General features: G+C 68.0%; 218 protein-coding genes, 2 tRNA genes and 1 riboswitch (2 of these 221 only partly in view). Of the genes, 102 read left to right on the top strand and 118 right to left on the bottom strand.

Annotated features, from left to right (window positions below):
• The 4 genes in view from B9N75_RS06685 to B9N75_RS06670 are tightly spaced (at most 14 nt apart) and all read left to right on the top strand, a layout consistent with a single transcriptional unit that may run on beyond the window.
• Positions 1–1,499, top strand: the 3' portion of a protein-coding gene (locus tag B9N75_RS06685) for an ABC transporter permease (protein WP_085218098.1). Its footprint begins 991 nt before the window's first position; 1,499 of the gene's 2,490 nt are visible here — the last part of the coding sequence; its start codon lies off the left edge, out of view; its stop codon occupies positions 1,497–1,499.
• A gap of 14 nt (positions 1,500–1,513) precedes the next feature.
• Entirely contained in the window at positions 1,514–4,021 is a 2,508-nt protein-coding gene (locus B9N75_RS06680) for an ABC transporter permease (RefSeq protein WP_085218097.1), read from the top strand.
• Between the two features lie 13 nt (positions 4,022–4,034).
• Positions 4,035–6,533, top strand: coding sequence for an ABC transporter permease (locus B9N75_RS06675; RefSeq protein WP_085218096.1), 2,499 nt, complete (start codon positions 4,035–4,037; stop codon positions 6,531–6,533).
• A gap of 8 nt (positions 6,534–6,541) precedes the next feature.
• The gene (locus B9N75_RS06670) at positions 6,542–6,772 is read left to right on the top strand and encodes a hypothetical protein (RefSeq protein WP_085218095.1); all 231 of its coding nucleotides are present in this window, start codon (positions 6,542–6,544) and stop codon (positions 6,770–6,772) included.
• Between the two features lie 16 nt (positions 6,773–6,788).
• Here B9N75_RS06670 and B9N75_RS06665 read toward each other — a convergent pair whose 3' ends face one another.
• The gene (locus B9N75_RS06665) at positions 6,789–8,633 is read right to left on the bottom strand and encodes a gamma-glutamyltransferase family protein (protein WP_085219447.1); all 1,845 of its coding nucleotides are present in this window, start codon (positions 8,631–8,633) and stop codon (positions 6,789–6,791) included.
• Positions 8,634–8,747: 114 nt separating this feature from the next.
• On the opposite strand from B9N75_RS06665, the gene B9N75_RS06660 reads away from it, so the two are divergent.
• From B9N75_RS06660 to B9N75_RS06640, 5 genes are all read left to right on the top strand, one after another.
• On the top strand, positions 8,748–10,052 hold the full coding sequence (locus B9N75_RS06660; RefSeq protein ID WP_085218094.1) for a cystathionine gamma-synthase family protein: 1,305 nt from the start codon (positions 8,748–8,750) through the stop codon (positions 10,050–10,052).
• Between the two features lie 70 nt (positions 10,053–10,122).
• A complete protein-coding gene (locus B9N75_RS06655) occupies positions 10,123–11,229 on the top strand; it encodes an MlaE family ABC transporter permease (RefSeq protein ID WP_085218093.1) in 1,107 nt (368 codons plus the stop codon).
• A complete protein-coding gene (locus B9N75_RS06650; RefSeq protein ID WP_085218092.1) occupies positions 11,226–12,044 on the top strand; it encodes an ABC transporter ATP-binding protein in 819 nt (272 codons plus the stop codon). Before B9N75_RS06655 ends, B9N75_RS06650 begins: the two co-directional genes overlap by 4 nt.
• On the top strand, positions 12,044–13,006 hold the full coding sequence (locus B9N75_RS06645; protein ID WP_085218091.1) for an MlaD family protein: 963 nt from the start codon (positions 12,044–12,046) through the stop codon (positions 13,004–13,006). The genes B9N75_RS06650 and B9N75_RS06645 overlap by 1 nt, the downstream gene beginning before the upstream one ends.
• Before the next feature lies 1 nt (position 13,007).
• Positions 13,008–13,589, top strand: coding sequence for an ABC-type transport auxiliary lipoprotein family protein (locus B9N75_RS06640; RefSeq protein WP_085218090.1), 582 nt, complete (start codon positions 13,008–13,010; stop codon positions 13,587–13,589).
• A gap of 13 nt (positions 13,590–13,602) precedes the next feature.
• Here the strand turns inward: B9N75_RS06640 and B9N75_RS06635 are convergent, their stop codons facing one another.
• Positions 13,603–14,823: a polyhydroxyalkanoate depolymerase gene (locus B9N75_RS06635; RefSeq protein ID WP_085218089.1), complete on the bottom strand. Its 1,221-nt coding sequence runs from the start codon at positions 14,821–14,823 to the stop codon at positions 13,603–13,605.
• 140 nt (positions 14,824–14,963) lie between these two features.
• Between B9N75_RS06635 and B9N75_RS06630 the strand changes: the two genes are divergently transcribed.
• Both B9N75_RS06630 and rlmN read left to right on the top strand, forming a co-directional pair.
• Entirely contained in the window at positions 14,964–16,739 is a 1,776-nt protein-coding gene (locus tag B9N75_RS06630) for an ABC transporter transmembrane domain-containing protein (protein ID WP_085218088.1), read from the top strand.
• 69 nt (positions 16,740–16,808) lie between these two features.
• On the top strand, positions 16,809–18,005 hold the full coding sequence (rlmN, locus tag B9N75_RS06625; RefSeq protein ID WP_085219446.1) for a dual-specificity RNA methyltransferase RlmN: 1,197 nt from the start codon (positions 16,809–16,811) through the stop codon (positions 18,003–18,005).
• An 87-nt stretch (positions 18,006–18,092) separates the two neighbouring features.
• On the opposite strand, the gene pyk is transcribed toward rlmN, so the two are convergent.
• Positions 18,093–19,562, bottom strand: coding sequence for a pyruvate kinase (gene pyk / locus B9N75_RS06620; RefSeq protein WP_085218087.1), 1,470 nt, complete (start codon positions 19,560–19,562; stop codon positions 18,093–18,095).
• Between the two features lie 99 nt (positions 19,563–19,661).
• Here pyk and B9N75_RS06615 point away from each other — a divergent pair, with 99 nt between their 5' ends.
• The 5 genes from B9N75_RS06615 to B9N75_RS06595 all read left to right on the top strand — a co-directional run bounded on the left by B9N75_RS06615 (position 19,662) and on the right by B9N75_RS06595 (position 24,891).
• Positions 19,662–19,904: a DUF2312 domain-containing protein gene (locus B9N75_RS06615; protein WP_085218086.1), complete on the top strand. Its 243-nt coding sequence runs from the start codon at positions 19,662–19,664 to the stop codon at positions 19,902–19,904.
• Positions 19,905–20,011: 107 nt separating this feature from the next.
• A complete protein-coding gene (locus B9N75_RS06610) occupies positions 20,012–20,755 on the top strand; it encodes a YebC/PmpR family DNA-binding transcriptional regulator (protein ID WP_085218085.1) in 744 nt (247 codons plus the stop codon).
• Between the two features lie 200 nt (positions 20,756–20,955).
• Positions 20,956–23,418, top strand: a complete 2,463-nt coding sequence (gene gyrB / locus B9N75_RS06605) for a DNA topoisomerase (ATP-hydrolyzing) subunit B (protein ID WP_085218084.1) — start codon at positions 20,956–20,958, stop codon at positions 23,416–23,418.
• Between the two features lie 97 nt (positions 23,419–23,515).
• Entirely contained in the window at positions 23,516–23,935 is a 420-nt protein-coding gene (locus tag B9N75_RS06600; protein WP_157123732.1) for a surface-adhesin E family protein, read from the top strand.
• Positions 23,936–24,003: 68 nt separating this feature from the next.
• Entirely contained in the window at positions 24,004–24,891 is an 888-nt protein-coding gene (locus B9N75_RS06595; protein ID WP_085218082.1) for an aspartyl protease family protein, read from the top strand.
• Between the two features lie 6 nt (positions 24,892–24,897).
• Here the strand turns inward: B9N75_RS06595 and B9N75_RS06590 are convergent, their stop codons facing one another.
• Positions 24,898–25,515 (bottom strand): SOS response-associated peptidase family protein, encoded by a 618-nt coding sequence (locus B9N75_RS06590; protein WP_085218081.1) that lies wholly within the window; start codon positions 25,513–25,515, stop codon positions 24,898–24,900.
• 98 nt (positions 25,516–25,613) lie between these two features.
• Here B9N75_RS06590 and B9N75_RS06585 point away from each other — a divergent pair, with 98 nt between their 5' ends.
• The 3 genes from B9N75_RS06585 to B9N75_RS06575 are packed head-to-tail and all read left to right on the top strand — an operon-like array spanning position 25,614 to position 26,797.
• The gene (locus B9N75_RS06585) at positions 25,614–26,045 is read left to right on the top strand and encodes a DUF1801 domain-containing protein (RefSeq protein ID WP_085218080.1); all 432 of its coding nucleotides are present in this window, start codon (positions 25,614–25,616) and stop codon (positions 26,043–26,045) included.
• Complete coding sequence (locus B9N75_RS06580) at positions 26,045–26,443, top strand: DUF1801 domain-containing protein (RefSeq protein WP_085218079.1); 399 nt, start codon at positions 26,045–26,047, stop codon at positions 26,441–26,443. Before B9N75_RS06585 ends, B9N75_RS06580 begins: the two co-directional genes overlap by 1 nt.
• On the top strand, positions 26,444–26,797 hold the full coding sequence (locus tag B9N75_RS06575) for a DUF2200 domain-containing protein (protein ID WP_085218078.1): 354 nt from the start codon (positions 26,444–26,446) through the stop codon (positions 26,795–26,797).
• Between the two features lie 13 nt (positions 26,798–26,810).
• Here the strand turns inward: B9N75_RS06575 and B9N75_RS06570 are convergent, their stop codons facing one another.
• From B9N75_RS06570 to arr, 3 genes are all read right to left on the bottom strand, one after another.
• The gene (locus B9N75_RS06570) at positions 26,811–27,284 is read right to left on the bottom strand and encodes a DUF1579 domain-containing protein (RefSeq protein ID WP_085218077.1); all 474 of its coding nucleotides are present in this window, start codon (positions 27,282–27,284) and stop codon (positions 26,811–26,813) included.
• 152 nt (positions 27,285–27,436) lie between these two features.
• Complete coding sequence (locus tag B9N75_RS06565) at positions 27,437–28,168, bottom strand: DUF899 domain-containing protein (RefSeq protein WP_085218076.1); 732 nt, start codon at positions 28,166–28,168, stop codon at positions 27,437–27,439.
• A gap of 407 nt (positions 28,169–28,575) precedes the next feature.
• A complete protein-coding gene (gene arr, locus B9N75_RS06560; protein ID WP_085218075.1) occupies positions 28,576–28,986 on the bottom strand; it encodes an NAD(+)--rifampin ADP-ribosyltransferase in 411 nt (136 codons plus the stop codon).
• A 179-nt stretch (positions 28,987–29,165) separates the two neighbouring features.
• On the opposite strand from arr, the gene B9N75_RS06555 reads away from it, so the two are divergent.
• On the top strand, positions 29,166–29,426 hold the full coding sequence (locus B9N75_RS06555) for a type II toxin-antitoxin system Phd/YefM family antitoxin (protein WP_085218074.1): 261 nt from the start codon (positions 29,166–29,168) through the stop codon (positions 29,424–29,426).
• Positions 29,427–29,428: 2 nt separating this feature from the next.
• The gene (locus B9N75_RS06550) at positions 29,429–29,689 is read left to right on the top strand and encodes a Txe/YoeB family addiction module toxin (protein WP_210189356.1); all 261 of its coding nucleotides are present in this window, start codon (positions 29,429–29,431) and stop codon (positions 29,687–29,689) included.
• 41 nt (positions 29,690–29,730) lie between these two features.
• Here the strand turns inward: B9N75_RS06550 and B9N75_RS06545 are convergent, their stop codons facing one another.
• The 9 genes from B9N75_RS06545 to B9N75_RS06510 all read right to left on the bottom strand — a co-directional run bounded on the left by B9N75_RS06545 (position 29,731) and on the right by B9N75_RS06510 (position 37,444).
• Positions 29,731–29,844 (bottom strand): VOC family protein, encoded by a 114-nt coding sequence (locus B9N75_RS06545; protein WP_085218072.1) that lies wholly within the window; start codon positions 29,842–29,844, stop codon positions 29,731–29,733.
• Positions 29,845–31,104 carry a putative sensor domain DACNV-containing protein gene (locus tag B9N75_RS13945; protein WP_210189353.1) on the bottom strand — a complete coding sequence of 420 codons (1,260 nt, stop codon included), beginning with the start codon at positions 31,102–31,104 and terminating at the stop codon, positions 29,845–29,847.
• 58 nt (positions 31,105–31,162) lie between these two features.
• Positions 31,163–33,019 (bottom strand): phosphomethylpyrimidine synthase ThiC, encoded by a 1,857-nt coding sequence (gene thiC / locus B9N75_RS06540; protein ID WP_085218071.1) that lies wholly within the window; start codon positions 33,017–33,019, stop codon positions 31,163–31,165.
• 34 nt (positions 33,020–33,053) lie between these two features.
• A riboswitch (TPP riboswitch) is annotated at positions 33,054–33,162 on the bottom strand.
• 15 nt (positions 33,163–33,177) lie between these two features.
• The gene (gene dinB / locus B9N75_RS06535; protein WP_085218070.1) at positions 33,178–34,269 is read right to left on the bottom strand and encodes a DNA polymerase IV; all 1,092 of its coding nucleotides are present in this window, start codon (positions 34,267–34,269) and stop codon (positions 33,178–33,180) included.
• 175 nt (positions 34,270–34,444) lie between these two features.
• Positions 34,445–35,314 carry a MipA/OmpV family protein gene (locus B9N75_RS06530; RefSeq protein WP_085218069.1) on the bottom strand — a complete coding sequence of 290 codons (870 nt, stop codon included), beginning with the start codon at positions 35,312–35,314 and terminating at the stop codon, positions 34,445–34,447.
• Positions 35,315–35,377: 63 nt separating this feature from the next.
• Positions 35,378–35,773 (bottom strand): hypothetical protein, encoded by a 396-nt coding sequence (locus tag B9N75_RS06525; protein ID WP_085218068.1) that lies wholly within the window; start codon positions 35,771–35,773, stop codon positions 35,378–35,380.
• Between the two features lie 201 nt (positions 35,774–35,974).
• Positions 35,975–36,364 (bottom strand): DUF2141 domain-containing protein, encoded by a 390-nt coding sequence (locus B9N75_RS06520; protein ID WP_244552458.1) that lies wholly within the window; start codon positions 36,362–36,364, stop codon positions 35,975–35,977.
• Positions 36,333–37,070, bottom strand: coding sequence for a sterol desaturase family protein (locus B9N75_RS06515; RefSeq protein WP_085219444.1), 738 nt, complete (start codon positions 37,068–37,070; stop codon positions 36,333–36,335). Before B9N75_RS06515 ends, B9N75_RS06520 begins: the two co-directional genes overlap by 32 nt.
• Before the next feature lie 71 nt (positions 37,071–37,141).
• A complete protein-coding gene (locus tag B9N75_RS06510; protein WP_085218067.1) occupies positions 37,142–37,444 on the bottom strand; it encodes a hypothetical protein in 303 nt (100 codons plus the stop codon).
• A 171-nt stretch (positions 37,445–37,615) separates the two neighbouring features.
• Between B9N75_RS06510 and crtY the strand changes: the two genes are divergently transcribed.
• The 4 genes from crtY to B9N75_RS06490 all read left to right on the top strand — a co-directional run bounded on the left by crtY (position 37,616) and on the right by B9N75_RS06490 (position 41,557).
• The gene (crtY, locus tag B9N75_RS06505; protein WP_085218066.1) at positions 37,616–38,773 is read left to right on the top strand and encodes a lycopene beta-cyclase CrtY; all 1,158 of its coding nucleotides are present in this window, start codon (positions 37,616–37,618) and stop codon (positions 38,771–38,773) included.
• Between the two features lie 13 nt (positions 38,774–38,786).
• Positions 38,787–40,262: a phytoene desaturase gene (locus B9N75_RS06500; protein WP_085218065.1), complete on the top strand. Its 1,476-nt coding sequence runs from the start codon at positions 38,787–38,789 to the stop codon at positions 40,260–40,262.
• 117 nt (positions 40,263–40,379) lie between these two features.
• On the top strand, positions 40,380–41,312 hold the full coding sequence (locus B9N75_RS06495) for a phytoene/squalene synthase family protein (protein ID WP_085218064.1): 933 nt from the start codon (positions 40,380–40,382) through the stop codon (positions 41,310–41,312).
• Between the two features lie 14 nt (positions 41,313–41,326).
• Positions 41,327–41,557, top strand: a complete 231-nt coding sequence (locus B9N75_RS06490; RefSeq protein ID WP_085218063.1) for a hypothetical protein — start codon at positions 41,327–41,329, stop codon at positions 41,555–41,557.
• On the opposite strand, the gene B9N75_RS06485 is transcribed toward B9N75_RS06490, so the two are convergent.
• From B9N75_RS06485 to B9N75_RS06475, 3 genes are all read right to left on the bottom strand, one after another.
• Positions 41,554–42,129, bottom strand: a complete 576-nt coding sequence (locus B9N75_RS06485) for a sterol desaturase family protein (protein ID WP_085218062.1) — start codon at positions 42,127–42,129, stop codon at positions 41,554–41,556. The two genes, B9N75_RS06490 and B9N75_RS06485, sit on opposite strands and share 4 nt — an antisense overlap.
• 163 nt (positions 42,130–42,292) lie before the next feature.
• Complete coding sequence (locus tag B9N75_RS06480) at positions 42,293–44,764, bottom strand: ABC transporter permease (protein ID WP_244552483.1); 2,472 nt, start codon at positions 44,762–44,764, stop codon at positions 42,293–42,295.
• A gap of 173 nt (positions 44,765–44,937) precedes the next feature.
• Positions 44,938–45,627, bottom strand: a complete 690-nt coding sequence (locus tag B9N75_RS06475; protein ID WP_085218060.1) for an ABC transporter ATP-binding protein — start codon at positions 45,625–45,627, stop codon at positions 44,938–44,940.
• A gap of 22 nt (positions 45,628–45,649) precedes the next feature.
• On the opposite strand from B9N75_RS06475, the gene B9N75_RS06470 reads away from it, so the two are divergent.
• On the top strand, positions 45,650–46,312 hold the full coding sequence (locus B9N75_RS06470) for an arylesterase (RefSeq protein WP_085218059.1): 663 nt from the start codon (positions 45,650–45,652) through the stop codon (positions 46,310–46,312).
• A 72-nt stretch (positions 46,313–46,384) separates the two neighbouring features.
• On the opposite strand, the gene B9N75_RS06465 is transcribed toward B9N75_RS06470, so the two are convergent.
• A complete protein-coding gene (locus B9N75_RS06465; RefSeq protein WP_085218058.1) occupies positions 46,385–46,684 on the bottom strand; it encodes a PilZ domain-containing protein in 300 nt (99 codons plus the stop codon).
• Between the two features lie 169 nt (positions 46,685–46,853).
• Here B9N75_RS06465 and B9N75_RS06460 point away from each other — a divergent pair, with 169 nt between their 5' ends.
• Positions 46,854–47,693 (top strand): Cif family virulence factor, encoded by an 840-nt coding sequence (locus tag B9N75_RS06460; protein ID WP_157123730.1) that lies wholly within the window; start codon positions 46,854–46,856, stop codon positions 47,691–47,693.
• Positions 47,694–47,700: 7 nt separating this feature from the next.
• Here B9N75_RS06460 and B9N75_RS06455 read toward each other — a convergent pair whose 3' ends face one another.
• The 3 genes from B9N75_RS06455 to B9N75_RS06445 all read right to left on the bottom strand — a co-directional run bounded on the left by B9N75_RS06455 (position 47,701) and on the right by B9N75_RS06445 (position 53,538).
• Positions 47,701–50,847: an amidohydrolase family protein gene (locus B9N75_RS06455; protein ID WP_085219443.1), complete on the bottom strand. Its 3,147-nt coding sequence runs from the start codon at positions 50,845–50,847 to the stop codon at positions 47,701–47,703.
• Positions 50,848–50,998: 151 nt separating this feature from the next.
• Complete coding sequence (locus B9N75_RS06450; RefSeq protein ID WP_085218056.1) at positions 50,999–53,041, bottom strand: NAD(+) synthase; 2,043 nt, start codon at positions 53,039–53,041, stop codon at positions 50,999–51,001.
• On the bottom strand, positions 53,038–53,538 hold the full coding sequence (locus tag B9N75_RS06445; protein WP_085218055.1) for a CinA family protein: 501 nt from the start codon (positions 53,536–53,538) through the stop codon (positions 53,038–53,040). Before B9N75_RS06445 ends, B9N75_RS06450 begins: the two co-directional genes overlap by 4 nt.
• Positions 53,539–53,656: 118 nt before the next feature.
• Here B9N75_RS06445 and B9N75_RS06440 point away from each other — a divergent pair, with 118 nt between their 5' ends.
• Positions 53,657–54,037 carry a hypothetical protein gene (locus tag B9N75_RS06440; RefSeq protein ID WP_085218054.1) on the top strand — a complete coding sequence of 127 codons (381 nt, stop codon included), beginning with the start codon at positions 53,657–53,659 and terminating at the stop codon, positions 54,035–54,037.
• Here the strand turns inward: B9N75_RS06440 and B9N75_RS06435 are convergent.
• The 6 genes from B9N75_RS06435 to lgt form a co-directional block, all read right to left on the bottom strand.
• Positions 54,034–54,666, bottom strand: a complete 633-nt coding sequence (locus tag B9N75_RS06435; RefSeq protein WP_085218053.1) for a glutathione S-transferase family protein — start codon at positions 54,664–54,666, stop codon at positions 54,034–54,036. The two genes, B9N75_RS06440 and B9N75_RS06435, sit on opposite strands and share 4 nt — an antisense overlap.
• Positions 54,667–54,776: 110 nt before the next feature.
• Positions 54,777–55,553: a peptidoglycan editing factor PgeF gene (pgeF, locus tag B9N75_RS06430; protein ID WP_085218052.1), complete on the bottom strand. Its 777-nt coding sequence runs from the start codon at positions 55,551–55,553 to the stop codon at positions 54,777–54,779.
• Positions 55,550–56,068 carry a GNAT family N-acetyltransferase gene (locus tag B9N75_RS06425; protein ID WP_244552456.1) on the bottom strand — a complete coding sequence of 173 codons (519 nt, stop codon included), beginning with the start codon at positions 56,066–56,068 and terminating at the stop codon, positions 55,550–55,552. The genes pgeF and B9N75_RS06425 overlap by 4 nt, the downstream gene beginning before the upstream one ends.
• On the bottom strand, positions 56,065–56,577 hold the full coding sequence (locus B9N75_RS06420; RefSeq protein ID WP_342039344.1) for a GNAT family N-acetyltransferase: 513 nt from the start codon (positions 56,575–56,577) through the stop codon (positions 56,065–56,067). The genes B9N75_RS06425 and B9N75_RS06420 overlap by 4 nt, the downstream gene beginning before the upstream one ends.
• Positions 56,574–57,608 carry a class I SAM-dependent methyltransferase gene (locus B9N75_RS06415; RefSeq protein ID WP_085218051.1) on the bottom strand — a complete coding sequence of 345 codons (1,035 nt, stop codon included), beginning with the start codon at positions 57,606–57,608 and terminating at the stop codon, positions 56,574–56,576. Before B9N75_RS06415 ends, B9N75_RS06420 begins: the two co-directional genes overlap by 4 nt.
• Positions 57,601–58,461, bottom strand: coding sequence for a prolipoprotein diacylglyceryl transferase (lgt, locus tag B9N75_RS06410; RefSeq protein WP_085218050.1), 861 nt, complete (start codon positions 58,459–58,461; stop codon positions 57,601–57,603). Before lgt ends, B9N75_RS06415 begins: the two co-directional genes overlap by 8 nt.
• A gap of 84 nt (positions 58,462–58,545) precedes the next feature.
• Between lgt and B9N75_RS06405 the strand changes: the two genes are divergently transcribed.
• Genes B9N75_RS06405 through phbB form a run of 4 tightly spaced genes read left to right on the top strand, consistent with a single transcriptional unit; the run spans position 58,546 to position 64,240 of the window.
• Complete coding sequence (locus B9N75_RS06405; RefSeq protein WP_244552455.1) at positions 58,546–60,210, top strand: class I adenylate-forming enzyme family protein; 1,665 nt, start codon at positions 58,546–58,548, stop codon at positions 60,208–60,210.
• Between the two features lie 45 nt (positions 60,211–60,255).
• A complete protein-coding gene (locus B9N75_RS06400; protein ID WP_085218049.1) occupies positions 60,256–62,478 on the top strand; it encodes a xanthine dehydrogenase family protein molybdopterin-binding subunit in 2,223 nt (740 codons plus the stop codon).
• Positions 62,475–63,482, top strand: coding sequence for a ferrochelatase (hemH, locus tag B9N75_RS06395; RefSeq protein ID WP_085218048.1), 1,008 nt, complete (start codon positions 62,475–62,477; stop codon positions 63,480–63,482). The genes B9N75_RS06400 and hemH overlap by 4 nt, the downstream gene beginning before the upstream one ends.
• Positions 63,483–63,517: 35 nt before the next feature.
• Complete coding sequence (phbB, locus tag B9N75_RS06390; RefSeq protein ID WP_085218047.1) at positions 63,518–64,240, top strand: acetoacetyl-CoA reductase; 723 nt, start codon at positions 63,518–63,520, stop codon at positions 64,238–64,240.
• Positions 64,241–64,402: 162 nt separating this feature from the next.
• On the opposite strand, the gene B9N75_RS06385 is transcribed toward phbB, so the two are convergent.
• Complete coding sequence (locus B9N75_RS06385; RefSeq protein ID WP_085218046.1) at positions 64,403–65,197, bottom strand: helix-turn-helix domain-containing protein; 795 nt, start codon at positions 65,195–65,197, stop codon at positions 64,403–64,405.
• 68 nt (positions 65,198–65,265) lie between these two features.
• Between B9N75_RS06385 and B9N75_RS06380 the strand changes: the two genes are divergently transcribed.
• Positions 65,266–65,502, top strand: a complete 237-nt coding sequence (locus B9N75_RS06380; RefSeq protein WP_085218045.1) for a ribbon-helix-helix domain-containing protein — start codon at positions 65,266–65,268, stop codon at positions 65,500–65,502.
• On the opposite strand, the gene B9N75_RS06375 is transcribed toward B9N75_RS06380, so the two are convergent.
• The gene (locus tag B9N75_RS06375) at positions 65,499–70,157 is read right to left on the bottom strand and encodes an NAD-glutamate dehydrogenase (RefSeq protein WP_085219439.1); all 4,659 of its coding nucleotides are present in this window, start codon (positions 70,155–70,157) and stop codon (positions 65,499–65,501) included. The genes B9N75_RS06380 and B9N75_RS06375 overlap by 4 nt on opposite strands.
• Before the next feature lie 114 nt (positions 70,158–70,271).
• Complete coding sequence (locus B9N75_RS06370; protein WP_085218044.1) at positions 70,272–71,585, bottom strand: PAS domain-containing protein; 1,314 nt, start codon at positions 71,583–71,585, stop codon at positions 70,272–70,274.
• A 197-nt stretch (positions 71,586–71,782) separates the two neighbouring features.
• On the opposite strand from B9N75_RS06370, the gene B9N75_RS06365 reads away from it, so the two are divergent.
• The 7 genes from B9N75_RS06365 (at position 71,783) to B9N75_RS06335 (ending at position 77,689) form a co-directional block, all read left to right on the top strand.
• Positions 71,783–71,858 (top strand) — tRNA-Thr (locus tag B9N75_RS06365).
• Positions 71,859–71,966: 108 nt separating this feature from the next.
• Complete coding sequence (gene xth / locus B9N75_RS06360) at positions 71,967–72,749, top strand: exodeoxyribonuclease III (protein WP_085218043.1); 783 nt, start codon at positions 71,967–71,969, stop codon at positions 72,747–72,749.
• Positions 72,750–73,300: 551 nt separating this feature from the next.
• Positions 73,301–73,954 carry a glutathione S-transferase family protein gene (locus tag B9N75_RS06355; RefSeq protein ID WP_085218042.1) on the top strand — a complete coding sequence of 218 codons (654 nt, stop codon included), beginning with the start codon at positions 73,301–73,303 and terminating at the stop codon, positions 73,952–73,954.
• A gap of 60 nt (positions 73,955–74,014) precedes the next feature.
• Positions 74,015–74,536 carry a GNAT family N-acetyltransferase gene (locus B9N75_RS06350; RefSeq protein ID WP_085218041.1) on the top strand — a complete coding sequence of 174 codons (522 nt, stop codon included), beginning with the start codon at positions 74,015–74,017 and terminating at the stop codon, positions 74,534–74,536.
• Positions 74,537–74,594: 58 nt separating this feature from the next.
• Positions 74,595–75,773 (top strand): lipase family protein, encoded by a 1,179-nt coding sequence (locus tag B9N75_RS06345; protein ID WP_172840828.1) that lies wholly within the window; start codon positions 74,595–74,597, stop codon positions 75,771–75,773.
• 61 nt (positions 75,774–75,834) lie between these two features.
• Complete coding sequence (locus B9N75_RS06340; protein ID WP_085218039.1) at positions 75,835–77,355, top strand: fumarate hydratase; 1,521 nt, start codon at positions 75,835–75,837, stop codon at positions 77,353–77,355.
• Positions 77,356–77,365: 10 nt separating this feature from the next.
• The gene (locus tag B9N75_RS06335; RefSeq protein ID WP_085218038.1) at positions 77,366–77,689 is read left to right on the top strand and encodes a YnfA family protein; all 324 of its coding nucleotides are present in this window, start codon (positions 77,366–77,368) and stop codon (positions 77,687–77,689) included.
• 64 nt (positions 77,690–77,753) lie between these two features.
• Here B9N75_RS06335 and B9N75_RS06330 read toward each other — a convergent pair whose 3' ends face one another.
• From B9N75_RS06330 to thrS, 5 genes are all read right to left on the bottom strand, one after another.
• On the bottom strand, positions 77,754–80,558 hold the full coding sequence (locus tag B9N75_RS06330) for a TonB-dependent receptor (RefSeq protein WP_085218037.1): 2,805 nt from the start codon (positions 80,556–80,558) through the stop codon (positions 77,754–77,756).
• 299 nt (positions 80,559–80,857) lie between these two features.
• Positions 80,858–81,370 (bottom strand): translation initiation factor IF-3, encoded by a 513-nt coding sequence (gene infC, locus B9N75_RS06325; protein ID WP_085218036.1) that lies wholly within the window; start codon positions 81,368–81,370, stop codon positions 80,858–80,860.
• 156 nt (positions 81,371–81,526) lie between these two features.
• Positions 81,527–82,663: a hypothetical protein gene (locus tag B9N75_RS06320; protein ID WP_085218035.1), complete on the bottom strand. Its 1,137-nt coding sequence runs from the start codon at positions 82,661–82,663 to the stop codon at positions 81,527–81,529.
• A 39-nt stretch (positions 82,664–82,702) separates the two neighbouring features.
• Positions 82,703–83,374 (bottom strand): helix-turn-helix domain-containing protein, encoded by a 672-nt coding sequence (locus tag B9N75_RS06315; protein ID WP_157123729.1) that lies wholly within the window; start codon positions 83,372–83,374, stop codon positions 82,703–82,705.
• 1 nt (position 83,375) lies between these two features.
• Positions 83,376–85,382, bottom strand: a complete 2,007-nt coding sequence (gene thrS, locus B9N75_RS06310; RefSeq protein WP_085218034.1) for a threonine--tRNA ligase — start codon at positions 85,380–85,382, stop codon at positions 83,376–83,378.
• A gap of 132 nt (positions 85,383–85,514) precedes the next feature.
• Here thrS and B9N75_RS06305 point away from each other — a divergent pair, with 132 nt between their 5' ends.
• On the top strand, positions 85,515–86,255 hold the full coding sequence (locus tag B9N75_RS06305) for an alpha/beta fold hydrolase (RefSeq protein ID WP_085218033.1): 741 nt from the start codon (positions 85,515–85,517) through the stop codon (positions 86,253–86,255).
• Positions 86,252–87,079 (top strand): tetratricopeptide repeat protein, encoded by an 828-nt coding sequence (locus B9N75_RS06300; protein ID WP_244552454.1) that lies wholly within the window; start codon positions 86,252–86,254, stop codon positions 87,077–87,079. The genes B9N75_RS06305 and B9N75_RS06300 overlap by 4 nt, the downstream gene beginning before the upstream one ends.
• 30 nt (positions 87,080–87,109) lie before the next feature.
• On the opposite strand, the gene B9N75_RS06295 is transcribed toward B9N75_RS06300, so the two are convergent.
• Positions 87,110–87,814, bottom strand: coding sequence for an SIMPL domain-containing protein (locus tag B9N75_RS06295; protein WP_157123728.1), 705 nt, complete (start codon positions 87,812–87,814; stop codon positions 87,110–87,112).
• A gap of 74 nt (positions 87,815–87,888) precedes the next feature.
• Between B9N75_RS06295 and B9N75_RS06290 the strand changes: the two genes are divergently transcribed.
• From B9N75_RS06290 to B9N75_RS06270, 5 genes are all read left to right on the top strand, one after another.
• The gene (locus B9N75_RS06290) at positions 87,889–88,305 is read left to right on the top strand and encodes a VOC family protein (RefSeq protein ID WP_085218031.1); all 417 of its coding nucleotides are present in this window, start codon (positions 87,889–87,891) and stop codon (positions 88,303–88,305) included.
• 213 nt (positions 88,306–88,518) lie between these two features.
• The gene (locus tag B9N75_RS06285; protein WP_085219436.1) at positions 88,519–88,995 is read left to right on the top strand and encodes an ATP-dependent zinc protease family protein; all 477 of its coding nucleotides are present in this window, start codon (positions 88,519–88,521) and stop codon (positions 88,993–88,995) included.
• Positions 88,992–89,897: a 30S ribosomal protein S6--L-glutamate ligase gene (gene rimK / locus B9N75_RS06280; RefSeq protein ID WP_085218030.1), complete on the top strand. Its 906-nt coding sequence runs from the start codon at positions 88,992–88,994 to the stop codon at positions 89,895–89,897. Before B9N75_RS06285 ends, rimK begins: the two co-directional genes overlap by 4 nt.
• A 4-nt stretch (positions 89,898–89,901) precedes the next feature.
• On the top strand, positions 89,902–90,933 hold the full coding sequence (locus B9N75_RS06275; RefSeq protein ID WP_085218029.1) for a succinylglutamate desuccinylase/aspartoacylase family protein: 1,032 nt from the start codon (positions 89,902–89,904) through the stop codon (positions 90,931–90,933).
• 185 nt (positions 90,934–91,118) lie between these two features.
• Entirely contained in the window at positions 91,119–91,544 is a 426-nt protein-coding gene (locus B9N75_RS06270; protein WP_157123727.1) for a hypothetical protein, read from the top strand.
• A 37-nt stretch (positions 91,545–91,581) separates the two neighbouring features.
• Here B9N75_RS06270 and B9N75_RS06265 read toward each other — a convergent pair whose 3' ends face one another.
• The 9 genes from B9N75_RS06265 to B9N75_RS06225 form a co-directional block, all read right to left on the bottom strand.
• Positions 91,582–92,535, bottom strand: a complete 954-nt coding sequence (locus B9N75_RS06265) for a hypothetical protein (protein WP_085218027.1) — start codon at positions 92,533–92,535, stop codon at positions 91,582–91,584.
• The gene (locus B9N75_RS06260) at positions 92,532–95,177 is read right to left on the bottom strand and encodes a fimbria/pilus outer membrane usher protein (RefSeq protein ID WP_085218026.1); all 2,646 of its coding nucleotides are present in this window, start codon (positions 95,175–95,177) and stop codon (positions 92,532–92,534) included. Before B9N75_RS06260 ends, B9N75_RS06265 begins: the two co-directional genes overlap by 4 nt.
• A complete protein-coding gene (locus B9N75_RS06255) occupies positions 95,146–95,907 on the bottom strand; it encodes a fimbria/pilus periplasmic chaperone (protein WP_085218025.1) in 762 nt (253 codons plus the stop codon). The genes B9N75_RS06260 and B9N75_RS06255 overlap by 32 nt, the downstream gene beginning before the upstream one ends.
• A 48-nt stretch (positions 95,908–95,955) precedes the next feature.
• Positions 95,956–96,546, bottom strand: a complete 591-nt coding sequence (locus tag B9N75_RS06250) for a hypothetical protein (RefSeq protein WP_157123726.1) — start codon at positions 96,544–96,546, stop codon at positions 95,956–95,958.
• Positions 96,543–97,142, bottom strand: a complete 600-nt coding sequence (locus B9N75_RS06245; RefSeq protein WP_085218023.1) for a hypothetical protein — start codon at positions 97,140–97,142, stop codon at positions 96,543–96,545. The genes B9N75_RS06250 and B9N75_RS06245 overlap by 4 nt, the downstream gene beginning before the upstream one ends.
• Entirely contained in the window at positions 97,139–97,699 is a 561-nt protein-coding gene (locus tag B9N75_RS06240; protein ID WP_085218022.1) for a hypothetical protein, read from the bottom strand. Before B9N75_RS06240 ends, B9N75_RS06245 begins: the two co-directional genes overlap by 4 nt.
• Position 97,700: 1 nt before the next feature.
• Positions 97,701–98,471, bottom strand: coding sequence for a hypothetical protein (locus B9N75_RS06235; RefSeq protein ID WP_085218021.1), 771 nt, complete (start codon positions 98,469–98,471; stop codon positions 97,701–97,703).
• Positions 98,472–98,701: 230 nt separating this feature from the next.
• On the bottom strand, positions 98,702–99,187 hold the full coding sequence (locus B9N75_RS06230; protein WP_085218020.1) for a hypothetical protein: 486 nt from the start codon (positions 99,185–99,187) through the stop codon (positions 98,702–98,704).
• A 113-nt stretch (positions 99,188–99,300) separates the two neighbouring features.
• A complete protein-coding gene (locus B9N75_RS06225; RefSeq protein ID WP_172840827.1) occupies positions 99,301–99,825 on the bottom strand; it encodes a hypothetical protein in 525 nt (174 codons plus the stop codon).
• A gap of 550 nt (positions 99,826–100,375) precedes the next feature.
• On the opposite strand from B9N75_RS06225, the gene B9N75_RS06220 reads away from it, so the two are divergent.
• Entirely contained in the window at positions 100,376–100,975 is a 600-nt protein-coding gene (locus B9N75_RS06220) for a helix-turn-helix domain-containing protein (protein WP_085218018.1), read from the top strand.
• 7 nt (positions 100,976–100,982) lie between these two features.
• Here the strand turns inward: B9N75_RS06220 and B9N75_RS06215 are convergent, their stop codons facing one another.
• Positions 100,983–101,801 (bottom strand): class II aldolase/adducin family protein, encoded by an 819-nt coding sequence (locus tag B9N75_RS06215; RefSeq protein WP_425292416.1) that lies wholly within the window; start codon positions 101,799–101,801, stop codon positions 100,983–100,985.
• A 10-nt stretch (positions 101,802–101,811) separates the two neighbouring features.
• A complete protein-coding gene (gene maiA / locus B9N75_RS06210) occupies positions 101,812–102,462 on the bottom strand; it encodes a maleylacetoacetate isomerase (protein WP_085218017.1) in 651 nt (216 codons plus the stop codon).
• 302 nt (positions 102,463–102,764) lie between these two features.
• Here maiA and trpD point away from each other — a divergent pair, with 302 nt between their 5' ends.
• Genes trpD through trpA form a run of 4 tightly spaced genes read left to right on the top strand, consistent with a single transcriptional unit; the run spans position 102,765 to position 107,194 of the window.
• Entirely contained in the window at positions 102,765–103,835 is a 1,071-nt protein-coding gene (gene trpD / locus B9N75_RS06205) for an anthranilate phosphoribosyltransferase (protein ID WP_085219434.1), read from the top strand.
• Position 103,836: 1 nt separating this feature from the next.
• On the top strand, positions 103,837–105,231 hold the full coding sequence (trpCF, locus tag B9N75_RS06200) for a bifunctional indole-3-glycerol-phosphate synthase TrpC/phosphoribosylanthranilate isomerase TrpF (protein ID WP_244552482.1): 1,395 nt from the start codon (positions 103,837–103,839) through the stop codon (positions 105,229–105,231).
• Positions 105,225–106,400, top strand: coding sequence for a tryptophan synthase subunit beta (trpB, locus tag B9N75_RS06195; RefSeq protein WP_085218015.1), 1,176 nt, complete (start codon positions 105,225–105,227; stop codon positions 106,398–106,400). Before trpCF ends, trpB begins: the two co-directional genes overlap by 7 nt.
• The gene (gene trpA, locus B9N75_RS06190; protein ID WP_085218014.1) at positions 106,397–107,194 is read left to right on the top strand and encodes a tryptophan synthase subunit alpha; all 798 of its coding nucleotides are present in this window, start codon (positions 106,397–106,399) and stop codon (positions 107,192–107,194) included. Before trpB ends, trpA begins: the two co-directional genes overlap by 4 nt.
• 83 nt (positions 107,195–107,277) lie before the next feature.
• On the opposite strand, the gene B9N75_RS06185 is transcribed toward trpA, so the two are convergent.
• Positions 107,278–107,529: a hypothetical protein gene (locus B9N75_RS06185; RefSeq protein WP_157123724.1), complete on the bottom strand. Its 252-nt coding sequence runs from the start codon at positions 107,527–107,529 to the stop codon at positions 107,278–107,280.
• 359 nt (positions 107,530–107,888) lie between these two features.
• Between B9N75_RS06185 and B9N75_RS06180 the strand changes: the two genes are divergently transcribed.
• Complete coding sequence (locus B9N75_RS06180) at positions 107,889–110,228, top strand: putative bifunctional diguanylate cyclase/phosphodiesterase (protein WP_085218012.1); 2,340 nt, start codon at positions 107,889–107,891, stop codon at positions 110,226–110,228.
• On the opposite strand, the gene egtD is transcribed toward B9N75_RS06180, so the two are convergent.
• The 5 genes from egtD to gluQRS are packed head-to-tail and all read right to left on the bottom strand — an operon-like array spanning position 110,225 to position 114,198.
• The gene (gene egtD / locus B9N75_RS06175; protein ID WP_085218011.1) at positions 110,225–111,211 is read right to left on the bottom strand and encodes an L-histidine N(alpha)-methyltransferase; all 987 of its coding nucleotides are present in this window, start codon (positions 111,209–111,211) and stop codon (positions 110,225–110,227) included. The two genes, B9N75_RS06180 and egtD, sit on opposite strands and share 4 nt — an antisense overlap.
• A gap of 55 nt (positions 111,212–111,266) precedes the next feature.
• Positions 111,267–112,511: an ergothioneine biosynthesis protein EgtB gene (gene egtB / locus B9N75_RS06170; RefSeq protein ID WP_085218010.1), complete on the bottom strand. Its 1,245-nt coding sequence runs from the start codon at positions 112,509–112,511 to the stop codon at positions 111,267–111,269.
• Positions 112,512–112,528: 17 nt separating this feature from the next.
• Positions 112,529–113,095: a cob(I)yrinic acid a,c-diamide adenosyltransferase gene (locus tag B9N75_RS06165; protein ID WP_085218009.1), complete on the bottom strand. Its 567-nt coding sequence runs from the start codon at positions 113,093–113,095 to the stop codon at positions 112,529–112,531.
• Between the two features lies 1 nt (position 113,096).
• A complete protein-coding gene (locus tag B9N75_RS06160; protein WP_085218008.1) occupies positions 113,097–113,303 on the bottom strand; it encodes an HIG1 domain-containing protein in 207 nt (68 codons plus the stop codon).
• 10 nt (positions 113,304–113,313) lie between these two features.
• Complete coding sequence (gene gluQRS, locus B9N75_RS06155) at positions 113,314–114,198, bottom strand: tRNA glutamyl-Q(34) synthetase GluQRS (RefSeq protein ID WP_085218007.1); 885 nt, start codon at positions 114,196–114,198, stop codon at positions 113,314–113,316.
• Between the two features lie 185 nt (positions 114,199–114,383).
• Between gluQRS and B9N75_RS06150 the strand changes: the two genes are divergently transcribed.
• Positions 114,384–114,950, top strand: coding sequence for an HNH endonuclease (locus B9N75_RS06150; protein WP_085218006.1), 567 nt, complete (start codon positions 114,384–114,386; stop codon positions 114,948–114,950).
• Positions 114,951–114,952: 2 nt separating this feature from the next.
• On the opposite strand, the gene B9N75_RS06145 is transcribed toward B9N75_RS06150, so the two are convergent.
• Genes B9N75_RS06145 through argH form a run of 6 tightly spaced genes read right to left on the bottom strand, consistent with a single transcriptional unit; the run spans position 114,953 to position 119,973 of the window.
• Entirely contained in the window at positions 114,953–115,228 is a 276-nt protein-coding gene (locus B9N75_RS06145; RefSeq protein WP_172840826.1) for an HNH endonuclease, read from the bottom strand.
• A complete protein-coding gene (locus B9N75_RS06140; RefSeq protein ID WP_085218005.1) occupies positions 115,213–116,169 on the bottom strand; it encodes a zinc transporter ZntB in 957 nt (318 codons plus the stop codon). Before B9N75_RS06140 ends, B9N75_RS06145 begins: the two co-directional genes overlap by 16 nt.
• Positions 116,166–117,035 (bottom strand): UTP--glucose-1-phosphate uridylyltransferase GalU, encoded by an 870-nt coding sequence (gene galU / locus B9N75_RS06135; protein ID WP_085218004.1) that lies wholly within the window; start codon positions 117,033–117,035, stop codon positions 116,166–116,168. The genes B9N75_RS06140 and galU overlap by 4 nt, the downstream gene beginning before the upstream one ends.
• Complete coding sequence (lysA, locus tag B9N75_RS06130) at positions 117,032–118,306, bottom strand: diaminopimelate decarboxylase (RefSeq protein ID WP_085218003.1); 1,275 nt, start codon at positions 118,304–118,306, stop codon at positions 117,032–117,034. Before lysA ends, galU begins: the two co-directional genes overlap by 4 nt.
• A gap of 6 nt (positions 118,307–118,312) precedes the next feature.
• Positions 118,313–118,600, bottom strand: a complete 288-nt coding sequence (locus tag B9N75_RS06125; RefSeq protein ID WP_085218002.1) for a hypothetical protein — start codon at positions 118,598–118,600, stop codon at positions 118,313–118,315.
• On the bottom strand, positions 118,597–119,973 hold the full coding sequence (gene argH / locus B9N75_RS06120; protein WP_085218001.1) for an argininosuccinate lyase: 1,377 nt from the start codon (positions 119,971–119,973) through the stop codon (positions 118,597–118,599). The genes B9N75_RS06125 and argH overlap by 4 nt, the downstream gene beginning before the upstream one ends.
• A gap of 31 nt (positions 119,974–120,004) precedes the next feature.
• Here argH and B9N75_RS06115 point away from each other — a divergent pair, with 31 nt between their 5' ends.
• Positions 120,005–120,583, top strand: coding sequence for a TlpA family protein disulfide reductase (locus tag B9N75_RS06115; protein WP_157123723.1), 579 nt, complete (start codon positions 120,005–120,007; stop codon positions 120,581–120,583).
• A 90-nt stretch (positions 120,584–120,673) separates the two neighbouring features.
• On the opposite strand, the gene dapD is transcribed toward B9N75_RS06115, so the two are convergent.
• Both dapD and B9N75_RS06105 read right to left on the bottom strand, forming a co-directional pair.
• On the bottom strand, positions 120,674–121,513 hold the full coding sequence (gene dapD / locus B9N75_RS06110; RefSeq protein ID WP_085218000.1) for a 2,3,4,5-tetrahydropyridine-2,6-dicarboxylate N-succinyltransferase: 840 nt from the start codon (positions 121,511–121,513) through the stop codon (positions 120,674–120,676).
• A complete protein-coding gene (locus B9N75_RS06105; RefSeq protein WP_085217999.1) occupies positions 121,510–122,184 on the bottom strand; it encodes a pyrimidine 5'-nucleotidase in 675 nt (224 codons plus the stop codon). The genes dapD and B9N75_RS06105 overlap by 4 nt, the downstream gene beginning before the upstream one ends.
• Before the next feature lie 98 nt (positions 122,185–122,282).
• On the opposite strand from B9N75_RS06105, the gene B9N75_RS06100 reads away from it, so the two are divergent.
• Complete coding sequence (locus tag B9N75_RS06100; protein ID WP_157123721.1) at positions 122,283–124,592, top strand: S8 family peptidase; 2,310 nt, start codon at positions 122,283–122,285, stop codon at positions 124,590–124,592.
• Between the two features lie 6 nt (positions 124,593–124,598).
• Here the strand turns inward: B9N75_RS06100 and B9N75_RS06095 are convergent, their stop codons facing one another.
• From B9N75_RS06095 to B9N75_RS06045, 11 genes are all read right to left on the bottom strand, one after another.
• The gene (locus B9N75_RS06095; protein WP_085217997.1) at positions 124,599–124,955 is read right to left on the bottom strand and encodes a HesB/IscA family protein; all 357 of its coding nucleotides are present in this window, start codon (positions 124,953–124,955) and stop codon (positions 124,599–124,601) included.
• 127 nt (positions 124,956–125,082) lie between these two features.
• On the bottom strand, positions 125,083–125,562 hold the full coding sequence (locus tag B9N75_RS06090; RefSeq protein ID WP_085217996.1) for an SUF system Fe-S cluster assembly protein: 480 nt from the start codon (positions 125,560–125,562) through the stop codon (positions 125,083–125,085).
• A 9-nt stretch (positions 125,563–125,571) separates the two neighbouring features.
• The gene (locus B9N75_RS06085) at positions 125,572–126,786 is read right to left on the bottom strand and encodes a cysteine desulfurase (RefSeq protein WP_085217995.1); all 1,215 of its coding nucleotides are present in this window, start codon (positions 126,784–126,786) and stop codon (positions 125,572–125,574) included.
• Between the two features lie 151 nt (positions 126,787–126,937).
• The gene (locus B9N75_RS06080; protein ID WP_085219431.1) at positions 126,938–128,029 is read right to left on the bottom strand and encodes a SufB/SufD family protein; all 1,092 of its coding nucleotides are present in this window, start codon (positions 128,027–128,029) and stop codon (positions 126,938–126,940) included.
• Complete coding sequence (locus B9N75_RS06075) at positions 128,026–128,415, bottom strand: hypothetical protein (protein ID WP_210189352.1); 390 nt, start codon at positions 128,413–128,415, stop codon at positions 128,026–128,028. Before B9N75_RS06075 ends, B9N75_RS06080 begins: the two co-directional genes overlap by 4 nt.
• A gap of 230 nt (positions 128,416–128,645) precedes the next feature.
• Positions 128,646–129,389 carry a Fe-S cluster assembly ATPase SufC gene (gene sufC, locus B9N75_RS06070; protein ID WP_085217993.1) on the bottom strand — a complete coding sequence of 248 codons (744 nt, stop codon included), beginning with the start codon at positions 129,387–129,389 and terminating at the stop codon, positions 128,646–128,648.
• Complete coding sequence (locus B9N75_RS06065; protein ID WP_157123719.1) at positions 129,390–129,764, bottom strand: hypothetical protein; 375 nt, start codon at positions 129,762–129,764, stop codon at positions 129,390–129,392.
• Positions 129,761–131,233, bottom strand: a complete 1,473-nt coding sequence (gene sufB, locus B9N75_RS06060; protein ID WP_085217991.1) for a Fe-S cluster assembly protein SufB — start codon at positions 131,231–131,233, stop codon at positions 129,761–129,763. Before sufB ends, B9N75_RS06065 begins: the two co-directional genes overlap by 4 nt.
• Positions 131,234–131,236: 3 nt before the next feature.
• Positions 131,237–131,677, bottom strand: coding sequence for an RrF2 family transcriptional regulator (locus B9N75_RS06055; RefSeq protein ID WP_085217990.1), 441 nt, complete (start codon positions 131,675–131,677; stop codon positions 131,237–131,239).
• A gap of 73 nt (positions 131,678–131,750) precedes the next feature.
• Complete coding sequence (locus B9N75_RS06050; RefSeq protein ID WP_085217989.1) at positions 131,751–133,103, bottom strand: putative O-glycosylation ligase, exosortase A system-associated; 1,353 nt, start codon at positions 133,101–133,103, stop codon at positions 131,751–131,753.
• A complete protein-coding gene (locus B9N75_RS06045; protein ID WP_085217988.1) occupies positions 133,096–133,326 on the bottom strand; it encodes a hypothetical protein in 231 nt (76 codons plus the stop codon). The genes B9N75_RS06050 and B9N75_RS06045 overlap by 8 nt, the downstream gene beginning before the upstream one ends.
• A 98-nt stretch (positions 133,327–133,424) precedes the next feature.
• On the opposite strand from B9N75_RS06045, the gene B9N75_RS06040 reads away from it, so the two are divergent.
• The 12 genes from B9N75_RS06040 (at position 133,425) to B9N75_RS05985 (ending at position 144,779) form a co-directional block, all read left to right on the top strand.
• Positions 133,425–134,627 carry a TIGR04063 family PEP-CTERM/XrtA system glycosyltransferase gene (locus B9N75_RS06040; protein WP_085217987.1) on the top strand — a complete coding sequence of 401 codons (1,203 nt, stop codon included), beginning with the start codon at positions 133,425–133,427 and terminating at the stop codon, positions 134,625–134,627.
• Between the two features lie 14 nt (positions 134,628–134,641).
• Positions 134,642–135,340, top strand: coding sequence for a hypothetical protein (locus tag B9N75_RS06035; RefSeq protein ID WP_210189351.1), 699 nt, complete (start codon positions 134,642–134,644; stop codon positions 135,338–135,340).
• 106 nt (positions 135,341–135,446) lie between these two features.
• Positions 135,447–136,100, top strand: a complete 654-nt coding sequence (locus B9N75_RS06030) for an energy transducer TonB (protein WP_085217985.1) — start codon at positions 135,447–135,449, stop codon at positions 136,098–136,100.
• A gap of 43 nt (positions 136,101–136,143) precedes the next feature.
• On the top strand, positions 136,144–136,467 hold the full coding sequence (locus B9N75_RS06025; RefSeq protein WP_085217984.1) for a hypothetical protein: 324 nt from the start codon (positions 136,144–136,146) through the stop codon (positions 136,465–136,467).
• Between the two features lie 10 nt (positions 136,468–136,477).
• Entirely contained in the window at positions 136,478–137,428 is a 951-nt protein-coding gene (gene ribD, locus B9N75_RS06020) for a bifunctional diaminohydroxyphosphoribosylaminopyrimidine deaminase/5-amino-6-(5-phosphoribosylamino)uracil reductase RibD (RefSeq protein ID WP_085219430.1), read from the top strand.
• Complete coding sequence (locus tag B9N75_RS06015; RefSeq protein WP_085217983.1) at positions 137,428–138,039, top strand: riboflavin synthase; 612 nt, start codon at positions 137,428–137,430, stop codon at positions 138,037–138,039. Before ribD ends, B9N75_RS06015 begins: the two co-directional genes overlap by 1 nt.
• Positions 138,040–138,090: 51 nt before the next feature.
• Complete coding sequence (gene ribB / locus B9N75_RS06010) at positions 138,091–139,380, top strand: 3,4-dihydroxy-2-butanone-4-phosphate synthase (protein ID WP_085217982.1); 1,290 nt, start codon at positions 138,091–138,093, stop codon at positions 139,378–139,380.
• 1 nt (position 139,381) lies between these two features.
• A complete protein-coding gene (gene ribH / locus B9N75_RS06005) occupies positions 139,382–139,798 on the top strand; it encodes a 6,7-dimethyl-8-ribityllumazine synthase (RefSeq protein WP_085217981.1) in 417 nt (138 codons plus the stop codon).
• An 87-nt stretch (positions 139,799–139,885) separates the two neighbouring features.
• On the top strand, positions 139,886–140,767 hold the full coding sequence (locus B9N75_RS06000) for an alpha/beta fold hydrolase (RefSeq protein WP_085217980.1): 882 nt from the start codon (positions 139,886–139,888) through the stop codon (positions 140,765–140,767).
• Positions 140,768–140,810: 43 nt separating this feature from the next.
• Positions 140,811–141,707 (top strand): DMT family transporter, encoded by an 897-nt coding sequence (locus B9N75_RS05995; RefSeq protein ID WP_085217979.1) that lies wholly within the window; start codon positions 140,811–140,813, stop codon positions 141,705–141,707.
• A 292-nt stretch (positions 141,708–141,999) separates the two neighbouring features.
• Positions 142,000–142,665, top strand: coding sequence for a COQ9 family protein (locus B9N75_RS05990; RefSeq protein ID WP_085217978.1), 666 nt, complete (start codon positions 142,000–142,002; stop codon positions 142,663–142,665).
• 20 nt (positions 142,666–142,685) lie between these two features.
• A complete protein-coding gene (locus B9N75_RS05985; protein WP_085217977.1) occupies positions 142,686–144,779 on the top strand; it encodes a S9 family peptidase in 2,094 nt (697 codons plus the stop codon).
• A 4-nt stretch (positions 144,780–144,783) separates the two neighbouring features.
• On the opposite strand, the gene B9N75_RS05980 is transcribed toward B9N75_RS05985, so the two are convergent.
• Positions 144,784–145,986 (bottom strand): hypothetical protein, encoded by a 1,203-nt coding sequence (locus B9N75_RS05980; RefSeq protein WP_157123718.1) that lies wholly within the window; start codon positions 145,984–145,986, stop codon positions 144,784–144,786.
• 18 nt (positions 145,987–146,004) lie between these two features.
• Here B9N75_RS05980 and B9N75_RS05975 point away from each other — a divergent pair, with 18 nt between their 5' ends.
• Genes B9N75_RS05975 through ssb form a run of 3 tightly spaced genes read left to right on the top strand, consistent with a single transcriptional unit; the run spans position 146,005 to position 148,632 of the window.
• On the top strand, positions 146,005–146,265 hold the full coding sequence (locus B9N75_RS05975) for a FeoA family protein (RefSeq protein WP_085217975.1): 261 nt from the start codon (positions 146,005–146,007) through the stop codon (positions 146,263–146,265).
• Positions 146,262–148,103: a ferrous iron transporter B gene (feoB, locus tag B9N75_RS05970; RefSeq protein WP_085217974.1), complete on the top strand. Its 1,842-nt coding sequence runs from the start codon at positions 146,262–146,264 to the stop codon at positions 148,101–148,103. The genes B9N75_RS05975 and feoB overlap by 4 nt, the downstream gene beginning before the upstream one ends.
• 10 nt (positions 148,104–148,113) lie before the next feature.
• Positions 148,114–148,632, top strand: coding sequence for a single-stranded DNA-binding protein (gene ssb, locus B9N75_RS05965; RefSeq protein WP_085217973.1), 519 nt, complete (start codon positions 148,114–148,116; stop codon positions 148,630–148,632).
• A gap of 122 nt (positions 148,633–148,754) precedes the next feature.
• Here the strand turns inward: ssb and B9N75_RS05960 are convergent, their stop codons facing one another.
• The 3 genes from B9N75_RS05960 to B9N75_RS05950 are packed head-to-tail and all read right to left on the bottom strand — an operon-like array spanning position 148,755 to position 150,948.
• Complete coding sequence (locus B9N75_RS05960; protein WP_085217972.1) at positions 148,755–149,906, bottom strand: serine hydrolase domain-containing protein; 1,152 nt, start codon at positions 149,904–149,906, stop codon at positions 148,755–148,757.
• Entirely contained in the window at positions 149,906–150,439 is a 534-nt protein-coding gene (locus tag B9N75_RS05955; RefSeq protein ID WP_085217971.1) for a YceD family protein, read from the bottom strand. Before B9N75_RS05955 ends, B9N75_RS05960 begins: the two co-directional genes overlap by 1 nt.
• Positions 150,436–150,948: a ubiquinol-cytochrome C chaperone family protein gene (locus tag B9N75_RS05950; RefSeq protein WP_085217970.1), complete on the bottom strand. Its 513-nt coding sequence runs from the start codon at positions 150,946–150,948 to the stop codon at positions 150,436–150,438. The genes B9N75_RS05955 and B9N75_RS05950 overlap by 4 nt, the downstream gene beginning before the upstream one ends.
• Before the next feature lie 136 nt (positions 150,949–151,084).
• Here B9N75_RS05950 and B9N75_RS05945 point away from each other — a divergent pair, with 136 nt between their 5' ends.
• Complete coding sequence (locus tag B9N75_RS05945; protein ID WP_085217969.1) at positions 151,085–151,567, top strand: outer membrane protein assembly factor BamE; 483 nt, start codon at positions 151,085–151,087, stop codon at positions 151,565–151,567.
• Positions 151,568–151,573: 6 nt separating this feature from the next.
• Here B9N75_RS05945 and B9N75_RS05940 read toward each other — a convergent pair whose 3' ends face one another.
• From B9N75_RS05940 to B9N75_RS13940, 4 genes are all read right to left on the bottom strand, one after another.
• Positions 151,574–152,194: a LysE family translocator gene (locus B9N75_RS05940; protein ID WP_085217968.1), complete on the bottom strand. Its 621-nt coding sequence runs from the start codon at positions 152,192–152,194 to the stop codon at positions 151,574–151,576.
• Between the two features lie 8 nt (positions 152,195–152,202).
• Positions 152,203–154,464, bottom strand: a complete 2,262-nt coding sequence (locus B9N75_RS05935; RefSeq protein ID WP_085217967.1) for an NADP-dependent malic enzyme — start codon at positions 154,462–154,464, stop codon at positions 152,203–152,205.
• A 76-nt stretch (positions 154,465–154,540) separates the two neighbouring features.
• Complete coding sequence (locus tag B9N75_RS05930) at positions 154,541–155,086, bottom strand: hypothetical protein (protein ID WP_085217966.1); 546 nt, start codon at positions 155,084–155,086, stop codon at positions 154,541–154,543.
• The gene (locus B9N75_RS13940; RefSeq protein ID WP_157123717.1) at positions 155,032–155,319 is read right to left on the bottom strand and encodes a hypothetical protein; all 288 of its coding nucleotides are present in this window, start codon (positions 155,317–155,319) and stop codon (positions 155,032–155,034) included. Before B9N75_RS13940 ends, B9N75_RS05930 begins: the two co-directional genes overlap by 55 nt.
• Positions 155,320–155,395: 76 nt before the next feature.
• Between B9N75_RS13940 and mutS the strand changes: the two genes are divergently transcribed.
• The 3 genes from mutS (at position 155,396) to B9N75_RS05915 (ending at position 161,809) form a co-directional block, all read left to right on the top strand.
• Complete coding sequence (mutS, locus tag B9N75_RS05925) at positions 155,396–158,008, top strand: DNA mismatch repair protein MutS (RefSeq protein WP_085217965.1); 2,613 nt, start codon at positions 155,396–155,398, stop codon at positions 158,006–158,008.
• Positions 158,009–158,111: 103 nt separating this feature from the next.
• Complete coding sequence (locus B9N75_RS05920; RefSeq protein ID WP_085217964.1) at positions 158,112–158,990, top strand: alpha/beta fold hydrolase; 879 nt, start codon at positions 158,112–158,114, stop codon at positions 158,988–158,990.
• 56 nt (positions 158,991–159,046) lie between these two features.
• Entirely contained in the window at positions 159,047–161,809 is a 2,763-nt protein-coding gene (locus tag B9N75_RS05915) for a [protein-PII] uridylyltransferase (protein ID WP_085217963.1), read from the top strand.
• Here the strand turns inward: B9N75_RS05915 and B9N75_RS05910 are convergent.
• Entirely contained in the window at positions 161,806–162,795 is a 990-nt protein-coding gene (locus tag B9N75_RS05910; protein WP_085217962.1) for a DUF1176 domain-containing protein, read from the bottom strand. The two genes, B9N75_RS05915 and B9N75_RS05910, sit on opposite strands and share 4 nt — an antisense overlap.
• Positions 162,792–164,075 carry a Xaa-Pro dipeptidase gene (locus B9N75_RS05905; protein ID WP_085217961.1) on the bottom strand — a complete coding sequence of 428 codons (1,284 nt, stop codon included), beginning with the start codon at positions 164,073–164,075 and terminating at the stop codon, positions 162,792–162,794. The genes B9N75_RS05910 and B9N75_RS05905 overlap by 4 nt, the downstream gene beginning before the upstream one ends.
• A 149-nt stretch (positions 164,076–164,224) precedes the next feature.
• Between B9N75_RS05905 and B9N75_RS05900 the strand changes: the two genes are divergently transcribed.
• Positions 164,225–164,659, top strand: a complete 435-nt coding sequence (locus B9N75_RS05900) for a hypothetical protein (RefSeq protein ID WP_085217960.1) — start codon at positions 164,225–164,227, stop codon at positions 164,657–164,659.
• A 90-nt stretch (positions 164,660–164,749) separates the two neighbouring features.
• Here the strand turns inward: B9N75_RS05900 and lpdA are convergent, their stop codons facing one another.
• Together lpdA and B9N75_RS05885 are read right to left on the bottom strand one after the other, a co-directional pair.
• Positions 164,750–166,162, bottom strand: coding sequence for a dihydrolipoyl dehydrogenase (gene lpdA, locus B9N75_RS05895; RefSeq protein ID WP_085217959.1), 1,413 nt, complete (start codon positions 166,160–166,162; stop codon positions 164,750–164,752).
• Between the two features lie 240 nt (positions 166,163–166,402).
• Positions 166,403–167,746, bottom strand: coding sequence for a pyruvate dehydrogenase complex dihydrolipoamide acetyltransferase (locus B9N75_RS05885; protein ID WP_085217957.1), 1,344 nt, complete (start codon positions 167,744–167,746; stop codon positions 166,403–166,405).
• A 136-nt stretch (positions 167,747–167,882) separates the two neighbouring features.
• Between B9N75_RS05885 and B9N75_RS05880 the strand changes: the two genes are divergently transcribed.
• Positions 167,883–168,335, top strand: coding sequence for a universal stress protein (locus B9N75_RS05880; protein ID WP_072047179.1), 453 nt, complete (start codon positions 167,883–167,885; stop codon positions 168,333–168,335).
• 98 nt (positions 168,336–168,433) lie between these two features.
• Here the strand turns inward: B9N75_RS05880 and B9N75_RS13935 are convergent, their stop codons facing one another.
• The 4 genes from B9N75_RS13935 to B9N75_RS05860 form a co-directional block, all read right to left on the bottom strand.
• Entirely contained in the window at positions 168,434–169,480 is a 1,047-nt protein-coding gene (locus tag B9N75_RS13935; protein ID WP_157123715.1) for an RcnB family protein, read from the bottom strand.
• Between the two features lie 50 nt (positions 169,481–169,530).
• Positions 169,531–170,040, bottom strand: coding sequence for a GAF domain-containing protein (locus B9N75_RS05870; RefSeq protein ID WP_085217955.1), 510 nt, complete (start codon positions 170,038–170,040; stop codon positions 169,531–169,533).
• A 137-nt stretch (positions 170,041–170,177) separates the two neighbouring features.
• Positions 170,178–170,591 carry an alternative ribosome rescue aminoacyl-tRNA hydrolase ArfB gene (arfB, locus tag B9N75_RS05865; protein ID WP_085217954.1) on the bottom strand — a complete coding sequence of 138 codons (414 nt, stop codon included), beginning with the start codon at positions 170,589–170,591 and terminating at the stop codon, positions 170,178–170,180.
• A complete protein-coding gene (locus tag B9N75_RS05860; protein ID WP_085217953.1) occupies positions 170,578–171,234 on the bottom strand; it encodes an RluA family pseudouridine synthase in 657 nt (218 codons plus the stop codon). Before B9N75_RS05860 ends, arfB begins: the two co-directional genes overlap by 14 nt.
• A 182-nt stretch (positions 171,235–171,416) precedes the next feature.
• Between B9N75_RS05860 and ctrA the strand changes: the two genes are divergently transcribed.
• Complete coding sequence (gene ctrA / locus B9N75_RS05855) at positions 171,417–172,118, top strand: response regulator transcription factor CtrA (protein ID WP_085217952.1); 702 nt, start codon at positions 171,417–171,419, stop codon at positions 172,116–172,118.
• Positions 172,119–172,231: 113 nt separating this feature from the next.
• A complete protein-coding gene (locus tag B9N75_RS05850) occupies positions 172,232–172,585 on the top strand; it encodes a GFA family protein (RefSeq protein ID WP_085217951.1) in 354 nt (117 codons plus the stop codon).
• 104 nt (positions 172,586–172,689) lie between these two features.
• On the opposite strand, the gene nadB is transcribed toward B9N75_RS05850, so the two are convergent.
• Positions 172,690–174,300, bottom strand: coding sequence for an L-aspartate oxidase (gene nadB / locus B9N75_RS05845; protein ID WP_085217950.1), 1,611 nt, complete (start codon positions 174,298–174,300; stop codon positions 172,690–172,692).
• Positions 174,301–174,471: 171 nt separating this feature from the next.
• Complete coding sequence (locus B9N75_RS05840) at positions 174,472–175,401, bottom strand: ABC transporter ATP-binding protein (RefSeq protein WP_085217949.1); 930 nt, start codon at positions 175,399–175,401, stop codon at positions 174,472–174,474.
• Between the two features lie 82 nt (positions 175,402–175,483).
• Here B9N75_RS05840 and B9N75_RS05835 point away from each other — a divergent pair, with 82 nt between their 5' ends.
• The 4 genes from B9N75_RS05835 to B9N75_RS05820 all read left to right on the top strand — a co-directional run bounded on the left by B9N75_RS05835 (position 175,484) and on the right by B9N75_RS05820 (position 178,123).
• The gene (locus B9N75_RS05835) at positions 175,484–175,675 is read left to right on the top strand and encodes a zinc-finger domain-containing protein (RefSeq protein ID WP_085217948.1); all 192 of its coding nucleotides are present in this window, start codon (positions 175,484–175,486) and stop codon (positions 175,673–175,675) included.
• Positions 175,676–175,835: 160 nt separating this feature from the next.
• The gene (tldD, locus tag B9N75_RS05830; RefSeq protein WP_085217947.1) at positions 175,836–177,266 is read left to right on the top strand and encodes a metalloprotease TldD; all 1,431 of its coding nucleotides are present in this window, start codon (positions 175,836–175,838) and stop codon (positions 177,264–177,266) included.
• Positions 177,267–177,382: 116 nt separating this feature from the next.
• Positions 177,383–177,922, top strand: coding sequence for a DUF924 family protein (locus tag B9N75_RS05825; RefSeq protein WP_085217946.1), 540 nt, complete (start codon positions 177,383–177,385; stop codon positions 177,920–177,922).
• Positions 177,923–178,123, top strand: a complete 201-nt coding sequence (locus B9N75_RS05820; RefSeq protein ID WP_085217945.1) for a putative signal transducing protein — start codon at positions 177,923–177,925, stop codon at positions 178,121–178,123. It begins immediately after the preceding gene.
• A gap of 22 nt (positions 178,124–178,145) precedes the next feature.
• On the opposite strand, the gene B9N75_RS05815 is transcribed toward B9N75_RS05820, so the two are convergent.
• From B9N75_RS05815 to B9N75_RS05800, 4 genes are all read right to left on the bottom strand, one after another.
• Positions 178,146–178,547, bottom strand: a complete 402-nt coding sequence (locus tag B9N75_RS05815) for a TIGR01244 family sulfur transferase (protein ID WP_085217944.1) — start codon at positions 178,545–178,547, stop codon at positions 178,146–178,148.
• Positions 178,548–178,554: 7 nt separating this feature from the next.
• Complete coding sequence (recQ, locus tag B9N75_RS05810; RefSeq protein WP_085217943.1) at positions 178,555–180,321, bottom strand: DNA helicase RecQ; 1,767 nt, start codon at positions 180,319–180,321, stop codon at positions 178,555–178,557.
• 40 nt (positions 180,322–180,361) lie between these two features.
• The gene (locus B9N75_RS05805) at positions 180,362–182,386 is read right to left on the bottom strand and encodes a putative bifunctional diguanylate cyclase/phosphodiesterase (RefSeq protein WP_085217942.1); all 2,025 of its coding nucleotides are present in this window, start codon (positions 182,384–182,386) and stop codon (positions 180,362–180,364) included.
• 110 nt (positions 182,387–182,496) lie between these two features.
• Positions 182,497–184,323 carry an ABCB family ABC transporter ATP-binding protein/permease gene (locus B9N75_RS05800; RefSeq protein WP_085217941.1) on the bottom strand — a complete coding sequence of 609 codons (1,827 nt, stop codon included), beginning with the start codon at positions 184,321–184,323 and terminating at the stop codon, positions 182,497–182,499.
• A gap of 110 nt (positions 184,324–184,433) precedes the next feature.
• Between B9N75_RS05800 and B9N75_RS05795 the strand changes: the two genes are divergently transcribed.
• On the top strand, positions 184,434–184,745 hold the full coding sequence (locus B9N75_RS05795; RefSeq protein WP_085217940.1) for a hypothetical protein: 312 nt from the start codon (positions 184,434–184,436) through the stop codon (positions 184,743–184,745).
• A gap of 6 nt (positions 184,746–184,751) precedes the next feature.
• Here B9N75_RS05795 and B9N75_RS05790 read toward each other — a convergent pair whose 3' ends face one another.
• Positions 184,752–186,848: a TonB-dependent receptor plug domain-containing protein gene (locus B9N75_RS05790; protein ID WP_085217939.1), complete on the bottom strand. Its 2,097-nt coding sequence runs from the start codon at positions 186,846–186,848 to the stop codon at positions 184,752–184,754.
• Between the two features lie 152 nt (positions 186,849–187,000).
• Between B9N75_RS05790 and B9N75_RS05785 the strand changes: the two genes are divergently transcribed.
• From B9N75_RS05785 to B9N75_RS05770, 4 genes are all read left to right on the top strand, one after another.
• A complete protein-coding gene (locus B9N75_RS05785) occupies positions 187,001–187,858 on the top strand; it encodes an SDR family oxidoreductase (RefSeq protein WP_085219429.1) in 858 nt (285 codons plus the stop codon).
• A gap of 72 nt (positions 187,859–187,930) precedes the next feature.
• Positions 187,931–188,377 (top strand): hypothetical protein, encoded by a 447-nt coding sequence (locus B9N75_RS05780; protein ID WP_085217938.1) that lies wholly within the window; start codon positions 187,931–187,933, stop codon positions 188,375–188,377.
• A complete protein-coding gene (locus tag B9N75_RS05775) occupies positions 188,361–188,702 on the top strand; it encodes an Mpo1-like protein (protein WP_085217937.1) in 342 nt (113 codons plus the stop codon). The genes B9N75_RS05780 and B9N75_RS05775 overlap by 17 nt, the downstream gene beginning before the upstream one ends.
• Positions 188,695–189,444 carry a Crp/Fnr family transcriptional regulator gene (locus B9N75_RS05770; RefSeq protein ID WP_244552452.1) on the top strand — a complete coding sequence of 250 codons (750 nt, stop codon included), beginning with the start codon at positions 188,695–188,697 and terminating at the stop codon, positions 189,442–189,444. The genes B9N75_RS05775 and B9N75_RS05770 overlap by 8 nt, the downstream gene beginning before the upstream one ends.
• Here the strand turns inward: B9N75_RS05770 and B9N75_RS05765 are convergent.
• The 6 genes from B9N75_RS05765 to B9N75_RS05740 all read right to left on the bottom strand — a co-directional run bounded on the left by B9N75_RS05765 (position 189,441) and on the right by B9N75_RS05740 (position 195,126).
• Positions 189,441–190,601, bottom strand: coding sequence for a phospholipase D-like domain-containing protein (locus tag B9N75_RS05765; protein WP_085217936.1), 1,161 nt, complete (start codon positions 190,599–190,601; stop codon positions 189,441–189,443). The two genes, B9N75_RS05770 and B9N75_RS05765, sit on opposite strands and share 4 nt — an antisense overlap.
• Positions 190,602–190,641: 40 nt before the next feature.
• A complete protein-coding gene (locus tag B9N75_RS05760; protein WP_085217935.1) occupies positions 190,642–191,076 on the bottom strand; it encodes an ion channel in 435 nt (144 codons plus the stop codon).
• Between the two features lie 24 nt (positions 191,077–191,100).
• Entirely contained in the window at positions 191,101–192,639 is a 1,539-nt protein-coding gene (locus B9N75_RS05755) for a tetratricopeptide repeat protein (RefSeq protein ID WP_157123713.1), read from the bottom strand.
• Between the two features lie 52 nt (positions 192,640–192,691).
• Entirely contained in the window at positions 192,692–193,222 is a 531-nt protein-coding gene (locus B9N75_RS05750) for a peroxiredoxin (protein WP_085217933.1), read from the bottom strand.
• Positions 193,223–193,285: 63 nt separating this feature from the next.
• Positions 193,286–193,792 carry a thermonuclease family protein gene (locus B9N75_RS05745; protein ID WP_085217932.1) on the bottom strand — a complete coding sequence of 169 codons (507 nt, stop codon included), beginning with the start codon at positions 193,790–193,792 and terminating at the stop codon, positions 193,286–193,288.
• A 5-nt stretch (positions 193,793–193,797) separates the two neighbouring features.
• Complete coding sequence (locus B9N75_RS05740) at positions 193,798–195,126, bottom strand: dicarboxylate/amino acid:cation symporter (RefSeq protein ID WP_085217931.1); 1,329 nt, start codon at positions 195,124–195,126, stop codon at positions 193,798–193,800.
• Positions 195,127–195,239: 113 nt separating this feature from the next.
• Here B9N75_RS05740 and B9N75_RS05735 point away from each other — a divergent pair, with 113 nt between their 5' ends.
• Positions 195,240–195,848 (top strand): YbhB/YbcL family Raf kinase inhibitor-like protein, encoded by a 609-nt coding sequence (locus B9N75_RS05735; protein WP_085217930.1) that lies wholly within the window; start codon positions 195,240–195,242, stop codon positions 195,846–195,848.
• On the opposite strand, the gene B9N75_RS05730 is transcribed toward B9N75_RS05735, so the two are convergent.
• On the bottom strand, positions 195,845–196,258 hold the full coding sequence (locus tag B9N75_RS05730; protein ID WP_157123712.1) for a hypothetical protein: 414 nt from the start codon (positions 196,256–196,258) through the stop codon (positions 195,845–195,847). The two genes, B9N75_RS05735 and B9N75_RS05730, sit on opposite strands and share 4 nt — an antisense overlap.
• 160 nt (positions 196,259–196,418) lie before the next feature.
• On the opposite strand from B9N75_RS05730, the gene B9N75_RS05725 reads away from it, so the two are divergent.
• The 4 genes from B9N75_RS05725 to B9N75_RS05710 are packed head-to-tail and all read left to right on the top strand — an operon-like array spanning position 196,419 to position 200,427.
• On the top strand, positions 196,419–197,870 hold the full coding sequence (locus B9N75_RS05725; protein WP_085217928.1) for a circularly permuted type 2 ATP-grasp protein: 1,452 nt from the start codon (positions 196,419–196,421) through the stop codon (positions 197,868–197,870).
• Entirely contained in the window at positions 197,870–198,808 is a 939-nt protein-coding gene (locus tag B9N75_RS05720; protein ID WP_085217927.1) for an alpha-E domain-containing protein, read from the top strand. The genes B9N75_RS05725 and B9N75_RS05720 overlap by 1 nt, the downstream gene beginning before the upstream one ends.
• Positions 198,808–199,644, top strand: a complete 837-nt coding sequence (locus tag B9N75_RS05715; protein WP_085217926.1) for a transglutaminase family protein — start codon at positions 198,808–198,810, stop codon at positions 199,642–199,644. The genes B9N75_RS05720 and B9N75_RS05715 overlap by 1 nt, the downstream gene beginning before the upstream one ends.
• Before the next feature lie 24 nt (positions 199,645–199,668).
• The gene (locus B9N75_RS05710; protein ID WP_085217925.1) at positions 199,669–200,427 is read left to right on the top strand and encodes a proteasome-type protease; all 759 of its coding nucleotides are present in this window, start codon (positions 199,669–199,671) and stop codon (positions 200,425–200,427) included.
• A 3-nt stretch (positions 200,428–200,430) separates the two neighbouring features.
• On the opposite strand, the gene B9N75_RS05705 is transcribed toward B9N75_RS05710, so the two are convergent.
• Both B9N75_RS05705 and B9N75_RS05700 read right to left on the bottom strand, forming a co-directional pair.
• On the bottom strand, positions 200,431–201,204 hold the full coding sequence (locus B9N75_RS05705) for an arginyltransferase (RefSeq protein ID WP_085217924.1): 774 nt from the start codon (positions 201,202–201,204) through the stop codon (positions 200,431–200,433).
• A 122-nt stretch (positions 201,205–201,326) separates the two neighbouring features.
• On the bottom strand, positions 201,327–202,547 hold the full coding sequence (locus B9N75_RS05700) for a threonine ammonia-lyase (protein ID WP_244552451.1): 1,221 nt from the start codon (positions 202,545–202,547) through the stop codon (positions 201,327–201,329).
• 52 nt (positions 202,548–202,599) lie between these two features.
• On the opposite strand from B9N75_RS05700, the gene B9N75_RS05695 reads away from it, so the two are divergent.
• Both B9N75_RS05695 and B9N75_RS05690 read left to right on the top strand, forming a co-directional pair.
• Entirely contained in the window at positions 202,600–203,466 is an 867-nt protein-coding gene (locus tag B9N75_RS05695) for an NAD(P)-dependent oxidoreductase (protein ID WP_085217922.1), read from the top strand.
• The gene (locus B9N75_RS05690) at positions 203,463–205,175 is read left to right on the top strand and encodes an amidohydrolase (protein WP_085217921.1); all 1,713 of its coding nucleotides are present in this window, start codon (positions 203,463–203,465) and stop codon (positions 205,173–205,175) included. The genes B9N75_RS05695 and B9N75_RS05690 overlap by 4 nt, the downstream gene beginning before the upstream one ends.
• A gap of 4 nt (positions 205,176–205,179) precedes the next feature.
• Here the strand turns inward: B9N75_RS05690 and B9N75_RS05685 are convergent, their stop codons facing one another.
• The 4 genes from B9N75_RS05685 to B9N75_RS14195 all read right to left on the bottom strand — a co-directional run bounded on the left by B9N75_RS05685 (position 205,180) and on the right by B9N75_RS14195 (position 208,396).
• A complete protein-coding gene (locus tag B9N75_RS05685; RefSeq protein WP_085217920.1) occupies positions 205,180–206,286 on the bottom strand; it encodes a PLP-dependent transferase in 1,107 nt (368 codons plus the stop codon).
• The gene (locus B9N75_RS05680; protein WP_085217919.1) at positions 206,283–207,248 is read right to left on the bottom strand and encodes an alpha/beta fold hydrolase; all 966 of its coding nucleotides are present in this window, start codon (positions 207,246–207,248) and stop codon (positions 206,283–206,285) included. Before B9N75_RS05680 ends, B9N75_RS05685 begins: the two co-directional genes overlap by 4 nt.
• A 9-nt stretch (positions 207,249–207,257) precedes the next feature.
• Positions 207,258–208,142 carry a phenylalanine 4-monooxygenase gene (gene phhA / locus B9N75_RS05675; protein ID WP_085217918.1) on the bottom strand — a complete coding sequence of 295 codons (885 nt, stop codon included), beginning with the start codon at positions 208,140–208,142 and terminating at the stop codon, positions 207,258–207,260.
• Positions 208,143–208,231: 89 nt separating this feature from the next.
• Positions 208,232–208,396 carry a hypothetical protein gene (locus B9N75_RS14195; protein ID WP_172840825.1) on the bottom strand — a complete coding sequence of 55 codons (165 nt, stop codon included), beginning with the start codon at positions 208,394–208,396 and terminating at the stop codon, positions 208,232–208,234.
• 9 nt (positions 208,397–208,405) lie between these two features.
• Between B9N75_RS14195 and B9N75_RS05670 the strand changes: the two genes are divergently transcribed.
• Positions 208,406–209,083, top strand: coding sequence for a TorF family putative porin (locus tag B9N75_RS05670; RefSeq protein WP_172840824.1), 678 nt, complete (start codon positions 208,406–208,408; stop codon positions 209,081–209,083).
• Here the strand turns inward: B9N75_RS05670 and B9N75_RS05665 are convergent.
• Positions 209,063–209,944, bottom strand: a complete 882-nt coding sequence (locus B9N75_RS05665) for a DUF4349 domain-containing protein (protein ID WP_085217916.1) — start codon at positions 209,942–209,944, stop codon at positions 209,063–209,065. The genes B9N75_RS05670 and B9N75_RS05665 overlap by 21 nt on opposite strands.
• Before the next feature lie 95 nt (positions 209,945–210,039).
• On the opposite strand from B9N75_RS05665, the gene parC reads away from it, so the two are divergent.
• On the top strand, positions 210,040–212,277 hold the full coding sequence (parC, locus tag B9N75_RS05660) for a DNA topoisomerase IV subunit A (RefSeq protein ID WP_085217915.1): 2,238 nt from the start codon (positions 210,040–210,042) through the stop codon (positions 212,275–212,277).
• A gap of 115 nt (positions 212,278–212,392) precedes the next feature.
• Here the strand turns inward: parC and B9N75_RS05655 are convergent, their stop codons facing one another.
• The 4 genes from B9N75_RS05655 to ftsE are packed head-to-tail and all read right to left on the bottom strand — an operon-like array spanning position 212,393 to position 215,236.
• Positions 212,393–213,112, bottom strand: a complete 720-nt coding sequence (locus B9N75_RS05655; protein WP_085217914.1) for a lysophospholipid acyltransferase family protein — start codon at positions 213,110–213,112, stop codon at positions 212,393–212,395.
• Positions 213,112–213,636, bottom strand: a complete 525-nt coding sequence (locus tag B9N75_RS05650; protein ID WP_085217913.1) for a YdcF family protein — start codon at positions 213,634–213,636, stop codon at positions 213,112–213,114. Before B9N75_RS05650 ends, B9N75_RS05655 begins: the two co-directional genes overlap by 1 nt.
• Positions 213,633–214,523, bottom strand: coding sequence for a cell division protein FtsX (locus B9N75_RS05645; protein WP_085217912.1), 891 nt, complete (start codon positions 214,521–214,523; stop codon positions 213,633–213,635). The genes B9N75_RS05650 and B9N75_RS05645 overlap by 4 nt, the downstream gene beginning before the upstream one ends.
• A complete protein-coding gene (gene ftsE / locus B9N75_RS05640) occupies positions 214,520–215,236 on the bottom strand; it encodes a cell division ATP-binding protein FtsE (RefSeq protein ID WP_085219427.1) in 717 nt (238 codons plus the stop codon). Before ftsE ends, B9N75_RS05645 begins: the two co-directional genes overlap by 4 nt.
• Before the next feature lie 135 nt (positions 215,237–215,371).
• Between ftsE and B9N75_RS05635 the strand changes: the two genes are divergently transcribed.
• The gene (locus tag B9N75_RS05635) at positions 215,372–216,115 is read left to right on the top strand and encodes an MJ0042-type zinc finger domain-containing protein (protein ID WP_085217911.1); all 744 of its coding nucleotides are present in this window, start codon (positions 215,372–215,374) and stop codon (positions 216,113–216,115) included.
• On the opposite strand, the gene B9N75_RS05630 is transcribed toward B9N75_RS05635, so the two are convergent.
• Positions 216,093–217,451 carry an MATE family efflux transporter gene (locus B9N75_RS05630; RefSeq protein ID WP_085217910.1) on the bottom strand — a complete coding sequence of 453 codons (1,359 nt, stop codon included), beginning with the start codon at positions 217,449–217,451 and terminating at the stop codon, positions 216,093–216,095. The two genes, B9N75_RS05635 and B9N75_RS05630, sit on opposite strands and share 23 nt — an antisense overlap.
• Positions 217,452–217,618: 167 nt before the next feature.
• On the opposite strand from B9N75_RS05630, the gene B9N75_RS05625 reads away from it, so the two are divergent.
• From B9N75_RS05625 to B9N75_RS05615, 3 genes are all read left to right on the top strand, one after another.
• A complete protein-coding gene (locus tag B9N75_RS05625; protein ID WP_085217909.1) occupies positions 217,619–218,719 on the top strand; it encodes a 6-phosphofructokinase in 1,101 nt (366 codons plus the stop codon).
• Between the two features lie 127 nt (positions 218,720–218,846).
• Positions 218,847–218,933, top strand: a tRNA-Leu gene (locus B9N75_RS05620).
• A 141-nt stretch (positions 218,934–219,074) separates the two neighbouring features.
• A complete protein-coding gene (locus B9N75_RS05615; RefSeq protein ID WP_172840823.1) occupies positions 219,075–220,415 on the top strand; it encodes an APC family permease in 1,341 nt (446 codons plus the stop codon).
• Here B9N75_RS05615 and B9N75_RS05610 read toward each other — a convergent pair.
• Positions 220,351–221,523 carry an aromatic ring-hydroxylating oxygenase subunit alpha gene (locus B9N75_RS05610; protein WP_085217907.1) on the bottom strand — a complete coding sequence of 391 codons (1,173 nt, stop codon included), beginning with the start codon at positions 221,521–221,523 and terminating at the stop codon, positions 220,351–220,353. The two genes, B9N75_RS05615 and B9N75_RS05610, sit on opposite strands and share 65 nt — an antisense overlap.
• Before the next feature lie 127 nt (positions 221,524–221,650).
• On the opposite strand from B9N75_RS05610, the gene B9N75_RS05605 reads away from it, so the two are divergent.
• A complete protein-coding gene (locus B9N75_RS05605; protein WP_085217906.1) occupies positions 221,651–223,879 on the top strand; it encodes a transglycosylase domain-containing protein in 2,229 nt (742 codons plus the stop codon).
• A 112-nt stretch (positions 223,880–223,991) separates the two neighbouring features.
• On the opposite strand, the gene B9N75_RS05600 is transcribed toward B9N75_RS05605, so the two are convergent.
• Positions 223,992–224,665, bottom strand: the 3' portion of a protein-coding gene (locus B9N75_RS05600) for a hypothetical protein (protein ID WP_244552449.1). The gene runs 10 nt beyond the window's last position; the window shows 674 of its 684 coding nt (coding positions 11–684); its start codon lies beyond the right edge, outside the window; the stop codon is at positions 223,992–223,994.

The raw sequence follows: 224,665 nt of genomic DNA, 5'->3' as shown, positions 1-224,665 counted from the left end.
ACCGGCGGCAGTTGATCTTCCAGTTCCTGGGAGAATCGCTGCTGCTGACCGGCGTCGCGATGCTGATCGCGCTGACCGTGGCGGAGCTGACGCTGCCGATGTTCCGCAGCTTCCTCAACGCCGGCTTCGATCTCGTCTACCTCGGCGCGAACGGCATGCTGCCGCAGATCGTGGCCATCTGGCTGTTCGTCGGGATCGCGGGCGGGCTCTATCCCGCTTTCTACCTCTCGCGCTTTCAGCCGGCCGCAGTGCTCAAGGCCAATCGCTCGTCGGCAGAGCCGAGCGGGACGGGGCGGCTGCGCAACGTGCTGGTCGTCGGCCAGTTCGCGGTTTCGATCGGCCTGATCATCTGCACCGCGATCGTCTACCTGCAGACGGAGTTCGCCCGATCCGCCGATCCAGGATACCGGCACGGCGGGTTGATCGTGGCCAGCAACATGAACCGCGCGGCGATGATCCCGGTGACCGAAACGCTGCTCCGCGAAGTCGAGCGCATCGACGGCGTGGCCGATGTCGCCGCCACGAGCATCGTCCCGGCGACCGACAACGTCACCAATTCGCAAGTGATGGCGCCCGGCCGCGACAAGCCGGTGACGATCGGCAATTACAGCGTCACGCCCTCTTTCTTCCAGACCCTGGGCACGCGGCTGCTCGCCGGGCGCACGCTGTCGCGGCGTTATGCGCAGGATTATGCGTGGACGCCCTATGAACCCGAGGAAACGGTGGCGCCCGCGGAACGCGCGATGGTCGCGCGGGGGATCAATATCGTGGTCAACCGTCTGGCGGCGGAGCAGCTCGGCTTTGCCGAGCCGGCGGCCGCGATCGGCAAGACCGTGGGGCTCGATTTCTACGGCGAGGACATCGGCCTGCTGCCGGGAACGATCGTCGGGGTCGTCGAGAACAGCCGCTTCCGCTCGATCCGCGAGCCGTTCGAAGCGCAATTGTTCTACGATCGCGGCATCTATTCCCATCTCATCGTCCGGTACGACAGCGCCGATCCGGAAGCCGTCCGGCAGCGCATCGGCGAGGTGTGGAAACGGCTCGCGCCCGAGGTTCCCTATGACGGCGAACTCGCCGATCTGAAGCTCGCCGAACTCTACCGCACCGATCGGGCGCGCGGGCAGACCTTCGCCGGCTTCGCGATCCTCGCCATCGTCGTCGCCTGCCTCGGGCTCTTCGGCCTCGCAGCCTTCACGGCCGAACGGCGGACCAAGGAGATCGGGATCCGCAAGGTGTTCGGGGCGCGGGTGCGCGACATCGTCCAGCTTCTCGCCTGGCAATTCTCCAAGCCCGTGGTGATCGCCAATCTCGTCGCCTGGCCGGTGGCCTGGTGGGTGATGCGCGATTGGCTGAACACGTTCGATGCGCGCATCGCGTTGACGCCGACACCGTTCGTCCTCGCCGGCTTCCTGGCGCTCGTCATCGCGCTCGGCACCATCTCCGGCCACGCGATCCGCGTCGCGCGCACCAACCCCATCCACGCCCTGCGCTACGAATAGGAGCCCGCACGATCATGTGGCGCAATTATCTGACCGTCGGTATCCGCGCGCTGCTCAAGAACCGCACCTATGCGGTGGTCAACATCGCGGGGCTTGCGCTCGGCATCGCCGCCTGCCTGCTGCTGATCCTCTATATCCGCTACGAAACGGGCTACGACCGCTGGCTTCCCGACGCGGAGCGCACCTATCAGGTGCAGAGCTTCAGCACCGACCGCGAGACTGGCGACGAATACAAGCTGCGCATGTCGCAATATGTCGCGGGAACGACGCTGCAGAAGGATTTTCCGCAGATCGAGGCGCGCGTCCACGCCAGCGGCACGTCTCCCGTCGTGCTGAGCGGCGGTGAGGCGCTGGAGGTCGAGGATGCGATCCGCGTCGATGGGCCATTCTTCGACATCGTCCGCCTGCCCTTTGTCGCCGGCGATCCGCTGCGTGCGCTCAGCGAGGTCAATTCGGCCGTGCTTTCGGAAACCGAGGCGCGCCGCCTGTTCGGCAACGAGTCCGCGCTCGGCAAGACGCTGACGCTGATCGAGCGCGGCGAGCGGGTGGATTATCGCGTCACCGGCGTGATGCGCGACATCCCCAAAAATTCACACCTCAACTTCACCATGGTGATCCGCTCCGATTTCAACAGGATCTTCGCCGATTATCCCGGCTACATGACGAGCTGGGGCGAGATTTCCGGCTGGAACTACGTCCGCCTGCGGCCCGGCGCGGATGTCGAGGCGATCCGCGCGGGCCTCCCCGCCTGGGAGAAGCGCAACATTCCCGACCAGGCGTTCGGCGACCGCATGGAGAATCCCGGCACCGATCAGGACTGGAAGCTGGTCAACGTCCGCGACGTGCATCTGGGCGCGGCCGACCGCGCGGTGATGCGGCCGGGGAACGACCGCGCCACCATCATCACGTTCGCCGTGGTGGCCGCGCTGATCCTGGCGATGGCCTGCATCAACTTCACCAACCTCGCCACCGCCCGCGCCAGCCAGCGCGCGCGCGAGGTCGCGCTCCGCAAGGTTCTCGGCGCCAGCCGCGGCCAGCTCATCGTCCAGTTCCTCGGCGAGTCCATGCTGGTCGCGCTGCTCGCCACGATCGTCGGCCTCAGCATCGCCGAGCTGATGCTGCCCGTCCTCGCCGCCTTTCTCGATGCCGATCTCCAGCTCCACTATCTCGGCAGCGACGGCGTGCTTCTTCCGGTCGTTTGCCTGACGTTGATCGTCGGCGCGGCGGGCGGCCTCTATCCCGCCTTCTTCCTGTCGCGCTTCCAGCCCGCGCAAGTGCTTCGTGCCAACAAGAGCGCGGCGGAAACGCCCGGCAGCGGCCGCCTGCGCAACGCGCTGGTGGTGGCGCAGTTCGCGGTCTCCAACGGCCTCATCATCTGCACCGCGATCGTCTACGCACAGACCGTTCACGCGCGCACTGCCGATCCCGGTTTCGATCGCGAGGGCGTGCTGCAGCTCGAGACCGGCTACCGCGGACTGATCCCCCAGCTCGACAGCCTCGCGAAGGAGATTGCGCGGATCGATGGCGTGCGCTCAGTCGCCAAGACGAGCATCGGCGTTTCCACCAGCAGCACGATGGGGCGCGGCGTGCGCGTTCCCGGCCGCTCGGACGTCATCTCCAGCGGCAATTATCCGGTCGACGAGAATTTCTTCACGACGATGGGCGTCCGCCTGATCGCGGGCCGCAACTTCGATGCCGCGCGGCCGATGGACGAGACGAGCCTGCCCTATCCGACGCCTAACCCGGTGGCGGAGCGGGCGATCGTCGAGCGCGGCGGCAACGTCATCGTCAACCAGCTCGCGGCGCGGCGGCTCGGCTTCGCCAACCCGGCAGATGCGGTGGGCAAGGAGGTGCGCGTCGCGGTGAGCCTCGATCCCACGATGCCGATGATGCCGGTGACGATCGTCGGGGTGGTCCAGGATTCGCGCTTCCGCTCGATCCGTATCCCGCTCGAGCCGATGATGTACCGGCTCGCCCGCGAATATAACAATTACATCGTCGTGCGCTACGACAGCGCCGATCCCGAAAGCGTGCGCCGCCGCATCGGCGAGCTGTGGAAGCGCTTCGCGCCCGACCTCCCCTACCAGGCGCGCTTCGGCGACGAGATCAACGCCGAGCTCTACGATGCCGAGGAAGCGCGCGCGAAGACCTTCGCCGGCTTCGCGATCCTCGCCATTGCCGTCGCCTGCCTCGGCCTCTTCGGCCTCGCCGCCTTCACCGCCGAGCGGCGCACCAAGGAGATCGGCATCAGGAAGGTGTTCGGCGCGCGCGTCCGCGACATCGTCCAGCTCCTCGCCTGGCAATTCTCGAAGCCGGTGATCATCGCCAATCTGATCGCCTGGCCAGTGGCGTGGTGGGTGATGCGCGACTGGCTCAACAGCTTCGACGCGCGCATCGCGCTCGGGCCGACGCCGTTCCTGCTCGCCGGCGCGCTCGCCCTCTTCATCGCCATCGCCACCGTCTCCGGCCACGCCATCCGCGTCGCCCGCGCAAACCCCATCCACGCTCTCCGTTACGAATAGGGAGGATGTACGCATGTGGCGCAACTATCTCACCACCGGTGTCCGCGCTCTCGTCAAGCACAAGACGTACAGCTTCATCACCATCTTCGGGATGGCGATCGGCATGGCCGCGTGCCTGATGATCCTGCTCTTCGTCCGCTACGAGACGAGCTACGACAAATGGGTTCCGGGCGCGGAGAACATCTACCAGTTCCAGACCTGGTTCCGCGATCCCGACACGGGTGAGGAAGGCCAGGTGCAGATGGCGCCCTATGTCACCAAAGGCCTGCTGCAAAAGGACTTCCCGCAGATCGAGAACGCCACCTACGCGCTGTTCAGCGCCCCCGTGGTGTTCATGAACGGACAGGCGGCTTCGACCAAGGACTATATCTACGTCGCCGACAACTTCCTCGACACCGTGCCGCTGCCGATGCTGCACGGCGACAAGGCGGCGCTGGACCGGCCCAATGTCGTCCTACTAAGTCGCAGCGAAGCGGTCGCGCGGTTCGGCACCGACAATGTGGTCGGCAAGACCTTCTCGCTGATCTCCAAGGGCATCCGCACCGATTATCCGGTCGGCGGCGTCTTCCAGAACCTGCCCAAGAATTCGCACATGCGGATCAATGCGATCGTCCGCGTCGACATGGGCACCTACATGGCCAACGAGCCGCAGTTCCTCGATTGCTGGGGCTGCCAGGGCGGCTGGGTCTATCTGAAGCTCAAGCCCGGCGCCGATCCCGAGACGATCACGCGCCAGCTCCACGCCTGGGAGAAGCGCAACATCCCCGATCAGAATGCCGGCGAGGCGCGGTTCAACGCCGGCGATTTCAGCGACTGGCATGTCGTCAACATCCGCGACGTCCACCTCGGTCGCGCGCAGGAAGGCGCGATGTCGCCGGGCAACGACCGAAAGACGATCGTCACCTTCGGCATCATCGCACTGCTGATCCTGGCGATGGCGGTGGTCAATTTCACCAACCTCGCGACCGCGCGCGCCAGCCAGCGCGCGCGCGAGGTGGCGCTCCGCAAGGTGCTCGGCGCCGCGCGTCGTCAGCTCATCATCCAGTTCATCGGCGAGTCCATCCTCATCGCCTTCCTCGCGATGCTGATCGCGCTGGCGATGGTGGAAGTGCTGATGCCCGCCTTCGCCGCCTTCCTCGATGCCGACATCAAGGTCCGCTATTTCGGCGCCGACGGCATCGCGCTGCCGATGGTGGCGCTGGTGCTGGTGGTCGGCGTCGTCGCCGGCACCTACCCCGCCTTCTTCCTCTCGCGCTTCCAGCCCGCGCAGGTGCTGAAAGCGAACAAGTCGAGTTCCGAAGCGGCGGGCACCGGGCGGCTGCGCACCGCACTCGTCATCGGCCAGTTCGCCGTCTCGATCGGGCTGATGATCTGCACCGCGGTGATATACGCGCAGACCGTCTATGCGCGCACCGTCGATCCCGGCTTCAAGCGCGATCACATCGTCCAGATCGACGGGCTCAACCGCTATCAGCTCATCAATTCCGGCAACCAGATCGTCGAGCGGTTCAAGAATGTCGAAGGGGTGAAGGCGGTGGGCCGCACCGGCATCGGCATCGCCACCGACGGCAACAACAACACCGGCGTGATGGTGCCCGGCAATCCGAAGCCGGTGAACATCGGCTTCTACAACGTCGATCCCGGCTTCCTCGACGCGATGGGGATGCGGATGGTGGCGGGCCGCTGGTTCGACGAGAACCGGCCGCTCGACAACGCCACCCTGCCCTTCCCGCCGACGCCCGAGGCGCAGACCGCACTCGCAGCCCGCGGCGCGAACATCGTCGTCAACGAATCCGGCGCGCGCCGGCTCGGCTATACCAACCCGCGCGACATCATCGGCAAACAGTTCCGCGTCGCGATGGTGGAGGATCAGTTCGGCCTGGTGCCGGTGACGGTGGTCGGCGTCGCCGCCGACGCGCGCTTCCGCTCGGTCAAGCAGCCGCTGGACGACATCATGTTCGTCAGCGGCGACAGCGGCCATCAGGTGCTGATCGTCCGCTATCAGGGCGACCCCGCGGCGATGCGCGGACGCCTCGAAAGCGCGTGGCGCGAGATCACCACCGAAGTCCCGTTCGACGCCAAGTTCAGCGAGGACATCATCGGCGAGCTCTACCGCGCCGACGATGCACGCGCGAAGACCTTCGCGGCCTTCGCCTTGCTCTCGGTGGTGGTCGGCTGCCTCGGCCTCTTCGGCCTCGCCGCCTTCACCGCCGAACGGCGCACTAAGGAGATCGGCATCAGGAAGGTGCTGGGCGCGCGCAGCCGCGACATCGTCCGGCTGCTCGCCTGGCAATTTTCCAAGCCCGTCATCATCGCCAATCTCATCGCCTGGCCGGTGGCGTGGTGGGTGATGCGCGATTGGCTCAACAGCTTCGATGCGCGCATTGCGCTGGGGCCGACGCCGTTCGTCCTCGCCGGCGGCCTCGCGCTCGCCATCGCGCTCGGCACCATCGCGGGCCACGCCTTCCGCGTCGCGCGCACCAACCCCATCCACGCGCTCCGATACGAATAGGAACGATCATGCTCGCGACCTTCACCTGGGCAGCCACCGCGCTCGCGATCACCGCAACGCTCGCCTACGCCGCATCACGCGCGTGGCGGGGCTGGCTCGATCTCAAACGCTACCAGATCGCCGCCGACCGGTCCGACCCCGCACCCAGCGGCGGCGAGCCGGGAATGCGGATCGAAATGGCGGACATCCGCGAGCGGCTCCGCAAGCTCGAAGCCATCGCGCAGGGCGTGGAGCTCTAGGAGCCTCCCGCCCCGCTCAATAAGCGAGCGCCACGCCGTCGGCGCGCATTTCGCTGGCGCCGGCATAGACGCGGCGGCCGCCGCTGCTGCGCGCTTCGATACACTGGTAGCGGCCGAAGCCGCCGTCGCTCTCGCCGAGCTTCCAGCCCATGTTGGCGAGCGCCTTGCGCGTCGCATCGGGCACGCCGCGCTCCAGCCGCAGGAGGCCGATCGGACCATCGGAATCCTCGGTGTCCTCGCCCATCCGCTCGGACGAGCCCTCGTGGTGCCAGCGCGGCGAATCGCCCGCCGCCTGGATGTCGAGCCCATGATCGACGGTGTTGACGATGATCTGCACCTGCCCCTGCGGCTGCATGTCGCCGCCCATCACCCCGAACGACATCCACGGCTGGCCACCGCGCGTCGCGAAGCCGGGGATGATCGTCTGGAAGGGCCGCTTGCCCGGCGCGTAGATGTTGGGATGGCCGTCCTCCAGCGCGAAGAGCTGGCCCCGGTCCTGGAACATGAAGCCGAGGCCATCGGCGACCAGCCCCGACCCCATGCCGCGGAAGTTGGACTGAATGAACGAGACCATCATCCCGTCGCGATCGGCGACGGTGAAATAGGTGGTGTCGCCGTGGCTCGGCGCGTTGCCGGGGCGGACCGAGCGATTGATCCGGTCGGGCCGGATCAGCTTCGCGCGCTCGGCGGCATAGGCCTTCGAGACCAGCCATTGCTCGGGCACGCGCACCGCGGCCGGATCGGCATAGTGGCGCGCGCGATCCTCATAGGCGAGGCGCTTGGCCTCCGCCTGCAGGTGGATCGACCGCGCGGACTGGAAGCCCGCCGCTTTCATGTCGAACCGTTCGAGCATGTTGAGCATCTGCAAGGTCGCAAGCCCCTGCGTATTCTCGCCGATCGCGTGGACCGTGGTGCCGCGATAGTCGGTGGCGAACGGCTCGCTCCAGTTGGAGCGGTGCGCGGCCAGATCGGCACGGTCCATCCAGCCGCCGATCCGCTTGAAATAAGCGTCGATCGTGCGCGCGATCTCGCCCTCGTAGAAAGCGTCGCGGCCGCCCTTGGCGATCATCCGGTAGGTGCGCGCGAGATCGGGGTTGCGGAAAATCTCGCCCGGGCGCGGCGCCTCGCCGCCCGGCGCATAGGTGGCGATTGCGTTGGCATTTTCCTCGACGCCGCGATCGGTGCGCTTGATCGCCTTGACGCCGCGATAGAGATATTCGGCGACCACCGGGGCGACCGGCGCGCCATGTTCGGCATGGGCGATCGCGGGCTCGAAAAGGTCCGCCCATTTGAGCTTTCCGTAGCGCTGGTGCAGCGTCCACCAGCAATCCACCGCGCCGGGCACCGAGACGCTGACTGCGCCGTGCGACGGGATGGTCCCATCGGCTCGCGCGCGGCTGCGCACCGTTTCGAGGCTGAGGTTCCGCGGCGAACGGCCCGAGCCGGCGATGCCGACGACCTTACCGAGCTTCGGATCCCACAGCATTGCATAGGCATCGCCGCCGATGCCGCAGGCGGTGGGTTCGAGAAAGCCGAGGCAGGCGTTGATCGCGATGGCGGCATCGACCGCCGACCCGCCCGCCTTGAGGATGTCGATTCCCGCCAGCGTCGCCAGCGGATGCGCGGTGCCCGCCGCGCCCGAGAGACCGAAAGCAGCGGAACGCGACGCCCAGCTCGCCCCCGTCGGCCGGTCGCCGCCATGCACGTCGGGTCGATCGATGGTGCCCGATCCGGGGACGATCTCCGGCGCGGGCTTGGGCTGCGCTTTCGCCTTGGGCCGTGGCGCGGCGAGCGCGCCGCCGTCGAGGGCCAGCCCTGCCGCGGCCAGCGGCACGGACGCGAGGAAAGTGCGGCGCTTCATCATCTTCTCCCGGTTTCGGGCGGACCTTAGGCGCTCGGTCCCGTTACGCAAGGATCGCGATCCTTGCCGCCACCGCGCACTCCTCCTAAGCAGCGCGCGCACAGGAGACAGTATATGGAAGACGAAGCCGATCTGACCGGCGCCACCCCGCGCCGCCGCCCCAAGCCCGACGTGCTCGAAATCGGCGGACGCAAGCTCAAGCCCGCGACGCTGATGATGGGCCACGGCTTCGATCCGGCACTGTCGGAAGGCTCGCTGAAGGCGCCGATCTTCCTCACCTCCACCTTCGTGTTCGAGAATGCGGCAGCCGGCAAACGCCATTTCGAAGGCGTGACCGGCAAGCGGCCGGGCGGCGCCGAGGGCCTCGTCTATTCGCGCTTCAACGGCCCCAATCAGGAAATCCTCGAAGACCGGCTCGCCGCCTGGGAGGATGCCGAGGATTCGCTGACCTTCTCGTCGGGCATGTCGGCGATCGCGACGCTGCTGCTGACCTTCGTCCAGCCCGGCGACGTCATCGTCCATTCCGGCCCGCTCTATGCGGCGACCGAGACTTTGATCGGCCGCATCCTCGGCCGCTTCGGCGTCACCTGGCTCGATTTCCCGGCGGGCGCGACGGGCGATGAGATTTCGGCCGTGCTCGAAAAGGCGAAGGCGCAGGGCCGCGTCTCGCTCATCTACCTCGAAAGCCCCGCCAACCCGACCAACGCACTGGTCGACGTCGAAGCTGTGGCGGCGTCGCGCGACGCTGTATTCGGCGGCGACGAGAAGCCGCCGATCGCGATCGACAACACGTTCCTCGGCCCGCTCTGGTCGAAGCCGCTGGAGCATGGCGCCGATCTTTCGGTCTACAGCCTCACCAAATATGCCGGCGGCCACAGCGATCTCGTCGCCGGCGGCATCGTGGGCTCAAAGGCGCTGCTCGATCCCATCCGCATGATGCGCAACACGATCGGCACGATCACCGATCCCAACACCGCCTGGATGCTGCTGCGCAGCCTCGAGACGCTGGAGCTCCGCATGAGCCGCGCGGGCGAGAATGCCGAGAAGGTCTGCGCCTTCTTCCGCGATCACCCGAAGGTCGAGAGCGTCGGCTATCTGGGCTTCCTCAAGGACGGGCGCCAGGCGGACATCTACCGCCGCCACTGCACCGGCGCGGGATCGACCTTTTCGCTGTATCTGAAGGGCGGCGAGCGCGAGGCGTTCGCCTTCCTCGATGCGCTGAAGATCGCCAAGCTCGCGGTCAGCCTCGGCGGCACCGAGACGCTGGCGAGCGCGCCGGCGGCGATGACCCACCTGTCGGTGCCGGACGAGCGCAAGCAGGCGCTCGGCATCACCGACAATCTGGTGCGCATCTCGATCGGCGTCGAGGATGCGGACGACCTCATCGCCGACTTCGATCAGGCGCTCGCGGCAATCTGATGCGGATGCGGGCGGCGGACGCACGCAAGCCGCTTGCCCGCAACGCGATATTGCAGCATCGTCGCGCGCAATGAGCGCCGCCGCCGACTACAGCCGTACCGCCGAAGGCGACGCTGATGCCCTCCACTTCACGGGGGCGCTGACGCTGTCGCAACTGGGCGACGTCCCGGCGCGGCTGAAGGGCGAGGCGCCCGCCGCGCGCATCGACATCACCGACGTCCACCGCATGGATACGATCGGCGCGTGGCTGATCTACCGGCTGGCGCGCGATTACGATGCCGAGGTGATCGGCGCCGACCAGGACGAGGCGAACCTGCTCGATCAGGTGTCGCGCGCCGACAAGCCGGTGAAGGTCCGCCCGGACCGCACTCCACCGCTGATCCGTGTGCTAGCGCAGGTCGGCGAGGCGACCGACGCGGCGGTCCGGTCGACACTTGGGCTGGTCGGCTTCTTCGGCGCGCTCCTCATCGCGACCTGGAACGTGATCACCCACCCCAGGCGCTTCCGCTACAATGCGGTCGTCCAGCGCTTCGAGGTGGTCGGCGTCCACGCGCTCGGCATCGTCGGGCTGATGAGCTTCCTCGTCGGCATCGTGATCGCGCAGCAGGGCGCGGTGCAGCTCCGCCAATTCGGCGCCGAAGTGTTCACCGTCAATCTCATCGGCCGCAGCGCGGTGAAAGAGCTCGGCGTGCTGATGACCGCGATCATGGTCGCCGGCCGCTCGGGCTCCGCCTTCGCGGCGCAGATCGGCTCGATGAAGCTCACCGAAGAGATCGACGCGATGCGCACGATCGGCGTCTCGCCGATGGAGGCGCTGGTGCTGCCGCGCGCGCTCGCCACCACGCTGCTGATGCCGCTGCTCGGCTTCTACGCCGCGATCCTCGCGATCGTCGGCGGCGGCATCTTCTGCTGGATCACGCTCGAGATACCGCCGATCACCTTCGTCCAGCGCATCCGCGAAGTCGTGCCGATGACCGACCTGTGGCAGCTCCTGATCAAGGCGCCGGTGTTCGGCGCGATCATCGCGATGGCGGGCTGCTACCAAGGCATGCTGGTGCAAGGGAATGCCGAGGAAGTCGGCCTGCGCACCACCGCCGCGGTCGTCCAGTCGATCTTCCTGGTGATCGTGCTCGACGCCTTTTTCGCCGTCTTCTTCACCGCGCTGGGGTGGCCATGAGCGAAGCCAAGACCCTGCGCGGCCAAGGCGCCTCGGATGAGCCCATCATCCGCGTCCGCGGCCTCACCAACCGCTTCGGCGAGCAGACCATCCACGAAGGGCTCGATCTCGATGTCCGCCGCGGCGAGATCTTGGGCGTGGTCGGCGGATCGGGCACTGGCAAATCGGTGCTGATGCGGTCCATCATCGGCCTCCAGCGGCCCGAGGCAGGCGAGATCGAGGTGTTCGGCGAGCCGACGCTCGATCGCGAGGAGGATCAGCTCAAGTCGATCCAGTCGCGCTGGGGCATCCTGTTCCAGGGCGCCGCGCTCTTCTCGACGCTCACCGTCGCCGAGAATGTCGAGGTGCCGATCCGCGAATATTTCCCCAACCTCGATTCCGATCTGATGGACGAGATCGCGGGCTACAAAATCGTCATGTGTGGCCTCGCCCCCGAAGCGGGCGAGAAATATCCGTCCGAGCTTTCGGGCGGCATGAAGAAGCGCGCCGGCATCGCCCGCGCGCTGGCGCTCGATCCCGAGCTCATCTTCCTCGACGAGCCGACCGCGGGCCTCGACCCGATCGGGGCCGCCGCCTTCGACGAACTGATCGGCGAATTGCGCGACGCGCTGGGCCTCACCGTCTTCCTCATCACCCACGATCTCGACACGCTCTATGCGATCTGCGACCGCGTCGCGGTGCTCGCCGACAGGAAGGTCGTGGCGGTGGGCACGATCCCGGAGCTATTGGCTTTGGATCATAAATGGATACAGGAATATTTCATGGGCCCCCGGGGGAGGGCGGCCGCGACCGCGAGCGAGGACGCTGAGGCCTGATGGAAACCAGATCGAACCATGTGCTGGTCGGCGGCGTCGTCATGGGGCTCATCGTCGCCGTGATCGCCTTCATCATCTGGCTGAGCCAGTTGTCGGGCGAGGATACGCAGCGCTACGACATCTTCTTCAAGCAGGCGGTGGACGGGCTCGCCAAGGGCAGTGCGGTCACTTTCTCGGGCGTTCCCGTGGGCCAGATCGAATCGATCAACCTCGAGCCCAAGACGCCCGAATTCATCCGCGTCCGCATCTCGGTCCGCTCGACCACGCCGATCCTGCAGGGCACCACCGCGACCATCCAGGGCGTGGGCTTCACCGGCGTTTCGCAGATCCAGCTCGATCCGGCGCCGAGCGGCGCGCCGCCGATCCAGTGCCCCGAAACCGATCCGCTGTCGCAATGCCCTTATGGCGTGCCGGTGATCCCGACCAAGCCGGGCGCGCTCGGCCAGTTGCTCAACAGCGCGCCGGAGCTTCTGGAGCGCGTCTCGACGCTTGCCGAGCGGCTGACCGAGCTGCTTTCCGACCGCAACCAGGCGTCGATCGCGTCGATCCTTGAAAATGTGCAGGACATCAGCCGCTCGCTCGCCGACCGCTCGCCCGAGATCGCGGCGACGCTCGCCGAGACGCGCACCACGCTCCGCCAGGCCGGGGTCGCCGCCGAGCAGATCGGCCAGCTCGCCGGCACCACCAACCAGATGCTCAACCAGGACGGCAAGCCGCTTGTCCAGGATTTGCGCAAGACGGTGCAGAGCGCCGAGCGCAGCCTCGCCGCGCTCGAACAGACGCTCAATGAAACGCGGCCGGCGATGAACACCGTCGCGACGCAGACGCTGCCCGAAGTGAACATTCTGGTTCGTGATCTGCGCGCGACCTCCGAATCGCTTCGCTCCATCTCCGAAAAGATCGACCGGCAGGGCGCCGGCGCGCTGATCGGATCCCCGAAACTGCCGGACTATGAGCCCTGAGATGACGAACCGCGCATTCCTCACCACCGCGGCCGCGGCGCTCGCGCTGGCCGGCTGCAGCTTCGGCGGCAAAGTGCCCGACAAGCTGCTGACGCTGAGCGCGACGCAGCCCCCTGCCGCGAGCGCGGGCGCGCCCGCCGCCGCCAACGCCGTCATCGTCGCCGCGCCCTCGCTGCCCGAGATGCTGCGCAACAACCGCATCCCGGTGCAGTCGAGCGAGACCGAAGTCGCCTATCTCAAGGATGCGCAATGGGTGTCGAACCCGGACCGGCTGTTCCGCCAGGTACTCGCCGACGTGATCACCGCGCGTACCGGCCGCGCGACCTTCGATCCGCTGTCGACCAGCGCCGAAGCCAGCGCGCGGCTGGGCGGGCGCTTGAGCCAGTTCGGGCTCGATGCGCGGACGATGGAGGCGGTCGCCGCTTATGACGCGGTGCTGGCACGCGGCGGCGCGACCGAGACGCGCCGGTTCGAGACGCGCATCCCGGTCGGCGCGGCGGAGCGGAACATTGTCGCCCCCGCGCTCAACCAAGCCGCCAACCAGATCGCCGGCGAAGTCGCCGACTGGGTCGGCGCACGCTAAATTGAAGTTCGCGTCAGCCCTTGTGGCTGGCGATCCACTCCTCGACGACCGGCGCGATGCGGTCGCGCCACTTGCTGCCGTTGAAGATGCCGTAATGGCCGACGCCTTCTGCCATATGATATTTCTTCTTACCCTTCGGCAGCCCGGTCGAGATGTCGAGCGCTGCCTTGGTCTGGCCGATCCCTGAAATGTCATCCCGCTCGCCCTCGATGGCGAGGATCGCGATGTCGGCGATCGCCGCCGGATCGACGCGGTTGCCGCGGTGCATCATCTCGCCCTTGGGCAGCAAATGGCGCTGGAACACCACGTCCACCGTCTGCAGGTAGAATTCCGAGGTCATGTCGCAGACCGCGCGATATTCGTCGTAGAAATCCTTGGTCGCGTCCGCACCCTCGCCATCGCCCTCGACGAGATGCTTGAACATCTCCCAATGGCTGGTGAGGTGGCTGCCGAGGTTCATCGTCATGAAGCCGGCGAGCTGGAGGAAGCCCGGATAGACCGAGCGGCCCGCGCCCGGATAGCCGAACGGCACGGTGGCGATGACATTCTGCTGGAACCAGGCGTGCGGGCGCTGCGTCGCCAGCGTATTGACCGCGGTCGGCGCTTCGCGCGTGTCGATCGGCCCGCCCATCATCGTCAGCGTCTTGGGCCGCGCCGGGTGGCGCTGCTCGCTCATCACCGCCGCGGCGGCGTAAGCGGGGACCGACGGCTGGCAGACCGCGAGCATGTGCGCGCCCGGCCCGATATGCTCGAGGAAGGCGACCAGATAATCGATATAATCGTCGAGGTTGAAGCTGCCGTCGGCGAGCGGGACCAACTTCGCGTCGCGCCAGTCGGTGATGTAGACGTCGTGGCGCGGCAGCATCCGCTCGACCGTTCCGCGCAGCAGCGTCGCATAATGGCCCGACATCGGCGCGACGATCAGCAACTTCTCGCCGCCCTCGACGCCTTCGCGGCGGAAATGCTTCAACTGGCCGAACGGCTTCTTGAGGACGATCTCCTCATGCACCGCGACCTCGCGGCCATCGACGGTGGTCGTATGCAGCCCGAATTCCGGTTTGCCACGCGGCGCCGAGGCGTGCGCGAACACGTCGAGCGCGGCGGCGACGATCGGCCCCGCCGAGCTGTAGGCGAAGGGGTTGGCGGGATTCTGCATCCAGCCCGCCCCGATGTTCGCGAGCGTGCTCGCACCCGCGAGCAGCGAGCGCTGCATTTCATAAGCGTCGTAAAGCAAATCGGAAGCTCCCCGTTTGACGGGTATGGTAACGACAGTCAGTTCGCATACAAGACTTAACAGCGCCTCATCGTTCCGCTGCCGTATTCGCCGCTTGCCCTGATTGAGCGGCGCCCCGCGCGCTGCTAGGTGCGAAAGCCATGAGCGACACGGGGGATGCGAAGCTGGAGCGCAAGCTCGGCAATCTCGCCATGATATGGCGTCATGCGGTGCGATATCCAGGCCGCATCGCCGTCGCCGCTATTGCCCTCCTCGTCGCCGCCGCCGCGACGCTGGCAATTCCGGACGGTTTCCGGCGCGTGATCGACAGGGGCTTCGCCGCCGGCGCGTCGGGCGACGTGTCGCAGCATTTCGCCTATCTGCTGTTTATCGTCTGCGTAATGGCGCTGGCGACCGCGGTGCGCTTCTATTCGGTCTCCTGGCTCGGCGAGCGCGTCGTTGCCGACATCCGCCGCGGCGTGCAGACCAATCTGCTGCGCATGGAGCCGCGCTTCTTCGAGGAGAACCGCCCGTCGGAAATCGCCTCGCGGCTCACCGCCGATACGACGGTGATCGAGACCGTGGTTGGATCGACCGTGTCGGTCGCACTGCGCAACATCGTGATGGGGATCGGCGGCATCGCCTATCTCTTCACCCTCGCCCCCAAGCTCACCGCCTTTCTGCTGATCGGCATTCCGCTGGTGCTCGTGCCGATCGTCGTGCTCGGCCGGCGGCTGCGCGCGATGTCTCGGACCAGCCAGGATCGCGTGGCGGACGTCGGCGCAATCGTCGCCGAGACGCTTGGCGCGATGAAGATCGTTCAGGCGTTCGGCCAGGAACGGCGCGAGGGTGAACGGTTCGGCGGCGCTGTCGAGGATGCGTTCGGCATTGCGCGGCGCCGCATTCTGGTCCGCGCGTTCATGACCGGCATCGTCATCACTCTGGTGTTCGGATCGATCACGATGGTGATGTGGCAGGCCGCGCTCGACGTCGCGGCGGGGCAATTGTCCGGCGGCACCGTCGCCGCCTTCGTGCTCACCGGCGGCCTCGTCGCGGGATCGCTCGGCGCGCTGACCGAAGTCTATGGCGAGCTGCTGCGCGGCGCCGGCGCCGCCGGGCGCCTGTCCGAACTGCTCGCCGAAGTCCCCGAGATCCGCGCACCCGCCAGCCCGGTGCCGCTCCCCGCGCCGGCGCGCGGGCTGCTCCGCTTCGATCAAGTCACCTTCCATTATCCGACCCGCCGCGAGGTGAGCGCGCTGGAGGACTTCAACCTCGAAGTTCGCGCCGGCGAAACGCTGGCGGTGGTCGGCCCGTCGGGCGCCGGCAAATCGACACTCTTCCAGCTCGCCCAGCGCTTTTACGATCCCGATGCGGGCGCGGTGCTGCTCGACGGCGTGGACCTGCGCGAAGCTGATCCGGCCGAGGTCCGCGCGCGTATCGCGCTGGTGCCGCAGGAGACGGTGATCTTCGCCGCATCGGCGCGCGACAACCTGCGCTATGGCCGCTGGGATGCGAGCGACGACGAGCTCTGGGCTTCGGCCGAAGCCGCCAACGCCGCCGAATTCCTCCGCCGCCTGCCGCAAGGCCTCGACACCTTCCTCGGTGAAGGTGGCGCGCGGCTGTCGGGCGGGCAGCGCCAGCGTATCGCCATCGCCCGCGCGATCCTGCGCGATGCGCCGCTGCTGCTGCTCGACGAAGCGACCTCCGCGCTTGACGCCGAAAGCGAGCGCCTGGTGCAGGCCTCGCTCGAACGGCTGGTCGAGGGCCGGACCACGCTCGTCATCGCCCACCGCCTCGCCACCGTCCGCGCCGCCGACCGGATCATCGTGATGGATCACGGCCGCATCGTCGAGGAAGGCACCCACGACAGCCTCAACGCCGAAGGCGGCCTTTACGCCCGCCTCGCCCGCCTCCAGTTCGAGGGGCTGGCGGCCTGATCGGCACGCGCGGGATTTAAATTGCGTGCGAAATCCACTATGTCGCGCTGCATCATGACAGCCGCAGCCATGCCGATCCCCGGGCATATCGACCCGGTTCCCGTTCCGCGCGCCGCCGTTCCGCGCGCCGACGGCCGTGTCGATCTCACCGGTCTTTCCAAGGATGCGATCCGCGCGGAACTGGAAACCGCGGGCATGGAGCCACGCCAAGCGAAGCTGCGCGCCAAGCAGCTCTGGCACTGGATCTACAACCGCGGCGCCACCGATTTCGCCGCGATGACCGACATCGCCAAGGCGCAGCATCCCTGGCTCGCCGAACGCTTCGTGATCGCGCGGCCCGAGACGGTGGTGGCGCAGGTCTCGACCGACGGCACGCGCAAATGGCTGCTCAAGACCGACGACGGCCATGATTACGAGATGGTGTTCATCCCGGACGCCGATCGCGGCACGCTCTGCGTCTCCAGCCAGGTCGGCTGCACGCTCAACTGCCGCTTCTGCCACACCGGCACGATGAAGCTGGTGCGCAACCTCACCGCATCCGAGATCGTCGGCCAGGTGATGCTGGCGCGTGACGCGCTCGGCGAATGGCCGAGCCAGCCGGAAGGGCGCCTGCTCTCCAACATCGTGATGATGGGCATGGGCGAGCCGCTCTACAATTTCGACAATGTGAAGGCGGCGCTCAAGATCGTCATGGACGGCGACGGCATCGGCCTTTCGCGCCGCCGGATCACGCTCTCGACCTCGGGCGTGGTGCCGATGATGGCGCGCGCGGGCGAGGAGATCGGCGTCAACCTTGCGGTCTCGCTCCACGCGGTGACCAAGGAAGTGCGCGACGAGATCGTGCCCCTGAACCGCAAATACGGGATTGAGTCGCTGCTCCAGGCCTGCGCCGATTATCCTGGCGCGAACAACGCGCGGCGCATCACCTTCGAATATGTGATGCTGAAGGACAAGAACGACAGCGACGCCGACGCGCGCGAGCTGGTGCGGCTGATCAAGGCCTACAAGCTGCCCGCGAAGGTGAACCTCATCCCGTTCAACCCTTGGCCGGGCGCCGAATATGAATGCTCGGACCCGGACCGTGTCCGCCGCTTCTCGAACATCGTGTTCGAGGCTGGTATCTCTGCGCCGATCCGCACCCCGCGCGGACGCGACATCATGGCCGCCTGCGGTCAGCTCAAGTCCGCCGCCGAGAAGAAGAGCCGCGCCGAGCTCGACCGGATGGCCGCCGAGAAATCCGCCGCGCTGGAAGCTGCGGCGGTCTAAGCGCACTCCCTGTCATTCCCGCGAAAGCGGGAACCCAGTGGCGCCGCGGTATGGATCCCCGCTTTCGCGGGGATGACAATGAGGGCCTCAGCCCGCGTGCCGGTCTAGCTCGTCGCCTGCGAGGCGGACGACGTGGAGCACGTTGGTCGATCCCGGCGTGCCGAACGGCACCCCCGCCGTCACCACCAGCCGGTCTCCGGCCCTGGCGATGCCGTGGCGGAGCGCCATGCGCTTGGCCTTGCCGACCATTTCCTCGAAGCTGTTGACGTCCCGCGTCCGCACCGCATGCGCGCCCCACAGCAGCCCCAGCCGCCGCGCGGTCTTGGGGCTGGGCGTCAGCACCAGCAGTGGCACCGTCGGCCGTTCGCGCGCCACGCGCCGCGCAGTCGAGCCCGAGGTAGTGAAGCAGACGATCGCCGATCCGCCCACCGTCCGCACGATCTCGCTCGCCGCACGCGCGATCGCGTCGTTGGTCGTCGCGTCGGGCAGCGTCTCGGTGAAGTGGACGCGGGCATAATGGCTGGGATCGTTCTCGGCGCTGGTCGCGATGCGGTTCATCATCGCCACCGCCTCGCGCGGGAACTGGCCCGACGCGCTTTCCGCCGAGAGCATGATCGCGTCGGCGCCGTCATAGACCGCGGTCGCAACGTCGGAGACTTCGGCGCGCGTCGGCGAAGGCGAGGTGATCATCGATTCGAGCATCTGCGTCGCAACCACCACTGGCCGGCCCATCCGCCGCGCCGATTCGACGATCTGCTTCTGAAGCGGCGGCACGCCTTCGGGCGGCAGCTCGACGCCGAGATCGCCGCGCGCGACCATCACCGCGTCGGCGAGCTCCAATATGCCCTCCAGCCGCTCGACCGCCGCCGGCTTCTCGATCTTGGCGAGCAGCGCCGCCTTGCCGCCGATCAGCCGCCGCGCCTCCGCCACGTCCTCAGGCCGCTGGACAAAGGAGAGGGCGACCCAATCGACGCCCTGCTCCAGCGCAAAGGCGAGATCGGCACGATCCTTCTCGGTCAGCGCGGCGAGCGGCAGCACCACGTCGGGGACGTTGAGCCCCTTGTTGTTCGAGATCGTGCCGCCGACCTCGGCCACCGCCTCGATCCGGTCGGGCGTCACTTCGAGCACGCGGAACACCAGCTTGCCGTCGTCGACCAGCAGCCGCGTCCCCGCCTCCACCGCGTCGAATATCTCGCCGTGCGGCAGCGGTGCGCGGGTCGCGTCGCCCGGCGCGGTGTCGCGATCGAAGGTGAAGCGCGCGCCCGTCTCCACCACCGCCGATCCTTCGGCGAATCGGCCGACGCGCAGCTTCGGCCCCTGCAGATCGGCGAGGATGGTGGTCGGCCGCTCCAGCTCCTTCTCGAGCCCGCGGATCATCTCGATGCGGCGCGCGTGATCGGCGTGGCTGCCGTGGCTCATGTTGATGCGGAAGGCGTCGGCCCCTGCCTCGGCCAGCGCGCGGATCATCTCCGGCGTGTCGCTCGCCGGGCCCAGCGTCGCGAGGATGCGCACCTTGCGGCTGCGCGGGACGAACGGGCTGATCGTGGCGGCGGACATGGCGAGAGCGCATAACGCCAAAGCGTGTCAGTGCAACCTTGAGCGGCGCGGCCCGACCGATTAGACGCCGCGGCTCATCCCGAACACGGAGCAGATGGAATGGCGGAAGGAACCGTCGCGGCCGACGAGCTGCGATTGCTGATCGAGCGTATCGAACGGCTGGAGGAAGAGAAGAAGGCGATCGCCGACGACGTCAAGGACGTCTACGGCGAAGCCAAGGCGCGCGGCTACGACACCAAGACGATGCGCGCCATCGTCCGCCTCCGTAAGATGGAAAAGAACGCCCGCGACGAAGCCGAGGCGCTGCTCGAAACCTATAAGGCTGCGCTCGGGCTGGGCTGACGTTTCGTCATTGCGAGCGCCGCAGGCGCGCGGCAATCCAGGACGATGGATCGCCGCAGCGCTGCGCGCCTCGCGATGTCGGAAAGAAACGGAAAGGATGACGGGCAATGGCCGGCCATAGCAAGTTCAAGAACATCATGCATCGCAAGGGCGCGCAGGACAAAAAGCGCTCGGCGATGTTCTCCAAGCTGTCGCGCGAAATCACCGTCGCGGCGAAGATGGGGACGCCCGATCCCGACATGAATCCGCGGCTGCGTGCCGCAGTGCTCGCCGCCAAGGCGCAATCGATGCCCAAGGACAATATCCAGCGCGCGATCGACAAGTCGTCGGCCGGCGAGGGGGATAATTACGAGGAGCTGCGCTACGAGGGCTTCGGCCCCGGCGGCGTGTCGCTGATCGTCGAGGCGCTGACCGACAACCGCAACCGCACCGCGACCAACGTCCGCACGATCTTCTCTAAGAACGGAGGCAATCTGGGAGCCAGCGGATCGGTGAGCCACGGCTTCGACCGGCTCGGCCTCATCGAATATCCCGCCGGCGCAGGCGATGCCGAAAAGGTGCTTGAAGCCGCGATCGAGGCGGGCGCCGACGATATTGAATCGAGCGAGGAAGGCCACGCCATCTGGACCGCGCAGGACGGCCTCCACGAAGTCGCCAAGGCGCTGGAAGGCGCGCTCGGCGAGCCGGAGAGCACCAAGCTCGCCTGGCGCCCGCAGACCCCGGTGACGGTGGGCGAGGACGATGCCGGATCGCTGCTGAAGCTCATCGACGCGCTCGACGACGATGATGACGTGCAGACCGTCTGGGGCAATTACGAAGTGCCCGACGAAGTGATGGCAAAGTTGGGGTAGGCGCCCGCTTTTTCACCCTCAGCCGTCATCCTGAACTCGTTTCAGGATCCATGTTTCGGCCGCCGCGAGGGCTCCGCGATGGATGCTGAAACAAGTTCAGCATGACGGTGAGGTAGGAACAGTTCGCGGAGCAGCCTCGGCACACTCCCAGCACCCCCTTTTTCGTTGGTTTCCCCCCTCTAATTCCCTATATCATCGGCATGGCATCCTCCCCCACCGAAAACAGCTACGGCGCCGATTCCATCAAGGTGCTGAAAGGCCTCGACGCGGTCCGCAAGCGGCCGGGCATGTATATCGGCGATACCGACGACGGATCGGGCCTCCACCACATGGTGTTCGAGGTCTCCGACAATGCGATCGACGAGGCGCTGGCGGGCCATTGCGACCGCATCCTGATCACGCTCAACGCCGATGGATCGGTGAGCGTCGAGGATAATGGCCGCGGCATCCCGACCGGTATCCATGCCGAGGAAGGCGTGTCGGCGGCCGAGGTCATCATGACCCAGCTCCACGCCGGCGGTAAGTTCGAGAACACCTCGGACGACAATGCCTACAAGGTCTCGGGCGGCCTCCACGGGGTCGGCGTCAGCGTCGTCAATGCGCTCAGCGAGTTTCTCGATCTCAACATCTGGCGCGACGGCGAAGAGCATTGGATGCGCTTCCGCCACGGCGATGCCGAAGCGCCGCTGAAGGTGCTCGGCCCCGCGCCCGAGGGCAAGAAGGGGACGCGCGTCACCTTCCTCCCCTCGCCCGCCACCTTCAAGATCACCGAGTTCGATTTCGACAAGCTCGAGCATCGCTACCGCGAGCTCGCCTTCCTCAACTCGGGCGTGCGGCTGTTCCTCACCGATGCGCGGCATGAGGAGGAGCGCCAAGTCGAGCTGTTCTACGAGGGCGGCATAGCGGCCTTCGTACGCTATCTCGATCGCGCCAAGACGCCGCTGATCCCCGAGCCGATCTCGGTCTCGGGCCAGCGCGACGACATTGGCATCGATGTCGCGCTGGAGTGGAACGACAGCTATTACGAGCAGGTCCTCGCCTTCACCAACAACATTCCCCAGCGCGACGGCGGCACCCATATGGCCGCGTTCCGCGCCGCGCTGACCCGCACGCTCAACAATTATGCCGACAAGTCCGGCATGATGAAGCGCGAGAAGGTGAGCCTCACCGGCGACGACATGCGCGAAGGGCTGACCGCGATCGTCTCGGTCAAGCTGCCCGATCCCAAATTCTCCAGCCAGACCAAGGACAAGCTGGTTAGCTCCGAGGTCCGCCAACCGCTCGAAAGCCTGATGGCCGACAAGCTCGCCGAATGGCTCGAGGAGAATCCGGGCCACGCGCGCACGATCATCCAGAAGATCATCGACGCCGCCGCCGCGCGCGAGGCCGCCCGCAAAGCGCGCGAAGCGAGCCGCAAGAGCGTGATGGGCATCGCATCGCTCCCCGGCAAGCTCGCCGATTGCCAGGAGCGCGATCCGGCCAAGTCCGAGCTGTTCCTGGTCGAGGGTGACTCGGCCGGCGGTTCTGCCAAGCAGGGCCGCAACCGCCACAACCAGGCGATCCTGCCGCTGAAGGGCAAGATCCTCAACGTCGAGCGCGCGCGGTTCGACCGGATGCTGTCTTCCAAGGAGGTCGGCACGCTGATCCAGGCAATCGGCACGGGCATCGGCCGCGACGATTTCAACATCGACAAGCTGCGCTACCACAAGATCGTCATCATGACCGACGCCGACGTCGACGGCGCGCATATCCGGACGCTGCTGCTCACCTTCTTCTACCGGCAGATGCCCGAGATCATTGAGCGCGGGCACCTCTTCATCGCCCAGCCGCCGCTCTACAAGGTCGCCAAGGGGCGGAGCGAAGTCTACCTCAAGGACGATGCCGCGCTCGACGAATATCTCGTCGGCGCGGGCCTCGGCGCGATGGTGCTGGAGACCGCCGAAGGGCCGCGCTCGGGCGAAGACCTGCGCGCGCTGGCCGAACATGCGCGGCGGATGCGGACGCTGATGCGCTACGTGCCGCGCCGCTACGATCCCGCGATCATCGAGGCGCTGGCGCTTTCCGGCGCGCTCGATCCCGAGATGCGGACGGCGGACCGCGGCGCCGCGATCACGCGCGCCGCCGCCTGGCTCGATGCCGGCGACGAGGAGGGAAGCTGGGCCGGCGAGGCGAGCGAGGAGGGCAGCTATACGCTCAAGCGTCTCTGGCGCGGCGTCACGGATTGGCACATCATCGATCACAAGTTCCTGGTCTCGGCCGAGGCGCGTAAGCTCCACGGCCTCGCCACCGAGCAGGCGGAAAGCTACACCAAGCCTTCCCGCCTCATCCGTGCCGGCCAGGCCGAAGCCGCGGAAGAAGGCGACGAGGATGCGATTCCCGCCAAGGGCACGCCGGTGACGCGGCCGAGCGAGCTGCTCGACGCGATCCTCGCCGCCGGGCGCAAGGGCCTCTCGGTCCAGCGCTACAAGGGTCTCGGCGAAATGAACGCCGAGCAACTCTGGGAAACCACGCTCGATCCGGGCAACCGCAGCCTCCTCCAGGTCGGCGTCGACCAGGCCGACGTGGCGGACGAGATCTTCACCCGGCTGATGGGCGACGTGGTCGAACCGCGCCGCGACTTCATCCAGGAAAACGCCCTCAACGTCGCCAATCTGGACGTGTGACGCTCCCCTTCGCCGCGCGATCGGCCGCGTTCGTCGCGGCGGTGTGGCGGGCGGTGCGATGCGCTAGGATGGCGCGCGCATCTTGAGGGAGGGTAAGATGACCAGGATTGCAATCGCCATGCTGCTGGCCGCCGCGGCCATGCCGGCCGGAGCCGCGCCTGCGGCTAAGAGCGAATGGGTGCGCGTCGGCAGCCATGTCGATGGCGGCGCGGTCGAGGTGGACCGCAAGTCGATCGAGACGCGCGGCGGCGTCACCTACGGCTGGTGGCGCACCACCTTCGCGCAGCCGCGCGGCGACGGCACCGCGCAGGAGGAGCAGCAGGAAGCCGTCGAGTGCGGCCCGATGCTCTCCACCCCGCTGGCGATGGTGAAGCGCGCGTCCGACGGCGCGATCCTCAACCAGAGCCGCGAGCCCGCCAGCGCGCTCGACCGCCTCGGCCCACCCACTCCCGGCACCACCGGCGAACGCGTCGCCCAGGCGATCTGCGACCTGAGGCCGAAACCGAAACGCCGCTGACGCCACCGCGCATTGACGGCTGCCGCCCCGCTGTATTACCTCCATAACTCACTTATGGAGAGCAGTAGATGGGCGGTGCGACGGCGGTTCTTGCAGTGGCTCTTGCGGCCGCGCCCGTCGGCTCGGCCGGCCCGACGCCGGCTGCCTGTGCGCGGATCGAGACGGCACGGCAGCAGCCGCTGCTGAACATCCCTTTCCGCACCGTCGATGGCCGGATCTATGTCGATGCGCAGGTGAACGGCAAGGGGCCGTTCGTCTTCGCGATCGATACCGGCGCCAGCGGCATGGGCCGCGCGGACGCAAGCCTTGTCGCGGCGCTTGCATTGCCGCTCAGCGGATCCGGCGAGACTTCGGACGGCATCGCGACGGCGCCCGTCGCCAAGACGCGCCTCGCCACGCTCGATCTCGGCGGATTCGTGCGCCGCGATCTCGAAGTCATCACCCGCGATTACGCCAGCAAAACCGCGCCCGAAGCCGCCTTCGCCGGGATCGTCGGCCGCGATTTCTTTGCCGACGGGCTGCTCGTCATCGATTATCCCCGCCGCACACTTACCTTCAGCCGCGCCGCGAGCCTGGCGCCAGGAGACCGGGGAGTTCTCGGCTATAGCCGCGCCTTTCGCGTGCCGGTGACGATCGGCGCGGTCGAAACCGAGGGCAACCTTGATACCGGCGCAAACGTCACGTTCGTGCTGCCTACGCCGCTGTTCGACCGGATCGGCGGCGGAGCGGTGACGCCCGCAGGCGAAGGAACTCTCACCAATACCAAGATCGACACCGGCCGCGCGATGCTGCGCGGGCCCGTCCGCATCGGCGCGGCAGAGCAGTCCAACGTGGAGGTGCGCGTGTCCGACCGTTATCCGGAATTGCTGGTGGGCGCACATGCGCTCGAGCATTTCGCCATTCTGATCGATCAGCGCACGAAGAGCGTCGCGCTATGTCCTTCGACCGGCGACTGACCGCGCTTAGCGCACCTGTTCTGCCGCAAGGCTGCCCGCGGGGAGCGGGCGGCAGAGATCGACGGCAGGCACCGCCGGATCGAGCCAGCGCACGCAATCGGCGAGGCCGAGCACGACCACCTGCCGATCGTGATAGGGCGCAATGTCGGGACCGGGCGGACAGGTGAGCATCGCCCAGGCCTCGCCCGCCTCCGGATCGTTGCGCCAGATGCCCGCGATGCAGAACCAGTCGTGCCCCGCCAGGGTGAACGCCCATTTGGATTTGAGCGGCTTCTGCGCAGGTTTCGGCGCGCCAGGCGGTGGCGGTGGCGGATCGGTGAATTCGAAGAAGCCTTCGACCGGGATCAGGCAGCGTGACGGCGCAGCGATGATCCGCCCGTCCGACCGGAAATTATAAACCGGCCGCTTGTTCGGGCCCGGCCAGCTCCAGCGCCGCGTCACCATTTCCGCTTCCCCCGGCGCATCGGCGGCGGGACGGATGATCTCCACCCGATCGGTGATGCGGAAACCATCGAGCGGCGCGAAGTTCGGCCGTCCTTCGGGGAAGCGGAGCGTGATCCCCGTCTCCGACCAGTCGCGGACGATCTTCTCCAGCTCGCGGCGGCGATAGGCCTCGTTGCACATCGCGCCAGTTTAGCCTCTGCCGCTCCGCACGGGGAGTCTCGCGATGACATCGGCGCGCCGAGCCACTATCATGCGCGAGCAATCCGGGAGCGATCGAGATGAGCGAGAAAGGTGGCGCAGCCGCCAAGCCGGTGCTTCTCTCCGGCGGCAACCCGCAGATCCCCAAGGGCGAGGGCGACGCTCCCGTCCAGGCCTATATCGCCGCGATGCCCGGCTGGAAGCAGGACATCGGCCGCGCGCTCGATACGCTGATCGTCGGCGCCGTGCCGGGGGTACGAAAGGCGGTGAAATGGAACACGCCGCTCTATGGCGCGCCGGACCGCGAAGGCTGGTTCCTGAGCTTCCACTGCTTCGACCGCTATGTGAAGGTGAGCTTCTTTCAGGGCGGATCGCTCGAGCCGGCACCGCCGGTGAAATCCAAATATCCGGCGGTGCGATACGCCCATGTCCATGAGGGTGAAGAGGTGGATGCCGGCCGTTTCACCGATTGGGTGCAGCAGGCCGCTGCTCTGCCGGGGGAGAAGATGTGATGGCCGAGGACGATCCCGCGACGCTGATCGACGCGAAGATCGCGGCGCTGGACGACTGGCGCGGGGCGATGCTGGCGAAGCTCCGCGCGCTGATCCTGGCGGCGGACCCTGAGATCGCGGAGACGTTGAAGTGGCGCAAGCCCAGCAACCCCGCCGGCGTGCCGGTGTGGGAGCGCGGCGGCATCCTGTGCACCGGCGAGACATACAGGGACAAGGTGAAGCTGACCTTCGCACGCGGCGCGGCGCTGGACGATCCCGCGGGCCTGTTCAACGCGAGCCTCGACGGCGAAACGCGGCGGGCGATCGACGTGCGCGAAGGCGAGGATGTCGAGGGCGAGGCGCTGCAGGCGCTGGTCCGCGCCGCCGTGGCGGCGAACCTTGCCGGAAAGGCACGATAGATGGCCGAGCACCGCATCTTCACCACCAGCTTCGCCAGCGTCTATCCGCATTATGTCGCCAAGGCCGAGAAGAAGGGACGGACCAAGGCGGAGGTGGACGAGATCATCGGCTGGCTGACCGGCCATTCGGCCGACGGGCTGCAGGCCGAGATCGACGCGAAGACCGATTTCCGCACCTTCTTCGCCACCGCGCCGGCGATGAACCCGGCGCGTACCGCGGTGACCGGCACCGTCTGCGGCGTGCGGGTGGAGGAAGTGCCCGATCCGCTGATGCGCGAGATCCGCATCCTCGACAAGATGATCGACGAGCTCGCCAAGGGAAAGGCGATGGCGAAGATCCTTCGCCAGGGGTGAGCCCCCGCCGCCGTCAGGCGCGTGAAAATTCCATCACCCAGTTCGTCTCCCACGTCGCGCCGCCATCGTCCGACAAGGCCTGCTCCCAGCGCGGCGCGCCTCTGTCCGCGCCGAGCCACCGAAAGCGCAGCCGCACCGGGCGGCCGTCATGCACGTCATCGGCATAGAAGCTGCCGACACCCTCCTCGAAGCTGCCGATCACCGGCACGTCGATCGCGTGCGGCGCACGGCTGTCGAGCCACCAGATCGCCCAGGTGCCGCTGGCCGCATCGAACGAACGCAGCGCGACCGCGCGATAATCGCCGCCGGGTAGATGGAGCAGATTGTCCTCGATATTGCCGTTGCCGCCGAGCACGGGTCGCTGCTCGCTGGTGCCCTCGAACTCTTCCCATTCGGTGCAGCCTGCGAGCCGGAACTTGAGGCGTCGATGCTTCACCCGCCAGCGCCCTTGCTGGAAATCAAAATCACGGCAGTGATCGATGGTCATGACGCTCTTACCCCCCAAGTGGCCCGCCGGAGCGGACGGTGGCTGCACGGTAGGGAAGGAGGCAGGAAGGGCAAGGTTGCACTGTCCGGATACCGCTCGCTCTCGACTCCCCCTCTCCCCCGCCCCCTCTCCCGCAGGGGGAGAGGGGAGCTTTATTCACGCTCCGGCTCGGCCTCGCGATTGTCGTGCCAGACCCACCAGTCATAGGGATCGGTCTGCGGATAGCCGGGGGGTGAATCCTCCCATTTCTCCTGCCGGCCGAGCGGGGTGATATCGAGCCAGTTCCAGAGATTGCCCATCTGCTCGTCGCCGCGGCCGCTGACGAAATAGGTGCGGAAGATCTGGTCACCGTCGCGGAAGAAGACGTTGGTGCCGTGCCACGCATCGACCCCGAAATCAGCGTCGAAATCGTCGGTCAGCGTGTACCAGGGGATATGCTCCCACCCCATCTTCGCCTTCTGCCGCGCGAGATCGTCCTGGCTGCCGCGCGAGACGAAGGCGTAGGTCGTATCGCGCTGCTGGAGGTGGACAGGGTGGACGGCGTGATCGGCGACCAGCGAGCAGCCGATGCAGCCGCGCTCGGGCCAGCGCGACACGCCCGGCTCCAAAAAGGCGCGGTAGACGATGAGCTGGCGGCAGCGGCCGAACAGATCACGTAAGCCCACGCGGCCGTCCGGCCCCTCGAACGCATAGTCCTTCTCGATCCTGAGCCACGGCATCCGCCGCCGCTCGGCGGCGAGCGCGTCGCGGGCGCGCATAACCTCCTTCTCGCGCCCGTGCATGCGGACGTGGGCGGCATCCCACTCCGCGCGCGACACGACCGGCGGGGTCTGCATCGCGCCGTTGCCGCGGTCGTCGCCGCCATTGTCCGAAGCTTGCGTCATCGCTGAACCTTCCCTCCGTTCGACAGGTTGATCCGCGCCCCTGCCCCGCGCATGGCGCAACCCCGCCCGCCCCGGAAGAGCGCACGCAACCACTTTGGTGCGAAACGCGCCGGACGGGTGCGAAAACCGGGCGAAGGCGGGCGCGCGGTGGGGCGGCGGGTGCGAATGTTCCCAATGTTCGCACTGGCCATGGGGGGTGCGGCGGACCCCGGGAAGCGGCTCCGGGCGGGCGGCGGGTACGAGGGCGGAGCGACATGTCTCACGCACCAGCGTGGATCACATTGAAGGCAAGTAGGACAGAGGTGTTGGACGCTTTGCCGCCGTGCTGTTGTGCGCGGGTATCGTGTTGCGCGCAGAGACGCAGAGGCGCGGAGAAGGTTGATCCTTGGTCGGGCGGGCGACGCCGATCAGTCGATGATCTCGGCATCGCCTTCGGCTTCCATCCGCGCGAGCGCGGCCTTCATCTCGGCGAGCCGCTCCGGCGGGTGCGGCGCCCAGGTTTCGACCTCGCCGACGATCCGCAGCGGCGCGCGGCTCCGGTAGGATTGGGTCGGGTTGCCGGGAAATTTCCTGTCGGTGAGGTTGGGGTCGTCCTCGAAGGCGCCGGTCGGCGCGACGATATAGATGCGCTCGCAGCCCTCTCCCCTGGCCAGCTCGCACCCCCAGATCGCCGCGTCGAGGGTGCCCGAGAAGTAGATCCACGACAGCTTGCGGTCGGCGTAGTTGGAGGTGAAGCCGGGCGTGAGCAGGTCGCCCACCGTGAGGTCGGCGCGGGTGCCGTGGTAGAAGGGGCCGGTGGCCGCAGAGGCGTGGGTCATGACGGCCTGATCGTCTGAAGGGGCTTTAGCGGCCTAATCGGAGCAAAGCCCTTCGTCCGCCAAAATTCAACTCGTGGATGAAGTTTTCAACCGGGACACGACAGAACTGTCGAATGGTTTGTCGCCCGCTGTGGCGCGCAGAGATTGACATTGGACAATGTTTTGTCCATATCAGGCGCATGAGGGCCGTCAGCTATTCCGAAGCGCGCGAGAATCTGAAGGCGATGATCGACAGGGTCGTCGCCGATCGCGCTCCGCTTGCCATCACCCGCCAGCGCGGCGAAGGCGCGGTGCTGATTTCCGAGAGCGAATGGGAATCGATCGAAGAAACGCTTCACCTGCTCTCTTCGCCGAAGAACGCCGAGCGACTGCTGGAGGCGGTGCGCGGGTTCGAGGCGGGCGATGCCGGTGTCGACGAACGGGGTGTGCCGCTGCCGTGAACGTGGCGTTCTGGCCGACGGCGTGGGAGGATTACCGCCATTGGCAGGACCATGACGCCCGGATGCTGGAGAAGCTGAACGGGCTGATCGAGGAATGCCGGCGAAATCCGTTCAAGGGGACGGGCAAGCCCGAGCCGCTTGGCGGCAACCTTTCAGGCTGGTGGTCGCGGCGGATCAATCAGGAGCATCGGCTGGTGTATCGGGTGGCCGGGAGCGGAAAGGATCAGACGCTGCAGGTGGCGCAATGCCGATATCATTATTGAGGTGAAGCGCCGGGCGGGCGGATCGTGACCCAGCGCTTGTCCTACGCGGGTTGATAGCTGTCCTCGACCAGCTCGAAGCCGAGCTTGCCAACGTAGAAGGCGAGCGCCTCGTCATAGTCGCGGATGACGAGGGCGATGTGGGCTAGGTGGGGCATCTACGAACCCAATGGCATGTTCATATTTCCCAAAGCCACTCCCTTGCGAACAAAGACCGACCCATCTTCGCCCCATACAGCGCTCACTGGTCCGTCTTGAGAGATAACTATAGCCTTAGCGCTTGGCATTCGGCTCACGAGCTTGACTGCCGATCTATGCCGCATTCCGAATTGTTCGATATTACAAATACTATATTTCTTGTCCAGCTCATCTTTTACTTCATATATATTAGTGCCATCAGCCAACTCAGAGCGAATTTCTGCGCCGAATCCAATAAGCCGGAGATCAGCCGATATTACTATCGCGCCGTCACAACCTGCGAGTTGCGCGGTGAACCTTATTGTCTCAATCAAGTGCTCAGTTGCTGCCGCTAGTATCAACTCGGCTTCATGCAAACTGCCCTCGACGACCTCACCGTTTTCGATAGCAGTCCAATGGTCAGCCGTTGAGTTTCTTGCATTTATGAAGCGCACGAAGGCTGTACGCAGACTGTCTGATACGCAGGAATACTTTAAGCGAACGCTTTCTCCTACAATCAAGTTGCGATCAGGCAAAACTATGACGGCTCCACCATGCCCCAAGGCGTTTATCGAATTAACTAGCCCAGAAAACACGTTGCACAATGCGGTGAACCAGAAGCTTTCAAACTCCCTAGGTTCTTCAACGCTAGGAACCGTAAAGTCGTGTGATAATTCCTCAAATTTTTCGTGAGCAATTTTGTGCAAAAAGAGAGGGATGTCGAACTTTGACTCGATCAAGGCTCCGTCGCTTAAGGACGCAACCGCGTATTGTCCTTGAAACACCTTTATTTTGCCAGGCCTATCTATCTGGACAATCAACGCGGGCGGAACCCGATAGCTGTAGACGAGTCCGAGCCGGGCCCTGTGCCAAGAGGTGCCCAGATCGCATATTCCAGCTATTAATACGTCGCTTTTGCTGAATGTAATCCAAATGGCTGACTTCTTTGAGTCAGTTGCAGGGGCTAACCGGCGTATCTCTTCAACAGTGACTGGCCGCGAAGTCCCGAAGCTATAGAACGTCGCCTCCGTCGAGAAATTTATGACTTCTTCTTCGGTTACTACAACGTTGAATTTTGGATACCGTCCCTCCTCCGGCGTGTTGGCGGCGAGGTAGCACGCCTCCAAAATTTGCCTCAGTTGGCTTTTTGATGGACAGGCAGGCGTCACATATTCGCCTGCCACCAGTTGAAACCACCGATCAGCTACTGCCTTCGCTAGGTCCGCAGGAAACTTTGCCACAAATATCTCGGTGCAATTCAGCCGCATTTACGATGATGCCGAACCCTCCTGACGGGTGTCAATCGTGCTCGCGCCCGCCCCCACCCATGTACAGTTCCCGTCCGGTATCCTCGTAGACCTTGCTCATACCGGCCATGCCCTCCTCCGCGTCCGCCGCCACGAACGCGTCGGCGGGCTGGTTCTGGAGACGGGCGAAGTCTCTCACCTCCTGAGTGATCTTCATGCTGCAAAACTTCGGGCCGCACATGGAGCAGAAGTGGGCGGTCTTGGCGCCTTCCGCGGGGAGGGTCTGGTCGTGGTATTGCTCGGCGGTGTCGGGGTCGAGCGACAGGTTGAACTGGTCGCGCCAGCGGAACTCGAAGCGGGCGCGGCTCAAGGCGTCGTCGCGCATCTTTGCCGCCGGGTGGCCTTTGGCGAGATCGGCGGCGTGGGCGGCGAGCTTGTAGGTCACCACGCCCACCTTCACGTCGTCGCGGTCGGGGAGGCCGAGGTGCTCCTTGGGGGTGACGTAGCAGAGCATCGCGGTGCCGTACCAGCCGATCATCGCGGCGCCGATGCCGCTGGTGATGTGATCGTAGCCGGGCGCGATATCGGTGGTGAGTGGGCCAAGCGTATAGAACGGTGCCTCGCCGCAGACCTCGAGCTGCTTGTCCATATTCTCCTTGATCTTGTGCATCGGCACGTGGCCGGGGCCCTCGATCATCACCTGCACGTCCTCAGCCCAGGCGCGATGGGTGAGTTCGCCCAGCGTGTAGAGCTCGGCGAACTGCGCTTCGTCATTGGCGTCGGCGATGCTGCCGGGGCGGAGGCCATCACCGAGCGAATAGGCGATGTCATACGCCTTCATGATCTCGGTGATCTCGTCGAAGCGTTCGTAGAGGAAGCTCTCCTTGTGGTGCGCGAGGCACCATTTCGCCATGATGCTGCCGCCGCGGCTGACGATGCCGGTGACGCGCTTGGCGGTGAGCGGGACGTAGGGCAGGCGGACGCCGGCGTGGATGGTGAAATAATCGACGCCCTGTTCGGCCTGTTCGATCAGCGTGTCGCGGAAGATCTCCCAGGTCAGGTCCTCGGCGATGCCGCCGACCTTTTCCAGCGCCTGATAGATGGGCACGGTGCCGATCGGGACGGGCGAGTTGCGGATGATCCATTCGCGGGTGTCGTGGATGTTGCGGCCGGTGGAGAGGTCCATGACGGTGTCGGCGCCCCAGCGGATCGACCAGACCATCTTGTCGACTTCGGCCGCGACGTCGGACGCGACCGCGCTGTTGCCGATGTTGGCGTTGATCTTGACCAGGAAGTTGCGGCCGATCGCCATCGGCTCGGATTCGGGGTGGTTGATGTTGTTGGGGATGATGGCACGGCCGCGGGCGACCTCGTCGCGGACGAATTCGGGTGTCACATAGTCGGGGATGGCGGCGCCGAAGCTCTCGCCGTCGCGGGCATATTCGGCGAGCCGCTCGCGCCCGAGATTCTCACGGGTGGCAACATATTCCATCTCGGCCGTGATGATGCCGCGGCGGGCATAGTGCATCTGGCTGACGTTGGCGCCGGCGCGCGCGCGCAGCACTTTGCGGCGGACGTTGGGGAACGGCTGGACGCCGCCCGAACGGTCGGGGCCGAGCTGGCCATTGTCCTCGGGGCGGACCTCGCGCTGCGCGACCTCCTCGACATCGCCGCGGCCGCGGATCCAGTCGCGGCGGAGCTCGGGAAGGCCCGCCATGATGTCGATGCGCGCCTGCGGGTCCGAATAGGGGCCGGAGGTGTCGTAGACCCGCAGCGGCGGCTCGCCCGAGGAGGGATCGAGATCGATCTCGCGCATCTTCACGCCGAGCGGCCCGACATGGACCTTGCGGCTGCCGCGGATCGGGCCGGTCGTTACCCTTAATTCGGTGCGCGCGGGAATATCGGCCATGTCAGTTCCTCTCCATGCGGAGGAAACGGGCCGGGCGTCAGGACCGCTCCCTCCCTACGCCGGTGTCAGCCGGATCAGGTTCAGCGGGTCGGAAGCTGCTGCTTCCCTCTCAAGCGCGCATGAGCGCTCCCCCGGGGATGGCAACGGTCTTAGCCGGATCACAGCGGCAAGGAAAGCGGCGCCTCCGCGGGCGCATCACCCTCCTCCGCGCCGAGCTTGCTGAGCGTGAGGCCCAAGAGGCGGATGCCTTTCTCCGGTGGCATCAGCGTCTGGAGCAGCGCGGTGCCGACGGCGAGGAATTCCTCGCGGCCTGTAACGCTGTGGCCGAGCGTGCGGGCGCGGGTGCAGATGCGGAAATCGCTGTATTTGACCTTGAGCGTCACGGTGCGGCCGGCGAGGCCCTTTTCGGCGATGCGGCGCCAGACCGTCTGGCTGATGCGATCGAGCTCGGCGGCGAGCGCGGCGGGATCGGTGAGGTCGGTGAGGAAGGTGTCCTCGGCGCCGACCGACTTGTAGGGGCGGTTGGCCTTCACCTGGCGGTGGCAGATGCCGCGCGCGAGATCGTGATAATAGTCCGCCGAGCTGCCGAAATTATGCGCCAGCCACTCGCGCGAGCGATCGCGCAGGTCCGCGCCCGTCTCGATGCCCAGCCGCCGCATCTTCTCGGCGGTCTTGGGGCCGACGCCGTGAAAGCGGCTGACGGGAAGCGAGGCAACGAAGGCTGCGCCCCTGGCGGGGGTGATGACGCACAGGCCATCGGGCTTGTTCTGGTCGCTCGCGAGCTTGGCGAGGAACTTGTTGTAGGAGACGCCGGCCGAAGCGGTGAGCCCGGTCTCGGCGCGGATGCGGGCGCGTATCTCCTCGGCGATGCGGGTGGCAATGCCGATTCCCTTCAGATCCTCGGTGACGTCGAGATAGGCCTCGTCGAGGCTCAGCGGCTCGACGTGCGGCGTGTAATCGAGGAAGATCGCGCGGATCTGCTGGCTGACCGCGCGATAGGCATCGAAGCGCGGCTTGACGAAGATGAGCTCCGGGCAGCGGCGCCGCGCGGTGACCGAGGGCATCGCGGAGCGGATGCCGAACGTCCGCGCCTCGTAGCTCGCCGCCGCGACCACGCCGCGCACCCCGCCGCCGACCGCGACCGGACGCCCGCGCAGCTCCGGATTGTCGCGCTGCTCGACCGACGCGTAGAAGGCGTCCATATCAACATGGATGATCTTGCGCTGCGGCGGAGGCGCGTCTTCGTTCACGCCCTGTTCCTAGCGGATCGGGCGGCGGCGGGGAAGCGGGTGCTGGACCCCGGCTTTCGCCGGGGAACAGGCGCTGCCGTCATGCTGAACTTGTTTCAGCATCCATTTCGGTGACGGTCGCGAGCGTCTCCAACATGGACCCTGAAACGAGTTCAGGGTGACGGTGGAGCGGGCCTTAGAACGTGTAGGCGATGCCGATGGCGCCGAACCATTGGTCGGCGTCGCCGCGGCCGGCGAAGGCGCCGAAGCCGTCGACCAGCGGGCTGCGCTTGAAATCGCCCAGCATCCGCGAATAGCTCGCCACGCCGAAGATCGACCAGCCGCCCTCGGCGAGATTGCCGGTCACCATCTGGTTGCCGAGCAGGGTGAGGCGGATGTTCTTGAAGCCGCCGTCGGCATCGTAGACCGGCAGGCCCGAGCGCAGCGCGCCCGCGGCGTCGACCGAATAATAAGTGTCGGCGAAATCGCCACTCGCCCAATCGGCGGAGAGAGCCGCGCCGACATAAGTGGTGGTGCTGAGCGGCGTGCCATATTCCAGGGTCGGGGTAACGACAGTGCCGCCGTGCGTGCCGGTGATGTCGTGGACGATATCGACGCGCGCCTGGGCATAGTCATAGGGGTTGAGCAGCCCCATCGTGCCGACGCCGACGAAACCGCCGACCTCGACCGCGGTGTCGAGCTTGCCGAGCAGGCGGACGACCGGATCCTTGATGCTGCGCGAGCGATCGAAGCGGAAATTGACCATCGGGCCGATCAGGAGATCGGTGGTCTGGCCGTCGGGCTCGCGCGCCGCATCGAAATAGAGCGCGGTGGCGCGGCTGAAGAAGTTGAACCCGCCGACATTGCCGCGGACGAGACCCGCGGGCGCCAGGCTGTAATCGTCCGACCCCTCGTAGGTCGGCGCGTAGGACACGCCGAGGCCGATCGTCGTCGTCTGGTTCGCGGTCGAGGTAGGCGGCGGGGGCGCATCGGCCGCCTGGGCATATGCGGACGTGCCGAGGAGGGACGCGGCGAGCGCCGCGCCGAAAATCGCAATGGCCTTCATGTCAGGAGCTCCCCCGTGTTCTGCGCGCCATTACAGCGATTTGCGGGCGCGCGGAAGTGGCTTTCAGAACCTGAGGCTCATCCCCACGGCGGCGATATTCTGGGTGCGGCCGCCCATGTTGGTGATGGTCGAGGTGCGCTGGAAACCCGGCTCGCGCGACGAATAGCGGTTCACGCGGAAGAGGCCGATGCCGAGTCGGGTGCTGGCATCGACGTCGACGGTGCCGACCATGCGGGTGTTGACGCTGCGCGAGCCATCCGCATCGCCAATCGCGCGGGTGCCGGTGGAGAAGCCGGCGGGCACGTTGCTGAACAGGCCATCGCCCGGATTGGCGCCCGGACGGTGCGCCTGCGGTATAGTGCTGGGGCCGAGCCGCGCGACCCCGCTTCCCTGAGCGCTGCCGGGCGCCGCGAAGGCACACGTCAGCAGCAACGCAGCGGCCCAGTGGCGCGCGTTCATGGCCCTTGATCCTTGTTAAAAACCTGTTTCCGGTGAATCGCTTGAAAAGCCGGGAAGTTCCGGGGCGGGAGCGATGGGAACTCCGCTACTTCCCGCCCCGTCTTTGCGAGCCGCGAAGCGGCGCGGCAATCCAGCTTTGCGCAGAGGCCCTCAGGCTGGGATTGCCGCGCGCCTGCGGCGCTCGCAATGACGGTAAGGCAATTAGAGGATGTAGCGCATCCTAACGTCTTGCCGGACATCGCCCGTGGCGACCGGGAAACGGGCCTGATCGAAGCTCGGCGGGCCGAAACGGATCGCGGGATTGCGCGAGAAGCCGAAGCCTTCGCGCGGGATGCGGGCGATGGTGTCGAGCTTCGCGTTGCGGTTCTCGTCGTGGATTACCGCCACCGCATAATTGCCGCTGGGGAGCGCCAGAAAGGCGATCGGCCCCGCCGATGCCGCCGGCGCCTTGGCGGTGCGCGCTTCCGGATCGTCGGTGCAGTCGGGGAAATGATCGGGGAAGCGGGTGACGCAGACGAGCACGTCGCCCTTGCCGTTGCGAAGCCCCGAAAGATCGACCTCAAGCCGCCCCGGAGGCGCCGCTCCGAGCAACGCCGCGCCCAGCAGCAGCGCCGTGATCGAACGTCCCCAGGCCGCGGTCCGTGCCGCAAAGCCTGTCCCAGAAGCGGAAATAGAGGCCATAATTGCACCTATATTCGCGGTGGTGGCGCTGGTGATGGCTCGCCGTGATCAGCCAGCGCCCGGCGCGGCCGTCGACGATCCATCGCGGAAACAGCTCCCACCCCATGTGGTTGGTCACTCCCATGACAGTCATGATCGCCAGCACCAAGCCCAGCGCGGCGGCGTGGATCGGAATGAGGAAGACCAGTGTCGGAATGACAACAGCGCCGGTGAGTGCCTCAACGGGGTGAAAGCTCATCGCCGCCCAGGCGGTGGGCGGGCGGCTGGCGTGGTGGACGGCATGGGCGATACGGAACGGGCGCGGCCGGTGCATCCAGCGGTGCGTCCAGTAGAACCACGTGTCGTGCGCGAAGAGATAGAGGAAGACCGAAACCGGCAGCCACCACAGCGGCCAGGCGGCGACATCGGTATAGATGCGCGTCCAGCCATGCTGCTGCCAGCCCCAGGCAACGACGCCCGCGGGCACGCCGTAGATCGCCGCCGAGGCGAGGCTCCAGCCGATCTCCTTCTTCATCTGCCCGTCCTGCCCGGCATAGAGGCCGGGATGGCGGAGCCGCGTCAGCCAGGCGAACCCGCCCGAGGTGACGAGATAGCGCACCCCGACGATCGCCGTCATGGCGAGCGCGGAGAGGAGGATGGCAAGGCCGGCGGACACGCGCGGCTTTTAGGGGATCGGGGGGCGACAGGCTACAGATCGTTGTAGCGGGCGTAGCGGCTTTCGGCTTCGGGCGCCGCCGCCTTGCGCGCGAAGTGGCGGGTGTAGAGCTGGCTCTTGCGCCAGACGTCTGCGACATAGGGCGCGAACTTGGGCCAGCGCTTGCCGGTGAGGAAGCCTTCGCGGAACGCCGCCTCGCACCGCGCGATCAACTGGCGGCGGGTGGCGAGGCCTTCGGTGGCGGCTTCGGCGAGCCGTTCCGCCAGCTCCTCGTCCTCCACGCCCGCTTCGGCGAGGATCGCTTCGATGCGGGCAATGGCAGGGGCGGCAGGCAAAGGACGATCTCCCGGGTGCGGACAGGCGGATGACCTTCATCGAGCCGCAATCCTAACCGCGCATGAAGGCGCGCGTGCGGGACGCCGCGGGCGGCCAGTCCCAAATTGGTGCGCGGTTCGTCGAACGAGGCGTGGCGCGGGGCCGCGGAATCGGGCTAAGGGCAAAGGGTTATGCCGAGGGGGAAGCGCGAAGGGCTGCTGATCGCGGGCGGCGGGCTGGCGGGAAGCCTGGCCGCGCTGGCGATGGCCAAACATCGTCCGGACGTGCCGATCCTCCTCGTCGAGGAAGGGCCGGCGTTCGGCGGCAGCCATGTCTGGTCGTTCTTCCGGAGCGACATCGAGGAAGCGAATTGGGGGCTGATCGAGCCGCTGATCGTCCACTGCTGGCCGGGCTATTACGTCGCCTTCCCGGGCCATAGCCGCAAGCTCAAGTCCGAATATTGCAGCGCGCGATCCGAGCAGCTCCACGCCGAGGTGCTGGAGGTGCTCCGCCCCGACCAATACCGGCTCAACACCAAGATCGTCGCGGTGCGCGAGAACGAGCTGGTGCTGGCGGGTGGCGAGAAGATCCGCGCCGACGGGGCGATCGACGCGCGCGGCGCAGCGCACCTCACCCACCTCGATCTCGGCTGGCAGAAGTTCGTCGGGCGCGAATATCGTTTCGCGAAGCCGCACGGGGTCGACCGGCCGGTGATCATGGACGCGACCGTCGACCAGACCGACGGCTACCGCTTCGTCTACTGCCTGCCCTTCGCCGAGGACCGGATGCTGGTGGAGGACACCTATTATTCCGAATCGCCCTCGCTCGACATGGAGGGAATCGGCGCCCGGATCGACGCCTATTGCGCACTCCGCGGCTGGCAGATCGCCGAGCAGGAGCGCGAGGAGAGCGGCGTGCTGCCGGTAGCGATGGGCGGCGATTTCTCCGGCTTCTGGCGCGCGGGCGGCGCGCGGGTGGCGAAGCTGGGGCTGCGCGCCGGGCTCTTTCACCCGACCACCGGCTACACCTTCCCCGATGCGGTGCGCGCGGCGATGTTCCTGACGCGGCAGAAGGATTTTTCCGGCGGTGCGCTCCACGACGCGTTCGAAGGCTATGCGAGCCAGACGTGGAAACGGCGCGAATTCTATCGTACGCTCGACAAGATGCTGTTCCGCGCCGCGGAGCCGCACGAGCGATATAAGGTGCTTGAGCGTTTTTACCGTCTTGATCCCAAGCTCATCGCCCGCTTCTATGCCGCGCAGTCGACGACGTTCGACAAGATGCGGATCCTCGCCGGCAAACCGCCCGTGCCCATCGGGCGGGCGGTGTCCGCGCTGAAGAAGGGATGAAATAGCCTCTATCGTGAAGCGCGCGGCCATCATCGGCGCCGGATTCGGCGGGCTGGCGCTCGCCATCCGCCTGCAATCGGCAGGCATCGCCACCACCGTGATCGAGGGGCGCGACAAGCCCGGCGGGCGTGCCTATCACTGGAAGAAGGACGGCTTCACCTTCGACGCGGGCCCGACCGTCGTCACCGATCCCGATTGCCTCAAGGAATTGTGGGCGCTCACCGGCCATGCGATCGGCGAGGATGTCGAGCTGATGCCGGTCAGCCCCTTCTACCGACTGAGCTGGCCCGACGGGACGAACTTCGACTATTCGAACGACGATGCCGAGCTGACCCGCCAGATCGCCGCGATGGGGCCGGAGGAGGTCGCCGGCTACCGCCGCTTCCTCGATTATTCGGCAGGCGTCTACCAGGAAGGCTATGTGAAGCTGGGCGCCGTCCCTTTCCTCGATTTCAAGTCGATGGTGAAGGCGGCGCCGGCACTGGCGAAATATGAGGCGTGGCGATCGGTCTATGCGATCGTCTCGCGCTTCGTGAAGAACGAGAAATTGCGCGAGGCGCTGAGCTTCCATACGCTGCTCGTCGGCGGCAACCCGATGACGACTAGCGCCATCTATGCGCTGATCCACAAGCTGGAGCGCGACGGCGGCGTCTGGTTCCCGCGCGGCGGCACCAATGCGCTGATCGCCGGCATGGTGCGCCATTTCGAGCGGCTGGGCGGAACGCTGAAGCTCGGCGATCCGGTCGACGCGATCGAGACGATGGGCGACCGGGTGACCGGCGTCGCCACCAGGAGCGGCTGGAGCGAAGCGTTCGACGCGGTCGCCTCCAACGCCGACGTCGTCCACAGCTACGACCTTTTGAAGCACAGCGCGCGCGGGCGGCGGACGGCGGATGCGCTGCGGCGCAAGCGCTTTTCGCCCTCGCTGTTCGTCGTCCACTTCGGGGTGAAGGGCGAGTGGCGCGACATCCCGCACCACATGATCCTGTTCGGCCCGCGCTACAAAGGGCTGCTCGACGACATCTACAATGCAGGCGTACTGCCCAAGGATTTCTCGCTCTACCTTCACCACCCGACGGTGACCGATCCGTCGCTGGCGCCGCCGGGCCATTCGACCTTCTACGTGCTCGCCCCGGTGCCGCACCTCGGCAAGGCGCCGTTCGACTGGGACGAGGTGGGTCCACGTTTCCGCGACCGCATCCTCGACCATCTGGAGGAGCGGCTGATGCCGGGGCTCAAGGACGCGATCGTGACTTCCTTCCACTACACGCCGGCCGATTTCGCGGGCGATCTCAACGCGCATCTGGGCTCTGCGTTCAGCCTCGAGCCGCTGCTGACGCAGAGCGCCTATTTCCGCGTCCACAACCGCGACGATGCGATCCCCAACTTTTATTTCACTGGCGCGGGCACGCACCCCGGCGCGGGCATCCCCGGCGTGGTCGGCAGCGCCAAGGCGACCGCCGGGCTGATGATCGATGATCTTCGATAGCCCCCCTCCCGCTTGCGGGAGGGGCTGGGGGAGGGCGTGTGGCGCGTTCCTGACAGTTCCGCGCCAAGCTCTGACAGCCCCTCCCCTCGATCCCCTCCCGCGGGCGGGAGGGAAGGTATGAGAGCCGATCGCGCCGCCCTCGTCTCCGCGGCGGGCGAGACGATCCGGAAGGGATCGAAGAGCTTCCATCTCTCCTCGCGCCTGTTCGACCGGGCGACGCGCGAGCGGGCGTGGCTGCTCTATGCCTGGTGCCGCGCGTGCGACGACGTCGCCGACGGGCAGGTGCTGGGGCATGACGCTGTGCGCACCGACGGCGCGCAGCAGCGCCTCTCGTGGCTGCGCGTGCAGACGGCGCGCGCGCTGGCGGGCGAATGGACGGGCGAGACGGCGTTCGACGCATTGGGCGCGGTCGCGGCCGAATGCCGCATTCCGCAATGGATGATCGACGATCATCTCGAGGGCTTCGCGATGGACGCGCGCGACTGGCGGCCGCGGAGCGAGGCCGACCTCCTCCAATATTGCTATCATGTCGCGGGCGCGGTCGGCTGCATGATGGCTGTGGTGATGGGCGTCGACCCCGAAGACCGCGACACGCTCAACCGCGCGAGCGACCTCGGCATCGCCTTCCAGCTCGCCAATATCGCCCGCGACATGAGCGAGGACGATGCGGTGGGGCGCAACTATCTGCCCGTCGAGTGGATGGTCGAGATGGACGTCTCGCCCGGCCAGCATATGAAGCCGATGTACCGCGAGCGGATGGGCGTGATCGCGCGGCGTCTGGCGGCGCTGGCAGCGGAGTATGAGGCGTCCGCGCGGGTCGGCGCAGCCCGCCTCCCCTTCCGCTCGCGATGGGCGGTGCTGGCAGCGGCGAACATTTACGGCGAGATCGCCCGCGAAGTGGCGAAGCGCGGCGCCCACGCCTGGGACTATCGCGTCGTCATCCCGAGGCCGAAAAAGGTCGCGCTCGCAGCCCAGGCGCTGCAGGAAGCCCGGCGCGAACCCAAAGCGGCGGACCGCGAAGGGCTGTGGACGCGTCCGATGACGCCGTGAAGGAAGATCGCGGGATGAGCGGCTACCGGCCCGATCGCACCCGCGCCTATGGCTGCCTCAGCCTGATGGCAGCGGCAATCCTCATCATGATGGCGATGATCGTCCAGTTCTCCGAATGTGTGGGCGAATCGTGCGCCGAGCCGAGCCCGACATTCAGGGCAATCGCCGTGATTGGACTGGGGGCATTCGCTCTGGCGGCGATCGCGTCATTTTTCAGAAGCCGACAGAGCGGCGACCGCGATTAGATCAATTCGTCATTGCGAGCAGAGCGAAGCAATCCAGCGGCATCCGGATTGTCGCGGCGCGTGGCGCCCCGCGACGGCTCGGTCGGCGCGCGGACGCCTTTGCGGCCGCGGCGGGCGAGTTCGGCTTTCAGATCTTCCGGCCGGGGCGCCCAGAGGAAGCCGAAGCTGACCGTGCCCTCTTTCGTTTCCACCGCATGGTGGAGGCGGTGGGCCTGGACGATGCGCTTCATGTAATTGGAGCGCGGCACGTAGCGGTGGCCGACGCGCTTGTGGACGATGACGTCGTGGAAGCCGAAATAGATGGCGCCATAGGCCGCGATCCCCGCCCCCACCCAGGCGTAGCCCGCGCCCTGCTCCAGCCCGATCCCCCACAGCAGCAGCAGGATCGAGGGGATGGCGAAGATCACCGCGTAGAGATCGTTGAGCTCCCAATTGCCGTGGCGCGGCTCGTGGTGGCTCTTGTGCAGGAACCAGCCCGGCCCGTGCATGATCCAGCGGTGCGCCGCATACGCGACGCCTTCCATCACGAGGATGGTGCCGAGAAAGAGGAGGATGCCGAGCCAGACGGGCATCGCGGCGATATAGGCGCGATGCGGGGGGAGGAGAAGCGGGGATTGGGCGGAACGCTTCCCAAGCGCCGTCATGCTGAACTTGTTTCAGCATCCATGCCGGTGACGACGCGTCAGTCTCCCAGATGGACCCTGAAACAAGTTCAGGGTGACGGTCTTCCTGCCGTCAAAGCGTCCGCAGCGCTTGCGCCGGTTTCGCCGCCAGCGCGGGGAGGGTGCCGAGGAGGCCGAGGACCAGCGTAACCGCTGCGCCGGCGGCGAGCGTCGCGAGGACGATCGGCCAGTCGGGCGCCCATTCGAGCTCCAGCACCTGCACCACGACATACCAGCCCGCCGCGGCGCCGAGCGCGAAGGCGACGGCGGCGAGAACGAGCGCGAGGCCGACGAACTCGATCGCCTGCGCACCGAGGATACGCGCGCGGGTCGCGCCCAGCAGCTTCAGGATCACGCTATCGTAGATGCGCGCGCGGCGGCTGGCCGCGAGTGCGCCGACCAGCACCGCGATGCCGGCGAGGATCGCGACGCTCGCCGCCGATCGCACCGCGACGGTCAACTGGCCGAGCATGTCGGACACCGTCTGGACGATCTCCTTGACGCGGATCGCCGAGACGGCGGGGAAGGCGTTGCTGACCGCGCGCGCGAAGCCGCGCTCCTCGTCCGCCGGCATCGCGATCGTCGCCATGAAGCTGTGCGGCGCCGATTCGAGCGCGCCGGGGGCGAAGACGATGGCGAAGTTGAACCCCATCGTGTCCCAGTTGATCTCGCGCAGGTTGGCGATGCGCGCGTCGAACTCGCGCCCGAGGATCGAGAAGGTGAGGCCGTCGCCGGGCTTGAGGCCGAGCGCGCGGGCGCCCTCGACGTCGACCGAAACGAGCGGCGGGCCGGCATAATCGGCGGGCCACCATTCGCCCTCGACGACGCGGCTGCTGCCGGGCGGGGTCGCGGCATAGGTGAGGCCGCGATCGCCGCGCAGCATCCACGCGCCGTCGGGGATGCTCTCCATGTCGGCGACACGCTGGCCGTTCACCGCGACCACCGATCCGCGCAGCGACGGCACGGTGACCAGATCACCCTCCGGCGCCGCCTGCTTCGCGAGGCTGCGGAAGCGATCGATCTCGCCGACCGGAATGTCGAGCAGGAAGAAGCTCGGCGCGCGCTGGGGGATGGTGGTGCGGATCTGGCCAGCGAGGTTGGTCTCGATCACCGCGAGCGTGGTGAAGAGGGTGAGGCCGAGGCCGAGCGCGACGACCAGCCGCCCGGTCTGCGCCCCCGGCCGGTGGACGTTGGCGAGCGCGAGGCGGAGCAGCGGGCTTTTGGGCCGTGGCAGCCGCGCGGCGAGCGCGCGGATCGCGCCACCCAAGAGGCTTAGCATCAGCAGCAGCCCGAGCGCGGCGGCGATGAAGCCGGCGGCGAACAGCGGCTCGCGCGCGGTGAATATAGCGAGCGCGGCGATTCCGGCGGCGGCAAGCGCGACGGCGAGCAGCATCCCCGCATTGGCGCGAAGGCCGCGCGCGGAAGACGCGACCGCGCCGCGGAACAGGCTGGCGGCGGGCACTTCGCGCGCGCGGGCGAGCGGCAGCAGCGCAAAGACCAGCGCGATGAGGATGCCGTAGGCGGCGCTGGCGGCGAGCGGCAGCGGATGGAGGCCGAGCGCGGGTGGCACCGGCAGTGCATCGCCGGCCACCTGCACCACCACCCACGGGACGAGCGCGCCCGCGGCGAGCCCGGCAGCGATTGCCCCCCCGGCGACGAGGCCGATCTCGATCAGATAGATGCGGAAGATGGTGCCGCCGGTCGCGCCAAGCAGCTTCAGCGTCGCGATGCCGCCGCGCTTCATGTCGAGCCAGGAGGAGACGCCGTTGCCGACGCCGATCCCGGCGACGACCAGTGCGGTGAGGCCGACGAGGGTCAGGAACTGGCCGACGCGCTCGATGAAGCGGCGCGTGCCCGGCGCGCTGTTGGTGCGATCATCGACGTCGAAGCCGGCATCGGCAAGCCGCGTCTCGAGCCTTTTGGTGACCGGCTCCAGTTCCGTGCCCGGGGCGATGCGGATGCGGTAGAGCGAGGTGTAGAGGCTGCCCGGCTGTACGAGGCCGGTGGCGGCGAGCCCGGCGCGATCGACGATGGCGGGCGGGCCGAGCGTGAAGCCCTGCCCCGGCCGGTCCGGCTCCTCGGCGATGATCCCGGCGACGGTGAAGAGCGCATTGCCGATGCGGACCGGATCGCCGACGCCGACGCGGAGCCGCTCGCCGAGCTCCGGCCCTATCGCGACCTGCCCGGCGCCGGGGCGCGGCGCAATGGCGCCGGGGGCAAGGCGGAAATCGCCATAGAGCGGATAAGCGGCGTCGATGCCCTTCAAGTCGACGAGCATCGTCTCCGACCCGTCGGGCCGCGCCGCCATCGCGCGCATCCGGGTGACGTGGCTGACAGCGCCTTCGCGGCGGAGCAGTGCCAGCTCCCCAGGCGTCGCCTCGCGCTGGGCGACATCGGCCTGGACGTCGCCACCGAGGATCGCCTGCCCCTGATCGGAAAGGCCGCGGACGATGGAGGCGGAGAGCGAGCCGACCCCGGCAAGCGCGAGCACGCCGAGAAACAGGCAAACGGCGAGGAGGCGGAGACCGGCGAGCCCGCCGCGCAGATCGCGAAGGGCGAGAGTGAGGGGGAGATATCCTCCCCGGAACGGGGAAGGGGACCGGCCGGTGAAGCCGGACGGTGGAGGGGGGGCGCCGCGCGCTGAGGGGGTCTCGTAACCCCCTCCACCATGCTTCGCATGGTCCCCCTCCCCGTTCCGGGGAGGACATGCGTCCCCCATCACGTCCTCTTGTCCGTGACGATGCGGCCGTCCTGCATTTCCAGCACGCGATCGCAGCGGGCGGCGAGGGCGGGGTCATGGGTGATGACGAAGAGCGTCGCGCCGGTGTCCTTCTGGCGCGCGAAGAGCAAGTCGAGGATGGCGGTGCCGGTCGCAGCGTCGAGGTTGCCGGTCGGCTCGTCGGCGAAGATCAGTTCGGGCCGCGGCGCGGTGGCGCGGGCGATGGCCACGCGCTGCTGCTCGCCGCCCGAGAGCTGCGCCGGATAATGAGTCAGGCGATGGCCGAGGCCGACCGCCTCCAGCTCGCCCGCGGCGATCGCGAAGGCATCGGCGACGCCGGCCAGCTCGAGCGGCACCGCAACATTCTCATGCGCGGTCATCGTCGGCAGCAGGTGGAAGGCCTGAAGCACGATGCCGACACGGCCGCGTCGCGCGCGCGCCAAGCCGTCCTCGTCGAGCGCGGCGAAATCGGCGCCGGCGATGCGGATGCTGCCGCCGGTGGCGCGCTCCAGCCCTGCGAGCACCGCCATCAGCGACGACTTGCCCGATCCCGACGGACCGAGCAGCGCGACGCTGTCCCCCTTCGATACCGAGAGGTCGATCCCGCGCAGGATTTCGACGCGCGACGCGCCGGAGCCGAGCGCCAGCGTGACATCCGCGGCGTCGATGACGATATTGGGGGAGAGCATGAGGGCTGGGAGCGTCTTTCTTATGAACTTCTCCGTTTCATATGGCCGCGCGCGGCGCATTGTCCAAGGGCTGGCGGCCGCGCTGCTGATCGCGCTGACCCCCGCCGCCGCTCAGACGCCGCCGCGCGCGCTTTCCGTGCTCGCGTTCGGCGACAGCCTGACGGCGGGCTATCGCCTGCCCAAGGGCCAGGGATTCGCGCCGCAACTGCAGGATGCGCTCCGCCGCAACGGGATCGCCGCGACGGTGACCGACGGCGGCGTATCGGGCGACACCGCGGCGGCGGCGCGCGCGCGGCTCGGCTGGACGCTCGACGGGATGAAGGCCAAGCCCGATCTCGCGATCGTCGCCCTCGGCGGCAACGACATGCTGCGCGCGCTGCCGCCGGCGCAGACGCGCGCCGACATGGACGCGATCGTCGCGGAGCTCAGAAAGCGCGAGATACCGGTGCTGGTGGCGGGGATGCTCGCCGCGCCCAACATGGGGCCGGACTATAGTGCTGCGTTCAACCCGATCTTCCCAGAGGTCGCGGCGCGGCACGGAGCGGCACTCTACCCCTTCTTCCTCGCGCAGGTGGCGGGCGACCGCCGCCTCAATCTGGAAGACGGCATCCATCCCAATTTCCTGGGGATCAAGCGGATGGTGACGGGGATATTGCCGAGCGTGATGAAGGGGCTGGGGGCTTAGGGGCAAAGACGCTTACCGCAGCGCTGCCCCTCCACCAGCCTGCGGCTGGTCCCCCTCCCGTTCCAGGGAGGATCAGGCTTCGAGGATGATCTCGTGGCCGAAGTTGAGGCCTAGCTGACCGTCCTTCACCCAGCGGACGAAGGCCTGGATGCGCGAGCAATCGTCGAATTGGACGCTGATCGTCTCGCCGATACGCGGCAGGATCCCTGAAACGACACGGGTGCCGCGCGAGGAGATGTCGACCACCGGCACTGCGATCCGCTCGCCCCGGAAGGTGATCGTCGCCTGATCGATGACGGCGCCGTGGCGCGGCTCGCTACGCTGATCGACGATCCGCGGCTCGCTGCGCGTGATGAGCTTTTCAAGATACATGCGCGACACACCTCCCCCGAGGGACGCCCAATCTTGCACCGCATTGCTTACCGAAGGCTTAGCGACCGCCTGCGGGTCGTTCGTCGAGCGGATGCGCGCGCTTGCCGAAGCGCGCGCCTATCGCCGCCCGCCCCGCGCTAGGCGCACCGGCGGGGCCGAGGAGACGGATATGAAGCGGATGATCGCGACGGCGCTGGCGATGGTGATGGGGCCGCCCGCGGCGGGCGCCGGGCCGGCGCAGCCGGTGGTGGAGGCCGAAGCCGCCTTCGCGCGCGCAGTCGCGGCCAGGGGCACGCGCGACGGCTTCATCGATTTCGCGGCGCCCGACGCGATCATGTTCGCCGACAAGCCCGTGCCGGCGCGCGGCTTCATCGCGAGCTGGCCCGACGATCCCGAAGACGCGCCGCCGCTCGACTGGTGGCCGGACTTCGCAGGCATTGCGCGATCGGGCGATTTCGGATTTTCCACCGGCCCGGCGACCAGCCCCGTCCGCTACATGACGGTGTGGCAGAAGCAGCCCGACGGGCAGTGGAAATGGATCTATGACGGAGGCGCCAACCTCCCGGCGCCGGCGGCAGGTGGGAAACCGAAGACGATTCGGTTCCTGCCTGCCGCCACCGCGGAGGCTGGATCGGCGGCGCGCGCGATGGCGGAGATCGGCGCGGTCGAAACGAAGTTGGCGACCGACGCGGCCACGGACGCACCCGCCGCCTATCGCGCGCTGATCGCCGAGGGCGGCGTGCTCGCCGGGACGCTTGCCTGGGCGGAGCCGGGCGGCCAGGCCGACGAGATCGCCCGGCGCGGCGCGACGATGACGCTGCAGCCCCTGGGCGGCAGCGCATCCTCGGCGGGCGACATGGCCTTCACCTACGGCAGCGCGGGATGGACCGAAGGCGCCCATTCTCGCCGCGGCCATTATGCCCGCGTCTGGCAGCGCAGCCCCGCGGGCTGGCGGCTGGCGATGGAGGCGCTGATCGCCCCCCGCCCCCGGCCGCAGCCCGCCGAATGAGCCGCGCCTACCGCTCCCAATAATAGGGCTGGCGGGTGCGGTTGCCGGTGACTTCCTCGTTGAGCGTCAGCGGATCGTAGAGCCGGCCGTTGAGCATCACCTTCGAAATCTTCTCGGTGTTGCGGATGTCCGCAGTGGGATCGGCGTCGAGGATGACGAGATCGGCGAGCTTCCCCGGCTGGAGGCTGCCGATATCGCGGAAGCCGAGCGCAGCGGCGGGGACGCGGGTCGCGGCGCCGAGCGCCTCGATCGGGGTCCAGCCGCCCTTGACCAGAGACCAGATGTCCCAGTGCGCGGCGATGCCCTGCTGCTGGCCGTGGCCGCCGATCGAGGTCGGCACGCCGCGCTGCATGATCTGGCGCGCGGTGCGGGCGCTCTTGGTGTCGGCATAATCCTCCGCCGGCGCCTTCACCACGCGCACCATCTCCGCCTCGAGCAGCCGCCGCGGGACGTGGCGCGACAGGATCGGGTGCTTCCACACCTCGCTTTCCTGCAGCCAATAGGGCTCGCCGCCCGGGCCGCCGTAAGTGACGCCCAGCGTCGGCGTGTAGCCGACCTTGGTCTGGCCGAAGAAATCGAGCACGTCCTTGTAGAGCGCCGCCTGCGGAATGCTGTGCTCCAGCGTGGTGTTGCCGTCCTGGATGAGCGTGATGTCCTGGCTGAACAGCGATGCGCCTTCGGCGACGACGGCGATATTCTCGGCCTTCGCCGCGGCGACGACCTGCTGGCGCTGATCGCGGCGCGGCTGGTTGTAGTTCTTGATGCTGTGCGCGCCCTGCACCTTCAGCCGGCGGACGTGGCCCAGCGCATCGTCATAGCCGTCGATCAGCGCATAGACGCCGGGCGATTTGGCGCCGTAGACGATCTCGCCGGTCGAGAAGATGCGCGGCGCGAGGATGAGGCCGGCGCGCTGCATCTCCGCCGCGCCGAAGACCTCGCTCGACGTGTTCGACGGATCGTGGACGGTGGTGACGCCGAAGGCGAGATGCGCCTGCGCCTCCCAATTCTGCTGCGGGATGAGGTCGTCCTCGCCCTGCGGCCCATGCGCGTGCGCATCGATGATGCCGGGGATGATCGTCTTGCCCGCGACGTCGACCGTCTTCGCGCCCGCCGGGATCACCACCGATCCGCGCGGGCCGACGGCCTTGATGCGGTTGTTCTCGACGATGACCACGCCGTCCTCGATCACGCCGCCCGACGCATCGGCCATGCTGACGACCTTCGCGCCGACCAGCGCGACGACGCCCTGCGGCGCGTCCGACTGCGCGGATATGCCGATCGCGATGCCGGTGCGCGGCGCGGTGTAGCCCGTCTCGCCGGGGCGGACGAGCGCGGCGGCATCGGCCTGGTAGAGCACCGGGCCCATCGACCAGCCGAGCGTGCGCCCGCCCGGGCCCCAATGCATATATTGGCCGCCGTCACCGGTGGCGCGGAACACGCGCGTGGCGCCGTCCTTGGCGCTGAGGCTGATTGTCTTGCCTGCGGCGAGCAGGGGCGCGACGTACAGATTGTAATTCTCGCGGAATGCCACGTAGTCACCGCCCGGCGATACGTCATAGCCGATCACCATCTCTCCCTCGGCGTGGACGCGGCGGTCTTTGCCGCTCCAGTCGGTCGAGACGAGCTTGCGCTTCCGGTCCTCGCTGACTTCCATGAAGACGCGATCGTTCGCCGCGCCGAAATGCGGATTGCCGGCGGAAGAGGCGAGCTTGACCGGCGTGCCGCCGGCGGCGGGGATGCGGAAGACGCCCGGATCGGTGTTCCACTGATCCGACGTCAGATTGCCCGCGGCGCCCGCCTCGTAGACGATCGTCTGCCCGTCGGGCGAAAAGCGGGGGCGGCGGTAATGGCCGGGATCGGCGGTCACCGTCTGCATCCCGCTGCCGTCCGCCGCGACGGTGCGGATTTCGCCGAGCCGCGCGTCGTTCCACGAAACGAAGGCGATGCGGGTGCCGTCGCGCGACCAGGACGGAAAGAGCTGGAAATCGCCGTCTTGCGCGGTGAGCGGGCGGGCCGCGCCATTGCCGCTGGCGGGCTTGACGTAGAGCCGGCCGAGGCTTTCGAAGACAACGTTGCGGCCGTCGGGCGAGAGCGCGGCGAAGCGCGGCATCCGCGTCGTGAAGCTCGGCGACCAGGCATCGACCAGCGGCCGCGGCGGATCGATCACGTCGCGCGTGTCGCTGACGCCGAACGGGATTTCGGAGGCGTTGGTGCCATCGGCGTCGATGCGGCGGATCTTGCCGCCCGCCCAGAAGACCAGCGAACGGCTGTCGGGCGTCCAATCCATGTTGGGATAGACGCCGGTGACCGCCCAGGTCTCCTGCACGTCCTGATCGAGATCGTCGTAGATCTTGCGCTCCTGTCCGGTGAGCAGATCCTTGAGGTAAAGCTTCGATTCCGCGCGTTCGCGCCGGACGAAGGCGAGGTAGCGGCCGTCGGGCGAGGGTGCGGGGCGGACCGCGCCGCCCGGGCCGCCGGTGACGGTCGAGCGCTCGCCGGTCTCCATGTCGTAGCGGTCGATACGGAACAGCTCGGCATTCGAGTTCTGCGCATATTGGAAGACGCCGCCGGGCGTCGAATCGTAGCTGAAATAGATCGCCTTGCCGTCGGGCGAGAACATCGGCTCGCCGAGTTCCTTCTGGTGCTGCGGGTTGGGCCGCTCGACCAGCGCCACGCCGCTTCCGCCGGCGATATGATAGAGCCACACCTCGCCGGTGCCGAGCGAGCGGCCGGTGGTGAAATGCTTGCGTGCGGCGATGCTTTGTCCGTCCGGGCTCCACGTCGGGTTGTTGAGCAGCGTGAAGCTTTCCTTGGTGAGCTGGCGCTTGTTCGAACCGTCGGCATTCATCAGCCAGATATTGTCGCCGCCGCCGCGATCGGAGGTGAAGGCGATCTGGCTGCCGTCGGGCGAGAAACGCGGCTGCACCTCATAGGCGAGACCCGCCGCGATGCGCGTCGCGCGGCCGCCGGTGACCGGCATGGTGTAGATATCGCCCAGGAGATCGAAGGCGATCGTCCGCCCGTCGGGGCTGACGTCGAGGTTCATCCACGTCCCCTCGTCGGTCGAGATGGTAACGGGCCGCGTCTTCATCGGCGGCGCCATGACGTCCCACTTCTTCGCATCCTTGCCTTGCGCGATTGCGGTGGAGGACATGAGCAGAAGGGCAATGGCGGCGATGCGCTTGGTCAAGACGGATGCTCCCTGAGGTCCGGCGCCGTCGGCGGCGCTCTGGTGCGTTAAGCTGGCAACACGCTGCAACGCGCGGCGCGTTTATGCAAGCTGCGGCAAAGACCGGGGCGTGTCGTCAGTCGAAAGCGGAACGCAGTTCGTCGAGCCAGGGACCGGCGGTGCCGTCCGAGGGCGCGCGCCAGTCGCCGCGCGGGCTGAGCGCGCCGCCCGCCGAGACCTTGGGGCTGTTGGGCAAAGCCGAGCGCTTGAACTGGCTCATCCCGAAGAAGCGCTTCAGGAAAACCTCCAGCCATTTGCGGATGGTCGCGAGATCGTATGAGCGCTTCAGATGATCGGGATAGTCGATCGGCCACAGGCCGCGGCCGGCATCCGCCCACGCCTGCAGCGCCAGGAACGCGACCTTGGACGGCGGCTGGCCGCTGCGCAGGATATGGTAGAGGAAGAAATCGTGCAGCTCATAGGGGCCGATCGCATCCTCGGTGCTCTGGATCGCGCCCTCCGCATCGGCGGGAACCAGCTCGGGCGAAATCTTGGTGGCGAGGATCGCCTCCAGCACCGCATCGGTTTCACGGTCGAACTGGCTGGAGCGAACCGCCCAACGCACGAGATACTGGATCAGCGTCTTGGGCACGCCGGCGTTGACACCGTAGTGGCTCATATGATCGCCGACGCCATAGGTGCACCAGCCGAGCGCCAGCTCCGATAGATCGCCGGTGCCGACGACGAAGCCGCCGCGCTGGTTGGCGAGGCGGAAGAGATAATCGGTGCGGAGCCCCGCCTGCACGTTCTCGAACGTAACGTCGTAGACAGGCTCGCCCCTGGAATAGGGGTGGCCCATGTCTTTCAGCATCTGTTCGGCGGCCGGGCGGATGTCGATCTCCTCGCCGACGATGCCGAGCGCATCCATCAGCTTCCAGGCGTTGGCCTTGGTCTCGGTGCCGGTCGCGAAGCCGGGCATGGTGAAGCCCAGGATGGTGGAGCGCGGCAGCGAGAGATAGTCGCACGCCTTGGCGGCGACGATCAAAGCGTGGGTCGAATCGAGCCCGCCCGACACGCCGATGACGAGATGCTTGCCGCTGGTCGCGGTGAAGCGCTTGGCGAGGCCCTGCACCTGGATGTTGAACGCTTCATAGCAATCCTGATCGAGCTGCTCGGGCCGGTCGGGGACGTAGGGGAAGCGGCGGATGCGCCGCTCGAACCCGATGTCGGCGGGCTTGGCGCGATCGAAGGCGATGCGGCGGAAACGGCGCTCGGGATGGCCGGCGGCGGCGGCGGCATCGTTGAATGTCGGCATCCTGAGCCGCTCCTGCCGCAGCCGCTGCACGTCGATGTCGGCGATCGCGAGTTCGGGATCGGCGCCAAAGCGGCTGCTCTCGCACAGCAGCTCGCCGAGCTCGAAGATCGAGCCCTGCCCGTCCCAGGCGAGATCGGTGGTGCTCTCCCCCGGCCCCGCGGCGGAGAAGACGTAAGCGGCGGCGCAGCGCATGCTCTGCGCCGCGGAGAGCAGCTTGCGCTCATCCGCCTTGCCGATCGTGATGTTGGAGGCGGAAAGGTTGCAGAGGATCGTCGCGCCGGCGAGCGCACCCATCGTCGAGGGCGGGGTCGGCGCCCAATAATCCTCGCAGATTTCGATGTGGAAGGTGACATCCTCGTCGCCCTCCGCGCCGAACAGCAGGTCCGCGCCGAACGGCGCCTCCTGCCCGGCGACGCGGATCGACAGGCCGTCGAGCCCAAGGCCCGAGACGAACCAGCGCTTCTCGTAATATTCGCGGTAATTGGGGAGGAAGATCTTGGGCACCACGCCGAGGATGCGGCCGCGGTGGAGCGCCAGCGCGCAATTGTAGAGCCGGCCGTTGCGGCGCAGCCCGGCGCCGACCATCAGCACGGGCGACAGGCCCTTGGTCGCCTCGCACAGCCGCGCGATCCCCGCCTCGACCGCATCGAGGAACGCTTCCTGCGTATGGAGATCGTCGATCGCGTAGGAGGAGAGGTTGAGCTCGGGAAAGACGATGAGGTCGCAGCCACGCGCGTCGCCCTCGCGCGCCAGAGCGATCGTCTGGTCGACGTTAAATGCCACGTCGCCCGCCGAAGCGACAGGGGTGGCGACCGCGGCGCGGACGAAGCCGTGGGCCTGGATGGCGGCAAAGGGCGCGTTCACAGCATCTCCGTCATCATCTCGATCGCGACGCGCATCGCCGCGATCCGCGTCCGGCCACGGCCGATCGGGCCGAAGCGCTCCACCCGCGTCGCGGTGCGCCGCCCCTCGCGCGCGCAGGCGAAATGGACGAGGCCCGGCTCGTCGCCCGAATCCGCGAAGCCAGTGACGGCAAGCGCGATGTTCGCGCGCGAACGGCCCAGCGCGCCCTCGGCCATCGCAACCGCCACCGCCTCGGACACCGCGCCCTCCGCTTCGATGAGATCGGCTGGGACGCCGAGCATGGCGGTCTTGGCTTCGTTTGAATAGCTGACGAAGCCGCGATCGAAGGCATGGGCAACGCCCTGCACGTCGGTGAGCAGCGAGGCGAGCATCCCGCCGGTGCAGCTCTCCGCCGTCGCCAGCATCAGATCGCGGTCGCACGCCTTGACCAGCAGCCGGTGCGTCGCCGCTTCCAGCTCCTCATCGACGACGGGGGACAGCGTTTCAGTATGCGACATGCGACGGTCGTGACCCCTTTCACCGCCGCAACTAGCGCAGATCGTCCGTGGTTCCAAAGCGTTCGCGGAACCGGGCAAGGCCGCGCGGGGTTGCACAGCCGAAACGAGGAGGCACGAGATGGCGGAAACAGGCACGGCGAAGCGGCGGACGACGAAGCGCGCGAGCGGCGGCAGCACGAAGACGGGCGCAAATGCGGCGGCGCGGAGCAAGTGGAACGTCGCGGGATGGGCCGCGGCGGGGGTCGGCGCAGTGGCTGCGCTTGCCGGCGGCGCGTGGTTCGCCAAGCGAAAATATGACGAGCAGCGCGACGCCGATCAGCCGGCCGCCGCGCTTGCCAACAATCGCCCGCCGGGGCCGGTCGGTCACTCCGGTGCAGCGCGCGGCGCGGGGCCCGAGGAGATGCGCGATCCGCCCGCAAAGTGGAGCCGCACCGACGAAGCGCTCGACGAGAGCTTCCCGGCGAGCGATCCGCCCGCGGTCAATTCACGCGTCGATTAAGCTGCGTCGGGAAAGTTGCGCGCCATCACCGGCGCAAGCTGCGGCAGCGCCTCGGCCCGCAGCGCGATGGCATGGAGCTTCGGGCAGTGTGCACGGAACCAGTCGCGGCGCGGATACCAGTGCGTCATGATCGCGACATAGGCGTCCAGCGCCGAAGCGGTCTCGCCGAGCACGAACGGCCCGTCGCCAAGCTCCCCCTCGAATTGTTGCCAGAGCGACTGGCGGAAGGCATCGACCCGCTCGACCAATTGCGCCTTCGCGTCGGGCGCCCAGCGCTCGGGGTAATCGCGATAGGTGAAGGTCGGGTAGACCGCCGAGACGAGCCACATGAGGCGATTGAGGAAGGGCGCGCGCAAGGGGTCGTCCGCCGCGGGGGCGAGGCCGGCCCCGGGATGGGCATCGGCGAGATGGAGGGTGATAGCGGCGCTTTCGGTGAGCGTGCCGCCGTCCGGCATCTCCAGCGCGGGCACCCGGGCGAGCGGATTGACCTTGAGCAGCGTTTCGCGCGCTGGGCCGGGCTGATCGAACCCTTCCACGTTGACGAATTCGAACTTTTCGCCGGCCCAGGCAAGCGCGGCCTCGGCCAACGTCGATCCCCAGCCGGGCGCACCATAGAGGCGGTAGGTCATCGGCGACTCCTTTTAGCCCCTCCCCTCGATGGGGGAGGGTTGGGTGGGGGTGGCGGTGGAACGGCCCGTGCCTACCCCGGAGACGCCACCCCACCCCTAACCCCTCCCCATCAAGGGGAGGGGGATGTCTGCAGCGCCACGATCGAAATCTGGCGGCCGTAATCCGCTTCGCCGCGGTGGGTGGCGCGGCGGAAGCTGTAGAAACGGTCGGCGTCGGCATAGGTGTCGAGGCCGAGCGCGGCGATGCGGGTGAGGCCGGCGGCGGCGAGACGGGCGAGCGCATAGCCTTCGAGATCGAAACGGTGATGGCCTTCACGCGCGGGCGAGAAGAAGCGCTCGTTCTCAGCATCCGCCGCGGCGAAACGGCGGAGGAAGGCATCGTCCACTTCGTAGGAGCGGCGGGCGATGCACGGGCCGACCGCTGCGCGGATGCGCGCGCGGTCGGCGCCGAGCGCTTCCATCGCATCCACGGTCGCCGCCAGCACGCCGCCGAACGCGCCGCGCCAGCCGGCGTGCGCCGCGCCGACCACGCCCGCCTCGGCATCGGCGAACAATGCGGGCGCGCAATCGGCGGTGAGGATGCCGAGCGCAACGCCGGGCCGGTCGGTGACCATGGCATCGGCATGCGGGCGCGCATCATCCGGCCAGGGCAGCGCGACCGTCACCACATCGGGCGAATGGACCTGATGCACTGTGGCGAGCCGCGCGCCGGGGGCGACCGCATCCACGGCGCGGCGCCGGTTCTCGGCGATCGCGGCGCGGTCGTCGGCGGAGCCGAGGCCGACGTTGAGGCCCGCGCACACGCCTTCCGACACGCCGCCGCGGCGGCCGAGGAAGCCGTGCGCCACGCCGTCGAGCAAGGGCGCGCGGATCACCTCGACGCTCATGCCGCGAGGTCCAGCTTGAGCACCGGATCATCGCAGACGTGGCTGCCGAGGCGGAATGGCGCATGGCCGGCCGCGACGAAGCCGTGCCGCCGGTAGAAGGCGCGGGCGCGGTGCCCTTCCTCCCAGACGCTGAGGTAAAGCGCGGGCGCACCGTCCGCGCGCGCGGTAGCGACCGCCCAGTCCATCAGCGCCTGCGCGACACCGGCGCCCTGCCACGGTTCCAGCACGTAAAGCTGCTTGATCTCGAGCGCGCCGGGCGCGTGATCGACCGGGAGGCTCATCGGCATCAGCTTCAGATAGGCGGCGATCGCGCCCTCCTCTTCGGCGATGCGGATGCGGCAATCGGGGCGGGCGAGATCGGCGAGGAGGCCATCCGGGCCGAAGCTCTCGTCGAGGTGCGCCGCCATGTCCGCCGGGTCGAAATGCGGGCCGAAGGTCTCGTCGAAGCAGCGCCGCCCCACCGCGGCGAGCGCCGGCCCGTCCGCCGCGACAGCATCGCGGAAACGCACCGTCACAACGCCAGCCTCAGGATATGATCCTCGTCGGCATGGGTGCCGACCATGAAGGCGTAGGTCTGGACGAAGGTGAAGCCGTAGCGATCGTAGAAGCGGCGCGCGCGGGCGTTGTCGACGAACACCGAGAGATACATGGCGTCGGCGCCGAGCGCGCGGCCCCTGGCGATCGCCCAGTCCATCAGGTGCGCGGCGACACCCTCGCCCTGCCAGGGCTTCAGCACGTAGAGCTGGCGAAGTTCGATCGGCCTACCATCGGGCACGATCGGCAAGGTCGGCGGGCCGACGCTGATATAGCCGGCCAATTCCCCGTCCACCTCGGCGACATGGATGTGGCGCGCCGGATCGGCGAGCAGCGCTGTCCACGCTTCGTCGGTGTGGCTGGCGAGGAAGGCGGCGAGATTCTCGGGCGTGTAGAGATGCCCGAACGTATCGGTGAAGGTGCGGCGGGCAAGCACTGCGAGCGCGGCAGCGTCCGCCGGGCTCGCATCGCGATAGGTGATGCCGCTCACGCGAAGCCGGCGGGATCGGGCCAGTCGGGCGCGACGACCGCCATCGCCTTGAACAAGCTGCCCATCTCGTCGGCGTGGACGAGGCGGCGGAGCGCGGCGTTCATCTCGTCGTTCCGCGCCGGGTGCGACTTGGCGAGCTGGGTGGCGCGGACGTCGATGCCGAGCGCGAGCAGCCATTCGCCCTGCGTCCGCGGGCCGAGCACGCGCGCGCCGGCGCCGCGGGCGGCATCGCCCAGCGCCTCGAAATCGACATGCGCGGTGAGATCGCGCGCGCCCGGATCCACCCAGGGATCGGCATAAGCGTGGCGCGAGACCGCCTGGAGCGTGTCGCCCACCGCGCTTGCGATGTGGCCGTAATCGACAACGAGGGCGATGCCGCCCTGCCGCGCGATGCGGCCCGCGATCTCCTGCATCACCGCCACCGAGGCAGGCGAGGTCTCGCGAATCGTCCCCGCCGGTGCCGCGGGGATGTCGCCGGGAACAGGGCGACCGGCGACGCGGCGGAAGCCTCCGTCCGCGACATCGACGCGCGCCTCGCGCCAGCCGCCTTCGTCCGCGACGATCTGGTGGACGGGAAGCGCATCGAAGAATTCGTTGGCGACGACGAGCAGCGGCGCATTGTCGGGCAGGCTCGCGGCATCGTCGTGCCAGACCGCCATCGGCACACGCTGCTGCTGCGCCTGGCGGAGCGCGGCGCTCGTCTCGATAAAATGGACGTCGGGGGAGAGCCCGCCGCGCTGCATCACCCGGAGCGCATCCGCGGCGAGCGTGCCGCGGCCGGGGCCGAGTTCGACATAGGCCGCCTTGTCCGCACCGGCCCGGCGCGCGGCGTCGGCGAGCGACAGGCCGATCATCTCGCCGAACATCTGGCTGATCTCGGGCGCGGTCGTGAAATCGCCCGCCGCGCCGAGCGGATCGCGGCTGCCGTAATAATGCGCGTTCGCCTCCGCCATATATTGGGCGACGGTGATCGGGCCGGAGGTCTCGATCAGGCGGCGCAGGCGATCGGGGACGGGGTTGGCATCAGGCAACGCTCTGGTCTCCGGCGATGGGGGCGACGCGCTGGCGGCGAGCCTTGGCGGTGGCGATGAGATAGATGCCGCCGACGATCATCGGCACGGTCAGCGTCTGCCCCATGGTGAGGCCCCAGGAAAGATTCTCCAGCCCCGCATCCGGCTGGCGCACCATCTCGACCAAGAAGCGCGACAGGCCGTAGCCGAGGATGAAGGTGCCGACGAGCTTGCCCGGCTGGTAGCGCGCGTCGGTCTTCCAGAACAGGAACCAGAGGACGATGCCGAGCAGGATGCCCTCCAGCCCCGCCTCGTAGAGCTGGCTCGGGTGGCGCGGCACCTCGCCGCCGGTGGGGAAGACGATCGCCCAGGGCACGTCGGTCGGCCGCCCCCACAGCTCGCCGTTCACGAAATTGGCGAGGCGGCCGAAGAACAGGCCGAAGGGGACGCAGCAGGCGACGTAATCGTGGATGCGCAGCCAATCGAGGCCGTTTCTTCGCGCCATCCAGAGGATGCCGAGCGAGACGCCGATGACGCCGCCGTGGAACGACATGCCGCCATCCCAGAGCTGCAAAATCTCGACCGGGTTCGCGACATAATATTCGGGCCGGTAGAAGAGGACATAGCCGAGCCGACCGCCGATGAGGATGCCGAGCGTGGCGTAGAATACCATGTCGTCGGCATGGCGCCGCGCCATCGGCGCGCCGGGCTGGGCGATGAGCTTCAGGAGATACCACCAGCCGATGAGGATGCCGGCGAGATAGGCGAGGCTGTACCAGCGGAGCTGGAAGAAGCCGAGATCGAGCGCGACCGGACTGAGCCCCAGATCCTGCCAGTGCACGAATGCCGTAGCGTCAAGCGCGGCGGTGGTCATTTCGGCGGACAACAAAGGCTTCCCCCTCGCGGTTTCGGCCCTCATAGTGACGCGAAGGATAAAGGCAAAGAGAGGGAGAGAGGCGTGCCGAGCGAGCTCGACCGCAAATATGATGCCGTGTTGGCGATGGTCACCGGCCCGGACGGCAAGATCCAGATCGGCCGCGACGATAATGGCCGCGCCATCGTCTCCAACCTCCCCGCGACGCTCCCCATCTTCTTCGACGTCTTCTGCGCGCTCCATGCCGGGGTCGAGGGGCTGGTGTGCGGCGACGAGCGGCTGACCTTCGGCCAGCTCCACGGCCATGCGGCGGGTGCTGCGAAGGCGCTGGCGGGCGGCTGGGGCATCGCCAAGGGCGACCGCGTCGCGATCGCGATGCGCAACGCGCCGGCATGGATTGCCGCTTATATGGCGGTGCAGAAGGCGGGCGGTGTCGCGGTGCTGGTCAATGGCTGGTGGCAGCCGGACGAGCTGAAGCACGGCATCGAGCTCACCGCACCCAAGCTCATCATCGCCGATGCACCCCGGGCGCAACGCATCGCCGACGCGGGGATTACTTGCGAGACGGTGGTGTTGCCGGTCGAGAAGCATCTGGACGAAGCGCTGGCGCCGATCCTGTCGCGCGGCGCACCGGCGGAGAATCTCCCCGACGTCTCGCCCGACGACGATGCGACGATCCTCTTCACCTCGGGCTCCACCGGCGTGGCCAAGGGCGCGGTCTCGACGCACCGGCAAGTGACGACCGGCGTCTATGCCTATGCGATGGGGCTCGCGACGCTGCTCGGCATCAAGGAGAGCATGGGCGATCCGCCCAAGAACCCGCCGCGCACCTTGGTCAACGTGCCGCTGTTCCACGTCACCGGCGAAGTGCCGGTGATGCTCAACAGCTTCGTCATCGGCCGCGGCATGGTGCTGATGGCGCGTTGGGACGCGGGCGAGGCGCTGCGGCTGATCGAGAAGGAGAAGATCACCTATTTCGTCGGCGTGCCGACGATGAGCCTGGAGCTGATGCAGCACCCTGATCATGCGACGCGCGATCTTTCGACGCTGACCGACATCGCGGCGGGCGGCGCGCCGCGGCCGGTGGCGCATGTGAAGCGGCTGCAGGAAAGCTTCACTGGCGCGCAGCCGGCGCTGGGCTACGGCCTTACCGAGACCAATGCGGTCGGCTGCGGCAATTTCTGGTCCAACTATGCCGACAAACCGGGCAGCACCGGCCGCGCACAGGCGCCGCTGGTGGAAGTCGGCATCCTCGACGATGCGGGCCAGGTGCTTCCTACGGGCGAACGCGGCGAAGTCGCGATCCGCTCCGCCGCCAACGTCCGCGGCTATTGGAAGGACGAGGCGGCGACGCGTGCGGCGTTCACCGCCGACGGCTGGTTCCGGTCCGGCGACATCGGCTATCTCGACGACGACGGCTATCTTTTCATCGTCGACCGCAAGAAGGACATCATCATCCGCGGCGGCGAGAATATCAGCAGCCAGGAGGTGGAAGCCGCGATCTACGCCAACAGCGCGGTATCCGAAGCCGCTGTGTTCGGCATCGCCGACGAGCGGCTGGGCGAGGTTCCGGTGGCGGTAGTCTATAGCGAGGCGGGCGGCGTCGACGAAGCGGGGCTAAAGGCCTTTCTCGAGACGCGTCTGGCGAAGTTCAAGGTGCCGGCGCGCGTGCATGTCGTCGACGCGCCGCTGCCGCGGCTCGGCACCGGCAAGATCGACCGGCTGAGCCTCAAGGAGCGCTACAGCTAATATCCTTCTCTGGCGTCCGTCGCCTCGCCCGCCTATCACCGCCGCATGGCGCCGGGCGGGAGCGGAGAAGGGATCAGTCGCAGGACGCTGCTGGTGGGCGGCGGCGCGGCCGTCGGGCTGCTCGTCGCTTGGGGACTGTGGCCGCGCGAATATGAAGCGAACCTGCGCGCCGCGCCGGGCGAGACGCCGTTCAACGCCTTTTTGAAGATCGCCCGCGACGGCCGCGTCACGGTCGCCGTGCCGCAGGCCGAGATCGGCCAGGGCGTCTACACCAGCCTGCCGCAGATATTGGCCGACGAGCTGGGGGCGGACTGGCGCACCGTCGGCGTCGAACCGGCACCGATCAACCCGCTCTATGCCAACCAGCTCCTCGCCGAGGAGACGATCGCGGGGGGGCTGCCCTCCGCCTTCGAGGGGATCGGCCGCTGGGCGACGCAGGAATATGCGACGCGCACCGCGCTGATGCTGACCGGCGGGTCGAGCTCGATCCGCGCGTTCGAGCCGCGGCTGCGCGAAGCCGGCGCAGCGGCGCGCACCCTGTTGCTGCAGGCAGCGGCCAAACGCTTCGGCGTCGACTGGCAGACGCTTGATACCGCGGGCGGGATGGTGACCGGCGGGCCGCGCCCGATCCGCTTTGCCGACATCGCGGGCGAGGCGGTGGACTTCACCGTGCCCGACGACATCCCGGTGCGCGGCGGGGTCGACAACCGACTGGTCGGCCAGCCGCTGCCCCGGCTCGATCTTCCCGCCAAAGTCGACGGATCGGCGCAATTCGCGGGCGACATCCGGCTTCACGGCATGGTCTATGCCGCCGTCCGCGCCGGGCCGATCGGCGACAGCCGGCTGGCCGGGGTCGATCGCGACGCTGCGGACAAGGTGTCGGGCGTGTTCGCGATCTTCGAGCACGAGCGCTGGGCGGCGGCGGCGGCGACCAATTGGTGGGCGGCGAACCGCGCGGTCGAGGCGCTGGCGCCCGCCTTCACCACCCCCAACCCGCTTGCCGACGACGCGCGAATCGAGCGCGCGCTGACCGATGCGCTGAAAGCGGGCGACGCCGCGCACAGCATCGCGCGCGGCGAGCCCGATGCGGTCCTGGAGAGCGGCGACCGCTATCGCGCTGTCTATTCCGCGGGCGTCGCCGCCAATGCGCCGATGGAGCCGTTGACCGCGACCGCGCGCTTCACCGGCGATCGCCTGGAGATCTGGGCGCCGACGCAGGCCCCGGGCCTTGCCCGGGCCGCCGCCGCGCGCGCTGCAGGGATCGGCGAGGGGCGGGTGACGCTTTACCCGACGCTGATCGGCAGCGGCTACGGCCGCAAGCTCGAGACTGCGGCGATCGAGCAGGCGGCGGTGATCGCGGGGCACTTAAAGCGCCCGGTGCAGCTCACCTGGTCGCGGGTCGAAGAGACGATGCAGGACAGTTTCCGTCCGCCCGCGGCCGCCGAGATGGTGGCGCGGATGGAGGGCGGGCGGCTGATGGGCTGGCGCGCACGGATTGCCGCGCCGTCCGCCGCCTCGCAAGCGATCGGCCGGCTGACCGGACGTGGCGGCAGCGGGCGTGAAGCGGAAGGCGCGGCGGTGGACGGCGCGATCCCGCCCTACGACGTCGAGGCGCTGGCGGTGCATCACCTCCCCGCCGACACCGGGCTTGCCACGGGTATCTGGCGATCGGCGGCGCATAGCTACACCGCCTTCTTCACCGAAAGCTTCATCGATGAGCTTGCGCGCAAGGCGGGAATGGAGCCCCTCTCCTTCCGGATGCAGATGCTGAGCGGTAATCCCCGGCTCGCGCGCTGCCTCTCCACAGCCGCAGCGATCGGCGGCTGGGACGGCGGCACAGCGGGGAGCGCGCTCGGCCTCGCCGCGCACAGTGCTTGGGGATCGCATGTCGCCCTGCTCGTCGAGATCGCGATGAGGCCGGACAAGCGCATCAAGGTCAATCGCGCGGTCGCCGCCGTCGATTGCGGGCGGGTGATCAATCCCGAGATCGTCCGCCAGCTCGTCGAGGGCGGCATCGTCTACGGCATCGGCGGCGCGACCGGCAGCCCGATCTCCTTCTCCGCAGGGCTGCCCTCGGCGCGGGGCTTCGGCGATCTCGGCCTGCCTTTGCTCGCTGACACGCCCGAAATCACCGTCGAGATCGTTGAGAGCGAGGAGGATCCGGGCGGCGTCACCGAGCTGTCGGTGCCCGTCGTCGCGCCCGCCATCGCCAACGCCTTCCACGCGCTCACCGGCCGCAGGCTCCGCCGCCTGCCGCTCGCCGCATGATGCTCCCCGCCGATCATCCGCCAGTGGCGCCGCCGACGATCGGCGTGCTGATCATCAACCTCGGCACGCCCGACGCGCCCGATGCGCCGGCGGTGAAACGCTACCTGCGCCAATTCCTCTCCGACCCGCGCGTGGTCGAGATCCCGCAGATCCTGTGGCAACCGCTGCTGCGCGGCGTGATCCTCAACACGCGGCCGAAGAAATCCGCGCATGCCTATGGGCTGGTGTGGAGCGAAGAAGGTTCGCCGCTTGCCGCGATCACCCGTCGGCAGGCGGCGGCGCTGCAGGGGGCGTTCGGCGAAAATGTGATCGTCGATCATGCGATGCGCTACGGCCGCCCCGCGATCCGCGATCGCGTGGCGGCGCTGAAGGCGGCGGGGTGCGAGCGCATCCTGATCGCGCCGCTCTATCCGCAATATTGCGCGGCGACGACCGCGACCGCCAACGACGAGGCGTTTGCCGAACTGCGCGCGATGCGCTGGCAACCCGCGGTGCGCACGCTGCCGCCCTATCACGACGATCCGGCCTATATCGCTGCGCTAGCGTCGAGCGTGACCGACGGCCTCGCCGCGCTCGACTTCGCGCCCGACGTGCTGATCGCGACCTTCCACGGCATGCCCCAGCGGACGCTGGAGCTTGGCGATCCCTATCATTGCCACTGCCGGAAGACTGCGCGGCTGCTGGGCGAGGCGCTGGGGCGCGAGGTGCGCGTCGCCTTCCAGTCGCGCTTCGGGCGGGCGAAATGGCTAGAGCCTGCGACCGACACCACGCTCGCCGCGCTGCCCGGCGAAGGCGCGCGCAAGGTCGCGCTCGTCGCGCCGGGCTTCTCCGCCGATTGCCTGGAGACGCTGGAGGAGATCGCGATCCGCGGGCGCGAGACCTTCCTCGAAGCGGGCGGCAGCCACTTCGCCTATCTCCCCTGCCTCAACGACAGTCCCGGCGGCATCGCGATGCTGCAGACGCTGCTGGCGCGCGAGCTTGAAGGATGGTTGGCCCCGCAATAAGGCGAAGACATAACAAAGAACGAGGAGAGAGAAATATGGCGCGCGTTGCGATCGTTACCGGCGGCACCAGAGGCATCGGCGAGGCGATCAGCCTCGCGCTCCGCGACAAGGGCCTGACCGTTGCCGCCAATTATGCGGGCAATGAGGAAAAGGCGAAGGCGTTCACCGAAAAGACCGGCATCAAAGCCTATAAATGGGACGTCGCCGACTTCGAGGGCTGCGTCGCGGCGGTGAAGCAGATCGAGGCCGATCTCGGCGCCGTCGACGTACTGGTCAACAATGCCGGCATCACCCGCGACGGCACCATGAAGCGGATGGACCGCAATGCGTGGGACGACGTGATCGACGTCAACCTCGGCGGCTGCTTCAACATGGCGAAAGCGGTGTGGGAGGGGATGAGCGAGCGCAAATACGGCCGCATCGTCAACATCGGCTCGATCAACGGCCAGGCAGGCCAGTACGGCCAGGTCAATTATGCCGCGGCCAAATCGGGGATCCACGGCTTCACCAAGGCGCTGGCGCAGGAAGGCGCACGCGCCGGCATCACCGTCAACGCGATCGCGCCGGGCTATATCGACACCGACATGGTCGCCGCGGTGCCCGCCGACGTGCTCCAGAAGATCGTCGCCAAGATCCCGGTCGGCCGCCTGGGCCAGGCCTCGGAAATCGCGCGCGGCGTCACCTTCCTCTGCGCAGAGGACGGCGGCTTCATCACCGGATCGACGCTGTCGATCAACGGCGGCCAGCACATGTATTGACGGTTACCCCCTATCCCGCTCGCGGGAGAGGGTTTGGGTGAGGGTGCGAGCGCAGCGAGCCTTACGGCGTCTCCGCCACCCTCACCGCTGCGACTAAGGCGCTCCCTTTGAGACCACCCAAGTCTCGCTCCTCTCCCGCAAGCGGGAGAGGGATGGCCCTCGCTATTCCAAGAAAATCCCGACGACCTTCCAGTCGGCATCTTCCCGAACCAAAGACACCGTCTCGATCGCCTCCGGCTTGTTGGCGAAGCTGGTGCGGAATTTGACGACTTCGACGCCGGCGGGCGGCGCGGGAACAGTTTCCTGGCTGAGGGCCGTGCGCGACAGCATCGCGCCCAGCGGCTTTCGCACCCTCTCGGACACCTCGGCCCAGACTGCAGGCGTATTCAAATCCCGGAACGACTTGCTGGTGGCACGCCAGCCATCATTCCACCGCCCCTGATCGCCCAGCGCCAGCCATGCGCGGGCCGCGCGCACCGCCTCGGTTTCGCTCTGGCCAGCCGTCGCCGCAGCAACGGGCTGCGCCTCGACGGCGCCGGTGGATGGCGCGGACCCGACCGACAGCGAGGACAGCGCAGCAATTCCTAGAATAAGGGACATGAGGGCAACTCCAACGACGCCCCAGACGAAGCGGCTCTTCGTCCTGGCAAGGGCGTCCGATGCCGCAGACCCTTCCACGGACGCGTGCTGACCGGCTTCCCCCATTTGTTTGTCGCCAAGATTTTCGGGGGTGGGGCCCTCGGTATCGAGCAGCCGCCGGGCGGCCTCGCGGCTGCTCGATACCGACATCTTCCGGCGCGCGGCGCGGAGCCGCTCGTTGACGGTGTGGACCGAGAGGCCGAGGTGATGCGCCATCGACTTCGCATCATGGCCGCGGCCCATCAACCGAAGGGTCTGCTTCTCCTTTTCAGTCAGGGCCTGGCAGCTATCCATCCGGCTCGCCTCAATTTTGCGCATCGCCCTGCCAATCTAGAAAGCGCGCGGAGTTCGCTCCACCCCGAAAAAATCGTGTATGGCCGCGCGCGATGGTCAGTCTGCGCGATCCGCCCAAGAAGCATTCCGTGATGATCGCGGGGCATGCGACGTCGATCAGTCTCGAGCCGATCTTCTGGGATGCGCTGCAGGTAGCCGCGCGCGCCGAGGCGCTGCCACTCAGCGCGCTCGTCGCGCGGATCGACGCCGAGCGGATCGAGGCGGACGATCCCCCCAATCTCGCCAGCGCGATCCGCGTCTGGCTGTTTGCGCGGGCTCTTAAGCCCTAGCGCGCGAGCAGTCCGCGGGCCTGTGCGGCGATCTGCGCGAGCATCGGCGCCGTCGTCTGCGGCGCGGTGCGCGCGCGATCGACCAGCCGACGGAACTGATCGACGCGCGGACGCTGGTGCGCGACCCACTGATCGACCGCCGCCGACGGATCGCCGCCCTTGTTGCGGCGCAGGAAATCGATGCGGAGCTGCTCGAAATCGCGCGCGAGCCCGGCGGCGAGCAACCGTTCCCACGTGTCCTTCGATTCGAGGCGGTTCGCGGTCTGCTGCGCCCAGTCGATGCCCAATGCTTCGCCGAGATTTGTATAGGCGTCGGTGAGCTTGACGACATCGACGCCGCTCTGGTGGCTCAGCATCGCGATGCCGACCGCGCCGTTCATCTCGGAGAGACGGGCTATGCGCTTGACGATATCGGCGGGGACGCCGAGCTCGGTCAGCCGGTCGCGCATCGCCTGGCCCTGGTTGCGCGCTTCCTCGCGGAGCAGCTCGTCCACATGCTGGTTGAGCTTGGCGATGCCGGGGCCGAGCGTCTCGACGATCTCCTGCAGTTTCATCGTTGCGGGCACGCAGCGCAGCATGTCGGCGATGTGGAGCTGGAGGCCCTTCGATGCCTCGTCGAACAATTCGACGCGCACCGGCTCGGAGAGCGGGATTTCGTCGAGCTCGCGCCACAAGGCGCGCATGTCGAACAATCGTTCGGCGGCGACGAACGCCGCAGAAGCCTGCGCCAGTGAGGCGCCCTCCTCCTCGGTCAGCGCGAAGGGTGCGGTGACGCCCAGCCGGTTGACGAAGCGGTTGGCGATCTTGGTGGCGATGATCTCGCGGCGCAGGCGGTGCTGGACGATCGCATCGCCGAACCGCTTCTGCATCCGATCCGGGAAGGCGGCGCAGAGCTCGGGGGTCAGCGTCGCGTCTTCGGTCAGCTTGCCCGCCTCGATCGCCGCCTGCAGCTCCAGCTTGGTGCTGGAGAGAACGACGGCGAGCTCGGGCCGGGTGAGGCCGCGATCTTCCTGCCCGCGGCGGAGCAGCTCTTCATTGCCGGCCAGCCCCTCGACCTGACGGTTGAGGCGGCCGCTTTCCTCGAGCAATTCGATCGCGCGGACGATCGACGGTAGCGCACGCGCGCCGCCGCGCTCGGCGATCGACAGCGCCAGCGTCTGGAGGCGGTTGTCCTCCAGCACGACCGCCGCGACATCGTCGGTCATCTCGGCGAGGAAGGCGTTGCGGTCCTCGAAGCCGAGCCGCCCTTCCGCCATCTCGCGGTTGAGCGGGATCTTGATGTTGACCTCGTTGTCCGAGCAATCGACGCCGGCCGAATTGTCGATGAAGTCGGTGTTGATCCGCCCGCCGGCGAGCGAGAATTCGATCCGGCCCGCCTGCGTCACGCCGAGGTTCGCGCCCTCGCCGATCGCCTTGACGCGCAGGTCCGCCGCATTGACGCGCACCGCATCGTTGCTGGGATCGCCGACCTCGGCATTGTTCTGGCCCTTGGCCTTCACATAGGTGCCGATGCCGCCGAACCAGAGCAGGTCCGCGGGTGCGCGGAGGATGGCGTTGATGAGGCTCAGCGGATCGATCGTGTCGACCGCGATGTCGAGCGCGGCCTGCACTTCGGGCGTCAGCGGAATCTGCTTCTGGGTGCGCGGGAAGACGCCGCCGCCCTTGGAGATGAGCGCCTTGTCATAATCATCCCAGCTCGAGCGTGGCAGATCGAACATCCGCTTGCGCTCGACCCAGCTCGCGGCCGGATCGGGGTTCGGATCGAGGAAGATGTGGCGGTGATCGAACGCCGCTATCACCTTCAGCGCCTTCGACAGCAGCATGCCGTTGCCGAAGACGTCGCCCGACATGTCGCCGCAGCCGACCACAGTGATCGGCTGGGTTTGCACATCGGTGCCCAATTCGAGGAAGTGGCGCTGCACCGACACCCAGGCGCCGCGCGCGGTGATGCCCATCGCCTTGTGGTCGTAACCCTGGCTGCCGCCCGACGCGAAGGCGTCGCCGAGCCAGAATTTGCGATCGACCGCGATCGCATTGGCGACGTCGGAGAAGGTCGCCGTGCCCTTGTCGGCCGCAACCACGAAATAGGGATCGTCACCGTCGCGTACGGTGACGCCCGCGGGATGCACCACCTCGCCCTCGACGATATTGTCGGTGACCGAGAGCAAAGCGCGGATGAAGGTCCGGTAGCTTTCCTTGCCTTCCTCGAACCAGGCTTCGCGGTCGACCGCGGGCGAGGGAAGCTGCTTGGGATAGAAGCCGCCCTTGGCGCCGGTCGGCACGATGACGGCGTTCTTGACGACCTGTGCCTTCATCAGGCCCAGGATCTCGGTGCGGAAGTCGTCGCGGCGGTCGGACCAGCGCAGGCCCCCGCGGGCGACCGGGCCACCGCGCAGATGGATGCCCTCAACGCGCGGGCTGTACACCCAGATCTCGCGCCATGGCACGGGGGCGGGAAGGCCGGGGACGTTGGCGCTCTCGAGCTTGAAGGCGAGCGCCTCCTTGCCCGATTCGGCAAAGGCGTTGGTGCGCAGCGTCGCCACGACAACGCCGCGGATCAGTCGCAGGATGCGATCGTCGTCCATCGCCGCGACATGGCTCAGTCCCTCGGTGATCGCCGCTTCCGCCGCTTTCGCGCCATCGACGCCGCTGCCGATCTTCCTGGGATCATGCTCGGCCTCGAACAGATCGATGAGGCCGCGCGCGACCGCGGGGGCGCTGCGCAACGCATCGACGACGGTGATCTGCGAATAGGCGAGGCCGGTCTGGCGGAGGTAGCGGAACCAGGCGCGGAACAGCACGACTTCGTGCGATTGCAGCCCGGCGGCGACGAGGAGCTGGTTGAACGGATCATTCTCCGCCTTGCCCTCCAGCACCGCGGCGATCGCGCGCTCGATCGGCTCTGCGCGCTCGAGCAGCCCGGCGACGTCGCCCTGCTGCACCTCGAGCACAAACTCGTGGATGTAGCCGAGCTTGCCCTCATTGAGCGCGGTCGGAATTTCCTCGAGCACGCGGAAGCCGAAATTCTCGAATACCGGCACAGCTTCTGACAGCGGGATGAGCGCGCCCAGGCGATAGGTCTTGAGGCGGAGGTGATCGGGCGCGTCGCCCTCGCGACGATAGAGACGCGCGTCGCGGTCGGTGGCGCCCTGCAACTCGCAGATGCGCATCACGTCCGCCGCCGCCTCGCCGGGCTGCGTGCGGGTGCGGTAGCTGTCGGGGAAATCGCCGACGAAGCTCAGCGCCAAGCGGGTGGCGCGCGCCGGGCCGACGATGTCGCCTAGTGCCGCTTCGACGCTCGGCTCCCAGCCGCGAACCATTTCGTCCAGCCGGCGATCGAGCTCCGCCGCGTCGGGCGTCGGCGACGCGGGATCGACGTAATAGGTGAAGCGGATGAGCGCGAGATCGCCCTCGCCCAATTCGACCGCCCAGCTCGACGGACGCCCGCCGGTCGCCGCCTCGATCATGTCGCCGATCTCGTTGCGGCGGCGCGTGGAGAGCTCATCGCGCGGCAGCCAGACGAAGGCGAAGAGATGGCCCTTGAGGCGGCTGCGCACCAGGATCAGCGTCGGCCGCGGACGATCCGCCAGCGACATGGCAGTGAGCACGAGCGTCTTGACCGCATCGTCGCCGAGGCTGACCAGCAGATCGCGCGGCAGCGAGGTGATCGCATGGCGCAGCGCCTTGCCCGAATGGCCGCGGCGGTCGAAGCCGAGCCCGTCCTCCAGCTCCTTCAGCCGGCGGCGGAGCAGCGGGACCTCTTCGATCGGCGCGCCGAGCGCCTGGCTGGTCCAGAGGCCGGCGTGAACGCCGATGCCGGTGATCTTGCCGCCCTCGCGGATCGGCACCACGACGAGATCGAGCGGCACGCGGCGGTGGACGGTGGACTTGCGGTCCGCCTTGGCGATCAGCGGCACCGCGCCGCCGTTCTCGAAATAGCGGATCGCGCCCATGCAGCCGCCCTCGTCGGTCGGCTCGCCGGGGATCTTGAACAGGCCGAGCGCCTCGACCGGCTGACCGGTCGGCTGTTCGACATGATAGCCGAGCAGGGTCATCGCGCCGTCGGCGAACCAGCGCAGCAGATCGGCGGCCTCGCCGTCCTCAATCAGGTCGGCGTCGGCGCGCATCTTGGCCTGCAGCGCCTTCCAGTCGGCCACCGCGGCGCGCACGTCGGCGAGGACGCGGTGGAGATCGGCGATGAGATCGCGGCGGCCACGCGCATCGGTGCGATCGACCTCGATATACATGAGGGACTCGCGCTGGCAGCCATCGTAGGTCGGCTCGATCGACTGGAGCGCCTGCTTCTCGTCGCGCTTGGCGCAGACGACCGGGTGGAGCAGCCGGTGGATGATGAGGCCGTGCTGGGTGATCGCATTGGCGACCGAATCGACCAGGAAGGGCATGTCATCGTTGACGATGCAGATGCGCATCATCCGCTCGCCGACCTTGCCGCCGAGCGATTCGAGCCGGACGAGCGCGATCCCCGCGGGGCGCCGCTCGGCGCAGGCGGAAACGAAGCGTGCGGCCTCGCGCGCATCTTGCGTGTCGAAGCCGGCGATCTCGCCGGGGAGCGCGCCGTGAACCAGCGCGTCGCTCAAGGCATCGATATAGGGCAGGTCAGCGGCGCTATCCGCTTCCATGCTGTCGGCTGACATCATCTAGCTCCCCGGGCACGGGCGGCGTGACAAGCCGGCCGCTTGTTATCGGCGGGGCTATAGGCCGGGCATCGGGGGGCGGCAAGGCTGGCGCAGCGGCGATTGACGCTGCTGTCAGGCGGCTTTGCGGATGGCGCGATCGACCAGCGCTTCGTCGCCCGCGACCGGCGCAATGACGGCGAGCCGGCCATCGCCCTCACGCCGCGCGACGAGCAGCACGAATTCCTCCGCGCCGGTGTCGATATCTACGAAGGCGAGCGGCTTGGCGGTGCGCAACGTCGCGCGCGCGCGGGAGCTGCGATCCGGGGCCGCAGCGGGGCGGCGGTGGCGCCGTTCCTCGGCCACCAGCGCCTTGAGGCCGCCGGGGTGCGAGGCGAGGAATGCGGAGAAACCGCCGCTCGCGACGCCCTCGCGCCTGGCATAGCTCAGCGCGGCGGCATATTCGGTGACGCGCGCCTTGTCGTAGCCCACGCCGAAGACGAGCTTGACCACCGGCGTCATCGGCGCGCGCGCCTGCGCGGCGATGCCCGCATCGTCGAGCAGCTCGGCATAATCGTCGGGCGCGGCATCGGCGGCGATGGCGAAATCATGCGCGAGCGCGAGCGTTTCATAGAGCGCGGCGCGGCTGCGCGCATCGGCGCCCGCGGCGGCATCGGCGCAATCGCGCGCCGCCGCCAGCCGATCGGCAAGGCCCGCGTCGTCGGAGAGCGAGAAGGCGAACCCGGTGGCATCGCGATCAACGCCCAGTTCGAGCCCCTGATCGATGAGATCTACGGGCGGCACGTGCGGCGCGGACGCACTCTCGGCGCTCGGCCCATCGGCCCAGACGGGAACCGCGGCCTGCGGCGGCATCGTCGGCGCGGCGCGTTCGATCTCGCGTGCCAGCGCATCGGCAGTCGCGCTGTCGGCGGACTCCTTCCAGTTAATCACGCCATAGATGAAATCGATCGTGTCGCCGTCCGAGGACAATGGCATCAATATGCCGCGATACATGGTGTTGAGCCCGCGCTGGCCGACGAACTCGGCCTCGAAGCCGATCGGCGCGCAATTGGCGATGATCTGGAGATAATGATCGGTGAGCCGCGACAGCAAAGAGCGCGGCGGCACCTCGCTGATAAAGGCGATGTCGTGATCGAGCCCACACTCGCGGCGCAGGTCCGCGCCGACGAAGGCGATCGCGGGATCGTCGCTGCCCGCCGAGAAATCGAGCAGTACGCTGTGCGGCCCGAAATCGTCGATGCCGGCGGGATCGACGTCCTGGATCGAAGGGTAGGCGCGACCGCCGAGCAGCGAGACCCAATAATTATAGGCGCGCACGTGCATCCGGCGCTCGTCCAGCCCGATCGCGGGCGGCGCGTCCATGACCGGCTCGTCGTCTGCGGGATAATCCGCGCCGACGCCGTCCTCGAACGCCCGATAGCTGTCCATTCCCGCCCTGTCCAAAGTGACGCCCCTGTCTTTTCGAGGGCGGACGATGCACGCGGCATGGTTGAAATTGGGTTAAGTTCTGGCTGCGGAGCGCGCGGGCGAAAGCGCGGCGCGCGCGGCCGCCGCGCCCGCCCGGCCGCGCCCGCTTGTCTTCCCCCAAGCGCGCTGATAAGGCCCCGCGCACGCCGGATCGGCAAGCCGCTTTAGCTCAGCTGGTAGAGCACATCATTCGTAATGATGGGGTCAGGTGTTCGAGTCACCTAAGCGGCACCAGCGTTTCCCACCCCGCCTCTATTTACTCTCTGCGGCGCTTCGCCTGCGCCCCGGGTTCGACGCCGCGCGTTGCGCTCGATAGGCTGAAGCCGGCGATCGAGGTGGCCCGTGCGGATTGCGAGTTTCAACGTCAACGGCGTCAACGGGCGGCTCCCCGTGCTGCTGCGGTGGCTGGAAGAGACGACGCCCGACATCGTCTGCCTGCAAGAGCTGAAAAGCCCCGACGAACGCTTCCCCGAAGCGGCGATCGCGGCGCTCGGCTATGACGCGGTCTGGTACGGCCAGCCGCGCTGGAACGGCGTCGCGATCCTGAGCCGCGTCGGCGCGATCCACGAAACGCGCCGCGGACTGCCGGGAACGGACGACGGCCAGAGCCGCTATCTCGAAGCCGCGGTCGCCGGCATACTTATCGGCTGTCTCTACCTCCCCAACGGCAATCCGCGCCCCGGCCCGAAATTCGACTACAAGCTGGCGTGGATCGACCGGCTGCTGGCCCACGCGAGGGAGCTGATTGCTGCCGACGTGCCGGCGGTGCTGGCGGGCGACTTCAACATCATCCCCACGCCCGCCGACGTCTATAAGCCCGAGCGCTGGACCGAAGACGCGCTCTATGTCGAGCCGGTGCGCGCGGCGTTCGCGGCGCTCGAAAAGCAGGGCTGGAAGGACGCACTCCGATCGCTGCATCCCGGCGCGACGATCTACACATTCTGGGATTATTTCCGGCAAGCCTATCAGCGCGACGCGGGCCTGCGGATTGATCATCTCATGCTGGCGCCGAAACTCGCCAAGCGCCTGAAAGCGGCGGGGGTGGACCGCGATGTGCGCGGCTGGACCAAAGCCAGCGACCACGCGCCGGTGTGGATCGAGCTGAAGGGCGGACGCGCGAAATGACGCTCGCGATCAATACAATCCGGGTTTGAGCCGGTGCGGCTTCAAAGCCGGTCGTGCCCGGTGGAAGTTTCGCGTTGATACGGGGCGACTTTTGCGGTCGCCGGCCCGCGGCCCTGCCTCGCAGTCGGGCTCCGCGGTGTCATCAGCTCGCGGGGTCGCCTTAGATTCCGACAGTTCAATTTCGCAATGCGTGTGCCGATCGTCCCACATCGGAAAGCGCGCCTCAGCCAGCCAAGTTTGCAGGCGACATCGTGCCACCCATTTAACACAGCATGACACATCATTCGCGCTTTTTGGACGAAATTGTGCGCCTTTCCGCGCCCCAATCTTGCATCCTTTGGCGACCCACCGTCGAGTGGCCAAGGCGTGTGTCGGGGCGTTCGCAGGAGCGCATCCACAACTGAGGCAATGGACTGACCAGCGATCGTAAGCACGCCGGCCGTGCATGGGCTGCGGTTATGCTTGGCCTGCTCGATCAGGCTTTCGCGGCGGGATTTGCCCAAAAGTCCATGATATCGGTGGTGGTTTGTAGCGGGATACGAAAACCAGTCATGACCATAGAGCTTTTCGCCCACCCCTTCTCCTCCTACTGCCAGAAGGCGATCACCGCTTTCTACGAGAACGGCATCCCGTTCGCGCTGAGGATGCTGGAGCCGGGCAATGCGGCGCAGGCGGAGCTGGCGGCGATCTGGCCGATCGGCAAGTTCCCCGTGCTGCGCGAGGGCGGGCGGGTGGTGCCCGAGGCGACGAGCATCGTCGAATATCTCCACATCCATCATCGCGGGCCGGTGCCGCTGATCCCGGACGATCCCGATGCGGCGCTGGAGGTGCGCACGCTCGACCGCTTTTTCGACAATTATGTCGCGACGCCGCAGCAGCGGATCGTCTTCGATCACATGCGCGCCGAGGCGGACCGTGATCCCATCGCCGTCAAGGATGCGCGCGCGGCGCTCGACAAGGCCTATGCCTGGCTCGACGCACATATGGCGGATCGCGAATGGGCGGCGGGCGACTTCAGCCTCGCCGACGTCTCGGCCGGGCCGCAGCTCTTCTATGCCGACTGGAGCCACCCGATGGACGGGCGCTTCCCAAATGTCGCCGCCTATCGCGCGCGGTTGATGGCGCGGTCCGCCTTCGCCCGCGCGATCGACGAGGCGCGGCCGTGGCGCGCCTATTTTCCGGGCGGCGCACCAGACCGCGACTGAGCGCATGTGAAAAGATCACCGCTGCTGGGCGAGGGCATCGGGCGACGGTAAGACATCGCCATGTCCTCCGTCGCGATCCGCACGCTCGATGGCCACGCCGCGGCAGAGGCCGTGCCCCACCTCGGCGAAGTGCTGATCGACAGCGTGGAGGGCGGCGCCTCGGTAGGCTTTCTCGCCCCGCTCGACCAGGCGCGCGCCGAAGAATTCTGGCGCAGCATCGCCGCCAGCGTCGCGGCGGAGCGGCGCGTGCTGATCGTGGCGGAAGAGGCGGGCGCGATCCTCGGCACCGCCGTGCTCAGCCTCGCGCAGGCGGAGAACCAGCCGCATCGCGCCGATCTCGGCAAGGTGCTTGTTCGGCGCAGCGCGCGGTGCCGCGGCATCGGCGCCCGGCTGATGGCGGCGGCGGAAGCCGAAGCGCTCGCCCGCGGGCGCACGCTCCTCGTCCTAGACACCGCGACGCCGGAAGCGGAACGGCTCTACGAACGCACCGGCTGGACCCGCGTCGGCGCGGTGCCGCACTTTGCCCTGATGCCCGACGGCACCCACTGCGCCACCACATTCTTCTACAAGAGCCTCGCCTGACGGCTCGCGCTTCGCGCCCGACCGTGGCAAGATGGCGGCGGGCAAGGGGGATGTCGCGATGGCCTCCATCAACCTGAGAAATCGGCGAAGGCTGGTCTCGGTGCTGCTGCTGGCGGCGACGATCGTGCTGGCGGCGCTCTGGTCGACGCGGCCGGCGCCCGCGGACCCCTTCTACGAACCTCCGTCGAGTGCCATCGGCCCGCCCGGACGACTGATCCGGGCCGAGCCTTTCAGCCGCAACGTATCGTCGCGCGCACAAGGATGGCGGATCCTCTATGCGACGACACGTGCGGACGGCACGCCGGCGGTGGCGAGCGGGCTGGTGGTGGTGCCGCGCGCGCCGTCTGCCGGGCCGCGTCCGACGATCGCCTGGGCGCACGGCACCACCGGCATCGCGCAGGGCTGCGCGCCCTCTCGGCTCGTCGATCCCTTCCAGAACGTGCCCGCGGTGGGCGCGGTAATCGGCAACGGCTGGGCCTATGTTGCCAGCGATTATGTCGGGCTGGGGACCGGCGGCGGCCATGCCTATCTGGTCGGCGAGGAAGCGGCGCGCGGCGTGCTGGACGCGGTCCGCGCCGCCCGCCAGATCCCCGAGGCCCACCTCGGCACGCAGACGATCGTCTGGGGCCATTCGCAGGGTGGCCATTCCGCGCTGTGGACGGGCGCCAGCGCTTATGCGCCCGACGTGCCGCTCGCCGGGGTCGCGGCGATGGCGCCGGCGAGCGATCTCCCCGCGCTGTTCACCGCATCCGCCGACAATGTGTTCGGCAAGATCGTGTCCGCTTATGTCGTCACGCGCTACGCCGCTGCTTATCCGGAGGTGCGGCCGGCCGATTATGGCGCGGACCGCATGCTGGTTCGCGCGATCGCCAATCGCTGCGTGGGCGGGCGCGAGGTGATCATCCCCGCAATCGAGGCATTGCTCGTGGGGCCCATCTTCACCCGCCCGCCGCGCGAGGGACCGCTAGGGGCGAGGCTCGCCGAGAACGTCCCCACGGGTGGCGTCGCCGCACCTTTGCTCATCGCGCAGGGCGAGGCGGACGATCTCGTTCTCCCCGCCATCCAGGACGGCTACGTCGCGGCGCGTTGCCGGGCCGGACAGCCGATCGACTATCGCCGCTATGCCGGCCGCGATCACCTTTCGTTGCTGGCGGCGGATTCGCCCTTCCCGCGCGAGCTGGTCGCTTGGACACGCGATCGGATCGCGGGGAAGCCCGCCGCGGATCGCTGCGCCTGATTGGACGCACGCGGCAAAGCGCGTAACGGGACTTCGGGATTTCAGGAACGGGGACAGCGACGTGACCACCACCATTCGCCCGGACGACCTTATCGAGAGCGTCGCCGATGCGCTGCAGTTCATCAGCTACTATCACCCGATGGATTATATCCGCGCGCTGGGCGATGCTTATGCGGCCGAGGAAAGCCCGGCGGCGAAGGATGCGATCGCGCAGATCCTGACCAACAGCCGGATGTGCGCCGAGGGGCACCGGCCGATCTGTCAGGACACGGGAATCGTCACCGTGTTCGTCAAATGGGGGCAGGACTGCCGGCTGGAAGGCGACCGGTCGCTCCAGCAGGTGATCGATGAAGGCGTGCGCCGCGCCTATCGCAATCCCGAAAATCCCCTGCGCGCCTCGATCCTCGCCGATCCCGCCTTCGGCCGCGTCAACACCAAGGACAATACCCCTTCCGTCCTTCACCTCGAGATGGTGCCGGGCGGCAAGGTGCATATCGACGTCGCGGCGAAGGGCGGCGGCAGCGAGAACAAGTCGAAGTTCAAGATGCTGAACCCGTCGGACTCGATCGTAGACTGGGTGCTGGAGATGGTGCCGCAGATGGGCGCCGGCTGGTGCCCGCCGGGGATGCTGGGCATCGGCATCGGCGGCACCGCGGAGAAAGCGATGCTTCTCGCCAAGGAAAGCCTGATGGGCGCGATCGACATGGCGCAACTGAAGCAGCGCGGCCCGTCGTCGAAGATCGAGGAGCTGCGCATCGAGCTGTTCGACAAGGTCAACGATCTCGGCATCGGCGCGCAGGGGCTGGGCGGGCTCTCGACCATCCTCGACGTCAAGATCCTCGACTGGCCGACCCATGCGGCATCCAAGCCGGTGGCGATGATCCCCAATTGCGCTGCGACCCGCCACGCCCATTTCACGCTCGATGGCTCCGGTCCGGCCTATCTGGAGACGCCCAACCTTTCCGACTGGCCGGAGGTCAATTGGACCCCCGACAAGGCCGCCAAGCGCGTCGATCTCGACACGCTGACGCCCGAGGTGGTGCAGAGCTGGACGCATGGCGACCGGCTGCTGCTGAGCGGCAAGATGCTCACCGGCCGCGATGCCGCGCACAAACGGATCAAGGACATGCTCGACCGGGGTGAGCCGCTGCCGGTCGATTTCGCGGGCCGCGTCATTTATTATGTCGGGCCGGTCGATCCGGTGGGCGAGGAAGTGGTTGGCCCCGCCGGCCCCACCACCGCGACGCGGATGGACAAGTTCACCCGCATGATGCTCGAGCAGGGGCTGCTGGCGATGGTCGGCAAGGCCGAGCGCGGGCCGGCCGCGACTGAGGCGATCCGCGACCATAAGTCCGCCTATCTGATGGCGGTGGGCGGCGCCGCCTATCTCGTCGCGCGCGCGATCAAGGGATCGAAGGTCGTCGGCTTCGCTGATCTCGGCATGGAGGCGATCTACGAGTTCGAGGTGCAGGACTTCCCCGTCACCGTCGCGGTCGATGCGGCGGGCGAGAACGTCCACCATCTCGCCCCGCTCGTCTGGCGCGAGAAGATCGCCAAGGCGAAGGCGCTGGCCGACGCCTGAGCGGCCGGCGATGCCGACAATCCTTGCTTATGCCGGCGCCGCGCTGGCGGAGATCGCCGGCTGCTTCGCCTTCTGGGCGTGGCTGCGGCTGGGCAAGAGCGCGTGGTGGGTGCTGCCCGGCCTCGCCGCGCTCGCGCTCTTCGCCTGGCTGCTCACCTTCGTCGAGGCTGACCATGCGGGCCGCGCCTATGCCGCCTATGGCGGCGTCTATATCGCCGCGGCGCTGGTGTGGTTGTGGGCGGTCGAAGGCGCAGTGCCCGATCGCTGGGATCTGATCGGCGCTTCGCTCTGCCTTGCTGGCGCGGCCGTCATCCTGCTCGGGCCGCGCGGCTGAACCCCGGACAAGAAAACGGGTCCCGGCGTTTCCGCCGGAGCCCGTTTTTCCCTCCCCTTATCCGTTAGAAGCGGGTGCGCAACGTCACGCCGTAGGTGCGCGGCTCGGCGAGGTAGCTCGAGAAGAGCTGCTGCGCCGAAGCGAACCCGCCGGTCGCGCCGAACGCCTGGACCTGGGCCACCGTGCCGGCGCCCTGGAACGGCGTGTTGAACGCCACCTGCTGATACTTTTCGTTGAAGATGTTCTGGCCCCAGAATTCGAGCGACCAGCGCGAGTCTGCGCCGCGGACGCCGACGCGGGCGTTGACCAGCACGTAACCGTCCTGCTCCTTTTCGGGGAACAGATCGGAGCCGGTGTTGTAGTCGGAGGTCGCGCGGGTATCGACGTAGAACAGGCCGGAGAGGCCCGATCCGCCGATCGGCGGCGTCCAGGTGAGGGACGCGGTGATCACGTTCTTCGGCGCGTTCGAGAGCTGATCGCCGGCGAGCAGGAAGAGCGCGGGATCGAGCGCCTCGCCCGACGAGCTGCCGACGAGGTTACGCCGGTAGCGCGTGTTGGCATAGGTGTAGCCCGCGGTGATGACGATATCGTCATGCGGGTACATCGCGCCTTCCAGCTCGAAGCCGCTGGAGCGGACGCCCGGCTTCACCTTGCCGGCGCAGATGCCCGTCGCACGGCTGTTGTCGGTGTCGCCGCCGTTCAGATCGTCGGCGCAGGACGAGATGTTCTGCACCACGAAGATCGAGCCGTTGAAGGTGTTGAGCTGGAAGTTACGGAAATCCTGCCGGAAGATCGCGCCGTTGAGCGTGAAGCCGCGCCCCGACCATTTGAAGCCGAGCTCGTAGGCGTCGACCTTCTCCGGCTCGAACTGCAACCCGTCGGCATCGGCATTGGTGCGCGGCGAGAAGACACCGTTCGGCCCGCCGAGTTCCGAGCGGTCGAGGTTGAAGCCGCCCGCCTTGTAGCCCTTCGAATAGCTGGCGTAGGTCAGCAGCCTGTCGGTCGCCTTCATCGAGAGGACGGCGGTCCCGGTCAGCTCGTCCTCGTCACGCTTGCTCCGGAGATCGAGCGCGTTGAGCGTCGAGCTCGAGTTGCCGACGCACGACAAGGTGATGATGCCGCCTGCGGTAGCCGCGAGCGCCGGGTTGGCGAGCAGCGGGCCGAGCGCGGCCTGCTGCTGCGGACAGATCGTGTTGTTATTGTCGAAATCGGCGCGGAATTTCTTGGTCTCGTTGGTGTAGCGCGCGCCGAGCGTCAGGCTGAGCCGCTCGGTGATGTTGATGATGTTGTGGGTGAAGAAGGCGTAGTTCTGGCTCTTCTGACCGTAGAAGGCGCGATTGTCGCCGACATCGTTAACCTGGCTCAGGCGATCGAGCCCGGCGAGGATCAGCGGCGTCGCGGCGCCGAACGCTGGCGTCGTGCCGGGGACGAGGCCTTGGACGATCGCGCGGCCGGTGGGGCTGAGGCAGCCCGGCGCGCCGGCCTGACGGAAGGCGAACAGCGGGCTCGGCTGCTGCGCGGAACCGGCGATGGCGCGGCAAGCGGCGAAGGCGCCGTACTGCGTGCCGAACTTGAAATTGTCGAGCAGGCGGAGGTTCTCGTCGGCGAAATAGGCGCCCACCAGCCAGTCGAACTTGTCGTCGAACGCGGTGCCCTGCAGCCTCAGCTCCTGGCTGAAGGTGCGGAAGCGGCGCGACGCGTTGCCGTCGTCGGCGCGGTAGGCGATGTCGACATTGCCATAATCGAAGTCGCCGGCGCCGCCCGATTTGTAATAGCGATAGCCGGTGATCGAGGTGAGCGTCGCGCCACCGAAATCATAATCGGCCTGCAGCGAGATGCCGTAATCCTCGGTGTCGTTGCGATAGGTACGGTTCGGCGAGAGCGCGATCTGGCGGTTGTAGGGGTCACCCGCGCTGGGCAGCACGCCGCCGAGATCGCGCAGGATGGTGACGATGCGATTGGTCGGGTTGGTCGCGAAATCGCCGGGGACGCCCGGCGTCGGATCGAAGGTCTCGCGGGTCGAGACGTAGACCGCGCCGCAGCAGCTCTCGTCGCGCTTGGAATAATCGCCTATCAGGCGGACCGAGAGCAGGTCGTTGGGCTCGTAGAGAAGCTGGCCGCGGACGAAATAGCGGTCGCGGTCGTTGACCCGGCGCTCGTTGCCGCTCTGCGTGACGTTGCGGTAGAAGCCGTCGCGCTCGACGTAGACGCCGTCGAAGCGATAGGCGAGGCCGCTGTCGCCGATCGGGCCGGTGACGCCGCCACCGAGGCGGATGTAATCATAATTGCCGTAGGTCGCCTCCGCATAGCCTTCGTTCTCGAACGAGGGCTTCTTGGAGATGATGTTGATGAGGCCGGCGGACGCGTTGCGGCCGAACAGCGTGCCCTGCGGGCCGCGCAGCACTTCGATCCGCTCGATCTCGCCGAGCTCGTTGAGGCCGATGCCCGAACGCGAGCGATAGACGCCGTCGATGAACACCGCGACCGAGGATTCGAGGCCGGGGTTGTCGCCGACCGTGCCGATGCCGCGGATACGCGCCGAGCCATTGGCTTCCGAACCGGTCGACGACACGAGCAGCGACGGCGCGAGCTGATTGAGCTGGCGGATATCATTGGCACCGGAGTTCTGCAGCGACTGCGCGTTCACGACGTTCACCGCGATCGGCACGTCCTGCAGCGCCTGCGCGCGGCCCTGCGCGGTGACGATGATTTCCTGGCCGCCGTAATTGTCGGACGGAGCGGCGTCCGCCTGGACCTGGCCGGCTTCGACCGGACTCGCTTCGGGCTGCGGCTGGGTATTGTCCTGCGCGTGGGCAGGCATCGCCAGCGCAAAAATGCCGGCCGACATGAGCCATGCGTGCTTTTTCATGTTCCCCTCTCCCCGAAACGTTTGTTTCTTTAGGGCAACAGCTATCGCAATCGCGCCGCACCAGCCAACCGAAAAACCGCAGTTTTACGATGCTTTCGGCCGCCATATTGCATTTGCGCAACAAATGAGTTGCGCAATGCAACGCGTGAGAAACCGGCGCTGGCAAGTTGCCCTTACGGAAAGCGGGCGCACGGGACGCTTGTGCCCGGTATGCTTATGAAAGGCCGGGTGTCGCCAAAGAAAAAGGGCCGGCGATCGCCAGCCCCATTTCCCTGATCTTCAGCAATTGGCGCGCGGCGTTACTTGGGCGCCAGCACCATCAGCATCTGGCGGCCTTCCATGCGCGGGTGCTGCTCGACCTTCGCCTGCTCGATGACATCGGCCTGCACGCGCTGGAGGAGGCGCATGCCAAGCTCGCCATGCGCCAGCTCACGGCCGCGGAAGCGCAGGGTGACCTTCACCTTGTCGCCCTCTTCGATGAAGGCGAAGACCTTCTTCATCTTCGTATCATAGTCATGATCGTCGATGTTGGGACGCATCTTGATCTCCTTGATCTCCTGCGTCCTCTGGGTCTTGCGGGCAAGGTTCGCCTTCTTCTGCGCCTCATATTTGAATTTGCCCACATCCAGGAACTTGGCGACGGGCGGATCCGCGTTCGGCGATACCTCAACCAGGTCCAATCCCACTTCGGCCGCCTGCTCGATCGCCTCGGCGGTGAGCATCACACCCAGATTCTCGCCCTGATCGTCGATCACGCGGACCTTCGGCGACTGGATGAATTCGTTGAAGCGGGGGCCGTTCATCGGCGGCATCTGCGGACGCCGGTTGAGAGGGGGACGTATGGGGGCTTCTCCTGTTAGCCGTGGTCTTCCAGCCGCCCACCTAATGCTTGTGCGGGCCGATTGAAAGATGCCCGCCCAAAGCGCCGCCGCTTTTGTCGCGCGATGTGGCCGCAGCGTCGCGGCCGCTTACGCCGCCGGCACCGGCCACAGCCTGTCCGCCGGGCGATTCAGCACCCGCGCCGCGGTGGCATGTAGGGAGGCGGGTGCGAGCCGGCCGGACGCGGTCGCGCGATCGATCCACGCTTCAATATCGCCGCCTGTTTTCGCCCAATTGTCGTCGCCGAGAAGGCCGTAGAGACCCGCTGCGAGGACATGGATGCCGTCGTCCGCCCTGGTCCAGCGATCGGCGGCAACGCGCGCCACGCCCAATTGCTCGCTGATAATCTGGTCCAATGCCTGGGCGATGTCCTCGTTGAGCATGCCTTCCAGCGTGGTGTAGCCCCATTGGGGATCGTGATCGCGGACGATCCGCGGGATCAGCGGATCCTTCGCCAGCACCGCCAGTGCCGCGGTGGCGACGCGGCCCTTCATCGGGATCGGCGGGTGCAGCATCTCGTGCGCGGCGATACGGACGGTGGTGGCGGTATCGTAATCCGCTGCCTGCAGAAAAGTCTGACCCCGCATCTTGGCGCCGTGCGGCTTGGAGAAGGCGAGCAGGACGACGTTGATCATCGGATCGAAGGTGCGGCCGGTCAATTTCTCCTGCCAATTGATGACGTCGTAGCGGGACAAGGCGTTGGCGACCTCGGTGCGCCGCGCATCGAATGCCATGCCAAGCCGCTTGCGGCGGAAATCGGAAAAGCTCGCCGCACGCATCGCCACGAACACCGCGCGCAGGCGCGCAGCATTCGCCGTCAGCCACGGCCATTCGGGGACATCGCCCTCGATGCCCGGCCGTACCAGCCCGTCGAGATTGGCCAGGGTGGCGATGACCGCATCGATCGAATCGAGCCGCGCGACACTCAGCAGGTTCGCGAGACTCGGCCAGAGCAACCCGAACGGCGATCCGTCCGCTTCGTCGGTGAGTTTGGGGACATCGGCGCGGATCGCAGCGGGCAGGCGCGGCGCGAATGCGGCGACGTCGTCGGCATAATAGTCCATGTAGAGCGAGCGGCCCGACAGCGGCCCCAAGAAGGCGATCGCGTCGAATCCTTCCGATCCGGTCACGTTCCAGCGTGTGCGGATCGCGGGCGCGGCCACGGCAGGGAAGGTAGAAAGCGCGGCAAGCGCGGTGGCGGCGGAAAGGAAGGTGCGGCGGTTCATTGCGTCCGGATAGCCTCTCCGCGCCGCGTGCTCTTGAACCTAATTGACCTCGCGAAACGCGCGCGGCGATCGGCCGAACAGGCGGCCGAGCGCCCGCGTCATGTGCGGCTGATCGGCAAAGCCGTGCCCGGTGGCGATCTGAGCGAGAGGCTCGCTGCCGCCGCGGATCGCGATCGCGGCACGGCGCGCGCGCTGCTCCAGCCGGTAGCGCCGCGGCGAAACGCCATAGGCGAAACGGAAGCCGCGGCTGACGGTCGCATGATCGAGGCCATGGGCGTCGGCCCATACGCAAAGCTGCGGCACCGAGTCCTCAATCAGAGCGGCAGCGAGGAAATCGGGCCAGTCCGAGCTCGCTTCCGGCCCGGGTTGCAGCCCAGCCGTCAGCACATGCGCGGCCTCCAGGGGATCGCGCTCGGCGGTCCGCATGACCGCGTCGGGATCGGCGACGCGCGCCGACGATGCGGTCACGGCGAACGGCATCGCCAGGTTCAATATGTCCGCGCCCTCGCCGCCGAAATCGTCCTGATGCGCCTCGAACGGGCCGTGGAACAGGACATCGCCCGCGCCAACGCGAAAACGCCCGCGATCGCCGCTCTCGACATAGCCGCCGCGCAGCACCAGCGCGGCATAGGCCTGTTCGTGCCGGTGGCGGCCGACGTGGCGCGCGCCCCGCTCCCGCGCGATCTCGCTACCGGGGCGGACGAGCGCCATGTCAGGCGAGATCGGGCGGCGTCGCTTCGGCCTTCAGCCGGGCAATCAACTCGTCCACCGCGATCACTTCCTGACGCTGATCGCCCAGGCGGCGTAGCGCGACGGTGCCCTCCTCCGCCTCGCGCTTGCCGACCACCAGCAGCGCCGGCACCTTGGCTAGGCTGTGCTCGCGCACCTTGTAGTTGATCTTCTCGTTGCGCGTGTCGGCCTCGACGCGCAGCCCCGCGGCGGCGAGCTTGGCGACCACCTCCCGCGCATAATCGTCGGCATCGGAGACGATCGTCGCGACCACCGCCTGCACCGGCGCCAGCCACATCGGCAGCCGCCCGGCGAAATGCTCGATGAGGATGCCGATGAACCGTTCGTAGGAACCGAAGATCGCGCGGTGGAGCATGATCGGCCGATGCCGCTCGCCATCCTCGCCGACATAGCTGGCGTCGAGACGGTCGGGCAGCACGCGGTCCGACTGGATGGTGCCGACCTGCCACGTCCGCCCGATCGCGTCGGTCAGATGCCATTCCAGCTTCGGCGCGTAGAAGGCGCCTTCGCCGGGAAGCTCCTCCCAGCCATAGTCCTCGGTGGCGAGGCCCGCGGCGACCACCGCGTCGCGAAGCTCGGCTTCCGAGAGATCCCACATCTCCTCGGTGCCGAAGCGCTTTTCGGGCCGCAGCGCGAGCTTGATCGCATAGCTGAAGCCGAAATCGCGGTAGATGCGGTCAGCAAGCTTGCAGAAGGCGCGCACCTCGTCGACGATCTGGTCCTCGCGGCAGAAGATATGCGCGTCGTCCTGGGTGAACTGGCGGACGCGCATCAGCCCGTGGAGCGCGCCGTGCGGCTCGTTGCGGTGGCAGCAGCCGTTCTCGTAGAAGCGCAAGGGGAGATCGCGGTACGACTTGATCCCCTGGCGGAAGATCAGGACGTGCGCCGGGCAGTTCATCGGCTTCAGCGCCATCCAGTCGGCATCGTTCGAGACGATCGGTCCCTCATCCTCGACGTTGGGCACCTCGTCCGGAATGACGAACATATTCTCGCGATACTTGCCCCAGTGGCCGGACTGCTCCCATTGGCGCGCGTCCATCACCTGCGGCGTCTTGACCTCCTTGTAGCCCGCGCCGTCGATCGCGCGGCGCATATAGGCCTCCAGCTCGCGCCAGATGACATAGCCCTTGGGATGCCAGAAGACACTGCCGTGCGCTTCCTGCTGGAGGTGGAACAGGTCCATTTCCTGTCCGAGCTTGCGATGATCGCGCTTGGCGGCCTCCTCCAGCTTCAGGAGATGCGCGTCGAGCTGCTTCTTGTTGAGCCAGCCGGTGCCGTAGATGCGGCTCAGCATCGCGTTCTTCTGGTCGCCGCGCCAATAGGCGCCCGACACGCGCGTCAGCTTGAACGCGTCCGGCGCGAGCTTGCCGGTGGAGGCGAGGTGCGGGCCGCGGCACATGTCGAGCCATGCGTCCTCGCCCTTGCCGGCGCGATAGACGGTCAGCTCCTCGCCCTCGGGAAGTTCGGCCGCCCATTCGGCCTTGAACGTCTCGCCCTGCTGCTGCCAGCGCGCGATGAGGTCCGCGCGGCTCCACACTTCGCGGATCAGCGGCTCGTCGCGCGCGATGACGCGGCGCATCGCCTCCTCGATTGCGGGCAGATCCTCCTCGGTGAAGGGGCCGCGTTCGGGATTGGGCGCGAAATCATAATAGAAGCCGTCGTCCGTCGACGGGCCGAAGGTGATCTGCGTGCCGGGAAAGAGGTCCTGCACCGCTTCCGCCAGCACATGCGCATAATCGTGGCGGGCAAGCTCCAGCGCGTCCTTCTCGTCGCGGCTGGTGACCAAAGCGAGCGCGGAATCGCCTTCGAACGGGCGGGTGATGTCGCGCAGCTCGCCGTCCACCCGCGCCGCGATCGCGGCCTTCGCCAGCCCCGGGCCGATCGCCGCGGCGACATCCGCGGGCGTGCTCCCCTCGGGCATCTCCCGCACCGAGCCGTCGGGAAGCGTGATCCTGAAATGCTGCGTCATAGCGAGCGCATGTAGCGATCCCGCCAGCGATGCTCCAGTCCCCACGGTGCTATGCGCGCGGCGGGGCGCTGCCAATTGCGCAAGCGCCATGCTAGGCGGTGATCGCAAGCAACCCCCAACCGATGAGCCCCGATGACCGAACCGCAATATCTCGACGTCGCGCCAGGCCGGCGCATCGCCTATCGCCAGCGCGGCGGGCGGGGGCCGGCGGTGGTGTTTCTGCCGGGCTATGCGTCGGACATGGAGGGAGGCAAGGCGATCGCGCTCGATGCGTGGGCGGGGGAGACGGGCCGCGCGTTCCTGCGCTTCGATTATGGAGGGTGTGGGGTCAGCCCGGGCGATTTCGAGATGCAGACGGCAGAGGGCTGGCGCGACGACGTGCTGGCGCTGATCGACCAGGTTGTCGAAGGGCCGGTGATTCTCGTCGGATCGTCGATGGGCGGGTGGATGATGCTCCACGCGGCGCTGGCGCGGCCGGAGCGGATCGCGGGGCTGGTCGGCATCGCTGCGGCGCCCGATTTCACCTCCTGGGGCTTCACCCAGGATCAGAAGATGACGATCCTGTCCGAAGGGCGGCTCGCGCAACCCTCCATCTATTCCGACCAGCCGACCGTCACCACGCGCGCATTCTGGCAGAGCGGCGAGGCGCTGCGCCTGCTCCATGCGCCGATCGGCATCGACGCACCGGTGCGGCTGCTCCACGGCCAGCGCGATCCCGACGTGCCTTGGGCCTATGCGCTGGAGCTCGCCAAGCTCGTCCGTTCAGCCGACGTGCAGACGCTGTTGATCAAGGACGGCGACCATCGCCTGTCGCGCCCGCAGGACATCGCCCTCCTCATCGCGACGCTGGAAGCCCTGCCGGAGCAGCCATGATTCTTCTTGCCCTCGCCCTTCTCCAGTCGGTCGGCCCCAATCCGCGGGTGCCGATGACCGATCCCATGCTCGAAGAGCCCGCGCCGCGGCCCAAGACCGAGGTGCCGAGCGCGGCGACGGCGCAGCCGCAGGCGGTGCACGCGTCCGACGAGGAGCAGTATCGCCGCTGCGCCGATCTCGCCAAGGCGAACCCCGAGGGTGCGGTGACCTCCGCCAACGAGTGGCTGGTGCGCGGCGGCGGCCTCTTCGCCCGCCAGTGCCTGGGCCTCGCTTATTCGGGGCTGGAACGCTGGGAGCCGGCGGCGACCGCCTTCGAGCAGGCGGCGTCGGAGGCCGAGATCAACCGCGATCCGCGCGGCGCCGATTTCCGCGTCCAGGCGGGCAATGCCTGGCTTGCGGTCGGCAATGCGGCCAGGGCGCGGTCAGCGTTCGATTCGGCGCTCGCCTCCACCGCGCTGACCGAGGAGATGCGCGGCGAGGTCCATCTCGACCGCGCCCGCGCCGTGAAAGCGCTCGGCGACAAGGCGGCCGCGCGCGCCGATGTCGACAAGGCGCTGGCGCTCGTGCCGCAGGATCCGCTCGCCTGGTATCTCTCGTCCGCGCTCGCGCTGGAAGAGCGGCAGCTCGCTCGCGCGCAGGACGATATCGCCAAGGCGGTGGAGCTGGCGCCCGACAATGCCGACCTGCTCGTCTTTGCGGGCAATGTCGCCGGCATTTCGGGCGAGGAGCAGGCCGCCAAGGGCCTCTACACGCGGGCGATCAAGGTGCAGCCCGGTTCGGATGCGGCCAAGGCGGCGCAGGCGGCGTTGACGGCCAACCAGTAAACGCCTCCGCTTGTCCCGAGCGACGATGGGCTACCCCAGATAGAAGTCGATGGTGGTGACGACCCGCACCTTCTGGAAGGGCGAGTCGTTGCCCGATCCGCCGTCCTGCCCGTCGCGCGCGCCGATTGAGAAATAGCCCTGGGTGGCAGATTTGATGCCGCCGACGCCCGTGCCCGAGTCCTTGGCGAATTGCTCAGCGCCCTTGCGTGCATCCTTGGTCGCCTCGGCGATCATCGCGGGCTTGATGTCGTTCAATTTGGTGAAGCTGTAGACCATGCCCGACCCCTCCTCGAGCGCGACGCCGCTCTTGATGAGATCGAACTGGCGGGCATAGGCCGTGCGCGCCTTCATGACGTCGTTGGTACGGAGCTGCAGCCGCCGCCGGACGGTGACGTTGTTCACGCCGCGATTGCTGTCGAAATATTGGTTCACGCTGACGCCCGCGTTGCTGAGCGCATTGTCGGGAAAGCCCTGCGCACGGAAGAAGGCGGCTATCGCGCGGGTGTCGTTGTCGATCGCGCCCTGCACCGCACCGAGCTCGGTGCCCTGCTCGGAATAAGCGATCGTCCAGGTCGCGAGATCGGCGGTGACGTCGCGCTCGGCGAGGCCGCGAACCGTAACCGAGCGTTCGGCCATGCGCGCACGCTTGAGGCCGTCGCCCATCAGATAGCCACCCAGCACGATCCCTGCGGCAAGCAGCGCGGCGGCGATCACGATCGAAGTCAGGCGCGTCATCTGGTCCCCCATCCTTGGCGATCCTATATTGGCGTCACGGCCGCTGTCGCGGCGCTGAACGAAGCGAGCCCCACATGAAATATCTCCACACCATGATCCGCGTCACCGATCCGGAGGCGACCGTTCGCTTCTTCAACCTGCTCGGGCTGAAGGAAGTGCGGCGGATGGACAATGAAGCGGGGCGCTTCACCTTGATCTTCCTCGCCGCGCCGGGCGACGAGGACGCGCAGGTCGAGCTCACCCACAATTGGGACCCGGAGGACTATTCGGGCGGGCGCAATTTCGGCCATCTCGCTTATGCGGTGGACGACATCTACGCGACCTGCGCGCATCTCCAGGACAATGGCGTCACCATCAACCGCCCGCCGCGCGACGGACGCATGGCCTTCGTCCGCACCCCCGACGCTATCTCGATCGAGCTGCTCCAGGCTGGCCCCGCCAAGCCCGCCGCCGAGCCATGGGCCTCGATGCCCAATACCGGCGAATGGTGATCCAAAACGGCGCTATCCCGTAGTTTCCCTAGGGTTGCGTCGCGCGGCGCCAGGCCGCATGTGCTTGCCAAGCCGGGTCGGGCCGCAAGGCCGCCACGGCGGCGGCGGGCCCTCCCCCCACCCATGTGGTCCGCCGCCAGCCGGCCCGGCTTCTTCTCCTTTCCCAACAGCCATTTGGGCTGATAGAAGAGCGCGGCCCAGCGGGGGATGGCGATGGCGAGGCGCGAGCGGCCGGTGATCGGATGGCGCGAATGGGTCGGGCTGCCGTTGCTGGCGCCGATCCCCACTCTCGCCAAGATCGACAGCGGCGCGCGCACCTCGGCCATCCACAGCTTCCGCACCCGCCGGTTCAGCGACGGCGGCGCACCTCATGTCGAATTCATGCTTCACCCCATCCAGCGCCAGCGCCGGCCCGAATATGCCTGCATCGCCGCAGTGGTCGACGAACGGAGGGTGCGCAGTTCCAACGGCGGGTGCGAAACGCGGCTGGTGATCGAGACGCTGGCACGGCTTGGCGACGCCGAATGGCAAATCGAATTGACCTTGGCCAACCGCGACCTGATGGGCTTCCGGATGCTGCTGGGCCGCTCGGCGATTCGGCGGCATTTCATCATCGATCCCGCGCGCTCCTTCCGCCAGTCGCAACGGCTGCCGGGAGCGGTCCGCCCCGCCGAGTCCCTCCCGACATGAAGATCGCCCTGCTGTGCCGCAGCCCGCAGCTCTATTCGCACCAGCGGCTGATCGCCGCAGCGCGCCTGCGCGGGCACGAGATCGATCCGGTCAACCACATCCGCTGCACGCTCGACATCGCCTCCGCGCGCCCGCGCGTGCATTGCAACGGACGGCTGCTCGACGGCTATGACGCGGTGATCCCGCGCATCGGCGCGTCGGTCACCTTCTACGGCACCGCCGTCGTCCGCCAGTTCGAGATGATGGGCGTCTATTGCGTCAATCCGTCGATCGCCATCTCGCGCTCACGCGACAAATTGCGGAGCCTGCAGATCCTCGCGCGCAAGGGCATCGGCCTCCCCGCAACCGTCTTCGCGCACCGCACCTCGAACCCCGAGGAGGTGGTGAGGCTCGCCGGCGGTGCGCCGGTGGTGGTGAAGCTCCTGGAAGGGACGCAGGGCATCGGCGTGGTGCTGGGCGAGACCGAACGCGCGGCGGAGAGCATCATCGAGGCGTTCGGCGGGGTGAACACCAACATCCTGGTGCAGGAATATGTCGCCGAGGCGCGCGGCGAGGACATCCGCTGCATCGTCATCGGCGGGCGCGTGGTCGCGTCGATGATCCGGCGCGGCAAGGAAGGTGAGTTCCGGTCGAACCTCCACCGCGGCGGATCGGCGCGACCGGCGCGGATCAGCCCCGCCGAACGCCGCACCGCGATCGCCGCCGCCAAGGCGATGGGCCTCAACGTCTGCGGCGTCGACATGCTGCGCGCCGCGCGCGGGCCGCTGGTGCTGGAGGTCAACAGCTCGCCGGGCCTCGAAGGGATCGAGCAGGCGACGGGTGTGGACGTCGCGGGCAAGATCGTGGAATTCATCGAGAAGAGCGCCAAGCAGGGGCGCAAGCGCACCGGAAGGACGGCCTGAGACGATGACGCGCGCGCCATTTTCGATCGGGGGCATCGAGGTGGCGGCCGGCGAGCGCAAGCTGGTGAGCCTGCCGATGACCGCGCTCGCCAACCGCACGCCGATGGCGCTGCCGGTGTCGGTGTGTCACGCCGGGGAAGACGGGCCGACGCTGTTCGTCAGCGGCGCGGTGCATGGCGACGAGCTGACCGGGGTCGCGATCTGCCGCAAGCTGCTCGCCGCGCGCTCGATCGGCCTCAAGCGCGGCACGTTGCTGGTGGTGCCGATCGTCAACGCCTTCGGCTTCATTGGCCACAGCCGCTATCTGCCCGATCGGCGCGACTTGAACCGCAGCTTCCCCGGCGCCGCGCGCGGATCGCTTGCCGCGCAGCTTGCGCATCTGTTCCTCAAAGAGATCGTCGGCCGATCGGATTGCGGGATCGATCTGCACAGCGCCGCGATCCACCGATCGAACCTGCCGCAGATCCGGGTCGACAGCCATCAGGAGCGCGCCTACGAGATCGCCCAGGCGTTCGGCGCGCCGATCATCGTCCATTCCGGCTTGCGCGAAGGATCGCTGCGCCAGGCCGCGCAGGCGATGGACGTGCCGGTGATCGTCTATGAAGGCGGCGAGGGGCTGCGCGTCGACGACCTGTCGGTCAGCGTCGGACTGGAGGGCGTGCTGCGCGTCATGGCGCATCTCGGCATGACCGACCGCCGCAACCCGCGCCGCCCGCCGCCCGAACTCGCGATCGGCAGCAAATGGGTGCGCGCCGATGGCAGCGGGCTTTTCCGCCCGTTCCGCGACATCGGCGACCATGTCGCGGAGGGCGAGAAGATCGGCACCGTCGCCGATCCCTATGGCGAGAGCGAGACCGAGCTGAAGGCGAGCATCGGCGGGATCATCATCGGCCGCGCCAACATTCCGGCGATCAACCAGGGCGACGCGCTGTTCCACATCGCCAAGGTCGAGAATGCCTCGCGGCTCGGCGAGCGCTACGACCGGCTTGAGCGCAAGCTCGCCGACACGATGCCCGACGAGGACGAAATCCTCTGATCCACGTCGATATGGTTACCGAAAGGTAAACGGCGCGGTGCGAATCGCCTCGGACTGACACGGGGGCGTAACGGTGCGATCTTCCCTAATACGCCGTTAACTCCGCCTGATTACCTCATGTTGAGCAGGTACGGATTAGCAAGGCACCGTCCGGCGGCTTAGCCGCGTCATGTCGAGTAGAGCCTATGCGTACCATGATCTGCGTTCCGCTGGCATTTGCCGCGGCGCTCGCCCTTGCTCCCGCCATCGCGCATGCTGAACCGGCGCGCATGGAAATCCGCATCAGCGGTATCGTCCCCACCATCTGCCGGGTGGAATTCCCGAGCGCGCCGCGCAGCGACGCCGGTGCGATCGATCTCGGCACCATGTCCGAATTCTGCAATCAGCCCAACGGATACCGCATCCTGCTCCGCCATCCGGCCGGGCTCGACGGGGCGACGCTCTCGGTGGGTGGTTCGCAGATTCCGCTGTCGCCGACCGGCGAGACGGTGGTGGTCGATTCGAACGCGCCTGCGATCAAGCAGAATGCGGTCGCGATCCGCTTCGGCGACGAAGCCGTCGAACTGTCGTCGCTGTCGTTCCGCGCGGAGGCCAAGGGCGCGACCTTCTAAGGGTCGCGCCTCGCCTTTCCCATCGATTCGTTAGCGCTCAGACGCCGCAGCGCGTGGCCATACCGCCATCGCGCGGCTCGAAGGTGAGCGTCACGACATCGGCATAATCGCCGGCCGGCAGACGCGCGATCGCGTTGCGATCGAGCGTCACCGCGAACTCGTCGATCTTGCCGAGCGGCGCCGGCGTCACCGGGCAGGTCAGCCGGTCGCCCGGGTTCACGTCCACGCCCGCATAGCGCATGCGGTAATCGATGCCGTCGGCTTCGCGCGCGTTGCGCTTGAGCTTGCCGCCATTGTCGGTGCCGAAGCTCACCTGGTAAGGCACCGTGCTCAGTGCGGTCACCGAGATCGCCTTGCTGAGGTTGCCGCTCGTCGCGCTGATCGTGCCGAAGTCGATCTCGCCGCGGCGCTGGTTGGTGCCGCCGATATAGGCCGCGACATAGCGCGGAATGCGCAGCGCGATCTCCATCTGGCCCGTGAGCTGCTCGTTCTCGCCGCCGATCCGGTCCTTGCCGCCGAAACACTGGTATCTAACGATGAGCTGTTCGGACTGGGTGCCCGCCGCGGCGACCTGGCCGCGCGGCACGTAGAGCTGGAAGCCGGTGGTGGCGACGGCGTTGCGGCCGCGGCCGAACTCGACGCGCGCACCGTTGAGCGCGGTGATCACCTGCGGCCCGGCGACGAACACCTGGCGCGAATTGTCCTGCGTCCACTCGATATCGTAAGTGGCAGGGCCGAACGTGCCGACCCGCGCGCCGTCACGCTCCGGCGTGCCGTCGACCAGCAGAAACTGGACCGAGGTAGCCGAATCGTCGAGCCGGGTGACCTTGACCTGGAAGTTCTTGCGCAGATCCTGCGCACTGAACGGATCGTACTTCTCGTCGCCCTGATTGCCCAGGATCTCGAACTGCGCGCAGCGCGACGAGGTCGCGAGTGCGGGCGAAGCCAGCGCGGCACTGGCCAGCGCGAGGCAGATGGCGAGCCTTTTCACTGTGCTGCTCCCAATTTGACGTCGCCGAGGCGGATGACGCCCTGCGTACCTTCCGGCACGTCGATGATGACCGAGCTTGCCGGTTCGGTCGGCATTTCGATCCGCCATTTGCCGGGGCGAAGGCCTTGGATGCCGAAGCGGCCGCCGCGGTTGGTGAACACCGTCACCGGCGCCCGATCCGGGTTCGCGACCTCGAAGGCGCGGCCCGCGAGCAGGCTGACCGGCGCGCCGTTCTGATCGTAGAGCGTGCCGACGCCGGTGACCGAATAATCGGAGCCGGCGGTGACGAGATAGCCCGAGCGATAGGGCGGGAAGACGCGGAAGTTGCCACGGCCGAGATCGTAGCCGACGGGCGCGTCGGGCACGTCGTAGCTGACCACCCGATCGGCGTAGGACGAGAGATCGGGCTCGACCGCCGGGCCGAATACGCCCGACTTCGCCGAATAGCGGTTCTCACGCGGATCGACATAGACATCCGCCTTGCCGAGACTCGGATGCGGCGCAACCATGGCGAAACTGTCGAAGATCGGCCGCGAGAGGGCAAGCTTGTTCTCGGCCAGCGCGATCGCCGTGCCAAGACGGAACGAAGATCGCTGATCCGTTATGCTGCCGCCGCCGGTGGAGAAAGCGGTCGCGTGGCTGAAGCCGATATCGGCGCGGTTGGCGGTATAGGTGGCGCTGCCGTCGAGGCCGACGAGGCCGCTGCCGTAATCGACATCGACGTCGCCCGAAGCGGACCAGGCGCCGACGCCGTCGCCGCGCGAAGTCTGATAGCCGAAGCGCGCGCGCTCGAACCGCGTGTCGATCTCGGCAATGCCGGTCGAGCGCTGATCGAAGCGATAGGTCAGCGTCAGCCGCACGCCATAGTCGCGGCGGCCGATCTGCCGGTCTTCGTAGACCGCCTCGGCAGCGAGGTTGAGCCGCGGCGACAGGCGGTAGCCGTAGGTAACGCGCGCGCTGACTTCGTCGTCAAATGCGTCGCGGCCCTTGCCGTAGCGGCCGGTGACCGAGACGAACTGCAGTTCGCTCAGCGCCTGCGAATAGGTTGCGCCCAGCTCGAAATCGAAGCGGTTGTCGGCGATCACGTCGTTGGGCGTCGCGAAATTGCGGCTGCGATGCTCGAAGGTGAAGCCCACCGCGCGGCCGACCGAGGCCGAGCCGCCGAAGCTGCGCTGGATGCCGACGTTGATGGCGTAGCCGGTGCCGATATTGTCGACCGTCGACACCGCAAGATCGCCGCCGATCGTGCCAATCTTGGTCGCCGCGACCATTTCGCCGCCGACCACGAGTCCGCGGCGCTGCGCCTGGAAGTTGGCGCCCGCGGTCAGCCGCTCGTTGAGGCCGCGGCGGATGAAGCCCGAGGCCGCCGGCTCATCGAAGCGATAGTCGCGCGAGCGGCCGATCGTCGGCGAGCGGACGCCGCCATAGAGCGCGAATTCGGTGATTCCCGGCGCCAGCAGGGTGCGATCGAAGAACAGCGAGAATTCGATCGTCTCGACCACGCCGGCATCGTCGGTGACGACCAGACGGACGTCGTTCGAGCCTTGCGTGAACGGAAAGTCGCGGACGTTGTAGGTGCCCGGCTGGAGCCGGATCTGGCGCACCGGCTGACCGTTGATGAACGCCTCGACCGTCGAGGGGCGGACGATGGTGAAGGTCCGCTCGCCGCGCGGCTGGACGTTGCGCTGCGGCTGCAGCGTCGAATAGGAACGGACGATCGACAGACCGGAAAGCTGCGTCGTGCCGGAAAAGCCGCGGCCCGTGGGCAGCAGATCACCCGCCGTCCAGCGCGCCAGCGTCTTGAAATCGTCGTAGACGAAGCGCGTGCCCTCGCGGATGAAGCGCGTCTGGCCGTTGTCCGAAAAGCCGAGCTGCGTCGTCGCCTCGTTCTCGAAGACGACGCCGTTGAGGCGGAACGCGCTGTCGATCAGGATGAACGGATCCTGGAAGCCCTTGTCGAGCCCCTGCCAGACGTAATCGAACGAGCTGCGGAAGTTGACGTAGCCGCTGAACCCGGCGGGCTGATCGACCTCGCCGAGAAGATCGTCGGAAAGCTGCGCCAGTGCCAGATCCTGCGTGGTGCGCGCACCCGCCGGAATGTCGATAACGAGGCCGATCGTCTCGGGATCGTAGCGCAGCGGATAGCCAAGCTCGGCCAAGCGCTGGGTCGTGACCTCGCGCTGCCCGGCGAGTGCGGCCTCGATCTCCTCGGCGCGGCGCGCGGCGAGCACGCGGCGGAGCAATTCGGTTAGCCGGGCGGCATTGACCCGGACGCTGTCGTCCGCGCCGAGCACGAAATCGATCTCGCCGAGGATGAACACGCCGTCGCGCAGCGGCGCGGTGAGCGGCACGTCGCGGCCGGTCGGGTTGAGCCGCTGCGCCTCGACCGCGGGTGGCGCCTGGACGGCGCTCTGCTGCGGCTCGGCGGTGACGGCGACGTCGGTGACCGGCCCCGCGCCGCCGGGAACCGGCGGTGCGACGGGCGCGGGCGCCTCGGGCGAAGCTGCGGCGGCGGAAGGCGGCGGCGGGGCCGCGTCCTGCGCATAGGCGATCGATCCGCCCAGCGTCAGGGCGGTCGCGACTCCGGCCTTCAGCGCCCCCTTGAGGCGCTTAGCCCCGACGTGGTGTAAACTCTGCCTCAAGCGTCCCCCCTGCCTGTGGCAATACGATCGGAGTCAGCATTTCGCGCTGTTGCCCCGCCCCCACGAGTCCGAAACCGATCTCCTGCTGAATCTCGGCAGGAGAGAATGTGCGGCTATACACTTCTTTGCCGCCCGCGTCGCGCTGCACGATCTTCAGGCTGCCGGCAGAAAGATAGCCGTAGGTGTTCGAATTGTTGGAAAGGTTCAGCGACACGCGCGGCTGGCCATCGCCCGTCGTCGAGATCGTCGCGTTCGTCACCTGCAGCGCGGGCTTGGCGCCGGGCACGCCGACGCTGACGATCACCTGGAAATTATAGAGCACCTGCACCGCGGACTGGCCCTCGGGCAGCTTCACCGGAAGCTGCGCGACCGTCACGTAGAAATGCTTGCTCTGCGCGAGCTCGGGATCGCCGACATATTGCACGCGGAAAGACTGCGTGCGGCCCGGCTCGATCAGCGCCTGCGGCGGGAAGATCAGGAGATCGTCGGTTTCGCCGCCCGCGGCCTTCAGCGCACCATTCTCGAACGTCGCGGTCTGCGCGCGAAGCTCCACCGGAAGCTGGGTCTGGAAGGTGTTCTGAACCTGGATGACCTGCGACATCTGCCGGCCGGAGGGGAACAGATCGATGATCACCGGCTGTACAGTCATCGCATAAGCTGTGGCTGCCGCGGTCACGATGGCGATCGGCGCGGCTGCGATCAGCGCAAACTTCTTGATCCAGGGCTTCATAGACTCACTCGACGCTAACGGGGGAAGGCTGGGTTGGACCAGATAGGGTTAAGATGTCGCTTCGACCTCGACGATCAGCGTATCGCCATATTGACCGGCGGCAAGGGGGGCGCCGCCGCCCGGAATGGAAATATTTATGCTCGCTTGGCCGGTCGCGGCATCGGGCACCGGAATGATGAGCTGCGCGCTGTTCTGCGTGCTGAACGTGCGCGTAATGCCGGCCCAATTGACCTCGACGTCGAAATCGAGCCGCGAACGGAACGCGCCCGTGTCGGTGCCGGCACCCTCGCGGATCAGCGCGCCTTCGCGGCTGGCGATGCGGAGCTGGTGCGCGGTGTTGCAGGTGATCGGCAGGCTCAAGGAAATGCCCGACTGCCGCGGCACGCCGGTTTCCGGATCGATGAAGCCGGTGGGCGAAAGCGCGACGTTGACGCCGCCGCCCGCGCGATCGAGCCGGGTGTTGACCTGGCTGTCCACCGTCGGCGCTTCTATGAGGCAGGCGCGCGTCGCCTCGCCCTCGAACACGATCGATCGCTCGAGCGATTCGGGAATGGGGTCGGTGACGACCTGCGCGAAACCGGCGGAGGCGGTGAGGCCGGCCGAAACCGCAAGCGACAGACGGAGCAGCGTCTTCATCATCGCGGGCCTACCGTTATGCGGATGGTGTCGCGATACTCGCCGGCGAGCAGCGGCGCCTGGGTGGTGATGTTGGTCGCGCCCGGCATCACCTGCAGGCGAAGCAGCAGCGGCGAAGCGGTCGGCTCGGCGTCGACCGGAGCGCCGCGGCGCTCGCGGCGGCTGAGCGCGTCGGCGTCAAGCCGGATCATGTCCTCGTCACGGCGAAGCTCCGCCATGTAAGGCACCGCATTGGCGAAGCCGAGCGGCACCGCGCCGCCGGCGATTTGCCGGTAAAGCCCGTTGTTGTCCGAGGCGAGCGCGATCTCGTACGGATAATTGCAGAAACCCTGGAACGCGATCTCAATCGATGCGGCCTGCGTCGAGAGCGTCGCCGGGTCCATCATCTCCTCGATGCGGATCACGCGGCCGATGATCGTCCGGACGTTGAGCGGCGCCGAGGTGTTGGAGATCGTCGGCTCGCCGAGCGTGCACAGTTCGGGCACCGATCCAGTGACGATAAAATCGCTCTGGTCGCCGCCGTCGGGCAGTTCTGCATCCTGCGCGAAGGCAGGGCCGGCGACGGCGGCAAGCGCGAGGAGGAGCGCGGCGCGGATCATGGCGTCGGCGCCAGCGTCACGGTGACGGTGCCCTGATAACGGCGGCTGGCGACGGGGCGGATGCCCGATCCGCCCTGCATCTCGAAGTCGGAGACGTCGATGATGATGTCGCCTTCACGCGGTTGCGGCTGGAGGCGCACAGCGGTGGGCTGAATGACGGGCCCGGAGGTGTCGTACGAAGCGGGCTGGTCGGTCCAGCCGCTGGCGGTCGCGACGAAATTGACGCGGCGGCCGAATCCCTCGCGCGGCGTCCCGCCGGCATCGACCGGAAGCATCTCTTCCGCCTCGATCGAAAGCTGCGACGGCGAGTTGCAGAAGCTGGCGGCGATACGCTTCGACGGCGCGGCAAGATCGCGGCGGAGCAGCCCGGTGATGCTGTCGCTCAGCACGCCCATCGCGAATTCACCATTGGCGTTGGTCAGCTCGCCGAGCAGGCAGAGCGGCGGCACATCGCCGTTGATGAACCAGATTTCCTGCTGCACGTCGCGCGTGTCCTGCGCCTGGGCGGCGGAGGCGACGGCGGTGCCGGCCAGAAGAAGGAAGCGCAACGCTTTCATCTCAGCTCCCCGGGCTCAAGGTCAGGACGACGGTGCCGACATATTGGCCGGCAGCAAGACGCGCATCGCCGCGCGAGAAGGCGTCGCGCGGCCCGTCCGCGGCGGTGGCTGAAACCACCGCTTCGGATTGCGAGCCGTCGGCATTTGCGAAGGTGAGCTGGCTGTTGGTGAACGATCCCAGCGTCACGCCGACCGCGCCGTCGGTGGTCGCATCGGTGAAGGTGCCGGTGGTGACGCCGCCGCCGCAGCCCGGCTTGCTGCCGTTGGGGCCGCCATTGCCGTTGCCGCAACCGTTGTTGCCGTTGCCGTTGCCGCCGGTCTGCGTGTTGCCGCCGTTATTGTTGCCGTTGCCATTGCCGTTACCGGTCGTGCTGCCGGTAACGACGCCGGGAACGCTGACGGCGATGTCGTAGATGATGGCGCGGTTGAAGCCGTTGGCGGTCGCGCTGCCGTCGCTGTCGGCGAGCACCATGGCGGTGCGCGTCAGCGTCAGGCGGTTGGCGGTGCCGGTGCACGAGGCGCGGACGCCCAGCGTGTTGAGCTTCGCGGCGACGAGCTGGCCGACATTGCCGCGGGCGAAGCCCTGCGTGTCGGAGAGATCGTCGGAAATATAGGCGCTGTTGCCGTTAGCGGAGACTTCGCACCGCGGCGCAACCTGCGCGTTGATGACGAGGCTGAGCGAGCTGTCGGTCGCGTCCGTCGATCCGCCCTGCGCAAACGCCGGCGTGCCGATGAAGGCGGCAGCAATGGCGAAGGCGGCGATCCTGGACATGGAGCCTCGGGGAAAGAGGGGAAATCCGGGGTGGGCCTTGGACCCACCCCGAACTCTCGATCAGGCGATTAGTTGCCCGGGGTGATCGTCAGAACGACCTGACCGGTGTAGTTACCGGCGGTCAGACGAGCGTTGTTGCCCGGGTAGTTCGAGCGGTCGCCGTCGCCGGTGCCGTTCGTGGTCGCTTCCGAGGTGCTGCCCGACTCGTTGGAGAAGTCGAGGCGGCTGCCCTAGCCGGTCGCGCCGAAGTTGCTGACCGGGGTCGAAGCGCCGACACCGACGCCCGGGCCGTTGCCGGGACCATCCGACGAGCCTTCGATCGGACGGAAGCCGTCGACGCGCTGCGCGTCCTGAACGTCAACCGCGATGTCGTAGATCACCGCCTGGTTGAAGCCGTTGTTGACCGAGCCGTCGCCGGTGGTCAGCGGGGTGCGGGTCAGCACGACGCTGTTGCGCGCGCCGGTGCACCATGCACGCGGGTTGGTGCCGTTCAGGCCGGCGGCGATGCGCTGGCCGAGGTTGCCGCGAGCGCGGCCCTGATCGTTCGAGATCGAATCAGCCGGCAGCGTGATGCTGTTGCTGTTCGTGCTGATCTGGCACTTCGGCGGGTTGTCGCCGTTGATGTCCCAGGTCTGGGTCTGCGGACCCTGGGTGCTCTGCGCGAACGCCGGGCCGGCAAGGACGGCAACCGCCGCGGTCAGAAGGATCTTCTTCATAATCATTCTCCCATCACACTTACTTTTGCTGCCGGGTTTGGGCCCGGCGCCCTTCTTGCGGTCGATCGCGACATCCCCGTCCGCCGATCCACAAATCTCGTTTCAACCGTGCGTCAGTTTCTCACTCCCACGACCACGGTCAGCGTATCCTGGTAAATGCCGGCGGCGCGGCGCTGGCCCGAGCTCGCATCGGACGGCCAGCTCACCTCGATCGAACCTTCGCGGTTGATCGCGGTCCGCTGGCCGGAGCGAAGGCCCTGGCCCGGAGTCTTGCCGAAGAAGGCGCAGCCGCCCGAATTGCGGACCAGCGCGTCCGACGAACATTGGTCGGGCGTCAGCGGCTGGCCGTCGGTATCGACGCGCAGCTTCACATTGTAGGGCTTCTCGACCGAAAAGCCGTTGGCGCTGTTCGCATTGCCGGTGGCGGTCGAAAGGCGGAGCGCACCGTTCTCGGAGCTGACGCCGATCGCAAAAGGCACGTTGCAATTGAGCTTGAAGCCGAAGTTGAGCGTGGTCGCGGCTTCGAGATTGGGGGTGGAGGCGCTGCTGGTCGGGCCGTTGGCGGCGATGCCGCAACGCTCTTCGATCTTCGCTTTCACGTCGATCGTGATGGTATCGGAGTCGGACGCCGTGGCCATCGCCGGGGCAGCGACCGCCGCCAGGCTCAGGCACACAAAGCTCCCCGCGAAAAAGCGCAAATCCAGCACCCCGCATCCGAGATCCGACTCGGACCCCCCGAGTTGGTTGACGATGTATTAATGCGGAGGCGGGGCTGGCCGCATCCCCAAAGTTGGGGAAGGAGGCTGCAGTATGGTTAAGAAAGTGCTGCTGCTGGAGCGTTCTGCAAGATTTTTCCTGCTTTTCCGTAGCGTTGGGACATGTAAGCCCTAAAAGCCCAAATGTGCCGTCTTAGGATCATGACCCAAATCGGGACGCGCCATCCTTCCCAAGTTCAAATATATAGTTAAGAAAGTATAACTATACTGGGGCATAAGTATAGAATACGGGGTTATCCACAGGCATTTCTTGTAGCATCCATCAGCATTATCCTTTGTGCGCTGCAGCGCGGCACTACCGGTTGACAGCTTGTTACCTGCTGGTGTTTACCTCGGCGCGCCGGGTTGATCGGGGGCCTCAGGGTACCGGTCCTTTAGAAAACTCCAGCTTGTACAGGCGATTGGGGTGGGGATGCAGGCGAAAGCGGGAAACGGGACTGGTCCCGAAACATTCGCCGAAAGTCTCGCTCTCGGCTGGGTCGAGCGCGACGTGCAATCGCGGCTGATCGTCGATGAAGATTTGCAATATATATGGTCTAACGGCGCGGCGAAGTCGGAGCTGGAGCGGCGGCACGATCTGGAATTGCGCGACGGACAGCTCGCCACCACCAATCCCGCATTTCAGCAACAGCTCGCCGGCTTCGTCGAATCCTGTGACGGGTCGACCTGCACCTGGGCGCTGCCGTGCGAGGATGGCGACGGCCACGTTCTCTTCCGCGCGACCGAGATCGGGCTGGACGAGAACGGCCAGCGCTACATCGGCCTGATGTTCTACCGGAGCGGCAGCGCCTTCACGACGCGCTATGCCGATCTCGACCGCGTGTTCCAGCTCACCCCCGCCGAGCATCGCGTGCTCGGCCGGCTGCTCAACGGCCAGACCGCGGACGAAGTGGCACGCGACCTCAAGGTCTCGATCGAGACCACGCGATCACACATCCGCCAGATCTACACCAAGCTCGCCGTCACATCGCGGGAGGGGCTGTTCAGCAAGGTGCGGCCTTACCGCATCTGAGCCGGGCTCAGGTCGCGAAGCTGGGATCGAGACGATAGGCCTTGCGGAGCAGCGCCGGCCAGGCGAGCGCGCCCGCGGCCATCTTCAGCCCCATCTTGCCCTGTTGCGCGGTCACTTCGGGCGATCCCTGCGGCGGATTGTTCACGTTGCCGGCGCCGGCCGAGAGCGCCAGCACCTGCGCCTCGCAGGCACGCTCGAGGAAATAGATGCGCAGGAACGCCTCGCCCACCGTCTCGCCCACCGCCAGCGTGCCGTGGTTGCGCAGCAGCATCATGCCCTTGTCGCCCATGTCGGCGATGATCCGCTCGCGCTCGTCGAGATCGACCGCGACCCCTTCATAATCGTGGTAGGCGATGTCGTCGCGGACGAGCATCGCAGTCTGGGTCAGCGGCATCAGCCCTTCCGACTGCGCCGCCACCGCCTGACCGTGCGGGGTGTGGAGGTGGATCACCGCATGCGCATCCTCGCGCGCCATGTGCAGCGCGGAGTGGATGGTGAAGCCCGCCGCGTTGGTGAAGAAGGGTGTCGGGCCGACGGGATTGCCGCTCATGTCGACCTTGACCAGGCTCGACGCAGTCACTTCCTCGAAGGTGAGCTGATAAGGATTGAGCAGGAAATGATGCTCCGGCCCGGGCACGCGCGCGGAGAGATGGGTGAAGATAAGATCGTCCCACCCGTAATGCGCGACGAGGCGGTAGGCGGCGGCGAGATCGACGCGGATCTTCCACTCCTCCTCGCTCACGCTCCCCTTCAGCGAGGGGATATCGACCTGCGCGAGCGCCGTGGCATCGGCCATCTCGCGTCCCATTGCCTCGATGCGGCCCATCATCCTCTCCTCATGATTTCTGCACATCCGGCACGAAGCGGTCGGGATGCGCTTCGGCGAACGGTTCCAGCGCCTGCGCTTCCGCATCGACCCGCACCAGCAGCGGATAGGGATCGAGCGGCAGCTTGTAACGGCGCGCATTGTACATCTGCGGCACCAGGCAGATGTCGGCGAGCGTCACCGTATCGCCAAACAGGAAGCGCCCGGCACGCGCCGCGGCCATCGCTTCCAGCGCCTGCAGCCCTTCCGCGAGCCAATGCCGGTACCAATCGTCGCGCGCCGTTTCCGGCTGCTTGAGCGACCCGGCGAGATATTTGAGGATGCGCAGGTTGTTCACCGGATGGATGTCCGCCGCGATCGCCAGCGCCAGCGCCAGCACATGCGCGCGGTCCGCCGCGTTTGCGGGAACCAGCGGCGGATCGCGGAAGATCGCGTCGAGATAGTCGATGATCGCCAGGCTCTGCGGGATCGCATGACCGTCGATCTCCAGCATCGGCACGAAGCCCTGCGGGTTGATCGCGCGGTAGGCAGCATCCTTCTGCGCCCCCGCGGCGAGATCGACCGGATGGTGGCGATAGGCGATCCGCTTGAGATTGAGCGCGATCCGCACGCGATAGCTGGCCGAGGATCGCCAATAATCATGGAGCAGCGGCATCGTCATGCGCGCCGTTAAAGCACCGCCGCCGGGCGGCGGGCAAGGGCGCGTGCGAATCCGGCTTGACCGCGGCGCACAAATCCCGGAGCCTTAAGGGCGATGAAGACCTGCACGTTCCCGATCGAAGCCATGCGCGCCCTCCCGGCGCCGGTTTCGTCGCGTGCGTGGCGCTGGTGGTGGACTTCCACCCCGCCGGCGGCTGCCCAGCATCGATGGTGACGAAGACTCCCTAGCGCTTCGTGTTCCCGATCAAGGCCCGCCCATCCGGCGGGCCTTTTCTTTTGCGCCGCAGCTTCAAGGACTTCGCCATGTATCCCGTCGATCAGCTTACCCGCCCCTTTACCCTCGCCACCCCGCCGCAGACCGACCCGGCCGAGACCGCGCTCACCCGCTTGCTTTCGGGCGACCGGCTCGACGAGCGCGCCGCTTCTCACCTTTTCACCGCGCTCGTCGCCGGTGCGCTGTCCGAAACCGCGATCGCAGCGATGCTCGTCGCGCTCCGGCTGCAGGGCGAGACCGCGCCGGTGCTGATCGGTGCCGCGCGGGCGCTCCGCGCTGCCGACGCGCCCTTCCCGCGGCCCGACTATCTGTTCGCCGACAGTTGCGGCACCGGCGGCGACGGATCGGGATCGATCAACGTCTCCACTGCCGCCGCTTTGGTCGCCGCCGCCGCCGGGCTGCCGGTCGCCAAGCACGGCAATCGCTCCTTCACCTCGCGCTGCGGATCGGCCGACGTTCTGGAGACGCTGGGCGCGAAACTCGACGTCGATGCCTCCGTGTCGCGCCGCGCGTTGGACCAGGCCGGCTTCTGCTTCCTCTTCGCGCCGCTCTACCACCCCGGCCTCCGCCACGCCGGGCCGGTGCGCCGTGCGCTGAAGGTTCGGACGGTGATGAACATTCTGGGCCCGTGCGTGAACCCGGCCGAGCCGCGCGTGCAATTGCTCGGCGTCGCCGATCGCACGCTGCTGGTGCCGGTGGCGCGGACGCTCGCGGCGCTCGGCGTTCAGCGCGCGCTCGTCGTCCACGGTTCGGGGCTCGACGAGGTCGCACTGCACGGCGAGACCGAGGCCGCGCGGCTCCAGGATGGCGAGATCGAGACGATCTTCCTCTACGCCGAAGACGTCGGCATCGAACCGCGGCCGATGGACGCGATCGCGGGTGGCGGGCCTGAGGAGAATGCGGCGCGGCTTAAAGCGCTGCTCGACGGCAAGGGCTCCGCGGCCGAGGCCGACGTGGTCGCGCTCAACGCAGGCGCGCTGCTGATGACCGCGGGAATCGCGGCGGACTTCCCCGCCGGCGTGCGCCTCGCCGCCGACGTGCTCGCATCGGGCGCCGCGGGCCGCACCCTCGCTGCCTTCGTGGAGGCTGTGCGTGGCTGACATGCTGGCCGAAATTGTCGCCCGCAAGCGCGTGGATGTCGCGGCGCGGCTCGGGCGGCGGAGCCTCTCCGACTTGATGAGCCATGCCCGGCCCACGCGGCGCAGCCTCCGCGCCGCGCTCGCCAGGCCGGGCGCACGCTTCGTGATGGAGGTGAAGCGGGCCTCGCCGTCCGCGGGCGCGTTGCGCGAAGACGCCGATCCCGCCGCTATCGCCCGCGCCTATCGCGGCGCGGCGGATGCGGTGAGCGTGTTGACCGATACGCCCTATTTCGGCGGCTCGCTCGCCGATCTGGCAGCGGTGCGCGCGGCGTTCGACGGGCCACTGCTCGCCAAGGATTTCGTGATCGACGCGCGCCAGATCGCCGAGGCGCGGCTGCACGGGGCCGACGCGGTGCTGGTGATGCTTTCGGTGCTCGACGACACAGCGGCGGCGCGGATGATCGCGGTCGCGCGGCAGCTCGGCATGGACGCGCTGGTCGAGGCGCATGACGAAGCGGAGGTACGCCGCGCGGTCGCGCTCGGCGCGCCGCTGATCGGCATCAACAACCGCGACTTGAAGACGCTGACCATCGATCTCGCCGTCACCGAGCGGCTCGCCGCGCTGGTCCCGGCCGATCGCAAGCTTGTTTCCGAATCGGGCATCGCATCGCGCGCGGACGTCGCGCGACTGGCGCCTCACGCCGACGCCTTCCTCGTCGGATCGTCGCTGATGCGCGCCGCCGACCCCGCCGAAGCGGCGCGACAGCTCGCGTTCGGCCGCATCAAACTGTGCGGAATGACCCGCGCAGCCGGCATTCTCGACGCTGCGGCGAGCGGCACGCGCTATGCCGGGATGGTGATCGTCCCCGGAACCCCGCGCGCCGTGACGCCTAAGCGTGCTGTCGAGCTTGCGTCGTTTGCTGCGCAGGAAGGCATGAGCCCGGTCGCGGTGTTCCGCGATGCGCCGCTGGCCGAAGTCGCAGACACCGCCGCTGCCGGCCCCTTCGGTGCGGTGCAGCTCCACGGCAGCGAGGATGCGGATTATGTCGCCGCACTCCGCCGCCGTATCCCCGAAGGCTGCGAAATCTGGGCTGCGAGCGCGGTGAACGGCACCGCCGCGGCTGCGCGGGCCGGGGCCGACCGCACCTTGTTCGACACCAAGGTCGCCGGACGCTGCGGCGGAACGGGGCGAAGCTTCGATTGGGCGCAGGTGGCGTCGCGTCCCGATTTGCCGAACGGGCTGCTCGCCGGCGGTATCGGCGCTGCCAATGCCGCCGCCGCCGCGCGCGTCGGCGCGTTCGCACTCGATGTCGGTTCGGGCGTCGAGGCCGCGCCCGGGCGGAAATGCCCCAACAAGGTCGCCGCGCTCTTCGATGCGCTACGCACGCCGTCGCGCGGAGACGCGCCGCGATGCTGATGCCCGACCGCTTCGGTGCCTATGGCGGCACCTATGTCCCCGAAATCTTGGTCCCCGCGCTCGAGGAGCTGGAAGCCGCCTTCCTCGCCGCGCAGGACGATCCCGCCTTCGAGGCGGAGCTTGCGGCGCTGCTCGGCAAATATGCCGGTCGGCCGACGCCGCTCACCCGCTGCCGCAACCTCGGCGACGATCGCGTCCGCATCTATCTGAAACGCGAGGATCTGCTCCACGGCGGCGCGCACAAGACCAATCAGGTGCTGGCACAGGCGCTGCTCGCCAGGCGGATGGGCAAGACGCGGCTGATCGCCGAGACCGGCGCCGGCCAGCATGGCGTGGCGACGGCGATGGCGGGCGCGCTCTTCGACCTGAAGACGCGCGTCTACATGGGCGCCGACGATGTCGCGCGGCAGCAGCTTAACGTTTTCCGCATGGAATTGATGGGCGCCGAGGTGGTGCCGGTCGAATCGGGCGGGCGGACGCTGAAGGATGCGGTGAACGAGGCGCTGCGCGACTGGACGGCGAGCTTCGCCGACACCCATTATCTGCTCGGCACCGTCGCGGGCCCGCACCCCTTCCCGCTGATGGTGCGCGAGTTCCAGCGCGTCATCGGCCGCGAGGCGCGGATGCAGATATTGGCCGAGGAAGGCCGGCTGCCCGACGCGGTGATCGCCTGCGTCGGTGGCGGATCGAACGCGATGGGGCTGTTCGCCGATTTCATCGACGATGCCGAAGTCGCGCTGATCGGTGTCGAGGCGGCGGGGCGCGGGCTCGATGGGACCGAGCATGGCGCAACCTTGCTGCGCGGCCGTCGCGGCATCCTCCACGGCGCCGAGACCTATGTGCTGCAGGATGCGGACGGGCAGATCGACGCTACCTGGTCGGTCTCCGCCGGGCTCGACTATCCGGCAGTCGGCCCCGAACACGCGCATTTGAAGGACAGTGGCCGCGCCCGCTACGTCGGCGCGAGTGATGCCGAGGCACTCGACGCCTTTGCCCGCCTGGCGCGATCCGAAGGTATCGTCTGCGCGTTCGAATCGGCGCATGCGCTGGCGCATGCGCTCAAGCTCGCCGAAGAGGACGGCGAAGAGCGCGTGCTGCTCGTCAACATCTCGGGTCGCGGCGACAAGGACATGGCGCAGGCACAGCGTCTGCTGGGCGCGGCATCATGAGCCGCTACGACGCGATGTTCGCGCGGCTGCGGCGCGAGAATGCGGGTGCGTTCGGTGCCTTCGTCATGCTCGGCGATCCCGATTTGGAGACCAGCGCGACGATCCTCGATGCGCTCGCCGCGGGCGGCGCCGACATGATTGAGGTCGGCATCCCCTTTTCCGATCCGGTCGCCGACGGGCCGGTGATCCAGGCGGCGGCGCAACGCGCATTGGCCCGCGGTGTGACGCCCGCAGATTGCTTCGATCTGATCACAGGCTTCCGCGCCCGGCACCCGGACGTGCCTGTCGGCATACTCACCTATGCCAACATCGCGACCGCGCGCGGCGTGGACGCCTTCTACGCGGCCTGCACCAAAGCCGGCGTCGACAGCGTCCTGCTCGCCGACGTACCGGCGCTGGAAGCGGGGCCGTTCACCGATGCTGCCCGCGCGCACGATATCGCGCCGGTGCTGATCGCCGCGCCGAACACGCCGCGCGCCACCATCGCGCGAATCGCCGGGCTGGGCGGCGGCTACACCTATTGCGTCGCGCGCGCCGGGGTGACCGGCGCCGGCACAGAGATGCGGCTGGAGCATGATGCCGTGTTCACCGCGCTTTCCGAAGAACGCGCGCCGCCGCCGGTGCTGGGGTTCGGGATATCGGAGCCGGCGCACGTCCGCGCTGCGCTGGCCGCGGGAGCGGCGGGCGTCATCTCGGGATCGGCGATCGTCGGGCGGATCGCGGAAGCCGCCGAGCCGGTTGAGACCGTGCGCGCGTTCGTCGCCGGGATGAAAGCGGCGACGCGGCTGCGCTGACGCCCCACAAACGAAAACGCCCCGGCGGAACCGCCGGGGCGCTCTCTAACTCGATCGGCCCGAAGGCCGGCCGGTCGTGCCTGTTACGGGCTGACCGGGGTATCGCGCTCGTCGTCGCTGCCGAACACGACGGCGGCGATCACGACGATGCCGAACAGCACGCCAACGACGGCGCCCGTGGACCAGCCACCGCTGTCCTCAACCGAATCCTGCATCAGAGCCGAGCTGACGGAAAGCGCGCCGGCACCAGCCGACGGAGCCGTCTGCGCGACGGCCGCGCTGGACGCGAGGAGCAGAGCGCTCGCAGCCAAGGCGGAGATCTTCTTCGAGAGCATTATATCCTCCTTCGAGCCTAAACTCATTCTGGCTCTGCACTTACCAGAAGCGACATGCCAAATTCGGCCACTAGACCAGAGGCAGAAGAGTCGCAAGACATGAAGCACCTGTTGTGGCCTTATCGTTGCACTGGTGCAAAAATGCATCAATTGTGGTGAGGCCCATTTGCGACGCGGCAAAGTCCGGAGCGTTGCGATCTTGTTGCGCCGCGCCAAATCGGCCCGCTGACCCGACAATAGCGCAGCCCGCGAACCGGATCGCTTTTTCGCCGAGTGCCGATCACCCGGGTTCGCGCCTTAACCAACCGTCAAGCCCTTGGGGATAGTGCGGGTTTTCCCACCAGCCGCGCGGGTAGTTGATGTATCAGACCCCAGTTTCCGTAGACGCCGGCACCGAGATCGACATCGCTGAAAGACCGGCGGGCGATCCGCTCGCTTATGGCGACGGAAGCGACCGGCTGGTCGAAGCGCATCTGCGCAACGGCCAGCTCGCCGTCGCCGCGCTGTTCGCGCCCTATTTCGCCATTTCAGCCGTCGGCGCGGCGCTGCTCGTTGCCTGGGGGCTGTACGGCAACGCCTCGACACCGCTGATCGCGGGCTGGCTCTGCCTGTTGAGCGCGGCGCATTGGCTCGCCTGCCGCAAGACGATCGACGCCGGAACCGCCGCGGGCAGCCGCAGCGCCGCGGCCGGCACGCGCTGGCGCCCGATCCTTACCGTGACGGCGCTCGGCGCACTCTGGTCCTCGCTCCCCGCCTGGGCCTTCGCCACCCAGCCGCACGAAGTGCAGGTGGTAATCGGCGGCGCGATGGGGGCGATGCTGATCGCCGCGATCGCGCTGGCCGCGATACCCGTCGCGGCGATGGCGTGGATGGCGACCATCACCGTCGCACTCTGCCTCGCCTACTGGTTCAGCGCCGCGATGCACACCGGCATCGGTATCGCCATCATCGGCGTTGCGGTCATCGCGGTCACGGGCGTCGCACGGCTGACGCGCTGGGTGTTCGCCCAGCTCAAGGACATGGCCTCGGTCAAGGCGTCGGCGGAATCGATCCGCGCGATGCTCGACGAGTATGAACATCGTGGCGCCGGTTGGCTCTGGCAGGTCGATCCCGAAAATCGCGTCGTCTACATCTCCAGCCGGATGATCACGCTGCTCGGCCGGTCGGCGAGCCAGATCATCGGCCATTCGCTCCCGGCGGCACTCGGCGGCAACGGTGCGCTAGGGAAGATGCTGCTCGCCAAGAAGCCGTTCGCCAATCTCGAGATGGAGATCAGCACGCGGCGCGGCACCCGCTGGGTGAGCCTCGCCGGCGATCCGGTCGTCGACATGGCGGGCCGCTTCCAGGGTTTCCGCGGCGTCGGCACCGACATCACCGATTTCCGCAAGAATCAGGAGCGGCTGACCAATCTCGCCAACATGGACGTGCTGTCCGGCCTGCCCAACCGCGGCCGCGTCCGTCAGCTTCTCGGCGAGGCGCTGTCCGCGGCTTGCGCCGACACCATACCCTGCGCGGTGCTGTTTCTGGATCTCGACGGGTTCAAGCCGGTCAACGACACCTTCGGCCATCCCAAGGGCGATCTGGTGCTGAAGAGCGTCGCCCAGCGGCTGGTGAAGGAAGTCGGGCCGATGGGCATCGTCGGCCGCATGGGCGGCGACGAATTCGCCATCGTCATCCGCGACGCGCAGAGCCGCACGCGGATCGAGAAGCTCGCCGAGAATCTCATCGAGGCGGTCGCGGCGCCCTATCATCTCGGCAAGGTCGAGATTCGCATCGGCGTCTCGGTCGGCTGCGCGTTCGGCCCGATCGACGGGCAGAGCGTCGACGATCTCATCCAGAAGGCCGACATCGCGCTCTATCAGGCGAAGGCCAACGGCCGCGGCATCTTCTGCCATTACAATGCCGACATGCAGAGCGCAGCGGATCACCGCATCCGGCTGGAAAAGGATCTCGCGCATGGCATCCAGAGCGGCCAGCTCCGCCTGCTCTACCAGCCGCTGATCGACGCATCCAACCAGAGCCTGACCGGCTTCGAGGCGCTGGTCCGCTGGCATCACCCGACCCGCGGGCTCGTGCCGCCCAACGACTTCATCCCGCTCGCCGAGGAAACCGGCCTCATCGTGCCGCTGGGCGAATGGGTGATGGAGGAGGCGTGCCGCGCCGCCGCGACCTGGCCCGAGCATATCTCGGTCGCGATCAACATGTCGGCGCGCCAGCTCGTGCTGCCCTCGCTGCCCGCAACGGTGAACAGCGCGATCAGCCGCCACCGCATCCAGCCCGACCGGCTAGAATTGGAAGTGACTGAAAGCGTGTTCCTGGAGGACAGCGCCGGCGCGCTCGACGTGCTGAAGCGGCTCCGTGCGCTCGGCGTCGGCATCGCGCTCGACGATTTCGGCACCGGCTATTCGTCGCTCGGCTATCTCAACAAGGCCGTGTTCCACAAATTGAAGATCGACGGTTCGTTCGTCCGCGAAGCCGCAGAGAACAAGGAGACGGTCGCGATCATCCAGTCGATCGTCCAGCTCGCGCGCAATTTCCGCATGACGATCACCGCGGAAGGCGTCGAGACCGCCGACGATTTCATGCGGATGAAGGATCTCGGCTGCCACCAGATCCAGGGCTATCTGTTCGGAAAACCGATGAGCTACGATCGGGCCAGTGAGCTGGTGCAGGGCGCGCCGATGCGGATGAGCGCCTAGGGCGCGACGCGCGGCGGCTCGGCATGGGCGAGCAGCAGAGCGAACTGATCGTCAGCGTCGGCCCACTCCTTGGTTACCGCCCAGCCCGCCGCATGGAGCAGCAGGCGTGCGTCGCGCGGGCCGTATTTGTGGCTGTTCTCGGTGTGGATCGTATCGCCCCTGGCGAAAGCGAAACGCTGACCCTCGATCGTGAACTCCACGTCCTCGATCGCTTCCAGATGCATCTCGATCCGCGCCTTGGCATCGTTCCAGATCGCGCGGTGGCGGAAGGCTTCGACCGGGATATTGCCGTTCAGCTCGGCATTGATCCGCCGCAGGAGGTTGAGATTAAACTCGGCCGTAACCCCGGCCGCATCATCATAGGCTGGGACGAGGATGGTGACATCCTTGATGCGGTCCATGCCGATGAGGAGATAGGCGTTGGTGCCGAGCGTATCACGCATCGCGCGCAGCAGGTCGACAGCGGTGCGCGGCACTAGGTTGCCGATCGTCGAGCCGGGAAAGAAGCCGAGCTTGCACATATCGGCCACCGCATCGGGAAGCGCGATCGGGCGCATGAAATCGCCCTCGACCGGCAGCACGTCCAGGCCCGGAAAGTCCGCCGCCAGCGCATCGGCGGACTCCCGCAGGAAATCGCCCGAAATATCTATCGGAACATAGGCGCCGGGCTCGACCGCGCGCAGCAGGATCGGCGTCTTGGCGGACGAGCCCGAGCCGAACTCGACCACCGCATCACCCGTTCCCGCGATCGCCGCGACCTCGCCGCAATGCGCCTCCAGCAACGCGCGCTCGGTGCGGGTGGGATAATATTCGGGAAGATCGGTGATCGCCTCGAACAGCTCGGAGCCGCGCCGGTCGTAGAGCCAGCGCGCCGGGATGGCAGGGATCGGCGCGGCGAGGCCGGCCAATACATCGGCCCTGAAAGCGGGATCCGCGGTAGAGGCTTCCGCCCCACCGATGCTGTCGGAATAATCAGCCGTCATTGTGCGCAGCCTAGCGACGAGGCACGCCGGCCGCCTTCACATGAATTGAGGCGCATCAAAGATCCTTGGCTAGGCGCACGCCGGCGAACTGCCAGCGCTGGTGTGGGTAAAAGAAATTGCGGTAGCTGGCGCGCGAATGGCCGCGCGGCGTGCCGCAGCTCGCGCCCTTCAGCACGAACTGCCCGCACATGAACTTGCCGTTATACTCGCCGACCGTTCCCTCGGCCGGCGCGAAGCCGGGATGCGGCAGATAGGCACTCGCCGTCCAGTTCCAAACATCGCCGAACAGCGCGCCGCCCGGCAGCGGCCGCACCGGACCTGCGGCATCTAGCTGATGGCCGGCGGCGGGATCGGCGGCGGCGGCCGCGCTCTCCCACTCCGCTTCGGTCGGCAACCGCGCACCGGCCCAGCGTGCGAACGCGTCCGCCTCGTAATAATTGACGTGCATCACCGGCTCCGCTGCGGCGACCGGCTGCAATCCATCGAGACCGAAGCGATGCCAGCCGCTATCGCGCTCCACCCAATAGAGCGGGGCGCGGACCTTTTCCGTCTGCACCCAGGCCCAGCCGTCGGAAAGCCACAACGCTGGCATCTCATAGCCGCCATCGTCCATGAACGTGCGCCATTCGCCGTTGGTGACGAGCCGGTCGGCGATCGCATGGCGGCGGAGCAGCACGTCGTGCGCCGGCCCCTCGCAATCGAAGGCGAAGCCGCGTCCGTCATGGCCGATGCGCGCGATGCCGCTGCGCCCCTCGGTCCAGCCGAGCGGCGACGGAGCGGTCACCGGCGCTGGCGCCTGGGCCGGCCAGATGGCGGGGTGGAGCGGATTTTCGAAGAAGGCGGCCTTGAGGTCCATCAGCATCAGCTCCTGATGCTGCTGCTCGTGGTTGAGGCCGAGCTCGATCAGCGCCAGCGCCTCCGGCGGAAGCCCCGGGATCGCGGCAGCGAGCGCCGCATCGACATGGTCGCGATAGGCGCGCACTTCGTCGAGCGAGGGGCGGCTGATCATCCCGCGCCGCGCCCGCGCGTGCCGCTCGCCCTCACCCTCGTAATAGCTGTTGAACAGGAACGGGAAGCGATCGTCGTGCAGCGCATAGCCGGGTACGCAATCGCGCAGCACGAAAGTCTCGAAGAACCAGGTTGTGTGCGCCAGATGCCATTTGGCGGGTGACGCGTCGGGATGCGGCTGGAGCGTGGCATCTGCGTCCGAGAGCGGCGCGGCGATGTCGCGGCTGAGCGCCCTTACCGCCGCGAAACGCGCCGCAATCCCTTCGTCCTCTCCGATGCTCTGGGTTGCCATCGCCCTAGCCTCCTCGCTCAGGCGCTCCGGGTCTGCCCCGGCTGCCAGAGAGTGTCGCCGCCTTCATCACGCGCCACAAGACGCGCGAGCACGAAGATATGATCCGACAAGCGGTTGATATATTGAAGCGCCGCGGGGTTGATGCCGCCCGCCGCGACCGCCGACCGCTCCGCCCGCCGCACAGTCGCGCGCGCGAGATGGAGATGCGCCGAGGCCGCGCCGCCGCCTGGCAGGATGAAGCTTCGGAGCGGTTCGAGCTTCGCGTTCATCGCGTCGATCTCGCGCTCCAGCCGCGCGATCTGATCGGGCACGATGCGAAGCGCCATCTCGCCGGGCGCGAAATCCTCGCCGGGCGTCGCGAGGTCGGCGCCGAGATCGAACAGCTCGTTCTGGATGCGGCCCAGCATCGCGCGCGTATCGGCATCGGCAACGTGGAGCAGCGCCACGCCGATCGCGCTGTTAGCCTCGTCGACATCGCCGATCGCCGCCATGCGCGGATCGGCCTTGGACACGCGCGACCCATCGACCAGCCCGGTCTCGCCGGCGTCGCCGGTGCGGGTGTAGATCTTGTTGAGCTTGACCAGCTCAGTTCCCCGCGCCGCGCGCGAGCATCAGGAAGAGGATGACGAAGACGATCGCCACCGCCTGATACATCACCCGCTTGCGCATCAGCGATTGCGACTGGACGCCGCCGATGTCCTTGCCCTGCGCCATCGTGATAACGCCGCGCACCAGGACGTAGAGCGTCGCCAGCGCAGCAAGGATGATGAGAATGAGGAGGAGCGTCTGCATGGCCGCCTCTCTAGTCCTCTACGCCCGCCGGTGCCAGCGAATATCCGGATGGGAGGCGGCCCTCACGAAGCTCCGCCGCGAGCGCCGGGCCGTCCATTCCCCCGTGGCGAAGATCGGCGAGCGCCGGCGCGCCGTGGCGCTTGGCGAGCCGCGCACCGCCCTCGCCTGCGAGCAGCGGGTGATGGTGGTAGCGCGGCGCCGGCAGATCGAGCAGCGTCTGCAGCAGCCGGTGAACGTGGGTGGCGGCGAAGAGATCGGCGCCGCGCACGACGTCGGTGACGCCCTGCGCGGCATCGTCGAGCGTGACGGCGAGGTGATAGCTGGTCGGCGCGTCCTTGCGCGCGAGCACCACGTCGCCGAACGCATCGGGCCGCGCGAAGACCGTGCCGGCGTGGGCATCATCCCAGGTGAGCGGACTAGGCACCTCAGCCAGTGCCGCCTCGGTATCGAGCCGCCAGGCGTGGGGCTCATCCATCCGCGCCGCGCGATCCGCGGCGGTCAGGCGGCGGCAGGTGCCGGGATAGAGCGCGCCGTCGGGGCCGTGCGGGGCGTGCGCGCTGGCGGCGATCTCCGCCGCGATCTCGGCGCGGGTGCAGAAGCAGGGATAGGCAAGGCCTATCGCTTTCAGCCGGTCGAGCGCCTCGGCATAGCGCGGCAGCCGCTCCGACTGATAGTTTATGGCATCGTCATAATCGAGGCCGAGCCAGTCGAGATCAGCGAGGATGCCATCGATATGCTCGGGCCGCGAGCGGGTGCCATCGATATCCTCGATGCGGAGCAGGAAGGCGCCGCCGCTCTCCCGCGCCAGCGCATGGGCGCGCACCGCTGAATAGGCGTGGCCGAGGTGCAGCCGCCCGGTCGGGCTGGGTGCGAAGCGGGTGACGATGCGGCTCATGCGGACCCTTGACCGCGAGTCGTTGTTGGTGTTGTCATGACGCCGTCACGTTCCCGGGCGAGAGGGGCGCGACGATGAGGAGAATGGACGACCGCAAGCCGTCTTTCTCCCTGCTTTGGGTGCGACAGGGCCGGGGGCCGGGCGTTTCGCGGGAAGCCAGCGAAACCAGGGGCACGTGCCGGCCGATGTATCATCCCGATCTTCTGAAGCATCCGGACAGTTGCCCCGCGCTGGTGCTGAACGCGGACTATACGCCGCTCAGCTACTATCCTTTGAGCCTCTGGCCCTGGCAGACCGCCGTCAAGGCGGTCTTTTTGGAACGGGTGGACATCGTCGCCAATTATGCGCGCGAGGTGCACAGCCCGACGCGGACGATGCAGATCCCCAGCGTCATCGCGCTCCGCCAGTTCGTCCGCCCGTCCGAATTTCCCGCCTTCACCCGCTTCAACCTGTTCCTGCGCGATCGCTTCGCCTGCCAATATTGCGGCAGCCCAAAGGAGCTGACCTTTGATCATGTCGTGCCGCGCGCGCAGGGTGGGCGGACGACCTGGGAGAATGTCGCCACCGCCTGCGCGCCGTGCAATTTGCGGAAAGGCGGTCGCACGCCGCGGCAGGCGCATATGAACCTCAACCGCATGCCGATCCGCCCGACGAGCTGGCAGCTCCAGGAGCATGGCCGCAGTTTCCCGCCCAACTACCTCCACGATACTTGGCGCGACTATCTTTACTGGGACATCGTGCTGGAGGCCTGAGGTCACGTCTTCCGCCGCGTCGGCGCGTGGAAATCCGGCTCCTTGCCGACAATCCAATCCAGGAATGTCCGCATCTCGGGATGGCCGCGAAGCGCATCGGCGCTGGAGAAATCGCGCGCCAGTTCCTTGTTGGTGAAAGTCGCGTGGATGGTGCGGTGGCAGATCGGATGGACCGGCTCGGTATGCCGCCCGCCGCGGCTGCGCGGTACCGGATGATGCCATTCGACGCGGAGCCCGAGCGGACGCCCGCACAGGAAGCAGACTAGCTTCGCAGCCAATGGCGCACCATGAACCAGGCGAATACGCCCATGCCGGTTACGAAGCAGAAGGCGACCACGCCCCAGAAGGCCCAGGGCGAATGCGCATAGGGGATGCCGCCGACATTCATCCCCAACAGGCCGGTGACAAAGGTCAGCGGCAGGAAGATAAAGGCGACGATCGAGATGTAGAGCGAGCGGTGATCGACCAGCTCGGAGCGGAGATCGGTCAGTTGCTCGTGGAGCAACGCCGCGCGCTCGCGCACCGCCTCCAGCTCCTCGGCCATGCGCGCGAACCGGTCTGCCGCCTCGCGGATGTGGAGCCGGTCGTCGTCTGCCAGCCACTCGAAATCCAGCGCAGCGAGCGCCTGGAGCGCATCGCGATCCGGCGCGACGAAGCGGCGGTAGGCGATCGCATCGCCGCGCAGGCCCGCGATCTCGCGCCGCATATTGTAGATATTGCCCTCGTCCAGCCCGCTCTCGCACTCGTCGAGCAAGTCGCCGAGCGCGGCGACTTCGGGATCGAGCGCCATCGAGATGTTGCGCGCGAATGCGGCGACCAGATCGCCGGGGTCGAGAATGCGGCCCGCCTCCATCTCGGCCTTCACGGCTTGCGTCGCGGCGAGCGGGCGGCGGGTGACGCTGTTGACCTTGCCCTTGTGGACCCATAGCCGGATCGAGACCAGCCGATCGCTGTCGTCGGTGTCCTGCACCGCCGGCCCGCGCAGATTGACGAGCGCACCGCCGTCGATCCGGTCGCAGCGCGGCCGCGTCTCGAACGCGACCAGCGCATTGGCGGCGACTTCGGGAATGTCGTCGTGCGCGCGGATGTCGAGCAGCTCGTCGTCGCTCGCATTCTCGAGATGGACCCAGATGAAGCCGGGGCCGGCGTAAGCTGCGGCCTCGTCGCGATCGAGGCGGCGGACGGGGCCGTCCCCCACCAGGATCGCGTCGCAGCTCATGCGATGTCGGCGATCATCGCGCGGAGCGCGGGCGCCATGTCGTCGCGGCGAAGCGCGAGCGCTAGGTTGGCGGTGACGAAGCCCATCCGGTCGCCGCAATCGTAGCGGGCGGCATCGACGGTAACGGCGTGGAACGGCTGGCGGCCGATCAGCGCCGCCATCGCATCGGTGAGCTGGATCTCGCCGCCCGCGCCGCTCTCCTGATTGTCGAGCACCGCCATGATCTCGGGCTGGAGGATATAGCGCCCGACGATGGCGAGCGTGGAGGGCGCCTCTTCGGGCTTCGGCTTTTCGACCAAGCCCTTCACTTCCGTGCGCGCACCCTCGGCCGCGCCGGGGGTGATTATGCCATAACTTGCGGTGCGCTCCTTCGGCACTTCCTGCGCGCAGACGATGTTACCGCCGACCGCGGCATAGGTTTCCATCATCTGCGCGAGGCAGCCGCTCTTGCCCTCGGCGCCGACCATCAGATCGTCGGGCAGCAGCACCGCAAAGGGTTCGTCGCCGACGAGATGGCGCGCGCACCATACGGCATGGCCGAGGCCAAGCGGTTCCTGCTGGCGGATCGAGGCGAGCGCGCCGGCGGGGAGGCGGGTCGGCTCCAGCGCGTCGAGCGATTTGCCACGCGCCTTCATCACCGCCTCAAGCTCGTATGCGATGTCGAAATGGTCCTCGAGCGCGCCCTTGCCGCGGCCGGTGACGAAGATGATCTGCTCGATCCCCGCCTCGCGCGCCTCGTCCACCGCATATTGGATGAGCGGCCGGTCGACCACCGTCAGCATTTCTTTGGGGATCGCCTTGGTCGCGGGGAGGAAACGGGTGCCGAGCCCCGCGACGGGGAAGACGGCCTTGCGGACGGGTTTCATGCATTCTCCTCATCAAGCCAGTGCGGGACGCTGTCCGCGGCGATCAACGCTTCGATCGGCTGACGGTCCCGCACCACCGCCCAGCGATCGCCGGATACCATGACTTCGGCGGTCAGCGGACGGCTGTTGTACGTCCCCGCCATCGTCGCCGCATAGGCGCCCGCGGTCATGAAGGCGACGAGATCGCCCGCCGCCACTTGATCGATGCGGCGGAGCGTCGCGAAGGTGTCGCCGGTCTCGCACACCGGGCCGACGACATTGGCAGTGACCTTCGCGCCGCTTGGCCGAACGGCGACGATGTCGTGCCAGGCGTCGTAGAGACTAGGGCGCATCAGATCGTTCATCCCCGCATCGACGATCACGAACGGTGCCTCCACCCCCTCCTTGACGCGGATGACGCGGGTGACGAGCGCGCCGGCATTGCCGACGATCATCCGCCCCGGCTCGAACACCAGCCGCACGTTCCAGCCGCGCGTAACCCGCGCGACCATCACACCATAGGCCTCCGGGCTGGGCGGTAGCGGCTGATCGGGATCGTAGGGCACGCCGAGCCCGCCGCCGAGATCGGCGATACGTATGTCATGGCCGGCGCGGCGCAGCTCCGCGATCAGCGCGCCGACCGTCTCGAACGCGCGCTCGAGTGGCGCGAGATCGGTGAGCTGGCTGCCGATGTGGACCGCGATTCCGTGCATCGCGAGGCCGGGAAGCGCCGCCGCCCGTGCATAAGCGCCGAGCGCGTCGCGATGCGGGATGCCGAACTTATTCTCCGATTTGCCGGTCGAGATTTTGGCGTGGGTGCCCGCGTCGACATCCGGATTGACGCGGAAGGCGGCGGGCGCGGTCACGCCCATCCGCGCGGCGACGGCGGACAGCATTTCCGCTTCGGGCAGCGATTCGAGGTTGAACTGGTAGATGCCCGCATCGAGCGCGAACGCCATTTCCGCTTCGGTCTTCCCGACGCCGGAAAAGACGATGCGGTCCGCCGGAATGCCTGCTGCGCGAGCACGTGCTAGCTCGCCGCCAGAAACGACGTCGGCGCCGAGCCCCGCCCGCGCCACCGCGGCGAGCACCGCCTGATTGGGATTGGCCTTCACCGCATAAGCGACCAGCGGATCGCCGGTCGCGGCGACCGCTTCACGGAAGACGCGGGCGTGGCGCGCGATGGTCGCGGTGGAATAGATATAGACCGGGGTTCCGACGGCGGCGGCGATGTCGGGGATCGGCACGTCCTCGGCGTGCATCACCCCGCCCCGCAGATCGAAATGCCGCATCGGCCGTCAGTTCGGCTCCGGCCCGTCGCTTGGCGGCAGCGGCACGGCGCCCGGCCCGAAGTCGGAGGGCGGCAGATCGAACCGGTCGTCCTCGCGCGGATTGGATCGGGTCAGCACCTCGTCGACGCGCTGCGGCCGGGCGATCGCGGTCGGCGTCAGCATCTCGTCGGTGGTCGGCCCGCGCGCGGCCTGCGCGGGGACGGGCGGCGGCGTCTGACCTTCGGCGGGGCGCAGCGGCTCGCGGCTGCCGCAGCCGGCCAGCAGCACCAGCAATGCGAGCGCGGCGATCCTCATTCCTTGTCCTCCAGCGCGGCCTTTGCCTCGGCGATCCGCGCGCGCACCTGATCGGGTGCGGTGCCGCCGAAGCTCGTCCGGCTCTTAACCGAAGCCTCGATGGAGAGCACATCGAAAACCGACGCGTCGATGCGCGGGTCGATCGCCTGGAAGGCGTCGAGCGGCATGTCCCAAAGCGGCAGCCCCGCTTCGTCCGCAGCCTTCACTACGCCGCCGGTGATGTGATGCGCCTCGCGGAACGGAATGCCTGCAACCCGGACCAGCCAGTCGGCGAGGTCGGTGGCGGTGGCGTGGCCGGCGGTGAGCGCCGCGCGCATCCGATCCGGCACGAAGGCGGCGCTTTCAACCATGCCGGTCATCGCCGCGATCGACAGCGCGAGCAGATCATGCGCCTCGAACAGAGGCGGTTTGTCGTCCTGCATGTCCTTCGAATAGGCGAGCGGCAGGCCCTTCATGGTAATCATCAGCGACGTCATGGCGCCGACGATCCGCCCGGCATGGCCGCGCACCAGCTCGGCCGCGTCGGGGTTGCGCTTCTGCGGCATGATCGAACTGCCGGTAGAATAAGCGTCGGGCAACGCAACGAAGCCGAACGGCTGGCTCGCCCACAGGATGAATTCCTCGGCGAGCCGCGAGAGGTGGAGCGCGCATTGCGCGGCGGCGGTGAGATAATCGAGCGCGAAATCGCGGTCGCTCACCGAATCGAGCGAATTGGCGGTCGGCCCGTCGAAGCCGAGCGCGGCGGCGGTGGCGGCGCGGTCGATCGGGAAGCTGGTGCCGGCGAGCGCGGCGGCGCCCAATGGGCAGCGGTTGAGCCGCGCCCGCGCATCGGCGAAGCGCGAGCGGTCGCGATCCGCCATCGCATGATAGGCCATGAGATGATGGCCGAGCGTCACCGGCTGCGCGACCTGGAGGTGGGTGAAGCCCGGCATCACCGTATCGGCATGTTCGGCAGCGCGGTCCAGCAATGCGCGCTGGAAGGCGGCGAGGCCCGCATCCACCGCGTCGATCGCATCGCGCACCCACAGGCGGAAATCGGTCGCCACTTGGTCGTTGCGCGATCGCGCGGTGTGGAGCCGCCCCGCCGCCGGGCCGATCAGCTCGGCCAGCCGGTGCTCGACATGCATGTGGATGTCTTCCAGCGCCAAATCCTCGGCCACGCCGTCCGCTTCATATTCGGCGGCGATGGCGTCGAGGCCCTTGGCGATCGCCCCTGCATCGGCGGCTGCGACGATGCCCTGCGCGGCTAGCATCGCGACATGCGCCTTCGAGCCGGCGATGTCCTGCCGCCAAAGGCGCTTGTCGAACGGGATCGAGGCATTAATCTCGCGCATCACCGCCGAGGGGCCGTCGGCGAAACGGCCGCCCCACATCGCATTCGAACGATCGGGAGATTGATTGCCCATGCGGCTGCTGATGCTCGCCTTCCTCGCGCCCGCGCTTCTGCTGGCGGGCTGCGATAGGCAAAAGGAGACGGCGTCGCAAGGCGCGCCCAAGATGGAAAGCGCCGCGAAGGACGGGGAGCATTTCCCCACCGGCCGGCTCGACCGCTCGCACGCCGGCACGCCCGCGCCCAAGGAATTGTTCCAGGATCCCGACGGCGCGCCCGCCTCCTTCTCCGATTTCCGCGGCAAGCCGCTGCTCGTCAATCTGTGGGCGACTTGGTGCGGGCCGTGCAAGGTGGAGATGCCCTCGCTCGACGCGCTCGCCGCGCGCGAGGCCGGACGGGTCGAGGTGCTCGCGCTCAGCCAGGACATGGCCGGCCGCGACAAGGTGACCGCCTATTTCGCCGACAATGACTTCAAGCAGCTCGAGCCGTTTCTCGATCCCGAGCTGGCGACGATGTTCGCGCTCAAGGTCGATACGCTCCCCACCACCATCCTCTACGATGCCGAGGGCAAGGAGGTCTGGCGGATGACGGGCATGGAAGACTGGGCCGCCGAACGCGCCGCCAAGTTGCTGAAGGAGGCGGAAGCGGGGTGAGACAAGAGTGTTCCCCGGCGAAAGCCGGGGCCCAGCATTAGGCATCGATACCGGCGGCTGGACCCCGGCTTTCGCCGGGGAACAGGGGGCTCAATCCCGCAGCAGCTCGTTGATGCTCGTCTTGCTGCGCGTCTTGGCATCGACGCGCTTGACGATCACCGCGCAGGCGAGCGCGGGGCCGGGCTGGCCGTCGATATCGGCCTTGGGCGGCAGCGTGCCGGGCACCACCACTGCATAGGGGGGCACGCGGCCGACATAGGTCTTGCCGCTGTGCCGATCGACGATCTTGGTCGAGGCGCCGATGAAGACCCCCATCGACAGCACCGCGCCCTCGCCTACGACGACGCCCTCGGCGACTTCGGAGCGCGCGCCGATGAACGCGCCATCCTCGATGATCACCGGCCCGGCCTGGAGCGGCTCGAGCACGCCGCCGATCCCCGCGCCGCCCGAGATGTGGACGTTCCGGCCGATCTGCGCGCAGCTCCCGACCGTCGCCCAGGTATCGACCATCGTCCCCTCGCCGACATAGGCGCCGATGTTGACGAAGCTCGGCATCAGCACCGCATTGGGCGCGACATAGGCGCCGCGCCGGACGATCGCGCCGGGCACCGCGCGGAAGCCGGCCGCGCCGAACGCCGCCGCGTCCCAGCCTTCGAACTTGGAGGGCACCTTGTCCCACCACATCGCGCCGCCGGGGCCGCCCGCGATCGGCTGCATGGGGTTGAGCCGGAAGCTCAGCAGCACCGCCTTCTTGAGCCACTGGTTGACCGTCCAGCCCTCGGCGCCCTTCTCGGCGACGCGCGCCTTGCCGGCGTCGAGCAGCGCAATCGCCTGCTCGACCGCGTCGCGGACATCGCCTGCGGTGTCGGCGCCGATCGATTCGCGCCGGTCCCAGGCGGCATCGATGGTCTGCATCAGCTTGGCGGTCATCGGTACTCGTCCCCCAGGATTTCGGTCAGCCATGCGCCGATATCGTGCGTGACGTGATCGATAAAGGCCGGATCGGCATCGTGCCCGCCGCGCTCGGAGCCATTGTCGACCCAGACGGTCGCCATCCCCAGCGCCTTTGCGGGCTTCAGGTTGCGCGCCATGTCCTCGGCGAAGAGCGCGCGGGCGGGATCGATGCCGTGAACGTCGCACAGCGCCGCGTAGGAGGCGGGGTTGGGCTTGGGCACATAGTTCATCGCGTGGATGTCGTGCATCCCGTCGAACGCGTTGGCGAGGCCGATGCGATCGAGCACGCGGCGCGCATAGGCTTCATCGCCGTTGGTGAAGACGAGCTTGCGGCCCGGCAGCCGGTCGAGCGCGGCGACGAGCGCAGGATCGGCGGCGAGGCGCGCGAGGTCGATGTCGTGTACGAAATCGAGGAAGTCGTGAGGATCGATGCCGTGCTCGGCCATGAGCCCGGCGAGCGTGGTGCCGTGCGTCAGGAAATGCGCCTTCTGCACGCGCCGCGCCTCGACCGGATCGACGCTCAGCAGCCGCGCGATATATTCGCCCATCCGCGCGTCGATCAGCCCGAAGAGATCGGTCGCGGCGGGATAGAGGCAATTGTCGAGATCGAAGATCCAGCAATCGACATGGGCAAGCGCGGGCAGCATGGCCGCGCGTTAGCCGCATCCCCTCTCTTCATCAAAGCGTAAGCGTGGTAAATGGATAACCGCCTGAGGTTACGGCGCGAATCGTGAAGGGGCGTGCGATGGGGCGGGTTACGCGAAAGTCGGTTCTGCTGATGTCGGTCTGCGCCGCGGCGCTTGCGCTTGCCGGATGCGGTGGCGGAGGCGGCGGTGCGCGGCCCGAGCCGATCGTCAGCCCGCCGACGCCGCCGCCTCCACCACCCCCTCCGCCACCACCACCCCCGCCTCCGCCTCCCCCGCCGCCGGGGTCGAGCTTCAACGATGCGGAATATCAGCGGTCGAACGCCGCGCGGCTCGCCGGCGCGCTGACCGCTTATGAAGCGGGCGCGAGCGGGCAGGGCGTCAAGATCGCGGTGGTCGATAGCGGCATCAACCCCGCGCTCTCCGATTTCGCGGGGCGGATCGATCCGAGCAGCGGCGACGTCGCCGGCTTCGGGCGCGGCATTTCAGACAGCGAGGGGCACGGCACCGCAGTCGCTGCGGTCGCCGCAGCAGGGCGCGACGGGCAGAAGATCCTCGGCGTCGCCTTCGGTTCGACCATCCTCGCCTACAACAGCTCGGATCCGAACAATTGTTCGCCCGAGGACGGCTGCAACCACAGCGATTCGGCGATCGCCGCGGGCGTCGATCAGGCACGCATCAACGGAGCGCGCGTCGTCAACATCTCGCTCGGCGGATCGGCGCCCAACAGCCAGCTTCTCGGCGCGTTCAATCGGGCGATGGCGGCGGGGATCATCGTCGTCATCTCGGCTGGCAATGACGGGACGCCGCAGCCCGATCCGCTCGCGCTCGGCACGCTGCAGGGATCGACCACGCCGGGGCTGCTGATCATCGCCGGGGCGCACAACGGCACGCGGACGATCGCCGACTTCTCCAACCAGGCGGGGAGCGGCGCCGCCGCCTATCTGACTGCTCTCGGCGACCGCGTGCTGACCTTCGATCAGACCGGCGCGAACTTCCTCTATTCGGGCACGTCCTTTTCGGCGCCGGCGATCAGCGGCGCGGCGGCGCTGCTGGCGAGCGCCTTCCCCAATCTCACCGGGCAGCAGATCGTCCAGATTCTGCTCAATTCGGCCGACGATGCGGGCGACGCTGGCACCGATGGCGTCTACGGCCGCGGCATCCTCAATATCGCCAAGGCCTTCCAGCCGCAGGGGCAGATGCGGCTCGCGGGGAGCGAAGCGGTGGTGAGCCTGTCGGGCGCCAACCAGGCCTCCGGCGCGATGGGCGATGCCGGTGGCGGCCAGGGCGGCACGTCGATCGGCGCGGTGGTGCTCGATGGCTATTCGCGCGCCTTCGCGATGGAATTTGCCGCCAGCCTGTCGCGCGCGGCACCGGAACGGCCGCTGGCGCAGGGCTTCGCCGGAACGATCCGCACCGGGCAGGCCGGGGACGGCACCACTGCGGTCTCGATCACGGTCGACCGGCGGATCGTCGGGCGGCCGATCGTCGGCCTCGCGCAGATGGGGATGAGCTATGAGGACAGCCGCGAGGCGCGCGTGCTCGCCGGTCATGCGATCAGCCGTCTGGGGCCGGGCACCGCGGTCGCGCTCGGCTTCTCGGAGAGCGGGCGGACGTTGCAGCAACGGCTGATCGGCGCAGAGCAGAATGCCTTTCTGGTCGCGCGCGATCCGCTGACCCGCGCCGGCTTCGTCGCCGATGCGGGGCAGAGTTTCGGCATGCGCCAGGCGATCGCCGGCACCGGCCTCACCCTCACCACCGAGCGCGGCAAAGTGTGGGAATATGGCTTGCGGCTCGATCATGGCGAACTGCGCTACAGCATCGGCGCGCTGACCGCCGACCGGCGCTTCGGCCCCGCGCATCTGTCGCTCGGCATGTCGCGGCTGGACGAGGAAGGGTCGCTGCTCGGCGGGCGCTTCATCTCCGCTTTCGGCAATCGCGGCGCGACGAGCTGGTTCACCGACGGCACCGCGAGCCTTGATCTCGGCGGCGGGTGGGACGCGCTGGCGAGCTACCGCCGCGGCTGGACCGAAATCCGCGACGCGAACGCGCTGGTGCGCGGCGGCGCGCTCAAGACCGACGCGTGGGCGTTCGACATCGGCCGCACCGGCGCCTTCGCCGCGGGCGACCGGCTGGCACTGCGTGTCATGCAGCCGCTCCGCGTCCGCTCCGGCGGGTTCGATCTCAACGTTCCGGTGTCCTATTCCTACGCGGACGGCGCGATCGGCTATCAGCAGCGCTTCTTCAGCCTCGCGCCGACGGGCCGCGAGATCGACGTGGAGGCCGCTTACGGCCGCGGCCTCTGGGGCGGGAGCCTGTCGTTCAACGCCTATGTGCGGCGCGAGCCCGGCCATATCGCCGCGGCCGACGACGATGTCGGCGCGGCGCTGCGCTTCACCAAGGATTTCTGAGCGCGATCAGACCGTGAAGCTCTCGCCGCAGCCGCAGGCCCCCTTCGCGTTGGGGTTCTGAAAGGTGAAGCCGGCGGTGAAATCGTCCTCCACCCAGTCCATCACGCTGCCGATGAGATAGAGGATGCTGGCGCCGTCGACGTAGAAAATGCCGCCCGGCGTCTCGATCTTCTCGTCGAACGGCTTTTCCTCGGGCACGTAATCGACCGAATAAGCGAGGCCCGAGCACCCGCGCCGCGGCGTGGAGAGCCGGACGCCCACGGTGCCGGCAGGCGCCTCCGCCATCAGCGCAGCGATCCGCGCCTCCGCAGCGGGGGTGAGGGTGAGCGCGGCAGGACGCGCGCGGGTTTTCACTTCGGTCATCTCAGCTCCTGTCCCCCTCCCCTTGATGGGGAGGGGTTAGGGGTGGGGTGGCATCTCCGGAAAAGCCGCAAACGTCTCCAACTCCTCCCCCACCCAACCCTCCCCCATCAAGGGGGAGGGCTCGTTGTCACAACATCCCCAGTTCCAGCTTCGCCTCGTCGCTCATCTTCTGCGGATCCCACGGCGGATCCCAGACCAGCTCGACCTCGGCGTCGCCCACCCCCGGCACCGCGCCGACGCGCAGTTCGATCTCGCCCGGCATCGATTCCGCCACCGGGCAATGTGGCGTCGTCAGCGTCATGATCACCTTGGCGTGATTCTCGGGGCTGATCTGCACGTCGTAGATCAGGCCGAGGTCGTAGATGTTCACCGGGATTTCGGGATCGTAGATTTCCTTCAGCGCCGCAATCACCGCTTCATAGAGATCGCCGCCCACCGCCTGCGGGGCTGTCTCCACCGGCTTCTGCGAGAGAAAGCCTTCGAGATAGTCGCGCTTGCGCTCGAAGGTCGCGGCGGCGCTCTCGCGCGGCGCATCCTCGACGCGCGCGCGCGGCGGCTTCGCGGCCTCCGCGACTTCCTCCACCTCGATCTTGCGCTCTTCGTTCATTCCCGTCCTTCAGGCGAAAATCCGCGCCACCCGCTCCAGCCCCGCGCCCAGCATCTCGACATCGCGCGGCCCGTTATAGACGCCGAAGCTGGCGCGCGCGGTGGCGTCCACCCCCAGCAATGCCATCAGCGGCTGCGCGCAGTGATGCCCGGCGCGGACCGCGACCTGCGCCTCGTCCAATATGGTGCCGATGTCGTGAGGATGCACCCCCTCTAGTCCGAAGCTAACGATGCCGGCCGAATCCTCCGGTCCGAACAGCCGGATCGCATTGATCCGCGACAGCATCGCGCGCGTCTCGGCAACGAGCGCCGCCTCGTGCGCGGCGATGGCGTCGAGGCCGATACCCGTCACATAATCGATCGCGGCGTGCAGCCCGACGACGCCGACGACATGCGGCGTCCCCGCCTCGAACCGCGCCGGCGGCGGCGCATACGTCGTGCGCGCGAAGCTCACCTTGTCGATCATCGCGCCGCCGCCCTGCCACGGCGGCATGGCGTCGAGCAGTTCGGCACGGCCCCACAGCACGCCGATCCCGGTCGGCCCGTAAAGCTTGTGGCCGGAGAAAACGTAGAAATCGCAGCCGAGCGCGGCGACGTCGACCGGCATGCGCGGCACCGCCTGGCAGCCGTCGAGCAGCAGCTTCGCGCCCACGCGATGCGCGAGACCGGCAGCGCGGCGCGCGTCGAGCACCGATCCCAGCACGTTCGAGACATGCGCCAGCGCGACGATCTTGTGCCGCTCGGTCAGCATCGCCGCCACCGCGTCGAGATCGATGCGGTGGTCCGCGGTCAACGGCGCGACGTCGATCGCGGCGCCGGTCCGCTCGGCGATCATCTGCCACGGCACGATGTTGCTGTGATGCTCCAGCGCCGAAAGCAGGATGCGGTCGCCGGACTGGAGGTTCGCGCCGCCCCAGCTCTGCGCGACGAGGTTGATCCCCTCGGTCGCGCCGCGGACGAACACGATCTCTTCCGCCGCCGGTGCGCCGATGAACGCCGCTACCCGCCGCCGGGCGGCCTCGAACGCCAGCGTCATCTCCGCCGAGCGCTGATAGACGCCGCGATGCACCGTCGCATAGGTCTCGCCATAACCCCGCGCGATCGCATCGATCACTGGCCGCGGCTTCTGCGCGGTGGCCGCGGTGTCGAGATAGGCCCAGCCCGAAGGAATCGCCGGGAAATCCGCGACGCGGTCGAGCGGGCGTGCGGCGGCGAGCGTGGCCATCACAGCCCCTCCCTTCCAAGGGAGGGGGAAGGGGTGGGTGAGCGGCGACGGCGGCTCGATGCCGCCGGCGTCGCTAACGAAGGGGCTCGCTCCGCTCGCGACCCACCCCCGGCCCCTCCCTTGCCAAGGAGGGGAGAAGAGCAAGCGGCCGTCACCCGGCGCCTCCCAGCCACGCCACCGCCCCGGCATGAAACGCCTCCCGCACCGCAACCTCGCCGATGCGGTCGATCGCGTCGGCGACGAAGGCGCGGGTGAGGAGGGCCTTGGCTTCCGCCTCGCCGATGCCGCGGGTGCGGAGGTAATAAAGCGCATTGCGATCCAGTTCGCCGACCGTCGCGCCGTGGGCGCATTTGACGTCGTCGGCGAAGATTTCGAGCTCGGGCTTGGCGTTGATCGTCGCGCTGCGGGAGAGGAGCAGGCCCTTGAGCGATTGCTCGCCATCGGTCTTTTGCGCCGCGCGCGCCACCTCGACCCGCGCCGCGACCGAGCAGATCGCCTTGTCGTCGGCGACCGAACGCCAGAGCTGGCGGCTGGCGCCGGACGGTGCCGCGTGGCGCAGCACCAGATTGGCGTCGTGCCGCTGTCGCCCGCGCGCGAGCAATGCGCCGCCGAACTCGGCGAAGCCGGCCTCGCCCGCGATCTCGATCGTGCCGTCGAGCCGGCTATCGCGCCCGCCCGCCGCCAGAATGGTCGCGACGAAACTCCCGCCCTCGCCGATCTCCGCATTGTCAGTAAGACTGACGAAACCGTTCTCGCCGCCCAGCCGCCGCGCCAGCATCAGCCGCGCACCGCGGCCCAGACGGAATGCAGTGCGCCGGTTGGTCCAGCCGGAGCCGAGATAGGTTTCGACGACGCTGGCCTGCGCATCGGCATCGAGCGTGATCTCGGCGGCGAGATGGTCGACCGCGCCGGTCGAAACGTGGATGATCTGCACGATCCCCGGCGGCGCATGATCGGCGCCGAGGCGCAGCGACCAGCCAGTGCTTTCCGCCAGCCGCCCGAGCGGATGCTCACTCGCAGTGCCACCGACCGAACCAACGGCGACCGGCCCCGGATCGCTCCGCGCCGCATCGAACCGCCCGTCGACGAACAGCAGCCGCGGCCCCGCGCCGCAATCGAGCCAGGGCAGCGCATCGGGCACCGCGCCTGACGGCGCACGCGCCGCAATCTCCGGCAGCGCCGACAGGTCGCTCCAGCGCCAGGCCTCGTCGCGCGGCGTGGGAAGGGCGAGTAGCGCGGTCACAGGCAACGCACCCGCACCACGCCCGCCGTGTCGGTCAGGCGATCGCCGGTGGCGTCGATGGTGAAGCGATATTCGGCGGCGGTCGCATCGGTCAGCACGAACTGGAGCGCTGCGGGCAGGTCGATCTTGGTCTCCTCGACCACGCGATCGGGGAATTGCAGCGTCCGCCCGGAAATGCCGAGCCACGACGGGTTCGCGCGATCGGCGCAGGCCGCTTTGGTTTCCGCCCAGACGCCGCGGAACATCGCCGGGATCGGCGCGGGCACCGGCGGATAAGGATGCGCGCCCTCGACTTCGGCGAAGGGCGGCATGGTCGGAGACGGCGACGGTGCCGAGAGTGGAGAAGGCGCAGCCTCGACCGGCGCCGGCGCCCCCTCATTCTGCACGGGATCGGGCTCGACCTCAGGCTGACCGCAGGAAGCAAGCAACAGCGCCGACACACTCGCTAGCGCAAAACCCTCCCCCCTTGTGGGAGAGGGCAGGGTGGGGGGTGCGCTGCGAAGCAGCGCCGCGCGCCCGCGGCGCGCAACCCTCATCCAACTCCGACTAGCCCGCTGCGCGGCCAAGTCTGCGTATCCTTCCCCCACAAGGGGGGAAGAGAACTCCCGGTCCATCCTCACGCCGCGACCTCGCGATAGCCTTCGCGTTCGAGCTGCAGCGCGAGCTCCGGCCCGCCCGAGCGGACGATGCGGCCGCCGGCGAGGATGTGGACGCGGTTGGGCTGCACGATGTCGAGCAGCCGCTGATAGTGAGTGATGAGCAGCACCGCCTTGTCGGGCGCGCGCATGATCCGGTTGATCCCCTCGCCGACCACGCGCAGCGCATCGATGTCGAGCCCGCTGTCGGTCTCGTCGAGCACGGCGAGCCGCGGATCGAGAAGGCCCATCTGCACCATCTCGTTGCGCTTCTTCTCGCCGCCCGAGAAGCCGACGTTCACGTTGCGCTTCATCATGTCCATCGAGATGCCGAGCGCGTCGGCCTGCTCGCGGGTGACGCGGAGGAAGTCGCCCGCCGAGATCTCCGCCTCGCCCCGCGTGCGGCGCTGCGCGTTCAATGCGGTGCGCAAGAACTGGACGTTGGAGACGCCGGGTATCTCGACCGGATACTGGAAACCGAGGAACAGCCCCGCAGCGGCGCGCTCGTCGGGCTCCATGTCGAGCAGGTCGCGGCCGTCGAACGTCACCGACCCGTCCGTCACCTCATAGCCCGGCCGGCCGCCGAGCACGTAAGCGAGCGTCGACTTGCCCGCCCCGTTCGGCCCCATGATCGCATGGATCTCGCCCGCACCGACCTCAAGCGTCAGCCCGTTGAGAATGGCCTTGCCGTCGATCTCGGCGTGAAGGTTTTCAATCTTTAGCATTCAGTTGCGTTCCTGCTTAGCTTTGGAGCTCCGGGCTATCGAACCGCATAAATTGCAGGCCTGATCCGCAATCGCGAACGCCTTGCTGATGACGTCGCCTCTTTTGGTGGCGTCTTTGAATTCGGCATGGTTCGAGAGAGCCCGGTCGGCTTGGTCTGAGGCGATCTCCCGCACGCCCCTGCACACATCCACAGCGGCGCGATACGCGGCTTTCGCTTCTTCAACGGTGTCCGGACGCCGAGCCAGCGTGGTCATTTCGATGTCCAAACACGCGACATACAGCCCCGTATAGGGGTACACAGCCTGCGGAAAATCGTCGATGCGTCTCTCCGTCAGAACGGCATTCTGAAGCAGGAAAGCCAGGAGCAAACTCACCCCACGCTCCCCTCAAGGCTGATCCCCAACAGCTTCTGCGCTTCCACCGCGAACTCCATCGGGAGCTGTTGCAGCACTTCCTTCGCGAAGCCGTTGACGATCAGCGCCACGGCGTCCTCGGCGTTCAGCCCGCGCTGCATGGCGTAGAACATCTGGTCGTCGCTGATCTTGCTGGTGGTCGCTTCATGCTCGATCTGCGCGCTGGGGTTCTTCACCTCGATATAGGGCACAGTGTGCGCGCCGCACTGATCGCCGAGCAGCAGACTGTCGCACTGGGTGAAGTTGCGGACATTCTCCGCGCCCGCGTTGACACGCACCAGCCCGCGATAGGTGTTGTCGCTGCGCCCCGCGCTGATCCCCTTGGAGACGATCGTCGAGCGGCTGCCCGCGCCGATGTGGATCATCTTGGTGCCGGTGTCGGCCTGCTGGCGGTTGTTGGTGAGCGCGACCGAATAGAATTCGCCGACGCTGTCGCGGCCCTTCAATATGCAGGACGGATATTTCCAGGTGATCGCGCTGCCGGTCTCGACCTGCGTCCACGACACCTTCGATCGGTCCCCGGCGCAGAGCGCGCGCTTGGTGACGAAATTGTAGATGCCGCCCTTGCCCTCGGCGTCGCCCGGATACCAGTTCTGGACGGTGGAGTATTTGATCTCCGCATCCTCGTGCGCATAGAGCTCGACCACCGCGGCGTGGAGCTGGTTTTCGTCGCGCATCGGCGCCGTGCAACCTTCGAGGTAGGACACGTAACTGCCCTTGTCGGCGACGATCAGCGTCCGCTCGAACTGGCCGGTATTCTCGGCATTGATGCGGAAATAGGTGGAGAGCTCCATCGGGCAACGCACGCCCTCGGGAATGTAGACGAACGTGCCGTCGGAGAAGACCGCGCTGTTGAGGCAGGCGTAATAATTGTCGCGCTGCGGCACCACGCTGCCGAGATATTTCTTCACCAGATCCGGAAATTCGCGGATCGCCTCGCTGATCGAGCGGAAGATGACGCCCGCGGCCTCCAGCTCCTTGCGGAAGGTGGTGGCGACCGAGACGCTGTCGAACACCGCATCGACCGCGACCTTGCGCGCGCCCTCGACGCCGGCGAGCACCTTCTGCTCCTCGATCGGTATGCCGAGCTTTTCGTAGACGCGAAGGATTTCGGGATCGACCTCGTCGAGGCTACCGAGCTTGGGTTTCGCCTTGGGCTCGGCATAATAATAAGCGTCCTGGAAATCGATCGGCGGGATCGTCAGCTTCGCCCAGTCGACCTCCTCCATCCCGAGCCAGGCGCGATAGGCCTTCAGCCGCCAGTCGAGCATCCATTCGGGCTCGCCCTTCTTGGCGCTGATGTAGCGGACGGTGTCCTCGTTCAGGCCCTTGGGCGCGAACTCCTGCTCGATGTCGGACGAAAAGCCCCACTCGTATTTCGCGGCGCGCTCGGCGGCCTCATGGGCTTCACGGTTGCGGACGTCGGTCATCTTCTACTCTTGTTCGCCGGCAAAGGCCGGTGCGCGGCTCGGGGTGGTGGCCAGGCTGGCGAGGCTCACCGCCGCCAGCGCGCCGCGCACTGCGCCGTTGGCGAGCGCCATGTGCGGGCGGATGTGGCAGCCGGTTTCCAGCGCGCAATCGTGGCGGCCATGCTCGGCGCAGGAGGTGAGCGCGATCGGCCCCTCCACCGCTTCGACGATATCGGCGAGCGTGATCGTCTCCGCAGCCCGCGCGAGGCTGAAGCCGCCGCCGGTGCCGCGCGCCGAAACGAGCAGCCCCGCCGCGGCGAGCCGGCCCATCAGCTTCTGCGCGGTGGGCAGCGGAACGCCGGTTTCCTCGGCCAGCGCGCCTGCAGACAGCCGCCCGGCGCCGCCGGTGCGCGCGGCGGCGGCCATCATTACGACGGCATAGTCGGTGAGCGAGGAAAGGCGCATGGCCTCCTAATCAGATTGATTCGTTCCGATTGGCCATGTGGTGAAGCCACAGCCACGGGTCAAGGCCCGCCCGCTAGACGCGGATCGGCGTTCCCGCAACGGGAAGGAACGGCTTGCGCACCGCCAGCGCGGCATTGCGCGCCACCCAGCGGTCGAAGCCGATCTGCACCGCGAGCAGCATCAGGATGAACGGCTGCCAGGCGATGCCGATGAACAGCGCGCCGACCAGATAGATTGCCTGCGCATGCTGGAGCGCGGTGGCGAGCGGGCCGATCCACGGCCGCTCCGCGTCGCGCGCATAGCGCCGCCGCAATATCTCCATGCGGATGAGGCCGATGCCGTGGATAAGGAGCCACAGCGCGAGGCCGGGGAAGCCCTGCTCGCCGAGCATCTCGAAGTAAGCGGAATGATAGGCGCGGCCCGCATCGGTCTCGACGCGGCGGTCGACCATCGCCACCGATCCGGCGGTCTTCACGTCGGTGGTGTGGAAGGCGATGCGGTTCTGGAGATAGGCCTCGAACCCGCCGCCGCCAGGGTTGGCCTTGGCATAGTCCCACGTCCAGCGCCACACCGCGAGGCGGGTGCCGGCGGAGGCGTCGGCCTGATAGCCGGCGATCGTCCCCATCCGCTCGGTGAAGGTCTGCGGCAGGAAGGGGATGGCGGCGAGGCCGAGGAAACCGGCAAGGCCGAGATAGACCATGCGCCGCTTGACGTCGCGCAGCATCAGCACGGCCAGCACCGCGATGCACACGAGCCCGGTGCGTGCGACGGTGCCGACCGGGATCAGCAGGCAGGCGAAGATGAGGCCCGCGGCGAACACGCGGACCCGCCAGTCGGGCGGGAAGATGGTGCCATAGCGCGCGAGCCACAGGATGATCGGCACGCAGGCGATCGCGACGCACGACGCGGTGCTGCCTTCGAACAGCCCCGAATTGCTGTCCACCAGCAGGTTGAGAGCGCCATAGCCGCCACCCGAGAAGACCGTCTTGATCCCTCCGGTGATCGCGATCGCCGAGAAGGCGAGCACCATCACCAGCAGATAGGCTTCGAGCCGGAGCCGCGTTCGCAAGGTCAGCGGCAGGAAGATCGCCCAGAACATCGCCTTCCACACCCACGACCATTTGTCGGCGGCCTCGATCGGGAAATCGGCGGACCAAGTGGTGAAGGCGGCATAGGCCAGCAGCGCGAGCATCAGCCACTGGCGCGGCGCGATGCCGAAGCCGCGCTTGTTGTCGGCGATCAGCCAGCCGCCCACCGCCGCCGCCGCGACGATCATCGAGATCGGCAGGGAGGGGAGGATCGTGTAGCCGAGATGCTGCGGCGAGACGATGTCGACATAGGCATAAGCGAGGACCAGCAAGAACGGCCGCCTGAGGCCGAGCAGCAGGATCGCGGCGATGAAGGCGAGGAAGGCGACGTCACGCATCGCCGGGCTCTTCGTTGGCGCGCCATACAGGCTTTGGCCGCGTCGCTGGCGCGGCATCGTCGTCGAGATCGGGGCGCGAGAGCAAGCGGATCGCGGCGAGCAGGATCAGCCCGTGGCTCACGGCGAGCGCGAAGGTGTCGATCATGCCGTTCGCCTCCCGCTCCGCGAAGTCCAACCCGTCATTGCGAGCGGCGCGGCGCAGCCGCGGCGCGCGGCAATCCATGCAGCGCAGGATTGCTTCGCTTCGCTCGCAATGACGGCAAGGCTGTAACGCGCTCGCGCCTAACGCGGTGTTAAGCCTGGCGTGGCAGGAGGGCGGCGATGCGCGTGCTCCACATCCTCGATCACGGCCTGCCGCTGCACAGCGGCTACACCTTCCGCACCCGCGCCATCGTCAAGGCGCAGCAGGCGCTGGGGTGGGAGGTCGCCTGCGCCACCAGCCAGCGCCACGCCGCAGAAGGTCCGGCGGAGGAGGTGGTGGACGGCATCCGCTTCTTCCGCACGCCCGGCCGTCCCGCCGGGCCGCCGCTGCTGCGCGAGCGCGGCGAGATCAAGGCGCTCGCTGCACGAATGGACGCGGTGGCGGAGGCCTTTGACCCCGACATCCTCCACGCCCATTCGCCGGTGCTGACCGCGCTTGCCGCGCTCGGCGTCGCGCGGCGGCGCGGGCTGCCTTTGGTCTATGAGATACGCGCCTTCTGGGAGGATGCCGCGGTCGGCAACGGCACGGGGCGCGAGGGATCGCTCCGCTACCGCGCCACCCGCGCGCTCGAAGGCTGGGCGGTGCGCCGCGCCGATGCGGTGGCGGTGATCTGCGAGGGGCTGCGCGCCGATCTCGTCCGCCGCGGCACCGATCCGGACAAGATCCTCGTCTCGCCCAACGGCGTCGATCTCGACCTGTTCGGCGATCCGCCGCCGCCCGATCCCGCCTTCGCCGCCACGCTGGGGCTGAACGGCGCGGAGGTGATCGGCTTCATCGGCTCCTTCTATGATTACGAGGGGCTCGACGATCTCGTCGCCGCCATGCCTGCGCTGGTTGCCGCACGCCCCCGCGCGCGGCTGTTGCTCGTCGGCGGCGGTCCGATGGAGCAGGCGCTCCGCGCGCAAGCCGCCGCATCGCTGGTCGCCGATCGCATCCTCTTCGTCGGCCGCGTACCGCACCAAGAGGTCGAGCGTTATTATGCGCTGACCGACATCCTCGCTTATCCGCGGAAGGCGATGCGGCTGACCGAGCTGGTGACGCCGCTCAAGCCGCTGGAGGCAATGGCGCAGGGCAAGCTGGTCGCCGCTTCTTCGGTCGGCGGGCATCGCGAGCTGATCGAGGACGGCGTGACCGGCACGTTGTTCGCGCCGGGCGACCCGGCAGCGATCGCCAATGCGCTGTCCGGGCTGCTCGCGGACCGTGCGGGCTGGGACGAGCGCCGCGCGAATGCCCGGGCATTCGTCGAAGCGGAGCGTAACTGGTCGTCAAATATTTCGCGCTACGCTCCCGTCTACCACAGACTGACGGGCAAACCGGCGTGATCGCGAACCAATTTTTGAAATCGGCATCCTCCAAGGGCGCGATCGACGCGGGCATGGCGGGGTTTGCGGCGCTCGCGGTGGCCTTCGTCGCGTTCGCGATGCCCGGCGATCTCTTCGAGGCGGCGGTCTTGGCGAGCGGGCTTCCCGCACTGCTTCCCGCCGCCGCGCCGCCGCTCGGCAATACCGCGCGGCTTGGGGTAGGGGCGATCGCCGCATTGCTGAGCTTCGGCGGATTGTTCCTGCTGCTCCGCGCGCTCGGCCCCGGCCCGCGCCGCGCCACCGCCGATGCGCCACGCGTGCGCCGTGCCGATGCGCATCCCGATGCCCCGTCGCGCCGCCCTATCCGCGCCGGTGACGATCTCGGCGAACCAGCCTTCGACTGGCCCGCCCCCGCGCTTGCCGAAGCGCCGCCGCAAGCCGACGAAGTTCCAGTCGTCGAGGCAGAAGCACTGGCCGAGCCCGAGCCCTTCCCGCTCAGCGAGGATTATGCCTTCCCCGAAGCGGAAGCCGCGCCGCCGCCCGCACGGCCGACCGAGGACGAATCGATCCCCGGCTTGATGGAACGGTTGGAAAGCGGTCTCGCGCATCGCGCACGCCGCGTCCGCCGCCGCGAAGTCCCGCCGGTGACGCGCGAGGATTTCGTGCCGCTGCCCGGCGAATTGCGCCTGCAGAGCGCGATCGACAGCCTCCAGAAACTCGCCCGCGACCGCTAAGCCCCTCATTTTCCACAGCCTCCCCAATCCAGGTGATGGTGTCTCATTATGAGATAACGTATCTTTTCTGACAGCCGGGCAAACCGGTGCGACAAGGAGAGATGCCATGGAATTACACGGCTACAGGCCGCGGCGCGGCAGCCCCGCCACGGTCGTCGTCGTCATCGCGGTCCACGCCGCCGCGCTGACGGCACTGGCGCTCGCGAAGATGGACATGCCGATCAAGCAGATCATCCCGCCGCTGAAGACGAAATTCGTTCTCGAAGAGGTGACGCCGCCCGAGAACCCACCAGAAAAGATCGAGCCCAAGATCGAGCTGCCGCAGACACCGGTGGTCGACCGGATCGTCGATGTGCCCCCGGTCGATCGCATCATCTATCCGCCGCTGCCCGAACGGCCACTTCCCGGCCCCGTCGACGAGGGCGTCGGAAAAGCCACGATCATTCCCACCCCCATGCCCGCGCCGACGCCCGATCCGGTGCGCGTCGACGCCCGGATGGATCGCGGCTCGGTGCTGCAGCCGCCCTATCCGCCCTCGGCAGAGCGGCAGGGGATCGAGGGTCGCGTGCAGGTGCGGCTCACCATCGGTGCCGACGGGCGGGTCAAGGCGGTCGAGCGGATCGCGGCTCCGAGCGACTCGCTGTTCGAGGCGACCCAGCGCCATGCCTTGCGCGCCTGGCGGTTCCGCCCGGCGACGGTCGATGGCCGCGCGGTCGAGAGCAGCCTGGTGATGACCGTGATCTTCCAGATCCGCGGCTAGCCGGGGCTGGCGCGGCGGCGGCGGTGCGCCTATCTTCTCCGGCGTGCCGCTCCCCCGTCCCTCCCCGCCCCGCGTCCTCTGGGCCGATCTTCGCGCGTTCCTGCGCAATCGCAGCCGCCATCACTGGATCGCCGGCCTGCTTGCGGTCGTGCTGCCGGCGCTGATCATCGCCGGCTTCATCATCGACGCGCGCATCAACATCATGCCCGGCGAGCAGCTCATCTATGTCGAGAGCTGGCAGGCCGACCGCAGCGACGACGAGATCAAGGCCGCGCAGGAGGTGCGCCAGAAGGAGCGCGAGGAAGCGCTCGCGGAACGGCAGCGCGCGTTCCAGCGGCTGGAGAAGAAGCTCGGCATGGATGACTGACGCGGAGGCGATGGCGGCGGCGATCGCGCTGGGCGAGGACGCCCGCGGGACGACCGCGCCCAACCCCAACGTCGGCTGCGTCATCGTCAACCAGGGCAGGATCGTCGGCCGCGGCGCAACCGCGTCCAGCGGGCGGCCCCACGCCGAGGCGATCGCGCTCGACGAAGCGGCCGATAGCGCACGCGGCGCGACGCTTTACGTGACGCTCGAACCGTGCGCGCATCGGAGCGAGCGCGGCCCCGCCTGCGCCGACTTGATCGCCGCCGCGGGCATCGCACGTGTGGTCGCGGCGCTCGGCGATCCCGATCCGCGCACCGACGGCAAGGGCTTTGCGCGGCTCAATGACGCCAGGATCGAGGTGGTGGTGGGCGAAGGCGCCAATGCCGCCGCCGCCTCGCTCGCCGGGTTCCTCACGCGCATCCGCGCCGGCCGCCCGTTCGTGACGCTGAAGCTCGCCATGTCGATCGACGGCAAGATCGCGCTCCCCTCGGGCGAGAGCCGCTGGATCACCGGCGAGGATGCGCGCGCCGACGTCCATCTCGAGCGCGCGCGCTGCGACACGATCCTGGTCGGCCGCGGCACGCTGGAAGCCGACGATCCCAGGCTCGACGTGCGGCTGCCCGGGCTCGAAGCCCGTTCCCCGCGCCGCGCCCTCCTCACCCGCGGCGCGGCGCCCGAGGGCTGGACGCGGATCGGTGCGCCCGAGGAGATTTTCGCGCTGGAGGGCGTCAACGACCTGCTGGTCGAGGGCGGATCGGCCGCGGCCTCGGCCTTCCTCGCCGCCGATCTCGTCGACCGCCTGCTCATCTACCGCGCGCCGATCCTGGTGGGCGACGGCAAGTCGGCGCTCGGCTGGATCGGCCTCACCGACCTCGCCGCCGCGCACGGCCGCTGGCGCCTGACCGGCGCGCGTATGCTTGGCAGGGACCGGCTGGAAGTCTACGAGCGCGAACGAAACTGATGTTCACCGGAATCATCACCGATATCGGCACCGTCGAAGCGGTCGAGCAGCGCGCGGACCTCCGCGTCCGCATCGCCACGCGCTACGACATGAGCAGCGTCGATCTCGGCGCGTCGATCGCCTGCTCGGGCGTGTGCCTCACCGTCGTCGACAAGGGCGAGGGCTGGTTCGCGGTCGACGTGTCCGGCGAAACGCGCGCGCGCACCGCGGACGGCCTATGGAACGAGGGTCAGCGCCTCAATCTCGAACGCGCACTCAAAGTCGGCGACGAGCTCGGCGGGCATATCGTCACCGGCCATGTCGACGGCATCGGGACGGTGGAGAGCGTCGAGGCGGCGGGCGGCTCGATCCGCCTCGCGATAACCGCACCGCGTGCCCTCGCGCCCTATATCGCCGCCAAGGGATCGGTGACGCTCGACGGCGTTTCACTCACCGTCAACGAGGTTTCCGATGCGGCAGACGGCGGCGTCCGCTTCACGATCAACGTCATCCCGCACACCGCGGCCGAGACCACGCTGGGCGATCTCGCGCCGGGCCGTTCACTGAACATCGAGATCGACGTACTGGCGCGCTATATGCGGCGGATGATGCAGGTTTCTGCAACAGCCTGATGTGATTTTTGCGACTCCCGTATCACATCAGCCTGTGATAGCGCGGCGCATATGAGCAGCCTCCTCATCGATCGGATCCACGATCTCGTCGCTTCGGGCGACATGTCCCGCGCCGGCCTCGCCCGCGCTGCGGGACTCCACCCCAATTCGCTCCGCAAGCTGGGCGAGGCGGACTGGAATCCGACCGCCGACACGCTCGGCAAGCTCGAACGCTTCCTCGCCAGCGGGCAGCGCGACGTGATGGCGAGCCCCGAGGCGATCATCGACGAGGCACGCAACGGCCGCATGTTCATCCTGGTCGATGACGACGACCGCGAGAATGAGGGCGATCTCGTCATCCCCGCGCAGATGGCGACGCCCGACGCGATCAACTTCATGGCCAAGCACGGCCGCGGGCTCGTCTGCCTGGCGCTCGGCCGGTCGCGCGTCGAGCAGCTCGGCCTCGAGCTGATGAGCCGCAACAACGGCACCCGGCACGAGACCGCCTTCACCGTCTCGATCGAGGCGCGCGAGGGCGTCACCACCGGCATTTCCGCGGCGGACCGCGCGCGCACCATCGCCGTCGCCATCGACGCCGCGCACGGCGCCGAGGCACTGGTGACGCCGGGCCACGTCTTCCCGCTGATCGCCCGCGACGGCGGCGTGCTGGTCCGCGCCGGGCATACCGAGGCGGCGGTCGACGTCGCGCGGCTCGCCGGGCTCAACCCATCGGGCGTGATCTGCGAGATCATGCGCGAGGACGGGACGATGGCGCGGATGGACGATCTCATCGCCTTCGCCCAGCTCCACGGCCTCAAGATCGGCACGATCCGCGATCTCATCGCCTATCGCCTGCGCAAGGATCATGTCGTGGTGCAGACCGCCGACGCCGCGTTCGAGAGCCGCTGGGGCGGCACGTGGAGCGCGCGCACCTTCCTCAACAAGGCGACCGGAACCGAGCAGATCGCGCTGGTGAAGGGCCATATCGATCCGGACAAGCCGACGCTGGTCCGGATGCACGCGCTCAACCTCCTGAGCGACGGCTTTGCCGAGGCCGGGCCGCGATCGCGGCTGCTGGAGGGCGCGATGAAGGCGATCGCCGAGGAAGGCGCTGGCGTCATCGTCGTCATCAACAAGCCGATGCCCGATGCGCTGGCCCGCGCGCTCCACGTCCGCGCCGGCAGCGCGCCCGCGGGCGAGGGCGATGCGCTGCGCGATTACGGCGTCGGCGCGCAGATCCTCGCGGCGCTCGGCGTCCACGACATGGTCCTGCTCACCAACAGCCACCTGACGCCGGTCGCGCTGTCCGGCTATGGCCTCGCCATCGTCGGCGAACGGCCGATCGCCGAACCGGAGGATTGAGATGGCGCGGATATTGATCGTCGAAGCCCGCTTCTACGACCATCTGAACGACCTGCTGCTCGAAGGTGCCAAGGCGGCGCTGGATGACCATGACGTCGACGTCGTCACCGTGCCCGGCGCGCTGGAAGTGCCGGGCGCCATCGCGCTGGCCTCCGAGAGCGGCCGCTACGATGCCTATGTCGCGCTCGGCATCGTCATCCGCGGCGAGACCTATCATTTCGAGATCGTCGCCGGCGAAAGCGCGCGTGGGCTGATGGCGCTGACCCTGGAAGGCCTCGCCATCGGCAACGGCATCCTCACCGTCGAGAACGAACCCCAGGCCCTCGCCCGCGCCCGCCGCGACGACAAGGACAAGGGCGGCGAGGCGGCCAGGGCGGCGCTGGCGATGCTGGCGCTGCGGAAGCGGCTGCAGGGCTGATCTGCCCGTTCTGAGCGCTTACCTCAGGCGTAATTGTTCTGCCTCCCTCGCTGCGCCATTCCGGTGCAGACGACAGGGAGAGCACATATGGACCGCCGCGGATTTTTCGGACTGACGGGGTTGGCGGCGCTGGCGGCTGCGCCGGCCGGCGCAGCATCGGTGCGGGCAAAGTCGCTGCACTCCGCACCGCGCCTGTTCGTGCGCGACTGGGGCGAGGGGCGGCCCGTGCTGTTCGTCCACGGCTGGGCGCTGGCCTCGGAAATGTGGTCCTATGTCATGCAGCCGCTGAGCGACCAGGGCTTCCGCTGCATCGCCTACGACCGGCGCGGCCACGGGCGTTCGGGCGATGCGGGCAACGGCTATGATTATGACACGCTCGCCGGCGATCTCGCCGGCGTCATGGCGGAGCGCGACCTTCGCGACGTCGTGCTCGTCGGCCATTCGATGGCGGCGGGCGAGCTGGTCCGCATCCTCCGCCACCGTGAGGCGCGGCGGATCGCCAAGCTCGTCTTTGTCGCGCCGGCAGCGACGCCCTTCCTGCTCAAGACGGCGGACAATCCGCGCGGTGTCGATGCCGCCTTCTTCGCGCAGGCGCGGGCGCAGATGGCGGCGGATTTTCCCGCCTGGATCGACGCCAACGAGGCGCCCTTCGTGCTGCCCGAAACCTCGCCGGGCATGCGCCGCTGGATCAAGGCGATGATGGAGGCGGCGTCGCTGAAGGCGCTGATCGAATGCAACAAGGCGATGACGACGACCGATTTCCGCGCCGAGCTGCGCGCCATCGACCGGCCCGCGCTCGTCATCCACGGCACCAGGGATGCCTCCGCGCCGCTCGAAATGACCGGGCGACCGACAGCCGCGCTGATCCCGGGCGCCGAACTCAAGGTCTATGAGGGCGCCCCGCACGGCCTGTTCGCCACGCACGCCCCGCAGCTTGCCGCCGATATCGCAGCCTTCGCGCGGGGCTGATCCGGCCGCTTGACCTTTGTCCGCGCCCCGCTAGCGCGGGGCCATGCACCCAGCGGCCGATCCTGATGCGCGGCGTTTGCAGCGGCTGGCCTTTGCGGCGCTGCTGATCGCCAACGTGGTGCTCGCCTTCGGGCCTTGGATGGTGCGACTGGCCGATGTCGGGCCGGTCGCGGCGGGGTTCTGGCGGCTGGCGATCGCGCTGCCCTTCCTCTTCGCGATGGCGCGAATCGCGGCGCCGCGGCCCTTTGCCGGCATCACCCGCGGCATGGCGGTGACGCTGCTGCTCGGCGGGTTGTTCTTCGCCGCCGACCTTGCCGCCTGGCATGCCGGCATCCTCCACACCAAGCTCGCCAACGCGACTTTGTTCGGCAACATGAGCGGCTTCCTGCTCGCGGCCTACGGCTTCGTGGTGATGCGGATGCTGCCGCGCCCGGTGCAGACGATCGCCATCGCGCTGGCAATGGTGGGGACGGTGCTGCTGCTCGGATCGAGCTACGAACTGTCGCCGCAGAATCTGGCGGGCGATCTGCTCACCCTGCTCGCGGGGGTGTTCTACGCCTGCTACCTGATCGCGGTGGATAGGGCGCGGAAGGCGCTGGCGCCGATCCCGGTGCTGGCGCTGGCGACGCTCGCCGGGCTCCTGCCGCTGCTGATTGCCGCGCTCGTGCTGGGCGAGACGGTGGTGCCGCAGGACTGGACGCCGCTCATCCTGCTGTCGCTCGGCAGCCAGGTCATCGGCCAGGGGCTGCTGGTCTTCGCGATGGGGCATCTCTCGCCGCTGGTGGTGGGGCTTGGCCTCCTCATGCAGCCGGTGCTCGCCGCGGCGATCGGCTGGGCGGCCTATGGCGAGGGGTTCAGCGTGACCGACGCCGCTGGGGCGTTGTTGATCTGCGTGGCGCTGGTGCTGATTCGGCTGCCGGAGCGACGCGCGCCGGCGTGAAGCCCTCCCCCTTGATGGGGGAGGGTTTGGGTGGGGGTGGCGGTGGAAATGTTGGCGCCTTCTGTGGAGACGCCACCCCACCCCAAACCCCTCCCCATCAAGGGGAGGGGCTTACTCCCGCGAAGCGCGAATGTTCCCAATGTTCGCACTGGCCATGGGGGATACGGCGGAGCAGCCTTGTGGCGGGATGCGGGCGGACGATGCGAAAGAGCCGAACGCGCCGATCATCGCAGAATGCGGTGATGTAGGACATGGGATTGCACCGCGCCGCCCGCGAGCGCATCTTGCCGCGATGACCGATATCGCACCTGCCGACATGACCCTCGACGAGTTGAAGGAGGCGCTGGCGCCGCGCATTCCGGCGCATGCGGTGTTCGACGGGTGGGGCGAGAAGGCGCTGGCGATGGCGGCGGGGGAGCTTGGCGTGCCGGCCGATCGCGCGCGGCTCGCCTTTCCGGGCGGTGCGGTGGAGATGATCGACGCCTGGTTCGATGCGATCGACATCGCGATGGCGAAGGCCTTTCCGCCCGAGCGGATCGCGGCGCTGAAGATCCGCGAGCGCATCCGCGAGCTGGTGCTGTTCCGCCTCAGCGAAGCGCGGCCGCACAAGGAAGCGCTGCGCCGCGCGCTGGCGATTCTCGGCCAGCCGCGGAACGGCCCGCGCGCGGCAAAGCTCGCCTGGCGCGCGGCGGACCGGATGTGGCGGCTGGCGGGCGATACCGCGACCGACTTCAACCATTACAGCAAGCGCGCGATCCTGACCGGGGTCTATGGATCGACGACGCTCGTCTGGCTCGACGACGAGAGCGAGGACGAGGCGGTGACACGCGCCTTCCTCGACCGGCGGATCGGCAACGTCATGCAGTTCGAGAAATGGAAGGCCCAGTGGCGGCAGGGGAGCTTGCACCGGCCCAGCCTCAGCCGCTTCCTCGGACGGCTGCGCTACCCGGCGGTCTGACCGGGAAATAGGGGGACATCATGCGGGGACTTCATCTTGGCGCGCTGCTGGCGCTCGTCGTCACGGCGCCGGTGCTGGCGCGGCCGATCGGGCTCGACGACCTCGCGCGGCTGAAAACGGTCGGCGCGCCGGCGATCGACCCGGCTGGCGAGTGGGTCGCTTATACGGTCGGATCGGTCGATGTGGCCAAGGACCGCAGCGAAACGCATATCTGGATGTCGCGCTGGGACGGAACGCGCAGCGTGCAGCTCACCGCGCGGCGCGGCGAGAGCGAATCGACGCCGCGGTTCAGCCCCGACGGGCTGACGATCGCCTTCATCTCCTCGCGCGCCGATGAGAAGGAGCGCGACCGGCTGTGGCTGATGAGCCGCGACGGCGGCGAGGCGCGCGTTTCCGCCGATCTCGCCGGATCGGTGGTCGATTATGCATGGTCGCCCGATTCGAAGCGCATCGCGCTGATCGTGGCGGACCCGGACCCGGCCGCGGCGAGCAATGCGGCGGCACAAGGGGCGGTGCCGCAGCCGCCGCGCCCCGGCGACCCAGAGACGCCCGGCGTGCAGCCCGAGGCCAAAGCGGAAGGTGCGGGCGCTTCCAAGGACCGCGAAGAGCGGCCGAAGCCGATCGTCATCGACCGCTTCCATTTCAAGCAGGATATCGACGGCTATCTCGGCAAGCAGCGCCAGCGGCTGATGCTGCTCGATCTCGCCACCGGCACCGCGCATCGCATGACCAGTGGCGATTTCGACGAGCATATGCCGGTCTTCTCGCCCGACGGCAGCCGCATCGCCTTCGTTTCCAACCGCGACGCCGATCCCGACCGGAGCTTCAACTTCGACCTCTTCACCGTCGCCGCCTCGGCGCGCGGTGCCGAGCCGAACAAGGTCACCCGCTTTGCGGGCGCGGACAACGACCCCGATACCGACAGCTATCCTGCGTGGAGCCCGGACGGAAAGCAGATCGCCTATCTGCAGGGCGGCCCCGACGAACTCGTCTATTTCGGCATGCGGACGCTCGCGGTCGCGCCCGCGGACGGCGGACCGGCGCGGCTGCTGACCGGGCGGCTCGACCGCAACGTCTCCAATCCCGTCTGGTCGGCGGACGGCAAGTCGATCCGGCTGATCGTCGAGGATGACGGCATCCAGTGGCTGGGCCGCGTGCCGGCGACGGGCGGTGCGGTGACGCCGGTCTCCAACGGACGGCGGGTGATCGAGACGATCGTCGCGGGCGGCAAGGGACGCACCGCGGTGCAGATGACTGATCCCATGCGGCCGAGCGAAATCTATGCGCTGGAGGGCGGCAATCTGCGCCCGCTCTCGCGCCAGAACGAGGCATGGCTGAAGGACGTGACGCTCGCGCCGGTGAGCGAGACGCGGGCGAAGAGCGCCGACGGCACCGAAGTCGGCGGCTTCCTGACGCGCGCAGCAGGCGCATCCGGGCCGCAACCGGCGCTGCTCCGCATCCACGGCGGGCCGACCAGCCAATATGACATGCGCTTCATGTTCGAATGGCAGCTCTTCGCCGCCAACGGCTATGCGGTGATCGCCAGCAACCCGCGCGGCAGCACCGGGCGCGGGCTGGATTATGCCAAGGCGATCTTCGCCGCCTGGGGATCGGTCGACGTGCCCGACGTGCTCGCGGCGGTGGACGATGCGGTGGCGCGCGGGATCGCCGATCCCGCGCGGTTGGGTGTCGGCGGGTGGAGCTATGGCGGGATGCTCACCAATTACGTCATCGCCAGCGACACGCGGTTCAAGGCGGCGACGAGCGGCGCGAGCATCTCCAACGTCCTCGCGGGCTACGGCACCGACCAATATATCCGCGAATATGAGCTGGAGCTCGGCAAGCCGTGGGAAACGCCTGAGACGTGGATGCGCGTCTCCTATCCCTTCTTCCAGAACCAGAAGATCGTGACGCCGACGCTGTTCCTGGTCGGCCAGCAGGACTGGAACGTGCCGCTGATCGCCACCGAGCAGATGTACCAGGCGCTGAAGAGCCGCGGCGTCGATACGCAGATGATCATCTACCCCGGCGAGCATCACGGGCTGAAGCGGCCGAGCTTCGTGCGCGACCGGCTGCAGCGCTATCTCGACTGGTATGCCGCCCGCCTGAAGTGAGCGATCAGACCGCGCGCTTGAACTCGATCTCGCGCGCGGCGATCTTGCGGTAGCGGCGCGGGCCGCGATCGATGTGGAACGGGCCGAGCCGCCCGCCCTCCGCGCCGACCACGCCGACGACATAGGAAGCCGCGGTCTGGCCGCGCCCGTCCCCGGCCCAGCGATAGACGACGTTGAACGCCACCGTCGGCACGAAGATCTTCTGCCCCTCGACCGTCAGCATCCGGGCCTGCGCGAGCGGGATGTGGACCGCGCTCTGGAATCGGACGCCATGCTCGCCGGGAAGGTCCATGCCCTGCGCCGCGCCGCTCGGCCCGGAATCGAAGAAGGCGGCGATCTCGGCGGGCTGGTCGTGGCTGGCGCTGAACATGCGCGCGAGGATGTGGATGTCCTCGGCCGGCACCGGCCCGGCGTTGTTGACGATGACGGTGAAGTGGATGGTGACTTCGGTGCCGGTGACGTCGAACTGATCGGGCTGGAACGCGACCTCGAGCCGGGGGCGGGGCCTGGGCGCCGGAGTCGGTGCCACGACCGGCGCGGCGGGCGCGGGGCGGACGGGCGGTGCGGGCTGCGGCGCAGCTTCGTCGAGCGGCGAGTAGGTCTCTGCCTCGGCGCGTGAGGGGCGTAGCCTGCGGCCGGCGAGGAAGCCGACTGCGCCGACGGCGAGGATGCCGAGCGCGATCCACAGCCACGGCAGGTCCTGTTCGGCGGGCTGCGGCGCGGGGGCGACGGCCTCGGGCGTGGGCTCCGCGATCGGCGGGGCGGACACTGGCTCGGGCACCAGCTCCGGCGTTGGCGTCGCTTCAGGCGCGGGCGTCTCGGCGATCACCGGTCGCGGTTCGGGCGGCTGGGGCGCGGGGGCCGGAGTCGCGCGCTGCTTGGGCGTCGGGCTCGGCTGGGGCCGCGCAGGTGCTGGCGTCGGGGTCGCGCGCGGTGCCGGTGGTGGCGTGACGACAGGAACCGGAGACGGCGCGGGCGTCGGCGTCGGGCTGGGACGCGGCGGGATGATCGGCGGGGTGGTGCGGTTGCCCGGCAGCTCGAAATCGCTGATCACCGGCGGGCCGATGATCGGATCGGCGCTGTTGCTCTGCTGCGCGGCAAGCGACGCCGGAACAGCCGCGCCGAGCAGCAGGCCGAGCGTCACCGCCCGCCGCGCACGGCGGAAATTCCTGCATGCCCGATCAAGATTATTGATAATCAATCTCATCTAGCCCATTAAGCAGCCATGCCGCGCCTCGACGAACTTCCCTTCCGCACCCCCGCGACCGTGACCGGCGTCGCCTGGGACACGCTGACGGACAGCGAATCGCGGCGGCTGCGCAACCTCGGGCTTGACGATGGCGTGCAGATCGAGTTGCTGCACGCCGCGCCGTTCGGACGCGATCCGCTCGCCGTCAAGATCGGACGCATGATGGTCGCGATCCGCCGCGATCATGCGCGCGCGGTTTCGGTCGAGGTGATCGCGCTGGAGACTGCCGCCGAATGACCTCCGTTTCGCTCGTCGCCGTCGTCGGCAATCCCAATGCCGGCAAGAGCGCGCTGTTCAACATGCTCACCGGCGCCCGCCAGAAAGTGGGCAACTATCCCGGCGTGACCGTCGAGCGCAAGTCGGGGCGCATGGCGCTGCCCGACGGTCGCCCGGTCGAGCTGGTCGATCTGCCCGGCACCTATGCGCTGGAGCCGACCAGCCCCGACGAGCAGGTGACGCGCGACGTATTGTTCGGCCGGCAGGAGGGCGAGCGCACGCCCGACGCGCTGCTGATCGTGCTCGACGCGACCAACCTCGACAATCACCTGCGCTTTGCGCTGCAGGTCATCGCACTCGGCGTGCCGACCGTGGTCGCGCTCAACATGGTCGATCTCGCGCGGCGCGACGGGCTGACGATCGACGCCGCGATCCTCGCCGCCGAACTCGGCGTGCCGGTGATCGAGACGGTCGCCGTCCGCCGCCGCGGCATCGCCGAAGTGCTCGACGCGCTTTCCACCGCCGTCTCCGCGCCGAAACGTGCGCGCGGCGCGGAAGAGGATTTCGTCCATCTCCAGCGCCACGCCCGCGCGATCGCGCACAAGGCGGTGACCGGCGAGACGATCGGCCGCAAATCGAGCCACGCGATCGACGCGGTGGCGCTCCACCCCGTCGCCGGACCGGTCATCTTCGCAGGGATCATGTTCCTGATGTTCCAGGCGGTATTCGCCTGGTCGGAAGCGCCGATCGGCTGGATCGAGGGCGGCATGGCCGCGCTGCAGGGCGTGGTGAACGACGTGCTGCCCGACGGCTTCCTGCAATCCTTGCTGGTCGACGGCGTCATCGCCGGCGTCGGCGCGGTGGTCGTCTTCCTGCCGCAGATTCTGATACTCTTCCTCTTCATCCTCCTCCTGGAAGCATCGGGCTACATGGTCCGCGCCGCCTTCCTGATGGACCGGTTGATGGCGAAGGTCGGCCTTTCGGGCCACGCCTTCATTCCGCTCCTCTCCTCCTTCGCCTGCGCGATCCCCGGGATCATGGCGACGCGGACGATCGAGGACCCCAAACATCGCCTGACGACCATCCTCATCGCGCCGCTGATGACCTGCTCTGCGCGGCTGCCGGTCTATGCGATCATCATCGGCGCCTTCATCCCGGCGACGAGCGTCGGGCCCGGCATCGGCCTCCAGGGACTCGTCCTCTTCGGCCTATACGTCTTCGGCATCCTCGGCGCGCTGATCGCGGCGCTGGTGCTGCGCGCGACGGTCGCCAAGGGGCAGCCGCAGGGCTTCATGATGGAAATGCCCAAATATCAGCTCCCGCTGGTCCGCGACATCCTCATCGGCCTGTGGCAGCGCGCTTTGATCTTTCTGAAGCGCGCCGGCACGATCATCCTCATCTCGACGGTGATCCTCTGGGGCTTGCTGTCCTTTCCGCAGCCGAAACCCGGCGAGACGGTGCTCGAAGCCTCGATCGCCGGCAAGATCGCGAGCGGGCTGGAAGTCGTGGTGCGGCCGATCGGCTTCAATCACGAGATCGCCTTGGCGCTGATTCCTGCGATGGCGGCGCGCGAAGTGGCGGTCTCCGCGCTCGCCACCGCTTATTCGATCGACGCCAGCGACGAGGAGGCGGCGGAGCAGCCGCTGATCGAACGGCTGCGCGGCCGCTGGTCGCTCCCCACCGCGCTCGCCTTCCTCGCTTGGTTCGTCTTCGCGCCGCAATGTTTATCCACAGTTGCGGTGACGCGGCGGGAAACCAACGGCTGGAAGTGGCCGCTCTTCATGCTAGGCTATCTTTTTGCACTGGCGTATCTGGCGGCCGGGGCGACCTTCTGGATCGCGACCGCGCTGGGACTGTAGGAGATTCCCGATGGCGGGCGTGAACAAAGTGATCCTGGTCGGCAATCTGGGCGACGACCCGGAGGTCCGCTCGCTGAACAATGGCGGCGAAGTGGTGAACCTGCGCGTCGCCACCTCTGAGAATTGGAAGGACCGCGACGGAAACCGCCAGGAGCGGACCGAATGGCACCGCGTCGTCATCTTCAACGAGAATCTCGGCCGCGTCGCCAAATCCTATCTGAAGAAGGGCTCGAAGGTTTACCTCGAAGGCCAGATCCAGACGCGCAAGTGGCAGGACAATTCGGGCCAGGACAAATATTCGACCGAGGTGGTGCTGCAGCGCTTCCGCGGCGAATTGGTGCTGCTCGACAGCCGCGGCGGCGGTGGCGGCGGCGGCGATTATGGCAGCGGCGGCTATGAGGGCGGATCGGGCTTCGGCGGCAGCAGCGGCAGCGGATCGGGCGGCGGCAATTATGGCGGCGGATCCCGCCAGCAGCAGCGCCCCCAGCCCGCCTTCGACAGCGACCTCGACGACGACGTTCCCTTTTAAGCCGAGCCCCCGAGCGTAACGAGGCGATCGGTCCGATCGCCGCGCAGCGCGGAGAGAGGGCGAAGGCCGGCCGGCGGCTGCAAGCCGACCGATGTCACGCGATTCACTCGCGTGATGGCTTCCTAGGACACCGGCCAGACCGCGCGACGGATCGCGCGGAAGGGAAGGTCCGGACCCATATCGCCGTTGCACAGCGCGGCGATAGTGGTCCGCGTGTCGGTCCGCGTCTCCAGCAGCGAGCCAAAGCCGTTGATGCCGCCATAATGGGTGATCAGCGGACGCGGATCGCCGGGCGGCGAGACCAATAGCCCGCAGGCATATTGCATATCGCCATAGGCGGCATCGTCTTCCTTGCGGAGGCGATTGGCGCCGCTGAGCCGCCCGTCGCGTAGCCGCCCCGGAGCGAGCATCAGATCGAGATGCTTGGCGTCGAGCAGGCGTCCGCCGAGCAGAGCATCGTGCCAGCGGCAAAGATCCTCGGCGGTCGAGCGCATGGCGCCCGCGCCGCCCGCCTCGACGATCGGGATATAGGCCGCGTTGGCGAAGGGGCGGGCGTTGTCCCCGGTCGGCGTGTAGCCCGAGGCGCGGCCGGGCACGACATCCTCCGCATGATCCAGCGCGGTGCGGGTGAGCCCGAGCGGGCGGAAGAGGATTTCCGCCATCACCTCGGCCAGCGGCTTGCCCGCCGCCGCCTCGATCAGCCCGCCGAGCAGGATGTAATTGGCATTGCTGTAGAGCCACGCCGTGCCGGGGTCGAAATCGAACGGCGCCGGCTGTTCGGCGATCGCCTGTGCGAGGCGGACTTGCGTCTTGACGCCGCTTGCATCCGCCGCCGGCGAGGCGATGCTCTCGTCACTCTTCAGCCCGGCGGTCTGGTGCATCAGTTCCAGCGCCGTCACCGGCTTCAATTTCGCCATGAACGGCAGGTGGCGCGACACCGGCGCATCGAGCGCGAGCATGCCGCGCGCAGACAGCGCGATCGCGGTGGCGGCGGTGAACTGCTTGGTGAGCGAGGCGATGCGGAACACGCTCTGCGGCGAGACCGGCGTCCCGGTCTCGATATTGGCGAGGCCGTAGCCGCGCGAGGCGGTCATCGCGCCGCGCTCGCCGACCGCGACCTGGACGCAGGGACAGGCGTGCGCGTCGATCGCGGCCTTGGCTGCGGCGTCGAGCGCCGCGGCGCGGCCGTCGGGCGCCGCGAGCAGCGGCCGTGCGGCGACACCCGCCATCGCAAGCGCGCCGCCTGCCATCGCCGCGCGCCGCGACATCGCCATCAGCTCTGCAGCTTGTCCTTGAGCGCCGCGAGCGCGCCGAACGGGCCGGCCTCGCTCTCGCGATCCTCCTCGCCCTTCACACCGGCTTCGCGCAGCGCGGCTTCGGCGCCGGGCGCGCGCGGCCACGGATCGAGCGCGAGCGCCAGCGTCTCCGCCGCCGCCTCGCCCAGATCGATCGCCTGGCCATCGTGAAAGACGACATCGAGCTCGCGTTCGTCGAGCTCGATCTCTTCATCGTCGCCAGCCGCGGGTTCAGGCCGGTAGAGCAGCGCGAACGGCTCGTCGATCACCGCCGGAACGGGAACGCCGGTGGCGACGCAGCTCTGCTCGACGGCGGCGCGGAGGCGGCCGGTGACGCTGATCGCATCGCCGTCACGCGCGACCGTCGCTTCCGCTTCCAGCCGGCCAAGCGCGAGAAGTGCGAAGCGGCGGGCCAGCGCGGCGCGCTCGCCTTCGTCGGCGGTGAGCGTCTCGCGGCGCGGCGTGGTGCCGATCGCATCGAGGCGGACGGGGCGGCTGAACTCCGGCGTCATGGCGTCGGCAGCGTGCCCGCGAGCAGCGCATCGGGCTGGGTGGCGGCGAGCGCCGCGCGCAGCCGCTCCAGCCGCGCGGCGACGAAGCCGAGCGCGTCAGGCGACGGCGGCGCATCGTGAAAGACGTTGCGGCGCACCGGCTCGATCAAGTCGTCGGCGTCGCGGAAGGCTCCCAAGCGCCCGCCGAGCGCGCCCATCATCTTGCCGACATGCTTGCCGACGACGAAATCGCCGATGCCGATCTGGCGGAGGCTCGCGTCCATATCATCGACAAAGAGCTCGGCGAGCAGCGCCGAATCGGGCGCGGTGCGCTGCCCCTCGGCCTCCAGCCGCAGCAGGGTCAGCGCCATCACCGCCGTGACCATGTTGAAACGGCCGTCGACGGTATCGGGCACCGCGCCATCGCGATACCAGGCGGGATCGCGCGCCTCCGCGACGATCGCCTCATAGAGGGGAAGCAGGCGCCTACGCTGGTCGCGCTCGCCGAAAATGCGGGAAAGAAAGGACATGCGGGCGCTCCCCGGTTGGTGTCGCGGGCTTGCGCCGCAGGGTCGTTGGTGCATATTGGGGCTTCGGATCGCGCCCGGCAAGGCGGGCGCCGGTTGCGATGTGGGGCACCGGCAGGATTTGACGGAGACTTTTCCAATGAATGTGGCACGAAGCGCGGCGATGGCGGTGCTGGTGTGCGCCGGGGTTGGCCTCAGCGCCTGCTCGACGCTGACCGTGAAGGATCGCCAGGGCTATCTGGTCGACGATGCGCTCGTCGCATCGGTGCAGCCCGGCATCGACAATCGCGATTCGGTGATGGGAACGCTCGGCCGCCCGAGCTTCACCGGCCAGTTCGACCAGAAGGACTGGTATTACGTCTCGCGCAACACGCGCCAGCCGGCCTTTTCCGATCCCAAGCCCACCGAGCAGACCGTGGTCCACGTCCGCTTCGACGAAGCCGGCAATGTCGCCGCGGTCGAGCGCACCGGCATGGAGCGGGTCGCCTCGATCAACCCGATGAACGACGAGACCCCGACGCTGGGCCGCGACCGCGGCTTCTTCCAGGAGATCTTCGGCAATATCGGCGCGGTCGGCAGCACCCGCGGCACCGCCGGCGGCGACGTCACCAACCCGCAGTAACGCCTGTCAGCGCCGCATCGCGGCGGTGGCGACGCCCGCCGCGATCAGGATTCCGCCCCCAGCGCGGTTCGCCCAGCGCAAGGTGCGCGGGTTGCGCATCAGCGTCGACGCGCGCGAGGCGGCCAGTGCATAGCCCGTGTCGGTGATCGCCGCGATCAGCGTGAAGGTCATCACCAGGACCGCCGCCTGCGGAAGATAGGGCGCGCGCGGATCGACGAACTGCGAGGCGAAGGCCACGAAGAACAGGATCGTCTTGGGGTGGAACAGCCCCACCGCGACATTGCAGAGAAACGCGGTGCGCGGCGCGATCGGCGTGCGATCGACCGCTAGGTCCGGCAGTGCGGCGCCCTTGCGGATGGCGAGGATGCCGAGCGCGATCAGATAGAGCGCGCCGATCCATTTGAGCACCGTGAACGCGATCGCCGAGGTGGCGAGCAGCACGCCCGCGCCGGCGAGCGAGACACTGATCGCGGCAAAATTGCCGACCGCCATGCCGCCGACCGAAGCCAGTGCCGTCCTGCGGCCCGAGCTGAACGCGAAGCCGATGATGCTGGCGACGCCCGGCCCCGGCACTAGGGCGAGAAGGAGGCAGGCGAGCGCGAAGGCGGTCCAGAGCTCCAGCGTCATCGCATCCTCTATTCGACGATGCCCCCGGCGGCGAGCACCGCGAGGGTGACGAGATCGGACGCGCTGGCCGTCATCGCCGAGACCTGCGCGGGGTGCTTCATGCCGACCAGCACCGGTCCGATCACCGCATCGCCGCCCAGCTCGCGGAGCAGCTTGGCGGAAATGTTGGCGGACTGGAGGCCCGGCATGATGAGGACATTGGCGGCGCCGGTGAGGCGGCTGAACGGATAGATGTCGCGCATCGCCGGGTTGAGCGCGACGTCGGGCGCCATCTCGCCTTCATATTCGAAATCGACCTGGCGCTTGTCGAGCAGCTTCACCGCCTCGCGCAGATTTTCGAGGAACGAGCCCTCGGGATTGCCGAAGGTGGAATAGGAGATGAAGGCGACGCGCGGCTCGTGGCCCATGCGCCGCGCCACCGCGGCGGTCTGCTCGGCCATGTCGGCAAGCTGCTCGGCGCTGGGCCGCTCGGTCACCGTGGTATCGGCCATGAACATCGTGTGATGCTGGCCTATGAGGATGTGGATGCCGAACGGCGTGCAGGCGGGCTTGGGATCGAGCACGCGCAGCAACTGGCGCATGTTCTGGCCATAGGGGCGGGTGACGCCGGTGATCAGCGCATCGCCCTTGCCCATCGCGAGCAGCAGCGCGGCGAAGATGTTGCGATCCTGCTTCACCATCCGCGCCACCTCGCGCCGCAGATAGCCGCGGCGCTGCAGGCGCTCGTAGAGATAATCGGTCATCTCCCCGACATGCGGGAAGGTGCGACTGTTGAGCAGCTCGAAGCTCTCCGGATCGTCGACGCCTAGCGCGCGGAGCCGATCGTAGACGCTGTCGCGGCCGACCAGCACCGGCGTGCCGTAGCCGCCGTCGCGGAACTGGATGGCGGCGCGCAGCACGACATCCTCCTCGCCCTCGGCGAAGATCACCCGCTTCGGGTTCGCGCGCGCCGCGTCATAGGCGAGGCTGAGCACCGCATTGGTGGGGTTGAGCCGCGAGCGGAGCGCCGCGCGATAGGCGGTCATGTCCTTGATCGGGAAGCGCGCGACGCCCGAATCCATCGCCGCCTGTGCGACCGCGGCGGGGACCAGCTCCATCAGCCGCGGATCGAACGGCGCGGGGATGATGTAATCGACGCCGAAGCTGTGCGCCTTGCCGCCATAAGCTGCGGTCACTTCCTCGGGAACCTGCTGGCGCGCCAGCTCGGCGAGCGCCTGCGCGGCGGCGATCTTCATCTCGTCGTTGATCGCGGTCGCCCGCACATCGAGCGCGCCGCGGAAGATGAAGGGAAAACCGAGCACGTTGTTGACCTGGTTCGGATAGTCCGACCGGCCCGTCGCGACGATTGCGTCGGGGCGCGCGGCCTTGGCCTCGGGCGGGGTGATCTCGGGATCGGGATTGGCCATCGCGAAGATGATCGGCTGCTTCGCCATCTCCACCACCATCTCGGGCTTGAGCGCGCCGGCGGCCGAGAGGCCCAGGAACACGTCGGCGCCCTTCAGTGCCTCGCCGAGCGTGCGATGCTGGGTCTCGGCCGCGTGCGCGGACTTCCACTGATCGAGATCGGTGCGGCCGCGGTGGATGACGCCGCTCCGGTCGCACATGATGACATTGTCGCCGCGCACGCCCATCGCCTTGATGAGCTCGGTGCAGGCGATCGCGGCGGCGCCCGCACCGTTCACCACCACCTTGATCTCGGCGAGCTTGCGGTTGGTGAGGTAGCAGGCGTTGATGAGGCCCGCGGCGGTGATGATCGCGGTGCCGTGCTGATCGTCGTGGAAGACGGGAATGTTCATCCGCTCGCGCAAAGTCTGCTCGATGATGAAGCAGGCGGGCGCGCCGATATCCTCGAGATTGATGCCGCCGAAGCTCGGCTCCATCAGCGCGACGGCGTTGATGAAGGCGTCGCTGTCCTCGGTGTCGAGCTCGAGATCGATCGAATCGACGTCGGCGAAGCGCTTGAACAGCACCGCCTTGCCTTCCATCACCGGCTTGGAGGCGAGCGCGCCGAGATTGCCGAGCCCGAGGATCGCGGTGCCGTTGGAGATGACCGCGACCAGATTGCCCTTGGCGGTATAATCATAGGCCTTGGACGGATCTTCGGCGATGGCGCGGACCGGGACCGCGACGCCGGGCGAATAAGCGAGGCTCAGGTCGCGCTGCGTCGCCATCGGCTTGGAGGCGATGATCTCGATCTTGCCGGGCCGCCCCTCGGCGTGGAAGGCCAGGGCCTCGGCGTCCGAGAATTTTACGTTGCTGCCTTCGCTCATGCGGGCGATCCCCTCTCTTTGCCTATGCTCTAGGCCGCGTTCCGCGACATTCGCAAGGGCGGGCGCGAGCAGGGCGTCAGAAGGGGACGCCGGGCCGCAGCACGATCTGAAACAGGGCGAGCACCGCAAGCAGCCAGCCGAGCGGCCACAGATCGGACTTGAGAAAGCCGGGCGGCGCCGATTGCGAGCTGCGCTGGCCGATCGCGCCGAGCTGGACGAAGAGCGCGCCGGCGCCGTTCATGATGACCGGCACGATCGCGACCTGAACGATCTCGCCCGGCACGCGGAACGGCAGGATGAGCAGGATCGCGGCGAGCGCGGGCAGCGTTGCGACATAGAAGATCGCGCGGCCCGAACGGACGCCGGGAAGGAAGCTGTGGAAGTGGCGGGCGAGCACGCGCCCGGCCCAGACCATCGCGCCTATCGCGAGCAGGGCGACGACATATTTCGCGGTCTGGCCGAGGCCGAACCAGTCCATCGCCATGCCGACATCGTTGGCGGGCACGAACGCGCCGATCACCGCCTGCGGCAGCGCCTGGAAGAGACCGCTGAACGCGATCCACACCATCAGCAGCCGCGACGTCGCCGAGCCGTGCGCGCGGCCGCGGGCGAGCACGAGCATGACGAGCGCGAGGAGGATGGTCGCGGCCGCGCCGGTGCCCTGCCACAGCGTCGCCAGCGGGTGATCGCCCGTCCAGCCGTGGTTATGTGATAGAGCGTCGGATTGAGGCCCGGCGTCAGCGCCTTGGGCAGGACCAGGAACAGCTCCTGCACGAAGAAGACGAGGTTGAACGCCAGCGTCGCGAGCAGCGTCGAATGCAGGGGCAAGCGCAGCTCGGACGGGACGCGGGTCATCGCAGTCGGCCTTAACCTGTGTCTGGCGGGCTGAAAACCGGTTCCGATCCTTGGGCAGAGCCTTTATCGACCGGCCATGGCCAGCGCCGCGAAACCTGCCGGGGGATCCGCCCCGACGCCGATGATGGTGCAATATCTGGCGCTGAAGGCCGAGGCGGCGGACTGCCTGCTCTTCTATCGGATGGGCGATTTCTTCGAATTGTTCTTCGACGACGCCAAGACGGCGGCGGCGGTGCTCGACATCGCGCTCACCGCGCGCGGCGAGCATGACGGCGCGCCGATCCCGATGTGCGGCGTCCCCGTCCACGCCGCCGAAGCCTATCTCGCGCGGCTGATCCGCGCCGGCCACCGCGTCGCCATCGCCGAACAGACCGAGAGCCCGGCGGAGGCCAAGAAGCGCGGCTCCAAATCGGTGGTCGCGCGCGCGATCGTCCGCGTCGTCACCGCAGGCACGCTGACCGAAGAGGCTTTGCTCGATGCGCGGACCGCCAACTGGCTCGCCGCGGTGGCGCCGGTCGGCGATCGCTTCGGCATCGCCGCGGCGGACATCTCGACCGGGCGGTTCGAGCTCGGATCGGTCGGTGCCGCCGCGCTGGATGCGGAGCTGGCGCGGCTCGGCGCGGCCGAGATCGTCGCGCCTGCCGATCTGCCGGGCGCCGAAGCGCAGCGCCGCGACCGCGGCTTCGACAGCATCGCGGCGGAGCGGCGGCTGAAGGAGCGGTTCGGCGTCGCGACGCTCGACGGCTTCGGCGCGTTCGACCGCGCCGCGCTTGCCGCCGCGGGCGGCCTCCTCGCCTATCTCGACGAGGTGGCGAAGGATGCGCTGCCCTTCCTGCAGCCGCCCGCCGCGCGCGCCGCCGACGGCCATATGGCGATCGACGCGGCGACCCGGGAAAGCCTGGAGCTGACCCAGGCGGGGGGCGGCGGACGCGCCGGATCGCTGCTCGCATCGGTCGACCGCACCGTCACCGGCGCGGGCGCGCGGCTGCTTGCCGCCGACATCGGCGCGCCGCTGATGGACCGCGCGGGCATCGACGCGCGGCTCGATCTCGTCGCGCTGTTGCACGATCAGTCCGGCCTCCGCGATGGCCTCCGCCGCCAACTCCGTGCGCTGCCCGATGTCGGCCGCGCGCTCGGCCGGATCGCGGTCGGACGCGGGGGGCCACGCGATCTCGGCCAGCTTCGCGACGGGCTGGGCGAGGCGCGGCGGCTGCACGCGCGGCTGGCGGGGCTGCCCGATCGTCCGGCGCTGCTCGAAACGCTGCTTCCCGCGCTCACCGGCCACGGCGCGCTCGAAGACCTTCTCGGCCGCGCGCTCGTCCCCCAGCCACCTATCGACGCGAGCAATGGCGGCTATATCGCCGAGGGCTATGATGCCGCGCTCGATGCGCTGCGTACCACTGGTGGCGAGGGAAGGCGCGCGATCGCGGGGCTGGAGGCGCGCTACCGCGAGCAGACCGGCATCGCGACGCTCAAGATCCGCCACAACGCCGTGCTCGGCTATCATGTCGAGGTGCCGTCCAAGCATGGCGACCGGCTGATGGCGGCGGAATCGGGCTTCACCCACCGCCAGACGCTGGCGGGCGTCGTCCGCTTCAACGCGCCCGATCTCCACGAGCAGGCGCTGCGCGTCGGTCAGGCGGGCGCGCACGCGCTGGCGGCGGAGGCGGCGCATCTGGAGGAGATGACCGCCGCGGTGCTCGACCGCGCGCAGCCGATCGCCGCCACCGCCGATGCGCTTGCTCGACTGGACGTCGCCGCGGCGCTCGCCGAGCGCGCCGCCGAGGGCGGCTGGTGCCGCCCTGAGTTCGCGGGCCATTCCTGCTTCGAGGTTGAGGGCGGCCGCCATCCGGTGGTCGAGGACGCGCTGAAAGGACGCGGCGAGCGGTTCGTCGCCAACGATTGCGCTCTGTCCGAAGAGCAAAGGCTGTGGCTCGTCACCGGCCCCAACATGGGTGGCAAATCGACCTTCCTCCGCCAGAATGCACTCATCGCCGTGCTCGCGCAGGCGGGAAGCTTCGTCCCCGCGGCACGTGCCAAGCTGGGGCTGGTCGACCGGCTGTTCAGCCGCGTCGGCGCGTCGGACAATCTGGCGCGCGGGCGATCGACCTTCATGGTCGAGATGGTTGAGACCGCCGCGATCCTGGCGCAAGCGACCGAGCGGAGCTTCGTGGTGCTCGACGAGGTCGGCCGCGGCACCTCCACCTATGACGGGCTCGCCATCGCCTGGGCCGTCGTCGAGGCGATCCACGACCGGAGCCGCTGCCGCTGCCTGTTCGCAACGCACTATCACGAGCTGACCCGGCTCGCCGAGCGGCTGGACGCGCTGTCGCTCCACCACGTCCGCGCGCGCGAATGGAAGGGCGAACTCGTCTTCCTCCACGAGCTTGCCGACGGCCCCGCCGACCGCAGCTACGGTATCGCGGTCGCCAAGCTCGCCGGGCTGCCGCCGCCGGTGCTGGCGCGCGCCAAATCGGTGCTCGCCAAGCTGGAGGAAGGCAAGGCCGCGACCGGCGGGATCGCCGCGGGGCTCGACGATCTGCCGCTGTTCGCTGCCGTGCAGGCCGAAGAGCCCGAGCCCGACCCGCTCGTCGCAGCGCTGGCCGAAGTGGACGCCGATGCGCTGACCCCGCGCGATGCGCTCGATCTCGTTTACCGGCTCAAGCGGATCGCGTCCGAGGAGCGCTGATCCGTTCTGCGGCCGGCACGATCATGCTATGATCCGAGTCGCTCGAGCTTCCACCCGAAGCCGGCCTGTGCGCGTGCCATCCGATGCTTTGGGGAGAGCCGGCATGCCTTTCATCACCACCTCCGACGGCACTGAGATTTTCTACAAGGACTGGGGCCGCAAGGACGCCCAGCCCATCGTCTTCCACCACGGCTGGCCGCTGAGCGCGGATGATTGGGACAATCAGATGATGGTCTTCCTCGCCGAAGGCTATCGTGTGATCGCGCACGACCGCCGCGGCCACGGCCGATCGACCCAGACCGACACCGGCAACGAGATGGACACCTATGCCGCGGACGTTGCCGCGCTCGCCGATGCGCTCGACCTCAGGGACGCCGTGCATGTCGGCCATTCCACCGGCGGCGGCGAAGTCGTCCATTATGTCGCGCGTGCCAGGCCCGGCCGTGTCGCCAAGGCCATCATCATCGGCGCGGTGCCGCCGGTGATGGTCAAGAAGGAGAGCAACCCCGGCGGGCTGCCCATCGAGGTGTTCGACGGATTTCGCGCCGCGCTGATCGCCAATCGCGCGCAGTTCTTCGTCGATGTGCCGACAGGCCCCTTCTACGGCTATAACCGCGAGGGCGCGAAAGCCGATCCGGGCGTGATCTGGAATTGGTGGCGGCAGGGCATGATGGGCGGCGCGAAGGCGCATTATGACTGCATCAAGGCCTTCTCCGAGACGGACTTCACCGAGGATCTGAAGGCGATCGACGTGCCTGTTCTGGTCATGCACGGCACCGACGACCAGATCGTCCCCTATGCGGATTCGGCGCCGCTGTCGGCGAAGCTGCTGAAGAACGGCACGCTCAAGAGCTACGACGGGCTGCCGCACGGCATGTGCACGACGCATCCGGACGTGGTGAACCCCGACATCCTCGCCTTCATCCGCGGCGATGCGGCGCCCGCGCGGGCGGCGGCGACGGGCGATCTGATGACGGCTTGAGACGCCGCAGAGGGCTGGGCGGTGACGGCGGCCCGGCGCCCGCTTATGGTGGGGCTATGTCTTCCCGCCTCGAATCCGTGCTCGACCGCCGCGCGATCGTCGACCGGCGCGACCTTGGCGAGCGGATCGCGGCGCTGGGGGGCGACGCGGACACGCGCCGCAGCGCTGCCGCAGCGCTGCTCCGCGAGGCGCTGGACGCGGGCCGCGCGGAAATCGCGCGGCGGCTGGCGGACAAGCCCTGGCAGGGCAGCGAAACGGCGGCCGCCTATGCCTTCCTCGCCGACCAGATCCTCCGCGTCGCATATCATCACGTCACCACCGATCTCTATCCCAACGCCAACCCGACTGCGGGCGAGCGGATCGCGCTGATCGCGGTGGGCGGCTACGGCCGCGGCGAGATGGCGCTATATTCGGACGTCGACATCGCCCTCGTTACGCCCTGGAAGCCGACGCCCTGGGCCGAGCAGGTGATCGAGGCTCTGCTCTATCTGCTCTGGGATCTGGGGCTGAAGATCGGCCATTCGGTGCGATCGGTGGACGACATGATCCGCGTGGCGGCCGGCGATCATACGGTCCGCACCGCGATCCTCGAATCGCGCTTCCTGTGGGGTGACGAGGCGCTCTACGACCAGGCGATCGCGCGTTTCTGGAAGGAGGTGGTCGCCGGCAACGCCGCCGATTTCGTCCGCGAAAAACTGGAAGAGCGCGAGGCGCGCCACAAGCGGATGGGCGACAGCCGCTACGTCGTCGAGCCCAACGTCAAGGAGGGCAAGGGGGGCCTCCGCGATCTCCACACGCTCTTCTGGATCGGCAAATATGCCTATCGCGTGCGATCGGTCGCCGAGCTCGTCGAGCAGAAATTGCTGTCGCGGAGCGAGCTGCGCCGGTTCCAGCGCGCAGAGCGTTTCCTGTGGGCGGTGCGCTGCCACCTCCACATCGTCGCGGGGCGCGCCGAGGACCGGCTGACCTTCGACTATCAGCGCGAGATCGCGGGGCGGATGCATTATGCGGACCGGCCCGGAAAATCGCCCGTCGAGCGGTTCATGCGCCACTATTTCCTCCACGCGAAGACGGTGGGGGATCTGACCGGCCTGTTCCTCGCGCATCTCGACGAGACCTTCGCGCGGCGCGGGATGCGCTTCCTCATCCCCAGCATCCGCCGGCGGCCGGGCAGGCTCGAGGGCTTCGTGCTGGATCGCGGCCGCCTGGCGCTGCCGTCGGACGATTTCCTGCAGGCCGATCCGGTGCGCCTCATCCAGATGTTTGCGCTCGCCGACCGGCACGAGATCGAGATTCACCCGCAGGCGATGCGCGCCGCCGGGCACGATGCGCGGCTGATCGACCAGGCGGTGCGCGACGATCCGCGCGCCAATGCCTTGTTTCTCGACGTGCTGACCTCCCCGCGCGATCCGCAGGCGGTGCTGCGCTGGATGAACGAGGCGGGGGTGTTCGGCCGTTTCGTGCCCGATTTCGGCCGCGTCGTCGCGCAGATGCAGTTCGACATGTACCACCATTATACGGTGGACGAACATACGCTGCGCGCGGTGGGGCTGCTGGCGCGGATCGAGGCCGGCGAACTGGTCGAGGATCACCCGCTGTCGAGCGTCCTCATCCACCAGATCGCATCGCGCCGCGTGCTCTATGTCGCGGTGCTGCTCCACGACATCGCCAAGGGCCGCGGCGGCGACCATTCGGTGCTGGGGGCGGAGGTCGCGATGCAGCTCTGCCCGCGGCTGGGGCTCGACGAGGCGGAGACCGAAACGGTCGCCTGGTTGGTCCGCTGGCATCTGCTCGCGTCCGCCACCGCCTTCAAGCGCGACCTCGCCGACCCGAAGACGATCGCCGACTTCGCGGCGCAGGTGAAGAGCCCGGAGCGGCTGAAGCTGCTCACCATCCTGACGGTGGTCGATATCCGCGCGGTGGGGCCGGGGGTGTGGAACGGCTGGAAGCGCCAGCTCCTCCACTCGCTCTACGAAGCGGCGGAGGAAGTGCTGCTGCTCGGCCACAAGCAGCGCGGCCGGCGCGAACGGGTGGAGGCGATCCAGCGCGATCTCGGCGAACGGCTGGGCTGGGACGACGAAACACGCGCCGCCTTCGCCGCGCGCTTCGCCGACAGTTACTGGCTCGCCGAGCCCATGCCGGTGCTCGAGCAGAATGCTGCGCTGGTCGCTGCGGTCGCCGCCGATCCCGAAGGCGCGACCCCGTTCCAGGCCGGAGTCATGGCGGAGCGCGGCGCCACTCTGTTCACGATCCACGCGCCCGACCGGCGCGGGCTCTTCTACCGCGTCGCCGCGGCGATCAGCCTTGCCGGCGCGAACGTGATAGACGCGCGCATCCACACCAGCGCCGACGGCATGGCGCTCGACAATTTCTTGCTGCAGGATTCGGAAGGCCAGCCGTTCGCCGATCCGCACCAGATGCGGCGGCTGGAAGCATCGGTGCGCGCCGCGCTGGCGGGGGAGGAGCCGGCGCACGACCGGCTCGCCGCCAAGCCGCTCCCCATCGCGCGATCGGGCGCGTTCCGCATCCGCCCCGCGGTGTTCGTCGATAACAAGGCGTCGAACCGCTACACGGTGGTGGAGGTCAACGCCCGCGACCGCCCGGCGCTGCTCAGCGGCCTCGCCCGTGCGCTGCGCGAAGGCGAGGCACGGCTCCATTCGGCGCATATCGCGACCTACGGGGAGCGGGCGGTCGACGTCTTCTACCTCACCGATCGCGCCGGCGCGAAGATCGAGGAGGCCGATGCGATCGAGGCGCTGCGCCAGCGGCTCCTAGACGCCGCCGCTTATGCCCCGGCGGAAGGCGCCGCGGTCTCCTAGCGCTTCACCGCCGCGCGCCAGGTGCGGATCCAGTCCACGCTTCCTCGGCATTCGTGCATCTCGCGCTGCTCGGTCAGGCGGAAGCGCGCGCCGTCCCAGACGAATTCCTGCGACGTCCCGCAATCCCCGAGCCCGCGGCCCTTGGCATAATGGCTGAGCACGCCCTTTTCGTAACCGGCGTTGACGAGCATCGGATTGCCGTCGTCCTCGCCCCAGCTCGGCATCCGGTCGAAGCGGGCATAGTCCGCCTTCAACTGGCCGCGCACCCGCTCGATCACGAACGGCACGGATGAGAAATTGTAGGCGCCGGCGCCGCAGCTCAGCAGCACGAGCGTGCGGCGCGCATCGAGAGCATGCGTCTCGGCCGACACCGGCCCGAAATCATCCGCCGGGCAGTCGGCGACCTTGCGCATCGCCGCCACTTCCTTCGCCGTCGGCGCGATCGCCGTTGCATTCGTGATGGGTGCCGCATCGATCACCGGAATGGCGGACGGCGTGGGCGGTCCCGGCTTCGTCCCCTTTCGGACCAGCGCGCTTGCCGTGCCGATCCGGCGCTGGCGATCGTCGATGTAGAGGAGCGCCGCGGCGATGCCCGACGAGGACAATGTGCCCACGATCTTGCCGCGAGCATCGACGAACACGGCCGTCTGCGCCGGGATCAGCGCGGCGACGAAGGCTGCGGGATCGGCGGGGCGATACTCCTCCTGACCACCGCCGGTCAGCGCGAAGCGCTTGCCATCGATGAGCATCGCAGTGGCGGCGACGTTCCACAGCTCGATCGCAACCTGCGGGCGGTCTGCCGCCGCCGATCCGCGCATGATCGTGGCCGTGGCGATGTCGTCGGCCGTCGCACCGTCGGGCACCAGCGCGACGGCCTGGCAGTCGAGGCCATTGTCGCAGCCGACCGTCCAATCGCCGAACGTCCTGATCGCGCCCGGCTGCGGCACGGCCGCCGCCGCGAGCAGCGCGAGCAGCGCCCCCGTCACGGCGCCTTGACCAGTTCGCCGCCCTTGATGACCGCGGCCACCTTCTCGAGCGTGCTGACGTCGGCAAGCGGATCGCCGTCCACCGCGACGATGTCACCGTAGCGGCCGACCGCGATGGCTCCGACGTCCCGCTCGCGGCCTAGCGCCTCGGCGGCGGTCCAGGTGGCCGAGCGGATCGCCTCCGCCGGAGTCATGCCGTACTCGACCATGATGCGGAACTGGCCCGCGGCGGTGCCGTGCGGCATCACGCCTGCGTCGGTCGCGAACACCATGCGGACGCCGGCGCGATGGGCTTTGCGGAAATTGTCGCGCTGGATCTGCGCCACCTCGCGGTCCTTGCGCAGATTATCTTCCAGCACCCCGTTCGCTCGGCCCTCGCGCTGGGTATATTCGGTGTTGAAGATATCCATCGCGAACCACACCGGCCGCTTGCGATCGAGTGCGAGGCGGATGCCCTCGTCATCGACCAGGCTGACATGCTCAATCGTGTCGATCCCGGCGCGGATCGCCGCCTTGATGCCCGCCGCGCCATGCGCGTGGGCGGCGGTACGCAGACCCCATTGATGCGCCTCGTCGGCGATGGCGCGCAGCTCCTCCTCGGAAAGCTGCTGCTGCCCCGGCTCGGTGTTGCGCGAGAAGACGCCGCCGGTGGCGCAGACCTTGATCACCTCCGCGCCATATTTGCGCTGCTCGCGGACGCGGGTGCGCAACTCCTGCGCGCCATCGCCCACCGCCTTGCCCTTGGCGTTGAAGGAGGGCGGCAGATAGGTGCTGTCGCAATGGCCGCCGGTCGCCGAAAGCGGATGCGCGGCGGGGACGATGCGGGGGCCGCGCATCAATCCCTCGTCGATCGCTTGCTTATAGGCGACATCCGAATAATTCTCCGATCCGACGTTGCGGACGGTGGTGAACCCCGCATCGAGCATCGCCGTGGCGTTGCCGACGCCCTGCACGGTCCAGAACTGATCGGTAAATTGCAGGCCGGTGTAACCGCCGTAATTGGGGTTGGCATCGAGATGGACGTGCATGTCGATGAGGCCCGGAAGGATCGTCTTGCCGGGCAGGTCGATCCGCTTCGCGCCTTCGGGAATGTTCGGCCGGCCGCCGTTCCGCGCCGTCACCGCCGCGATCCGCCCGTCGGTGATGACGATCACCGGCTCGGCCACGTAGCGGCCGGTCTGGACGTCGAGCATACGGTCCGCGGTGACGACCACCGTTTCCGCAAGCGCAGGCGAGGCCAGCACGGCGAGGCCGGCGGCGAGCAGCATTTCCTTCTTCATTGACGTCCCCCGAATACGGCTCGAACCGGCCGCTGCTGCTCTGCATGACGGAGATCGATAGCGGCGGCAATATGGTGTCGGCGGCTCTTGCCAGCATCGGCGAAGCGTGAGAGCCTTCGCGCGTTTCGATGCTGCCTGGGGTGGCGCGCATGGAAGGTTCGCGGAAGCGGCCGGCGCATCTGTGGATCGTCGGCGTCGTATCGGCGCTGTGGAATATGATCGGCGCCTATGATTTCACGATGACGCAGGCGAGCCCGGATACGCACCTTGCCGCCTATACGGCATCGCAGCGGGCGTGGATCGACGGTTTCCCGATTTTGATGGAGGTCGGCTGGGGGCTCGGCACGGTTGGCGCGCTGGCGGGATCGCTGCTGCTCATCGCGCGCAGCCGCTATGCGCTCGCCGCCTTCGCCGCATCGCTTGTCGGGCTGCTGATCGTGACGCTCTACACCTATGGGCCCTATCCGCCGCCGCCCGAGATGCAGGGCGGCGCTGCGGTGGCGCTCAACCTCGTCATCTGGGCTGTCGCGATCGCGCTGTTCCTCTACGCGCGGCGGATGCAGGCGAAAGGCGTCTTGCGCTGAGGTGATGTTCCCCGGCGAAAGCCGGGGTCCAGTCTGTCAGCGCGGAACAAGTGTCGGCGATTGGGCTCTGGCGTTCGCCGGAGCACCGCATCACATGTGCAGGACGCGGCCGTAGGCGGCGAGGACGCTTTCGTGCATCATCTCGCTCAGCGTCGGGTGCGGGAAGACGGTCTGGATCAGCTCCTGCTCGGTCGTCTCCAGCGTCTTGCCGATGGTGTAGCCCTGGATCAGCTCGGTGACTTCCGCGCCGATCATATGCGCGCCGAGCAGTTCACCGGTCCTGGCGTCGAACACGGTCTTGATAAAGCCCTCCGCCTCGCCCAGCGCGATCGCCTTGCCGTTGCCGATGAAGGGGAAGGTGCCGGCTTTGACGGTATAGCCGGCTTCCTTGGCCTTGGCCTCGGTGAGGCCGACCGATGCCACCTGCGGATGGCAATAGGTGCAGCCGGGAATGTTGCGGACGTCCATCTCGTGCGGGTGGACGTCCTTGTTGCCGAGCGCCTGCGCGATCGCCTCGGCGGCGATGACGCCCTCGTGGCTCGCCTTGTGCGCAAGCCAGGGCGGCGCGGTGACGTCGCCGATCGCCCAGACGCCCTCGACGTTGGTGCGGCACAGGCCGTCGGTCTTGATATGGCCCTTCTCGGTCGCGACCTCGAGCGCCTCCAGCCCGATCGCCTCAGTGTTGGGCACGATGCCGATCGCGACGATGACATGGCTGAAGTCGCCTTGCACGACTTTTCCATCCTTGCCCTTGATGCTGGCCTTCACGCCCGACGCGCCGGCCTCGATCTTGTCGACGCCCGCGCCGGTCATGATCGTCATGCCCTGCTTCTTCAGTGATTTTTCGAGGAAGGCGGAGACGTCCGCATCTTCGACCGGTACGATGCGGTCGAGCATTTCGACCACCGTCACCTCGGCGCCCATATCGTTGTAGAAGCTGGCGAACTCGATTCCGATCGCGCCGGAACCGATGACGAGCAGCTTGTTCGGCATTTCGGGCGGCGTCATCGCGTGGCGATAGGTCCAGATGCGCTTGCCGTCGGCCTTGGCGAACGGCAGGTCGCGCGCCCGCGCACCGGTGGCGACGAGGATATGCTTGGCGGTCAGCGTCTCGCTGCTCTTGTCGCCCTTCACCTCGAGCTTGCCGCCCCCCAGCAGCTTGCCCTCGCCCATGTGCACGGTGATCTTGTTCTTCTTCATCAGGTGCGTGACGCCCTGATTGAGCTGCTTCGCCACCCCGCGCGAGCGTTTCACGACGGCTTCGAGATCGGCGCTGATCTTCTCCGCCGCGAGCCCGTAATCCTTGGCGTGCTGCATATAGTGGAAAATCTCGGCCGAGCGGAGCAGCGCCTTGGTCGGGATGCAGCCCCAGTTGAGGCAGATGCCGCCGAGCTGCTCGCGCTCCACGATCGCGGTCTTGAGGCCGAGCTGCGCCGCCCGGATCGCCGCGACATAGCCGCCGGGCCCCGAGCCAAGGACGATGAGATCGTAGGTGTCAGGCATTGAGCCAATCCTCTGCTAAACGCCACTGGCCTTCGGCATAGCGACGGTCCTTGGAGCGAATGTCCGGGTCATCGAGAAAATGGTAGATGTGATCCGGAACTATGAACGATACGCGCTTGCGGCGGTGAGGCCACGTAAGGGACGCCAAGACTGACCATCGTGCGGTGAGCGAAGCTGGCTCCGCCCCCATTTGCTCCTTGCGAAGCAGGCTCAGAAACTGCTTGCGCCACCACTCGTCAATCAAGCAATCATCCCCAGCGGGCTTTCGACCAGGCGCTTGAAGGCCTGCATCAGCTTCGCGCCGTCGGCGCCGTCGATGGCGCGGTGGTCGAAGCTGCCGGTGGCGCTCATCACGGTCGCGATCTGCAAGGACTCGTCGATCACATAGGGGCGCTTCTCGCCCGCGCCGATCGCCATGATCATCGCCTGCGGCGGGTTGATCACCGCATCGAACGCCTTGATGCCGAACATGCCCATGTTCGAGATGGAGGCGGTGCCGCCCTGATATTCATTGGGCTGCAGCTTGCCCTCCTTGGCGCGGCCGGCGAGATCCTTCATCTCGGTGGCGATCGCGGAGAGCGACTTGGTGTCGGCGCCGGTGATGATCGGCGTGATGAGGCCATTGGGGATCGACACCGCCACCGAAATGTCGGCGCGGCCGAACTTCAGGAGCTGATCGCCCGCGAAGCTGACGTTGCACTCCGGCACCTCGATCAGCGCGACGGCGAGCGCCTTGATCAGCATGTCGTTGACCGACAGCTTCACGCCGCGCGCCTCGAGCGAGGCGTTGAGCTGCGAGCGCAGCTTCAGCAGCGCGTCGAGCTGGATGTCGACGGTCAGATAGATGTGCGGGATCTGCTGCTTCGATTCGGTCAGGCGGCGCGCGATCGTCTTGCGCATGTTGGAGAGCTTGACCGCCTCGTGCGGGATGTCGGTCTCGACTGGCTGGCTCGGCGTCGCGGCGGCGGGCTTGGGCGCATCGCCGGCCGCTCGCTCGGGCTGCGCCGGACGCGCGGCCGCACCGCCGTCGAGGTCAGCCTTGACGATCCGGCCGCCCGGGCCGGAGCCGGTGATGCCCGAAAGGTCGATGCCCTTCTGCTCGGCGAGACGGCGGGCCAGCGGGCTCGCCTTGACGCGATCCTCATTGGATTTGGGCGCGTCCGCCTTCACGGCCGCACCCACCCCTCGGTCCCCTCCCTGGGAGGAAGGGGAAGATTGTGCAGGAGCGTCCGACTTCCCGTCTTGCTCCCCTCCCTCTTTCAGGGAGGGGCTGGGGGTGGGTTTTTCTTCTTCCTTTTCCTTCTTCTTCTCGGGCGCGCTCGCGGCGGCAGAGGCATCCTCGCCCTCAGCGGCGATCAGCGCGATCACCTCGCCCACCTTCACGCCGTCCGATCCTTCGGGGATCAGGATCTTGGCGATCGTGCCCTCGTCGACCGCTTCGAACTCCATCGTCGCCTTGTCGGTCTCGATCTCCGCGAGGATGTCGCCCGACGCGACGCTGTCGCCCTCCTTCACCAGCCATTTGGCAAGCGTCCCTTCCTCCATCGTCGGAGACAAGGCGGGCATCTTGAGTTCGATTGGCATGGTGGGCGTGTCCTCGCTGCGCTCGGCCCTGCTTCAAAAGCGCAGGGCGGCGGGCGGGTCAAGGGCCGGGCGGGCGCGCCGCCTTGCATCAGGGGCGGTTCTGGCGCAGCATTCCGGCAAGAGGGGGACTGCAATCATGAGGGCCTATCTGGTCGTCATCGACGAGACCAAGGAGGCGCGCGCCGCACTGCGCTTTGCCGCGCGCCGCGCCGCGCGCACCGGCGGCAGCGTCGAAATCCTCGCGCTGATCCCGCCCGCCGAGTTCGTGCAATGGGGCGGCGTCCAGGCGACGATGGAAGAAGAAGCGCGGCTCCGTGCCGAGGCGATGGTGGCGCAGGCTTCGGGCGCGATCGTCGAAGAGGCCGGCATCCGCCCCTCGATCACCGTCAAGCAGGGCGAGCCGATCAAGGCGGTCACCGAATTCCTGAAGGAACGCGACGACATCGCGGCGCTGGTGCTCGGCGCCGCGGAAGGCGCGCCGGGGCCGCTGGTCAGCCACTTCGCCGGCAGCGCCGCGGGCAGCCTGCCCTGCCCTCTGATGATCGTCCCCGGCACGCTCGAAGATGAAGCGCTCGACCGGCTGACCTAGCGCGGCGTTTGTGTGTTCCCCGGCGAAAGCCGGGGCCCAGACACAGTCTTCCGCTTGCGACTGGGCTCCGGCTTTCGCCGGAGCACATATTACAGTCCTCAGCCGCGCTCGCCCGGATAGGGCACCGCCTTCGCCTTCACCTTGCGCAGCTTCCGCTTCGGCGTGTGGCGGACGACCTTGTCGACATAATAAGTATGCTTGGTGACAACGGGTTCGGTGGTCACCGTCGTCTCGGTGATCGTTACCGGCCCATAGGCATAATAATAGCCGTACGGGTAATAGCCGTAGCCATAGGGATAGGCCGGAGCGCCGCCCTCATAAGCATAGCCATAGGCCGGCCCGCGCGGATCGTGGTCTTCCACCCAGGCATAGTCCTGCTCGTCGGGGTAGAAGTCGCCATCGCCGACATAGGCGGGGATGCCGCGATCGTCATAGCCCCAGCCGTCGCCATATTGATCCCAGTCGAGCCCGTAGCGGCCGTCGCGCACGGTGCCGCGGCGATCGACCAGCAAGGCGTCGTCATAATAGCGCACCCAGCGCTCGTCGCCATGCGGCGGCGCGAAGCCGTAACGGTGCGGATCGCGGACGCGGTAGTCGTCGCCGGACCAGTAGCGATCGACCTGCCCGCCGCGATCGACGCGGCGATAATCGGCATAATCGTTCGACGCGTGATGCGCGTGGTGCTGCGGCGCGGCCTTCGCAGAAGGCGGCGGCGCGGGACGCTCGGCGACGGCGACCGGCGGGCGCGGCGCGGGAGCCGCGCGCTCGGCAACCACCGGCGGGGCCGGGCGTGCTGCCGGAGGCGGCGGCGTAGGACGCGATGCGACGGGCGCAGGTGCCGGACGCGCCGCGGGCGGCGGCGCGGGACGCGAGGCGACCGGCGCTGGTGCAGGTCGCGCGGCAGGCGGCGGGGCCGGGCGCGACGCGGCTTGCGGGGCAGGCCCGGGCGCCGGCGCTGCGGGTGGGGCCGGCGTGGCGGCGGGCGCAGGCGTCTGCCAGCTCACGCCCGCTTGCGGGCGGTTCGGCAGGTTGAGCCGCGCGTCGGGCGTATCCTCCCACTTTTCGGGCGGATCGACGGTCTGTGCGTGGGCGGCGGCCGATGCCAGCACGGCGGCGCTCAACCCCAGGACGGAAAGCCTCTTCATCGCATCATCCCCTGCCAGCCCCGGCGAGGCGCGGGAGCCCTGATGCGGTGTTAACCTTCGATCGCGGCCTTTTCTACCGACGCCAGCCGCGCCGCGATCCGCCGTACCAATTCGACACAGCCGATAACGTCGGCATCGTCGAACCGCGCCTTCGCCGGGCTGTCGAGATCGAGCACGCCGATCAGCGCGCCGTCATGGACGATAGGCACCACCAGCTCGGACGCCGATGCACTGTCGCAGGCGATATGGCCGGGGAAAGCATGAACATCGGCAACGCATTGCACCTCGCGCGTCGCCGCGGCCGCACCGCACACACCCTTGCCGAAGGGGATGCGGATGCACGCCGCGCGGCCCTGGAACGGGCCCAGCACCAGCTCGCCGCCGACATTGCGGTAGAAGCCCGCCCAGTTGAGACCGGGCAGGCTCTCGAACAGCAGCGCCGCGACGTTGGCCATATTGGCGATCGCGTCGGGCTCCCCGCGGGTCAGCGCATCCGCCGCCTCGGTCACCTGCCGATAGAGCTCGGCCTTGTCGTCGGTTGCGATCTTGAAATTGTACATGCCTGTCCTTCCCATCCTCCCCCGGCGAAGCCGGGGGAGGGGGACCATGCCCAGCATGGTGGAGGGGCCTTGCTGCGTCAGCATACCCTCCACCGTCCTTCGGACGGTCCCCCTCCCCGAGCGTGCTCGGGGAGGATCTAGTCGAGCCGCACTTTGCCGCGGCCCTGCTTCACTGTCGCGCGCTTGACCTTCGCATCCACCCGCCGCGCCTTGGCGGCCTTGCTTGGCTTGGTCTTCACCCGCTTGGGCGCACGGACATGGGCCTTGGCGATCAGTTCCTCAAGCCGGGCGCGGGCATCGGCTCGGTTCGCTTCCTGCGTGCGGAAGCGCTGCGCGGTGATGACGATCTCGCCACCCGCGGTCATCCGGCTGCCGGCAAGCTCCTTCAGCCGGGCATAAGCATAAGGTGCGAGGCCGAGCCGGAAGACATCGCAGCGCAGCTGCACCGCGGTCGCGACCTTGTTGACGTTCTGCCCGCCCGGGCCGCTGGCGGCGATGAACCGCTCCTCCAGCGCATCCTCCGGCACCGGGAAGCGGTCAGCCGGGGGCATCGGGGAAGCCGGCGTAGGGGAAGCTCGGCGGCAACGGGGCCTTGGCCTCGACCGGCGCTTTGCCGTCGCGATCGAAGGCCAGCGTCCAGGCGTGGAGCAGCATCGGGCCTTTGCCGGCGCCATAGACCGGATCGCCGGAGATCGGCAGGCCGAGGCCGCTCGCGGCGTGGACGCGGAGCTGATGGGTGCGCCCGGTCTCGGGCGTGAAATGGACGAGCGCGCGGCCCTTCGCCTCGGCGACAACGCGCCAGTGGCTCACCGCGCGCTTGCCGCCCGCATCGCCGACCATCCGCCAGCCCGCCTCCGCGCTGGAGACCTTGGCGAGCGGCAGATCGATCGTACCCTCGGCCTTGTCCGGCACGCCGTCGAGCACTGCGAGATAGGATTTGCGCACCGCGCCCGCCTCGAACGCCTGATTGAAACGGACATGCGCCTTGGGATTGCGCGAGAGCAGGAGGCAGCCCGACGTGTCGCGATCGAGCCGGTGGACGGGCTGCGGCAGGCGGCGGAAGCCGAAGCGGAGATCGCCCAGAAAATCCTCCAGGCTGCGCGGCGTGCGCGGCCCGGGATGCACCGCCATGCCTGCGGGCTTGTCGATGACGAGCGCCTCGCCATCGAGAAAAAGAATACGGTCCTGCCACATAGTAAAACCACTGCACGTGCTGTTGCCGATGCGCAACGATTGCATCCCCTATCGCAACGCGCGCCCGTTTAACCCGGAATTAACCTTTTAACTTCATTTATCGCGTGATTAACAAATCTTTCCGGTGTGGAAATTCCGACGGTTAACAACGACCGACACCGCAAAGCAGGGGGCCTTGCCATATGCGCGTGCTGCTGATCGAAGACGAGCCGACGACGGCCAAGAGCATCGAGCTGATGCTGGGCGCCGAAGGCTTCAACGTCTACACGACCGACCTGGGCGAAGAGGGCTTGGACCTCGGCAAGCTCTACGATTACGACATCATCTGCCTCGACCTCAACCTGCCCGACATGCATGGCTACGACGTGCTGAAGAAGCTGCGCGTCGCCAAGGTCGGCACGCCCGTCCTGATCCTCTCCGGCGTCGCCGAGATGGATTCCAAGGTGCGCGCGCTCGGCTTCGGTGCCGATGATTATGTGACCAAGCCGTTCCACCGCGACGAGCTGGTGGCGCGCATCCACGCTATCGTCCGCCGCTCCAAGGGCCATTCGCAGTCGGTGATCAAGACCGGCAAGCTGGCGGTGAACCTCGATGCCAAGACCGTCGAGGTCGATGGCGCGCGAGTGCATCTGACCGGCAAGGAATATGCGATGCTGGAGCTGCTCTCGCTCCGCAAGGGCACCACGCTCACCAAGGAGATGTTCCTCAACCATCTCTACGGCGGAATGGACGAGCCCGAACTCAAGATCATCGACGTCTTCATCTGCAAGCTGAGGAAGAAGCTCTCCTCGGCCTGCGGCGGCGACAATTATATCGAGACGGTATGGGGCCGCGGCTATGTGCTGCGCGATCCAGAAGAACTGCCCGAGGCGCAGGTCGCCTGACTTCCCATCACATTCGAGGGGCCGGGAGCGGCGCCGCAGCGATGCGGCGCCGTTCTTGTATCGTTCCGTCGCGCGCGCGATAGTCGCGCCCGATTCGGACGAGGAGACAGGGCATGGCGTTTCGCGGTAGCTGCCATTGCGGCAAGATCGCCTATCGGGTGGACGAGGATGCGCCGGCGAAGGCGATGGCGTGCAATTGCTCGATCTGTCGGCGGCAGGGCAATCTCCACCACTTCACCACGCCTGAGAAATTCCATCTCGAGACGCCGCGCGACGCGATCACCACCTATCTTTTCAACAAGAAGGCGATCGAGCATCATTTCTGCTCGGCCTGCGGCTGCGCACCCTTCGCCGAAGGCACCGGGCCGGACGGCAAGATGATGGTCGAGATCAACCTGCGCTGCGCCGAGGATATCGACCTCGACGCGCTGGAGATCACGACGTTCGACGGCGCGCATAAGCTTTAGTCCGTCATCGCGAGGCGCGTAGCGACGCGGCGATCCAGCGGGTGTCCGACAAAGAATGGATTGCCGCGCTTCGCTCGCAATGACGAAGTGCGGAGAGGTGCCCGTCAGGGCGCCAGCACGGTGTCCACCGCGCGGGCGCGGGTTTCGGGATAGTCGAGCGTATAGTGGAGGCCGCGGCTCTCCTTGCGGTGGAGCGCCGAGCGGACGATGAGCCCCGCGACCTCGACCAGGTTGCGCAGCTCGATGAGATCCGGCGTCACCCGGAAATTGCCGTAATATTCGTCGATTTCCTGGCGGAGCAGTGCGACGCGGTGCTGCGCGCGTTCGAGCCGCTTGGTGGTGCGGACGATCCCGACATAATCCCACATGAAGCGGCGGATCTCGCGCCAATTGTGGTGGACGACGACCTCTTCGTCGGAGTGGGTGACGCGGCTTTCGTCCCATGCGCGGATCGCGGGCGGCGGCGGCAGATCGTCCCAGTGCGCGCCGATATGCTTCGCCGCCGCCTCGCCGAACACAAAACATTCGAGCAGCGAGTTAGAGGCGAGCCGGTTGGCGCCGTGCAGCCCCGATTGCGATACCTCGCCGGCGGCATAGAGGCCGGGCAGGTCGGTCCGCCCGTCAAGATCGATCACCACCCCGCCGCAGGTATAGTGCATCGCGGGCACGACCGGGATCGGCTCCCTGGTGATGTCGATGCCGAGCTCGGCGAGGCGCGCGCGGATCATCGGGAAATGCGCCTCGATGAAGTCGGCCGGCTTGTGGCTGATGTCGAGATGGACATAGTCGAGGCCGAGCCGCTTGATCTCATGATCGATCGCGCGCGCCACCACGTCGCGCGGCGCAAGCTCGGCGCGCTCGTCGAAATCGGGCATGAAGCGGTGGCCGCCAACGCCCGGAACCGTGTCCGGGATCTTGAGCTGGCCACCCTCGCCGCGCATCGCCTCGGTGATGAGGAAGTTTTTGACCTCCAGATTGTAGAGGCAGGTCGGGTGAAACTGGTTGAATTCCATGTTCGACACACGGCAGCCCGCGCGCCACGCCATCGCGATGCCGTCGCCCGTCGCACCGCGCGGCGCGGTCGAGAATTGATAGACGCGCCCTGCGCCGCCCGTCGCCAGGATCGTCGCGCGGCCGGTGAAGAGCTGCACCTTGCCGCTGCCGCGATGCAGCGCATAGACGCCCCAGACATGCCCCGCGCCCGAATAGCGGACGCCGTGCCGCCCGGTGGCGAGATCGACCGCGACCATGTCCGCGACCAGCTCGATATTGGGGTGCGCGTGCGCCGCCTTCTCCAGCGCCTCTTGCACCGCCCAGCCGGTCGCGTCGGCGACGTGGACGATGCGGCGGTGGCTGTGCCCGCCCTCCTGCGTCAGGTGCCAGCGTTCTCCGCCGTCCTCGCCCGGATTGAACGGCACGCCGAGCGCGGCCAGCCGCTCGATCGCGGCGGGCGCATTCTCGACGACGAACTCCACCGTCTTGCGGTCGTTGAGCCCCGCGCCGGCGATCATCGTATCCTCGATGTGCCGCTCGAAACTGTCGCCTGGCTCCAGCACCGCGGCGATGCCGCCCTGCGCCCAGGCGGTCGACCCCTCGTTGAACCGCCCCTTGGCAAGCACCGCGACCTTGAAGCGATCGGCGAGGTTGAGCGCCGCCGTAAGCCCCGCAGCACCGGAGCCGACGATGACGACATCATATGCGCGCGGGGCGGTCATGGCTTCAATCCCCCCTCCCGCTTGCGGGAGAGGGTTAGGGTGAGGGTGCGAGCGCAGGGAGCATTGAGCATCTCCACCCTACCCTCACCGCTGCGACTAGGGCGCTCCCTTCGGGACCACCCAAGTCTCGCTCCTCTCCCGCAAGCGGGAGAGGGATGGGTAAGTGGCATTTTACGCCGCCGCATTGGCCGCCCGGGTGAGGTTGAGGAACACGTCCTCCAAATCCGCCTCGCGTGTCGAGACGTCGACGATGCCGAGCCCGTCCTTTTGGAGCGCGGCGAGCACTTCGCCCGCGTTCACCCGGTCCTTGCGGTAGGTGATCGCCAGCGTCCGCTCGTTGACCATCTCGATCTTGTCGAAACAGTCGGCGGCGGGGATGGCGGCGAGGTCGCGGTCGACCGTCACCTCGACCGCCTTCTCCTGCGCCATGCCGACCAGGGTGCGCGTCGCCTCGTTGGCGATCAGGCGGCCGTGGTTGATGATCGCGATGCGATCGCACAGCTCCTCCGCCTCCTCCAGATAATGGGTGGTGAGGACGATGGTGACGCCCTCGGCATGAAGGCTGCGGACATAATCCCAGAGCTGCTGGCGAAGCTCGATATCGACGCCCGCGGTCGGCTCGTCGAGCACCAGGATCGGCGGCGAATGAACCATCGCCTTGGCGACCAGCAGCCGCCGCTTCATGCCGCCCGACAGCGTCCGCGAATATGCGCGCGCCTTGTCCTCCAGATGCATCGCGCGAAGAAGCTCCATGCTCCGCCGCCGCTCCTTCGGAACGCCGTAGAGCCCGGCCTGAATCTCCAGCGTCTCGAACGGGGTGAAGAAGGGATCGAAGATGATCTCCTGCGGCACGATGCCGATCGACGCCTTGGCGTTGCGCGGGTGCACGTCGATGTCGAAGCCCCAGATCGTCGCGCGACCGCCGGTCTTGTTGACGAGGCCGGCGAGGATGTTGATCAGCGTCGACTTGCCAGCGCCATTGGGGCCGAGCAGCCCGAAGATCTGCCCGCGCGGCACCTCCAGGCTCACCCCGTCCAGCGCGCGCTTGCCGCCGGCATAGGTCTTTTCCAGGTCTTCGATCAGGATCGCGGCATCGGTCATGTCGCATCGCATAGCGGCTCGGCCCGGCGCCGCAAAGCCGCAGCGATTGCGCGGGGACGGGCGCGTTGCTAAGGGCGCCGCCATGCAGACGGACCGCTTCACGCCCGAAATCGCCACGGTCGACAAGCCCCGCGTCGCCTGCGACGGCGCCACCGAGATCAGCCCCGCGCTCGGACACCCGCGCGTCTGGCTGCAGATCGACGAGAAAGGCTTCGTCGATTGCGGCTATTGCGACAAGCGCTTCGTGCTGAAGGGTGGCCCGGCGGACACCTGAGGCGCCTCTCGACACGCCGTCTCGACAGGCTCGACGGCTGCTCGAAATGAGCGGACGGAGTTTTTTAGAAGCCGCTCATCTCGAGCCAGCGTCGAGCGAAGCCGAGACGCGCGGTCGAGAGATCGCTCGCAATGACGCAGTCAGTGGCTATATGTCTGGGATGGACATTCCCGCAGACCCGCGCCGCTTCCTTTATCGCGACGGCCAGCTCGATCCTGACGCCGCGCGCGGCCTCACCGCCGACGCGCTCGCGCGCTGCGACGATGGCGAGCTTTATCTCCAATATACCGCGTCCGAGGCGTTCACCTTCGACGACGGGCGGCTGAAGACGGCGGACTTCAACACCCATGCCGGCTTTGGCCTGCGCGGCGTGGCGGGCGAGACGACCGCTTTCGCCCACGCCAACGAGATCAGCGCCGACGCCATCCGCCGCGCCGCCGAGACGATGACGGTGCTGGAGGCAGGCGGCGCCGCCAAGCCCGCCCCGCCGCGCCGCACCAATGCGCGGCTCTACACCGATGCCGATCCGCTGAGTCTCGTCCCCTTCGCGAAGAAGGTGGCGCTGTGCCAGGCGATCGATGCCGCGGCGCGCGCCCGCGATCCGCGCGTCGCGCAGGTCACCGTCTCGCTCGCCGGATCGTGGAGCGTGATCGAGATCGTCCGCGCCGACGGCTTCGTCGCGCACGACGTCCGCCCCCTCGTCCGCCTCAACGTCTCGATCGTCGTCGAGCAGAACGGCCGGCGCGAGAGCGGCTATCACGGCCTCGGCGGGCGCGACCTCTACGACCGGCTGTTCGACGAGGCGACGTGGAACCGGGCGATCGACGTCGCGCTCGCGCAGGCGCTGGTGAACCTCGATTCGGTCGCAGCGCCCGCGGGCGAGATGACGGTGGTGCTCGGCCCCGGCTGGCCCGGCGTATTGCTCCACGAGGCGATTGGCCACGGGCTGGAGGGCGATTTCAACCGCAAGGGCACCAGCGCCTTCTCCGGCCGCATCGGCGAGCGGGTGGCGGCGCCCGGCGTCACCGTGGTCGATGACGGATCGATCGGCCATCGCCGCGGATCGCTCACCATCGACGACGAGGGTACGCCGACCGGGCGCACAACCTTGATCGAGGACGGCATCCTCAAGGGCTATATCCAGGACCGGCTCAATGCGCGGCTGATGGGCGTGGAGCCGACCGGCAACGGCCGCCGCGAGAGTTTTGCCCACGCGCCGATGCCGCGGATGACCAACACCTTCATGCTCGGCGGCACCGAGAACCCCGGCGAGATCCTGTCGCGCGCGAAGAACGGCATCTACGCCAAGAGCTTCGGCGGCGGGCAGGTCGACATCACCAGCGGCAAGTTCGTCTTCTCCTGCACCGAGGCGTACAGGATCGAGAACGGCAGGCTCGGCGCGCCGATCAAGGGCGCGACGCTTATCGGCGACGGGCCGACGGTGCTCACCAAGGTCGCCGCGATCGGCGACGACATGGCGCTCGACGAAGGCATCGGCATCTGCGGCAAGGGCGGCCAGTCGGTCCCCGCCGGGGTCGGCCAGCCGACGCTGCTGATCGAAGGGCTGACGGTGGGTGGCACCGCGGCGTGACTAGACATCGCAAGTTCGTCATTGCGAGCCCGGCGGATGTCGGGTGAAGCAATCCAGCCGGCACCGAAGCTGGATTGCTTCGCCGCTCCGCTCCTCGCAATGACGGGACGAGACAGATGACCGACGACTGGCAACGCGATCTGCTGACCTTCTGGTTCTCGCTCGGGATGGAGCAGTGGTTCCAGGAGAGCGCAGAGTTCGACGCCGAATGCCGCGAGCGCTTTCTCGAGGCGTGGAAGACCGAGCGCGAGAAGCCGGCCTCCGCATTCTTCGGCAGCGCGGAGGAGGCGCTGGCGGCGGTGATCCTGTTCGACCAGATCCCGCGCAACATGTTCCGCGGCCATGCCGACAGCTTTGCGACCGATCCGCTGGCTCTCGCCATCGCGCGCGGCGCGATCGAGAAGGGTTATGACGATGCGACGCCCGCGGCGCACCGCTTCTTTTTCTACATGCCGTTCGAGCATAGCGAGGCGCTCGACGACCAGCAGCGATCGCTGGCCTTGTTCACCGCGCTGGGCGATGCCGAACTGCTGCGCTTCGCCAAGCTGCACCATGACGTGATCGCGCGGTTTGGCCGCTTCCCGCACCGCAATGCGATGCTAGGCCGCCAGCCGCGCCCCGACGAGATCGCCGCGGGCGACGTCACGCCCTTCTAGATGGCGCTGGTCGAGGCCGCGCGGTTCGGCAACAGCTTCGACGCGGGCGCGGCAAAAGCGCTGCTGGAAGCGAACGGTATCGGCTGCGTCCTCTTCGACACCGAGATGAGCTGGGAAGGGTTGGGCGGCATCATCCCGATCCGCCTGATGGTGCTCGACGAGGATTCGGGCGAGGCGGTGGCGCTCTTATCCGATCTCTGACGATCGCTCGGAACGAACAGAGCTAGAGGAAGCGTGCGATCGGGGTGAGGTCGTATCCGGCTTCGGCCGCCTTGCCGATCAGCATGTCGCGGTCCGCGCCCTGCGTCGCGCGGGCCAGCGCCCAGAGATAGGTCGAGCGCGTGCCCGAGCGGCAGAAGGCGAGCGTATTGCCCTCGGCGCTCGCCAGCGCCTCGGCCATCGCGGGAACCTGCGCCGCGTTCAGCCCCGCGACCGGGATGTGGCGATAAGCGATGCCTGCGGCCTCCGCCGCCGCCGCGATTTCGGCGGCGGTGGGCTGCCCGGGCTCCTCGCCGTCGGGGCGGTTGTTGACGATCAGCGTCAACCCTGCCGCCGCGAGCTCCGCGACCTCTTCCGCCGTGATCTGGCCGGACACGAACATGCCGGGCTCGAGCCTCCGCATCATCCTCTCCTTAGTCCGCGAAGCCGCGGATCACCGCGACGAACGCCTCGCCATAGCGTTCCAGCTTGGCATCGCCCACACCGGTGACGCCGCCGAGCGCCGCCATCGTCGTCGGCCGCACCGCCGCCATCTCGCGCAGCGTCGAATCGTGGAACACCACATAGGGTGGCACGCCCGCCGCCTGCGCGAGATCGCGGCGGCACGCGCGCAGCGCCTCGAACAGCGGATCGCCCTCGGGATTGGCGCCCCCCCCGCGCTCGCGCCGCCGACGGGTCTTTCTGGAAGGAAGCACCAGCTCGACCAGCTCCTCGCCCTTCAGGATCGGCCGCGCGGCGGGGCCGAAGGACAGGCCGCCATATTCGTCGGCGCGCAGCGCGTCGCGGGCGAGCAGCGCGCGCGCCACCGGCTTCATCAGCCCCAGCTCGCTCTCGTCGGCGATGCCGAACACCGAGAGGTTGTGGTGGCCGAAGCCGTGGATTTTGTCGCTGTCCTTGCCCGCCAGCACATCGACGAGATGGGTGATGCCGAAGCGCATCTCGGTGCGGAAGGCGGCGGAGAGCAGTTTGCGCGCGGCCTCGGTGGCGTCCACCGTCGCGGGCGGCGCGAGGCAATTGTCGCAATTGCCGCAGCTTGCCGGCGGGGTCTCGCCGAAATGGCGGAGCAGGATCGCGCGGCGGCACCCCGGCGCCTCGACCAGCGCGGCGAGCGCGTTGAGCCGCGTCCGCTCGCCCGCGCGGCGCTCGTCCGGCACCTCGGTCTCGATCCGCCGCCGCGCGCGCGAGAAATCCTCCGCGCCCCAGAAGAGATGCGCTTCGGCGGGATCGCCGTCACGCCCCGCGCGGCCGGTCTCCTGATAATAAGCCTCGATCGATTTGGGCAGGCCGGCATGGGCGACGAAGCGCACGTCGGGCTTGTCGATCCCCATGCCGAAGGCGATCGTCGCCGCGATCACCATGTCCTCCGACGCGACGAAGGCGGCCTGGTTGGCGGCGCGCACCCGGGGGTCCAGCCCGGCATGATAGGGCAATGTGCGGCGGCCGCTGGCGGAGAGGCTTTCGGCGATCTTCTCGGTCGCGGCGCGGCTCGGCGCATAGACGATGCCGGGGCCGGGCTGCTCGGCGAGCAACGCCTTCAACTGCCCCGAAATGCCGTCGCGCGGGCGGATCGCGTAGCGGATGTTGGGCCGATCGAACCCGGCGAGGATCAGACCATCGGCGGGGATGCCGAGCTGGACGAGGATGTCGGCGCGCGTCGCCTTGTCTGCGGTCGCGGTGAGCGCGAGGCGAGGCGCATCGAGCGTGTCGAGCAGCGGGCGGAGCAGCCGGTAATCGGGCCGGAAATCATGCCCCCATTCGCTGACGCAATGCGCCTCGTCGATCGCGATCAATGCGAGCGGAATGCGGCCGATGAGATCGCGGAAGCCCGCCCCCGTCGCACGTTCGGGCGCCACGTAGAGCAGATCGAGATCGCCCGACTTCAGTCTTGCGATCGTCTCGGCGCGGTTGTCGTCGGCGGAGGTGAGCGCGGCGGCGCGGATGCCGAAGCCGTCGGCGGCGCGGATCTGATCGTGCATCAGAGCGATGAGCGGCGAGACGACGAGCGCGGTGCCGGGCCGCGCCAGCGCCGGCACCTGGTAGCAGAGCGACTTGCCTGCGCCCGTCGGCATCACCGCCAGCGTGTTGGCGCCCGCCATGACGCGATCGACCACCTGCTGCTGGACGCCGCGAAAGCCGGAGAAGCCGAACGTGTGGTGGAGAATGTCGAGCGGGTCGGTCACCCGCGGTCCCTATCCCCCGGCGGGTGGCGAAGTCGAGGCTTCAGGCGGCGGCGCGCCCCGGCTCGGCCTGACGCGGCGGTTCGGGATAGCCCAGCAGATAGCCCTGCGCCTCGTCGCACCCTTCGCGCAGCAGCACGGCGAGCTGCTCGTGCGTCTCGATGCCCTCGGCGAGCACCGGTATCGAGAGGCTCTTGCCGAGCGCGAGGACGGCGCGGATGATCGCGGTCGCCTGCGCGCTCTCGACGATTTCCGATGCGAACAGCCGGTCGAGCTTGATCTTGTCGAACGGGAAGGCACGCAGCGTCTCCAGCGACGAATAGCCGGTGCCGAAATCGTCGAGCGCCACGCCGATACCCAGTGCCTTGATCTGCCGCAGCACGTGGAGCGCGCGATCCCGGTCCATCATGATCGCGCTTTCGGTAAGCTCGATCTCGAGGCGCTTGGGCGGAAGCCCGGTCTCCATTAGGATCTCGTGGATCAGCCGCGGCAATTCGGCGTGCGCCAGCTGCAGCGCCGACACGTTGACTGCGACCTTCGACCCATTATCCCAGCTCGCGGCTTCGGCGCAGGCCTTGCGCAGCACCCATTCGCCCAGCGAGAGGATGAGGCCATGCTCCTCGGCGACGGCGACGAACACGGTCGGCGGGATGGCGCCACGCTCGGGGTGGTTCCAGCGGAGCAGCGCTTCGTAGCCAGTGACGGCGCGAGTCGCGACATGCTCCTGCACCTGATAGTGGACCTCCAGCGCATCCGCGGCGATGGCGAGGCGGAGGTCCGCGGCCATCTCGCGACGATCGCGGATCGCCTCGTCGAGCCTGGCGTCGTAGAAGCAGGCCGAAGCCGCGCCGTCGCACTTGGCGCGATACATCGAGAGATCGGCGTTGTTGCACAGCGTGTCCGCGTCGCGCGCATCGTGCGGATAGACCGCGACGCCGATGCTGGCGCCGACCCTGAGTTCGGCATCGCCAAGCGCCACCGGGGCCTTCAGCGCGGTTTCAAGGCGGTTGATGAAGGCGACGAGATTCGACCGGTCGGCGAAGCGCGTCAGTGCGACAAATTCATCGCCGCCGAGCCGGGCGACGATGTCCTCACCCTCCAGGAGTGCCTCCATCCGCCGCGCCAGCGCCTGCAGCAAGGCATCGCCGGTCTTGTGGCCGTGAAGATCGTTGATCTCCTTGAACCGATCCAGATCGACCGCAATCACGCCCACCTGGCTGCCCTCGGTCTGCGCGGCGGCGATGTGATGCGCGAGCGAATGCTGGAAGCTCGCGCGGTTGGGCAGGCCGGTCAGCGCGTCGTTCATCGCCAGATAGTGGAGGCGCTGCATCGCATCGGATCGGGTGCGACTGTCGATCAGCCCGGCGAATACGCCCGCGCCGATCACCACCGTGCCGACCAGCGCGGTCGCCAGCGCCAGCGCGCGCCAGCTCTCGGTGCCGAGCGGCGTATCGCTGATGGCGAGCGGTGCGATCTTCAGCGCGGTCATGCCGACGAAGTGCAGCGTAGCGATGCCGAGAACGATCAGGATGGTGCCGAGGCTCTTGCGGATATTCGTTTCCGCGGCGGAACAGAGTATCACGAGTGCAGCGGCCGAGAGCGTGACGGCCAGCAGCACCGAGACGGCGACGAAGCCCCAGTCCCAGCTGACGATACCATCGATCCGGTAGGCGATCATGCCGGTATAATGCATTGCCGATACCGCAGCGCCGAACAGCGCGCCGCCGAGCGCCGCCCAGAGCCGCGTGTTGCCCCAGGCGGCAATCGAAAAGGCCGCGAGGGTGCCGACGATGGCCACCATCAGCGAGGCGATGGTGAGGACCGGATCGAGTGTGACGGGCACCGCCGGCTCGAACGCCAGCATCGCGACGAAATGAGTGCACCAGATCGTGGTGCCCGCCGCGACCGCGGTGAGGAACGCCCAGCCCAACCGCTCGACATGCAGCGTGCGCAGCGCGCGCTCGAAAAGCTGGACGATGGTGAACGCGCCGCCGGCGCAGATGATCACCGCGACGAGCACCAGCCAGGGATCATGTTCGGTGGCAATGCAAAGTGCGACTTGGATCATCGAAGGCCTCGAAACGGGCCCTCGCGAGCCGGACTTGATTGCCGCCGCTTTGGATCAAGTTCAGTTACGATAGCGTAAAAGGAGGCTCCGGTGCCGTTTTGGCGCGTGAGCTAGGCGGGCACGTCTTCCTGCTCCTCGGCCTGCTGGCGGAGCCACATCTCGGTGTAGAGGCCGCGTCTGACGAGGAGCTCGCGGTGGGTGCCGCGCTCCACCACCCGGCCGCCGTCGAGCACGACGATCTGATCCGCATCGACGATCGTCGAGAGGCGGTGCGCGATGACGATGCTCGTGCGGCCGCGCTCGATGCCCTTTAGCGTCGCCTGGATTTCCGCCTCGGTGCGGCTGTCGAGCGCGCTGGTCGCCTCGTCGAGGATCAGGATCGGCGGGTTCTTGAGAAGCGTGCGGGCGATGGCGACGCGCTGCTTCTCGCCGCCCGAAAGCTTGAGCCCGCGCTCGCCGACGCGCGCGTCGTAGCCGTCGGGGAGCGATTCGATGAAGCCGGCGATTGCCGCGCCTTCGGCGGCGGCGCGCACCTCCGCCTCGTCGGCGCCCTCGCGACCGTAAGCGATATTGTAGCCGATCGTGTCGTTGAACAGCACCGTATCCTGCGGGACGATTCCGATCGCGCCGCGCAGGCTTGCCTGCGTCACGTGGGCGATGTCCTGGCCGTCGATGAGAATGCGCCCGCCGGTCGGATCGTAGAAGCGGTAGAGGAGCCGGGCGAGCGTCGACTTGCCCGCGCCGGACGGGCCGACCACCGCCAGTGTACTCCCCGCCGGGATGACGATATCGATACCTTTCAGGATCTGCCGCTCCGGCTCGTAGCCGAACGAGACGTCCTCCAGCCGCACCTCGCCCGCGCCCACGGCGAGCGGACGCGCTCCGGGCGCGTCGCGTATCTCGGCGGGCGTGTCGAGCAGCCGGAACATCGCCGCCATGTCGACCAGCCCCTGCCGCACCTCGCGATAGACGAAGCCGAGCATGTCGAGCGGGCGGAAAAGCTGCATCAGAAGGGTGTTGACCAGTACCACATCGCCGGTGGTGAACAGGCCGCGGCTCCAGCCCCAGACAGTATAACCCATCGCCCCTGCCATCATCATATTGGTGATCAGCGACTGGCCGATATTGAGTGCCGCGAGCGACGTTTCGACCTTGACGTTGGCGTCGGTCAACCGCTCGATCGCCTCGTCGTAGCGGCGCCGCTCCATCTCCTCGGCGTTGAAATATTTGATGGTCTCGTAGTTCAGCAGCGAGTCCACGGCGCGCTGGGTCGCGCGCTGGTCGAACTCCGTCCATTGCTTGCGGACCGAGAGCCGCCATTCGGTGACGCGGCGGGTGAAGGCGACGTAGATTACCACCATCGCGAGCGTGCCCGCGACGAGCCCCCAGCCGAACTTGACGAAGAAGATCACACAGACCGCGGTCAGCTCGATCACCGTCGGGCCGATGTTGAAGACGAGGAAGTAGAGCATCGAATCGATGCTCTTGGTGCCGCGCTCGACAATGCGGGTAAGCGCGCCGGTGCGCCGCTCGAGATGAAAACGCAGCGACAGCGCATGGAGGTGGCGGAACACATCGACCGATAGCCGCCGTGCCGCATCCTGGCCGACGCTCTCGAAGATGCCGTTGCGGATATTGTCGAACAGCACCCCGCCGAAGCGCGCGCCGGCATATGCGACGACCAGCGCGATCGCGAGCAGCGCGGCGGGCTCCATCCCCGGCGTCATCCGGTCGATCGCGCCCTTGTAGGCGAAAGGCATCAGCAGGGTGACGGCTTTGGCGGCCAGCACCAGCACCAGCGCGGCGATCAGGCGGACGCGAAGGCCGACGCTGTGGCGCGGCCAGAGGTACGGGAGGAAGCGGCGCAGCGCCGCCCAGCCGCCCTCGTCCGAGGGCGGCGGCTGATCGCCCGTCAAGTTTGTCGCCGCGCCCGCCATCTTCGTCTCATTTAGGAACGGGTGCGCGAACCACCAAGTTATGGAGGCGAAACATTTGGAACGGCTCCGGGCATCGCGGGTTTTACGGGCAAGGAGCGAACGAGGGCATTATGGGACCGGCAATCTACGTGATCGCGATACTGGGCTGCGGCGAGGCGGATGCCGCCTGCCAGCCGGTGGCTTTCGCCGAGAGCCGCTACGAGAATATCGAAGACTGCAACCGCGCCGCTCCGGCCGCGGTGGAAAGCAATCTCGATCTCGCCTTCCCGGTCGTCGTCGCGCAGTGCCAGAAGGCGACGCAGCCGATCTCCCAGTCGTTGTTCCCGAACGACGTCGCGATGCCCGAGGCCGGGACGCTGCCTGCCGAGCAGCCGCGTGCGAAGCCGCGCATCGACGTCCGCCTCGCCTCCGCGCGGGGTTGATCTCGGCTAGATCCTTCCGCTGACCGAAAGCGTGAAGACGGGGCCGTAATAGCGGTCCCGCGCCTCGGTGAAGAGCTTCTCCCCATCGCGTCGCGGCGCGTAGAAGGTTCGCTCGAAGCTTTCGTTGGTGCCGAAGATATTGTCCACGCTGCCGCGCACGGTCAGCCCCATCACATCCTTATGCTCGACATAGACCCCGACGGGTCCGGGCCGGTTATAGGCAAGGAAGTCCTGATCCAGCCGGTAGCCGCGCGTCTGGCGATAATGATCGAAGCTGGCGCCATAGGCCCAGTCGCTGGCCGGTATGTCGTGGCGGAAGTTGAGCAACAGCCGCCGCTTCACCCGTTCGTTGATCGCGCGGTAGACGAGCGCGACCGGATCCTTGAGGCTGCTTTCCTGGAATTGCGCGACGAGATCGAGCTTCGCGCCCTTCAGACCCATCGGATCGAAGTTGAACGTGCTCGTCAGTTCGATCCCGTAGATCGTCGCGCTGTCGAGATTGCCCGGCGCCTGACCGGTCTCGCCGATCGGCACGACGTCGACGATGTCGCTGATGAGCTGGCCGTAGAGCCGCCCCTTCACCGTCCCCCACGGCCCCAGGTTGCGCGTCGCTTCGATCTGCGCATCCCAGCTTTGAGGCGGCACGAGATTGGCGTTGCCGTTGTTGACCGTGCCGCCGCTGACATTGGCCGAGGCGACGAAATCGAGGAAGTTGAGCTGACCCACCTCGCGCGCCAGCCGCGCGCTGACGTCGAGATCGGGCGACGGCTTCCACGCCAGCGCGACGAAGCCCTTGGGCCGGTAGAAGCTGCGGTCCAGCCCCGACGGCCCGCTTTGCGTCAGCCGCGAATATTCGAGGCCGAGCGACGCCTGCAGCGTGAGATTATCGGCGAGCGGACGGCCGTAGGTGAGCGTCGATTCCGCGCGCTTCTCTTCCACCGTTCCCGTCGCGTTGGGAAAGGGCACCGGCACGAAGACATTGTTCGCGTCATAGGTCTCCAGCCCGTTCTCCGCGTCGAGCTTGTTGAGCGCGCCTTCCAGCGAGAACAGCCAGTCCGCGGCGCCCTCGCGCCAGCGATATTCGGCGCGCGCGATCGTCTCGGTCTCGTCGAGGATCTGGCTGTAGCGCTGGCCGAGCGTCGGCGTGTCGTCGGCATAGCTCTGGATCAGCGTCTGCAGGAAAGGATAGTGATCGAAGCGGTGGAGGCCGATCAGCTTCAGCCGGTCGGAGCCGATGCCGAATTCATAATCGCCGCCGAACTCGTAATTGTAGCGCCGCGTCCGCTCGGTGACGTCGCGGAAGCGGTCGGGCTGGCCGGGGCCGACACGGGTGCCCAATTCCTGCACGTCCTGGTGGAAGATGCCGCCGGCACCGTTCAGGTTGAGGATCGAGCCATTCTCGAAACTGTGGCGCAGCGTCGCCGAGAGCCGCGGCTGATCGCCGAAGACGGTCAATTCTTCCTCGCGCCGGTCGATGATCGTGCCGTCTGGCGTGAAGACGCGTTCCGGCCCGGCATTGCCGTTGCGAAACGCGTCGTTGCGGAAGCTCGCCGAAAGCTCGGTGCGGCCGATCGCGCCGCTCACCGACACCTCGCCGTTGGTGAGCCGCGCGGGCGTGCGCTTGGCGCGAATCTGAGGGCTGTAGACGAAATTGCCGGTGAGCCCGGTCGCCGCGGTGACGACGTTGGCGACCTGCCCGGTCAGCCCCGGCACGTTGAGCGTCGCGCCATCGACGATGTCGATCCGCTGGACATTGGCCGCGCTGATCCGCCGCAGTTCGGTGGAGATGTCGGTATCCTTGCCGGAAAAGCGCTCGCCGTTGATCAGCACGTTCCCCGTCGCCTGGCCGAGTCCGCGGCGCTCGGTGTCGCTCTCCTGGATGACAAAGCCGGGGACGTTGGACAGCATGTCGAAGGCGTTGCGCGGCGCGAAGCGGGCGAAATCGGCGGGGGCATAGCTGGTGCCGGCGGAGGGGGCTGCGGCGGGTGGCGCCTCGGGCGGCGGCGCATCGCCGGTCGGCGCCTGCGCGAGTGCGGGCGGCGCGACGATGGCGGCGACCGACGCGCAAGCCGCGACCTTCCAAAGGCAGAAACGTCCCATCATCCTCCCCGCAATAGCCGTATTGCCGCCTTAGAGCGGCAAGGCGGCAGGGCCAATGGCACACGACGAAGCTGCGGCAGCTTTCGACGAACGGCGGAACGGAACATGGCACCCGCGCAGCGGTTAACCGGCAAAACGCCAGCAAGGACAAGATGATGAGCGATACCGACACCGTCGACATGATCCACGAGGATGCGCTGCCTGGTCACGAGAGCGAATTGGAGCCCAAGCCCGAGTGGGCGCCGCGCTACCCGGGTTCGGGCCGGCTCGACGGGAAGGTCGCGATCGTCACCGGCGCGGACAGCGGCATCGGCCGTGCTGTCGCCGCGCTCTATGCCCGCGAAGGCGCCGACATCGCCATTGTCTACCTCTGCGAACATGACGATGCCGCCAAGACCAAGGCGATCGTCGAGAAGGAGGGCCGCAAGGCGATCACCATCGCCGGCGATCTGGGTGAGAAGGATTTTTGCGAAAGCGTGATCGCCCAGACGATCGACGCGTTCGGCAGGCTCGACATCCTCGTCAACAACGCCGGCGAGCAGCATAGCGACAAGGAAATCACCGACATCACCGAAGAGCAGTTGAAACGCACCTTCCAGTCGAACATTTTCTCGATGTTCTTCCTCGTCCAGGCCGCGCGCCCGCATCTCAAGAAGGGCGCAGCGATCGTCAACTGCACTTCGGTCACCTCCTATCAGGGCGAGAAGGAGCTGCTCGATTACAGCTCGACCAAGGGCGCGATCACATCCTTCACGCGTGCGCTTTCCGAGAACCTGATCGGCGAGGGCATTCGTGTGAACGGCGTTGCACCCGGGCCGATCTGGACGCCGCTCAACCCCTTCGGCGGATCGAGCAAGGAAAAGCTCGCCACGTTCGGCGAAAAGACGCCGATCGGCCGCCCGGGCCAGCCCAATGAAGTGGCGCCGAGCTTCCTCTTCCTGGCGTGCGAGGATTCCTCCTACATGTCGGGCCAGGTGCTGCACCCCAACGGCGGCACCATCGTCGGCAGTTGAGGCCATTGGCGGCAGCGCCGCACCCTTCTATGATCGTTCCAGAGCAGAACGGAGGGGACGGTGCGGACATTCTTGAGCAGTACGGCCGGCATCGTCGTCGCCTTCGTGGCGATGGCGCTGTTCGCTTGGATCGGCGGGTCGATCTTTCCGATTTCCGGCAACGCGAGCCTGCGCGAGACCGACCAGATCCGCGCGGCGTTCGAAATGGCCGGGGTGGGCCCGAAACTGGTCATCATCGTCTCCGCAGCGCTTGGTGCGCTGGTCGGCGGTGTGCTCGCGAAATGGCTGTCGGGCAGCCGCGGGCCGGTGTGGGCGGTGGCGCTGTTTATGGCCGCTTACGGCTTTGCCAACGCCTTCTTCCTCGCGATGCCGCCGGTGATGCTGCTGGGCGCGGTCGTCGGACCGCTTCTTGCCGGCATGATCGCCGAGCGGGTGGTTCCCACGCGCGCGCTCGCGGAGGAGGATGAAGATCTAGCTGAAGAGCAACCGCTGGAGGCGCACCGTGACGAGCCGCTTTGACAGCTTCGCCGCCTTCTGGCCGCATTACCTGCGCGAACATGCCAAGCCGCAGACGCGCGCGCTCCATTATGTCGGCACCAGCCTCGTCGTCCTGATCGCGCTGGTCGCGCTGCTCAGCCGTCAGTGGCTGTTGCTGGCGGCCGTGCCGGTCGCGGGCTACGGCTTCGCCTGGGCGAGCCACGCGGCGGTCGAGCACAACCGCCCCGCGACCTTCACCCATCCGCTATGGTCGCTCCGCGCCGATTTCCGCATGTGGCTGCTGTGGCTCACCGGCCGGCTGGAGCCGGAGCTTCGTGCCGCCGGCGTCGAGGCGCGCCGTGGATAGCCCCGTCGGTTTCATCGGCGAGCCTGCCGACGGCCTGCTCCGAAAGCTGCGCGTCCGCGATCAGATCAGCCGCGAGGAAGAAGCGGTCATCCGCGGCGTCATCGCCGAGGTGCGGGTGGTGAAGGCGGGGCAGATCATCGTTCCCGCTGAAATGCCGGTGTCGATCAGCACCCTGCTCTGTGACGGGCTCGTCTGCCGCTACAAGGATCTCGGCAGCGGCCGACGCCAGATCATGGACATCCACGTCGCTGGCGATTTCGTCGATCTCCACGCCTTTCTGCTCGGCAAGCTGGAGCATAATGTCGCTGCGATCACCGATTGCCGGCTCGCGATCGTGCCGCACAAGGCGCTGCGCGCAATCACCGAGACGCACCCGCATCTCGCGCGGTTCCTGTGGTTCGTGACGCTGGTCGACGCCGCGGTGCTGCGCGAGCAGATATTGTCGATCGGCCGCCGCAACGCGCTGCAGCGCATCGCGCATCTGCTATGCGAGCTGGAAGCGCGGCTCCAGGTGGTCGGCCTGGCCGAAGGCGGGCGCTACCGCCTGCCGCTGACGCAGAGCGACGTCGCCGATGCGACCGGCCTCACCTCCGTCCACGTCAACCGCACGCTGCGGACGCTGCGCGACCGGGGCCTCGCCACCTTCCGCAGCGGCGAGGTCACGATTCACGACCAGCCCGGCCTGCGGCAAGTCGCCGAGTTCGATCCCGGCTATCTCTACATCGGGCGCCGCCCGATCTAGCGGCCGTCGAGCCCGAAATTGAGCCGGCGCGAGACGTTGTAATCCATCACCGCCACGATGAAGTGCGCGACCCACCATTTGAAGCGGTTGTAGATGGTGCGCTGCGCCATATGCGCCTCCAGTGTGATGCGGCGCGATCCTTCCAGCTCGTGCGCGAAAAAGCCGCGCATCTGCTCGGCGAAGCCGGCATCCTCGACGCGCAGCATCATCTCGAGATTGAGATAGAGGCTGCGCATGTCGAAATTGGCCGATCCGATATGGACCACGTCGTCGGCGATGATCAGCTTGCTGTGCAGCTTGGTCGCCTCATATTCGTATACCTCGACGCCGCGTTTGAGCATCCGCCAATAGGTGTAGCGCGCCGCGCCGATGGTGGCGGTGTTGTCCGATTTTGCCGCCGTGACCACGCGCGACTGACCCCGCCGCGCGACGCCGTAGATGCGGCGGAGCAGCGCGCGGCTCGGCGCGAAATATGCGGCGATCATGTCCATCCGCTTGGCGCCCCGCATGTCGCGCAGCACCGCCTTCGCCCATGGGCTCAGCCGCCGCGTCGGGCCGCCGAACAGCCAGTGGATGCGCCCCATCTGCTTGCTGTGGCTCTTGAGCATCCGCCGGAGCGATCGGATCCGCGATTTGGGATCGTGCGCCCATTCGAACAGCGAGTCGAAATAATCGGCGAGGCAGGCGACGCCGTCGCCCGCGACGCAGAGCCCGATGTCGCGCCACGCGCCCTCTTCGACCGTGCCGAAATAATCGTCGCCGACGTTGAAGCCGCCGACCAGCACGACCTTCTCGTCGGCGAGCGCCAGCTTCTGGTGGTTGCGCAGCAGATAGCGCCGGCCAAAGCGCGGTACGAAGCGGCAGAAATGGCATTGGCCGTCGGCGAGCGGCTTGAAGAAACCGTCGGACCCTTCCTTGGTGCCGAAGCCGTCCACCAGCAGCCAGACGGTGACCCCGCGATCGACCGCGCGGACGATCGCATCGCGCACGCGGCGGCCGGATTCGTCGGGATCGAAGATGTAGTAGAGCAGGCGCAGCGTCCGCTCGGCGCCGTCGATCAGCGCGATCAGCGCCTCGAGCCGCTCCGGCCCGTCGGGAAGCAGGGTGAGGCGGTTACCTTCCACCTCGGCGGTAAGCTTGGGCTTCGCGTCCGACATCACCGCCTCATGCGGAGCCGCGCGCGGCAAGTCCAGTGGCTCAGGAGCGACGATGCGGGCCCATCCGCGTCATGATCGTCACGAAGAAGGCGGTCGACCAGCCGATCAGCAGCACCCCGTTGATCCCCTCGATCGCCGCAACCAGCTTCCAGCCTTCCGCGATCGGCGCGTCGCTATAGCCGATCGTCGCGTAGGTGATGGTCGAGAAATAGACGCCGGTGCGAAGGTCCGGCACGGCATCGAGCGCGTGGAAGGCGAAGGCGTAAAGCCAGATTTCGGTGCCGTGCAGCGCGAACAGCCCGAACACCAAAGCGAAGGTGAGCGCAAAGCCGCGCGGCGACATCGGATGCATGCTCGCCCAGTCCACCGCGTCCCGCTCGAGCCGCAGTAAGCGGCCCAGCGCGTAAAGCCCGGCGCCGTGGATCGCGACGGTGAGCAGCACCATGAAGGTCGACACGGCAAGCTCGGCAAGCATCCTGCACTCCCGGCTTGGCGGCCGCTATAGTGGTACCTTTTCGAGCTCGGGCGGTGCTTTAAGCTCGAAGTCCAGAACGCGCCCATATTTTGCGACTTCGCGGAGCAGCGCCGGGTCGCGCGCCAGCGCTTGTCGGGCGCGTATCGTACGCCCGGCCATCCCATCGTTCGGCGAAAAATCGCCCGGTTGCACAAAATTGATCGCGGACGCGCGCTGCGCGGGATCTTCCAGCGCCATGATGAGCGCATCGCGGGCATCGTTCGGACGATCGAGGCACAGCATCAGATCGGCGATCATGACGCGCCGGCTGGGGCCGATGATGTCTCGCGCTTTCAGCGCCTCCTCGGTCTCGCCGAGTTTCTGCAAGATGCAGGCGCGATGCAGCGCCATGGCTGCGAGAGCGCCGGCTCCCACTTCTTCGCGCCGCCTCAGCGCTTCCACTATGGTACGATCGATTTCCTGACGCGCCGCGTCGGCTTTGCCGGCGCGAAATAGGTACACGGCGCGGTTGCCGCTCAGGTTGAGGGCGTTGGTTTCGCCACCCAGAGGCCAGATCGCGAGCATCCTCTGGTACAATGCTTCGATATCGTCCCACCGATCCGCCCGTGCGAGCGCCGCCGCGATCGACGGAACAAGGAAGATCAGTCCGTCGTCGTCTTTCGGATCGATCTTGCGCTGCGTCAGCGGCAGCAGATCGCGAAGAATCGCATCGTAATGGCCGGCATCGAGAAGCGCATCGCCATAATCTTTTGCGGCATCCGCATTGTTCGATGCACGCCATCGGCCTTCGGCGGCGCGAAGATAAGGCTGCCACAACCTTCCGAGCTGCGGTCCGGCCCAGCGCTCGATGTCAGGCCATAAAGCCTCGTAGCGCCGATCCGAGAGCATCGTGTAAAGCTTGCCGGGCACTGCCACCGTCTCGACCAGCGCCCGGGCGCCCGCGACGTCGCCCGCGTCCATGCGTCCTTCGATTACCGCAGTTGCGAGGGTGGCGCGCTGCGCGAGATCGTCGGACATCCAGCCGATCTCCAGCAACTTTTCGCTTAGCCGGGCAAGCCGTCGGCGATCGTTGGCATCGCTGAGGCGGCTCATCAGGTTGCTGACCGAATAATCGTCAACCTGCAGGGCCGCGTCGGGGTTTATCTCGATCAGCCGCACGAGATAGTCGGCAGCAGGGCCGGGCCGATCCGAAAAGCTGTACAGCATGAATGCTAGCGCCAGCGGCGCTCCGTAGCCCGGAAGAAGGCGCACGCTCTCGTCGATCGCCGCACGTGCGGCCGGCTGCTGCGCCTTGTCGGAGAGGCAGCCGGCGCGCGCATACTGGATCAGACCGCGCGGCCGGCCAGGCGACGGCGTAAGCGCCAATGCCTTGTCGAGCGGAGCGAGCGTGCAGGGCGGCTGCACGCCTTCGCCCATCAAGGTCGCAATTTGCGACGCGGCATCGCCGCTCTCGAGAAGAACATCATATGGCGGAAGGTCGGAGAAGAAGCCGGGGACAGGTTGCGCGCCAACCGGCTGCCCCGCCAACAGCAACAGCGCTAGTCCGTACTTCTGCATCGTCACCTCTCCCCTAAAGAGAGGATAATGCCTTGTTCAGATAATGAAATGCCGAACTCTATTTCTGCTCGGCTCTCCACTTGCGGACGGCGGCCAACGTGTTCTTGACGTGGTCGCGGTGGCTCATGTCGCTGTGCGCGTAGAGGATGCGGCCTTGCGGCGAGATGACGTAGGAGGTGCGGTTGGAAAGCCCGACTTTCAGCGGCAGCGCGACATCATATTTGTCGATGAGGCTGTTGCCCGCCGATGCCACCGCGAACTTGTTGCGGCATTCCGAGACGCTGAACTTGGCGAGCTTGTCGATCGGATCGGCCGACATGCCGATCACCGTTGCGCCGAGCTTGTTGAAATCGTCGGTCGCCTCGGCGAATTCCTGCGCCTCGAGCGTGCAGCCGGGGGTGAAGGCGGCAGGGAAGAAATAGAGGACGACCGGCCCCTTCTTGAGCTGTTCGGCGAGGTGCAGCTTGAACACCTTGCCGGCGATCGCGCCGCGGGTCGTGAAATCGGGCGCGGGCGCGCCGACGGGGAGCGCCGCCGACGCCGGCATGGCAAACGACAGCAGCAAGGCGGCGAAGAGGGATTTGCGCATCGGGCTTCTCCTTCGAGTCGCGGCGGAGAATAGCGTGCGGGCGGACCCGCGCCAGTGGCCGCGTCAGCCCACGTTGGCGCGCCGCCAGTCGGCCGGGTGCTGATGATCACCGCGCCAGATGCCGCGTTTCGCCGCCTTCGCTTCCGCCATGACGTCGGGATGCGCGTCGAAACGGTCATCGCGCGCGCTTTCGGCGAACCCCGCCGCGACCATCGCGCGGGCGACATCGCCGGTGCCCGTCCGGCACGTCGCGAGCGCGCGGCCGTAGCGATCTTCCGCGCGCGATCGGCAATCGAGGCCGCCTGCCGCGACCAGGCGGACGAGCGTCTCGCGCGCGTCCTTGCCGCATGCCCATGCCGCGCCCGCACCGTCGCGGCATGTCTGGCGATATTCGGGCGCGTCGATCCCGGCGAGGCGGATTTCGACCCCGCCGACCCGAAGGCTGTCGCCGTCGATGACATGCACCGCGCTGCCGTCGGCGGCGGTGATCGACTGCTCGCGCCCGCGCTCGAACCAGATCGCGAGCGCGACCATCGCACCGAACAGCAGGAGATTGAGGAAGGCGCGCATCACGTTCAGACGGGAACGTCGCTCCGCCCCTCGATCTGCAGCGCGTCGCTCTCCCGCTCGGTGAACGCGCCGCCCTCGCCGCGGAAGGCGGCATGGAGCCGGTCGAGATCGACCGCCCGCTCCCAGCGCGCGACGACGATCGTCGCCACCGCATTGCCGATGAAGTTGGTGAGCGCGCGGCATTCCGACATGAAGCGATCGACCCCGAGGATCAGCGCCATCCCCGCCACCGGCACCGCGGGCACCACCGAGAGCGTCGCGGCGAGCACGATGAAGCCCGATCCGGTGACCCCTGCCGCGCCCTTGGACGAGAGGATCGCCACCGCCATCAACAGCAGTTGGTCGGCCAGCGTCAGCGGCGTGTCGGTCGCCTGCGCGATGAAGAGCGCGGCCATGCACATGTAGATGTTCGTGCCGTCGAGGTTGAACGAATAACCGGTGGGCACCACCAGCCCGACGATCGGCTTGGGGCAGCCCGAGCGCTCCAGTTTCTCCATCAGCAGCGGCATCGCGCTTTCGGAACTGGAGGTGCCGAGCACCAGCAGCAGCTCATCCTTGATGTAGCGGATGAGCGCGAACAGCGAGAAGCCCGCGGCGCGCGCGACGAGGCCGAGCACGACCACCACGAACAGCAGCGACGTGACGTAGAAGGTGACGATCAGCCCGGCGAGATTGGCGAGCGTGCCGATGCCATATTCGCCGATGGTGAAGGCCATCGCGCCGAACGCACCGATCGGCGCGGCATACATCAGGATGTGCACCATCCGGAACACGACCGCGGTGAGCGTGCGGAGCGTGCCGAGCAGCTTCTCGCCCCGCTCGCCGATCAGCGCCAGCGCGACGCCGAACAAGATCGCGATGAACAGCACCTGCAATATCTCGCCCGAGGTGAAGGCGCTGATCGCAGTGTCGGGGATCATGTGGAGGACGAACTCGGTGATCGTCCGCTCCTGCGCCGCCTTGACGTAATTGCCGACCGCGCCTTGATCGAGCGTCGCCGGATCGATGTGGAGCCCGTCGCCCGGCCGGACGATATTGGCGACGATCAGCCCGACGGCGAGCGCCAGCGTCGAGAAGGTGAGGAAATAGGCCATCGCCTTTGCGCCGACCCGGCCGAACGCCTTGAGATCGGACATGCCGGCGATGCCGGTGACGACGGTGAGGAAGATCACCGGGGTGATGATCATCTTGACGAGCTTGATGAACCCGTCGCCCAGCGGCTTCAGCGACTGGCCGAACGCCGGATGCAGCCAGCCGACGAGAATGCCGAGCGCGATGCCGACCAGCACCTGGAAATAGAGCGTCCGATAGAACGGCCGCGACGCCTGCGCCATAACGCCCCCTCTTCGGCTTGCGCGCGCACTTTAAGGCCGGCGCGGTGGCGGGCAATCGCTTTCGGGAGCCATCCGCGGCGCGGTCGGTTCTGTCTCCTTCAAGGAGGGACCGAATGCTCGAACATGTTCCCGAGTGGCTGGGCCGCGCGCTGAAGGGCGTGCGCGCGGGCGCGGACAAGCTGGTGATCGCCGACGCGTCGCTCGGCGCCGGCTTCGCCGCGATCCGGTTGCACAGCCCCGCCTTCGCCGACGGCGGGCGCATCCCGGACCGGTTCACCGCCGACGGCGCGGGCCTGTCGCCGCCGCTGCTGTGGGACAACGTGCCGGACGAAACGCGGTCGATCGCGCTGATCGTCGAGGATCCCGATGCGCCGGCGCCGCAGCCCTTCGTCCACGCCGTCGCCTTCGACATCGACCCCGGCGAGCGCGCGCTGGCGGAAGGCGCGATCGGCGAAGACGCGTCCTTCGGCGTCGGCCGCAACAGCTTCGGCAATGACGAATGGCTGCCGCCCGATCCGCCGACCGGCCACGGCGAGCATCGCTATGCGTTTCAACTCTTCGCACTATCCGCGCCGGTCGATCCCGGCGACGATCCGGGCCGCAAGGCGCTGGTCGAGGCGATGGCGGGCAAGGTGCTCGCCGCAGGCCTCCTCACCGGCACCTACGCCCGCGGCGAACCCGCCCCGCTCCAGCGCGGCGGTGCGGCGGTGCCAGCACGCTAATCCGCCGGCTGCGCCACCGCGTCGAGCAGGGCCGCCGTCGCGACGTACAGGCGCTCGCTTTGTTCGATCGGGAGCATCTCGCCGAGCAGGCGGTAGAGGCCGCAGCGGTCGCCGCGGCCGATATGGCCGAGCATCTGGACCAGCGTCGCTTCGTCGAAGCTCAGGCGTCCGCAGCAGGGCGGGCTGACGATGAAGGGGTCGGGCCAGGCCGCGCCTACCGCTTCCATGAACAGCCAGAAGCGGACCGCCGCTTCCTCCGATCCGAGCCGTTCGGCGATCGCGCTTGAGGGATTGCAGCCACGTTTGCGCAGGCTCACCCACCAGCGCATCGTGACGATCATCGCGCGATGCGGCTCGTCGAGGCAGCCGATGCACGGGGTTCGGGTCAGCACGGCAAGATCGGTGGTCATCAGGATCAACCCTCCAGGTCACCACGCTATTGCGAAACGTTATCAATATCAAGCGCTGATTGCTCCTTGCGCGGCCGTGAAGATTTCGACCGGCAGTTTTGCGCGATGAACAATCGTGGCATGACGGTGTTGAAGCTTTGAGCTTCGCAACCGGGGGACAATGGGCAAGACGCCGTTCGACGAATTATGGGGGGTCAGCCGCGGCCGAAGGGCGCGCGACGGGCTGGAGCCGCTTGCCGACTGGCTTACGGGCACGCCGCGCGCCGAGCTCGACCGGCGCCAGCAGTCCGCGGAAAGCGCCTTCCACAATCTCGGCATCACCTTCGCCGTCTACGGCGACGACGAGGCGGCGGAGCGGATCATCCCGTTCGACATCGTACCGCGCGTGTTTACCGCGGGAGAATGGTCGCGCCTCTCGGCCGGGCTCGAACAGCGCGTCGCCGCGATCAACGCTTTCATTGATGACGTGTATGGTGCGCGGCAGATATTGAAGGACGGCGTCGTTCCGGCAGACATCGTGCTCGGCAACAGCCAGTTCTGCATCGCCGTCGCCGGCGCGCGGCCGCCGCACGGCGTCTATGCGCACATCTGCGGCATCGATCTTGTGCGCACCGGACCCGACGACTTCTTCGTGCTGGAAGACAATGCGCGTACGCCGTCGGGCGTCAGCTACATGATCGAGAATCGCGAGGCGATGATCCGGCTCTGCCCCGAGCTGTTCGACATCTTCCCGGTGCTGGCGGTCGACACCTACCCCGATCTGCTGCGCGACACGCTCTATTCGGTGGCGCCGCACGGCACCCGCAACCCGACCTGCGTGCTGCTCACTCCCGGCCACTTCAACAGCGCCTTCTACGAGCACAGCTTCCTTGCCGATTACATGGGAATCGAGCTGGTCGAGGGCACCGATCTGGAGGTCGACGACGATTTCGTCTGGATGCGGACGATCGAGGGCCGGGTCCGGGTCGACGTCATATATCGCCGCGTCGACGACGCCTTCCTCGATCCGCTTACTTTCCGCGCCGATTCGATGCTCGGCGTGCCGGGGCTGATGGCGGCCTATCTCGCCGGCAACGTCACCATCGCCAATGCGCCCGGCACCGGCATTGCCGACGACAAGGCGATCTACAGCTACATGCCGGAGATCGTCCGCTATTATTCGGGCGGCGAGGCGAAGCTCCCCAACGTCGAGACCTGGCGCTGCCGCGAGCCCGAAGCGCTCGGCTACGTGCTCGATCACCTCGACGAGCTGGTGGTGAAGCTGGTCGACGGATCGGGCGGCTACGGCATGCTCGTCGGCCCGACCGCCAGCAAGGCGGAGATCGAGCAGTTCCGATTGGCGCTGAAGGCCGAGCCGCACCGCTATATCGCACAGCCGACGCTTGCGCTCTCGACGGTGCCGACGCTTGCCGAAAAGGGCATCACCCCGCGCCATGTCGATTTCCGCCCCTTCGTGCTGACCGGCGCGGACGGGGTAACCATCGTCCCCGGCGGGCTCACCCGGGTGGCGCTCCGCGAGGGGTCGCTGGTGGTCAATTCGAGCCAGGGCGGCGGCACCAAGGACAGTTTCATCCTCGCCGCGCCTGGCGAGCACGGCACGGTGCAACGCTGATGCTCGCGCGCACCGGACAGGCGCTCTACTGGATCGGCCGCTACATGGAGCGTGCCGAATTCACTGTGCGGCTGCTGGAGGCGACGATCCGCCTCCATTCGCTCGTCGGCGCGGGCGGCGCCGATCTCGGGCCCTGGCAGAGCGCGCTCGACGTCGCGGGCGCAGGCCCCGCATATGCCGCCACCGGCGAGAGCCTCGGTGCTTTCAACGTCAGCCGATACCTGACGCTTGCCGACGAAAACCCCAATTCTGTGCGCGCCAGCATCCAGGGCGCGCGCGAGAATGCCCGGTCGGCGCGCAACGACATCACCCGAGAGCTTTGGGAGGCGATCAACCGCACATGGACGAATGTCCGCGACCGATCGAGTCCGGGCGGCGCGCAGGCGACCAACGCGCTGGTCGATGCATTGAAGGCCGATGCCCGCGGCTTCGAGGGCGCACTGTCTCGGATGCTGCGCAGCGAGGCCTATTGGCTTATGCGGCTTGGCGCGGTGATCGAGCGCGCCGACAACACGGCGCGCCTGCTCGACGTCAAATATTATCTCATCCTGCCCGAGGGCGAACAGATCGGCGGCGTGCTCGATCGCGACCAGTGGACGACGATCCTGCAGACCGTCTCGGCGCGCAACGCCTATCGCTTTCTCTATCGCCAGACGCCCAAGCCCTGGCTTGTCGCCGAGTTGCTGATTTTCCGCCAGGAACTGCCCCGCTCGCTCGCCTCGGCCGCGGCGGAGGCGGTGGCGCTGCTCGCCGCATTCGGCGACCGCACCGGGCGGCAGGGCGAGGCGGACCGGCTCGCGCGGCGCCGTCTCAACGAGCTGGAGGAAGGCGACATCGATACCCTGTTCCGCGCGGGCCTCCACGAATCGCTGCAGCGCTTCATCGGCGAGAATGCCGCGCTCGACGCCGCCATCGCCCAGCAGTTCCGGTTCGTCTGATGCGTCTCGCCGTCCAGTATGACACCCGCTACCGCTACGACACGCCGCCCAAGCGCGTCGTCCAGCTCATGCGCGTCACGCCGCTCAGCTTCTCGTCGCAGAACGTGCTCGAATGGCGAATCGACGTCGATTGCGACGCGCGGCTGCGCGAGCATCGCGACGGCTACGGCAACATCGTCCACATGCTCTACGTCGATGCCGAGATCGACCACCTCGCCGTCACTGTGAGTGGCCGGGTGCTGACCGAGGACAGCGCCGGGGTGATCGCCGGCCTGCCGCACGATCTGCCGCCCGCCGTCTTCCTGCGGGAGACAGCGCTGACCCACCCCAGCGCCGGCATACGCGGCCTCGCCCATGCCCTCGAAGCGAAAGGCGGACCGACGCTCGATCGGCTGCACCGGCTCAACGCCGCGCTCCACGAACGGCTGACCTTCGATACCGACAACACCGATCCGGGGACGACGGCGACCGAGGCGTTCGATGCCGGCCACGGCGTCTGCCAGGACTTCGCGCATATCTTCATCGCGGTGGCGCGGACGATGGGGATTCCCGCGCGCTACATCTCGGGCCATCTGTTTCGCCGCGACGGCGCAGTGCATCAGCCCGCGGCGCACGCCTGGACGGAGGCGTGGATCGACGGCCTCGGCTGGACTGCATTCGATCCCACCAACGGCATCAGCGCCGACGACGCCTATATCCGCGTCGCCGGCGGGCTCGACTATCGCGAGGCGGCGCCTTTCGTCGGGTCGCGGAACGGCGGCGGCGGAGAAAGTCTGGCGGTTGAGGTTGAAGTGCGGCTAGCAAGGGCGCAGGCACAGGCCCAGACGCAAAGCTGACGGGCGGCGCCAGAAGGGGATCGCATGACCTATTGCCTCGGTATGCTGCTGGACGCGGGGCTCGTCCTGATGGCCGACACGCGCACCAACGCGGGCATCGACAATTTCTCCTCGTTCAAGAAGCTCCACGTCCTTGCCGACGATCGCGACCGGCAGATCTTCGCCTGCTCGGCGGGCAGCCTGTCGATCAGCCAGTCGGTGATCGGCCTGATCCACGAAGGCCTGCCCACCGGCGACGGCGAGATGACGCGGACGTTGAAGCGCGCGACCTCCATGTTCCGCGTCGCCCAACTGGTTGGCGAGGCAGTGCAGATCGCCAGTCAGACTGTCGGCGCTGCGCTGGCGACGATCAACGCGTCGAGTTCGGTCTCGCTGCTGCTGGGCGGCCGCGTCGGCAAGGCGCCGCCGGCGCTCTACCTCATCTACAACGCCGGCAATTTCATCGAGTGCAAGGCGGACGTCCCCTTCCTCCAGATCGGCGAGACCAAATATGGCAAGCCGATCCTCGACCGCGGTCTGGACTACGAGACGCCGCTGCACGAGGCGGTGAAGGTGGGCTTCCTCTCGTTCGACAGCGCGATGCGATCCAACCTCGGCGTCGCGCGGCCGATCGACCTGCTGGTGATGCCGAGCGACGCGCGGCAAGGCGTGTTCCAGCGCCGGATCGAGCCCGACGACGAATATTTCAACGATTTGTCGATGCGCTGGGCGGCCTATCTCCACGAGGCCACCGGCGCGATCCCCAACCCGCCCTGGCTGCCGGACGCGATCGTCGACGAATGAGATTCAGGCGCTGACCGAGGCGCCCAACGGCAGTTCGCGCTGCTCCGGCTCGAAGCGGGTCCAGCCGCCGGGGCCGAGCCGCTCCATCGGGCGGAAGCGCGTCTTGTAGGCCATGCGCTTCGATCCCTCGACCCAATAGCCGAGATAGACATAGGGCAGCCCCGCGCGGCCGGCGCGGACGATATGATCGAGGATGATATAGGTGCCGAGCCCGCTCCGCCCCTCATGCTCGGGCTCGAAGAAGCTGTAGATCATGGAGAGGCCGTCGGCCTGCTGATCGGTGAGGCAGGCACCGACGAGGCGCCCCGGACGACCACCCTCGGACGGCTCGCGATATTCGACGACATAGGTCTTCACCGGGCTCTGCTCGACCATATCGGCGAAGTCGCTCTCGTCCATGCCGACCATCCCGCCGCCCGGATGGCGCGCGTTGAGATAGCGGCGGAGCAGGTCATATTGCTCCTGCGTGGTCCACGGCTTGCACGCGGTGACTTCGAGGTCCGCGTGGCGGCGGATCAGCCGGCGCTGGGTGGTGTTGGGCTGGAACTCGCCGGTCAGCACGCGCACCGAAATGCACGCCTGGCAATCGATGCAGCTCGGCCGGTAGGCGACCCCTTGGCTGCGGCGGAAGCCGATGCGGCCGAGCGCATCGTTGAGCTCGTGCGCATGCTGGCCGTTGAGTTCGGTGAACACCTTCCGCTCGGTCTTGCCGGGCAGATAGGGACACGCCGTCGGCGTGGTCACGAAGAAGCGGGGAAAGCGGAACGGTGCGGTCACCGGGGCTCCGGGTACGAGTGGTCTCAGACGGACGTTATGCGCCCGCCGCGCGCGGTTGCAAAGATGCGGGAGCACGCAAAATCGGCTGCCGCGGCCGGGCGTTCCGCGGCGGGACGGTCGGGCTAGTGAATCTCTACCGGATGGACGTTGAACCCGGCCTCGCCGAGCGCGGCGACGAGCGTGTCGAGATGCGCCTTGTCGCGCGCCTCGCATTCGATGTCGATGAAGGCGTCCTTCGCCGGCAGGTTGGTGAACACGCGCTGGTGATAGACCTCGACGATATTGACCTGCTGCTGCTCGAACAGCCTGACCACCGAGAACAGCGCGCCGGGCCGGTCATGGAGCTGGACGCGGAGCCGCGCCATCCGTCCCGATCGCGCGAGATCGCGGAGCAGCACGGTGGCGAGCAGCCGCGTGTCGATATTGCCGCCGGTGACGACCAGCCCGACGTTGCGCCCGCGGAACCGTTCCGGATGGGTGAGCAGCGCGGCGAGGCCGGTGGCGCCTGCGCCTTCCGCCACCGTCTTCTCGATCTGGACGAGGAGGCTGACCGCGGTCTCGATCGCGCGCTCGGGCACCAGCAGGATTTCGTCGACCAGATCGGCGACCATTTGGCGGGTGAGATCGCCCGGCCGCTTGACCGCGATCCCCTCGGCGATCGTGTCGCCCGACGACGGCATCTCGCGCCCCTCGATATGCGCGTACATGCTGGGATAAAGCTCGGCCTGCGCACCCACGACGGCGATGTCCGGCTTCACCGCCTTCGCCGCCGCGGCCATGCCCGAGATGAGGCCGCCGCCGCCAATCGGCACGACCAAGGTGTCGATGTTAGGCGCGTCGTCCAGCATCTCCAGCGCGACCGTGCCTTGGCCGGCGATCACCGCCGGATCGTCGAACGGGTGGACGAAGGTGAGGCCGAGTTCGCCCTCCATCTCGCGCGCCTTGGCATAGGCTTCGTCGAACAGCTCGCCGTGCAGCACCACGGTGGCGCCATGGCCCTCGGTCTGCACCACCTTCATCGTCGGCGTCGGCTTGGGCATAACGATGGTGACGGGAACGCCGAGCCGGCGGCCGTGATAGGCGACGGCCTGCGAATGATTGCCCGCCGACGCCGCGATCACGCCGCGCCGCCGCGTCGCCTCGTCCAGCAGCAGCAGTTTGTTGAGCGCGCCGCGCTCCTTGTAGGCGGCGGTGAACTGGAGATTCTCGAACTTCAGCCAGACATTGGCGCCGGTGAGATCGGACAGCGTGCGGCTGAGCAGGGTGGGCGTGCGCACCACCGCGCCCGCGATGCGGTCCGCCGCGGCGCGGATGTCGGCGATGCCGGGAGCGTCTGAGGCCATGCGCGCGCCTAGCATCTGGCGCGCCGCGCCAACAGGCCCTATCGCCGGGGCGATGGCACGGATCGCATTCCTGGGATTGGGCGTGATGGGGGCGCCGATGGCGCGGCATCTCGCCGCCGCGGGGCACAGCCTCGTCGTCCACAATCGCAGCCCGGAAAAGGCGCGCGCATGGGTGCAGGCGCATGGCGGCAGCCATGCCGCGACGCCGGCCGCGGCGGCGGGTGGCGCCGATGCCGTCATCGCCTGCGTCGGCACCGACGAGGATGTCGACCGGGTGACGCAAGGCCCCGACGGCGCGTTCCGCAACATGAGTGCGGGCACGCTCTTCATCGATCACACCACCGTCTCCGCCCGCATCGCGCGCAAGATCGCGGAGGCCGGGCGGCGGCAGGGCATCGCCTGCGTCGACGCTCCGGTGTCGGGCGGACAGGCGGGGGCCGAGAACGGCACGCTGGCCGCGATGTGCGGCGGCACCGAGGAGGCGATCGGCGCGGCCCGGCCGCTGATGGAAGCCTACTCAGCGCGGATCGTCCATGTCGGGCCGGACGGCGCCGGGCAGCTCACCAAGATGGTCAACCAGATCGCCATCGCCGGCGTGCTGCAGGGGCTGTCCGAAGCGGTGCATTTCACCAAGGCCGCCGGGCTCGATCCGGACAAGGTGCTGGAAGCGGTGTCGGGCGGCGCAGCGCAGAGCTGGCAGATGGTCAACCGCTGGGACACGATGATGCGCGGCGAGTTTGATTTCGGCTTTGCGATCGACTGGATGCGCAAGGATCTCGGCCTCGCGCTCGACGAGGCGCGGCGCAACGGCGCCAGCCTGCCGATGGCCGCGCTGGTCGACCAATTCTATGCCGAAGTGCAGGCGATGGGCGGCGCCCGTCAGGACACCTCGGCGCTGGTGAGAAGGCTCAACGAATGAAGAACCGTGAACTCCCCTCCCTGTTTGCAGGGAGGGGCCGGGGGTGGGTGCGAGCCGCCACAGCGGCGCTCGCGGCGCTTTTGCTTGCGCCCGCCGCCTCTGCCGACACGCTGGTCGACAACGTCAAGGGCTACACCCTCAACGAGCGCGGCGTGTTGGTGACGTTCGAGGCGCTGCTGGTGGGCACCGACGGGCGGGTGAAGCAGCTCTTACGCAAGGGCGACCGGCGGCCCGACCGCCCCGACTACCGGCTCGACGGCCGCGGCCGGGTGATGATCCCCGGCCTCATCGACGGCCACGGCCATGTCCTCGGCCTCGGTTTCCAGGCGATGCAGCTCGACCTCAGCGACACCCGATCGCTCGAGGAGGCGCAGGTGAAGATCGCCGCCTTTGCCGCCGCCAACCCGAGCCCGCGCTGGATCGTCGGGCGCGGCTGGAACCAGGAGCGCTGGAATCTCGGCCGCTTCCCCACCGCCGCCGATATCGACGCGGTGGTGCGCGACCGGCCGGTGTGGCTGGAGCGTATCGACGGCCATGCCGGCTGGGCGAACAGCGCAGCGATGGAAGCGGCCAAGATCACCGCCGCCAGCAAGGCTCCTACGGGCGGCAAGATCGAGATGGCGGGCAAGGCGCCGAGCGGCGTCTTCATCGATGCCGCGATGGAGCTGGTCGGCAAGGCCGTGCCGCCGCCGCTGCCGCGCACCCGCGACGAGGCGCTCGCCAAATCGCAGGAGATCATGCTGAGCCAGGGGCTCACTTCGGTCGCCGACATGGGAACGAACGTCGAGGATTGGAGCGCGATGCGCCGCGCGGGCGACGCCAATCGCCTCCGCGTCCGCATCCTCTCCTATGCGATGGGCCTCGATCCTCTGCTGTCGATCGCCGGCGCCGGGCCGACGCCGTGGCTCTACGACGGGCGGCTGAGGATGATCGGCGTCAAGCTCTATAGCGACGGTGCGCTGGGCTCGCGCGGCGCGTGGCTGAAGGCGCCCTATCAGGATTCTCCCAAGGAGAGCGGCCTCGGCTTCAACAGCGATGCCGAGATCCGCAATTTGATGAGCCGCGCCGCGATGGACAATTTCCAGGTCGCCGTCCACGCGATCGGCGACAAGGCCAACGAGCAATTGCTCGGCGCGATCGAGGAGCTGGCCGAAACCTACAAGGGCGACCGCCGCTGGCGCATCGAACATGCGCAGATCATCGACCCGACGGACATCGCGCGGTTCGGCCGCAATTCGATCATCGCCTCGATGCAGCCGGTGCACGAGGCGTCGGACTGGCGGATGGCCGAGGCGCGGATGGGCCGCGAGCGGCTGGGCGGCGCTTATGCCTGGGCGACAATGCTGCAGAACAAGGTGCCGCTCGCCTTCGGCTCCGATTTCCCGGTCGAATCGCCCAACCCCTTCCACGGCCTCGCCGTCGCCGTGACGCGCGAGGATGCGGAAGGGCAGCCGCCGGGCGGGTGGATGCCCGAGCAGAAGCTAACGATGGAGCAGGCCTTCGCCGGTTTCACTACCGGCGCGGCGTTCGCCGGCTTCGCCGAGGAGAGGCTCGGCAGCCTCCAGCCCGGCCGCCTCGCCGATTTCCTGCTCATCGACCGCGACATCTTCACTGTCCCCCCGCGCGACGTCCGCGACACTCAGGTGCTCGAAACGTGGGTGGGCGGCCGCAAAGCCTGGGAGCGCAGCAAGGGCGCGGTGACGCGCTAAGGCGTCAGCCGAGCGCCGCGATCCCGCGGGCGAGATCGGCGATGATATCGTCGGGCGCTTCCAGCCCGACCGACAGGCGCAGCAGATCGGGTGCAATGCCGGCTTCGGCCTGCGCTTCGGGTGGCATTCCGCGATGAGTCATCGTCGAAGGCTTGCAGATCAGCGTCGCGTAGCCGCCAAGCGACGAGGCGAGGGTGAGGAGGTTCAGACCCGTCAGGAAGGCCGCAGCGTCACCTGCCAGCTCGAAGCTCAGCATGAAGCCGTCACCGGGATAATGGAGTGCGGCGATCGCCGGCTGCTCGGCAAGCCATGCATGGACGGCGCGCGCGCTGGCTTCCATCCGCTCAATGCGCAGCGGCAGCGTCCGCAGCCCGCGCAACGTCTGCCAGCATTCGTGCGCGGAAGCGGACAGCCCCGCCGCATTGGCCCACCATTCGATCCGCTCGACCAGCGCCGAATCCTTTGCCAGCAGCGCGCCGCCGAACAGGTCCGCGTGGCCGTTGAGCGCCTTGGTGGTGGAATGCATGACGAGATCGCAGCCAAGATCGAGCGGCCGCTGGCGGCATGGCGTCATCACCGTATTGTCGGCGCAGACGAGCGCGCCCGCCGCCCGCGCCGCGCCCGCGCGGCGCGCGATGTCGGTGACGCGAAGCAGCGGATTGCTCGGCGTTTCGATCCAGACGAGTGCAGGCCCCCACGCCATCGCCGCGTCGAAGGCGGCATCGTCCGCCATGTCGACGAAGCGCGTGACGAGTTTGCCGTCCGCCTCCAGTCCGCTCAGCAGCCGGTAAGTGCCGCCATAGCAATCGTGCGGGGCGACGACCCGCGCGCCTGCCGGAAGCAGCAACGTCGCGAGCAGCACGGCAGACTGGCCCGACGCCGTCGCCGCGCCGCCCGCCGCGCCCTCCAGCGCCGCCAGCGCCTCGATCAGCAGTGCGCGGTTCGGGTTGACGGTGCGCGAATAATCATAGGCCGGCTTGGTAGCGGCATCCGGCCATTCGTAGGTGTCGGAGGCGAACAGCGGCGGCGTCAGGCTGCCGTAGCCGGGATCGGATCGCACGCCGGCGCTGGCGACGATCGTGGCGGCGCTGCGCGTATCGGGCGCGGTCATGCGGACTCCTCCAAAAATGGCGCGATCAACGCCGAAATCGCATCGGCATCCTTCAGGAACATGTCATGGCCATAGGCCGAGTGACGGAGAACGAGGCGCGCGTTTGCGCCGATGCCCCCGGCCAGCGCCTCCATCTGCGACGGCGGCACGAGCAGGTCGCTCGTCGCGCCGATGAGCAGGCTCGGCACCGCGATCTTCGCCGGCTCCGCGACATGCCGGTCGATGGCGGCGGAAAGGCTGAGGAAGCGTTCGGGCGACATGACCTGGTGATAGACGTCGCCGCGCGCGCGGAGATAGGTGCCGGGCTGGGTGCATTCGAGCACGTCGTCGCCCGATATGCCGCCTTCGAACCGGTCGGCGAATTCCTCGCGGGTGCGATAGGTGAGCATCGCCATGCCGCGCGCGATCGACAGCGCTTCCTGTCCGCGCCCCGCCGCGAGGCCGAGCGCGACGGTGCGCCGCTGCAGCTCGCGGATCGCGGTGGAGGCCGGATGCGCGCGGGCATCCGCGGAGATCGCGACCAGCCGCGCGCAGCGATCCGGATAGTCCTGCGCGAAGCGCATGGCGATCATCCCGCCATAGGATGCTCCGACCGCGGCGTGGACGCGCGCGATCCCGGCCGCATCGAGCGCGGCGGCGATCAGCGCGGCGACATCGGCGCTGGCGGGGGCTCGACGACCCTCCGGATCAGACACGAAATCCATGCCGAGTATACGCCAGCGTGCGGGATCGAGCGCGCTGCCAGCACCGGCGACGCCCGGCCACCACCCCGCGCCGCCGTCGGGGCGCACCGCCGGAAAGCGATTAGCCGATATGCCGCCGAGCACGAGGACCACCGGCGCGCTCTCCGGGCCCGCGATCGCGAACGCCGCCGCATCCCCGAAACCTGCGAGCGCGCCGGTAAGCGGCACCGTGAAGGCGCGGACCGGTGTGTCCGGCAGCAGGTCGATCGGACGATGCATCGCGCCTGTCTATCGCCCGCCGTCCTCCGCGCCAATCGGCTCTCCGGTCGCCGGATCGAGATCGGGCAGATCGGCGAGCGCGGCGTAGAGCTCGGGGAGTTCGGCGCGCGATACCTGATCGATCAGCGCGGCGACGTGGGGAATCGTGAAATAGCCCTGCTGGAAGGCGTCGCTGCGATAAGCGGTGCGGAGCACGGTCTCGAGATCGAAAGCGGTGCGGCGCGGGCGCGGATCGTCGAGCGCGTAGCGGCTTTCGCCGAAGCTCGAGACGATGCCGGCGCCGTAGATCGCACGCCGCCCCGCCTCTTCCGCGAGCCCGAACTCGACCGTGTACCAGTAGAGCCGCCCGAGCCGGTGGAGCGCGCCGGCCTGCATCGCCGCCAGCCCCAGCTCGCCGAGCAATTGCATGAAGTCCGCCATCTCCGGGAGCGCGAGCAGCGGAACATGGCCGAACACGTCATGGAAGACATCCGGTTCCTCGAGATAATCGAGCTGATCGCGGCGGCGGATGAAATTGCCCGCGGGAAAGCGGCGGTGACGGAGGTGCTCGAAGAAGATGTCGTCGGGAACGAGGCCGGGGACCGCGACGACGGTCCAGCCGGTGCGCGCCTGCAGCCGCGCGTTGAGCTCGCCGAACTCGGGGATGCCCGGCCGCGACAGGCGGAGCATCTCCAGCCCCTCGCCGAACGCCGCGACCGCGCGGCCGTCGAGCGCCGTCTGCTGGCGCGCGAAGAGCAGATCCCAAACGGCATGATCCTCCGCGCCGAAGTCCGCCCAGCGCTGCGGCACCGTCCAGTCGGTGGCCGCGCCCGGCGGCGGGCGGCTCGGATCGCGCGCGGCGCCGTGCCGCTCGGCCACCGGCGTGGCCACGAAATCGGTAACATCCTTGAACATCGAGAGAGCCTTTCCTGCACGCAAAGAAAAACCCCGCCGGAGCGCCGGGCGGGGTGGGTTCGAGATCGCAGTCTTGTGAGATGAATGCGCTAGAACGGTCCCGCCCGGGCGGTGCCGTAATAATAAGCGCGCGCGGCCATCACGCCGGAAACGGCGATGGCGGATTCGACGGAGTTGTCGCGCTGCAACATGTCGCCAAGGTGCGTGCCTGCGGCCGCGCTGTCAAGGTTGCGCCGCGCCGCGGCACGCGACATGAGGCGGCGATGCGTATCTTAATCCTCGCCGCCACCGCCGCTGTCCTGCTCCCCGTCATGCCTGCGTACGCGGCCGACGTCAGCGCCGAGGCGAAGATTGTCAGCGACTATCGCTTTCGCGGGATCAGCCGATCGGACGGCGACCCGTCGGTGCAGGGCTCGCTCACCATCGGCGCGTCGAGCGGCTTCTACGCCGGCGCGTTCGGCGCCAGCCTCAGCGACGATCCGCGCTACGGCAATGCCGAGATCGACGTCTATGCCGGTTACGCCACCGACATCGCATCGGGCACGCGGATCGACGCGGGCGTCAATTATTACGCCTTCCCCGACTCCCCCGCGCTCGCCGGGCCGACCGATTATGTCGAGACCTATGCGCGGCTTAGCCACCAGCTCGGCCCGGTGCGCGCCACCGCGGGCGCGGCCTGGGCGCCGAGCCAGGATGCGATCGGCGGCGAGGACAGCCTCTATCTTTCCGCCGCGCTCGACGCCGGCATCCCGCTCACCCCGTGGAGCCTCAAAGGCCATGTCGGCCGCGCGCGCGGCGCGCTGGACTATACCGACTGGTCGCTGGGCGTGGACTATGCGCTCGGTCCGATCCGCCTCGGCGCCGCTTATGTCGACACCAGCGCCGGCACGGTCCCCCGCGCCGACGCTACCGTCGTCTTCTCACTCGGCGTCGGCTTCTGACACGGCGCGCGGCCGTCGCCGCCGGTAGAGCCGCACCGCGACCAGAATGAGGGCGAGAGCGGCCGCCCAGGGCGCGAGCGCGGCAACCACGATCAGGATCATCGCCAGGCTCTTGCCGCTGAGCGAGGCCACTTCGCCCCATGCTTCGCGCACCGGCGTCGCGAAGCCACCGGCCAGCGGGGCGCCCGACTGATAGGCGATATCCATCGTCGACAGCGCAACGCGGCCGCGCATTTCGGCGAGCCAGGCGCGCGCCTGCTCCAGCTCTTCCTGCGCGGCATTGACGGCGCGCTCGGCTTCGACCGCCTGCTGGATGTTGCCGCTCCGCGTCGCCAGCAAGGCAGTGAGCCGATCGACCAACGCCTGCTTGATGCGGATGCGCGCCTCGGTATCGACCATCTGCTTGGACAGATCCTCGGCGGTGATCGCGCGGGCCACGGTTTCGCCGCCAGCGCCGTCGGCCGCAGCCGCGAGGCGATCGCCGAACAGCCGCGCCGCGTCGGCGGCGACCAGCAGCTTGAGCGAGCCCTGAGTGTGTTCGCCTTCGCCCGCCGCTCTTTGCAGATCGGCGACGCGGCAGCGCATTGGGCCGAGCGCATCGCACATCGCGAGATGCCGGTCCTGAAGCGCCGCGACCCGGTCGGGCGCGAGCCGGAAGGCGAAGCGATAGGCATAGGCGATGCGCGGCATCTGCACCGCGACGGCATCGGCGGCCGGCGCGCCGGGCGGTTCCTGCTGAGCCTCAGAAGGGGGTGCCTGCTGTTCCGGCAGCGCGTCGGATTGTTCGACGACACCGGCTTCATCCGCGTGCGAGCAAGCGGCGGCCGCGAACAGAACGGCCAGGACAAGGACGTGCTTCATGCATGCTCTCCTCGTTTTAGCATTAGTCTATTCATTCAGTAGACAAAGGCAAGCGGACTCTCGCATCCGTGCCGTCGCTTCGCTATCGAAGCGTCATGTCCGATGACCCTTTCGATCAGATCGTCGATGCGCCGTTCGACGATGCGCTGTCCGAACGCTATCTCGTATATGCGCTGTCGACGATCACCGCGCGCTCGCTGCCGGATCTGCGCGACGGGCTGAAACCGGTGCACCGGCGGCTGCTGTGGGCGATGCGGCTGCTGCGGCTCGATCCCAGCGCCGGATACAAGAAATGCGCGCGCGTCGTCGGCGACGTGATCGGCAAATATCACCCGCACGGCGATCAGTCGGTCTATGACGCGATGGTCCGCCTCGCGCAGACCTTTGCGCTCCGCTACCCGCTGGTCGACGGGCAGGGCAATTTCGGCAATATCGACGGCGATAATGCCGCCGCCTACCGCTACACCGAGGCGCGGCTGACGCCGGTGGCGATCGAGCTGATGGCAGGGCTCGACGACGGCACGGTCGATTTCCGCCCGACCTATAACGGCGAGGACGAAGAGCCCGAGGTGATGCCGGGGCTGTTCCCCAACCTGCTCGCCAATGGCGCGAGCGGGATCGCGGTCGGCATGGCGACCAGCATCCCGCCGCACAATGCCGCTGAAGTGATCGACGCCGCGATCCACCTGATCGACAATCCGCGCGCCGAAGATGCGGCGCTGATGGATTTTGTCGCCGGCCCCGATTTCCCGACCGGCGGCGTGCTGGTCGACGCGCCCGACATGATCGCCCACGCTTACGCCACCGGGCGCGGCGCTTTCCGCGTGCGCGCGGTAATCGAGAAGGTGATCGAGAAGGGCGGCGGCTGGCACCTGGTGGTGAGCGAGATCCCCTATCAGGTCGCCAAGGGGAAGCTCATCGAGCAGATCGCGACGCTGATCGCCGAGAAGAAGCTGCCGATCCTGGCCGACATCCGCGACGAGAGCGACGAGGCGGTGCGCATCGTGCTCGAGCCGCGCAGCCGCACGGTCGATCCGCAGGTGCTGATGGACGGCCTCTACCGGCTGTCGGACCTGGAAGTGCGCATCCCGCTTAACCTCAACGTGCTCGACGCAACGCGCACGCCGCGGGTGATGAGCCTGAAGCAGGTGCTGCTCGGCTGGATCGAGCATCAGATCGAAGTGCTGGTCCGCCGCGCAACGCACCGCATCGCCAAAATCACAGACCGGATGGAGCTGCTCGACGGCTATCTCGTCGCCTTCCTCAACCTCGACCGGGTGATCGCGATCATCCGCACCGAGGACGAACCCAAGCCGGTGATGATCGCCGAGTTCGGCCTCACCGACCGGCAGGCCGAGGCGATCCTTAACATGCGGCTGCGCTCGCTCCGCCGGCTGGAGGAGATGCAGATCCGCGGCGAGCGCGACGCGCTGGAGAAGGAGCGCGGCGAACTCGAGAAGCTGGTCGAATCCCCGGCGCGGCAGCGCACCCGGCTGAAGAAGGATTTGGCGGCGCTCCGCGAACGCTACGGGCCCGACACGCCGCTCGGGCGGCGGCGGACGCGGATCGAGGAAGCGGCGCCGGCGCGCGAGATACCGCTGGAAGCAATGATCGAGCGCGAGCCGATCACCGTGATCCTCTCGCAGCGCGGCTGGATCCGGGCGATGCGCGGCCATGTCGATCTCGCCGCCGCCGACACGCTGAAGTTCAAGGAAGGCGACGGCCCCGCCTTCGCTTTCCACGCGCAGACCACCGACAAATTGCTGCTGGCGACCGAGAGCGGGCGCTTCCACACGCTCGGCGCCGACAAGCTGCCCGGCGGACGCGGCTTCGGCGAGCCGGCGGGTCTGATGGTCGATCTCGACGGGCAGGGCGGCATCGTCGCGCTACTGCCCGCGCAGAACGTCAAGCTGCTGCTCGCTGCATCGGACGGGCGCGGCTTCGTGACCTCGGCGGCGGGCGCGGTGGCGGAAACGCGCAAGGGCAAGCAGGTGGTAAATTTGAAGCCCGGCGCGAAGCTGAAGGTGGTGCGTCCGATCGACGCAGCGGACGATTATGTCGCGGTGGTCGGCGAGAACCGGAAGCTCGTCGTCTACCCGGTCGCCGAGCTGCCCGAAATGGGCCGCGGCCAGGGCGTGACCTTGCAGCGCTATCGCGATGGCGGCCTCTCCGACGCCACAACCTTCCCGATCGCCGAAGGGCTGAGCTGGCCGATGGGCGGTGAGAGCGGGCGGATGCGCGCCGAGCCCGACATGTCCGCCTGGCGCACCGCGCGCGGCGCCGCGGGGCGGATGCCCCCTGTCGGCTTCCCGCGCGACAACCGGTTCAATTGATTCGCTCTTCCCCGGACTCGCTCATCCTGAGGAGCCGTTGAGCGCAGTCGAAACGGCGTCTCGAAGGACGTAGCACGGTCCTTCGAGACAGGCCTTCGCCAAGCTCAGTCCTTCCTCAGGATGAGCGGGGGTGGTGGTTGGTCGCGGCGCTGACCTCCAGCACGTTGATCGCGGCGTGGACGCGCGCCTCCATCTCCTTGCGCGGCAGGCCGGGCGGGACGGGATCGGCGAAGCGGAAGGTGATGAGGCCGGGGCGCTTCAGGAAGCTGCGGCGCGGCCATAGCCGGCCGCTGTCGAGCGCGACCGGCACCACGGGCAGTCCGAGCGCGCGGTATAGGCCGGCGAAACCCGGTTGCAGCGGCGGCGTCTCGCCCGGCATGACGCGCGTGCCTTCCGGAAAGATCGCGATCGGCCGCCCCGCGGCGATGGCGCGATTGGCTTCCTTCAGCATCGAGCGAAGCGTCTTGGCGCCGCCTTCGCGATCGACCGAAATCGCGCCATAGGTGCGCGCCACCCAGCCCCAGCCGGGGATGTCGGTGAGCTGCTTCTTCATCACCAGCACAGGCTCGTCGAGCAGCAGCAGCATCTCGATCGTCTCGAACATCGACTGGTGCTTGGCGGCGACCAGCATCGCGCCCCTGGGCCGCGGCCCTTCGACGCGCACGCGGATGCCCAACAGCACGACGGCGCACCAGTGATGCCAGCGCGCCCAGCCGTGGACCACCGCGGTCAGCGCCTTGCGGCCGATCGCCGCGCCCGGGAACGATAGCAGCACCGCGACCACCGTGCCGGGATAGAAGAACAGAGCGAACAGCAGCGAGCGCAGCAGGGGCATCAGATGCCGACGATCACCGCGGCGCGGCGGAGGAGATATTTGTTATATTCGGCGAAGAGCAGCCGGAAGTTCGGCTTGCTGCGCACCGCGTCCTGCACGACCTCGACCCCCTCGGCGCGGCGCGACAGTTCGAACGCCGCGCGCGGCATGTGCCAGTCGGTCGTCACCAGCCGCACCGATTTGTACTTGTTGCGGCGCAGCCAATTGTAGGTCTCGTCGGCGTTGGAGCGCGTGTCGACGCTCTCGCGCCCCAGATCGATGCAGCAGTCGAACAGCCGCGCATTGCCGTAGCGATCGGCGAGCTCGACCGGGCGGACGGTGCGGTTGACGCCGGAGACCAGCATTTTTTCCGCCTTGCCCTGTCGCAACAGCTCCAAACCGCGCTCGATCCGCCCCGCGGCGCCGGTCAACACCACGATCGCATCGGTGCGCGCGCCGTCCGCCGGCTGCGGCAGCAGCACCACGAACAGCGCGAAGCCGAGCGCGTAGAGCAATAGCAGAAAGGACAGGAAACGGCTGATCACAACAGCCGCCCCAATGCCTTGAGGATGGTCACGCGCGCAACCAGAACCGCGAGCAGCACGCCGGCGAAGGGCAGGACGAGGAGCAGCAGCCAGGAGAGGATCGGCAACCCCGCCGATCCGAGCAGGTCCGAGCCCAGCGCCCCGAGCCGCCGGCCGATCACCGCCAGCACCAGCGCCGCCGCGACGAAGCCGGTGACGCCGCCGAACAAGGCATCGAGCGCGATGCGGCGCTGGAAGAGCCGCGCGACCTGCACGTCGGTTGCGCCCATCAGGTGGAGCACCTCGATCGTCGACCGGTGCGTGTCGAGCGCGGCGCGCGCGGCAAGGACGACGGTGGCGGCGAGCGCGCCGACCATCAGCAGCACCAGCGCCGCGGCCAGAAGCTGGAGCGCGTCGATCAGCTTGGCGAGCGGCGCCAGCCACTGCGCATTGTCGTCCACCCGCGCGTCCGGCGCTGCGGCGCGCACCGCATCGCGCACCGAATTGCCGGTGGTGCCGGGCCCCAGCTCGACGTCGATCAGCGCGGGGATGGGAATGTCCTGGCCGATCCCGCCCGGGCCGAGCCACGGTTCGAGCAGCGCGGCCATCTGCTGGTCCGACACGCGGGTCGCGGCCAGCACGCCGGGCGTCTGCCGGAGCGCAGCGAGCGCGGCGGCCGACTGCCGCTCGCGCGCATCGGGGTTTGCCTCGACGATCTGGACGGTGAGGCGGTTGCCGATGTCGGCGTCGAGGCCCGTCGCCGCGCTGCCGAGCCCCAGCCCGGCGGCGGCGGCGAGCACCGTCAGGAACATCATGATCGCGATCACCCAGGGCATCGGCCCCGACAGGCGGCCCTCGGGCAGTAGCCGCCGGTCCGCGGCGCCGAACTTGCGCACGCCGCCCTTCATTCCTCCGGCCCCTTGGGCGGATGGCGCAGCGCCCCGGTCGGATCGGCAAGCTGGCCGCGATCGAGCCGCAGCATCTCGGCGCGGGGAATGCGGGTGAGCAGATGCACATCGTGGGTCGCCACCACCACCGTGGTGCCGAGCTTGTTGAGCGCATCGAACAGGTGGATCAGCCGCTTCGCCATGTCGGGATCGACGTTGCCGGTCGGCTCGTCGGCGATCAGCAGTTCGGGCCGGGCGATCACCGCGCGGGCGATGGCGACGCGCTGCTGCTCGCCGCCCGACAGCGTCGCCGGGCGCGCGCTGGCACGATGGCCGAGGCCGACCCAGCTCAGCATCTCGGTCACCGGCGTCGCCAGATCGCCCTCCTCCACCCCTGCGACACGCAGCGGCAGCGCGATATTGTCGAACGCGGAGAGATGGCGGACGAGGCGGAAATCCTGGAAGACGACGCCGATTCGCCGGCGGAAGCCGGGCAGGCGATCGCGCGGCATCGTCACGATATCCTCACTGAACAGGCGGATCAGCCCGCGGCTCGGCCGCTGCGCCATGTAGAGAAGCTTCAGGAGCGAGGTCTTGCCCGCGCCCGATGGGCCGGTGAGGAAATAGAAGCCGCCTTCGCGCAGCGCGAAGGTCAGGTCCGACAGCGTCTCCGCCCCCGTCCCGTACCGCAGCCCGACATTCTCGAACTGGACGATGCTGCGCGTCGCGCTCAGTCCCGCCTCCTCTTGCCCCGCGCGATCATTCGCACGGCGCGCTAGCCGCCGTAAAGCGCGGGCTTCTCTTGCAACAGGCCGCGTTCGGGTGTTTAGATTCGCTCGCGTCCGAGCAAGGGGGTTGAGAGCCGCGCGATGATCCTGTCCTGTCCCGTTTGCGACACGCGATACGTCGTCCCGGACAGCGCGATCGGCGCCAACGGCCGGCAGGTGCGCTGCGCCAATTGCAAGAATAGCTGGTTCCAGGGACCCCCGCCCGCGCCGAAGAGCGTGATGCCGGAAGAGCGCGCCGAGCCGCCGGCAGCGGTTGCCGAGGATGCGGCGCCTATCGCGGCAGCCCCGCCGCCCGAACATGCCGTTCCGCAGCCCTTCCAGTCCACGCCGACCCCATTTCCGGAGCCCGAGGCCGCGGACGAGCCGATCGATTATGACGCCTATGCGCAAGAGCCGCCGTTCAGCGGCCGGCGCAACCCGGCGCGGCTGTGGACGATCATCGCGATCATCGCGGCGGTGCTGATGCTGGGCGCGGTCGCGGCGATCTGGGCGTTCGGCCTGCCGATCCAGAATGTGACGAAGGCGGAAGCGGCGACGCCGCTGGAAATCAAGGTCAACGGCCAGCCCGAGCGGCGCCAGCTCGAAAGCGGCAATGAACTGCTCGCGGTCTCCGGCCGGATCGTCAACCCGACCGAACAGACCCAGCGCGTGCCGCAGATCCGCGCCGAACTCCGCGACGTGCAGGGCCGCGTCGTCTACGGCTGGTTCATCTCCGCGCCGGTGCCGGAGCTGGCGCCGGGGCAGAGCACGGTGTTCAATAGCGCCGAGGTGGACGTGCCGCGCGGCGCCAAGCGGCTCAACCTCAGCTTCGGCCAATTCTCCTGACGACCAGCACCAGCCGCGCGAACTGGAGCAAAGCGGCCAGCACCATCCCGGCGCCCGCGGCATAGACCAGCCCGGCGGGGCCATAGCCTTCGCGCACCAGCCACCAGCCGAGCCCTCCGGTGACGACGAAGAAGGCGAAGATCGAATTGACGCCCGCCCACACCTGCTCGCCGAGCGAGCGGAGCGCATAGCCCATCACATATTGCAGACCGTCGAACAGCATGAACGGCGCAATCAGCGCGAGCATGACGGCGGCGAGGCTTGTCACCGCGCGATCGTCGGAGAAAGGCGCGGTGAGGGGGACGGCGAACAGCCAGAAGGTTGCGGACAGCGCGCCGAGCATGAGCAGCGCGAGCCCCGCGGCGATCATCGTGCGCGGCCATGCTTCCTCCGGTTCGCCGGCGCCGACCGCGTTGCCGACGCGCACCCCGGCCGCCGATCCGAAGCCGATCGCCAAGGTGAAGACGATGTTGTGGAGCGAGAACATCGCCTGGAACGCGCCCGCCGCGACGATGCCGAGCTGGGTGGAGAGCGCCATCAGCCAGGAAAAGCCCGCAAGCTCCAGCCCCGCTGCGATGCCGGGGACGACGCCGAAGCCCGCCAGCCGCGGCAGCCAGGCGAAGGCGCGGCGCAAGGCGGCGGCGGAGAGGTCGTGGACGCCGCGCTCGGCGGCGCGCGGCAACAGCCAGCACAGGACGAGCATCGCGATGCCGCCGCCGACCGACACGCTCGCCGTCGCCAGCGCCGCGCCGACCGCGCCGAGCGCGGGAAAGCCGAGATGCCCGCCGACCAGCGCCCAGGCGAGCACAGCGTTGACGGGGAGCATCGCGAGATTGACCGCCATCACGCGCCGCGGACGGCTGATCCCTTCGAGGAAATAGGAGGCGGCGGCGAGAACGAACTGGCCGAGATAGCCGAACGATATGGCGCGGACGACCGCGGCACCCGGCCCCTGGAGATCGGCTGACACGCCGACCAGCATCAGCAACGGCTCGGCGAAGAGCATCAGGATCACGAAGGCGCCGAAGCCGAGCGTCAGCCCGAGCGCAGCGCCGGCGCGGAGCAGATCGCCGGTCTCCGCAAGCCGCCCGCCGCCGTCGGCGCGCGAGACGTGGACGAGCACGCCGGAGAGCCCGGCAAGCCCCATGACGATGGTGATGAAGGTCAGCGTCCGCGACGCTGCCAGCGCGCCAAGCTCCGCCGTACTCATGTGCCCGACGATCGCGACGTCGATCAGATGCATCAGCGTCCAGTTGAGCCCGGTCAGCATGATCGGCCACGCCAGCCGCAGGATGCGCCCCGCCTCTTCCACGATGTCCCGGCGGTTGTAGCGCATGGACGCGGCCGATAGACGGGTTGAAGGACGAGCGCCATATGAAGCCCCTCCCCTTGATGGGGAGGGGTTTGGGGTGGGGTGGCGTCTCCGGAGAAGCCGCGGACGGCATCGAGTCCACCCCCACCCAACCCTCCCCCATCAAGGGGGAGGGCCATTAAGGAGCCGCAATGCGTATCGGAATCCTCACCGGCGGCGGCGATGTGCCGGGGCTCAACCCGTGCATCCGCTCGATCACGCTCACCGCCGACGATCTCGGCTGGGAGGTGACCGGCTTCCGCCGCGGCTGGCAGGGTTTCCTCGAGATCGACCCCGACGATTCCGCGAGCATCGCCAACGGCAGCCTGCCGCTGACCCGTGAGGGCGTGCGCGGCATCGACCGGATGGGCGGCACCATCCTCCACACATCGCGCACCGATCCGCGCACGGTGGAGGGCGGCGACCGCACGGGGCAGGTGCTGAAGGTGCTCGACGCGCTCGGCATCGACGCGATGGTGACGCTGGGCGGCGACGGCACCTTGCGCTTCTCCGCGCATCTCGCGGCGCAGGGCGTGCCGGTGATTTCGGTGCCCAAGACGATGGACAATGACGTTTTCGGCACCGACTATTGCATCGGCTTCTCGACTGCGGTGAGCCGCTCGGTCGAGGCGATCAACGCGCTGCGCACCACCATCGAAAGCCACGAGCGGATCGGCGTGATCGAGCTGTTCGGGCGGCGGAGCGGCGAGACGGCGCTGCTCGCCGGCTTCCTCGCGCAGGTCGATCGCACCATCATCGCCGAAGCGCCCGCGGACCTCGACGTGCTGCTGCCGCTGCTTGCCGAGGACAAGGCCTCGAACCCGGCGAATTATGCGGTGTGCGTCATCTCCGAAGGCGCCTCGATCGCGGGGCGCAAGGAGGATGATGCCGATCTCTCGCGCTCCGCCACGCAGCGCGACGACCGCGGCATCGGCCAGCAGCTCGGCCGCGAAATCGAGGAACGGCTCGGCAGCGGCACCGTCATCCAGGAGCTCGCCTATCTGATGCGCGCGGGCGAGCCCGATGCGATGGACCGGATGGTCGGCTTCGCGTTCGGCGGCCTCGCCGTCCAACTCCTCCAGCGCGGCGAGAAGGCGCGGATGGTAACGCTGAGCGACGGCAATTACGCGCACGTGCCGATCGACACCCTGCTGCACGGCACCAAATCGGTGGACGTCACCGGCCTCTACGACCGCTCCACCTATCGCGCGAAGCTGATGCGCGTCGAAGGCATGCCGATGTTTCTCTATTAAACGACGCGGCCGCCGGAAATCCGCGGGCAGCGGCGACTTCCGAAACCACCATTGCGCGCCCCCCAACCCTTTGCTAGAGGCGCGGGCCTTGCCAGGGCCTCGCGCATGCGGGGCCGTTTCATGATGTGCGGTCGTGGCGGAACTGGTAGACGCGCAACGTTGAGGTCGTTGTGGCCGAAAGGCCGTGGAAGTTCGAGTCTTCTCGACCGCACCACTTATCCTGAAACCTGGTGATGAACCCCGGCGAAAGCCGGGGTCCGGCCGCCGCCTGATGCACGACGTGGCGCCTCCCAATTCAGCCTTTGCCTTCGCCGATCGACAGGTTCATGTTCGCCCTCCAGGCGGGGGCAGGGCCATGACGAACGCAGTTCCGGAGCGACAGCTCGGTTTCGCGATGTGCGTGGCGCTGGTCGTCGGCGGGATGATCGGATCGGGCGTGTTCCTGCTCCCGGTGAGCCTCGCGCCGCTCGGCTGGAACTCCTTTTACGGCTGGCTGGTGACGATCGTCGGCACGCTCTGCCTGGTCGCCGTGCTGATGCGCCTCGGCAAAGGGCGGGCGGGGGACTGCGCGCCTTATTCCTATCCCGCTGCCGCCTTTGGCGCCGGCACCGGCTTCGTCGTCGCGTGGAGCTACTGGATATCCTGCTGGGTCACCAACGCGACACTTGCCATCGCTGCGGTCAGCAATCTCGCCGCGGTCTGGCCCGCGCTCGCCGCACCGGGCGTGCCGGCGGCGGTGGCCGTCGCGCTGGTCTGGCTGTTCACGCTGATCAACTGCCGCGGCGTCCGCACCGCGGGCGGCGTGCAGATCGTGACGCTGCTGCTGAAGGTCGTGCCGCTGGTCGGCGTCATCCTGGTCGCCGTCTGGCTCTTCGGCAGCGGGACGGCGGCGCCCGTCGCGCATAACTCCGTGCCGGTCACCGGCGCTGCGATCGGTGGCGCTGCGACGCTCACGCTTTTCGCCATGCTCGGGTTCGAGAGCGCGATGGTGGCGGGCGACCGCGCCAAGGACCCGGAACGTACGGTGCCGCGCGCCGTGCTGACCGGGGTGCTGATCACGGGCATACTTTACCTGCTCGCGGGCTCGGCGGTGACGCTGATGCTGCCCCCGGAAACGGTGGTGACCTCCACCTCCCCGTTCGCGACCTTCTTTGGGACGCTCGTCGATCCCGCGCTCGGCCCGTTAGTGGCGATCTTCGTTGCGATTGCTGCGCTCGGCGCGCTCAACGGGTTCATCCTGCTGCAGGCCGAAATGCCGTTCACGCTGGCGCGGCACGGGCTGCTGCCGGACTGGACGGCGAAGCTCAACCGGCGCGGGGCGCCGCACCGCATCCATATCGTCTCGAGCACTCTCGCCAGCATCGTGGTGCTCGCCAATTACTCGCGCGATCTCGCCGGGCTGTTCCAGTTCATGCTGCTGGTGACGACCTCGGTGACGCTGATCTTCTATCTCGCCTGCGTGCTCGCCTGGCTGAAGCTCGCGCGGTTCGGCAGGATTGCCGCGCCGCCGGCCATGATCGCCGTCGCGTTGGCGGCGCTCGCTTATGCACTGTGGGCGTTCCACGGCGCCGGAATCGAGGCGAGCCTGTGGAGTCTGGCGATGACCGGGGCAGCGCTGCCCGTCTATCTCGTCATGCGCCGCGCGCGCCGCTCCAGCCCGGCGGCGGCGGATGGTGGAGACGCGCTTCCGGGATGAGGCGGCGGAGCTTCGCCGTGAAACTCCTCAGCGATACCTCGCTCCGCCCCAGCGGCCCCGGCACATAAGCGGGCGATTCCATGCCGCGCTGGACGCGGCGGATAAGCTCGGTGTCTTCGGCATTGACGCGGCGGTTGATCCGCCAGTTGAGGTAGCGCGAAGCCTTCATCTCCCGCCGGTCGTCGGGGATCGCATAGGCGATCTCGCGGATCATCGTAACCGTCGGCGAGACCGGCAGGAACTGCATGAAATCGACCTGATCGGGATAGATGTCGAACGCGACGTTGGGCCAGAGCTTGTAATAGAGCCAGCGCGTCTGCGCCTCCGCCGGCAGATGCGGCACCGGCGGCAGATAACGCTGATAGGCGCGCTCCGAGACGTTGGCGGACTGCCGGTCGATGAGCTCGCCCGACATGCGATCGACATGCGCCTCCGCCTCGACCGCATAGCTCTTGCCGAACAGGCGGGTGAGGCCGGGATGCGCAACCGGGATGTGCAGACCATCCGAATAATTGTCGGCGACATTCTTCCAATTGACGTCGCGTGGGCGGATCGTGACGCGGCCGATCGCGCGCAGATCCTCGAAGCGATAGGGCGCGATCTCCGCTTCATACGGCGCCATCATCGCCGCGACCGAGGGGCCGCCGCCCTCCAGCCGCACGAAGAGGAAGCCGCGCCACGCCTCCATCTCGACCGGGAGCAGCCCGAGCGCGCTCTTGTCGAGCGCCGGATAATCGTCTGCGGAAGGGACGCCGGTCAGACGCCCGTCCGCGGCATAGCTCCACGCATGATAGGGGCAGACGAGCCGTTTGGCGCAGCCGTCGGTGCCGTCGAGCAGCCGCGATCCGCGGTGGCGGCAGATGTTGTGGAAGGCGCGGACCGCACCGTCCTGGCCGCGGATGACGATCACGCTCTCGCCGAGATAGTCGATTGTCCGCCAATCGCCCGTTGCCGGTATCTCGCTTTCATGGCAGACGATCTGCCACGAGGGGCGGAGGACGCGCGCCATCTCTACCCGGAAATATTCGGCATCGTGATAGAGCCAGCCGGGAAGGCTCCAGTCGGCATCGGGATCGGCTTCGGGGGCGTTGCGGAGCAAGGTGGCCATGCCCGCGATTGTGCGGCAAATCGCCGGGCGCGGCCAGAGCGAAGTCGTGCCGCACGACTTGCCCGCGGGCCGGGCTGCGCGCGATTTGCTTGTGAGGCCCCGCGTCACCCCTTATCGCTGACGCGCGATGGCCAGTAATGCTTCCCCTTCCAAATTGCGCCGCACGCTGTCGATCATGCTCAAGACCGCCATCTACGGCGGGCTCGTCGGGCTGATCGCGCTGATCGTCGCGGTGCTCGTCGCGATGAACTCGCTTCCATCCTACGGCGAACTCCGGAAGCGCGACGATCTCGGCCAGATGATCCGGGTGCGCGCCGCCGACGGGACGGTCATGCTGGCGCTGGGGCCGAGCTTCGGCGAATGGCTGCCCTATGCGCAGATCCCAGAGGTGATGCGCGACGCGATGATCGCGGTGGAGGACCGCCGCTTCCTCTCGCACCCCGGCGTCGATCCGCTCGGCATCGTGCGCGCCGCCAAGGTCCGCGTAGAGCGCGGCCATTGGGCGCAGGGCGGATCGACGATCACCCAGCAGCTCGCCCGCAACATCTTCCTCACCAACAGCCGCACCTTCGGCCGCAAGATCCGCGAGGCGATCCTGGCGCTGGCGATCGAGCGGCGCTTCTCGAAGGAGCAGATCCTCGAGCTCTACCTCAACCGCGTCTATTTCGGCGGCGGCGCCTATGGCATCGATGCCGCGGCGCGGCGCTTCTATGGGCATAGCGCCAAGGAGCTGAGCCTCTCCGAAGCGGCGATCATCGCCGGGCTGGTCAAGGCGCCCTCCAACTATTCACCGACCGCCGATGCGGAAGCCGCCAAGGGCCGCGCCGGCGTCGTCATCCGCGCCATGGTCGAGAATGGCGACGTGACGCCGGTCGAGGCCGCGTCCGCCGCGCCCGCCGACGTCAAGTTCGTCCCCACCCCGCGGCAGAACAGCGTCCGCTATTTCACCGATTGGGTGCTGCCGCAGCTTGACACGCTGATCGACGAGACCACCGCGCCGATCGAGGTGTGGACCACGCTCGATCTGGAAATGCAGCGCGCCGCCGATCGCGCGATCAACGCCAATACGCCGTCGGGCGCACAAGGCGCGCTCGTGGCGCTGGACCGTGACGGATCGGTCCGCGCGATGGTCGGTGGGCGGGACTATGTCTCGTCGCTCTACAACCGCGCGACGCAGGCGGTGCGGCAGCCGGGATCGGCGTTCAAATTGTTCGTCTATCTCGCCGCGCTCGAAGCCGGCCATACGCCGTCGGACACGGTGGTCGACGGCCCGGTAACGATCGGCGGCTGGAGTCCGCGCAATTCCAGCCGCAGCTTCTCCGGCCCAATCAGCCTCCGCGAAGCCTTTTCGCGGTCGGTCAACACGGTATCGGCGAAGCTCGGCCAGGAAGTCGGCTTCCGCAACGTCGCCGACATGGCGCAGCGGATGGGGATCACCACGCCGGTCAACACGACGCCGTCGATGGTGCTCGGCACATCGGAGGCGCGGCTGCTCGACATGACGCGCGCCTTCGCCTCGGTCTCGCGCAAGGGCGTCGCAGTGGTGCCCTATGGCATCCGTCGCGTGACGACCGGCGAGGGGCAGCTGCTCTACCAGCATGAATCGGACGATTCGCGCGTGCTGCTGACGCCATGGGTGGCGGCGCAGATGACCGACCTGCTCCAGTCCGCGGTGCTCACCGGCACCGGGCGCGCCGCGCAGATCGGCCGGCCGGTGGCGGGCAAGACCGGCACCACCAGCTCCAACAAGGACGGCTGGTTCGTCGGCTTCTCGAGCGGGATCACCACCGGCGTGTGGATGGGCCGCGACGATGCCAAGGCGATTCCCGGGCTGCAGGGCGGCCGCGCGCCCGCCGCCGCGTTCCGCGATTTCATGTCCACCGCGGTCGCCAAGCGGCCGGTGGAAGCGTTCGACATCGAGGTCACCCTGCCCGACTGGCAGACCGAGCCCGACGAGGAAGCCTGGTACGGCGAGCCAGACAATTTCATGATGGTCGATCCCGACGGCAACCCGATCGGCGGCGGCCCCGATTATGGCCCGCCTTTCCCGGAGGACGGCAGCCTGCCCCCCGGCGCTCCGCCCGAGACGCTGCCGCCTGGCCGCGACGGACGCCTGTCGCCGCCGATCCTCGATTCGCGCGATCCGCGCGATCCGCGCGACTTCCCTCGTGACAGCCGCGACCCGCGCGTACAGAACCGGCGCGAGGGCGACCGGCTCGATCAGGAATGGCTCGACCGCGCGATCGGTCGCAACCGCCCGCCACCGCCGGCACCGCCGCCACAGCAGGGCCGACAGCGCAACGACGTGCCGCCGCAGGACCAGCGCCGCCCGGCCGAGCAGCCTCAGGACTTCTAGGCTGGGCCTGTCATCCCGGCGAAAAGCCGGGATCTCATTCCTTCAAAGACGCAAGAAAAGGGATTCCGGCTTTCGCCGGAATGACGGTCGGTGCTGGGAGAAGCGCGTCCGCTTAGAAGCGGAAGGCGGTGCCGACGTAGAGCGCCTGGCTGTCGCGGCGATCGTCGGTGAGCGGCTGCAGGCGATCGCGATCGATCTGGTAGCGGACGCCGCCGGTGACATCGATGTTGCGCGCGATCGAATAGGTGCCGCCGACGTCGAGCGAATAGCTGCTGTCGACCGGGTTGAGGCGCGGCAGCACGTCGTTGGCGCGCTCGGCACCCACCGCCACGCGGCCGGTGAAGTTGCGCGTCGGGCTGTAGCTGACGCCAACTTCCGCCGATTCGCGGCCCGGCAGCACGCCGCCGTCAAACTTGGAGACGTCGCCCGAAAGCGCGAAACGCTTCCAGCCGACCGAGACGCCCAAGCTGTAGGCGGTGGGCGTGATCGCGGTGATTGCGGCCGCGCCATCGGCCGAGCGCGTCGTGTCGCCCGGCGTGATCGAACGCGCGCGGACCGCGACGGTGACCGGCTTGTTGCTCTTGTCCGCCGAGACCGACGGGGTGAAGCGGAAGCTGCCGGCGGAAAGCCCGCGGCGCGCGAATTCGGCAGCGAGGCGCGGATCGGCGACGGCAGGCGTGAAACCGTTGGCGGCGGAGCGTAACGACAGCGCGGGGCGCTTGGCGGACTCCTTGGCGCCGGACTGCACGACGGTTGCGGCGATGGCAGGCGTCAGCACGAGCGCGA

Source organism: Allosphingosinicella indica (assembly GCF_900177405.1).
In the GTDB taxonomy this organism is placed as follows: Bacteria; Pseudomonadota; Alphaproteobacteria; order Sphingomonadales; family Sphingomonadaceae; genus Allosphingosinicella; species Allosphingosinicella indica.
This window is presented reverse-complemented; position numbering and strand designations above follow the sequence as displayed.

Excerpts from the sequence above, each read along its gene's own strand:
- B9N75_RS06085 (WP_085217995.1), bottom strand. The coding sequence starts at position 126,786 with ATGGCCACGCTCGCCGCCGCACGCCCGCTCGACCGCGTCGCGGATTTC.
- B9N75_RS05990 (WP_085217978.1), top strand. The coding sequence starts at position 142,000 with ATGACCGATATCGCACCTGCCGACATGACCCTCGACGAGTTGAAGGAG.
- crtY (WP_085218066.1), top strand. The coding sequence starts at position 37,616 with ATGCCGAGGGGGAAGCGCGAAGGGCTGCTGATCGCGGGCGGCGGGCTG.
- maiA (WP_085218017.1), bottom strand. The coding sequence starts at position 102,462 with ATGACGATGCCGCTGCTCCATGATTATTGGCGATCCTCGGCCAGCTAT.
- B9N75_RS06530 (WP_085218069.1), bottom strand. The coding sequence starts at position 35,314 with ATGAAGGCCATTGCGATTTTCGGCGCGGCGCTCGCCGCGTCCCTCCTC.
- B9N75_RS06640 (WP_085218090.1), top strand. The coding sequence starts at position 13,008 with ATGACGAACCGCGCATTCCTCACCACCGCGGCCGCGGCGCTCGCGCTG.
- B9N75_RS06645 (WP_085218091.1), top strand. The coding sequence starts at position 12,044 with ATGGAAACCAGATCGAACCATGTGCTGGTCGGCGGCGTCGTCATGGGG.
- tldD (WP_085217947.1), top strand. The coding sequence starts at position 175,836 with ATGGACATTCCCGCAGACCCGCGCCGCTTCCTTTATCGCGACGGCCAG.
- B9N75_RS13935 (WP_157123715.1), bottom strand. The coding sequence starts at position 169,480 with ATGAAGAGGCTTTCCGTCCTGGGGTTGAGCGCCGCCGTGCTGGCATCG.
- B9N75_RS06220 (WP_085218018.1), top strand. The coding sequence starts at position 100,376 with ATGCAGGCGAAAGCGGGAAACGGGACTGGTCCCGAAACATTCGCCGAA.
- B9N75_RS05930 (WP_085217966.1), bottom strand. The coding sequence starts at position 155,086 with ATGCTCGTGCTCGCCCGCGGCCGCGCGCACGGCTCGGCGACGTCGCGG.
- B9N75_RS06675 (WP_085218096.1), top strand. The coding sequence starts at position 4,035 with ATGTGGCGCAACTATCTCACCACCGGTGTCCGCGCTCTCGTCAAGCAC.
- B9N75_RS05955 (WP_085217971.1), bottom strand. The coding sequence starts at position 150,439 with ATGACGCCGGAGTTCAGCCGCCCCGTCCGCCTCGATGCGATCGGCACC.
- B9N75_RS05725 (WP_085217928.1), top strand. The coding sequence starts at position 196,419 with ATGGGCAAGACGCCGTTCGACGAATTATGGGGGGTCAGCCGCGGCCGA.
- nadB (WP_085217950.1), bottom strand. The coding sequence starts at position 174,300 with ATGACCGCCCCGCGCGCATATGATGTCGTCATCGTCGGCTCCGGTGCT.
- B9N75_RS06285 (WP_085219436.1), top strand. The coding sequence starts at position 88,519 with ATGGCGAGGCGCGAGCGGCCGGTGATCGGATGGCGCGAATGGGTCGGG.
- B9N75_RS06270 (WP_157123727.1), top strand. The coding sequence starts at position 91,119 with ATGCGTACCATGATCTGCGTTCCGCTGGCATTTGCCGCGGCGCTCGCC.
- B9N75_RS06670 (WP_085218095.1), top strand. The coding sequence starts at position 6,542 with ATGCTCGCGACCTTCACCTGGGCAGCCACCGCGCTCGCGATCACCGCA.
- B9N75_RS06150 (WP_085218006.1), top strand. The coding sequence starts at position 114,384 with ATGTATCATCCCGATCTTCTGAAGCATCCGGACAGTTGCCCCGCGCTG.
- B9N75_RS06000 (WP_085217980.1), top strand. The coding sequence starts at position 139,886 with ATGGACCGCCGCGGATTTTTCGGACTGACGGGGTTGGCGGCGCTGGCG.
- B9N75_RS05605 (WP_085217906.1), top strand. The coding sequence starts at position 221,651 with ATGGCCAGTAATGCTTCCCCTTCCAAATTGCGCCGCACGCTGTCGATC.
- B9N75_RS06440 (WP_085218054.1), top strand. The coding sequence starts at position 53,657 with ATGGCGGAAACAGGCACGGCGAAGCGGCGGACGACGAAGCGCGCGAGC.
- B9N75_RS06435 (WP_085218053.1), bottom strand. The coding sequence starts at position 54,666 with ATGACCTACCGCCTCTATGGTGCGCCCGGCTGGGGATCGACGTTGGCC.
- B9N75_RS06345 (WP_172840828.1), top strand. The coding sequence starts at position 74,595 with ATGGCCTCCATCAACCTGAGAAATCGGCGAAGGCTGGTCTCGGTGCTG.
- B9N75_RS06055 (WP_085217990.1), bottom strand. The coding sequence starts at position 131,677 with ATGCGCCTTTCCTCGCTCACCGACTATGCCGTCGTAATGATGGCCGCC.
- B9N75_RS05825 (WP_085217946.1), top strand. The coding sequence starts at position 177,383 with ATGACCGACGACTGGCAACGCGATCTGCTGACCTTCTGGTTCTCGCTC.
- B9N75_RS14195 (WP_172840825.1), bottom strand. The coding sequence starts at position 208,396 with ATGTCGCGTGCCGCGGCGCGGCGCAACCTTGACAGCGCGGCCGCAGGC.
- B9N75_RS05840 (WP_085217949.1), bottom strand. The coding sequence starts at position 175,401 with ATGACCGATGCCGCGATCCTGATCGAAGACCTGGAAAAGACCTATGCC.
- B9N75_RS05935 (WP_085217967.1), bottom strand. The coding sequence starts at position 154,464 with ATGAGCGAAGGCAGCAACGTAAAATTCTCGGACGCCGAGGCCCTGGCC.
- B9N75_RS05975 (WP_085217975.1), top strand. The coding sequence starts at position 146,005 with ATGCCGCGCCTCGACGAACTTCCCTTCCGCACCCCCGCGACCGTGACC.
- gyrB (WP_085218084.1), top strand. The coding sequence starts at position 20,956 with ATGGCATCCTCCCCCACCGAAAACAGCTACGGCGCCGATTCCATCAAG.
- B9N75_RS06545 (WP_085218072.1), bottom strand. The coding sequence starts at position 29,844 with ATGCCCCACCTAGCCCACATCGCCCTCGTCATCCGCGACTATGACGAG.
- phhA (WP_085217918.1), bottom strand. The coding sequence starts at position 208,142 with ATGTTCAAGGATGTTACCGATTTCGTGGCCACGCCGGTGGCCGAGCGG.
- B9N75_RS05885 (WP_085217957.1), bottom strand. The coding sequence starts at position 167,746 with ATGCCAATCGAACTCAAGATGCCCGCCTTGTCTCCGACGATGGAGGAA.
- B9N75_RS06370 (WP_085218044.1), bottom strand. The coding sequence starts at position 71,585 with ATGGACAGCTATCGGGCGTTCGAGGACGGCGTCGGCGCGGATTATCCC.
- arfB (WP_085217954.1), bottom strand. The coding sequence starts at position 170,591 with ATGCCCCCGGCTGACCGCTTCCCGGTGCCGGAGGATGCGCTGGAGGAG.
- B9N75_RS05670 (WP_172840824.1), top strand. The coding sequence starts at position 208,406 with ATGCGTATCTTAATCCTCGCCGCCACCGCCGCTGTCCTGCTCCCCGTC.
- B9N75_RS06465 (WP_085218058.1), bottom strand. The coding sequence starts at position 46,684 with ATGTATCTTGAAAAGCTCATCACGCGCAGCGAGCCGCGGATCGTCGAT.
- B9N75_RS05960 (WP_085217972.1), bottom strand. The coding sequence starts at position 149,906 with ATGGCGATGTCGCGGCGCGCGGCGATGGCAGGCGGCGCGCTTGCGATG.
- B9N75_RS06650 (WP_085218092.1), top strand. The coding sequence starts at position 11,226 with ATGAGCGAAGCCAAGACCCTGCGCGGCCAAGGCGCCTCGGATGAGCCC.
- B9N75_RS06160 (WP_085218008.1), bottom strand. The coding sequence starts at position 113,303 with ATGCAGACGCTCCTCCTCATTCTCATCATCCTTGCTGCGCTGGCGACG.
- B9N75_RS06290 (WP_085218031.1), top strand. The coding sequence starts at position 87,889 with ATGAAATATCTCCACACCATGATCCGCGTCACCGATCCGGAGGCGACC.
- B9N75_RS06030 (WP_085217985.1), top strand. The coding sequence starts at position 135,447 with ATGGAATTACACGGCTACAGGCCGCGGCGCGGCAGCCCCGCCACGGTC.
- sufC (WP_085217993.1), bottom strand. The coding sequence starts at position 129,389 with ATGCTAAAGATTGAAAACCTTCACGCCGAGATCGACGGCAAGGCCATT.
- B9N75_RS06455 (WP_085219443.1), bottom strand. The coding sequence starts at position 50,847 with ATGTCCTCCACCGCAATCGCGCAAGGCAAGGATGCGAAGAAGTGGGAC.
- B9N75_RS06115 (WP_157123723.1), top strand. The coding sequence starts at position 120,005 with ATGCGGCTGCTGATGCTCGCCTTCCTCGCGCCCGCGCTTCTGCTGGCG.
- B9N75_RS05850 (WP_085217951.1), top strand. The coding sequence starts at position 172,232 with ATGGCGTTTCGCGGTAGCTGCCATTGCGGCAAGATCGCCTATCGGGTG.
- B9N75_RS06140 (WP_085218005.1), bottom strand. The coding sequence starts at position 116,169 with ATGAGCTGCGACGCGATCCTGGTGGGGGACGGCCCCGTCCGCCGCCTC.
- arr (WP_085218075.1), bottom strand. The coding sequence starts at position 28,986 with ATGACCCACGCCTCTGCGGCCACCGGCCCCTTCTACCACGGCACCCGC.
- B9N75_RS05880 (WP_072047179.1), top strand. The coding sequence starts at position 167,883 with ATGAGGGCCTATCTGGTCGTCATCGACGAGACCAAGGAGGCGCGCGCC.
- B9N75_RS06495 (WP_085218064.1), top strand. The coding sequence starts at position 40,380 with ATGAGAGCCGATCGCGCCGCCCTCGTCTCCGCGGCGGGCGAGACGATC.
- B9N75_RS06305 (WP_085218033.1), top strand. The coding sequence starts at position 85,515 with ATGACCGAACCGCAATATCTCGACGTCGCGCCAGGCCGGCGCATCGCC.
- B9N75_RS06445 (WP_085218055.1), bottom strand. The coding sequence starts at position 53,538 with ATGTCGCATACTGAAACGCTGTCCCCCGTCGTCGATGAGGAGCTGGAA.
- galU (WP_085218004.1), bottom strand. The coding sequence starts at position 117,035 with ATGAAACCCGTCCGCAAGGCCGTCTTCCCCGTCGCGGGGCTCGGCACC.
- trpD (WP_085219434.1), top strand. The coding sequence starts at position 102,765 with ATGTATCCCGTCGATCAGCTTACCCGCCCCTTTACCCTCGCCACCCCG.
- B9N75_RS05905 (WP_085217961.1), bottom strand. The coding sequence starts at position 164,075 with ATGAAGAAGGAAATGCTGCTCGCCGCCGGCCTCGCCGTGCTGGCCTCG.
- rlmN (WP_085219446.1), top strand. The coding sequence starts at position 16,809 with ATGCCGATCCCCGGGCATATCGACCCGGTTCCCGTTCCGCGCGCCGCC.
- B9N75_RS06185 (WP_157123724.1), bottom strand. The coding sequence starts at position 107,529 with ATGCTCTCGAAGAAGATCTCCGCCTTGGCTGCGAGCGCTCTGCTCCTC.
- B9N75_RS05785 (WP_085219429.1), top strand. The coding sequence starts at position 187,001 with ATGAGCGATACCGACACCGTCGACATGATCCACGAGGATGCGCTGCCT.
- B9N75_RS13940 (WP_157123717.1), bottom strand. The coding sequence starts at position 155,319 with ATGACCCGCGTCCCGTCCGAGCTGCGCTTGCCCCTGCATTCGACGCTG.
- B9N75_RS06225 (WP_172840827.1), bottom strand. The coding sequence starts at position 99,825 with ATGGCCACGGCGTCCGACTCCGATACCATCACGATCGACGTGAAAGCG.
- egtB (WP_085218010.1), bottom strand. The coding sequence starts at position 112,511 with ATGGCAACCCAGAGCATCGGAGAGGACGAAGGGATTGCGGCGCGTTTC.
- mutS (WP_085217965.1), top strand. The coding sequence starts at position 155,396 with ATGGCCAGCGCCGCGAAACCTGCCGGGGGATCCGCCCCGACGCCGATG.
- B9N75_RS06295 (WP_157123728.1), bottom strand. The coding sequence starts at position 87,814 with ATGACGCGCCTGACTTCGATCGTGATCGCCGCCGCGCTGCTTGCCGCA.
- B9N75_RS06300 (WP_244552454.1), top strand. The coding sequence starts at position 86,252 with ATGATTCTTCTTGCCCTCGCCCTTCTCCAGTCGGTCGGCCCCAATCCG.
- ssb (WP_085217973.1), top strand. The coding sequence starts at position 148,114 with ATGGCGGGCGTGAACAAAGTGATCCTGGTCGGCAATCTGGGCGACGAC.
- B9N75_RS06515 (WP_085219444.1), bottom strand. The coding sequence starts at position 37,070 with ATGACGGCGATCGTCGGGGTGCGCTATCTCGTCACCTCGGGCGGGTTC.
- B9N75_RS06680 (WP_085218097.1), top strand. The coding sequence starts at position 1,514 with ATGTGGCGCAATTATCTGACCGTCGGTATCCGCGCGCTGCTCAAGAAC.
- B9N75_RS05690 (WP_085217921.1), top strand. The coding sequence starts at position 203,463 with ATGAAGAACCGTGAACTCCCCTCCCTGTTTGCAGGGAGGGGCCGGGGG.
- pgeF (WP_085218052.1), bottom strand. The coding sequence starts at position 55,553 with ATGAGCGTCGAGGTGATCCGCGCGCCCTTGCTCGACGGCGTGGCGCAC.
- B9N75_RS05820 (WP_085217945.1), top strand. The coding sequence starts at position 177,923 with ATGGCGCTGGTCGAGGCCGCGCGGTTCGGCAACAGCTTCGACGCGGGC.
- trpCF (WP_244552482.1), top strand. The coding sequence starts at position 103,837 with ATGCTGGCCGAAATTGTCGCCCGCAAGCGCGTGGATGTCGCGGCGCGG.
- B9N75_RS05795 (WP_085217940.1), top strand. The coding sequence starts at position 184,434 with ATGGGACCGGCAATCTACGTGATCGCGATACTGGGCTGCGGCGAGGCG.
- B9N75_RS06050 (WP_085217989.1), bottom strand. The coding sequence starts at position 133,103 with ATGCGTGACGTCGCCTTCCTCGCCTTCATCGCCGCGATCCTGCTGCTC.
- B9N75_RS05800 (WP_085217941.1), bottom strand. The coding sequence starts at position 184,323 with ATGGCGGGCGCGGCGACAAACTTGACGGGCGATCAGCCGCCGCCCTCG.
- gluQRS (WP_085218007.1), bottom strand. The coding sequence starts at position 114,198 with ATGAGCCGCATCGTCACCCGCTTCGCACCCAGCCCGACCGGGCGGCTG.
- B9N75_RS06525 (WP_085218068.1), bottom strand. The coding sequence starts at position 35,773 with ATGAACGCGCGCCACTGGGCCGCTGCGTTGCTGCTGACGTGTGCCTTC.
- trpB (WP_085218015.1), top strand. The coding sequence starts at position 105,225 with ATGCTGATGCCCGACCGCTTCGGTGCCTATGGCGGCACCTATGTCCCC.
- B9N75_RS06385 (WP_085218046.1), bottom strand. The coding sequence starts at position 65,197 with ATGCGCAAAATTGAGGCGAGCCGGATGGATAGCTGCCAGGCCCTGACT.
- B9N75_RS05805 (WP_085217942.1), bottom strand. The coding sequence starts at position 182,386 with ATGATCCAAGTCGCACTTTGCATTGCCACCGAACATGATCCCTGGCTG.
- B9N75_RS06330 (WP_085218037.1), bottom strand. The coding sequence starts at position 80,558 with ATGAAAAAGCACGCATGGCTCATGTCGGCCGGCATTTTTGCGCTGGCG.
- B9N75_RS06335 (WP_085218038.1), top strand. The coding sequence starts at position 77,366 with ATGCCGACAATCCTTGCTTATGCCGGCGCCGCGCTGGCGGAGATCGCC.
- B9N75_RS05950 (WP_085217970.1), bottom strand. The coding sequence starts at position 150,948 with ATGTCCTTTCTTTCCCGCATTTTCGGCGAGCGCGACCAGCGTAGGCGC.
- B9N75_RS05625 (WP_085217909.1), top strand. The coding sequence starts at position 217,619 with ATGCGTATCGGAATCCTCACCGGCGGCGGCGATGTGCCGGGGCTCAAC.
- B9N75_RS06380 (WP_085218045.1), top strand. The coding sequence starts at position 65,266 with ATGGTCAGTCTGCGCGATCCGCCCAAGAAGCATTCCGTGATGATCGCG.
- B9N75_RS06575 (WP_085218078.1), top strand. The coding sequence starts at position 26,444 with ATGGCCGAGCACCGCATCTTCACCACCAGCTTCGCCAGCGTCTATCCG.
- ribD (WP_085219430.1), top strand. The coding sequence starts at position 136,478 with ATGGCGGCGGCGATCGCGCTGGGCGAGGACGCCCGCGGGACGACCGCG.
- sufB (WP_085217991.1), bottom strand. The coding sequence starts at position 131,233 with ATGACCGACGTCCGCAACCGTGAAGCCCATGAGGCCGCCGAGCGCGCC.
- B9N75_RS05835 (WP_085217948.1), top strand. The coding sequence starts at position 175,484 with ATGCAGACGGACCGCTTCACGCCCGAAATCGCCACGGTCGACAAGCCC.
- B9N75_RS06590 (WP_085218081.1), bottom strand. The coding sequence starts at position 25,515 with ATGTGCAACGAGGCCTATCGCCGCCGCGAGCTGGAGAAGATCGTCCGC.
- B9N75_RS06355 (WP_085218042.1), top strand. The coding sequence starts at position 73,301 with ATGACCATAGAGCTTTTCGCCCACCCCTTCTCCTCCTACTGCCAGAAG.
- B9N75_RS05995 (WP_085217979.1), top strand. The coding sequence starts at position 140,811 with ATGCACCCAGCGGCCGATCCTGATGCGCGGCGTTTGCAGCGGCTGGCC.
- B9N75_RS06485 (WP_085218062.1), bottom strand. The coding sequence starts at position 42,129 with ATGCCCGTCTGGCTCGGCATCCTCCTCTTTCTCGGCACCATCCTCGTG.
- ribB (WP_085217982.1), top strand. The coding sequence starts at position 138,091 with ATGAGCAGCCTCCTCATCGATCGGATCCACGATCTCGTCGCTTCGGGC.
- B9N75_RS06125 (WP_085218002.1), bottom strand. The coding sequence starts at position 118,600 with ATGAGGATCGCCGCGCTCGCATTGCTGGTGCTGCTGGCCGGCTGCGGC.
- lysA (WP_085218003.1), bottom strand. The coding sequence starts at position 118,306 with ATGCGGCATTTCGATCTGCGGGGCGGGGTGATGCACGCCGAGGACGTG.
- feoB (WP_085217974.1), top strand. The coding sequence starts at position 146,262 with ATGACCTCCGTTTCGCTCGTCGCCGTCGTCGGCAATCCCAATGCCGGC.
- B9N75_RS05900 (WP_085217960.1), top strand. The coding sequence starts at position 164,225 with ATGGAAGGTTCGCGGAAGCGGCCGGCGCATCTGTGGATCGTCGGCGTC.
- ribH (WP_085217981.1), top strand. The coding sequence starts at position 139,382 with ATGGCGCGGATATTGATCGTCGAAGCCCGCTTCTACGACCATCTGAAC.
- B9N75_RS05710 (WP_085217925.1), top strand. The coding sequence starts at position 199,669 with ATGACCTATTGCCTCGGTATGCTGCTGGACGCGGGGCTCGTCCTGATG.
- B9N75_RS05765 (WP_085217936.1), bottom strand. The coding sequence starts at position 190,601 with ATGTCGGACGCGAAGCCCAAGCTTACCGCCGAGGTGGAAGGTAACCGC.
- B9N75_RS05730 (WP_157123712.1), bottom strand. The coding sequence starts at position 196,258 with ATGACCACCGATCTTGCCGTGCTGACCCGAACCCCGTGCATCGGCTGC.
- B9N75_RS06580 (WP_085218079.1), top strand. The coding sequence starts at position 26,045 with ATGGCCGAGGACGATCCCGCGACGCTGATCGACGCGAAGATCGCGGCG.
- B9N75_RS06180 (WP_085218012.1), top strand. The coding sequence starts at position 107,889 with ATGTATCAGACCCCAGTTTCCGTAGACGCCGGCACCGAGATCGACATC.
- B9N75_RS05610 (WP_085217907.1), bottom strand. The coding sequence starts at position 221,523 with ATGGCCACCTTGCTCCGCAACGCCCCCGAAGCCGATCCCGATGCCGAC.
- B9N75_RS05790 (WP_085217939.1), bottom strand. The coding sequence starts at position 186,848 with ATGATGGGACGTTTCTGCCTTTGGAAGGTCGCGGCTTGCGCGTCGGTC.
- lpdA (WP_085217959.1), bottom strand. The coding sequence starts at position 166,162 with ATGCCTGACACCTACGATCTCATCGTCCTTGGCTCGGGGCCCGGCGGC.
- B9N75_RS05760 (WP_085217935.1), bottom strand. The coding sequence starts at position 191,076 with ATGCTTGCCGAGCTTGCCGTGTCGACCTTCATGGTGCTGCTCACCGTC.
- B9N75_RS06475 (WP_085218060.1), bottom strand. The coding sequence starts at position 45,627 with ATGCTCTCCCCCAATATCGTCATCGACGCCGCGGATGTCACGCTGGCG.
- lgt (WP_085218050.1), bottom strand. The coding sequence starts at position 58,461 with ATGACCACCGCCGCGCTTGACGCTACGGCATTCGTGCACTGGCAGGAT.
- B9N75_RS06570 (WP_085218077.1), bottom strand. The coding sequence starts at position 27,284 with ATGACCATCGATCACTGCCGTGATTTTGATTTCCAGCAAGGGCGCTGG.
- B9N75_RS06245 (WP_085218023.1), bottom strand. The coding sequence starts at position 97,142 with ATGATCCGCGCCGCGCTCCTCCTCGCGCTTGCCGCCGTCGCCGGCCCT.
- B9N75_RS06095 (WP_085217997.1), bottom strand. The coding sequence starts at position 124,955 with ATGACCGAAGTGAAAACCCGCGCGCGTCCTGCCGCGCTCACCCTCACC.
- B9N75_RS05720 (WP_085217927.1), top strand. The coding sequence starts at position 197,870 with ATGCTCGCGCGCACCGGACAGGCGCTCTACTGGATCGGCCGCTACATG.
- B9N75_RS06320 (WP_085218035.1), bottom strand. The coding sequence starts at position 82,663 with ATGAACCGCCGCACCTTCCTTTCCGCCGCCACCGCGCTTGCCGCGCTT.
- B9N75_RS06090 (WP_085217996.1), bottom strand. The coding sequence starts at position 125,562 with ATGAACGAAGAGCGCAAGATCGAGGTGGAGGAAGTCGCGGAGGCCGCG.
- B9N75_RS06595 (WP_085218082.1), top strand. The coding sequence starts at position 24,004 with ATGGGCGGTGCGACGGCGGTTCTTGCAGTGGCTCTTGCGGCCGCGCCC.
- B9N75_RS05630 (WP_085217910.1), bottom strand. The coding sequence starts at position 217,451 with ATGCGCTACAACCGCCGGGACATCGTGGAAGAGGCGGGGCGCATCCTG.
- B9N75_RS05750 (WP_085217933.1), bottom strand. The coding sequence starts at position 193,222 with ATGCGCAAATCCCTCTTCGCCGCCTTGCTGCTGTCGTTTGCCATGCCG.
- B9N75_RS06315 (WP_157123729.1), bottom strand. The coding sequence starts at position 83,374 with ATGGCGCTCGTCCGCCCCGGTAGCGAGATCGCGCGGGAGCGGGGCGCG.
- phbB (WP_085218047.1), top strand. The coding sequence starts at position 63,518 with ATGGCGCGCGTTGCGATCGTTACCGGCGGCACCAGAGGCATCGGCGAG.
- B9N75_RS05700 (WP_244552451.1), bottom strand. The coding sequence starts at position 202,547 with ATGGCCTCAGACGCTCCCGGCATCGCCGACATCCGCGCCGCGGCGGAC.
- B9N75_RS06240 (WP_085218022.1), bottom strand. The coding sequence starts at position 97,699 with ATGAAAGCGTTGCGCTTCCTTCTTCTGGCCGGCACCGCCGTCGCCTCC.
- B9N75_RS05715 (WP_085217926.1), top strand. The coding sequence starts at position 198,808 with ATGCGTCTCGCCGTCCAGTATGACACCCGCTACCGCTACGACACGCCG.
- B9N75_RS06655 (WP_085218093.1), top strand. The coding sequence starts at position 10,123 with ATGAGCGCCGCCGCCGACTACAGCCGTACCGCCGAAGGCGACGCTGAT.
- B9N75_RS05860 (WP_085217953.1), bottom strand. The coding sequence starts at position 171,234 with ATGTGGCAGGACCGTATTCTTTTTCTCGATGGCGAGGCGCTCGTCATC.
- thiC (WP_085218071.1), bottom strand. The coding sequence starts at position 33,019 with ATGGCCGATATTCCCGCGCGCACCGAATTAAGGGTAACGACCGGCCCG.
- B9N75_RS06600 (WP_157123732.1), top strand. The coding sequence starts at position 23,516 with ATGACCAGGATTGCAATCGCCATGCTGCTGGCCGCCGCGGCCATGCCG.
- B9N75_RS05745 (WP_085217932.1), bottom strand. The coding sequence starts at position 193,792 with ATGCGCGCCTTCCTCAATCTCCTGCTGTTCGGTGCGATGGTCGCGCTC.
- B9N75_RS06660 (WP_085218094.1), top strand. The coding sequence starts at position 8,748 with ATGGAAGACGAAGCCGATCTGACCGGCGCCACCCCGCGCCGCCGCCCC.
- egtD (WP_085218011.1), bottom strand. The coding sequence starts at position 111,211 with ATGACGGCTGATTATTCCGACAGCATCGGTGGGGCGGAAGCCTCTACC.
- B9N75_RS06215 (WP_425292416.1), bottom strand. The coding sequence starts at position 101,801 with ATGGGCCGCATCGAGGCAATGGGACGCGAGATGGCCGATGCCACGGCG.
- B9N75_RS05615 (WP_172840823.1), top strand. The coding sequence starts at position 219,075 with ATGACGAACGCAGTTCCGGAGCGACAGCTCGGTTTCGCGATGTGCGTG.
- B9N75_RS05870 (WP_085217955.1), bottom strand. The coding sequence starts at position 170,040 with ATGTACAATTTCAAGATCGCAACCGACGACAAGGCCGAGCTCTATCGG.
- B9N75_RS06375 (WP_085219439.1), bottom strand. The coding sequence starts at position 70,157 with ATGTCAGCCGACAGCATGGAAGCGGATAGCGCCGCTGACCTGCCCTAT.
- B9N75_RS06490 (WP_085218063.1), top strand. The coding sequence starts at position 41,327 with ATGAGCGGCTACCGGCCCGATCGCACCCGCGCCTATGGCTGCCTCAGC.
- B9N75_RS06350 (WP_085218041.1), top strand. The coding sequence starts at position 74,015 with ATGTCCTCCGTCGCGATCCGCACGCTCGATGGCCACGCCGCGGCAGAG.
- B9N75_RS06105 (WP_085217999.1), bottom strand. The coding sequence starts at position 122,184 with ATGCTGCCCGCGCTTGCCCATGTCGATTGCTGGATCTTCGATCTCGAC.
- B9N75_RS06630 (WP_085218088.1), top strand. The coding sequence starts at position 14,964 with ATGAGCGACACGGGGGATGCGAAGCTGGAGCGCAAGCTCGGCAATCTC.
- B9N75_RS05945 (WP_085217969.1), top strand. The coding sequence starts at position 151,085 with ATGAATGTGGCACGAAGCGCGGCGATGGCGGTGCTGGTGTGCGCCGGG.
- B9N75_RS05735 (WP_085217930.1), top strand. The coding sequence starts at position 195,240 with ATGCTCGAACATGTTCCCGAGTGGCTGGGCCGCGCGCTGAAGGGCGTG.
- B9N75_RS05685 (WP_085217920.1), bottom strand. The coding sequence starts at position 206,286 with ATGACCGCGCCCGATACGCGCAGCGCCGCCACGATCGTCGCCAGCGCC.
- dapD (WP_085218000.1), bottom strand. The coding sequence starts at position 121,513 with ATGACCGCCAAGCTGATGCAGACCATCGATGCCGCCTGGGACCGGCGC.
- B9N75_RS05695 (WP_085217922.1), top strand. The coding sequence starts at position 202,600 with ATGGCACGGATCGCATTCCTGGGATTGGGCGTGATGGGGGCGCCGATG.
- rimK (WP_085218030.1), top strand. The coding sequence starts at position 88,992 with ATGAAGATCGCCCTGCTGTGCCGCAGCCCGCAGCTCTATTCGCACCAG.
- B9N75_RS05740 (WP_085217931.1), bottom strand. The coding sequence starts at position 195,126 with ATGGCGCAGGCGTCGCGGCCGTTCTATCGGACGCTCTATTTCCAGGTG.
- B9N75_RS06665 (WP_085219447.1), bottom strand. The coding sequence starts at position 8,633 with ATGAAGCGCCGCACTTTCCTCGCGTCCGTGCCGCTGGCCGCGGCAGGG.
- B9N75_RS06565 (WP_085218076.1), bottom strand. The coding sequence starts at position 28,168 with ATGACGCAAGCTTCGGACAATGGCGGCGACGACCGCGGCAACGGCGCG.
- B9N75_RS06610 (WP_085218085.1), top strand. The coding sequence starts at position 20,012 with ATGGCCGGCCATAGCAAGTTCAAGAACATCATGCATCGCAAGGGCGCG.
- B9N75_RS06230 (WP_085218020.1), bottom strand. The coding sequence starts at position 99,187 with ATGAAGAAGATCCTTCTGACCGCGGCGGTTGCCGTCCTTGCCGGCCCG.
- B9N75_RS06400 (WP_085218049.1), top strand. The coding sequence starts at position 60,256 with ATGGCGCCGGGCGGGAGCGGAGAAGGGATCAGTCGCAGGACGCTGCTG.
- B9N75_RS06015 (WP_085217983.1), top strand. The coding sequence starts at position 137,428 with ATGTTCACCGGAATCATCACCGATATCGGCACCGTCGAAGCGGTCGAG.
- trpA (WP_085218014.1), top strand. The coding sequence starts at position 106,397 with ATGAGCCGCTACGACGCGATGTTCGCGCGGCTGCGGCGCGAGAATGCG.
- B9N75_RS06100 (WP_157123721.1), top strand. The coding sequence starts at position 122,283 with ATGGGGCGGGTTACGCGAAAGTCGGTTCTGCTGATGTCGGTCTGCGCC.
- B9N75_RS06250 (WP_157123726.1), bottom strand. The coding sequence starts at position 96,546 with ATGATGAAGACGCTGCTCCGTCTGTCGCTTGCGGTTTCGGCCGGCCTC.
- B9N75_RS06470 (WP_085218059.1), top strand. The coding sequence starts at position 45,650 with ATGAACTTCTCCGTTTCATATGGCCGCGCGCGGCGCATTGTCCAAGGG.
- B9N75_RS06255 (WP_085218025.1), bottom strand. The coding sequence starts at position 95,907 with ATGAAGCCCTGGATCAAGAAGTTTGCGCTGATCGCAGCCGCGCCGATC.
- ctrA (WP_085217952.1), top strand. The coding sequence starts at position 171,417 with ATGCGCGTGCTGCTGATCGAAGACGAGCCGACGACGGCCAAGAGCATC.
- B9N75_RS05940 (WP_085217968.1), bottom strand. The coding sequence starts at position 152,194 with ATGACGCTGGAGCTCTGGACCGCCTTCGCGCTCGCCTGCCTCCTTCTC.
- B9N75_RS05915 (WP_085217963.1), top strand. The coding sequence starts at position 159,047 with ATGTCTTCCCGCCTCGAATCCGTGCTCGACCGCCGCGCGATCGTCGAC.
- B9N75_RS05980 (WP_157123718.1), bottom strand. The coding sequence starts at position 145,986 with ATGAGATTGATTATCAATAATCTTGATCGGGCATGCAGGAATTTCCGC.
- parC (WP_085217915.1), top strand. The coding sequence starts at position 210,040 with ATGTCCGATGACCCTTTCGATCAGATCGTCGATGCGCCGTTCGACGAT.
- B9N75_RS05920 (WP_085217964.1), top strand. The coding sequence starts at position 158,112 with ATGCCTTTCATCACCACCTCCGACGGCACTGAGATTTTCTACAAGGAC.
- B9N75_RS06585 (WP_085218080.1), top strand. The coding sequence starts at position 25,614 with ATGAGCGAGAAAGGTGGCGCAGCCGCCAAGCCGGTGCTTCTCTCCGGC.
- B9N75_RS05815 (WP_085217944.1), bottom strand. The coding sequence starts at position 178,547 with ATGATGCGGAGGCTCGAGCCCGGCATGTTCGTGTCCGGCCAGATCACG.
- B9N75_RS06460 (WP_157123730.1), top strand. The coding sequence starts at position 46,854 with ATGAAGCGGATGATCGCGACGGCGCTGGCGATGGTGATGGGGCCGCCC.
- B9N75_RS06275 (WP_085218029.1), top strand. The coding sequence starts at position 89,902 with ATGACGCGCGCGCCATTTTCGATCGGGGGCATCGAGGTGGCGGCCGGC.
- B9N75_RS05655 (WP_085217914.1), bottom strand. The coding sequence starts at position 213,112 with ATGCCCCTGCTGCGCTCGCTGCTGTTCGCTCTGTTCTTCTATCCCGGC.
- argH (WP_085218001.1), bottom strand. The coding sequence starts at position 119,973 with ATGTGGGGCGGCCGTTTCGCCGACGGCCCCTCGGCGGTGATGCGCGAG.
- B9N75_RS05635 (WP_085217911.1), top strand. The coding sequence starts at position 215,372 with ATGATCCTGTCCTGTCCCGTTTGCGACACGCGATACGTCGTCCCGGAC.
- B9N75_RS05680 (WP_085217919.1), bottom strand. The coding sequence starts at position 207,248 with ATGCATCGTCCGATCGACCTGCTGCCGGACACACCGGTCCGCGCCTTC.
- B9N75_RS06555 (WP_085218074.1), top strand. The coding sequence starts at position 29,166 with ATGAGGGCCGTCAGCTATTCCGAAGCGCGCGAGAATCTGAAGGCGATG.
- infC (WP_085218036.1), bottom strand. The coding sequence starts at position 81,370 with ATGCCGCCGATGAACGGCCCCCGCTTCAACGAATTCATCCAGTCGCCG.
- B9N75_RS05665 (WP_085217916.1), bottom strand. The coding sequence starts at position 209,944 with ATGAAGCACGTCCTTGTCCTGGCCGTTCTGTTCGCGGCCGCCGCTTGC.
- B9N75_RS06235 (WP_085218021.1), bottom strand. The coding sequence starts at position 98,471 with ATGTCCAGGATCGCCGCCTTCGCCATTGCTGCCGCCTTCATCGGCACG.
- B9N75_RS05985 (WP_085217977.1), top strand. The coding sequence starts at position 142,686 with ATGCGGGGACTTCATCTTGGCGCGCTGCTGGCGCTCGTCGTCACGGCG.
- B9N75_RS06040 (WP_085217987.1), top strand. The coding sequence starts at position 133,425 with ATGCGCGTGCTCCACATCCTCGATCACGGCCTGCCGCTGCACAGCGGC.
- thrS (WP_085218034.1), bottom strand. The coding sequence starts at position 85,382 with ATGACGCAGCATTTCAGGATCACGCTTCCCGACGGCTCGGTGCGGGAG.
- B9N75_RS05645 (WP_085217912.1), bottom strand. The coding sequence starts at position 214,523 with ATGAAGGGCGGCGTGCGCAAGTTCGGCGCCGCGGACCGGCGGCTACTG.
- B9N75_RS06615 (WP_085218086.1), top strand. The coding sequence starts at position 19,662 with ATGGCGGAAGGAACCGTCGCGGCCGACGAGCTGCGATTGCTGATCGAG.
- pyk (WP_085218087.1), bottom strand. The coding sequence starts at position 19,562 with ATGTCCGCCGCCACGATCAGCCCGTTCGTCCCGCGCAGCCGCAAGGTG.
- hemH (WP_085218048.1), top strand. The coding sequence starts at position 62,475 with ATGATGCTCCCCGCCGATCATCCGCCAGTGGCGCCGCCGACGATCGGC.
- B9N75_RS06045 (WP_085217988.1), bottom strand. The coding sequence starts at position 133,326 with ATGGATTGCCGCGCGCCGCGGCTGCGCCGCGCCGCTCGCAATGACGGG.